This window comes from uncultured Dokdonia sp., from assembly GCF_947496725.1.
GTDB lineage: Bacteria > Bacteroidota > Bacteroidia > Flavobacteriales > Flavobacteriaceae > Dokdonia.
The window spans coordinates 288,358-519,043 of sequence record NZ_CANMDS010000003.1; the positions used below are offsets into that span (position 1 = coordinate 288,358).

General features: G+C 37.3%; 196 protein-coding genes (1 of these 196 cut by a window edge). 127 read left to right on the plus strand and 69 right to left on the minus strand.

The features are described 5' to 3' along the window. Positions 1–346: 346 nt before the first annotated feature. The 7 genes from Q0948_RS08155 to Q0948_RS08185 form a co-directional block, all read right to left on the minus strand. Positions 347–712, minus strand: a complete 366-nt coding sequence (locus tag Q0948_RS08155; RefSeq protein WP_298350685.1) for a hypothetical protein — start codon at positions 710–712, stop codon at positions 347–349. Beyond that, positions 709–1,101, minus strand: coding sequence for a contact-dependent growth inhibition system immunity protein (locus tag Q0948_RS08160; protein ID WP_298350683.1), 393 nt, complete (start codon positions 1,099–1,101; stop codon positions 709–711). The genes Q0948_RS08155 and Q0948_RS08160 overlap by 4 nt, the downstream gene beginning before the upstream one ends. A gap of 162 nt (positions 1,102–1,263) precedes the next feature. Beyond that, positions 1,264–1,488 (minus strand): hypothetical protein, encoded by a 225-nt coding sequence (locus tag Q0948_RS08165; RefSeq protein WP_298350681.1) that lies wholly within the window; start codon positions 1,486–1,488, stop codon positions 1,264–1,266. A gap of 4 nt (positions 1,489–1,492) precedes the next feature. Next, positions 1,493–1,720, minus strand: coding sequence for a hypothetical protein (locus Q0948_RS08170; RefSeq protein WP_298350679.1), 228 nt, complete (start codon positions 1,718–1,720; stop codon positions 1,493–1,495). A gap of 428 nt (positions 1,721–2,148) precedes the next feature. Further along, on the minus strand, positions 2,149–3,159 hold the full coding sequence (locus Q0948_RS08175; RefSeq protein ID WP_298350677.1) for a hypothetical protein: 1,011 nt from the start codon (positions 3,157–3,159) through the stop codon (positions 2,149–2,151). A 635-nt stretch (positions 3,160–3,794) separates the two neighbouring features. Further along, the gene (locus Q0948_RS08180; protein WP_298350675.1) at positions 3,795–4,550 is read right to left on the minus strand and encodes an acyl-CoA desaturase; all 756 of its coding nucleotides are present in this window, start codon (positions 4,548–4,550) and stop codon (positions 3,795–3,797) included. A gap of 53 nt (positions 4,551–4,603) precedes the next feature. Continuing rightward, complete coding sequence (locus tag Q0948_RS08185) at positions 4,604–5,176, minus strand: Crp/Fnr family transcriptional regulator (RefSeq protein WP_298350673.1); 573 nt, start codon at positions 5,174–5,176, stop codon at positions 4,604–4,606. Between the two features lie 133 nt (positions 5,177–5,309). On the opposite strand from Q0948_RS08185, the gene Q0948_RS08190 reads away from it, so the two are divergent. Further along, positions 5,310–6,239: an EamA family transporter gene (locus Q0948_RS08190; protein WP_298350671.1), complete on the plus strand. Its 930-nt coding sequence runs from the start codon at positions 5,310–5,312 to the stop codon at positions 6,237–6,239. 78 nt (positions 6,240–6,317) lie between these two features. Here Q0948_RS08190 and Q0948_RS08195 read toward each other — a convergent pair whose 3' ends face one another. Both Q0948_RS08195 and Q0948_RS08200 read right to left on the minus strand, forming a co-directional pair. After that, positions 6,318–6,647 (minus strand): YtxH domain-containing protein, encoded by a 330-nt coding sequence (locus Q0948_RS08195; RefSeq protein ID WP_298350669.1) that lies wholly within the window; start codon positions 6,645–6,647, stop codon positions 6,318–6,320. A 183-nt stretch (positions 6,648–6,830) separates the two neighbouring features. Beyond that, entirely contained in the window at positions 6,831–7,157 is a 327-nt protein-coding gene (locus Q0948_RS08200) for a hypothetical protein (protein ID WP_298350668.1), read from the minus strand. Positions 7,158–7,512: 355 nt separating this feature from the next. On the opposite strand from Q0948_RS08200, the gene Q0948_RS08205 reads away from it, so the two are divergent. After that, positions 7,513–7,962 carry a KTSC domain-containing protein gene (locus Q0948_RS08205; protein ID WP_298350666.1) on the plus strand — a complete coding sequence of 150 codons (450 nt, stop codon included), beginning with the start codon at positions 7,513–7,515 and terminating at the stop codon, positions 7,960–7,962. Positions 7,963–8,005: 43 nt separating this feature from the next. Next, positions 8,006–9,292, plus strand: coding sequence for a DEAD/DEAH box helicase (locus tag Q0948_RS08210; protein WP_298350664.1), 1,287 nt, complete (start codon positions 8,006–8,008; stop codon positions 9,290–9,292). Here the strand turns inward: Q0948_RS08210 and Q0948_RS08215 are convergent. Next, on the minus strand, positions 9,289–9,855 hold the full coding sequence (locus Q0948_RS08215; protein ID WP_298350662.1) for a YceI family protein: 567 nt from the start codon (positions 9,853–9,855) through the stop codon (positions 9,289–9,291). The genes Q0948_RS08210 and Q0948_RS08215 overlap by 4 nt on opposite strands. A gap of 156 nt (positions 9,856–10,011) precedes the next feature. Here Q0948_RS08215 and Q0948_RS08220 point away from each other — a divergent pair, with 156 nt between their 5' ends. The 5 genes from Q0948_RS08220 (at position 10,012) to Q0948_RS08240 (ending at position 14,889) form a co-directional block, all read left to right on the plus strand. Further along, complete coding sequence (locus Q0948_RS08220) at positions 10,012–10,842, plus strand: winged helix-turn-helix domain-containing protein (protein WP_298350660.1); 831 nt, start codon at positions 10,012–10,014, stop codon at positions 10,840–10,842. Between the two features lie 76 nt (positions 10,843–10,918). Beyond that, the gene (locus Q0948_RS08225) at positions 10,919–11,488 is read left to right on the plus strand and encodes a hypothetical protein (protein WP_298350658.1); all 570 of its coding nucleotides are present in this window, start codon (positions 10,919–10,921) and stop codon (positions 11,486–11,488) included. A gap of 33 nt (positions 11,489–11,521) precedes the next feature. Then, positions 11,522–13,537 (plus strand): M13 family metallopeptidase, encoded by a 2,016-nt coding sequence (locus Q0948_RS08230; protein ID WP_298350656.1) that lies wholly within the window; start codon positions 11,522–11,524, stop codon positions 13,535–13,537. Between the two features lie 124 nt (positions 13,538–13,661). Further along, on the plus strand, positions 13,662–13,910 hold the full coding sequence (locus Q0948_RS08235) for a cold-shock protein (RefSeq protein WP_021779133.1): 249 nt from the start codon (positions 13,662–13,664) through the stop codon (positions 13,908–13,910). Positions 13,911–14,121: 211 nt separating this feature from the next. After that, positions 14,122–14,889, plus strand: a complete 768-nt coding sequence (locus tag Q0948_RS08240) for a hypothetical protein (RefSeq protein WP_298350654.1) — start codon at positions 14,122–14,124, stop codon at positions 14,887–14,889. A 181-nt stretch (positions 14,890–15,070) separates the two neighbouring features. Here the strand turns inward: Q0948_RS08240 and Q0948_RS08245 are convergent, their stop codons facing one another. The 6 genes from Q0948_RS08245 to Q0948_RS08270 form a co-directional block, all read right to left on the minus strand. Beyond that, on the minus strand, positions 15,071–15,631 hold the full coding sequence (locus tag Q0948_RS08245) for a DUF4494 domain-containing protein (RefSeq protein ID WP_298350652.1): 561 nt from the start codon (positions 15,629–15,631) through the stop codon (positions 15,071–15,073). 240 nt (positions 15,632–15,871) lie between these two features. Continuing rightward, positions 15,872–17,215, minus strand: a complete 1,344-nt coding sequence (locus tag Q0948_RS08250) for a DUF3526 domain-containing protein (RefSeq protein ID WP_298350651.1) — start codon at positions 17,213–17,215, stop codon at positions 15,872–15,874. Further along, positions 17,216–18,655, minus strand: a complete 1,440-nt coding sequence (locus Q0948_RS08255) for a DUF3526 domain-containing protein (RefSeq protein ID WP_298350649.1) — start codon at positions 18,653–18,655, stop codon at positions 17,216–17,218. A 2-nt stretch (positions 18,656–18,657) separates the two neighbouring features. Beyond that, positions 18,658–21,159: a TonB-dependent receptor gene (locus Q0948_RS08260; RefSeq protein ID WP_298350647.1), complete on the minus strand. Its 2,502-nt coding sequence runs from the start codon at positions 21,157–21,159 to the stop codon at positions 18,658–18,660. 9 nt (positions 21,160–21,168) lie between these two features. Next, on the minus strand, positions 21,169–21,858 hold the full coding sequence (locus tag Q0948_RS08265; protein WP_298350645.1) for an ABC transporter ATP-binding protein: 690 nt from the start codon (positions 21,856–21,858) through the stop codon (positions 21,169–21,171). 253 nt (positions 21,859–22,111) lie between these two features. Continuing rightward, positions 22,112–22,414, minus strand: a complete 303-nt coding sequence (locus Q0948_RS08270) for a hypothetical protein (protein WP_298350643.1) — start codon at positions 22,412–22,414, stop codon at positions 22,112–22,114. Between the two features lie 405 nt (positions 22,415–22,819). On the opposite strand from Q0948_RS08270, the gene Q0948_RS08275 reads away from it, so the two are divergent. Continuing rightward, entirely contained in the window at positions 22,820–24,958 is a 2,139-nt protein-coding gene (locus Q0948_RS08275) for a response regulator (RefSeq protein WP_298350641.1), read from the plus strand. A gap of 138 nt (positions 24,959–25,096) precedes the next feature. Here Q0948_RS08275 and Q0948_RS08280 read toward each other — a convergent pair whose 3' ends face one another. Both Q0948_RS08280 and Q0948_RS08285 read right to left on the minus strand, forming a co-directional pair. Continuing rightward, on the minus strand, positions 25,097–26,581 hold the full coding sequence (locus Q0948_RS08280; RefSeq protein ID WP_298350639.1) for a mannitol dehydrogenase family protein: 1,485 nt from the start codon (positions 26,579–26,581) through the stop codon (positions 25,097–25,099). Beyond that, entirely contained in the window at positions 26,581–28,305 is a 1,725-nt protein-coding gene (locus Q0948_RS08285) for a hypothetical protein (RefSeq protein WP_298350637.1), read from the minus strand. The genes Q0948_RS08280 and Q0948_RS08285 overlap by 1 nt, the downstream gene beginning before the upstream one ends. Positions 28,306–28,946: 641 nt before the next feature. On the opposite strand from Q0948_RS08285, the gene Q0948_RS08290 reads away from it, so the two are divergent. Beyond that, a complete protein-coding gene (locus Q0948_RS08290) occupies positions 28,947–29,564 on the plus strand; it encodes a hypothetical protein (RefSeq protein ID WP_298350635.1) in 618 nt (205 codons plus the stop codon). A gap of 58 nt (positions 29,565–29,622) precedes the next feature. Here Q0948_RS08290 and Q0948_RS08295 read toward each other — a convergent pair whose 3' ends face one another. After that, positions 29,623–30,552 carry a hypothetical protein gene (locus Q0948_RS08295; RefSeq protein ID WP_298350633.1) on the minus strand — a complete coding sequence of 310 codons (930 nt, stop codon included), beginning with the start codon at positions 30,550–30,552 and terminating at the stop codon, positions 29,623–29,625. Between the two features lie 88 nt (positions 30,553–30,640). After that, positions 30,641–30,766, minus strand: a complete 126-nt coding sequence (locus Q0948_RS08300) for a hypothetical protein (RefSeq protein ID WP_298350631.1) — start codon at positions 30,764–30,766, stop codon at positions 30,641–30,643. Between the two features lie 134 nt (positions 30,767–30,900). Here Q0948_RS08300 and Q0948_RS08305 point away from each other — a divergent pair, with 134 nt between their 5' ends. The 3 genes from Q0948_RS08305 to Q0948_RS08315 are packed head-to-tail and all read left to right on the plus strand — an operon-like array spanning position 30,901 to position 32,711. Next, entirely contained in the window at positions 30,901–31,557 is a 657-nt protein-coding gene (locus Q0948_RS08305; protein WP_298350629.1) for a hypothetical protein, read from the plus strand. After that, positions 31,544–31,951, plus strand: coding sequence for a hypothetical protein (locus tag Q0948_RS08310; RefSeq protein WP_298350627.1), 408 nt, complete (start codon positions 31,544–31,546; stop codon positions 31,949–31,951). Before Q0948_RS08305 ends, Q0948_RS08310 begins: the two co-directional genes overlap by 14 nt. Continuing rightward, positions 31,938–32,711 (plus strand): ImmA/IrrE family metallo-endopeptidase, encoded by a 774-nt coding sequence (locus Q0948_RS08315; RefSeq protein ID WP_299231353.1) that lies wholly within the window; start codon positions 31,938–31,940, stop codon positions 32,709–32,711. The genes Q0948_RS08310 and Q0948_RS08315 overlap by 14 nt, the downstream gene beginning before the upstream one ends. A gap of 949 nt (positions 32,712–33,660) precedes the next feature. On the opposite strand, the gene Q0948_RS08320 is transcribed toward Q0948_RS08315, so the two are convergent. Beyond that, positions 33,661–34,380 carry a hypothetical protein gene (locus tag Q0948_RS08320; protein ID WP_298350623.1) on the minus strand — a complete coding sequence of 240 codons (720 nt, stop codon included), beginning with the start codon at positions 34,378–34,380 and terminating at the stop codon, positions 33,661–33,663. Positions 34,381–34,679: 299 nt separating this feature from the next. On the opposite strand from Q0948_RS08320, the gene Q0948_RS08325 reads away from it, so the two are divergent. Next, on the plus strand, positions 34,680–35,180 hold the full coding sequence (locus Q0948_RS08325) for a pyridoxamine 5'-phosphate oxidase family protein (RefSeq protein WP_298350621.1): 501 nt from the start codon (positions 34,680–34,682) through the stop codon (positions 35,178–35,180). A 106-nt stretch (positions 35,181–35,286) separates the two neighbouring features. Continuing rightward, positions 35,287–36,531 carry a multidrug effflux MFS transporter gene (locus Q0948_RS08330; protein ID WP_298351371.1) on the plus strand — a complete coding sequence of 415 codons (1,245 nt, stop codon included), beginning with the start codon at positions 35,287–35,289 and terminating at the stop codon, positions 36,529–36,531. Positions 36,532–36,568: 37 nt separating this feature from the next. On the opposite strand, the gene Q0948_RS08335 is transcribed toward Q0948_RS08330, so the two are convergent. Both Q0948_RS08335 and Q0948_RS08340 read right to left on the minus strand, forming a co-directional pair. After that, positions 36,569–37,966: an NAD-dependent succinate-semialdehyde dehydrogenase gene (locus Q0948_RS08335; RefSeq protein WP_298350620.1), complete on the minus strand. Its 1,398-nt coding sequence runs from the start codon at positions 37,964–37,966 to the stop codon at positions 36,569–36,571. A gap of 198 nt (positions 37,967–38,164) precedes the next feature. Then, positions 38,165–38,305, minus strand: a complete 141-nt coding sequence (locus tag Q0948_RS08340) for a hypothetical protein (RefSeq protein ID WP_021779118.1) — start codon at positions 38,303–38,305, stop codon at positions 38,165–38,167. A gap of 331 nt (positions 38,306–38,636) precedes the next feature. On the opposite strand from Q0948_RS08340, the gene Q0948_RS08345 reads away from it, so the two are divergent. Both Q0948_RS08345 and Q0948_RS08350 read left to right on the plus strand, forming a co-directional pair. Further along, positions 38,637–39,887 (plus strand): hypothetical protein, encoded by a 1,251-nt coding sequence (locus tag Q0948_RS08345; RefSeq protein WP_298350615.1) that lies wholly within the window; start codon positions 38,637–38,639, stop codon positions 39,885–39,887. Between the two features lie 147 nt (positions 39,888–40,034). After that, complete coding sequence (locus tag Q0948_RS08350) at positions 40,035–41,342, plus strand: dipeptidase (RefSeq protein ID WP_298350613.1); 1,308 nt, start codon at positions 40,035–40,037, stop codon at positions 41,340–41,342. 81 nt (positions 41,343–41,423) lie between these two features. On the opposite strand, the gene Q0948_RS08355 is transcribed toward Q0948_RS08350, so the two are convergent. After that, the gene (locus tag Q0948_RS08355; protein ID WP_035324756.1) at positions 41,424–42,947 is read right to left on the minus strand and encodes a DEAD/DEAH box helicase; all 1,524 of its coding nucleotides are present in this window, start codon (positions 42,945–42,947) and stop codon (positions 41,424–41,426) included. Positions 42,948–43,051: 104 nt separating this feature from the next. Continuing rightward, the gene (locus tag Q0948_RS08360) at positions 43,052–43,561 is read right to left on the minus strand and encodes a DUF6155 family protein (RefSeq protein WP_298350611.1); all 510 of its coding nucleotides are present in this window, start codon (positions 43,559–43,561) and stop codon (positions 43,052–43,054) included. A 109-nt stretch (positions 43,562–43,670) separates the two neighbouring features. On the opposite strand from Q0948_RS08360, the gene Q0948_RS08365 reads away from it, so the two are divergent. After that, positions 43,671–44,054, plus strand: coding sequence for a hypothetical protein (locus Q0948_RS08365; RefSeq protein ID WP_021779113.1), 384 nt, complete (start codon positions 43,671–43,673; stop codon positions 44,052–44,054). Positions 44,055–44,114: 60 nt separating this feature from the next. On the opposite strand, the gene Q0948_RS08370 is transcribed toward Q0948_RS08365, so the two are convergent. Next, on the minus strand, positions 44,115–44,831 hold the full coding sequence (locus Q0948_RS08370) for an SDR family oxidoreductase (protein ID WP_298350608.1): 717 nt from the start codon (positions 44,829–44,831) through the stop codon (positions 44,115–44,117). A 157-nt stretch (positions 44,832–44,988) separates the two neighbouring features. Here Q0948_RS08370 and Q0948_RS08375 point away from each other — a divergent pair, with 157 nt between their 5' ends. Both Q0948_RS08375 and Q0948_RS08380 read left to right on the plus strand, forming a co-directional pair. Then, positions 44,989–46,089, plus strand: coding sequence for an esterase-like activity of phytase family protein (locus Q0948_RS08375; protein WP_298350606.1), 1,101 nt, complete (start codon positions 44,989–44,991; stop codon positions 46,087–46,089). Between the two features lie 59 nt (positions 46,090–46,148). After that, positions 46,149–46,430: a DUF3817 domain-containing protein gene (locus Q0948_RS08380; protein ID WP_298350603.1), complete on the plus strand. Its 282-nt coding sequence runs from the start codon at positions 46,149–46,151 to the stop codon at positions 46,428–46,430. On the opposite strand, the gene Q0948_RS08385 is transcribed toward Q0948_RS08380, so the two are convergent. Continuing rightward, positions 46,422–46,787 (minus strand): DUF4870 domain-containing protein, encoded by a 366-nt coding sequence (locus Q0948_RS08385; RefSeq protein WP_298350602.1) that lies wholly within the window; start codon positions 46,785–46,787, stop codon positions 46,422–46,424. The genes Q0948_RS08380 and Q0948_RS08385 overlap by 9 nt on opposite strands. Positions 46,788–46,865: 78 nt before the next feature. Here Q0948_RS08385 and mnmE point away from each other — a divergent pair, with 78 nt between their 5' ends. The 29 genes from mnmE (at position 46,866) to Q0948_RS08525 (ending at position 80,823) form a co-directional block, all read left to right on the plus strand. Further along, positions 46,866–48,254 (plus strand): tRNA uridine-5-carboxymethylaminomethyl(34) synthesis GTPase MnmE, encoded by a 1,389-nt coding sequence (gene mnmE / locus Q0948_RS08390; RefSeq protein WP_298350600.1) that lies wholly within the window; start codon positions 46,866–46,868, stop codon positions 48,252–48,254. Positions 48,255–48,425: 171 nt separating this feature from the next. Further along, complete coding sequence (locus tag Q0948_RS08395) at positions 48,426–49,589, plus strand: site-specific integrase (protein ID WP_298350599.1); 1,164 nt, start codon at positions 48,426–48,428, stop codon at positions 49,587–49,589. A 262-nt stretch (positions 49,590–49,851) separates the two neighbouring features. Beyond that, on the plus strand, positions 49,852–50,133 hold the full coding sequence (locus tag Q0948_RS08400; RefSeq protein ID WP_298350597.1) for a helix-turn-helix domain-containing protein: 282 nt from the start codon (positions 49,852–49,854) through the stop codon (positions 50,131–50,133). Between the two features lie 201 nt (positions 50,134–50,334). Further along, complete coding sequence (locus Q0948_RS08405) at positions 50,335–51,237, plus strand: hypothetical protein (RefSeq protein WP_298350595.1); 903 nt, start codon at positions 50,335–50,337, stop codon at positions 51,235–51,237. A 3-nt stretch (positions 51,238–51,240) separates the two neighbouring features. Next, positions 51,241–52,017 (plus strand): hypothetical protein, encoded by a 777-nt coding sequence (locus Q0948_RS08410; RefSeq protein WP_298350593.1) that lies wholly within the window; start codon positions 51,241–51,243, stop codon positions 52,015–52,017. A gap of 7 nt (positions 52,018–52,024) precedes the next feature. Further along, positions 52,025–52,735 carry a hypothetical protein gene (locus Q0948_RS08415; protein WP_298350590.1) on the plus strand — a complete coding sequence of 237 codons (711 nt, stop codon included), beginning with the start codon at positions 52,025–52,027 and terminating at the stop codon, positions 52,733–52,735. An 11-nt stretch (positions 52,736–52,746) separates the two neighbouring features. After that, the gene (locus Q0948_RS08420) at positions 52,747–53,859 is read left to right on the plus strand and encodes a DUF4238 domain-containing protein (RefSeq protein ID WP_298350588.1); all 1,113 of its coding nucleotides are present in this window, start codon (positions 52,747–52,749) and stop codon (positions 53,857–53,859) included. Between the two features lie 80 nt (positions 53,860–53,939). Beyond that, positions 53,940–54,359 (plus strand): hypothetical protein, encoded by a 420-nt coding sequence (locus Q0948_RS08425; protein ID WP_298350586.1) that lies wholly within the window; start codon positions 53,940–53,942, stop codon positions 54,357–54,359. Between the two features lie 108 nt (positions 54,360–54,467). After that, complete coding sequence (locus Q0948_RS08430) at positions 54,468–58,220, plus strand: efflux RND transporter permease subunit (RefSeq protein WP_298350584.1); 3,753 nt, start codon at positions 54,468–54,470, stop codon at positions 58,218–58,220. Then, positions 58,217–59,434, plus strand: coding sequence for a TolC family protein (locus Q0948_RS08435; RefSeq protein WP_298350582.1), 1,218 nt, complete (start codon positions 58,217–58,219; stop codon positions 59,432–59,434). Before Q0948_RS08430 ends, Q0948_RS08435 begins: the two co-directional genes overlap by 4 nt. A gap of 2 nt (positions 59,435–59,436) precedes the next feature. Further along, on the plus strand, positions 59,437–60,003 hold the full coding sequence (locus tag Q0948_RS08440; RefSeq protein WP_298350580.1) for an AraC family transcriptional regulator: 567 nt from the start codon (positions 59,437–59,439) through the stop codon (positions 60,001–60,003). Between the two features lie 70 nt (positions 60,004–60,073). After that, complete coding sequence (locus tag Q0948_RS08445) at positions 60,074–62,503, plus strand: multicopper oxidase domain-containing protein (protein WP_298350578.1); 2,430 nt, start codon at positions 60,074–60,076, stop codon at positions 62,501–62,503. Between the two features lie 131 nt (positions 62,504–62,634). Continuing rightward, positions 62,635–62,859 carry a four-helix bundle copper-binding protein gene (locus Q0948_RS08450; RefSeq protein ID WP_363317814.1) on the plus strand — a complete coding sequence of 75 codons (225 nt, stop codon included), beginning with the start codon at positions 62,635–62,637 and terminating at the stop codon, positions 62,857–62,859. Positions 62,860–62,934: 75 nt separating this feature from the next. Continuing rightward, complete coding sequence (locus Q0948_RS08455) at positions 62,935–63,525, plus strand: DUF3347 domain-containing protein (protein ID WP_298350574.1); 591 nt, start codon at positions 62,935–62,937, stop codon at positions 63,523–63,525. Continuing rightward, positions 63,526–63,975, plus strand: a complete 450-nt coding sequence (locus Q0948_RS08460; RefSeq protein WP_298350572.1) for a heme-binding domain-containing protein — start codon at positions 63,526–63,528, stop codon at positions 63,973–63,975. It abuts the gene before it with no gap. 82 nt (positions 63,976–64,057) lie between these two features. Continuing rightward, the gene (locus tag Q0948_RS08465) at positions 64,058–66,559 is read left to right on the plus strand and encodes a heavy metal translocating P-type ATPase (protein WP_298350570.1); all 2,502 of its coding nucleotides are present in this window, start codon (positions 64,058–64,060) and stop codon (positions 66,557–66,559) included. Between the two features lie 19 nt (positions 66,560–66,578). Further along, positions 66,579–67,163 (plus strand): DUF2911 domain-containing protein, encoded by a 585-nt coding sequence (locus Q0948_RS08470; protein ID WP_298350568.1) that lies wholly within the window; start codon positions 66,579–66,581, stop codon positions 67,161–67,163. A 1-nt stretch (position 67,164) separates the two neighbouring features. Beyond that, a complete protein-coding gene (locus Q0948_RS08475) occupies positions 67,165–67,872 on the plus strand; it encodes a PepSY domain-containing protein (RefSeq protein WP_298350566.1) in 708 nt (235 codons plus the stop codon). Between the two features lie 24 nt (positions 67,873–67,896). Further along, entirely contained in the window at positions 67,897–68,388 is a 492-nt protein-coding gene (locus Q0948_RS08480) for a DUF305 domain-containing protein (RefSeq protein ID WP_298350564.1), read from the plus strand. A gap of 4 nt (positions 68,389–68,392) precedes the next feature. Further along, positions 68,393–70,120 (plus strand): efflux RND transporter periplasmic adaptor subunit, encoded by a 1,728-nt coding sequence (locus Q0948_RS08485; RefSeq protein ID WP_298350561.1) that lies wholly within the window; start codon positions 68,393–68,395, stop codon positions 70,118–70,120. A 47-nt stretch (positions 70,121–70,167) separates the two neighbouring features. Continuing rightward, positions 70,168–70,479, plus strand: a complete 312-nt coding sequence (locus Q0948_RS14940) for a DUF6660 family protein (RefSeq protein ID WP_363317812.1) — start codon at positions 70,168–70,170, stop codon at positions 70,477–70,479. Between the two features lie 125 nt (positions 70,480–70,604). Further along, a complete protein-coding gene (locus tag Q0948_RS08490) occupies positions 70,605–74,948 on the plus strand; it encodes a CusA/CzcA family heavy metal efflux RND transporter (RefSeq protein ID WP_298350560.1) in 4,344 nt (1,447 codons plus the stop codon). 3 nt (positions 74,949–74,951) lie between these two features. Further along, positions 74,952–76,151 carry an efflux RND transporter periplasmic adaptor subunit gene (locus tag Q0948_RS08495; protein WP_298350559.1) on the plus strand — a complete coding sequence of 400 codons (1,200 nt, stop codon included), beginning with the start codon at positions 74,952–74,954 and terminating at the stop codon, positions 76,149–76,151. 21 nt (positions 76,152–76,172) lie between these two features. Next, positions 76,173–76,586, plus strand: a complete 414-nt coding sequence (locus Q0948_RS08500) for a transcriptional repressor (RefSeq protein WP_298350557.1) — start codon at positions 76,173–76,175, stop codon at positions 76,584–76,586. Positions 76,587–76,652: 66 nt separating this feature from the next. Further along, positions 76,653–77,009: an STAS/SEC14 domain-containing protein gene (locus Q0948_RS08505; protein ID WP_298350555.1), complete on the plus strand. Its 357-nt coding sequence runs from the start codon at positions 76,653–76,655 to the stop codon at positions 77,007–77,009. A gap of 8 nt (positions 77,010–77,017) precedes the next feature. Continuing rightward, a complete protein-coding gene (locus tag Q0948_RS08510) occupies positions 77,018–77,389 on the plus strand; it encodes a DUF3703 domain-containing protein (protein WP_298350553.1) in 372 nt (123 codons plus the stop codon). Then, a complete protein-coding gene (locus tag Q0948_RS08515) occupies positions 77,389–79,359 on the plus strand; it encodes a heavy metal translocating P-type ATPase (RefSeq protein WP_298350551.1) in 1,971 nt (656 codons plus the stop codon). The genes Q0948_RS08510 and Q0948_RS08515 overlap by 1 nt, the downstream gene beginning before the upstream one ends. A gap of 79 nt (positions 79,360–79,438) precedes the next feature. Continuing rightward, the gene (locus tag Q0948_RS08520; protein WP_298350549.1) at positions 79,439–79,927 is read left to right on the plus strand and encodes an asparaginase domain-containing protein; all 489 of its coding nucleotides are present in this window, start codon (positions 79,439–79,441) and stop codon (positions 79,925–79,927) included. A gap of 137 nt (positions 79,928–80,064) precedes the next feature. Beyond that, positions 80,065–80,823 carry a LuxR family transcriptional regulator gene (locus tag Q0948_RS08525; RefSeq protein ID WP_298350547.1) on the plus strand — a complete coding sequence of 253 codons (759 nt, stop codon included), beginning with the start codon at positions 80,065–80,067 and terminating at the stop codon, positions 80,821–80,823. Here the strand turns inward: Q0948_RS08525 and Q0948_RS08530 are convergent. Further along, entirely contained in the window at positions 80,764–82,440 is a 1,677-nt protein-coding gene (locus Q0948_RS08530; RefSeq protein ID WP_298350545.1) for a hypothetical protein, read from the minus strand. The two genes, Q0948_RS08525 and Q0948_RS08530, sit on opposite strands and share 60 nt — an antisense overlap. A gap of 40 nt (positions 82,441–82,480) precedes the next feature. On the opposite strand from Q0948_RS08530, the gene Q0948_RS08535 reads away from it, so the two are divergent. Beyond that, complete coding sequence (locus Q0948_RS08535; RefSeq protein ID WP_299231373.1) at positions 82,481–82,645, plus strand: hypothetical protein; 165 nt, start codon at positions 82,481–82,483, stop codon at positions 82,643–82,645. A 213-nt stretch (positions 82,646–82,858) separates the two neighbouring features. Here Q0948_RS08535 and mqo read toward each other — a convergent pair whose 3' ends face one another. The 7 genes from mqo to Q0948_RS08570 all read right to left on the minus strand — a co-directional run bounded on the left by mqo (position 82,859) and on the right by Q0948_RS08570 (position 98,133). After that, positions 82,859–84,343, minus strand: coding sequence for a malate dehydrogenase (quinone) (gene mqo / locus Q0948_RS08540; protein WP_298350543.1), 1,485 nt, complete (start codon positions 84,341–84,343; stop codon positions 82,859–82,861). Between the two features lie 321 nt (positions 84,344–84,664). Beyond that, complete coding sequence (locus tag Q0948_RS08545; RefSeq protein ID WP_298350541.1) at positions 84,665–85,918, minus strand: NAD(P)/FAD-dependent oxidoreductase; 1,254 nt, start codon at positions 85,916–85,918, stop codon at positions 84,665–84,667. A 53-nt stretch (positions 85,919–85,971) separates the two neighbouring features. After that, positions 85,972–88,242: a BamA/TamA family outer membrane protein gene (locus tag Q0948_RS08550; protein ID WP_298350539.1), complete on the minus strand. Its 2,271-nt coding sequence runs from the start codon at positions 88,240–88,242 to the stop codon at positions 85,972–85,974. A 4-nt stretch (positions 88,243–88,246) separates the two neighbouring features. Further along, positions 88,247–93,289: a translocation/assembly module TamB domain-containing protein gene (locus Q0948_RS08555; protein WP_298350537.1), complete on the minus strand. Its 5,043-nt coding sequence runs from the start codon at positions 93,287–93,289 to the stop codon at positions 88,247–88,249. Between the two features lie 154 nt (positions 93,290–93,443). Further along, positions 93,444–95,771, minus strand: coding sequence for a T9SS type B sorting domain-containing protein (locus Q0948_RS08560; RefSeq protein ID WP_298350535.1), 2,328 nt, complete (start codon positions 95,769–95,771; stop codon positions 93,444–93,446). 143 nt (positions 95,772–95,914) lie between these two features. After that, entirely contained in the window at positions 95,915–96,961 is a 1,047-nt protein-coding gene (locus Q0948_RS08565) for an NAD(P)-dependent alcohol dehydrogenase (protein WP_298350532.1), read from the minus strand. Positions 96,962–97,032: 71 nt separating this feature from the next. Continuing rightward, a complete protein-coding gene (locus Q0948_RS08570; protein ID WP_298350530.1) occupies positions 97,033–98,133 on the minus strand; it encodes an alkene reductase in 1,101 nt (366 codons plus the stop codon). 207 nt (positions 98,134–98,340) lie between these two features. Here Q0948_RS08570 and Q0948_RS08575 point away from each other — a divergent pair, with 207 nt between their 5' ends. The 4 genes from Q0948_RS08575 (at position 98,341) to rlmF (ending at position 101,371) form a co-directional block, all read left to right on the plus strand. Further along, complete coding sequence (locus Q0948_RS08575; RefSeq protein ID WP_021779085.1) at positions 98,341–98,616, plus strand: EF-hand domain-containing protein; 276 nt, start codon at positions 98,341–98,343, stop codon at positions 98,614–98,616. Positions 98,617–98,713: 97 nt separating this feature from the next. Continuing rightward, the gene (locus tag Q0948_RS08580; RefSeq protein ID WP_298350526.1) at positions 98,714–100,114 is read left to right on the plus strand and encodes an exonuclease domain-containing protein; all 1,401 of its coding nucleotides are present in this window, start codon (positions 98,714–98,716) and stop codon (positions 100,112–100,114) included. 1 nt (position 100,115) lies between these two features. Beyond that, a complete protein-coding gene (locus tag Q0948_RS08585; protein ID WP_021779083.1) occupies positions 100,116–100,400 on the plus strand; it encodes a hypothetical protein in 285 nt (94 codons plus the stop codon). 122 nt (positions 100,401–100,522) lie between these two features. Then, on the plus strand, positions 100,523–101,371 hold the full coding sequence (rlmF, locus tag Q0948_RS08590; RefSeq protein ID WP_298350523.1) for a 23S rRNA (adenine(1618)-N(6))-methyltransferase RlmF: 849 nt from the start codon (positions 100,523–100,525) through the stop codon (positions 101,369–101,371). Here the strand turns inward: rlmF and Q0948_RS08595 are convergent, their stop codons facing one another. Then, positions 101,372–101,875, minus strand: a complete 504-nt coding sequence (locus Q0948_RS08595; protein WP_298350521.1) for a lipocalin family protein — start codon at positions 101,873–101,875, stop codon at positions 101,372–101,374. 57 nt (positions 101,876–101,932) lie between these two features. Here Q0948_RS08595 and Q0948_RS08600 point away from each other — a divergent pair, with 57 nt between their 5' ends. Further along, a complete protein-coding gene (locus Q0948_RS08600; RefSeq protein WP_298350519.1) occupies positions 101,933–102,505 on the plus strand; it encodes a pseudouridine synthase in 573 nt (190 codons plus the stop codon). Here the strand turns inward: Q0948_RS08600 and Q0948_RS08605 are convergent. Continuing rightward, positions 102,502–102,948 carry a cold-shock protein gene (locus tag Q0948_RS08605; protein ID WP_021779079.1) on the minus strand — a complete coding sequence of 149 codons (447 nt, stop codon included), beginning with the start codon at positions 102,946–102,948 and terminating at the stop codon, positions 102,502–102,504. The two genes, Q0948_RS08600 and Q0948_RS08605, sit on opposite strands and share 4 nt — an antisense overlap. A 378-nt stretch (positions 102,949–103,326) precedes the next feature. Here Q0948_RS08605 and Q0948_RS08610 point away from each other — a divergent pair, with 378 nt between their 5' ends. Both Q0948_RS08610 and Q0948_RS08615 read left to right on the plus strand, forming a co-directional pair. After that, positions 103,327–103,650: a hypothetical protein gene (locus Q0948_RS08610; protein WP_298350517.1), complete on the plus strand. Its 324-nt coding sequence runs from the start codon at positions 103,327–103,329 to the stop codon at positions 103,648–103,650. An 80-nt stretch (positions 103,651–103,730) separates the two neighbouring features. Continuing rightward, a complete protein-coding gene (locus Q0948_RS08615) occupies positions 103,731–104,081 on the plus strand; it encodes a DoxX family protein (protein WP_052084125.1) in 351 nt (116 codons plus the stop codon). Here Q0948_RS08615 and Q0948_RS08620 read toward each other — a convergent pair. After that, on the minus strand, positions 104,074–104,436 hold the full coding sequence (locus Q0948_RS08620; protein ID WP_298350512.1) for a DoxX family protein: 363 nt from the start codon (positions 104,434–104,436) through the stop codon (positions 104,074–104,076). The genes Q0948_RS08615 and Q0948_RS08620 overlap by 8 nt on opposite strands. A 145-nt stretch (positions 104,437–104,581) precedes the next feature. On the opposite strand from Q0948_RS08620, the gene Q0948_RS08625 reads away from it, so the two are divergent. Beyond that, positions 104,582–104,962 (plus strand): DUF2237 domain-containing protein, encoded by a 381-nt coding sequence (locus tag Q0948_RS08625; RefSeq protein WP_021779075.1) that lies wholly within the window; start codon positions 104,582–104,584, stop codon positions 104,960–104,962. An 8-nt stretch (positions 104,963–104,970) separates the two neighbouring features. Here the strand turns inward: Q0948_RS08625 and Q0948_RS08630 are convergent, their stop codons facing one another. Further along, positions 104,971–106,722: an ABC transporter ATP-binding protein gene (locus tag Q0948_RS08630; RefSeq protein WP_298350507.1), complete on the minus strand. Its 1,752-nt coding sequence runs from the start codon at positions 106,720–106,722 to the stop codon at positions 104,971–104,973. A 77-nt stretch (positions 106,723–106,799) separates the two neighbouring features. Further along, positions 106,800–107,246, minus strand: a complete 447-nt coding sequence (locus tag Q0948_RS08635) for a Dabb family protein (RefSeq protein ID WP_298350505.1) — start codon at positions 107,244–107,246, stop codon at positions 106,800–106,802. A gap of 207 nt (positions 107,247–107,453) precedes the next feature. On the opposite strand from Q0948_RS08635, the gene Q0948_RS08640 reads away from it, so the two are divergent. The 4 genes from Q0948_RS08640 to Q0948_RS08655 all read left to right on the plus strand — a co-directional run bounded on the left by Q0948_RS08640 (position 107,454) and on the right by Q0948_RS08655 (position 110,223). Then, complete coding sequence (locus Q0948_RS08640) at positions 107,454–108,320, plus strand: RNA polymerase sigma factor RpoD/SigA (RefSeq protein ID WP_013752207.1); 867 nt, start codon at positions 107,454–107,456, stop codon at positions 108,318–108,320. A 356-nt stretch (positions 108,321–108,676) separates the two neighbouring features. Next, positions 108,677–109,192, plus strand: a complete 516-nt coding sequence (locus Q0948_RS08645) for an RNA polymerase sigma factor (RefSeq protein ID WP_366875527.1) — start codon at positions 108,677–108,679, stop codon at positions 109,190–109,192. Positions 109,193–109,225: 33 nt separating this feature from the next. Continuing rightward, the gene (locus Q0948_RS08650) at positions 109,226–109,762 is read left to right on the plus strand and encodes a hypothetical protein (RefSeq protein ID WP_298350504.1); all 537 of its coding nucleotides are present in this window, start codon (positions 109,226–109,228) and stop codon (positions 109,760–109,762) included. A 2-nt stretch (positions 109,763–109,764) separates the two neighbouring features. Next, positions 109,765–110,223, plus strand: coding sequence for a sensor of ECF-type sigma factor (locus Q0948_RS08655; RefSeq protein WP_298350502.1), 459 nt, complete (start codon positions 109,765–109,767; stop codon positions 110,221–110,223). A 4-nt stretch (positions 110,224–110,227) separates the two neighbouring features. Here Q0948_RS08655 and Q0948_RS08660 read toward each other — a convergent pair whose 3' ends face one another. Further along, entirely contained in the window at positions 110,228–111,352 is a 1,125-nt protein-coding gene (locus tag Q0948_RS08660; protein ID WP_298350500.1) for an oxidoreductase, read from the minus strand. Between the two features lie 69 nt (positions 111,353–111,421). Here Q0948_RS08660 and Q0948_RS08665 point away from each other — a divergent pair, with 69 nt between their 5' ends. Together Q0948_RS08665 and Q0948_RS08670 are read left to right on the plus strand one after the other, a co-directional pair. Then, the gene (locus tag Q0948_RS08665) at positions 111,422–112,633 is read left to right on the plus strand and encodes a methyltransferase domain-containing protein (RefSeq protein WP_298350499.1); all 1,212 of its coding nucleotides are present in this window, start codon (positions 111,422–111,424) and stop codon (positions 112,631–112,633) included. 9 nt (positions 112,634–112,642) lie between these two features. Next, entirely contained in the window at positions 112,643–113,677 is a 1,035-nt protein-coding gene (locus tag Q0948_RS08670; protein ID WP_298350497.1) for an endonuclease, read from the plus strand. Between the two features lie 85 nt (positions 113,678–113,762). Here Q0948_RS08670 and Q0948_RS08675 read toward each other — a convergent pair whose 3' ends face one another. After that, positions 113,763–117,059, minus strand: coding sequence for a GEVED domain-containing protein (locus tag Q0948_RS08675; RefSeq protein WP_298350495.1), 3,297 nt, complete (start codon positions 117,057–117,059; stop codon positions 113,763–113,765). A gap of 172 nt (positions 117,060–117,231) precedes the next feature. On the opposite strand from Q0948_RS08675, the gene purL reads away from it, so the two are divergent. The 10 genes from purL to Q0948_RS08725 all read left to right on the plus strand — a co-directional run bounded on the left by purL (position 117,232) and on the right by Q0948_RS08725 (position 136,680). Then, the gene (gene purL, locus Q0948_RS08680) at positions 117,232–120,891 is read left to right on the plus strand and encodes a phosphoribosylformylglycinamidine synthase (protein ID WP_298350493.1); all 3,660 of its coding nucleotides are present in this window, start codon (positions 117,232–117,234) and stop codon (positions 120,889–120,891) included. Between the two features lie 192 nt (positions 120,892–121,083). Beyond that, positions 121,084–121,584 carry a Crp/Fnr family transcriptional regulator gene (locus tag Q0948_RS08685; protein ID WP_081965027.1) on the plus strand — a complete coding sequence of 167 codons (501 nt, stop codon included), beginning with the start codon at positions 121,084–121,086 and terminating at the stop codon, positions 121,582–121,584. Between the two features lie 79 nt (positions 121,585–121,663). Further along, the gene (locus Q0948_RS08690; protein ID WP_298350489.1) at positions 121,664–122,461 is read left to right on the plus strand and encodes a type 1 glutamine amidotransferase domain-containing protein; all 798 of its coding nucleotides are present in this window, start codon (positions 121,664–121,666) and stop codon (positions 122,459–122,461) included. A 132-nt stretch (positions 122,462–122,593) separates the two neighbouring features. Continuing rightward, the gene (locus Q0948_RS08695) at positions 122,594–124,972 is read left to right on the plus strand and encodes a M14 family zinc carboxypeptidase (RefSeq protein ID WP_298350487.1); all 2,379 of its coding nucleotides are present in this window, start codon (positions 122,594–122,596) and stop codon (positions 124,970–124,972) included. A 129-nt stretch (positions 124,973–125,101) separates the two neighbouring features. Next, complete coding sequence (locus Q0948_RS08700; RefSeq protein WP_298350485.1) at positions 125,102–126,871, plus strand: long-chain fatty acid--CoA ligase; 1,770 nt, start codon at positions 125,102–125,104, stop codon at positions 126,869–126,871. Positions 126,872–126,938: 67 nt separating this feature from the next. Next, positions 126,939–127,373, plus strand: a complete 435-nt coding sequence (locus tag Q0948_RS08705; protein ID WP_298350483.1) for an isoprenylcysteine carboxylmethyltransferase family protein — start codon at positions 126,939–126,941, stop codon at positions 127,371–127,373. Positions 127,374–127,536: 163 nt separating this feature from the next. Next, complete coding sequence (uvrA, locus tag Q0948_RS08710) at positions 127,537–130,368, plus strand: excinuclease ABC subunit UvrA (protein WP_298350480.1); 2,832 nt, start codon at positions 127,537–127,539, stop codon at positions 130,366–130,368. Positions 130,369–130,420: 52 nt separating this feature from the next. Beyond that, complete coding sequence (locus tag Q0948_RS08715) at positions 130,421–131,110, plus strand: TIGR00730 family Rossman fold protein (protein WP_298350478.1); 690 nt, start codon at positions 130,421–130,423, stop codon at positions 131,108–131,110. A gap of 145 nt (positions 131,111–131,255) precedes the next feature. Further along, entirely contained in the window at positions 131,256–134,087 is a 2,832-nt protein-coding gene (locus Q0948_RS08720) for a metalloprotease (RefSeq protein ID WP_298350476.1), read from the plus strand. Between the two features lie 184 nt (positions 134,088–134,271). Then, positions 134,272–136,680 carry a thiamine pyrophosphate-dependent enzyme gene (locus tag Q0948_RS08725; protein ID WP_298350474.1) on the plus strand — a complete coding sequence of 803 codons (2,409 nt, stop codon included), beginning with the start codon at positions 134,272–134,274 and terminating at the stop codon, positions 136,678–136,680. 98 nt (positions 136,681–136,778) lie between these two features. Here Q0948_RS08725 and Q0948_RS08730 read toward each other — a convergent pair whose 3' ends face one another. Continuing rightward, positions 136,779–138,827, minus strand: coding sequence for an HDIG domain-containing metalloprotein (locus Q0948_RS08730; RefSeq protein WP_298350472.1), 2,049 nt, complete (start codon positions 138,825–138,827; stop codon positions 136,779–136,781). Between the two features lie 138 nt (positions 138,828–138,965). Between Q0948_RS08730 and Q0948_RS08735 the strand changes: the two genes are divergently transcribed. Beyond that, complete coding sequence (locus Q0948_RS08735; protein WP_298350470.1) at positions 138,966–140,147, plus strand: acetyl-CoA C-acyltransferase; 1,182 nt, start codon at positions 138,966–138,968, stop codon at positions 140,145–140,147. 18 nt (positions 140,148–140,165) lie between these two features. Further along, on the plus strand, positions 140,166–140,915 hold the full coding sequence (locus Q0948_RS08740) for a C40 family peptidase (protein WP_298350467.1): 750 nt from the start codon (positions 140,166–140,168) through the stop codon (positions 140,913–140,915). Between the two features lie 81 nt (positions 140,916–140,996). On the opposite strand, the gene Q0948_RS08745 is transcribed toward Q0948_RS08740, so the two are convergent. After that, the gene (locus Q0948_RS08745; RefSeq protein WP_298350465.1) at positions 140,997–142,244 is read right to left on the minus strand and encodes a tetratricopeptide repeat protein; all 1,248 of its coding nucleotides are present in this window, start codon (positions 142,242–142,244) and stop codon (positions 140,997–140,999) included. A gap of 63 nt (positions 142,245–142,307) precedes the next feature. Further along, positions 142,308–144,854 (minus strand): DNA gyrase subunit A, encoded by a 2,547-nt coding sequence (gyrA, locus tag Q0948_RS08750; protein WP_035337046.1) that lies wholly within the window; start codon positions 144,852–144,854, stop codon positions 142,308–142,310. Between the two features lie 253 nt (positions 144,855–145,107). Between gyrA and Q0948_RS08755 the strand changes: the two genes are divergently transcribed. From Q0948_RS08755 to Q0948_RS08765, 3 genes are all read left to right on the plus strand, one after another. Further along, entirely contained in the window at positions 145,108–147,660 is a 2,553-nt protein-coding gene (locus tag Q0948_RS08755; RefSeq protein WP_298350462.1) for an ATP-dependent Clp protease ATP-binding subunit, read from the plus strand. Positions 147,661–147,803: 143 nt separating this feature from the next. After that, entirely contained in the window at positions 147,804–148,187 is a 384-nt protein-coding gene (locus tag Q0948_RS08760; RefSeq protein ID WP_298350460.1) for a hypothetical protein, read from the plus strand. A 78-nt stretch (positions 148,188–148,265) separates the two neighbouring features. Next, entirely contained in the window at positions 148,266–148,631 is a 366-nt protein-coding gene (locus Q0948_RS08765; RefSeq protein WP_298350458.1) for a hypothetical protein, read from the plus strand. Here the strand turns inward: Q0948_RS08765 and hutH are convergent. From hutH to folE, 3 genes are all read right to left on the minus strand, one after another. Then, the gene (gene hutH, locus Q0948_RS08770) at positions 148,623–150,131 is read right to left on the minus strand and encodes a histidine ammonia-lyase (RefSeq protein WP_298350456.1); all 1,509 of its coding nucleotides are present in this window, start codon (positions 150,129–150,131) and stop codon (positions 148,623–148,625) included. The two genes, Q0948_RS08765 and hutH, sit on opposite strands and share 9 nt — an antisense overlap. 331 nt (positions 150,132–150,462) lie before the next feature. Continuing rightward, the gene (locus Q0948_RS08775; protein WP_298350454.1) at positions 150,463–150,774 is read right to left on the minus strand and encodes a hypothetical protein; all 312 of its coding nucleotides are present in this window, start codon (positions 150,772–150,774) and stop codon (positions 150,463–150,465) included. A gap of 52 nt (positions 150,775–150,826) precedes the next feature. Beyond that, positions 150,827–151,423, minus strand: a complete 597-nt coding sequence (gene folE / locus Q0948_RS08780; RefSeq protein WP_298350452.1) for a GTP cyclohydrolase I FolE — start codon at positions 151,421–151,423, stop codon at positions 150,827–150,829. Between the two features lie 129 nt (positions 151,424–151,552). On the opposite strand from folE, the gene Q0948_RS08785 reads away from it, so the two are divergent. The 8 genes from Q0948_RS08785 to Q0948_RS08820 all read left to right on the plus strand — a co-directional run bounded on the left by Q0948_RS08785 (position 151,553) and on the right by Q0948_RS08820 (position 161,056). Then, positions 151,553–154,024 (plus strand): DUF5916 domain-containing protein, encoded by a 2,472-nt coding sequence (locus Q0948_RS08785; protein ID WP_298350450.1) that lies wholly within the window; start codon positions 151,553–151,555, stop codon positions 154,022–154,024. 52 nt (positions 154,025–154,076) lie between these two features. Then, entirely contained in the window at positions 154,077–154,742 is a 666-nt protein-coding gene (locus Q0948_RS08790) for an ABC transporter ATP-binding protein (RefSeq protein ID WP_298350446.1), read from the plus strand. A 63-nt stretch (positions 154,743–154,805) separates the two neighbouring features. Next, complete coding sequence (locus Q0948_RS08795) at positions 154,806–155,570, plus strand: TIGR02757 family protein (RefSeq protein WP_298350444.1); 765 nt, start codon at positions 154,806–154,808, stop codon at positions 155,568–155,570. Between the two features lie 75 nt (positions 155,571–155,645). After that, positions 155,646–156,839 (plus strand): ATP-binding protein, encoded by a 1,194-nt coding sequence (locus Q0948_RS08800; protein WP_298350442.1) that lies wholly within the window; start codon positions 155,646–155,648, stop codon positions 156,837–156,839. A gap of 40 nt (positions 156,840–156,879) precedes the next feature. Further along, on the plus strand, positions 156,880–158,805 hold the full coding sequence (locus Q0948_RS08805; protein ID WP_298350440.1) for a BatA domain-containing protein: 1,926 nt from the start codon (positions 156,880–156,882) through the stop codon (positions 158,803–158,805). After that, entirely contained in the window at positions 158,802–160,055 is a 1,254-nt protein-coding gene (locus Q0948_RS08810) for a dihydroorotase (RefSeq protein WP_298350438.1), read from the plus strand. Before Q0948_RS08805 ends, Q0948_RS08810 begins: the two co-directional genes overlap by 4 nt. Continuing rightward, complete coding sequence (locus tag Q0948_RS08815; RefSeq protein WP_298350436.1) at positions 160,055–160,384, plus strand: hypothetical protein; 330 nt, start codon at positions 160,055–160,057, stop codon at positions 160,382–160,384. Before Q0948_RS08810 ends, Q0948_RS08815 begins: the two co-directional genes overlap by 1 nt. A 21-nt stretch (positions 160,385–160,405) precedes the next feature. After that, a complete protein-coding gene (locus Q0948_RS08820) occupies positions 160,406–161,056 on the plus strand; it encodes an alpha/beta fold hydrolase (RefSeq protein ID WP_298350434.1) in 651 nt (216 codons plus the stop codon). 1 nt (position 161,057) lies between these two features. Here Q0948_RS08820 and Q0948_RS08825 read toward each other — a convergent pair whose 3' ends face one another. Continuing rightward, entirely contained in the window at positions 161,058–161,549 is a 492-nt protein-coding gene (locus Q0948_RS08825; RefSeq protein ID WP_298350432.1) for a hydrolase, read from the minus strand. Between the two features lie 2 nt (positions 161,550–161,551). Beyond that, positions 161,552–162,343 (minus strand): MBL fold metallo-hydrolase, encoded by a 792-nt coding sequence (locus tag Q0948_RS08830; protein WP_298350431.1) that lies wholly within the window; start codon positions 162,341–162,343, stop codon positions 161,552–161,554. 127 nt (positions 162,344–162,470) lie between these two features. On the opposite strand from Q0948_RS08830, the gene Q0948_RS08835 reads away from it, so the two are divergent. Next, positions 162,471–163,928, plus strand: a complete 1,458-nt coding sequence (locus Q0948_RS08835) for a hypothetical protein (RefSeq protein ID WP_021779033.1) — start codon at positions 162,471–162,473, stop codon at positions 163,926–163,928. A gap of 72 nt (positions 163,929–164,000) precedes the next feature. Here Q0948_RS08835 and bcp read toward each other — a convergent pair whose 3' ends face one another. Next, positions 164,001–164,456, minus strand: a complete 456-nt coding sequence (gene bcp, locus Q0948_RS08840) for a thioredoxin-dependent thiol peroxidase (RefSeq protein ID WP_021779032.1) — start codon at positions 164,454–164,456, stop codon at positions 164,001–164,003. 177 nt (positions 164,457–164,633) lie between these two features. Here bcp and nth point away from each other — a divergent pair, with 177 nt between their 5' ends. After that, positions 164,634–165,308 (plus strand): endonuclease III, encoded by a 675-nt coding sequence (gene nth, locus Q0948_RS08845; protein WP_021779031.1) that lies wholly within the window; start codon positions 164,634–164,636, stop codon positions 165,306–165,308. Positions 165,309–165,587: 279 nt separating this feature from the next. Here nth and Q0948_RS08850 read toward each other — a convergent pair whose 3' ends face one another. Then, positions 165,588–166,172 (minus strand): sigma-70 family RNA polymerase sigma factor, encoded by a 585-nt coding sequence (locus tag Q0948_RS08850; protein ID WP_038600795.1) that lies wholly within the window; start codon positions 166,170–166,172, stop codon positions 165,588–165,590. 247 nt (positions 166,173–166,419) lie between these two features. On the opposite strand from Q0948_RS08850, the gene uvrA (Q0948_RS08855) reads away from it, so the two are divergent. The 14 genes from uvrA (Q0948_RS08855) (at position 166,420) to Q0948_RS08920 (ending at position 185,768) form a co-directional block, all read left to right on the plus strand. Beyond that, on the plus strand, positions 166,420–169,215 hold the full coding sequence (uvrA, locus tag Q0948_RS08855; RefSeq protein WP_298350425.1) for an excinuclease ABC subunit UvrA: 2,796 nt from the start codon (positions 166,420–166,422) through the stop codon (positions 169,213–169,215). Between the two features lie 46 nt (positions 169,216–169,261). After that, a complete protein-coding gene (locus Q0948_RS08860) occupies positions 169,262–170,104 on the plus strand; it encodes a hypothetical protein (protein WP_298350423.1) in 843 nt (280 codons plus the stop codon). Positions 170,105–170,152: 48 nt separating this feature from the next. After that, on the plus strand, positions 170,153–171,016 hold the full coding sequence (locus Q0948_RS08865; RefSeq protein ID WP_298350421.1) for a hypothetical protein: 864 nt from the start codon (positions 170,153–170,155) through the stop codon (positions 171,014–171,016). 37 nt (positions 171,017–171,053) lie between these two features. Further along, positions 171,054–171,833, plus strand: a complete 780-nt coding sequence (locus Q0948_RS08870; RefSeq protein ID WP_298350419.1) for a T9SS type A sorting domain-containing protein — start codon at positions 171,054–171,056, stop codon at positions 171,831–171,833. 5 nt (positions 171,834–171,838) lie between these two features. Continuing rightward, complete coding sequence (locus Q0948_RS08875; protein WP_298350417.1) at positions 171,839–172,633, plus strand: sugar-binding protein; 795 nt, start codon at positions 171,839–171,841, stop codon at positions 172,631–172,633. A gap of 114 nt (positions 172,634–172,747) precedes the next feature. After that, positions 172,748–174,136, plus strand: a complete 1,389-nt coding sequence (locus tag Q0948_RS08880) for a M28 family metallopeptidase (RefSeq protein ID WP_298350415.1) — start codon at positions 172,748–172,750, stop codon at positions 174,134–174,136. Positions 174,137–174,183: 47 nt separating this feature from the next. Continuing rightward, positions 174,184–175,464 (plus strand): amidohydrolase, encoded by a 1,281-nt coding sequence (locus Q0948_RS08885; RefSeq protein ID WP_038600802.1) that lies wholly within the window; start codon positions 174,184–174,186, stop codon positions 175,462–175,464. A gap of 350 nt (positions 175,465–175,814) precedes the next feature. Next, entirely contained in the window at positions 175,815–178,805 is a 2,991-nt protein-coding gene (locus tag Q0948_RS08890) for a TonB-dependent receptor (RefSeq protein ID WP_298350411.1), read from the plus strand. A 19-nt stretch (positions 178,806–178,824) separates the two neighbouring features. Continuing rightward, positions 178,825–180,273, plus strand: coding sequence for a RagB/SusD family nutrient uptake outer membrane protein (locus Q0948_RS08895; protein WP_298350409.1), 1,449 nt, complete (start codon positions 178,825–178,827; stop codon positions 180,271–180,273). Positions 180,274–180,423: 150 nt separating this feature from the next. Beyond that, positions 180,424–181,692, plus strand: coding sequence for an amidohydrolase (locus Q0948_RS08900; RefSeq protein WP_298350406.1), 1,269 nt, complete (start codon positions 180,424–180,426; stop codon positions 181,690–181,692). Positions 181,693–181,906: 214 nt separating this feature from the next. Then, on the plus strand, positions 181,907–182,260 hold the full coding sequence (locus Q0948_RS08905) for a BlaI/MecI/CopY family transcriptional regulator (RefSeq protein ID WP_298350404.1): 354 nt from the start codon (positions 181,907–181,909) through the stop codon (positions 182,258–182,260). A gap of 4 nt (positions 182,261–182,264) precedes the next feature. Then, positions 182,265–184,745 (plus strand): M56 family metallopeptidase, encoded by a 2,481-nt coding sequence (locus Q0948_RS08910; protein ID WP_298350402.1) that lies wholly within the window; start codon positions 182,265–182,267, stop codon positions 184,743–184,745. Between the two features lie 403 nt (positions 184,746–185,148). Further along, complete coding sequence (locus Q0948_RS08915) at positions 185,149–185,274, plus strand: hypothetical protein (protein ID WP_262485470.1); 126 nt, start codon at positions 185,149–185,151, stop codon at positions 185,272–185,274. A gap of 344 nt (positions 185,275–185,618) precedes the next feature. Beyond that, positions 185,619–185,768, plus strand: coding sequence for a hypothetical protein (locus Q0948_RS08920; RefSeq protein ID WP_035324834.1), 150 nt, complete (start codon positions 185,619–185,621; stop codon positions 185,766–185,768). Here Q0948_RS08920 and ytxJ read toward each other — a convergent pair. Next, positions 185,765–186,157 carry a bacillithiol system redox-active protein YtxJ gene (ytxJ, locus tag Q0948_RS08925; RefSeq protein WP_021779014.1) on the minus strand — a complete coding sequence of 131 codons (393 nt, stop codon included), beginning with the start codon at positions 186,155–186,157 and terminating at the stop codon, positions 185,765–185,767. The genes Q0948_RS08920 and ytxJ overlap by 4 nt on opposite strands. A 231-nt stretch (positions 186,158–186,388) precedes the next feature. Between ytxJ and clpB the strand changes: the two genes are divergently transcribed. From clpB to Q0948_RS08970, 9 genes are all read left to right on the plus strand, one after another. Beyond that, entirely contained in the window at positions 186,389–188,995 is a 2,607-nt protein-coding gene (gene clpB, locus Q0948_RS08930; RefSeq protein ID WP_298350394.1) for an ATP-dependent chaperone ClpB, read from the plus strand. Between the two features lie 228 nt (positions 188,996–189,223). Next, positions 189,224–190,129 (plus strand): hypothetical protein, encoded by a 906-nt coding sequence (locus tag Q0948_RS08935; protein ID WP_298350392.1) that lies wholly within the window; start codon positions 189,224–189,226, stop codon positions 190,127–190,129. 307 nt (positions 190,130–190,436) lie between these two features. Beyond that, entirely contained in the window at positions 190,437–191,135 is a 699-nt protein-coding gene (locus Q0948_RS08940; protein ID WP_298350391.1) for a hypothetical protein, read from the plus strand. 264 nt (positions 191,136–191,399) lie between these two features. Then, entirely contained in the window at positions 191,400–192,695 is a 1,296-nt protein-coding gene (locus tag Q0948_RS08945; protein WP_298350389.1) for an APC family permease, read from the plus strand. A gap of 309 nt (positions 192,696–193,004) precedes the next feature. Then, positions 193,005–194,225, plus strand: coding sequence for a PAS domain-containing sensor histidine kinase (locus Q0948_RS08950; RefSeq protein WP_298350387.1), 1,221 nt, complete (start codon positions 193,005–193,007; stop codon positions 194,223–194,225). A gap of 62 nt (positions 194,226–194,287) precedes the next feature. After that, complete coding sequence (locus Q0948_RS08955) at positions 194,288–195,127, plus strand: LytTR family DNA-binding domain-containing protein (RefSeq protein WP_298350385.1); 840 nt, start codon at positions 194,288–194,290, stop codon at positions 195,125–195,127. Between the two features lie 101 nt (positions 195,128–195,228). Next, a complete protein-coding gene (locus Q0948_RS08960) occupies positions 195,229–195,777 on the plus strand; it encodes a DUF1569 domain-containing protein (protein WP_298350383.1) in 549 nt (182 codons plus the stop codon). A 165-nt stretch (positions 195,778–195,942) separates the two neighbouring features. Next, positions 195,943–196,671 carry a TlpA disulfide reductase family protein gene (locus tag Q0948_RS08965; RefSeq protein ID WP_298350380.1) on the plus strand — a complete coding sequence of 243 codons (729 nt, stop codon included), beginning with the start codon at positions 195,943–195,945 and terminating at the stop codon, positions 196,669–196,671. After that, positions 196,671–197,321 (plus strand): hemolysin III family protein, encoded by a 651-nt coding sequence (locus tag Q0948_RS08970; RefSeq protein ID WP_298350378.1) that lies wholly within the window; start codon positions 196,671–196,673, stop codon positions 197,319–197,321. Before Q0948_RS08965 ends, Q0948_RS08970 begins: the two co-directional genes overlap by 1 nt. Positions 197,322–197,409: 88 nt before the next feature. Here the strand turns inward: Q0948_RS08970 and Q0948_RS08975 are convergent, their stop codons facing one another. Together Q0948_RS08975 and Q0948_RS08980 are read right to left on the minus strand one after the other, a co-directional pair. Then, the gene (locus tag Q0948_RS08975) at positions 197,410–200,628 is read right to left on the minus strand and encodes a TonB-dependent receptor (RefSeq protein ID WP_298350375.1); all 3,219 of its coding nucleotides are present in this window, start codon (positions 200,626–200,628) and stop codon (positions 197,410–197,412) included. 238 nt (positions 200,629–200,866) lie between these two features. Further along, entirely contained in the window at positions 200,867–202,828 is a 1,962-nt protein-coding gene (locus Q0948_RS08980; protein ID WP_298350373.1) for a T9SS type A sorting domain-containing protein, read from the minus strand. 151 nt (positions 202,829–202,979) lie between these two features. Here Q0948_RS08980 and Q0948_RS08985 point away from each other — a divergent pair, with 151 nt between their 5' ends. Next, entirely contained in the window at positions 202,980–204,290 is a 1,311-nt protein-coding gene (locus tag Q0948_RS08985; protein ID WP_298350371.1) for a DEAD/DEAH box helicase, read from the plus strand. A gap of 45 nt (positions 204,291–204,335) precedes the next feature. Here the strand turns inward: Q0948_RS08985 and Q0948_RS08990 are convergent, their stop codons facing one another. The 4 genes from Q0948_RS08990 to rpsF form a co-directional block, all read right to left on the minus strand. Further along, entirely contained in the window at positions 204,336–204,812 is a 477-nt protein-coding gene (locus tag Q0948_RS08990; RefSeq protein WP_298350369.1) for a DUF6495 family protein, read from the minus strand. 101 nt (positions 204,813–204,913) lie between these two features. Continuing rightward, positions 204,914–205,366 (minus strand): 50S ribosomal protein L9, encoded by a 453-nt coding sequence (gene rplI / locus Q0948_RS08995; protein ID WP_021779000.1) that lies wholly within the window; start codon positions 205,364–205,366, stop codon positions 204,914–204,916. A 14-nt stretch (positions 205,367–205,380) separates the two neighbouring features. Then, positions 205,381–205,677, minus strand: a complete 297-nt coding sequence (gene rpsR / locus Q0948_RS09000; protein WP_013752085.1) for a 30S ribosomal protein S18 — start codon at positions 205,675–205,677, stop codon at positions 205,381–205,383. A gap of 3 nt (positions 205,678–205,680) precedes the next feature. After that, the gene (gene rpsF, locus Q0948_RS09005) at positions 205,681–206,022 is read right to left on the minus strand and encodes a 30S ribosomal protein S6 (protein ID WP_021778999.1); all 342 of its coding nucleotides are present in this window, start codon (positions 206,020–206,022) and stop codon (positions 205,681–205,683) included. A 469-nt stretch (positions 206,023–206,491) separates the two neighbouring features. Between rpsF and Q0948_RS09010 the strand changes: the two genes are divergently transcribed. Beyond that, positions 206,492–207,193 (plus strand): LytTR family DNA-binding domain-containing protein, encoded by a 702-nt coding sequence (locus tag Q0948_RS09010; protein ID WP_298350363.1) that lies wholly within the window; start codon positions 206,492–206,494, stop codon positions 207,191–207,193. 49 nt (positions 207,194–207,242) lie between these two features. Here Q0948_RS09010 and priA read toward each other — a convergent pair whose 3' ends face one another. The 5 genes from priA to nadC all read right to left on the minus strand — a co-directional run bounded on the left by priA (position 207,243) and on the right by nadC (position 212,711). After that, positions 207,243–209,699, minus strand: coding sequence for a primosomal protein N' (priA, locus tag Q0948_RS09015; protein WP_298350361.1), 2,457 nt, complete (start codon positions 209,697–209,699; stop codon positions 207,243–207,245). Between the two features lie 114 nt (positions 209,700–209,813). Beyond that, a complete protein-coding gene (locus Q0948_RS09020) occupies positions 209,814–210,245 on the minus strand; it encodes a DUF2147 domain-containing protein (protein ID WP_298350359.1) in 432 nt (143 codons plus the stop codon). An 81-nt stretch (positions 210,246–210,326) separates the two neighbouring features. After that, a complete protein-coding gene (locus Q0948_RS09025; protein WP_298350357.1) occupies positions 210,327–210,890 on the minus strand; it encodes a chalcone isomerase family protein in 564 nt (187 codons plus the stop codon). A 19-nt stretch (positions 210,891–210,909) separates the two neighbouring features. Then, entirely contained in the window at positions 210,910–211,851 is a 942-nt protein-coding gene (locus Q0948_RS09030; RefSeq protein ID WP_298350354.1) for a YihY/virulence factor BrkB family protein, read from the minus strand. Next, the gene (gene nadC, locus Q0948_RS09035; RefSeq protein ID WP_298350352.1) at positions 211,851–212,711 is read right to left on the minus strand and encodes a carboxylating nicotinate-nucleotide diphosphorylase; all 861 of its coding nucleotides are present in this window, start codon (positions 212,709–212,711) and stop codon (positions 211,851–211,853) included. The genes Q0948_RS09030 and nadC overlap by 1 nt, the downstream gene beginning before the upstream one ends. An 81-nt stretch (positions 212,712–212,792) precedes the next feature. On the opposite strand from nadC, the gene rlmH reads away from it, so the two are divergent. From rlmH to Q0948_RS09060, 5 genes are all read left to right on the plus strand, one after another. After that, positions 212,793–213,266 (plus strand): 23S rRNA (pseudouridine(1915)-N(3))-methyltransferase RlmH, encoded by a 474-nt coding sequence (gene rlmH, locus Q0948_RS09040; protein WP_298350349.1) that lies wholly within the window; start codon positions 212,793–212,795, stop codon positions 213,264–213,266. A 98-nt stretch (positions 213,267–213,364) separates the two neighbouring features. Then, entirely contained in the window at positions 213,365–213,985 is a 621-nt protein-coding gene (locus Q0948_RS09045) for a short-chain dehydrogenase (RefSeq protein WP_298350347.1), read from the plus strand. Next, complete coding sequence (locus Q0948_RS09050) at positions 213,986–214,561, plus strand: non-canonical purine NTP diphosphatase (protein WP_298350344.1); 576 nt, start codon at positions 213,986–213,988, stop codon at positions 214,559–214,561. Between the two features lie 182 nt (positions 214,562–214,743). Then, the gene (locus Q0948_RS09055; protein ID WP_298350341.1) at positions 214,744–216,684 is read left to right on the plus strand and encodes a DEAD/DEAH box helicase; all 1,941 of its coding nucleotides are present in this window, start codon (positions 214,744–214,746) and stop codon (positions 216,682–216,684) included. Between the two features lie 77 nt (positions 216,685–216,761). Continuing rightward, positions 216,762–217,568: a carboxypeptidase-like regulatory domain-containing protein gene (locus tag Q0948_RS09060; protein ID WP_298350339.1), complete on the plus strand. Its 807-nt coding sequence runs from the start codon at positions 216,762–216,764 to the stop codon at positions 217,566–217,568. Positions 217,569–217,605: 37 nt separating this feature from the next. Here Q0948_RS09060 and Q0948_RS09065 read toward each other — a convergent pair whose 3' ends face one another. Then, entirely contained in the window at positions 217,606–218,262 is a 657-nt protein-coding gene (locus tag Q0948_RS09065) for an RNA methyltransferase (RefSeq protein ID WP_298350337.1), read from the minus strand. A 62-nt stretch (positions 218,263–218,324) separates the two neighbouring features. On the opposite strand from Q0948_RS09065, the gene Q0948_RS09070 reads away from it, so the two are divergent. The 6 genes from Q0948_RS09070 to Q0948_RS09095 all read left to right on the plus strand — a co-directional run bounded on the left by Q0948_RS09070 (position 218,325) and on the right by Q0948_RS09095 (position 222,874). Beyond that, positions 218,325–219,005: an NAD-dependent deacylase gene (locus Q0948_RS09070; protein ID WP_298350335.1), complete on the plus strand. Its 681-nt coding sequence runs from the start codon at positions 218,325–218,327 to the stop codon at positions 219,003–219,005. 8 nt (positions 219,006–219,013) lie between these two features. Then, the gene (locus Q0948_RS09075; RefSeq protein WP_298350333.1) at positions 219,014–219,595 is read left to right on the plus strand and encodes an adenylosuccinate lyase; all 582 of its coding nucleotides are present in this window, start codon (positions 219,014–219,016) and stop codon (positions 219,593–219,595) included. 138 nt (positions 219,596–219,733) lie between these two features. Next, positions 219,734–220,435 (plus strand): hypothetical protein, encoded by a 702-nt coding sequence (locus Q0948_RS09080; RefSeq protein ID WP_298350332.1) that lies wholly within the window; start codon positions 219,734–219,736, stop codon positions 220,433–220,435. Positions 220,436–220,533: 98 nt separating this feature from the next. Continuing rightward, positions 220,534–221,619 carry an acyloxyacyl hydrolase gene (locus tag Q0948_RS09085; RefSeq protein ID WP_298350330.1) on the plus strand — a complete coding sequence of 362 codons (1,086 nt, stop codon included), beginning with the start codon at positions 220,534–220,536 and terminating at the stop codon, positions 221,617–221,619. After that, positions 221,616–222,431: a head GIN domain-containing protein gene (locus Q0948_RS09090; protein WP_298350328.1), complete on the plus strand. Its 816-nt coding sequence runs from the start codon at positions 221,616–221,618 to the stop codon at positions 222,429–222,431. Before Q0948_RS09085 ends, Q0948_RS09090 begins: the two co-directional genes overlap by 4 nt. Before the next feature lie 62 nt (positions 222,432–222,493). Beyond that, positions 222,494–222,874, plus strand: coding sequence for a LysM peptidoglycan-binding domain-containing protein (locus Q0948_RS09095; protein WP_021778981.1), 381 nt, complete (start codon positions 222,494–222,496; stop codon positions 222,872–222,874). A gap of 149 nt (positions 222,875–223,023) precedes the next feature. On the opposite strand, the gene Q0948_RS09100 is transcribed toward Q0948_RS09095, so the two are convergent. From Q0948_RS09100 to Q0948_RS09110, 3 genes are all read right to left on the minus strand, one after another. Then, complete coding sequence (locus Q0948_RS09100) at positions 223,024–224,490, minus strand: magnesium chelatase (RefSeq protein WP_298350326.1); 1,467 nt, start codon at positions 224,488–224,490, stop codon at positions 223,024–223,026. Positions 224,491–224,543: 53 nt separating this feature from the next. Further along, positions 224,544–225,665: a hypothetical protein gene (locus Q0948_RS09105; RefSeq protein ID WP_298350324.1), complete on the minus strand. Its 1,122-nt coding sequence runs from the start codon at positions 225,663–225,665 to the stop codon at positions 224,544–224,546. Between the two features lie 87 nt (positions 225,666–225,752). Then, complete coding sequence (locus Q0948_RS09110; RefSeq protein ID WP_298350322.1) at positions 225,753–226,346, minus strand: fasciclin domain-containing protein; 594 nt, start codon at positions 226,344–226,346, stop codon at positions 225,753–225,755. 249 nt (positions 226,347–226,595) lie between these two features. On the opposite strand from Q0948_RS09110, the gene Q0948_RS09115 reads away from it, so the two are divergent. After that, complete coding sequence (locus tag Q0948_RS09115) at positions 226,596–229,790, plus strand: hypothetical protein (RefSeq protein WP_298350320.1); 3,195 nt, start codon at positions 226,596–226,598, stop codon at positions 229,788–229,790. Positions 229,791–229,792: 2 nt separating this feature from the next. Then, positions 229,793–230,476 (plus strand): DUF2490 domain-containing protein, encoded by a 684-nt coding sequence (locus Q0948_RS09120; RefSeq protein WP_298350318.1) that lies wholly within the window; start codon positions 229,793–229,795, stop codon positions 230,474–230,476. Between the two features lie 41 nt (positions 230,477–230,517). Here the strand turns inward: Q0948_RS09120 and Q0948_RS14945 are convergent, their stop codons facing one another. Then, positions 230,518–230,686, minus strand: partial view of a DUF418 domain-containing protein gene (locus Q0948_RS14945; protein WP_366875509.1) — the 3' portion only. It continues 104 nt past the right edge of the window; only the last 169 of its 273 coding nucleotides appear in the window; the start codon falls outside the window, past its right edge; it ends in the stop codon at positions 230,518–230,520.

Here is a 230,686-nt window from a genome sequence, read left to right on the forward strand (position 1 = left end):
GTGCGCCGCGCATAGCGCTTTAAAATCCTAGCAGATTAGCTTTATTATCTATCTGTACAAGATCCTTGATTATAGCTCTTACAATCGCTCTTAAACCTATTTTGAAGCGTTGCCATACGATTGCGGTAACCATCAAGTATACAGCTGCCTTTTGTGTGGCTTATTTTGTCGTGAACTGCGAGCCCTTGGGCAATCAGCCGCCACGGTTTTGTATAAGATTAGTGGCGTGTCTAGGCAATTAATTTAGTAAACAAAAACTTGCCAGCGGAAAATTCCGCAAGAATTTTCCAAGTAGGCTAAAACCAGCCATTAATTATACACGGTTTTGGCAACTGCCTTTTATTTTTTAATGTTCCCAATATTCTAATCTAAAATCAATTACAATTGAGTCTTTGTCAAATTCTACGTATAATTCTTTTCCTTCCACTGGGTCGATATTCCAACCATAATCAACCATTATTTCGTAAGTAATTTCGTTTTCTTTTTTAATTTGATAATTACCAGGTTCTCCTAATAATCCAATGACTTTTTTTAATTCCATTCCTTTTTCGAGATGATTTTCCATTAAGTCTTGGACCATATTTTCTCGATATTCATAAAATCCGTCAAATCTTTCATTCCATTTAGATTTGTCAAATTCCATTTCTTTTACTCCGCAACTTGATATTAGCGTTATGATAATTAAAAGGAATATTCTATTTAATATTTTCAACTTGTTTTTTCATTTATTCGGTCAAATTTATTTTCTCCGAGTTCACTTTTTATTAATTCCGAATTCCGTTCCACAATATTTTTAAAAGTCAAAAATTCGGTTTTATTTTCATTCCAAAATTCAGTCGGTAAATTCGAAACTACAATAAGTAAATCGCCTTCATAAATATCACATTCGGTCAAAATATTCCGTTCAAGTTTTTCGAGTGCGATTCCGATTAGATATTTAGTTCCGATTTGTTGAGAAATCAGAAGTCTTATCTGTTCGTTTGTCAATTCTGCAATGCTGATTTTTCGATAACGATAACATTTTTCAACCAAATTAGTAGGAAATTCGGAAGGGTTTTTCCAAATATCTTTTTCTAATTGTTCGATTGATTTTATTTCCATTCTCGGTTTTTTTCAGCTTGTTGCCAACGGTTTAGTATATGGAAAGTTGCGGGTTTGCGTGCGAGGAATTTTCGAAGGAAATTCAGACGTAGCAAACTTGCAACGACCTTTGATTTAGCCCAAAACCAGCAATTTTTTATATACTGTGTTGGGCACAGTTTTTTATTTTTCAAATGTTGAAAAGTATCCACAACTATAAATAACTGTCAAAAACTCTCCTAAATCGTCTTTTAAAAGCGAAAAAGTCGCATCTATTTCCTCTGAATCGCTACTTCCGATATAATCGATATCCACAATCCATTCATAATTCAATTCCTTTAGTTTCTTTATAATTGTCTGTAATTCCTCGTACTCAAAATGTTTTGAACGAATATAAATTTTTTCCATTCAATTATTTTTTTGGAACTACATATTCAGCCAATTTCACACCTTTAGTCAGTTCAGTCAAATAAGAAGCAGAAATTCCAGATTGCTCAATTATGTCTTTCTTTGAGTAATCGCTTTGTTTTATTTCATTCGCATATTTAATTCCGAACAAATGTATCATAGCTACAGCATCTCCTTTTGGTGCATCATTATACATTTCGCTGAGTTTAGTTCCTAATTCATTTAAGGTCATATTTACTGTTTTTAGTGTTCAGATTGTTGTTTGGTCAAATTGTGCCCAAAAGGCCACTACATAAAGCGAGTGCGGCATACTTCGACAAGCTCAGTACAAGCTTTGCTGGTTTGCTTTACTTTGTGGTCTTGATTTGTTTGATCTAAATATACAATGAATTTTGGATTTGTGCGCCGCGCATAGAGCTTTCAAATCCTAGTAGATTTGCTCTATGACCCATCTGTGCCAGATCCTTGATTATTGCTCTCACAATCGCTCTTAAACCTATTTTGAAGCGTAGCCATACGATTGCGGTAATTACCAAGTATACAACTACCTTTTGTGTAGCTTATTTTATCGTGAACTGCGAGCCCTTGGGCAATCAGCCGCCACGGTTAGTATATGGTTAGTTACGTGGTTAAGGAACTAGTTTAGGTTATAAAGTCACATCATCTAAACTGATACAACTTATTGGATCGTAGTACGCACAAACCAAATGATCGCTTCTTAGAAAATTGAAAGTCCTCTACGCAGGTGTTATTATCTAATTCTACAAAATCGATGAGATTGCCTTGCTTTGAAGAAAATTGTGCCACACAATTCTTTCCATTTTCATTAATCATAGCAAAAATTGTTTCACTTAAAACAATAGGTTTTCTTCTGGGATGGGCTAAAACTTTAGTTCCATCCTTAAAAATAATGTTATCAAAGACTAGTTCATTCGTTAATGGCTCTCCTGAAGTACTGTTAATCCATTTGAATTTATCAAAATTGGACGTTAGTAAAATTTCGCCCTTAATAACCTGAATATTTTTGAATTTACTTACTTCCCTAGTTTCCCAAACAACCTGTCCTGTAGATATCGCTAATTGTACTAATGTATTACCAGCCAGTACGTATAAAAAGTCATCACTTACTGCTATATCTGTAATAGAACCTTGCGTTTTTTCACCTAATATATTTATGTAATCACTTTTATGAGTGAGCCGGTATTCCCAGATTATACGATTTTCTTTTTGGCCATAGATTGAATTAACACTACGCAGTATTACTATATCTTTTTGAATAAATACTGGTTTGCTATTAGAGAATAACGTGTTTAATTTTCGTACTTTCTGAGTATTAGGATTAAAACAAAAGTATTGAAGATCTTCATCTTCCAAATATACTAACCATTCTGAATTGCTATATCTTAAGCCTGTAGGTGTAAAAGGTTGAGCCATTTGATCTTCAAATTCATCCTTGTTTAGATTAAAACGATAAAGTCCTGACCAAGTGAGATAGGTGCCTAAATGATTGATGGTAAATCTGGAATAGGGTATTTCATAATCCTTGTGTAATACAAAATCAAAATCACCTTGTAACTTATAAATTCTCATTCGATTTTCTCCGAAAATAAATAAGCGATCGTAGAGCAATTTAAATTGATCGACGTTGTTAAAAGAGTTTATGAGTTCCATATTTCTAATTCGTTTTTCATTTAATGAACTACAATAGGCCACTACATAAAGCGAGTGCGGCATACTTCGACAAGCTCAGTACAAGCTTTGCTGGTGTGCCTGTTTTTTGATTTTCTAAATATACAATGAATTTTGAATTTGTACGCCGCGCATAGAGCTTTCAAACCTGCCTCCGACGAACGTAGCGAGAGGAAGGCATAAATTCGCGTTATGTAATAGTTCTTGCATCCGACGAGAGAGGGACGACCGAGAGGAATGCACTCTTGCAACTAAGTGTGAGCTTTCTATAATTGAGATTTGTAACCTTTAGGCATTTTTGAGTAGTGGCCTGTGGCGGCTGATTGAGTAGGGTGGGAGCTTTAAAATCCTAGCAGATTTGCTTTACAATACATCTCTGCCATTTATGCGTGTAATGCGGAGCAATACCCTTTCGCGAAAGCGGAATTAAGCAAGGTACAGCTTCAAAGTGAAGACAAAATCATCACCAGGGTGCTATACATTTGCGTATTTAAACCGTCTCGTGATAAATAACAAATGACTACAAAACAGACGCTAACTGCCCGTTTTTCAAAAGATATCTCTCTCCAAAACTAGAAAAGCTCAGAAAGAAATATCAATCTGAGCTTTTTAAAAAATTAACGGTGCCTTTGTACGTCTATTTTGATAGGCTTCATATGAATGAGATGTATACGGTGTAAAAAACGCATAATGAGATACGTCACATCTATCTCATACCGTCGCACCCCTCCAAAGTTAGGCCTAGACCCAAACTTGTGATGATTGTTATGATATCCTTCTCCCATCATCAAGAAGTCAAAGCGAAAGAGATTTTTAGAAGTATCCTTCGTTTTAAAGTTTCGGTAACCTAAAATATGTCCAAACCAGTTAATGATGACACCGTGTATAGGAGCCATAGCAAGTACTACAGGTAAAAATAGCCATTGCCACCAAGCGGTTGCAAATACAGCAAAAAAGGCAATATACAATGCACCCCAAAGCAATCTAGAGAAACGAGAACTGGCAAAAGCATCAAAACGTTTCCATTGTGGAACGTTCTTTTTAAACTTTTCATCTACTGCTACTCGGTCGTTATTAATGTCTTGGTAGATGTTTTTTGTTTTCCACATCATAGCAAATGGATTTTCATCATAACTAGGGGAGTGTGGGTCCTTATCTGTATCTGTATAGGCGTGATGCATTCTATGCATAATACCATAGCCATAGGCACTCAGGTAACTAGGCCCTTGAAAAAGCCAGGTTAGTATAAAGGTTATTTTTTCGGCAGTTTTTGACATTGTAAATGTCTGGTGAGCGGCATATCTATGTAGAAAGAATGACTGAAAAAACAGGCCACTATACCACATCACTATAACAAAGATGAGAATAAGCATTTCTTTTTTATACAAAGGTACTCTGGCAGTAAAGGCAATACAATGAACCTACATTAAGTAATACGCTTGCGTATACGGCTTAGGGCTTGTGGGGTCACGCCTATGTAAGAGCTTATGTATTTGAGAGATACCTCCTTGAGAAGCTGTGGTCGTTCTTTAAATATACTTAAATAGCGTTGCTCTGCCGTTTGATCAAGAAGCGATTGTAGCCTTTTTGACTTAGTAATAAAGAGGTTTTCGGCAGTGAGCCTTCCTATAAGGTTACCTATGGCCGTCTTATTGTAAATTTCTTGAAGATCGTTATAAGAAATACTAAGCATACTCGTATTAGAAAGTGCCTGTACAGCGTGCTCAGAAGGTTGTTGTAACAAAAACGAGTCGTAAGCACTCACAAATTGATTCTCAAAACAAAAGCCAAAGGTGATTTCCTTTTCGGTTTTGGGTTTTGGTATAAATAATCGCACCGTGCCTGTAGTAATAAAGGAGATATAATTTTCTACTACACCAGCTTTATGTATGATTTCTTTTTTCTTAAAAGTACGCTCTTTTAGCTTAGAGCTAAAGAGCTCCCAATCACTGTCTGAAACGGGTGAAAACTTATTTATATAATTACGTATCTCTGTCAACGGTTTGCAAATGTTTGTATAGCAAAGATACTACTCATACATCTCTTTAAAATCGTTATCTAAAGATGTTTTTACTTTAGTTATTATCGTTATGTTCGTATAGCCTTATTTATCCCCCATAAAACAGTCACTTATGAAAAAGGAAACCTACTTAATTATTCTTGCGTTTTTCTCAATTTATGTCTTTTGGGGCTCAACTTATTTATGGAATAAGATTGTAGTGAGTGAGGCTCCCGCTTTTATGCTTGCGGGATTGCGATTTACAATGGCTGGATCGCTTATTTTTCTCATAGCAAAGATGACAGGAAAATCACTTAAGGTTACTCCAAAACAGCTGCGCAACTGTGTTCTGGCGGGGTTTTTCTTTCTGGTGTATGGTAATGGAGTTTTTGTATGGGCACTTAATTATGTAGATAGTGGTTTTGCTGCATTGCTTGCTGCGCTGCAACCGCTATCCATCTTATTGTTAATGAGAATTACCCAAAAGAAAGGTCTCAAGCCTAAATCTATTATAGGTGTACTATTAGGGCTTATAGGTATGTATTTACTCGTGTCACAGCAAGAAATTGCGATGAAAGAAGGTGCTGCTCTAGGTATAGGAATGATTTTTACCTGTATTTTAAGTTGGAGTATAGGGAGTCTATTTGTAGCAAAAGCAGACCTTCCTAAAAACTTCTTCATCACAACAGGGTATCAGATGGTAAGCGCTGGTATCTTATTATGGATTATAAGCCTAGTTATTAATGAATCGTGGGTTTTTCCAAACGCCTGGAGCACACGCGCACAAATATCTATGGTGTGCCTCGTTATATTTGGTGGGATTGCTGCATTTACATCTTTTAACTATTTACTCAAAAAAGTATCTACAGAGAAGGTTGCAACCTCTGCATATGTAAACCCTGTTGTAGCATTATTTTTAGGGTGGTATTTTCTTGATGAGCAAGTCACCTTACAATCTATGATTGCTGCCGTAGTACTTCTAAGCGGTGTTTATTTTATAAATAGTGTAAAGAAAACTGATAATACAGCCTTAAGAAAGCCCTGGCGTAGAGGTAGGGGCTAAAGGAGTTAAAACGCTTTATAGTACATAAAAAAGTCTCGCTTCAAGGCGAGACTTTTTTATGATAAGCTATGAATTCTACTATACAAACTTTGTTTCTTGTGTATCTAGAGCTTCCTTTGCATCTAGTATAGTTGCGTCTTCAATATCACTTGCGTGAGCAGTTTTATGTCGTACCTTATTATTTGCCTTAGATAACTCTCTGTCAAGAGCATTTTTTAAACTTGTGAGTTTTTCAGACACTTGATCTTCTACTTCGTTATAACTTTCTTTAAGTGTATCACCAGCCTTTCTTGCTTTGTCCTTAAGAGCTGCTTTCTCCTCTGGTGATAGTCTATTGTATTTATATAAGCCTAGAGCTCCCGCTGCAACAGCAAGTAAACCTAGTATTCCCTTTGTGTTATTATTCATAATTATATCTTTTAAGTTGAATATATAATATACAAATTCTGAACCAATTCTTCTTACAGCAGTAGGGTATTGGGATTTTGTTAATACACTTTTAGCAAAAAGCAGAATTTATTTATGACATCATCACTTTACATATGTGATTACGCTTTCGCGAAAGCATAACAGAAAACAGCTCAATTATTACTAAGCTACAGCCTCTGTCATTGCATAATAATGCAAGATGTTTTTATAAAAAGAGATGTTTTCTTTAGTCTCACGTATACAAGATTTTAAAAACTTCTGTAAATCGTCAAAAGTAATTTCTACCTCGGCTCCTTTTTCTAGCATATCTACACCTAGTAATGCGGTGCCATTATCTATATCAAGTACCACAGATGTAGCATTAAAATGATTTTTAATAATAGCGATATGCAATTGTTTAAAGCTGGCTCTACGTTGATAACGGAAGTCTGTAGAGTACTCTATAAGATTACTAATACTTCTTACGATGGTGTTGTTTGGTTGGATCATAGCGTTTGGTTTTTTTCTTTTGAACATCATAAAAGTAAAATGTTAAGTGTTAATAAAAATCTAACTATCAGTAATTTATAAATTGTTTAACTTGAATTGTTAAAGGTTGCACAAAACAAGAAGACGCTAGTAATTGTACGTTTTACATAGCCCAGTTAGATCTTTTGTGAGACACACTTTACTGATCAAAATTGTTATTATTCTGATTCTTAACGCTATATGTTTTTCTGCTTAGGTTTTTGATAAAGGACGGTACTGGGCTCTTAAGTAATTTGTTGTGTTATTTTCTTTAAATAAACGCGCTCTTAAAACCATAAATAAGGCGTACTTTCGCGCTCTTATAAAAGCCCTGATTATGAAGCGAATAAATGAATACAAAAAACTCTTTGGAGTTGAAAAAGAAATAGATCTTAAAATGCTCAAAAAGAGCTATAGAAACCTTGTAAAAGAGTGGCATCCAGATAAGTTTCAAGCAGGAGATCCTAAGCAAGAAGAGGCAGAGCTGCAAAGTCGTCGCATCATAGATGGTTACCACTTTCTAGTAAGTATGGCACCTGAGACTAAGGAAGCAAATCTTGAAGCATATACAGAAACCATAACTAATGCCGCCATTGCAGATTACCAGCATAAAGGTTTACTACTTGAGGTTACATTTACAGATGGTACTACCTATGAGTACTTTGGGGTGACAAAAAAGACGTACATAAAAATGGTTAATGCAGGCAATCTTAACCGTTTTGCAAAGCGTAGTATTTACCCTAAGCATAACTACCGTAAGTCAAAAAGACATTTACAAGAAGCATAAAACAAACGCACATCTAGTAAACAGATTATAAGGCACATTATATATGACAAGTACATTTACAGCACTAGGAATCACAAACTCAATACAAGAAGCACTGGCTGCTCTTGACATCACACAACCTACAGACATACAACAGCAGGCCATACCTGCACTACTTACTTCAAAAAAGGATGTCGTGGCCCTAGCGCAAACTGGTACTGGTAAAACGCTAGCCTTTGGCGTGCCTTTATTGCAACTTATAGATCGTACTAATCCTACGGTGCAGGCTGTTATACTTGTCCCTACACGAGAACTAGGACAACAGATATACTCAAACATTGTAGCCTATGCGGCACAATTACCAGAAGTATCGGCAGCGGTGTTTTATGGAGGAATACCTGTAAAAGAAAATGTAGAACGTCTTAAAGAGCCCGCTCAGATTGTAATTGCAACGCCTGGACGTCTTATAGACTTAATGGAGCGTAAGGCAATAAACATCTCTCAAGCCAATTATCTTGTGCTCGATGAGGCAGATGAGATGGTAAGTGCTCTTAAAGACAGTATAGATGTTATTGTAGAGACAATGCCTAATAATAGACGTACCTTCTTATTTTCTGCTACTATGCCCGGTACGGTTAAACAACTCGTACAAAATTACCTGTCTAAAAATCCGCTAGAGATTACTGCAGAGCGAGCAAATCTTGCTAGTCACAAAATCACACACGATTATGTAGTGGTGGAGCCTATAGAGAAGCTAGATGTATTAATGCATTTCTTAAACTCAAAAATAGGGGAGCGTGGTATTATCTTCTGTAAGACAAAGGCAGCTGTAAATAAACTTGCAAAAAACCTGGCTATTAATAAGTTTTCTTCAGGGGCCTTGCACGGTAGCTTGAGCCAGGCTATACGTGACCGTATGATGGGACAGTTTAGAGAAGGTCACATAGATATACTCGTAGCGACAGATCTTGCGGCACGTGGTATAGATGTAAAAGATATCTCTTATGTGGTTAACTACCACTTACCAGAGTTTTATGATATGTATGTACATAGAACGGGACGTACTGCCAGAGCAGGAAAAACAGGCTATGCGCTTACTGTTTTACAACAAGAAGAGGTTGCAGAAATACCAGAATTTGAAGAAGAGCTGGGAATCACTTTTTCCGCTTTCGCGAAAGCGTCACCTCAAGAAATCGCAGATAATAATCTCATACTCTGGGCGCGTAAAATTTTTAAAACAAAGCCTAATCGTGAGCTCTCACCAGAACTAAGAGATAAAGTACACAAGGTTTTTCACCACCTTACTAAGGAAGAACTTATAGATAAGCTACTTGCAGGGCAGACCTCTTAAAACTGTAAGTCTGCCTTAAATTCTATTGCTTCAGAGATGGCTCGGTTCTTTACTTCATTATTATAAGTAATACCCCAGCGCGTACGATCTATTTTAAAATGGGCTTTAAAGGATCTTGCTTGACCATCTAAGATGGCATAAAACTTTATATTTTTAGTAACGCCTTTAATAGTAAGGTCTGCAAATACTTCGTGTGTGTTTGTATCTTCAAAATATGTAATAGAAGTAATGGTTAGACTCGCCTCTGGGTATTTTTCTATATAGAAGAAGTCTTCATCTTTAAGATGCGTCACAGGACCTCTGTTATGTAGATGATCTTCATTAGTGATAGACGTCATATCTATCGTAAAAGAACCACCTATCACATTATCATTTATACTGTTGAGATAACCATCTTTAAAGTATACCTCGCCATTGTGTTCACTTACGTTAAAAACGTATGACCCCTTCCAGTGCAAGATGCTTTTACCCGTGTCAAGATTGTGAGTTTCTGGTGCGACTACTTGCGAGTGTATTTGAGAAGTTACTACTAAAATAATGAGTGTGCTTATGAGCTTATACATAGGTTTAATATTTTGGAAGTAAAACTAGAAGCACACCGCTACAAAAGTGTCAAAAGAATGTAAAAGAACTGTCAACGGTTGTAAAATCTCGATTTTTTGGCGGTTCTTTGTGATAAGATGAATAAAACGAGACTCTTATTAGTATGTCTTTTTGTAATGTGTGCAAGCATATCTTGGTTATTACCTCAAGCCGATATGCCGGCTACTATGCGTGAAGAACGCAGTAAGATTGTTATACGCGAAGTGGGTAACCAGCTATTACTTGCACAACGAGACACTATATCTCGCATACTACCTGTGCGTCAACTTGAGAGCGACATTTATGTACTTGCTTTCTCTAGTGATTTATCCTTCTTACCAGAACAGCTTGTAGCCATCGCTAGTGAGCAATTTAGTAGAGCTCAGTTTCCTAAAAATTATATTATCGAAGTTTATCAGTGCTATGATAATGAGGTAGCTTATAGTTTTGAAATCAATAAAACCATTGAAAACACGATTGTTCCCTGCTCTGGCCGCAAGTTGCCGTTAGATTGTTATACGATCAAAATTCAATTTATAGAAGAAAATATTGCCCCTCCTCAAACATCCTATTCAAAGATGGGACTATTATTTATAGCAGGTGGTGCTTTATTATTTTTAGGATTCCGCTTTCGCGAAAGCAAAAAAGAAACCCTTCCCAGTACCGAAAAGATAGTAACTATAGGAAGTTTTTCTTTCTATCCAGAACAGCATAAACTAGTAAAGTCACCCGATGAACTTGTTTTGTCTAAAAAGGAATGTGAACTACTAACCCTATTTGCTAGTAGGCCTAACGAGGTGATAAAACGTGAAGAGTTGTCTAAAAAAGTATGGGAAGATAAAGGGGTGATTGTAGGTAGAAGTCTAGATACCTACGTCTCAAAACTTAGAAAAAAACTACAGACAGATCCTGCTATAAAGCTTACAAACATACACGGAGTAGGGTATAAGCTAGAGATAAAGGAGTAAATCACACTAGTTTCAACCTCTTAAATTAACTGCATTTACATAATTATAGCTTTGTAATTATTACTTAGCTTTGGCTATGACATTAAAACAAAGCCTTTTACTAGTATGTCTTATCATAACTAGTAACCTATTTGCTCAAGAAAAGCAACCTTCAGATATATTTTGGGAAACACTCGCTAGTCATTGCGGTAAAGCTTACAAGGGTCATCTTGCTTTACCAGAAAATGATGAAGCCTTTGGCGGTAAAGAACTTGTAATGCACGTGCGCTCTTGCTCAGATAACGAGATAAAGGTTCCTTTCTTTGTAGGAGAAGATAGATCGCGTACTTGGGTCTTTACAAAGAAGGATGGTATTATCACTTTAAAACACGATCATCGCCACGAGGACGGTAGTGAAGATGCCGTAACTCAATATGGAGGTACAGCAAGTAATATGGGGAAGGGAGATATTCAATTCTTTCCTGCAGATCCACATACACAACAACTTATACCTGCCGCAGCAACAAACGTCTGGTGGGTAACTCTAGATGACACCACCTTTACATATAATTTAAGAAGACTAGGCCGCGATAGTGTCTTTAAAGTAGTGATGGATATCACAGAGCCTATTGCCACACCAGAAGCGCCTTGGGGCTGGAAAGATTAAATAATAACGAGATTACAACAAACACAACCAACTATGAAAAAACTATGGTATCTCTCAATGATTGCTGCTAGCTTTATAGCCTGTGAGCAGTCTGAGCAAAAAAACGAAACACACCCTGAGGTAGTCTTTGACGGAATATCTGAACAAATTGCTCCAGGTGATGATTTTTATAACCACGTAAATAAAAACTGGTATGATAATGCTGTCATTGCAGATGACCAAGTGGGAGTGGGAGCATACCGTTTTCTCAATATACCACAGCAAGAACTTCTTAAAAATATACTCGAAGAGGTTTCTGAGCAATCACACGACAAGGGTAGTGTTGAGCAACTAGTGGGAGATTTTTATGCCTCTGGTATGGATACGCTCAGTATTGATAAGCGTGGTATCACGCCTATACAACCACTGCTAGAAAAGATAGATGGTACTTCTACTACAGAGGAGTTGATGGATGTAGTAGCAAATCAAATTAAAACGGGTGATTATTCCTTTCTAGCACCTTACATCTCACCAGATCAAAAAAACAGCAAGCTTAACATCTTGCATCTAGCTCAAACGGGATTAGGTCTACCAGATCGTGATTACTACTTTAATGAAGATCCTTCATCTGTAGCCATACAAGATGCGTATAAAACGTATTTAACTACACTTTTTGAATTAGTAGGTGACACAGAAGCAACTGCAAACGCTGCAATAGTCTACGCTATAGAAAAAAAACTTGCAGATTCTCATAAAACAAGAATACAGCGTCGCGTTATAAAAGATAATTACAACAAAGTCTCTGTGGTAGACCTAGATAATGGACATAATCAAATAGACTGGAAACATATTTTTACAACGCTAGGTACAGATATAGACTCATTAAATGTGAGACAGCCGGCATACTATGATAAAGTAAATGATGTACTTGCGAGTACTTCTCTCAAAGATTTAAAGCTTTATGTAAAGGCAAAGTCTTTAAGCAATCACGATAATATATTAAGTACACCTTTTCAAGATGCCTCTTTTGCATATACTAAGGTGATCTCTGGACAAAGCGAGCAACAGTCACGTACTAAACGTATGGTGCGCAATGTAGATAGACAAATAGGATTTGCCTTAGGCCAGCTGTATGTAAAGCGATATTTTAATGAAGAAGCAAAGGAAAGAGCACTTGACCTGGTAAACAATTTTCAGAAATCACTCGAGCAACGCATAGAAAATCTGGAGTGGATGAGTGATAGTACTAAAGTAAAAGCCAAGGAGAAACTCTTTGCTATCAATAAAAAAATAGGCTATCCAGATGTATGGAGAACATATGACGTAGAGATAAACAGAGATCAGTTTTTTGAGAATGTAGTTGCCTTACGCAATGACAGTTACCAGTACGAACTTAAACAACTTAATAAAGCACCTAACCGTGATGAATGGGGTACTACACCATCTACAGTTACCGCTTATTACAACCCATCACTTAACGAGATAGTGTTCCCTGCAGGAATATTACAGGCACCATACTTTGACCTATATGCAGACGATGCCGTAAACTATGGTGGTATAGGGATGGTAATAGGTCACGAGTTTACACACGCCTTTGACGATCAAGGAGCTCAATATGATAAAGAAGGAAATGTGAAAAACTGGTGGACAGAAGAAGACTATACCAAGTTTAAAGCAAAAACACAGCAAATTATTGAGCAGTACGACAGTTTCACTGTTCTTGACAGTGTGCACCTTAAAGGAGCACTTACAGTAGGAGAAAACACGGCAGATAATGGCGGAATCTCTATCGCTTACGATGCCTTTAAAAGAACAAAGCAAGGTCAAGACACCACAAAAATAGGAGGTTTTACTCCAGACCAGCGTTTCTTTTTATCTGTAGCGCGTATCTGGCGTGTCAAGACAAGAGATGAGTATTTAAGAAATTATGTAGCTACAGATCCACACTCACCACCTATCTGGCGTGTAAATGGACCACTTATGAACTTCACTCCATTTTATGAAGCTTTTGATGTAAAAGAGGGGCAAAAGAACTTTAAAACACTAGAAGAAAGAATTAAAATCTGGTAATACGATTTACAAGAGATTTGTATTTACGATATTTGCCACGTAAAAAATTAAAAATAGTGATGAGGAAGAAGAGATTACAATCACTAGGACTTAATTAAAACAACCAAAATAAAATTAAGATATAATGATTAAAGCATTTTTTAATAGACTCTTTGGGTCTACTAAAGCATCGATAAGAAAAGAAGGAAAGGTAAAATTTTTCAATACAAAAAAAGGGTTTGGATTTATTGCCATAGACAATTCTGACGAGGAGGTTTTTGTACATACTACAAACGTAACTGGAAGATTGAGAGAGAATGACAAAGTTACATTTGAAGTAGAAGACGGAGAAAAAGGACCTAGCGCTGTAAATGTAAAGCGAGTAAAAAAATAATATTCGTTTTACAAGATCTGTATTATTAACTCCATAAGCACAATAGTGTTTATGGAGTTTTTTTACGCTTTCGCGAAAGCGTAATACAGCTATATAAAAGAATCGCAGAGTATAAAGCGGCTTTTACAGAATGTCATACTGTAACGACTTAAAATCAAAAAAGCACACGTTTAATCACAGTACATTTATCAAACAAAAAGATAAGCTTACTATGACAAAAACACTAGCCATACTACTAATTGTGATGAATGTAGCCCTTGTAAATGCTACATCTCCTAATGACTATCGTAAAAAGAAGGATATTAAGATAACACCAACTGCGACCACAGATGGTACGTATATCTATGTAGATATACGCACGGCAGATCAAGGGGTTATCACTTCATTTTTAAGAAGAGGTTTTACAGTATATTTTGATAAAAAGGGAAAAAAGAAAAAAAGAGTAGGAGTAAGCAGTCCTACATTAGATCGAAAAAAACTAGGTAATACTCCGCCAAATTCTAACGAAAGAGAATCTAGAAACTCTGACGAAGAAAGAGAATTGCCCGTTGCACGTATGATAGAAGATATAGACCGTAAAGCTGTTTATATAAAAGACGACAGCGCGCAAGAGTTTCACCTAGACCTTAATGCGCTAGATATCACAATTAACTACAGTTATCAAAAAGAACCTCAAGGAGGTATTCTTGTATATAAACTCAGAATACCTGTTTCAAAAATTGATGAGAATCCTATTGATTTTGAAAAACTAACTTTAGGTATCATTTCTACACCACTACCCGAAAGAGAAAATCAAGGCCCTCAAGACCGTGGAGGTTTGTCTCTAGGTGGTGGCGGTAGATCACAAGGTGGTCCTGGTGGAGGAAACCGTGGTGGAGGTGGAGGCCGTCCCGGTGGACAAGGACAGGGTGGTGGTCAAAAAAAGGCACCACAACAATCTCAAGACGTAGCGCTATGGTTTGGTCTCACAATAAACTAAATCTCCCCATTTGATAAAGCACCAATAATTGGTGGTTGACTATGTATGTTTAAAAAGGCTTCTCTTGATTGAGAGGCTTTTTTTACGCTTTCGCGAAAGCGTACCTATACTTTTTAATAGTAAATAGAAAAAGGCGGTCTACTTGATGTAAACCGCCTTCATAAAAGTTATATGGCATCTTTTATTCTTCTTCGCCAGTAAGAGAATCTGCCATTGCCAGCTCTTCATTCTCACTATTATCTGCAGGAACAGAATCTTTTACTCTTGTAAACTCTTCCAGACGCTCTAGATCTCCTTCTTCACCAGAAAAGTATGGAAAAACATCTTCTATAGGAGACTCAGCAATGGCCGGTATGGTGTATTCACCCATAGTATCCTTCATAGTAGAAACCGTGTTTTCAAAGGCTTCTTTAACGTCATTTGCCTGCACGAGTAGGTATAGACTCGTTTTGCGCTCCTTACCGCTTTCCTCATCATAAGCTATAAGAGATACGCGTGATTTAAACCATCTGTCGGTATTTTCAAAAGGGTGAATCTCTGCATAGTTTGCCACCTTGATGTTTGTAATTTTTATTTCTTCACTATCTGGAAGGTAAGCTGCCATCTCTTGTGTGATTCTACTTTCGGCCTCTGTATATGAAATTGCATCTACTAGAAAAGGTGCTGTTTTAACCTTTTGCGTTCCCGATGCTTCATCTAGTTTTCTATATTTTACTTTACACTCGTACCACGTTGCGCTCATATCTATTTTGTTTTAAGGTTGCCAAAAATAGGGTATTGTAAATGTCAAAAAAGTGATGCTATGTAATAGATATTCACAATTTAAAATATCATTTCCTAGCGCATTTAGGTTAAGTCACTTAGGAATTCTCAATGACTGAAATATGTTGTTTATATATGATTATCTCAAACAATTATCATAAAAAAGCTTCCCACAAAGGAGAAGCTTTAAAAACACATCATACATTTTTACCTGTAAGATTTATGAGATTTTCTTAAAGTTTAAAAAAGTAAAAATACTGATGATTAGGATAGTTATGATAGTAGGAAGTAACAGCAATAGCCAGCTAAATTCTGTGTTGTGTTTATAAAACTTCGCATTATAATTGTCCCATTGTACCGCATCTGCTGTTTTTAAATCAAATATTTTTTTATAAAAACCAACACGTAAATTTTTGTGAAATTCTGTGAGTCCATCTAAAAAGTTGAGATGACTTAACATATCTGTACCAGCCAGCTTATTAAAACTAAGTTGAGCGTGCATTGTAGGTACAAAAAGTGCAATGTTTGTACTTACTTTATTTCTAAGTAATAGTTTTTCTCTGAGCTCTTTACTGGTCGCTTTTGCAGTGAGATCTCCCATATGTTGCATACCGTAATACCATATCCAACTGAATTCATCCTCCGGCACCTCATAAGATGCATATTGAGGATACTCTTCAAGAAAGCCTGTCATTGTAACATCCTTTTCAAGATCCCATTTCTCGTGATATCCATCACGTTGCTCTACCATTGCATCAAGAGCCTCAGGGAGTTGATATTCATTTACGATAAAATTATTTACAATAGCAGGGACAAGAATTGTGAGGACAACCCAAGTAGAAATAAGTATAAGCGCGTTAAAGCTAGAATTCTTTAAAAACGAGACCACCCAAAAACTCAAAACCACCCAAAATAAAAGGTATAAGAATCCTTGCACATAAATAGCCAGAAGTGGAGCTCCAAGCGGTATCTGTAATACCAAACTTGCCGTAACCATTAAAAATGTAAAAATAGTTAATACAAAAATGGCTCTAACCGAAAGCTTTTGCATTAAAAATTTAGTCTTTGCCGAGGTTTGTGCTGCAAGTATTCCCCAAGTACCTAGTTCCTTCTCTTCTGAGTATAGATTAAAACTCATTGCTATAAGAACAAGAGGAAAGAGGTAAATAATAACAAAACCTAAATCTAAATTACCAGACATAAGTAAGGATGGATTTTCAAAATCTGTATCATACTTTTGTGCCTCAAGCCCTCGTATAGTGACCGCTTGTAAAGCAGGATTTACATCAGTCTGACCTATAGAAATGGCATTTATATTTGACGGTTCTTTCATTAGGGTAAACCTAAGATAGTATAATAAAAGACCTAAGTCTTCTCCGTGATAATCTACATTTTGTTTTATACTTTCTATTTGAAACGCTTGTGCCGCTTCAATATTAGTTTGTTGCTTAATGAGATATTGCTTTCCTATAAATATGCTTACGATACCAAGAGCTAGCAATAGCACAAGACTAAAGAGGAAAATCTTTGTTCTAAAAAATGACTTGAATAATAGTGTATACATCTAGATAGCTTTTAGATTTGAAGACAATTTTAAAAGACCAAAAATGGCGAGAACACTCCATAAGAGTAAGGCTATTATTGAGATAAGCTCATTTTGTATCACCTTATTTACACTTAAAAACTCATACTCAAAAGGTGGAAAATTTTTCCAATACTCACTTGAAATTTTGTTAGGCGCTTCTTTTCCTTTATTAGGTATTAAGTCCATTTGCAATTGGTTCATCTCTTGTGCTAGATGATAGCGGTATGCCTCTGCTTCTGATTTGAAGTTTAAATAAGATTGAAAATCTGTACCAGAAAATGCCATAGACACATTTTTAATCGCAGTATATGGATTTACAAAGGCTGAGTAGCGCTCTACATTATTCTGTTTTGAGTATACGTTGTACAAATCATCTTGATGTTTTAAATATACTTTTGTACTTAACTCTTCTCCTTGTGCCATAATATAACCACCATAATTAAAGGGTAGATCATTTACATCATTAACATTGTGCACACGTAATACTGAATCTCTTATAGCGTTAAAATGCTCATCATCTGGATCGTGACTATCGCCTACGAGTTTCATATCACTTTCTACAGCTCTTTCCATTTCAATTTTTGAAGGAGTAGGGTACAAGTAGTGCCCAGCAGCTTGAAGTGATTTTGGCAATACAATAACAAATAATAGCCAGATAGCTAGCAACTTAACTAATGCTCCTTTCGCAGTTGCAGAATATGCTGATACTAAAATGGTAATCGCACTTAATATTCCGAAGAAAGCGAGATAAGAAACAAATAATATCCCATAGCGTATAAAGCTTTGAGGTGACCACATACCGTGTGAAGCCGCTACAATAAAAAAGAAAAGAATTAAAAATATACTCACCAAAAATAAGAGTGATAGACTATAAAGGCCTATCCATTTACCAAAAACAATCTCTTTTCTTGTAATCCCTTGACCTATGAGAAGTTTAAGAGTTCCATTTTCTCTTTCTCTAGCGATTGAAGCAAAACCTAGATAAAAAAGTAATAATGGCACAATCACTTTAAGTAGCATCGCAAGACTCACTTCGCCAAAACGTAGTAGTCCGGATGACATACTTACCTCAGAAAAGTTAACCGTGTTTTGCTTGTGTGCTTCTAAGAAGACCGCATTCCCCACAAAGTTTTCCATCCCAAGGTCAAAAACACTTAGCTCGTGCTTCATCCTCAACGCAAATGATCCATAATGAGACATACGGTGCGGGTGCTTATCTGGGTTGTTTTCCCAGCTTTCTTGCACTTCCTCTTGCACATCTGTTCTTATATGGTTTTGGTCCTCATAGTTATGCCAGCCCGTATATGACGAAAATAGGATTAAGATGGCCATAAGACCCAAAGTTATAATCATAACTTTGGATCTAAAGGCATCTTTCCATAGCTGGCGGGCTATTAAAGAGATTACTTTTTTTCTCATTCTTAAAATTTATAGGATGCGTTAAGCAATACATTTCTTGGAGCTCCGGGTCCAAGCCTAGATGGATTAAGACCACCTAACCAGTAGGTCTCATCTAATATATTGTTCAGTTTAAGCGTTAGTTGTATTCCTGAGCTATTTGGTTTGTAATACACTGCTCCATCAAAAACTGTATAAGAAGGTAATAACACTCTATCTGTAGCATAAGTAGGGTTGTACCACGTAAATCTCTCATCTACATATTGGGCTCCAAGACCTATACCTATTCCTTTTAATGGAGTATCTGATGTAAAATCATATCTACCCCAGAAGTTTGCATTGTGCTTAGGTGCTCCACCTATGCGTGCTCCTATAAATTCTTCTATGGCATCTTCTTCTATTGTTGCATCTGTATATGCATAAGAAGCTGTAAGTTGAAGATTAGGCAATATATACCCAGATATATCTGTTTCAAAACCTCTACTTCTTTGTTCACCCCTTGTAGTAAGGTTATCTAAATCATAGGTGTCACCTAGTAAAATATTCTTTTGTGTAATGTTGAATATTGAAAGGTTTGCAAATATTTTTCCATTCATAAACTCACCTTTAGCACCTATTTCTGTTAGGCTACTTTCTAGTGGGTCAAATCTTGCTGGAGATGCAGCCCAGAAGAAACCTTCGGCAGTAGGAGAGAGTGATACCGTGTTTGTATGAGGCTGAAAACCTTGTAAATATGTTCCATATGCACTAATCTCATCTGTTACTTCATACGTTAATCCAAGTCTCGGTACAAAAGCACTAGTTTTAAACTCTTCCTCGTCACCTTTATAGTTAAATATATCGGTAAACCACTCATAACGTAAATTTACAAGGGCAGAAAAGCGTGCTATCTTAAACTGGTTTTGAACATAGATACCGCTTGAAGTATTGAGGTTTGCTGGTATAGTTAATTCAGCAAGGTTGTAATTATCTGTATTTCTCGCTCCATTAAAAGGATTTGCAAGATTAAAGTGGGGAACAGCAGGTACAGGCATAGTAACGCCATCTACCACCATTTGCTGAAAATTATCTGGGTTACTCGGGTCAAAATTAGCCTGACCACCACTAACAGTTAGGTATCTTCTAGCTCTTAAGAAACCAGCGCCTATCTGTCTTTCCCAGCGAGTTGCGTCATAACCCACAAGAATTTTGTTTGTTATGTTACCTTTTTTAATGTCGTAATTAAAATACCCACTAAAGTTATCTGTCTCCCAGAACTGTTGTCTTCTATCATAACGCATTCTTGCAAGAGTAGGTATCACGTTACCTTCTATATCTACCGCCGTACCATCTACTCTGTGCTCTGCAAGATCTTCATCCCAGGTTTGCTTCATAAACTGTGCATTAAACCCAAAGTTTTCTGTAAACTTCTGTTTGAAGTTTGCCATAAAGATCACCTCTTTGTTTTTGTAATGATCGTTTGATGCACCTACATTTCTTGTTATTGGTGTACTATCTAAATCAAACTCACCATTAATGGCCCCAAAGATAGGCTGGCCTCTATCTAGATTACCCTCAGCGTCATTATAAATCATCTCTACATTAAGAGAGGTATTCTCATTAGGAACAAAACTTATAGATGGCGCAATAAGTATCGCATTATTGTTTACCACATCTCTAAAAGAATCTGCCTCTTGAAATGCTGCATTAAAACGATATAATAAAGTTTTAGACTCATTAAGTGGTCCTGTAAAATCTGCCGTAGCTCTTAGTGTACCAAAGCTTCCAGCAGTAAGACTTACTTCATTCCTCTTTTCTGTAAGCGGTTTTTTTGTAACCATATTTACCGTTCCTCCTGGATCTGCACTTGAAAATGTAACAGATGCTGGACCTTTTATAACTTCTACCCGTTCTAGATGTGACGTAATAGGTTGTAAGAAATAGTACTGACGCGTGCGCATCCCATTAAGCACTTGTCCATCATCTGCTTGAGTGATTCCACGTATGTTATAGTGATTATATAAACCTGTAGCAGATACACCACTTACTGTTTTAACAGCATCCGGTAGTTGAAAAGCAAGACGATCGCCTATAAGCTCTTTTGTAACAGTAGCTACAGCTTGAGGCAATTCCTTGTTTTTGATTGCAATTTTAGTAGCCGAAAAGGAGTAATCACTATTGTAATCCTTTCTCACACGACCTAAAATCTCAACCGTTTGTAGTTGATCTACATTATCTTCTAGCACAAGTGTCCCTAGGTTATAGGCTTTTTCTTCTGTGAAGTCTTTTTTGATATCTTGAGAATACATTCCTAGATAACTTATAGATACTCTATAGCTGCCAGTATTAGAAAGCTTAAAGCGAAAAATTCCATCCGCATCGGTAACTGTACCATCGCGTAGTCCTGTTGCAAGATTTGTATAAACCACAGAGGCACCAGAGATGACCTCATTTTCTGTATTTTTAACAGAGCCCTCTACCGAAACTTGGCTAAATACCGAAGTCATAGAGAAGGTGAGTAATAAGAGTAAAATAATTTGTTTCATTGTGTTTGATTAAATAGTTTGTAAATAAAGTTGGTTGAGTTCTTCTGCGTTGATGTCTTTTGCTTTGAGTTGTTGGGCAAGCACACCCTCTTTCATTATGCCTATGGTTGTCCCTAGTTCTACAGCGTTGAATATATCGTGCGTAGCCATAAAAATGGTTTTACCCATAGCCGTCAGTTCTTTACAAATCTTTGTAAACTCTGCTGTTGCCTTAGGGTCTAGTCCAGATGTGGGCTCATCCATAAAAATGACTTCGGCATTTTTTGATAGGGCTATGGCGATACCTACCTTTTGGCGCATTCCTTTTGAGTAGGAGGAGAGGCGGTTGTTGTAGGCTTCTTTTTCTAAACCAGTTTTCAGTAGAAATTCTTCTAGCTGTTCTGAGGTATAGTTAAATCCAGCGAGCCTACTAAAGAAATCTAGATTTTCAATACCGTTTAAGTTTCCATAAAGTTGTACTGTCTCAGGGATATATGCCGTAAGATGATTACAGTCATCTACGCCCACTTCCTTGTCGCCTATATATGCAAGACCACCATCTTTTTTTAGAAAACCTAAAAAGATATTGATAGTCGTTGTTTTACCGGCTCCATTTTGACCCAGTAAACAAAAAATTTCGCCTTGAGCTACTTTAAAAGTAACATCCTTAAGCGCCTCTTTTCCATTGTAGGACTTTGTAATATTCAATGCTCTTAGCATAAAATCAAAAATTTAAAAATGTGATATAAACTGTATAAACACTACTAGGTACAGCCAGATGCTGCCTATAAAAGCGTTATATAATCAAGGGAGTAACCCGTACGAAGTTTTATAATGGACACCATACAAGAGCATAAAATGCTCTATATGTGTAGATTGTAGATAATCATATATGATGATTAGCCACAGTAGACCTGTAACAAAAAGTATCTCCTCTATGTAGAGAGATAATTGTATAGTTGTACAAAATAAATTAAGATAGGGCAGGGGGAGGCCTCGTACGAGATGTATCTAAGAAATACTTATTCTCAAAACTAATGGTACCAGTTGCGCTTGTAAGCGAAGTAGCTATGTAAACAGCTTCTGGAACCGGCACTTGAGCTATTTCTGTCTCAAGTAGTGGGGTGAAGTTAGTTATTGAGGTAATCTCACAAACTTCACAATGGTCTATGCCGCCATCATCTGTATGATGTGTAAACGCGTGCAAACCCGCCACCTTGAAAACCATAATCAAGGCAATATAGAAAAGTGCTATATAGTGTTTTTGCTGCTGCATTTATTGACGGGTAAATGTATAGATACAATTACATAGCAAACAAGAAATTTTAAAATTAATTTTAATACACTGCAAAATAGTTACTTACAAAAAAAAGGACTAAAGCTCCTATAGTCTTCTTACATAGTGCATTTACTTATTTAAAATATTTACGTGTCATTGTCACCCTTCAACAGTGTGATTTTTGAAAAATGACAACATAACAAATTTTAGATTAAATGAGAACTAGTGGAGATGAGAAGCTCATTTTATTTATAAAAACAGTGTGCTCAACTTATTATGTAAGCACTTGAATTTAAAGAAGTAAGAAAAGTAATATCGTATGTATTTAGTCGTAAAAATGATTTTTTATTTAGTTTTTAGACTATTCTTGTCTATCTTTTAACACCCCAAAAAATAATTCTCTTGAAAAACAAGCTCCTCATTATCATAATAGTATGTTGTTACGGTGGGCTCGTGTATTGCCAGACTGGTAATAATAAAGTAGTAGATAGTGTAACTGTTCTTCTGTCTTTATCTAAAGATGAAAACATAAGCGGTAACTACAAAGAGGGGCTACAATATGCCACCTCTGCTGTGCAATATGCAAATCAGTATAAGGATAAATCACTACAGGCAAAGGCCTACGTAAGTCTAGCCAATACCTATCAAGCTATAAAAGATTATGCTGATGCAAAAAAATACTACAACCTCGCATTAGATAAAAATACAGACGATTACTTTGTAAACGTAGCGTCACTTAATGGTCTCGGTAATATATATTCTATGGATATTGCCACTGCAGACAAGGCTGCAGCTTTCTTTGAAAGATCAATAGATTATACATTAGAAGCAGGTAACACTGAGCATTCTTTTTACACCTACTATAATATAGCTGGTATGTATCTTAATTTTAAAGATCCAGATAAGGCTTATCCCTACATTTTAGAAGCTAATAAGTTATTACCTACAATTCAAGAAGAAGATCCTATCTATGAACTCTTACAACAGTTAAACTTTGCTATCTATTACAACCAAAAGGAAAACCATACACTTGCGCTAACATATATTGATAAAGCGCTAGAAATAGGAGAGGAGCATACCCTTACTAGAGAGCTTATAGATGTTTATGATTTTAAAAGTGAGATACATCAAGAGCGAGGGGAATATGATTTAGCATTAGAAAGTCTAAAAAAACATTTTTATTATAAAGATTTAGATTTTAATGAGGTAAAAACTCTTCAAATAGAGCAGGTTGAAGCAGATTTTAAAGTAAAAGAGTTTCAACAAAAAGCAGAAGCATCTCAATTAAAATCTAATTTTATCGCCATATTAGGAGTTGGTATACTATTATTCTTAAGTACTTGCTTTCTTGTATTTTATAATTATAAGAGACGGTTATCTTTTACACAACTTGAGAAAAAAAATGATGCCTTATTGCAAGCAAAAAATGAAGCTGAACACGCAAATCAAATCAAATCAGAGCTACTGGTAAATATTAGTCACGATTTAAGAACACCACTTTATGGAGTTGTAGGCATAACTGAGATGCTTATGGAGAATCCTTCAATTATTAAGACGAAAAAAGGACTTCTAAACTCTTTAAAATTCTCTGGAGATCATTTAAAATCTGTTGTAAATAATATTCTAAAAATTAACGAGGTAGAGTCTAATAAAATCAAAGTCAATCAATCTAAGGTCAATATAAAAACCCTTCTAGAGAACGTTGTAAACTCATTAAAATATCTCGCAGATCAACAAGAAACTCAACTGATATTAGATATTAAAGAAGAGGTTTACGCGTATTATATGCTGGATGAAGTAAATCTCTCTGATGTACTATTAAAGCTTATTGATAATGCGATAAAAAACACTCAAAAAGGTACCGTAACTCTAAGTGTAAGCTTATCAAAAAGAGAAAAAAGCAAAGATCTTATAACATTTAAAGTCTCAGATACAGGAACAGGAATTTCTAAAGAAAATCTAGCAGTTATTTTTGATAGTTTTAAACAAGGTAACTCAGAAGAAAACACCGCGTACGGCATTGGTTTAGGACTGCCTATTGTTAAGTCATTGATAGAGGTTATGGGTAGTAAATTAACTGTAGTTAGTGATATAGGTTTAGGGTCACAATTCTCATTTACACTAGAATGTGAAATTACAAATGAAGACAATCAGTTAGACGATATTTCTATACATAAGAGTTTACATATCCTAGTAGTTGAAGACAACAAAATCAACCAGTTAGTAACCCAAAAACTAATAAGCTCATTGGGTCACAGCTGTACCATTACTGTAAATGGAGAAGAGGCTATAAAAGAATGCAACAACACCCATTTTGACTTAATACTTATGGATCTCAATATGCCTGTGATGAATGGATTTGAAGCCTCAGAAGTAATCTCCACAGAAAATAAAAATATCCCTATCATTGCATTAACAGCACTAGAAATTAGCGAGGTTAAAGAACGATGTCACAATGTGGGAATATGTGCTATCATAAATAAACCTGTAGATAAAGAAGCTCTAGAGGATATTATAAGAAAGAATCTCTCTCTCTCGTAAAAAGTACCTAGCTTCTTAAAGTGTATAACTTCTACAGCGTAGCATTTTATTGCTTTCTATTCCCAAAGCTCACACCTTGAGTAGTATCAATCACTTTAACTGTCAAAAATAGAGTTAAGGAGAATCAACTAAGGCTCTTTACAACAGCTCTTGCATATACTTTTTGATATCAACGTCATTGTAAAAACGATTGACCATCTCCGTGTATAGATCTGTAAATCTTTTGTTATCAATAAGGTTTCCAAAAATAGATTCCAGCTTTATAAAGCTTAAAGCATCTTCTGTAGTCTTCTTTGCTGCTTGATACAACTCCTCCTTCATTTCATCTTGAATGACTAGTTTTTGCCCATTTTGATTTTCTTGCTTGTCACTATAATAACACCAAGCAACTAAAACAAGTGTTGCATATTTGATACTTCCACCAGCAGCTAAATTCTCTTGAATAGTTGCAATTAAAAACTTTGGAAGCTTTGCCGAGCTCTCTGAACAGATACGATCTACACTATCCTTAATATTTGGATTCCCAAATCGCTCCAGTAAGCTATCTTTATAATCTGCTAGATTAATGCCTTTAATCTCACCTAAAACGGGTGTTGCTTCTTTGTCAAAAAAGGCACGTAAATACTGTGCAAATAGCTCATCTTGTACACATACATCTATAGTAGGGTGGCCGTGCAGCACTCCTAAAAGTCCTAACACAGAATGTCCAGCGTTAAGCAGGCGTAATTTCATTTTCTCATATGGTACTACATCGGGTACAAACTTGACGCCAACTTTTTCAAAAGCGGGTCTTCCATTAGAAAAATTATCTTCTACCACCCATTGTATAAAAGGTTCGCAGGTAACGGGCCATTCATCTTCCACACCATAAGTTTCTGCTAGTAATTTGATGTCTTCTTCCGTGGTTACTGGCGTGATACGATCTACCATACTGTTGGGAAAACTCACCTCTTTTTCAATCCACTGTGCTAGTGTTGGGTCTTGCGCTTTCGCGAAAGCGAGCAACATTTTCTGTATCATATTGCCGTTATGCTCAATATTGTCACAAGAGAGCACCGTAAAGGCAGGTAGTCCTTCATCACGACGTCTCTTTAAGGATGCTGTAAGAAAACCATATACTGTTTTTGGGTCGTCAGGATGTGCGAGTTCGTGCTGAATCTGCTGATTTTCAAAATTGAATTCACCTGTATTAGGATTAAAATTATATCCACCCTCAGTAATAGTCAATGAAACAATCTTAGTTTCAGGCGCTGCCATACGGGTGATTACAGCTTCAGGGCTATCTGTACCCATTTTAAAATCTACAATGGAGCCAATGACTTCTGCCTCCTTTTTTCCGTCTGGATGCTGAACCATCAAGGTGTAGAGATGGTCTTGTTTCTTGAAAATATCGTGAAGTTTTTGATCATTTTGGCGCAAGCCTATCCCGCAAATTTCCCATTCTGATGCTTCGCCCAGCTGTCTGAGTTGATGCACATAGTATGCAAGATGCGCGCGATGAAAACCACCTACGCCTATGTGTACAATGCCCGCCTTATCTGGCGAACGATCATAGGTAGGTACTGATATTTGTTTGCCTATTTTCGATAGATTTTCTTGATTAAGTGGTGTCAATTCTCCCATTAGATAGTTGCGTTTTTTATTTTTCCTCTTCGTAATGCCCAATATGCTAATACAAAATAAAGGATAGTACATATAAAAGTGTACGTATAAAATAGTTGTCTATTGTCAATATATTCTGTCTCTGAAGCACTGCCAAACATCACATTGCAAGCCAGGGCTAGACTAGCTACAAGTGCTGAAATTGCTAGGAATTTTAATGTCTTTGAAAACATAGAAGTATCCTTAACCTGCACATCTTCTTGTGCGGCTTGTTGCTCTTGAAAACGTTTTATAGTTTCCTCTCTAAGTGCTTCTTCTTTTACCTCTTCTGTATAACTATCTTTTGCCCCATATCTAGATGCAAGGAAGGTGTACATAGCGATGGTAAAGAACCAAGTAGGGATAAAGAGGTAGTAAAAGGATATTACATCTAGCGCTTGCAGTCCGAAGCCAAAAACCAAGCCTAATCCCCAAGAGGCAACAGCCGGCATACTAAATTTAAGCTTGCGGTATGATGACCAGTATCTTGTAAAACCTATTCTAGGGAAGATTTGGTGCTCTGTAAATACAATCGCACCTACTGGTACTACAAGCAATCCTGCATAGGTGAGGAGTGGTAAAATCTGTGAGAATACAAAAGGAAAACAAGCGATGGTCACGGTAACTAAACCTACGACGATGGTTGTTTTCTTTCTAGAATGATTTGAAAAAATGGCTTGCGCTGCGAGACCTGCCCTATATAAATTTGTTATTGCTGTAGTCCATCCTGCAACAATCACAATGACAAACCCAGACCAACCTAAAGCGTAATAAGCAACATCACCTGGATCAAGTTCTACAATAGATTTGCCTAAAATTACGGCAGCACCAGCTCCCATAATTCCTGCAGCAATCCACGCAACGTAGTGACCAAACATCATACCCGTACTAGAAGCATAGGCATAGTTTTTCTTTTTGGCAAAACGTAACAATGCCATATCTACCAGTCCAAAATGGGTAATTGTATTTGCCGCCCATCCAAAACCGATAACTTCTACAAGTCCAATTCCAGTTTCTCCATCGCTATTAATACCTGTCCAGATGGACTGATTACCCAGCGTCATAAAATCTGCCCAATTTGACGGTATGGTTTTATCTAATACATCTAGAGACAATGCAGGCAGCAGTACCATTGCACCTCCTGTAAACATTACAAATAGCCAGGGCGCACAAAGCCCAGAGAACTCAGAAACAGCATTAAAACCATAAAGAGCGATGGAAACCACAACAATACCCACTGCCAATACAATCAATACAAACCAAGCATTTGTGGGATACCAATTAAGTTGTGCTGGGATATCAAATGCAAAACGTACCGCCGTAGACGATACCGTAATCATCGCCGCCGAAATAACAGAAAAGATAATCACATTTGCCCAATTATATAACTTGGTCATCGAGTCACCCGCAATCTTATTAAGATAGGTGTAGAGGCTTAAACGCGTTTCTACAGCGATAGGGGAGGTGATGAATCTCCAACTTAATACAGCTAGAATATTACCAATTAACAAGCCTAGAATAATATCTGAAGTTTTGGCACCCAGTGCAACAAAAGTTGCCCCAATAACAAACTCTGTTGCTGCTACGTGCTCTGCAGCGTAGAGACCAGCAAAATGCGTCCAATCTTTTAATTTGTTTTTTCCTACGGGTAGCTGTTCTTCATCTACCGATTTTAAGTGGTCGAACTCTTTGGTTTGTTTACTCATATGTTGCGATCATTTTTCTGGAACTTCTAAGGTAAATAAAAACTGTAAGTGAGCAGTAATATGCCTTGGACTTTTATAGATATAGTTAATCGCTTTTGTGGTGGGGACATTACAGAAATGAATTGGACGATTATTGTTTACAAGAATTTTTTGCAACCTTAATTTATTTTCTACGCAAAAATACAATTCGCGAAAATCGCTCAAACAAAATCATCCCATACATTTTCCCATATAAGCGAATTATAAGCAAAAGAAAAAACAAAGCATTTTACAGCTGTAAGTGACGATATAGACCTGAAGGCGCTATATCTGCATCTATGTAAAATAGAACCGAAAAAGTTCTATTCGCCGTTTTACTCATATATCCTATTTGTATTATAATGTTCTGCGTTATGTAACTTTGCTTTGGTAAAAAGCTTTTACCAGTACTAATCTTCTTTATTTTTTTCTTTCTAAAACGTTCTTTAAAAATGTAATGGAATACGCTTTGCCCGAAGCGACGATAGGAGCGAAGTGGGAATGTGTATGGAATGGGATTATTCTCTCTAATTTTCAATCAATTACGGAATTCCATAAATAACTTCTTGTTAATTTTTTATATTTGTTTTATAGTCAATAACTTAAATGATGATATAAATTTAATGCACTTCAAATTAACAAAGGAAATAATAAAACTTAGTGAGTCAGATTACTGGCATAGTGCAAAAAATGAGTGGAATTTTGAATATGCATATTATAGTGATGAATTACAGAGGTGTCTTTGTGGACACTATCCAATTAAAAATGTTTGTGTTATTAAAAACACCATAAATAAGAAACAAACTGAAGTTGGAAATTGTTGCGTGAATAAATTTTTAGGAATTGACGAAGGGAATAAAATTTTCACATCAATTAAACGATTAAAAGAAGACCCAACTAAAAGTATGAGTCCAGAAGTATTAGAATATTTATTTGATAAAAAAGTATTATCTGACTTTGAATATAAATTTTATTTGGACACATTGAGAAAGCGTAAATTTTCTTACAAACAACTAGAGATACGTAAAAAAATAAACCAAAAGCTTATTGATTTTACTAGTTATGAATCTAATTCAAACTTTTCAAGAATAAATTTAGTTCTGGAATGGGCTAAAAACAATACTTGGTTTGATACAAATTTTGTTCATTCTTTCAAACAGAATTGTGAAAGAAAAGGAAAGTTGACTGAAAACCAATCTAAAGCTCTTGAAAACATAATAAAAAAACTAAAAATTGAATAATTCTTTCTGTTATTTAAATTGGAAAAGACAAGAAGTCCTTTCCCAAGGAAAGAACTTCTTATGATGCTTTACCGTAAAGCTGTATTAATTTATCTATATCTATTGATGAATAATGGGATTTTACATAGTCTTGAAAATCAATCAAAGAACCATTATAGTTTTTCACATATTCGATTAGTTTGTGCTTAGGTTTTCTGTAATGATTATTAATGTTTTTTATTATAGCTTTTTTAGTGCCATCTTTTAACTCATTAATAAAATTATCGTTTCCATCCGTATTAATGGTTCCATCTAAAATGTCTTTAGATAAATAGTTACTAGAAATAAACCAATTATAATGATTCGTATAAATTCTTTGACCACTTGTCAAAAACTGAGGAACTAGAATGATACATTTTCCTTTATAATGAGGTAACATTACTTTTTTGCTAACCCATTTTTTTGAAGAATGCTCGTAATATTCAATTCTAGTTTCTTCAACATCAATATTATACTTTAAACATTGCTGAAATGTAAATTCAGCTAGAATATCTCTACAAACGTTTGCTAAAGTATCCGACATATTATCTTGTCCAATACCTTTTACCAATAATAACACATTGTGAGCTTCATTGGTTACTGTAATTCCTGCTTTAACCAACTTATTTGCTCTTAATGAATCAAAAATTATTTCTGCTTTTGTATGCCCAATTCCTTTCCCTTTATTATTATGAGAATAGCCTAAATGATATTCATTAGCTTCTCCTAAATGTGATAAAAATTTTAATCCGTTATTTCTGTCATTAGAGATTATAAATGTTCTATTTAAAGTTTCTAAAAAAGATTTACTTCTTATATACATTTTTTTTGCAATCATATTATCTAAATTATTTGCAATATGATATGGGTCAATAAATGCTTCTAAATCATTTTCCATTAAAATGTTTAGGTGTTCTGTGGCATTACTTTTAATACCAAAATGTTCGTTAAATGTTTCTAATTTTATCATTGTTTATATATTTTATGATTTTTATTTTAAACCTGTCTACAAAAATTAATCAATAGACAGATTTTAATTTTTAATATTAAGGTTACTGTTATTTACCTTTACTATCACTTCTGTTACTTCTTACGTGAGGTTTAACCTTTATTGTTTTTCCTCCAACTTTTTTTGTATAACCAGGAATTCTATTGAATTTTCTTCCTTCTGCATCTTTAGCCATATTTTACACCTCCTTTCTTATATTGTATATTATTTTTTATGTAGATTACTAACTGGTAACTATCTACATAATACTATTAACCGTAGAAAATAAAAGTTCCCCAAAATGGGGTGAAAAGTAAATTTGCAATTAATATGACTATAGAAGGTGCTGGCACTTTTTTTGAAAGTAATTCAATAAAACTAAATACGGTTAGTAATGTTGAGTGGGAAATTGCTTTAAGAAAAGCTGAAAAGCATTTGAATTACAGATTATGGAATAGAACTAGTTTTGGAGCTCATACATCTGAAAATCTAGGAGTACCAGCAAAAGAATATTACTTGAATTTTGCTTATATGAGTGTAATTTATGGCAATTGGGAATGGAAAGATGATTTTGATTTGCCACAGCAATTAATTAGAATAATAAATAGCAGAATATCCACTGTTGTAGAATCTTATAAAAAAGCTAAAGATAAAAATGAAGAAAGATTAAAAGATGGTAAGCATCAATTAACTACTACCGAAGTACCTCAAGATATTGAAAGTACATTTTACGACCTTGAAGGAGATGAAGAAATAAATGAAGAAGATTTATTAAAAATAGAAGAGCTACATAAAGAAATAGAAGAATTCATTTTAGAATCTAATGATGATGATTTAATTATGTTTTGGGAATGTATTAAAGAAGGTTATACAAGGAAGGATATTGCAGAATTAATTGGAATAACACCCAAACAGTTAGATAAAATAAAAGAAAAATTATTAAGACAAATAAAAAAAGAAGTAATAAAAGATAATGGAAACCGATAACGCATTAAAAACATTAAGAAATCTTTATGGCTTATTTATGGAAATTAACTACCATAAGGAGCCTGCTGATTTTGTTAGTGAACTCAATGACGAAAATCCTTTTATCTCTGTACATTTAAAAAATGTAATGCTTCATAGAACTAAAGCAAAGGCAATACTGAAGAAGAGAAAATTTGAAGAACTTAAAGAACAGTTTATTTCGTTGAAAAAGGTTGGTTTGGAAAAACTACAAGAATTATTTGCTCCTGCAGAAAGAGTTGAAATGGTTAAGCTGTTTAGTAAGTTTGAAGAACTAACCGAAAAAGATATTGAAGCTATTAATGAAGACCAAGACTTCTTAACATTTATTTCTTCTATAAAAGATAAATTGGAAGACGAAGATGGTATTAAATAAGGCTCAAATAGCAGCAAATAAGCTACTAAACTCTCTAGGATGGTCAAAACCAGGAGATTTGAGTTTAAATGAAATTGCATTTGCATCTAATGCATATGTAAAAGAATCTAATTTAGAAGGTTCGGATGGAAGGATCTTGATGAATGGTAATAACGCAATTATAACAATTGATTCTAAAGTAGGCTTTGAGTCTAGGAAAAAATTTATACTCGCTCACGAAATTGGGCATTTGACTTTACATAAAGGGCTTTCAAAATTATTTTCAGATACTGATAAGACACTCAATGAATGGTATGCAAATGGCAAACACGAAATAGAAGCTAATCAATTTGCTTCTGAATTATTGATGCCAAGCGATTTATACAAATTGAGAGTTAAAGGTAATGGAATGAGTTTAGATTTAGTTAGAGATACGGCTGAATATTTTGGAACATCACAAACTGCAACATTATTAAAATATAAAGATTTGGGGGACTTTTCGATTTCTATTATATATATGGAAAATGGAATAGTAAAATGGAAGACTGAATCCGCAGGTTTCCCCCTTAAGTTTTTATCCTATGGAAGTAAAGCTCCTGTGGGTTCAGTTGCAGGGGATTTTTTTAACGGACAAGGTTTGGAAGAAAAACCTGTGCTAGTTGAAGCTTTAGATTGGTTTCCTGAAGATTTTGGAATAGAAGAACATTTAGAAACTGAATTATATGAACATAATTTCCGAATTGGTACAGATGGATTATTATGTTGTCTTTGGATGCAATAATTTCAATAACTACTATTAATTTGGTATTATGTTAGAATTTATAAAATCAATACTAAAAAACTAAGATTTAGAATTAAAACCCAAACAAAATGGGGGGGAAGGAGTTGATTTTTTAATTGGAGATAATCAAATACACCTACAATCTATTGATTTAGACACCGTACAACGCAGTATTAAATTATCTAAACAAGATTTAGGAGAATTAAGAAATAAACTGTTTATTGCTCTAGTATTAATAGTAGATAAAGAACCAAAGGTTGTTTATTTAATTCCATCAGAAGATTTATCACAATCAAACAGCAATATATTAATAAATAATGAAGTAAGTTTAATGCCTAGTTTATCTAATTGGGAGATTAAAGTATCCAGTAGCACAATTCCAGAATTAGCAAAGTATTCGTTAGAAAATATGATTGACAAACTAAAATCTTAGTTTTCAAATATTATGTAAAATAGAATCGACACTTTTACCCAGAGATGGAGCGTTGGCTAAACGGCCTCAGAAAACTTTGATCAAAACAATAGGGGAATGAGCGTGCATATTTTAGAGGTCTAGCAATACATATTCTTAACAATAACAAGGTTTAATACTAGTTCAAAACAGTCTTAAGAGTTAGAATGTTTTCTAAAATATAGCGATTGAGCGCCAACGCCACAGGCTCGCTACTCACTAAAAATGTCTCTAGACATTTTCTTAACGCTCGTCCGTGTTTCCAAAGTTTTATGCAGCCTTGATTTATTTTCAAGACAAAAACACAATTCCTGAAAATCGCTCAAACAAAATCATCCTGCACGTTTTCCCATATAAGCGAATTATAAGCAAAAGAAAAAACGAAGGGTTATATCTGTAACTATGTCAAATAGCGCTGAAAAGCGCGCTATCCACTCTTTTTTAGATATATCAATTTGTATTATAATTTATATTATGTCAAATAGAATATTTAAAAACCTATAACAAGGCCTCAAGTACCTCACGCTCCTTTTTAATCTGTTTTCCTAAAATATAAAGCTCTGCATAGTATGCTATAACAATAGTAAACTCAAAGTATGCCACACGGTTTCTATAATCGGGACTATTTTGAAAATAGTCTAAACAATCTCCTTCGCAGCTACCTCTAGATAAGTATCCGGCAAACCAGTCATAATTATTTTTCCAATGATTAATATTTTCTGTGAGTTGATCATACACTACTTGATCATAAAGCTCCTGTTGCTGTAAAGCATCATTATAAAGAAGTTCTATCTTATGTAACTGTTTTTCAATATTTCCCTTAACTAAGGGATTCTGTCTTATAAGATTAGGAACACGCACAGATGTATTGGGCACTGGCGATCCTAATAAAACTTGAAAACAACTCTCACAGTTTGCATCTATAGACTTATTTTGTGGCGTTTTATATAAAACCGTATCAATCATTTTTTCAAGTAAATCCAGTTCTTTTAAAGTCTTCTCTATGTTTTTCTCATCATCTTTCATTTGAGATTGTACTAACTCTGCAATGCGATACATTTCCTTGCGCTTATCACCTTCCTCAGACGCCTGATTAATACCCAGTGCTATAAGTATCCCAAAAACGACCAATATGATCTCTCCTACAGCATATAAAAGGTACTTTTTGAGACCGCTGCCTGCTATTACATTCTTTCTAAAACGATTAAATAATTTCATAAACACCTCATTAGCTAGCTGAAAATACAAATAAATTACATTTTAGAGACTAGTTTATAGCGAGTTAGCACCCTTTTCGGTATTATAAATATCTGTCTAGCGTGGTATCTATAAGTTTATTTTTTGGAGTGTCTCCCCTATGCTTTTATTGGGTTTTGAGTACGCTTTCGCGAAAGCGTAACCTCACTCATAACAAATACTCCACACAGTGCTAAAAGCTCGTTAAACCTTTATAAACTGGCGTTAAAGACCTAGCGATTGCCTCATACGAGCGCTAACTTTATGAAAAAAGAAACATTATGAGCACAAAGAATCTATCTAATCAAGAAGCATACGATAAACTGAAAGAACTAGCCGAAAGCATAGACTATGCGATGTTTGAGACTAATCTGGGCGCAAGACCTACTCACGTGATCCCTATGAGTACAAAAAAGTGTGATCAAGAAGGAAGTCTCTGGTTTTTAAGTAATAAAGACAGTGATCACAATAGCTTTATCCATAAAGACAAAGACGTACAACTACTCTACTCAAAGCCTACAGCGATGGAGTATATGAGCATCTACGGTCAAGCCTTTATTTACAACGATCTGGAGACCATAAAAAAGCTGTACACAACCAGCGATGATGCCTGGTTTAACGGGCCTACAGACCCAAACATTACAGCTATCAAGGTCGTACCGCAAGAAGCACATTACTGGGACACAAAAGATGGTATGATTACTACTTTATTTAAAATGGGACTGGGAGCCTTAACTGGTAACAAGCAAGATCTAGGACAGTCTGGAGATCTAGATTTATAGAGCTACTACCCTAGTGAGATTTACAAAGCCAGCTGTTGCTGGCTTTTTTATGCGTTAAGGTCACACATTTTTAATATTCCTTTAAGGAAATAGCAACGGCTAGCTTATAAATACGGCGTACTTTTGCCGGATGCAAAAATCCCGTAGTTCGCAAATAGAATTTATCGCCCTTATGGCAGCACTTATGTCTGTCACGGCGCTCGCTATAGATGCATTGCTTCCTGCTCTTGATATCATAGGAGAAGCCATACAAACTAAGACACCGGCAGATAACCAACTGCTCATCACAATGATCTTTTTAGGGCTAGGTATTGGTCCGCTTATTTTTGGGCCACTGGCAGATGCTCGCGGGCGTAAATCGTCGGTTTATATAGGTTTTTTTATTTTTATAATCGCTTCATTTATATGTGTTTACACGCGTAGTTTTGAAGTGATGATTTTGGGTAGAATATTACAAGGAGTTGGACTTTCTGCACCGCGTACTATTTGTGTTGCTATTATAAGAGACCTGTATGAAGGAGATTATATGGCACGCATAATGTCTTTTGTAACGGTAGTTTTTTTACTCATACCCATCGTTGCTCCAGCAATGGGAAAAGTAGTTTTAGACACCTGGAACTGGCAAGGTATTTTTATAGTACAGGTTATTATAAGTGTGCTTGTTATGTTCTGGTTTTGGAAACGCCAGCACGAGACACTCACCCCAGACAAGCGCATACCTTACTCAGTAAAACGAATTTTAAGTGGCTTTTATGAAACCATAAAGTACAAGCGCACCATCGCATTTACTATTATACAGGGATTCATCGTTGGCTCTTTTCTAGTATACCTAAGTGCCAGCCAGCAAATTTTTGAAAATCAATATGGCCTCGAAGATGAGTTTCCATACATATTTGCAGGTCTAGCAGCCTCTATAGGTGCCGCCATACTTCTTAATGCCACGCTGGTAGTGCGTCTAGGGATGGAAAAACTAGTTACCTATGCCCTTGCAGGCTTTTTTTGTGTGTCATTACTATATGTAATACTATTTTATGATGTGTTACACCCTTCTATTTATATACTTGTCGCTTTCTTTGCGCTACAGTTCTTTTGTATAGGTTTTATGTTTGGAAACTTACGTGCGCTTGCAATGGAGCCAGTAGGTCATATTGCTGGTATAGGAGCGGCTATCACTGGGCTCATCTCCACACTTATGGCTGTACCTATAAGTACCTTTATAGGCCGCTTTGTAGAGAACACTACCCTACCGCTTTTTATAGGTTTTTCTAGTTGTGCAGCAATATCGTTAGGTATTTTATTCTGGATAAAGAAAAAGGCCCCAAGGAAAATTTCCTTGAAGCCCTCATCATAATATGGATTTTTAGTTCGCTTTCGCGAAAGCGTATTTCTTACGACTCCTCTACGAGCATTACAGATTTTGCATTTACAAACTCTTTAAGTCCAAAACCTCCGTGCTCTCTACCATACCCAGAGTCTTTTACGCCTCCAAAAGGCATCATAGGCTGAGCAAGTCCGTATGAGTTTACAAATACCATCCCGGTATCAAAGTGCTTTTGTGCAAGTTGTATAGCAGCTTTTTCGTCTTTTGAGAAGATTCCTCCTCCTAGTCCAAAACGGCTATCATTTGCAATGCGCATCGCATCTTCATTATCTTTTGCACGTATAAGTGATGCTACTGGGCCAAAAAGCTCATCATCATAAGCGGGTTGCCCTGGCTCTACATTACTTAATACGGTAGATGGGTAATAATACCCCGTGTTATCTGGCACCTCTCCTCCTACTTCTATCACGGCACCTTTTTCTACACTTTCTTTTACCTGTTCTGCAAGTAAATCTCTTAAATCTTCACGTGCAATAGGTCCGAGCTGTGTATCTTCATTGTTAGGATCTCCCATTACGGCATCTTTCATACCCTGTACAAATCCTTCCTTAAAAGCATCATACACTTTATCTACCACCACAAAACGTTTGGCAGCGATACAGGTTTCTCCATTATTAATAAGGCGTCCTTGCACACAAGCCTTTACAGCCATTTCAATATCTGCATCATCTAGAACTAGATATGCATCATTACTACCTAGCTCAAGAACTGTTTTCTTGATGGCAGCACCAGCTTTTTCGGCTACCTTGCGTCCACCGGCAGAGCTTCCTGTAAAGGTTACACCACGTACTTTATCATTCTTAATGACATCATTAGACTGGCTGTGATCTATTACTAGTACTTTAAAAAGTCCTTCTGGCACACCTGCTTTACGTAGTACTTCTTCTACGAGCAATGCACTTCCAGTCACATTTTGTGCGTGCTTAAGAAGTACTCCATTACCAGCCATTAAGTTTGCTATCACAACACGTAGTGGTTGGTATGTTGGAAAATTCCACGGTTGTATACTATATATTACACCTTCTGGTGAGTAGGTAATGATTCCTTTACCTCCATTTGGTAAATCACGCTCTATAGGTTCTAATTCTTTTCCTGCATTTGCTGCAGTATATTCTGTTATGCCTATACACAAATCTATTTCAGATCCTCCTTGTGTCACCACTTTCCCCATCTCGTCTGTTATTAATTGTACGAGTTGTTCTTTATGATTTTTAAGCTCCTTGCCTATGTTTTTTATAATAGTGGCACGCTCCTCTAGTGACTTATCTTTCCACTCTAGAAAAGCTTCGTGACAATTGTCTATTGCATCATTTACTTCACTTTCTGTAAAGTATGTATAGGTTGCAATCTCTTTTTCGGTATGCGGATTAATGGTTCTAAAATCTCCTTTTATCTCTCTTTCCATAATATCTTGTTTGGTTTTTTTTATAAAATTACAAGGATTGTGTGCTGAGCAAAGTGGCTTTAATAGTTTTTGTGAAGTGTATTGAGAGAAGTTTAACAATGGGGTTTTACGCTTTCGCGAAAGCAAAAAAAAAGAAGCCTCTCTATCATATTGATAAAAAGGCTTCTCTTATTGTGTAAATAGATTTTAGGCTCGTGCCTAGTTCTCTTCTGTATCTAAAGTCACGTTGCCATCACCCTCTACGGCAAAAGTTTCCTTTGGGATAATGCGTCTAAAATTTGACGAACGACGATAGGGATCTTGAAAATCTGCGTGTTTTTTTGTGGTTGACTTATGCATAGCTTTTTTATTGTAAAGGTATTTTAAAATCTAAATGCTGTCTTTTTAAATAACAGATAATTAACAATTTACCCATTACTCAAAATTATTTTTATAAGAATATGGGATATTTCAAATACCATAATTTATCATAGATACATATAGAATTATCAAAACAAATTAGATTGCAAATAAATGTATTTCAGACAGTTAAATATGATTAACACTTGTTGCGCTTTCGCGAAAGCGTATATACACACCCTCTTAACACGATAACGTTTTCGGACTTTGGCACGCTACTTGTATTTAGGTAATCGTGAACATCAATCCACATTGATAAAAAACGAATATTATGAAACAGATAGCATTATTATTTATAGGTCTACTCACCTTTGCAGGAAGTACCTATGCAGCAGAAGAAGATACATCAATAAGACGAGGAACAGTTTACGACGGAAGTAAATACATCTTTGTAGAAAACGGGATAGAGTTTTCTGTCTTTCCAGATGGCGAATTTGATTTTTACATTCCAGAATATGTAGAGGGCGTAAGTCTATCTGTAAACGCTGGACCTGTAGGGATAAGTTTTAACACAGGTTTTGATTATGACCCTTACGTACAGTATGATGAGTATGGAGCTGTGATACAGATAGAAAATACACCTCTATATTATGACAACTATGGTCGTATCTCACAAGCAGGTGATGTAAATATCTTTTACAGAAACAACAGAATCTCTCGTGTAGGTGGCTTACAGGTATTCTATAATAACTTTGGCGCTTTTTCACACTACACAGGTTTTATAAATGTGTATAACAGAAACTATGTATTTCACCCATATCACAACTATTACTATAGACCACTCTTTAATAGATGTCTAGTGTATACAACGCCTTACAGAAGATTTTACACTCCTATACGTTATAACTACGCGTTTCATAGAAACAACTATTACAGAGGTTATAATAATGGATATAGAAATGCTCGTAGAGACTTTAGACGTCCAGATAGAGGTCGTGTAGCACATAATAATGGTCGTCGTGATAATGTAGATCGTAACAATGCTCGCTTTACTCGTGCAAATACTGGTAGAGTAGCAAGTCGAGGAAACTCACAAAGAACCATAAGCCGTGCAAACCGTACTACTTCAAGAGGTAATACAGCTGCAAGAACTACAAATGCAAAAAGAAATACTGCAGTAGCTCGTGATGGTGCTCAACGTGGGAGACCTACTACAACAGCAAGAGGAAATTCAAGCAGAAGTACAAAGGCGATAACGTCAAGATCTGGTAATACAGCTCGCAAGGCTTCTACTAGAACTACGAGACCAGCAACAAGACCTACTACTAGAACAGCGACAAAACGCTCTAGCAATAAGTCTGTAGCAAGTAACAGAACATCACGCCCACAGGCGAGAACAACGCAACGCTCTTCTCAAAAGAGAGCAACTACATCAAGAAGTACTAATGCAAGAAAAGCAACTTCACAACGTAGTACACAGCGTAAAGCAACATCACAGCGCAGCACAAGAAGTACAAGCGCTAGATCTTCATCAAATAAAAAATCAAGTAGAGCAACCACTACGAGATCAAGAAGAGGATAGGAGATAATAACTTTGGTTGGTTAGTTTGGAAGACCCTAGTTGCTATATGCGCTAGGGTTTTCTTTTTGTTATATAGTGCCATATCTTTTAGACAATAAAGCAGACATTTTTAGTACCTTAGGATGCTTAATCCAAACATCCTAACCAATGAATAAACTATTTTATGTTGTTGCTTGTGTGCTACTCTTACAATCTTGTCAAGAGAAAGAAGTAAAAACTCCAGAAAAAATGACAGAAAGCCAACTTATAGCAAAGGCTACGGCCATCCATAAAAATGTTATGACGCTAGACACGCACTGTGATATAAACGTCAAGAACTTTACAGACTCTATAAATTATACACAAAAGCTTACCTCTCAAGTAAACTTACCAAAAATGCAAGAAGGCGGTCTAGATGTGCCTTGGTTTATCGTTTACACAGGTCAAGGTGAACTTAATGAAGAAGGCTATAAAGCCGCCTATGAAAATGCTATGTCAAAATTTGACGCAATCCATAAACTTTGTGAAGAGATAGCTCCAGAGCAAATCCAGCTAGCCACAAGTGCAAAAGAAGCTAGAGAGATCTGGAAATCTGGTAAAAAAGTAGCAATGATAGGGATAGAGAACGGATATCCTGTAGGTACAGACATTACAAACGTTGAGAAGTTTTACGACCTAGGTGCGCGCTATATGTCTCTTGCTCATAATGGCCACAGCCAGCTAAGTGATAGTAATACCGGTGAGGCAGATGATGTATGGCTTCACAATGGTCTAAGTGATCTAGGTAAAGAGGTTATTGCAGAGATGAACCGCGTAGGTATGATGATAGATGTATCACACCCTAGTAAAGAAGCTATGCGACAAATGATAGAACTAAGTGAGACACCTATAATCGCTTCACACTCCTCTGCGAGAGCATTATGTAACCACAGCCGTAATCTCGATGATGAGCAATTACAGTGGATGGTAGAAAACGGTGGCGTTGTACAGACAGTGGCTTTTAAAAGCTACCTAAACACAGAAAAGCACGATGCCTATGAAGCCGAAGCACAGCAAATACTAAAAGAAATTGCAGACTCTATAGGTCTTAAATGGATGGAGCGCAAAGAGGTAATGGCTTTACCACAAGAGCAACGAGCAGAATACTATGAGAAGTATACAACCGTAATGCTACCGGTACAAAAAAAGAAACTCGCACAACGCACAGACCTCCCTCCTGCTGTAGATGTGACAGACTTTGTAGATCATATAGATTACCTAGTTGAGAAGATGGGAATAGATCACGTAGGCATCTCATCAGATTTTGATGGTGGTGGCGGTATAGAAGGGTGGAGCGATGCTTCAGAAACGATGAATGTTACTGTAGAACTTGTAAGGAGAGGGTATACAGAAGCACAAATAGAACAACTATGGAGTGGTAATTTACTACGCGTACTTGACGAGGTACAAGCCTATGCCACTGAGATGAAATCTTAGTGAGCTGTAAATGATTAAAATGAAAGAGCCCAAACAATCTCGTATTGTTTGGGCTCTTTTATATTTTATTATTTAGAGATATTACATATCTCGCTCACGACATATCTGATTAATCCTACGCTTTAACTTACGCTCGTAATCTTCTTGTAGCCAGTCTCTATAGTTTTGAGTATTATTCATAATACTATAAGAATACTGGCGTACTCTATAAGCAATATCATCTCGTAATTTACGAGCCAGCACACGAGCATCAAAAACGTCTTCACTGTTTTCTACCACCATCTGTGCGTGTTGCTCGATGGCATTTTCTAGTGCGGTCTTTGCTTTCTTACCTTCTTTAATTACCTTTTTATATTCCTTCTTTATATCAAAGTGTATCTTTTCTGTATTTGCAAACTCTTTACGAAGGTCTGGAGGCATTACATATGTGAAGTTGCGCTCTATCTCCTCATCTGCAATTAGATTTTCAAGGTAAAAATCTGGGTATGCAAATATCTCTTTCCAGTCTATAGGTGCTTCCCAAAGACCAAAACGTGCAGCATTGTTACCTAAATCTAATACTTTAAAGGTAGTCTTACCAGGCGCTATACGTGACCCACGACCTATCATCTGGAAGTAAAGTGTAAGCGACTTTGTTGCTCTGTTGAGTATAATGGTATCTACCGTAGGTTCATCAAAACCTGTTGTAAGGATACTTACAGAGGTAAGTATCGCGTCTGGTGTGTTTTTAAACCAGTCTAATATCTCTGCACGTTCCTTAGCACTATTTGTGTTATCTAAGTGGCGTATGTCGTATCCCGCTTGTCTAAAAGTCTCGTGTACGTATCTAGACGTATTAATACCATTATTAAAAATAAGGGTCTTCTTACCTTTAGATTGATCTTCATAGGCGCTAAGCAGCTTTTGCTGCATAGAGGCATCTGTATATAAGATATCAGAAGATTTTACAGTATAATCTCCATTAATACCCAGCTTTAGGGTACTTAGTCCTACATTATAACTTATGGTTTCTGCCTTAGACAAGAACCCTCTTTTTATAAGTGCAGGTATGCTCTCTCCTATCATAAGTTCTTGATAGTTGTCCTTCATAGGCAACTTTATGTTAGAACTTAGCGGTGTTGCTGTCACACCTAGTATAAAAGCATTTTTAAAGTAGCTAAAGAGTTTTCTAAACGAGTTATAGTGTGCTTCATCTATAATTACGAGCCCCACATCTTCCATTGTGATTTGCTCTTCTTGTAGTCTGTTTGTGAGTGTCTCAACCATTGCTACGTAGCACATATAATCATCTGCTTCGTCTAGGGTTTTTACATCACTACTTATAATCATATTAGGCACCTTAAACTCCGTAAGCATACGCGAGGTCTGGTTAGAGAGCTCAATACGGTGTGTAAGGATAACTACCTTCTTATTTGCACGTTTTATATAGTTACGTACAATCTCAGAAAATATTACCGTTTTACCACCGCCGGTAGGCAGCTGATACAACAGGTTATAATCTGGAGTGGTTCTATCCATCACGCTAAAAACGGCGTCTAGATCCTTCAGCTGGTAGTCGTATAATTTCTTTTCTGGAGTGTCTTTTTCTTTAATGAGGTCGCTCAAAAGTGTAGGTTTCTTCGGTTAAAAGTGAATCTTGCAAAACTAAGGGATTTTTCTGCTTTCGCGAAAGCGTACCGCAAAAAAAATAGTACTAATCTTACAAAATCTTACTCTGGGTCTGCTGCTTCGTCAAAAAGTGCTGCATTAGGCCAGCGCTCATCTTCGGTAAGACTTACAATGCGCTCTATGCGATCTCCTACCTCTTCTAGTAAATGATGATAGGTCACATACTGCACAAGTTCTTTAAAAGAGTTGAGCATACTTTTATAAAAAGCATCTGGTTGTGGTGTGGTACCCTGGGCGTAGGTTTGTGCTATCTCAATATTAAAAAGCATTACGTCTACAAGTAGTAAGGGGTTTATCCCTAGTGTTTTAAAGTGCTTGATGTATTTTTGAGCAACAGACCTCCTTTTTCTTGCTCGTTTACGGCGGGTAGGAAAATATTCATTACTTATTTTAACCTTTGCTTCGTCTACCAGCTTGTCTTCTTTAGGGTTAAAAACAAAATCATAATAGGTCTTAACCGCTGGTATACGGTCATATAACTCGATAATTTGCTCTTGTAAGGCAGCGTTATCTAAGGTGGTAAGATGTTTTTTAAGTGCTCGTTTACTCATTAAGAAGTGATTACCTGTAGCGAATTTAAAATAAAAAATAGTGGCAAGAAGCGATTCAAAAACCTATTTTTGTAACAATACCAATACAGTTACTAAACCACCACCTGCAATGAATACATTACAAGATAGTAAAGCCGTAAACTTGATCAAAAAATTGATCGCTGATGTTGCTCAAAACGGAATCATTACAAATACCGTAGTTGAAGACCTTAAAGCTTTACGCCCACATACTATTACAGAACAACTACCATTACTTGCAAAGGCTACACGCCTCTCTGCAGAGCATATAGAAGAGTATGGAACTTTTGCCATCCCTATCCCACAAGATGAGGATATCGCAGATGAGAATGATGAAATCATCTCTGAAGTAGAAGTTGCCGAAAGTACTCCAGAAGAGAGTTTTCACTACTTTATGTCTCTTATAAAAAATATAGACAAAAAGACAAATGAAGACGAACTACGTGTGTATGTACAGGCGCTTAGAGATTACTAAGCCTATAAGTCACAAATAAAAAAAAGCCTCAAATATCAATTTGAGGCTTTTTTTATGCACTTATTTTGTGGGTGGTTTTGCTGGTCTCACCTCTACTTTGCTAGGTAGCGTTCTAGGGTGCATCTTAAGCAAGTCTACAGTGAGTTGCCCTAGATCTTCTGGTTGTATGCGCCAGTCTGTACCCTCATCTGGCGTTCTCCCACCAAAATGGCTACTCACAGACCCAGGCATAATAGTCGTTACCTTAACATCATCCTGACGTACATCCATCATTAAGGCTTGTGAAAACCCTGTAAGGCCAAATTTACTCGCATTATAAGCCGTGCCCTTCTCAAAGAAGTTAGTACCCGCAAGGCTAGAGATGGTAATCATATACCCTTTTGACTCTTTTATAGCCTCTAGCGACGCTTTTACAGAGTAAAATACGCCCGTGAGGTTTGTATCTATAGTCTCGTTCCATTGCTGGGGTGTCATATCTGTAATATTTTCAAAATGTCCCAAGCCCGCGTTTGCAATGAGTACATCTATCTTCCCAAACTTGTCAAGCGTTGCCTTTACAGCAGCCTGCTGGCTATTGTAATCTCTTACATCTGCAGCGACGCCTAGTATGTAATTATCGTTTTCGGTGAGCTCTGTGGCAGCTTCTTTAGTGCTTTTTTCATCCCTTCCGGTGATGGCTACTTTCATTCCTTGATGTAGTAATGCTTCGGCTATGCCTCTCCCTATTCCTTTGGTACCGCCCGTGATGAGGGCAACTTTATCTTTTAAATCTTCCATTGTGATTGAGTTTTGTATAAAGGTAATCACGCTTTCGCGAAAGCGGAAACATACTATTTTAAAGTATTGTGAAAATTTACCACGCCCTTAATCTAGAATGATAACGTTATATTATCATAAAATGACAGACCTTTGTAACCTAAAATGATATGCACCTATGCAGCTACGTAGCCTACTCCCGCTTCTTTGTTTATTACTCATAACTTCTTGCAACTCCTTACCAAAAGGCGTAAAAAGCACCGCTAAGGCCGAAATTACAGCGCTCACTTTTATAGATGAGACTATTATACCTGCAGCTACCACTTATAACGGGACTAAGGTGGGCGGTCTCTCTTCTATAGATTATGCAAACGGACAGTGGTTTATGATTTGTGATGACAGAGCACACCCTAGATTTTATACAGCGCGCATAGCAACTAGCGCTGCCGGTATATCACAACCTGTGTTTACAGCAGTTACCTATTTTAAGGATAAGGACAGCGTCTTTACACCTGGCATTGCAGATCCCGAGGCGCTGCGCGTTACAAATGATAATCACATTATATGGAGCAGTGAGGGCAATGTGGCAAAAGGGATACAGCCCTTTGTACGTATGGCATCACAAGACGGAGCTTATGTAAAAGATATGACGGTTGCACCTAAGTTTTTGATCTCTCAAAAGGATAAAGGACCTCGTAATAATGGCGTTTTTGAAGCACTCACAAGAGACTATAGCGATAATAGCTACTGGCTTACCACAGAGTTACCGCTTAAACAAGACGGTAATGAACCTACGTATAAAGAAGCACAGTCACCGGTGCGTATGGCACATATAGAGGCAGATGGCACCTTTGCAGCAGAGTATGTGTATCTACTAGATAAGGTGGCAAGACCTGGCAAGCTAGAGGTAAATGGTGTGACAGAGATCCTCTCTTATGATAAAGATTTTTTTCTGGTACTAGAGCGCTCTTATGCCTCTGGCCATAGTGATGGCGGTAATGATGTCAAGATTTATAAGGTAAATACCGCTGGTGCTACAGATGTACGTGATATAGCAAGCTTGCAGGAAGCCTCATATACTCCTGTTACTAAAACGCTTTTACTAGATATGGAGACCTTGCGACCACAACTTACAGATGGTATGATAGATAATATAGAGGGAATGACCTTTGGACCCGTACTAGAGAGTGGGAAACGGTCACTTATAATTATTTCTGATAATAATTTTAACTCTTTTGGGAACCAGCTTAACCAGCTTATCCTCTTTGCGGTAGAATAAGTGCGGCTTATTGTTGGCTCATTTTACGTTGCGTATTATTTTTGTCAAAAAAATAAACAATGCTCAAAAGCTTTAGAATACTTAGTTTACTAGAAGGAGTTTCATTTCTTGTGATTCTCTTTATCACGATGCCGTTAAAATATGCTTTTGACAATGGTGCGCCAAACAAAGTAATCGGGATGGCACACGGTTTTTTATTTCTTGCCTATGTCGTGATGGCTATTATGATGAAGCCCGTATTAAAATGGAACAATAAAACACTTGCCATTGTACTGCTGTGTTCTATCATTCCATTTGGTACTTTCTGGATGGATAAAAAATATCTCCGCCCGCTAGCTTAAAAACTTGATGCTTATATAATAATTAGGCTTCTCTCCCCTATTTACTCTTACGGCATTTACAATAGGTAGTACAAACCCTAAGATAGCGACTCCTAGTAATGTGATGAGCCCCAGGCCTAGTAGAAGGATAGCCGGTATGCTCAATAGTGCATATACAATAAGGCTTATCTGGAAGTTAAGTATCTGCTTTCCATTTTCATCTAGTTCTTGCACGCGCTCCTTATTTGCCGCCCAGATAATGAGCGGTACGATAAGACCGCCAAAACCTACTACATAATGTAACAGCTGTGATAAATGTGTGAGTACTAGAAGCGTTTTGTCTTCCCTTACGTGTGGTGTTTGTTGTATAATTTCCATAATAACAGATTTTTGATTGATTAACATATACGTCTACGCTTACGCGAAAATGTTACACGTTTGTTTAATTTTGCAGTGATGAATATACAAGACACCATAGTTGCCCTCGCCAGTCCTGCAGGAGCTGGAGCCATTGCCGTGATACGCGTTTCTGGTCCAGAAGCACTTGCCATATGCTCACCCATTTTTAAATCTGTAAGCGGCAAAGTACTTGCAAATCAAAAAACCCACACCATACACCTAGGGCATATTATGGACGGGCAGCGCACCATAGACGAGGTACTTGTATCCCTCTTTAAGGGCACAAACTCTTATACTGGAGAACCCACAGTAGAGATCTCTTGTCACGGCTCAAGCTATATACAGCAAGAGATTATACAGCTCTTACTGCGCTCTGGCTGTAGAGCAGCAAAGGCTGGAGAGTTTACCCTGCGCTCCTTTATAAACGGTAAGATGGACTTGAGCCAGGCAGAAGCCGTGGCAGATCTTATTGCAAGTGATAATGAGGCAGCACACCAGATAGCAATGCAGCAAATGCGTGGTGGCTTCTCTAACGAGATTGCACAACTGCGACAAGAGCTACTCAACTTTGCCTCACTTATAGAACTAGAACTAGACTTCTCTGAAGAAGATGTAGAGTTTGCAGATCGTACCCAGTTTAAAGACCTCATAGCCCGTATTACAAAAGTACTCAAGCGCCTTATAGACTCCTTTGCCACCGGTAACGTTATAAAAAACGGTATACCTGTAGCCATTGTAGGAGAACCTAATGTGGGCAAGTCTACCCTGCTCAATGCCTTGCTTAATGAGGAGCGTGCCATCGTGTCTGACATAGCGGGTACCACCAGAGACACTATAGAAGACGAGCTATCTATAGGCGGGATAGGCTTTAGATTTATAGATACAGCAGGGATACGTGAGACCCAAGACGTGATAGAAGGTCTTGGGATTAAAAAGACTTTTGAAAAGATAAAACAAGCACAAGTAGTTGTATTACTACACACCGCTAGCGAAGTCATACACCAGACAGCCAGCGTAAAACTTGAGATAGAAAAAATTAAAAATCAATTCCCACTCAAGCCACTACTTGTTGTGGCCAATAAAATAGATGCCCTATCTCCTACAGAACTCAATGAGATAGCGACAAAAATAGACAACCTACACCTACTCTCTGCCAAAGAAAACGAAGGTGTAGACGCTCTTAAAAACAAACTCTTAGACTTTGTAAACACAGGCGCCCTGCGCAATGACGAGACCATAGTTACAAACTCACGTCACTATGATGCCCTCCTCAAAGCCCTAGAAGAAATAGAAAAAGTACAGTATGGTCTTGACACCGGCCTCTCTGGCGACCTTATGGCGATAGATATACGTGAGGCGCTCTACCACTTTGGGGAGATTACTGGCCAGGTGACTAACGATGAGCTACTGGGCAACATCTTTGCAAACTTTTGTATTGGGAAATAGTTGCTAATATTATTTGATTTCAATTGGGTTTAATTGCCTGTAAATCAAATGACTGTTAATAACTCTCGAAGTTTTACTTTCTCTTGGTTATCCGATTTTCATACTTTTATTACATCTAATTTACACCTCGAAATTATTTTTTACACCTGAGGTGTAAAAATTACACCTGTTATGAAAATCCATCTAAGAAAGAAGAAATTAAAAAGTGGAAAAACGAGCCTCTATATCGAATACTATAAAGGTCATAAAACTACTACCGAGGGAAAGATAAAGCATATCCGAGAATTTGAGTACTTAGAGCTTTATCTTATTACTATTCCTAATACAGCTTCTGAAAGAAAGAAAAACAAAGAACAGCTTGAGTTGGCACAACAAATATTAGCTATCCGTAAAGCCGAAGTCTATCAGGGTAAATATAAAATTCAGAATAATTCAAGAGGAAGGACAAGTTTTATAGAGTTCTACAATCTTAAAAAGGAAGAACGTTATCAAACAAAGGGTAACTACGATAATTGGGATGCAGCACAGAAACACATCGAAAGATATTGCCCTTACACCACTACCTTTAATGATATTAATATTGATTTTATAAAAGGGTTTAAAAAACACCTTGATACTGTTGCCGTAACTAAGAGCGAGAAAAACTTATCTCAAAATACGAAGCATACCTATTTCAATAAATTTAAGGCTTGTATGCGAGCTGCATTTGAAGAAGGCTATTTGAAAGAAAATATTATTGTTAAAGTTAAAGGGTTTGCAATGGGTGAATCCAAAAGAGAATATCTAACTTCAGATGAATTAAAAAGCCTTGCAAAAACACCTTGCAAGATTAAAGTTTTCAAACAAGCCTTTCTATTTTCTGCATTAACAGGCATAAGATGGTCGGATATTCATAAGCTAACGTGGTCTGAAGTTAGGGACGAAGGAATTGACAATTCTGGTAATGAAATTTTCCGTATAGTCTTTAAACAGAAAAAGACCGAGGGTATGGAATATCTATATATCTCTAAACAAGCCAGAGAATTGTTAGGCGAACGTTCTGACCCAAAAGATAGGGTTTTCACTAACTTGCGTTATAGTGCGCATATGAATCTTCAACTACTGCGATGGTGTATGTTTGCTGGTATAACCAAGCATATTACTTTTCATTCTGCTCGCCACACTAACGCAGTATTATTACTCGAAAATGGGGCGGACATCTATACAGTCTCAAAACGCTTAGGGCATAAGGAAATAAGGACTACTGAAATCTATGCCAAAATAATTGACAAGAAAATGAAAGAAGCGGCAAATTTAGTCCCGACGTTGGAATTAAACATTTTAGAAACTGCTTAATTGTTAATAACTCAGAATCTTGGGTTTCCAGCTCAAATATATATAATGTCAAGTTGAACTATTTATGATTCAATTTTATAATGGCAATAAAATTTAAACTCATTTAATCGTAAATGAAGTTAAGTATCTGTACTTGTGATTATTGTGAATAAGTAACAATACTTTCAATCTTATTTTAGACTCGTTATTTATACCTTTAATTCAAGAATTATACTGAGAAAAATATATACTCTATAGAGTTTTCCACAGCGAAAAAATTAGGATGGAAAGTATCACAATTCAAGAAAAACTCGATAGAATCGAGAGCTTACTATTAGGTAGAAAACAGGTACTTACTTTGGAAGAGGCTTGTAATTACACGGGTATTTCTCGAAGTTATTTGTACAAGTTAACCTCGGCTGGAATCGTTCCTCACAGCAAACCAAATGGTAAATTGATATTTTTTGATATCAATCGTCTAAATGAATGGCTGCTTCAAAATAATCGTAAATCGAAGGCTGAAATCAAAGACGAGGCTTTGGATTACGTATTAAAAAAAGGATAGGTCCTTCCAGAAAAACAGCTATCGATTAAGTCCATAAATTACTTCCATATAAACGAATTTCATCCATAAAGATGCTGATGATGCATTGGATAGCGTGGTCAATTTTTAGATAAAAGTTGACCCGCTGTGAACATCTTCCTTAATAATTTTAACATTTTAGATTTTCATTCTTATACCTTTACGACCTAATATTTTAGGTGTATGGTTTTAAAGGTCGAATGGATAGATTTCCAAAATAAAATCGAAGAATACGAGGTTGAAGGTGAAGCTTTGATTGATAAATATAAATCTTCAAGAACTGAAGAAGATTTAGAAAGCCTAAAGGAAGAAAAGCAACATTGGGAAAGCGAAGTAATTGACTACGTAAAAACTTCCTTTGAACCTGAACACACAAACTTTAGATATGAATTCAAAGCCCAGCGAGGTTATAATACTGGTTTCAAATTAGGTGTTGACCAAAGGATTAAAAACATAATTCAAGCCCTTAAGGATGAAATTAATGGTCTTGACTATTATCTAAAAATGCTATTCATTTCTGATGCTATTGTCCGACCAGATGAAATTAATTTAAACGAACGTCAAAATCTGGACACCGAAGGTGTGCTCGACCTTATTCTTTCAAAACTTTACGACCTCTATAAAGATGGAAAATACCATTCCATCAAATGGATTCTTGAAGGTAATGGTGTAAAATTGAATCACGGCGAAGATTGGGACTATGGAAGGATGCTTGAAAATCAAGGTTTAATTGATTCAATGAATGGTCGGGAAGTGAACGCTAAGCTGAAGCTGGAAGGCAAGTATACCATAGAGCAGGCAAGAAAAGCGCGAGTAACAGACTACACGAAAATTAGTAGTTCTGATGAAGAGTTGAAAGAACTTATAAAAGGTGTCCTAACAGAAGTCGAAAAATTGGGAATTGGTCAGCAAATCATCTTTGATGAATTTGATGAGCTACGAGATGATATTCCCAAACTCAGTAAGAAATCTTTCGGGCAATTATTGAAGACCAAGCTGTATGATTTAGTAACTGCCAAGGCTTTTGACAAAGCAATTGCCAGCGATATCTTTAAACAATTTACTGACCAAATATTACCATTTTAATTTATGAAAATACTGGCGAGACTTAAAGAAACAATTAAGGCCTTCTTTCAAAAAGAACCACCACCAGAATACGAGGTTACACAGCTTGTTATTTCAAATAGACAACCTATAACGGGTGCATCAAAAATTTCATTTTTTGTAAATAACCCCGAACCAGATGCAAGTGTGACCAGAACTTTTGAAAATGAAGACGATGTAATTAATTGGTTAATGAGCAATACCGATTTTAAACATATGCTATTCAAGAATCTATTTTCAACAACCTCTATCATCCATCATAGTGGCGTGAAAGAACCAATAACAGAACCTAAAAAGAAACCTGGCGATATTGATATACTTCTTTACAAAGAAGGCGACGAAAACAATGCAGTTGGTATAGAGTGTAAAATAGTAAAATCAGAATCCTTAGAAAATCAATCGCCAAAAATCAATAAGATTACAAGCGTTCAGAAAAAGGGAACAAAGCAAGCAGATGGCTACGTTAAAATAGGGTTTAGCAGAGTCTTTCTTATGGTCATATTGCTGGACGATGGCAGACACTTTAAAAATCCAAATTTCGTCTTTAGAACAACACCAACCGAAGAATTGAAAGAGCTGTATGACTTTGACTGGAACACAAAAATGAATAAGGAAGTTGGAATAATCTATACCTATGTCAATCAACTTACATCAAACCATATTAACCAGACGAAAGGCCTGGGTATAAGGGTTGAACGAGAAGCAAAAGAAAGAATTCAAGATATAGGGTTAACTGAAAAAATTAAAAATCTTAACTACTAAGTATTAGTTGAAGAAAGAAGGGATTTGCAGAATCTGCGGTAAGTATGGAAAATTGACGTTCGAGCACGTTCCGCCACAAAGTGCCTTCAATTCTAACCCTGTATTCTTTCAAAAGTCTGTCCATCTTCACGATAAAAAAAGTTATTTGTACGGTAAAAAAATACGTAGTAATCAAGGTGCCGGCGGTTATTACTTATGTAAATCTTGTAATAATCTTACGGGTAGTTACTATGGGGAAAGCTACAAGAAGTTCGCTTATATAGGAATGATGGCATTGACCAACAGAATTTGGGCATCAAAAATTATAACCTTTGAATATGCCATACAGCCCTTAAATATTATTAAACAGATATTAGCAATGTTTATGGCCATAGATACAAGCGACCAACTTTTAAATTTAGAGGGTCTTGCGAATTTTATTTTAGATAAAGATTCAAAGGACTTGCCAGTTGACTTAAGAGTTTTTGTGTACCACACCGTTACAAAACAAGTAAGAAATGGTTGGGGAATGGCAAGAACAGAAAAAGGATATCATCATCTTGGCGAAATCACTTTCCCGCCGTTTGGTGTTGTCTATGCTTTAAATTCTAAACCAACTCGAAACGATTTTTATGAAATAACAAATTTTAAAGATTTCAAATTTAACCAAACCGTACAGGCGAGATTGTCAGTTCCATTTCTCACACCGAAGACTTATATTCCTGGACTATACAATTAGATATTTACAATATGGCAAAAAACGAACCCATCAAACAACACTACATACCACGTTCCTACTTGAAAAACTTTGGTATCGAAGCCAAAAAGGGAAACTATTTAGTAGATGCCTATAGACTGGAAGACGATTTACTTCTCGAAAAGATTAGCACAAAAAGTATCTGCTTCAAAAAAAATCTTTACACAATTCCGAATGCTGAAATTGATAGGAAATATGATTTAGAACACCATTACGCCGAACACGTAGATTCAGAATTCCCTAAAATATACAAATTACTTGTCGATGAGAGTGTGAAGGTATTGACCCCTGAGCAAAAGAGACAGGTATTATACGTCTGTCTTTCTCTTTATTTTAGAACACCAAGATTTCTTAATCATCAAAATGCCTTTACAGACCAAATTTTAGATAGAATGCTTTTGTACGCTGACGAGAATGGCGATGTGAAATTTACGTTTGAAGAAGAAAGGCACGAGTTCAATATAAAGGATATTGATAAAGTTAGACACGAATTTAAAGAACGAAACAGGGTAAAATTCTTAGTGCAACATTTGGAAAAATGGAAAGAATTTGTGGACTTCAAATATGACTGTACAATAAACGTCCACCGAATCAATGATAAAAATGCACCATTGATTACCTGTGATAATCCAGTTTCTATACGTGGCATAAAATCAACGCGATTTGAGGGCCTCTTTAATCCTGACTCTGTAATAACTTTACCCTTGGATACTCAATATTATTTGGAAATCTTCCCAAACAATATTGCTGATGGTCAAACCATAATTCATAGAATGGTTCACGATAGGGATTACGTTTTTACTACCAATGCTATTATTCAAAATAATGCTGAAAAACTGATAATTGGAAAACCGGGAACAATAGAAAAACATTTCGAAATTCAATCAAGTTATGAGGAATCTGAAAATGGCGAACAATTTGTTGAGAAGGCAAAATTCAAGTTAGAAGAATTTCAAAAGTTTCATCAACTTTGTGAAAAGACAGGATTAACTTCAAAAGAAACCATTGGTCAACTTAAGAAGATGCTGAACCATCAACATTTTAAAGATGAGGGTCATCTCATAAAAATGAAAAGACTTTTAATTGCAACTGGACATTGGAAATAAATGCTTCTGTGAACATTTTCAACAAATTAAATTTGTGTTAATCCCAATAAAAACTGTTAAAATTTTGTAATTTTGCAACAATGAAGCAAGTGTTCCATAAAATATTATCCATTTCGATGGCTTTCGTAGTGATGTTCTCTACAATGTCATTTACTGTGGATATGCACTATTGTGGGGAAAACTTGGTCGATTTCAGTTTATTTTCAAAAGCTGAAGGTTGCGGAATGGAAAAAGCGCAACCCGTAAAAAGTTGTGAGAGTCCTAAAATGACTGAAAAGTCTTGTTGTACTGACGAGCAAATTGTCAAGGAAGGCAAGGAAGACCTCAAAATTTCATTTGACACCCTTTCATTCGAGCAGCAAACATTCATCGCTGCTTTTACCTATTCTTATATTAACCTTTTTGAAGGAACCGAATCTGAAGAAGTTCCTTTTGAAGATTACCCACGACCCTTTGTCAAACGGGATGTGCAAGTGCTGCACCAGACTTTCTTAATTTGATTTGTTAGATTTTTAGAATGAAGCCCAACAGCTATGCTGTCGTGGGCTAAAACTCGTGTTTGCCATTTTTTGCAACACGCAATTCCAATTATCTAATAATCAAATGCTATGCTGAATAAGAGCATTAAATTTCTCATAGAAAACAAACTTGTTGCCGTTCTACTACTCGCCCTATTTGTGGGTTGGGGCGTGGTTAATGCGCCTTTTAATTGGGAAACTGGCTTTCTGCCCACAGACCCAGTTGCCGTAGATGCCATACCTGATATTGGCGAGAACCAGCAGATTGTTTTTACCAAGTGGCAAGGGCGTTCGCCACAGGATATTGAAGACCAAATCACATATCCGCTTACCACTTCCCTTCTCGGTATTCCGGGCGTGAAAACCATTCGTAGTTCTTCTATGTTTGGATTTTCCAGCATCTACATCATCTTTGAAGAAGACATTGAGTTCTATTGGTCACGCAGTCGCATACTGGAAAAACTGAACTCACTTCCTGCAAACCTTTTGCCCGATGGTGTCAACCCATCTTTAGGTCCAGATGCCACAGGTTTGGGACAGATATTTTGGTACACGTTGGAAGGTCGTGATAAAGACGGAAACGTGACTGGCGGTTGGGATTTACAGGAATTGCGTAGCATACAGGATTATTATGTAAAGTACGGGCTATCCTCTGCAAGTGGTGTTTCTGAAGTGGCTTCCATAGGTGGTTATGTTCAGGAATATCAAGTCGATATCGACCCAGAAAAAATGCGCCAGTACAATGTAAGTATGGGCGATGTGGTCAAAGCCGTAAAGCAGAGCAATCAAGATATAGGCGCACAAACACTCGAAATCAATCAAGCCGAATATCTCGTGCGCGGATTAGGTTACGTAAAGTCTATCGCAGATATTGAAAGTGCTGTTGTAGATTCTGAAAATTTCACTTCCATCCGCATTAAAGACGTGGCAAACGTTCATTTGGGACCTGCTGCAAGACGTGGTATTCTCGATAAGGAAGGTGCAGAAGTCGTAGGTGGTGTTGTAGTCGCTCGCTATGGTGCAAATCCGCTGGAAGTTATCAATAATGTGAAGGCACAAATTGCCGAAATAAGTTCTGGACTTCCTACAAAAACCTTGGCAGATGGTCGCACTTCGCAAGTTACCATCGTACCATTTTACGACCGTACCGAACTCATTGAAGAAACGTTGGACACGCTCAACGAAGCACTCACGCTGGAAATTCTCATAACCATTCTTGTCATTATCATAATGGTATTCAACCTGCGTGCATCTATCCTTATTTCAGGATTGTTGCCCGTGGCCGTTTTGATGGTTTTTATCACGATGAAACTCTTTAATGTAGATGCAAACATCGTTGCCCTTTCAGGTATCGCCATTGCCATCGGCACAATGGTGGACGTGGGCGTCATACTCGCCGAAAATATGATTCGGCATTTGGAAGATGAAAAATTACGCCTTAATGAAAACGGTAAGGAATACAGTACAAACGAAATCATCTACAACGCAACTGCCGAAGTTTCTGGTGCTATCCTAACCGCAGTTTTAACAACAATAATCAGTTTCCTGCCCGTATTCACGATGATTGGTGCCGAAGGAAAACTATTCCGTCCGCTTGCCTTTACCAAAACAATGGCACTTACGGCATCGCTTATCATTGCGCTGTTTATCATTCCACCCATCGCGGCTTTCCTATTCCGCAAGACGAGTGTACGAGAACGCACCCAATATGCTATTAATGGTGCACTTGTTTTATTGGGGATTCTCGCTATCGTTTACGGCTATTGGCTGGGACTTATTCTTATTGCGTTCGCCATAACTTCCTTTTTAAAGATGCGTGGCACGCTTTCGCGAAAGCGTAAAAATCTACTTGATATCATCATTTCATCGGTTGCCATCGTCTTCTTGCTCGCTACGTATTGGCGACCGTTGGGCTTTGACCGAAGCATCGTGATGAACCTGATATTTGTTTCCATTATCTGTTTTGGACTGCTCGGTGTATTCTCAATTTTCAGGATATACTACGAGCGTATTTTGCGATGGGCACTTCAAAACCGATATCTATTCTTAATCGTTCCCGCTACGGTGCTCACGCTCGGTATTCTCATAATGCGAAATACGGGCAAAGAGTTTATGCCAGCGCTCAATGAAGGCTCGTTCCTGCTGATGCCTACATCCTTGCCACACGCAGGTGTTGAAGAAAACAAGCGTGTACTACAACAGCTCGATATGGCTGTGGCAAGTATTCCTGAAATTGAAACCGTAGTGGGAAAAGCTGGAAGAACAGAAAGTGCTCTTGACCCAGCACCACTCTCAATGTACGAAAACGTCATTCAGTATAAATCTGAATATATGCGGAATGCATCTGGCAAACGACAACGCTATAAGGTTAATGACGATGGATTGTTTGTGCTGAAGAACGACAAATTCATCATCAACCCAAATAATGAGATAGATGAAGATGTGAACTATGAAAAAGCTTCGCTCAAGACTACTGCCACACGCAATGATTTGATTGAAGATGAAGATGGCGAATACTACCGAAACTGGCGACCAGACATCGAAAGTCCAGATGATATTTGGAACGAGATTGTACGAGTAACAAAGTTGCCAGGCGTGACATCCGCACCCAAGTTACAACCCATCGAAACCCGATTGGTAATGCTACAAACGGGAATGAGGGCACCAATGGGCATCAAGGTAAAAGGTCCCGACTTAAAATCGATTGAAAACTTTGGACTGCAATTGGAAGACATTCTAAAAAAAGCCGAAGGCGTTAAAGAACAAGCCGTGTTTGCAGACCGAATCGTGGGCAAACCATACTTGCTCATCGATATCAAAAGAGACCAATTGGCACGCTATGGCATATCCATAATGGATGTGCAGGAAATTCTTCAAGTGGCTGTGGGTGGTATGCCACTCACGCAAACTGTGGAAGGTCGTGAGCGTTATGCCGTGCGTGTTCGTTATCCACGAGAGTTACGAGCAAACCCAGACGACCTTAAAAATATCTACGTTCCCGTAGAAAAAGGCAGTCCTGTACCGCTGGGCGAACTGGTAGAGATACGCTACGAACAAGGACCACAAGTCATTAAAAGCGAAGACACTTTTCTAATCGGCTATGTGCTGTTTGATAAACTCGATGGCTTTGCAGAAGTAGATGTGGTGGAAAATGCCCAAGCCTTAATCCAAGATAACATAGACAACGGTACGCTGGTCGTGCCAAAAGGTGTGAGTTATCGTTTTACCGGAACTTATGAAAATCAGTTGCGAGCAGAAAAAACCTTATCGTTTGTCGTACCACTTTGTTTGCTCGTTATTTTCTTGATTTTGTATTTCCAATTCAGGTCGGTTTCTACATCGCTTATGGTGTTTACCGCCATTGCCGTAGCCTTTGCAGGTGGCTTCATAATGATTTGGTTGTACGGGCAAGATTGGTTTTTCAATTTTAGCTTTTTTGGCGAGAACCTACGGGATTTGTTCAATATGAAAACCATCAATTTAAGTGTGGCCGTTTGGGTAGGATTTATTGCCCTTTTCGGTATTGCAACGGATGATGGTGTGGTAATGGCCACCTATTTAGACCAATCCTTCAAAAGCAATAACCCAGACACTCAAAAAGGTATAAGGCTCGCCACTTTGGAAGCGGCTGGAAAACGCATTCGTCCGTGTTTGATGACAACCGTAACCACAGTTTTGGCACTACTACCAGTACTCACATCCACAGGAAAGGGAAGTGATATAATGATACCGATGGCGATACCCATTTTTGGCGGAATGATAATCGACGTAACGTCCTATTTCCTACTGCCAGTCCTATACAGCTGGAAAAAGGAATACCAACTTAAAAAAGCAAACAGATGAAGAAATTAAAATATATACTGGTGTTTTTGTTTGTTTCCGCTTTCGCGAAAGCGCAACAATTACAATCCTACATTCAGGAAGCCGAAGCCAACAATCCAGAAATTCAAGCCTTTGAATTGCGATACAACATCGCCGAAGAAAAGGTAAACGAAGCCAACTGGATTCCCAATACCGAAGTAAGTGCCGGCTATTTTGTGAGCGAGCCAGAAACCAGAGTCGGTGCGCAACGAGCACGAATCGGCGTAAAACAAATGTTGCCGTGGTTCGGCACTATCACGGCTCGTGAAAATTACGCAACCGCAATGGCAGATGCCGAATATGTGGAAATCACAATAGCAAAACGCAAACTCGCACTTTCGGTCGCACAATCCTATTATCGTTTGTATTCCATACGTGCCAAGCAAGCCGTACTGGATGAAAACATACAACTACTGGAAACCTATGAGCGACTTGCGCTTACATCCGTAGAAGTGGGCAAAGCGAGCGCCGTTGACGTATTGCGACTTCAGATAAGACAGAACGAGTTACAGCAACAAAAAGAAGTGCTGGAAGAAGAATTTACAGCAGAACAAACGGCTTTCAACAATTTGCTCAACCGCGAATCAATGATGACTGTTGACGTAGTTCCAGAAATGGAAATTCCGAAAGAAGACCCATTTTATGATAATGAGGCGCTGGCGCTCAATCCCGAACTGCTCAAATACGACAAGCTCTATGAATCGGTAGCACAATCTGAACTGCTTAACCAGCGTGAGAGCTTGCCTATGATTGGTTTTGGTGTAGACTACTTGCCTGTAACTGAACGTAGCGACGTCAACTTCAGCGATAATGGGAAAGACGTTCTGATGCCTATGGTATCGGTTTCCATCCCCATTTTCAACAACCGTTACAAATCTATTTCAAGGCAAAATGAGTTGAGACAGCAAGAAATAGAAACACAACGGGAACAACGATTAAATGTGTTGGAATCCGCTTTCGCGAAAGCGCAATCACAACGCAACCAAGCACGCATCGCTTACAATACACAATCCCGAAACCTAAAGCAAGCGCAAGATGCCGAAGAAATTCTGGTCAAAAATTACGAGACAGGCACAATTGATTTTAACGATGTGCTGGACATTCAGGAATTGCAGTTGAAGTTTCAAATGAATCAAATCGAGTCGGTAAAAGGGTACTATGTGCAATCGGCCATTATTAACTATTTAATCAACTAATTATGGTCAAGGATTTTTACATAAAAAATATGGTTTGTGATAGATGTATCAAGGTCTTAAAGGATGGACTGGATAATCAAAATATCGAACTTTTACAAATCGAATTGGGCCGTATGCGACTCGATATCGAGAGCGACGATGAAATCGAAAAATTAAAAAAACTGCTTGAGAGTAATGGTTTTTCCCTTATTGGCAGTACCGAAGAAAAACTCACAGAGCAAGTCAAGGTAGAACTAATAAAGGCATTGCAAGAATTGCCTTTAGAACTCAATGAGAAATTATCCGTGCATTTAGCAGATACATTGGGCCAAGAATATTCAAAAATCAGTAAGGTATTCTCTTTTACCGAAGGCATTACCATTGAAAAGTATTTCATCAAATTGAAAATTGAAAAGGTTAAAGAATTAATTCAAGGCAAGGAACTCAATTTTACTGAAATGGGACAACTTCTGGGTTACAGCCATATCAATCATTTGAGCGGTCAGTTTAAAAATCAGACGGGAATGAGCCTGACGGCTTATAAATCCCAACAGAAAAATTTTAGGAATTCCTTGGACAAAATTATGTAGATAACAACCATAATTATGACACAAGCTGTTGATTTACAGCGGTAATTTTATCAAAATAAAATTAAATACTATGAAATATAAAATCACATTACTTCTAACGATGCTCATCGCTTTTGGTGCAAAAGCTCAATTGGTAGCGAACGAGACTGAAGAAAATGTTGACAACTGGCCAGAACGTGTTTATGACCTAACCATAGATTATAAAACCGTAAACTTTACGGGTAAGGATGTTAAGGCGATGACCATTAATGGCGGCATACCTGGACCCAATCTTGAGTTCAATGAAGGCGAGTTTGCCATTATAAATGTGACTAATAATATGGATGTGGAAACATCAGTCCATTGGCACGGTTTAATTCTACCAAATTTCTATGATGGTGTTCCATACCTAACGACGCCACCTATTAATCCCGGCGAAACCCAACAGTATAAATTTGCATTAAAACAATCTGGAACGTATTGGTATCACTCGCATACTGGTCTGCAAGAGCAACGTGGTGTATATGGTTCCATCCAAATCAACCCAAAAGAAACTGATTTAGAATATGATAAGGATTTAGTGTTTGTACTATCAGATTGGATAGATGAAAGCCCTAAATCCCAACTTAAAAATCTAAAACGTGGTAACGAATGGTACTTGATTAAAAAAGGACAGGTTCAAAGTCTTGATAAATTAATTGCACAAGGTGCGGTAGGTGCCAAGTTAAAGATGGCTTGGCAGCGTATGCCGGATATGGCAATTTCAGATAATTATTTTGACAAATTTTTTATCAATGGTAGTGCTTCACAGGATTATCCAGATTTTCAGCCTGGCGAACGTGTGAGACTTCGTTTTGTAAACGCAGCCGCAGCGTCTTATTTCTGGCTCACATTTGGTGGCGAAGATCCGATGCTCGTATCTGCCGATGGGCTAGATGTCGTTCCTGTAACGCATAACAAAACCTTGATAGGTGTTGCCGAAACCTATGATTTTATAGTGACGATTCCAGAAAACGGAAAGCTTCAAGTGCGCGCTACCGCACAGGATGGTTCTGGCGAAGCTTCAGCATTTATAGGTACTGGAAATGTATTGGAAGCACCTGTAGTTCCAGAGCCCAATCTTATCAAGAATATGAAGCAAATGATGTCTATGGGAATGAAAATGGGCGCACCTGCTTCAAAATTCAACCCATCAAAAAACGATTCCATTCAAGTAATGGAAAAGTATAAGATGGATATGGGCGGTATGCAAATGAATGGTATGTCTATGAAAGATGAAAAGATGGAAATGAACGGAATGGCGATGGATTCTACCAAAATGGCTCACACTAAAATGGACCATTCTAAAATGGATATGAAAGACGACAAAATGAAGATGTCCAAGACCGAAATGAAGATGAAAAAAGGTAAAGCAAATATGGAAATGAATGGCGATATGGAAATGGACGGAATGAAGATGGGCTATATGGTACCAAAGGATAAAGTAGTAGGCGATAATATGAAAACGGGCGGTAATCCCGAGTTCAATTACAATTATTTACGGTCGCCTGAAAAGACCGTATTTGAAAACGATAAGCCTGTAAAGGAAATGCTGTTCAACCTTACTGGAAATATGAACCGTTACGTCTGGTCTATCAACGGTGTTCCTCTTTCAGAAACCGATAAAATTAAAATTAAACAAGGCGAAGTCGTGCGTGTTACGCTCAATAATCTCACGATGATGCACCACCCTATGCACTTACACGGCCATTTCTTTAGAGTATTGAATGAGAACGGCGAATATTCGCCACTAAAGCATACAGTAAACGTGGCACCAATGCAGAAAGTTGTATTTGAGTTTGCTGCTGACGAAACCGGTGATTGGTTTTTCCATTGTCACATCCTTTATCATATGATGAGCGGTATGGCAAGAGTTTTTAGTTATGATACACCTCGTGACCAGCGTCTAAATGATTATCCACTTACCAACCTTACTAATGAAGCAGACCACATATTTACTTGGGGCGAAATCACGGCTGCAAGTCATATGACCGAGCTATACGCTACCGCAACAAATATTAGAAATCAATTTGCCTTAAGGGGCGAATATGGCTGGAACAAAAATCTGGAAGCAGAGTTCACATACGAGCGCTATCTCAATGATTACTTCCGTGTATTTGGTGGTGTAAATGTAGAGAATGAAGGCGAAGATAGCCTTGAAGAAATAAACACGACCGCCATCGCTGGTGTACGATGGTTAATGCCATTGCTCATTAATTCAGATTTCAGAATAGATAGCAAACTGCGTCCGCAGGTAAGTTTTAGTACAGGCTTTATGATTTTCCCACGATTGGGGATTTATGGCGAGTATGAATACCAGATGGATTTTGGCTGGGACGGCAAGTTGCCCGAAGGTCAGGACTTTGAAGAAGAAACCACGTGGCAAGTTGGACTGGAATATGTGCTAAGTAGAAACTTCTCATTAATGGGAAGTTATGACAACCGCTTTGGGCCTGGTGGCGGACTGTCATTAAGATTTTAAAAATTAAAACTGAATATTAATAAAAACTATAAACTATGAAAAATTCAAAATTGATTGAAGCTTTAAACAACTGTATCACACATTGTAATTACTGCTCAGATGCTTGTCTAAATGAAGACAACATCAAGATGATGGTTGACTGCATTCGCACGGATAGAGCCTGTGCCGAAGTATGTAGCACGACGGTAAAATTGCTGGCTATGGATTCCGCTTTCGCGAAAGCGATGGTAGAAAAATGCCACGAAATATGTAAGCAATGTGCCGATGAATGTGGCAATCACGACCACCAGCATTGTAAAGATTGTGCAGAAGCCTGTAAAAAATGTGCTGATGCGTGTGAAGCCTATTTGGCATAATCAAAACAACAGATTCCCATTTTTAACGAAATGGGAATCTATTATTCTAAAAAATAACCCTTAAAACCAAAATATATGAAAACAGTAACAAGAACGATAGGAACAATGGCACTTGCTGTGACAATGGTACTAACGGTTTCCTGCAAAGATGGAAACAAGAACGAACCGGCTGCACCTATGAGTAACGAGATGCACCAAGAGTCTATGGATGACAAAGACGATATGGCGATGAGTGACAACCAAGATGCAAAAGCAGAAGCAATCCTAAATGACTATTTAAACTTAAAAGATGCGCTTGTAGGCGATGATAATGGCAAGGCGAAAGAATTGGGAAATGCATTGGCTCAATCTCTTAAATCCTTTGATGCTTCAAACTATTCTGATAATGAAAAATCAGAATTAAATGACATTATCGAAGATGCCACAGAACACGCAGAGCATATTTCAGAAAGTGATATTAAGCACCAGCGTGAGCATTTTAAGATATTAAGTAAGGATGTAACCGATATGGTTGCCATCACAGGTACACAAGCGAAACTATACGAGCAATTTTGCCCTATGTATGATGGTGGAACTGCGTGGTTGAGCAAAGAAGAAAACGTGTTGAATCCTTATTACGGAAGCCAAATGTTGAGATGCGGAAAGGTTCAACGAGAAATCAACTAATTGAAGTTTCTTAAAATCATAGCGTGGATTGCCCTTGTGGCATTGGTAGTGATTCAGTTCTTTCCAGTAACCCTGAACGAGAGCGATACCATACCACAAAGTGATTTTATGTTAGTGAATAAAGTACCTGCAACGATTAAAAATCAGTTGCAGGTTTCCTGCTATGATTGCCATAGCAACAATACAGATTATCCGTCGTACAGCAAGATACAGCCTGCCGCTTGGTTTCTGGAAGACCACATCAAGGAAGGAAAGGATGAACTAAACTTTAATGAATGGGACACCTATTCCAGTCGTAGGAAGAACAGCAAGCTGCGTTCCATTATAAAGCAGATAGAAAGTGGCGAAATGCCTCTGGACAGTTACACACTCATCCACGGTGGTGCACGATTAGATAGTACCGCTGTAAAAGAAATTATAGGCTATATGGAAAGCCTACAAAAAGATTAAGTCCTGATACGGGAAAGTGATTTTTCATTGATGGTTGGTTAGTTAGAACCTTTCTCGTATCAGGCATATTATTGAATAAAAAATGAAACATACATATCACATACAAGGGATGACCTGTAACGGTTGCCGAAATCACGTAGAGCAGACACTTTCTAAAGTCGAAGGTGTAACTAATGCGGTTGTCAATCTCGAAAAGGCCGAAGCGACCATAGAAATGGAATCTCATATTGCCATCGATAAATTTCAAGAAGCGCTGAAAGCTGATGGTGGACGGTATAGCATCCATAAAAATGGGGAACATCATCACATCAACGATAAGAAGAAAGTTGAGAAACCCAAAGAAAAAGGTACAGGAACATTCTATTGCCCGATGCATTGTGAAGGCGACAAGACTTACGATAAGCCTGGCGATTGTCCTGTTTGCGGAATGGATTTGGTTGAAGAAGTTAATCTTTCTGCAACCACATCAGAACAATGGACGTGTCCTATGCACCCAGAAGTCATAAAGGACGAGTCTGGTAGTTGCCCTATATGCGGTATGGATTTAGTACCGATGGAACCTGATTTGTCCGCAGAGGAAAAGAGCTATAAAAAACTACTGAAGAAATTTTGGATTGCCGTAGCCTTTACATTGCCCATTTTTATAATTGCAATGAGCGAGATGATTCCTAAAAATCCTTTGTACGATGTTTTAGAGCTAAAATACTGGAACTGGATTCAGTTTGCACTTTCCATTCCTGTGGTTTTCTATGCCACTTGGATGTTCTTTGAACGTGCCTATCGCAGTATAATAACGTGGAACCTTAATATGTTTACGCTCATCGGCATTGGTGCAGGTGTAGCTTGGCTTTTTAGTGTATTCGGGATGCTCGTTCCCGACTTTTTTCCTGACCAATTTAAGACCGAAGCGGGAACGGTTCACGTTTATTTTGAAGCGGCAACAGTCATTCTAACTTTGGTACTACTTGGTCAAATGCTTGAAGCTCGTGCACATAGCAAGACTAATTCAGCGGTCAAGGAACTTTTAAAATTAGCACCTAATAAGGCTGTAAAGGTCGTAAATGGTGAAGAGCAGGAAGTAGCCATCGATAAAATTGAATTAAATGATATTTTGCGTGTAAAGCCTGGCGATAAAATTCCTGTGGATGGTGTAATAACCGAAGGTGAAACTTCCATCGACGAATCGATGATTACGGGCGAACCTATTCCCGTAAACAAATCAGTAGATGATAAAGTAAGTAGCGGAACAATCAATGGTAACCAATCCTTTTTGATGAAAGCCGAAAAGGTAGGCTCTGATACGCTACTCTCACAGATTATACAGATGGTCAATGATGCCAGTCGTAGCCGTGCGCCAATACAGAAATTAGCAGATACGGTTTCGGGATATTTCGTGCCTGTCGTCGTTATAATCGCTGCCGTAACATTCGGTGTTTGGGCAATTTGGGGGCCAGAACCAGCCTATGTTTATGCCTTGGTCAATGCAATCGCCGTATTGATTATCGCCTGTCCGTGTGCTTTGGGACTTGCCACACCAATGTCTGTAATGGTGGGTGTCGGCAAAGGCGCACAAAATGGTGTGCTCATCAAAAATGCCGAAGCACTTGAAAAAATGGATAAGGTTGATACCTTAATCGTGGATAAAACTGGAACTATTACCGAAGGAAAACCTACAGTTGAAAAAGTGGGTTCTTTTGATGAAAGCTTTCGCGAAAGCGAAGTGCTACAATACATTGTATCCCTTAATAGCCAAAGTGAACATCCTTTGGCGGAAGCAACGGTAAAATATGGAAAAGAACAAAGCGCAGAATTTTTAAAAGCTGATAGTTTTAGTGCGGTTACTGGAAAAGGTGTTGAAGGGAAAGTGAACGGAAAAGAAGTGGCTTTAGGAAATGCCAAAATGATGGAACAGGCGAATGCCACGCTTACCGAAGTGATGGAAAACGAAGCGCAATCCTATCAAAAGCAAGGTAAGACAGTTTCCTATCTCGCCATTGATGGTAAAGTTTCTGGTTACGTGGTCATAGGCGATAAAATCAAGGAAACGAGCGCAAAAGCTATCAAGGATTTGCAGGATAAGGGAATTGCAGTCATTATGCTTACGGGTGATAATCACGACACCGCAAAAGCTGTTGCAGATGAACTGAACCTTGCAGATTTTCAAGCAAGTATGCTACCCGAAGACAAGCTTAAGGAAGTCGAGAAATTACAAGAGCAAGGTAAAGTGGTTGCAATGGCAGGTGATGGTATCAATGACGCACCTGCATTGGCTAAAAGCGATGTAGGTATCGCAATGGGCACGGGAACGGATGTTGCTATCGAGAGTGCTGCCATTACCTTAGTTAAGGGGGATTTGCACGGTATTGTAAAGGCACGTAATCTTAGTCACGTAGTAATGCGCAATATTAAGCAAAATCTCTTTTTTGCACTTATTTATAACACATTAGGAATACCGATTGCGGCAGGACTGCTGTACCCCTTTTTCGGAATACTCTTATCGCCAATGATTGCGGCTTTGGCGATGAGCTTCAGCTCAGTATCAGTAATCGGTAACTCATTACGTCTAAAAGGTAAAAAAATATAATCTAACTAATTGAATACTTATGAAATACAAAATTTTAATAATCCTATTGTTGGCTGCTGTCATCAGCTGTAAAAATGAAAATAAGAACAATTCCAAAATAGAGACAGAGCACAATCATACTAAAAGTGAACCTAAACCTGATAATAAAAAAACCCTAAGCCCACATACATCGGCAATGGCAATGATAGGCGATGCCCATATTCATATAGATTATTCGTCGCCAGGCGTAAGAAATAGAATCATTTTTGGTGGGTTGCTGGCCTATGACCAAGTCTGGCAGGCTGGTGCTCATATGGCTACTTGGTTGGAAACAAATAAGGATTTAGAAATTGACGGTAAAGGATTGAAAGCTGGGAAATATGGGTTTTTTGTAATTCCGAATCAAGAAGAATGGACTGTCATTTTTAACAGGAATTGGAACCAACACGGTAAGGACGACTATACTGAAAACGATGATGTATTAAGATTTAAAGTGACACCTAAAATTTCGGAAGAAATCAAGGAACACTTAGAGTATAAAGTAAAAAAAACAACTGAGACTTCAGGAACAATCTCAATGAGTTGGGAAAAATCTACGATTGAATTTCCTTTTGAAATAAAGTAATATGGTTAACCGAAAAACAGCGAAATGGATTAGAAAAGCGCACCGCTATTTGGGTATTTTTTTAGGTATTCAGTTTCTGATGTGGACAATTAGCGGGATGTATTTCAGCTGGACGGACATCGACGAGATACACGGTGACCATTTTAAGAAAGTGGCACCTGTGCAGGCCTCTTTTAATGATTTGCTCGGCACATCCCAACTTGCTGCAATAGAACCCGTTCAATCTTTGGAACTACTGGAAATAGCAAATGAACCTTACTACTGGATTAATGAAGCACAGCTTTATAATGCCAGAACAGGACAAAGGAAAAATGGGATTTCTAAAAAAGAAGCTCAACAAGTTGCAAATAGGTATATGTTGAACGATTTAGAAATAGCGAAAATTCAATTAGTCGATTCTGTAGGACCACATCACGAATATCGCGGTCGCCCACTTCCAGCCTATGAAATTTCTTATGAGATACCACAAAATTTAAAAGCCTATGTGGCAGTTGAAAATGGCGCTTTTCAAACGGTAAGACATAGAGACTGGCGCTGGTTTGATTTTCTTTGGATGACCCATACGATGGATTATCAGGGAAGGGATAATTTCAACACCTTACTATTAAGGGCATTTTCACTTTTGGGATTGATAACCGTCTTAAGCGGTTTCGTTTTGTGGTATATCAGTTCCCCATCAATCAGAAAACTAAAAAAGAAAATTAAATAATTAGTAACAAAAAAACCAAAAATTATGAATGCAAACGAACACACAAATTCAGGAAAATCAAAAAATCATTATACACGTTTTGTAGCGATGCTTGCTTGCTCTTTTGTAGCAATGTACATTACTATGTATTTAAACACCTATGAATGGGACCACGTTTGGTTTAGCCTAACGAGATTTTATATGGTCTGCCTTGGTATCGCTGCAATGGCCATCATTATGTTTGTGGCAATGCGTGGTATGTACCAAAATAAAAAGAAGAATATCGCCATAGTCTTGGGAAGTATCGTTCTCTTTGTAGGTGCATTGGGACTTGTACGTGACCAAAAGTCAACCGTAGGCGATGTACTCTGGATGAAAGCAATGATACCACACCACTCAATAGCAATATTAACAAGTGAACGTGCCAATATTAAAGACCCAGAAGTTAAGAAACTGGCAGAAGATATTATTAAGGCACAACGACGAGAAATTGCCGAAATGAAAGAAATGATTGAACGTTTAGAAAACGAAAAATAAGATTATGAATAAGAACATTTTATATATAGCAATAGCCGTAATCGTAGGTTTGGGCGCAGGCTGGCTCATTTTTGGAAATGGGTCAAGTGATTCAAATAAGAATATGTCTGAAATGTCAGAACACGACCATTCTGGTAAAACCGAAGACCAAATGTGGACGTGTTCAATGCACCCACAGATAATGCAACCCGAAGCTGGCGATTGCCCTATATGTGGAATGGACTTGATTCCTGCCGAATCAAGTGCTGAAGGACTCGCATTGAACGAGATTAAAATGACCGAAAACGCAATGGCGTTGGCAAATATCCAGACCATTATCGTAGGTAATACACAATTCAGCGATGATGACGGTATGATATCCCTTTCGGGAAAAATTGCGCAAAATGAAGAAAACAATACCGTGCAAGCCAGTTATTTTAAGGGAAGGATTGAGCGACTTAATGTTAATTATGACGGTCAGCAAGTAAACCGTGGTCAGTTACTGGCAACCATTTACGCACCAGACCTTGTAGCGGCACAGCAAGAATTAATTACCGCAGCATCGCTTAAAACATCGCAACCAGCGTTATACAAAGCTGTGCGCAATAAACTAATAAATTGGAAACTTTCGGACTCACAAATTAATTCTATTGAAGAAAGTGGAACGGTACGTGAGAACTTTCCGATTTATGCAACTGTTTCAGGAACGGTTTCAGAAGTAATGGCAGCACAAGGCGATTATGTTAATCAAGGACAGCCTATTGTCAAGTTGAGCAATCTTAATTCGGTTTGGGCAGAATTTGATGCCTATGAAAATCAGATAGCACAATTCAAAGTTGGGCAAAAAATCAACATTACGACCAATGCCTATCCCAATAAGGAATTTGAAGGAACTATCTCTTTCATCGACCCTATGCTTAACAATGCCACACGTACAGTAACGGTGCGTGCAACCTTACAAAATCGAAACGACCTATTTAAGCCAGGAATGTTTGTGTCTGGAAAAGTGAAAGGCGCAACACAAACTATGGAAAACACCCTTTCTGTTCCAGCAAGTGCTGTACTATGGACTGGCGAGCGTTCATTGGTATACGTAAAAACCAATCCTAATGAACCTGTTTTTGAAATGCGTGAAGTTACCTTGGGCAATCGCTCTGGTGAGAATTACCAAGTATCAGCTGGACTGAATAATGGCGATGAAATAGTAACTAATGGAACGTTTACAGTAGATGCAGCTGCGCAATTGCAGGGTAAGAAATCGATGATGAATCAGCAGATGATGCAGGACGAATCAGCTATGATGGGCGATATGGAAATGAGTTTCAGTAATGCGTTTAGTTCTGACTTTAGTGAAGCATTACCGTCGTATCTCAAAATGAAAGACGCTTTAGTGGCAAGCGATGCTGGTCAGGTTTCCGTTTTTGCGAAAGCGACAACAGAAAAATTAAAAACAATATCGACAGAAGGTTTAGGCAAGATGGAAAAACAACACCTAACCAAAAGTATAGAGATGCTGGATGCCATCGCAAACAATGATATTTTGGAAAATCAGCGTTCTCACTTCGTCATCCTAAACGAGAATATCGTGCCTATTGCTATGAGTATTCAAAATTTAAACAATTATTTCATCCAAAAATGCCCGATGGCAAACAACAATAAAGGTGCAGTTTGGTTAAGTACTGAAGAAGAAATAAAAAACCCCTACTATGGTGATGCAATGTTAACCTGTGGTAGTGTGATTGAGTCATTGTAATAATCATTTGCAACACAGTTGCACCAAAATATTTTTATCTTTGTAATGTGAAACTATTTACAATCATACTTTCCATTTATTTCTTGGCGCTCAACTTTGCGCCTTGTGCTGATACAGTAGTCGATAGTGATGATACGCAAATTGAATATTCACTAACGGCAGATGCAGACCACGAACACAGCGATAACGACTTATGTTCGCCTTTTTGCCAATGTCATTGCTGCCACGTTCACACGATAAATTTTGGGTTGGTTGCGTTTCAACCGCTACAGCCTGCTATTCCTCACGAATTCTTTGCCCATTTCGATAATCTTGGCAAAGACATTCCACATTCCCTTTTACAACCCCCTCGGGTATAATTCAGTTTTCATAGGATAACTATATCCTGTTCTGACGTTTCTATGTTTTTAGATTCGTCAAAATCGTGCATTGCATTTTTTGCAATGTACCTAAAGAGAATTTAAACTGAATTAATACCCTATTTATGATTAATAAAATCATTGATTTTTCAATCAATAACAAATTTATTATTGGGCTACTCACACTTGCATTAATAGGTGCTGGTATTTATAGTATGACCCAAGTTCCCATTGATGCCGTACCCGATATTACAAATAATCAAGTACAAGTTATTACGCAATCGCCCAATCTGGGGACAGAAGATATTGAGCAATTTGTAACCTATCCCGTCGAAGTGGCTATGAGCAATCTGCCCAACGTTAAAGAAATCCGTTCGATTTCTCGTTTTGGGCTTTCTGTTGTAACCATTGTATTTTATGATGATGTAGGAACGTATTTGCCCAGACAACTCGTTGCCGAAAAACTGACAGAAGTACAGGAACAAATACCAATGGGCTTCGGCAAACCTTCTATGGGACCTATCTCAACAGGGTTGGGCGAAATTTATCAATACACCCTTGAAGTTGATAAAGAACACCAAGGCGAGTATTCATCCACGGAACTGCGAACGATTCAAGACTGGATTGTCCGTAGGCAGATGGCTATGGTAACTGGGGTGGTCGAAGTAAATGCCTTTGGTGGAAACAAAAAGCAGTACGAAGTATCTGTTGACCCTGATGAACTTCGCGCCATTGGTATCACGATTTCGGATGTGTTTTCCGCTTTGGAAAATAACAACCAGAATACTGGCGGTGCCTATATTGAACGTAACCATCAAGCCAATTTCATACGTGGCGAAGGTTTGGCGAGAACCGTTTCGGATATCGAAAATATGGTTGTCAAAACTGTCAACGGCATTCCCATTAAAATAAAGGATGTAGGTAACGTTACTATGGGAAGTGCCGTGCGCTATGGTGCGCTGACTAAAGATGGAAAGGGCGAAGCCGTGGGTGGAATGATTTTGATGCTGAAAGGGGCTAATAGCAACGAAGTAATTAAAAATGTTACCCAAAGGATGGAACAGATTCAGCAATCCCTTCCAGATGGGGTAAGCATTAAACCCTTCCTTGACCGTAGCGAATTGATTGCGGAAACCACGGGAACAGTAACCGGAAATCTTTTGGAAGGTGGTCTCATTGTAATTTTTGTCTTGGTGTTACTTTTGGGTAATTGGCGTGGCGGTCTAATCGTTGCATCCACCATTCCCCTTTCCTTATTGTTCGCTTTTATTTTGATGTACGTTTTTGACGTATGGGCTAACTTAATGAGTTTAGGGGCTATCGATTTCGGTATCATCGTAGATGGTGCAGTCATCATTGTGGAAAGTACCGTTTTCTTAATGTACTCTTATGTAGTGAAAAAGAAAGCTGTAAGTTCTGAAACACGAGATGAAATCGCAGCGAAGTCATCAAAAAAGATGATGAATGCCGCTTTTTTTGGTCAGCTCATCATTCTTATTGTCTTTCTTCCTATTCTGGCTCTCGAAGGTGTCGAGGGCAAGATGTTCCAGCCTATGGCGCTGACCTTCATCTTTGCGATGATTGGGGCAATGCTACTTTGTCTGACTTACGTGCCAATGATTTCAGCTCTTTTCCTAAGACCACCAAAATCTGAAAAACAGTCTTATGGCGATAAGTTTGTGCATTGGGTTGAGCGAAAGTATGAGCCGCTACTGACTAAATCACTTGTCAGAGGGAAAGTGATTATCGGCATTGCCGTTGCACTTTTTGTAGTTGCTATTTTTGCCTTTACCAGAATGGGCGGCGAATTCATACCACAATTGGACGAAGGCGATATTGCTTTCCACGCCATTTTAAAGCCTGGCAGTTCTCTTACTGAGACCATTGAGACCACGACAAAAATCGAGCGTATCGTAAAAGCGGAATTTCCAGAAGTAGAAACTATCATCAGCCGTATCGGTGTAGCAGATGTGCCTACCGACCCGATGCCGATGGATATTGCCGATGTATTCGTTATCCTTAAACCAAGCGATGAGTGGACATCCGCTGAGAGTAAGGATGAACTGTTGGAAAAAATGAAGGATGCCATTAGCATAGTTCCCGGTGTTAATTTTGAGTTTACACAACCTATCGAGATGCGATTCAACGAATTGCTTACAGGCGTTCGTGAAGATGTCGCTATCAAGTTGTTCGGGGAAGATTTGGATATACTCGCAAGTAAGGCCGAGGAAATGGGCAAAATCATAGCGACCGTTCCCGGTGTTGCAGATATGAAAGTAGAGGCAACCGATGGCCTTCCGCAAATTACGGTTAACTATAATCGAAACAAGCTCGCGCAATACGGACTGGAAATTAACCAGCTCAATAGTGTGTTACAAGCAGCGTTTGCAGGTGGAAAAGCAGGTGTTATTTTCGAGGGCGAAAAGCGGTTCGATTTGGTTGTTCGCCTACAAAAAGAAAATCGGGAAAGTATTGCCGATATCCAAAACCTGTTCATAAATCTTCCTAATGGTTCGCAAATCCCACTTCGGGAAATCGCGGACGTGAGCTACGAATCCGGTCCAATGCAAATAAGCCGTGATAATACAAATCGCAGAACATACGTAGGTATCAACATTCGTGACCGTGATGTCAAATCTGTTGTCGAAGAAATTCAAGCAAAATTGGATACCCAATTCGACCTTCCCCCAGGATATTATATTCGTTATGGTGGTGCATTCGAGAATCTCGAACGTGCCAGTAATCGGTTGCAAACTGTTGTCCCAATTGCTTTGATACTAATCTTTATCCTGATTTATTTCGCATTAAAATCTTTTCCGCAGACCTTAATGATTTATCTGGCCATACCAATGGCGACCATAGGCGGTGTGTTCGCCCTATGGCTTCGGGATATGCCTTTTAGCATTTCCGCAGGGGTAGGTTTCATTGTGCTATTCGGGGTAGCGGTACTTAACGGATTAGTAATGATAAGTGGACTAAACGAGCTGAAAGAAGAAGGCGTTACCGACTTAAGACAGCGAATTATAGAAGGTACTAAACGTAGAATTCGTCCTATTATGCTAACGGCCTTGACCGATATATTAGGGTTTCTTCCTATGGCCATTTCAGCATCGGCAGGGGCTGAAGTACAGCGACCATTAGCTACCGTTGTCATTGGTGGATTGCTAACTTCCACGCTCTTGACACTTTTTATTCTTCCTATTTTTTATCAATTGTTCGAGAAACGCTCGGAACGTAAGATGAAAGTCAATCCAAAATTCGTTACTGCAACTGCGGTAGTCTGTTTACTTTTTACATCTACTTTCGTTAAGGCACAAGAAGCTTCTCAGAATAATTCCCTGCCAGTTATATCATTGGAAAAAGCGGTAGAAATTTCCAAGGAAAACTATCCGCTCTTGAAAACGAAACAGTTGGAAATTCAAAGACAAACTGTGCTAAAGGGTACAGCTTACGATTTTGGAAATACCCAAGTGTTTACGGGTGGCGAGGAAATTTCGGATAGTCAGGGTATTTACACTTTGGTTGGTTTAGGACAGCAGAATATCAACCTATTCGGTATCGGTGCTAAAAAGCGTTTGCAAAAACAGCGCATCGCTTTGGCGGAAACAGCTCTTGACCTTTCTGAACTTCAGGTAGAACGGGAAGTTAAAAAGGCTTGGTCTCAAGCCTATCAGCAACGACAGAAATTTGAACTGTACCGTGAACTGGATTCTATCTATTCACAATTTGAAAAGGCCATTCAACTCAACTTTGAGGTGGAAGCTATTTCAAGACTGGAATATTCATCGGCCACAAATCAAGCCTTGCAAATCAGTAACAAATTGCAACAGGCAGAAAGCGATTATGCCATTGCCCTGCAAAAATTGAATCTTTGGTTGGTATCGGACACGTATTATTCCGTTCCTGACACTTTAGACGGAAGTGAGGTTGCCGTATTGGGAATGGAAACCGATTTAGGCAACCACCCTGAACTACAACTTTCGCAAAAGCGCATTACTGAAACAGAAGCTAACTATGATGCAGCGCGTTCCGATTTGATGCCCAATTTCAACTTACAGGGCGGACTTCAAAGGGTAAACGGCAATAATGGGTTTTATAGCTATCAGGCAGGTATTTCTATTCCTCTTTTTTCTGGTACGGTACGTAGCCAAGCAAAGGCCGCTAAAATAGATAACGAAATCGCAAAAGCAAATGCAGATTTTACCCAATGGCAACTGCAATCTGAATATCAGCAGGCAATACAAGCTTATCAAAAATGGGAAGGCTCTTGGGCTTTTTATAGTGATAAAGCCTTACCACTTGCAGAAGAACAGCGCAAAGGTGCATTGCTCGCCTATAAAGAAGGGGCGGTGGACTATGCAGCGTTCACGCAAATTATACGGGATGCCATTCAGACGGAAATGGATGCGCTGGACGCTCTCGACAATTATTTAAAATCAGTTTTCGAACTACAATATTTCAAACAATAACAAATGAAAAATCTATCTAAATATACAGTTATCGGATTATTTACGATGCTCTTAGGTCTAACAGCTTGCGGCGACTCTAAAACCGAGACTGCCGAAAACGATGAGGGAAATTCCGAAATGGAAGAAGCACACACAGAGGGCGAAGCTGAAGAAGTGATGCTTACGGCCAAACAGTTCGATGCATTACAAATGAAAATCGACACCCTACATATGCGAAATATGAGCGGTTATGTGGAAGCAAATGGCCAACTGGAAGTTCCACCTCAGAATGAAGCGACTATCACTTCGGTCATAGGTGCAAATGTGGTTTCCATTGAGGTCATCGAGGGCGATAAGGTCAACAAAGGGCAAACGGTCGCTTATTTATCCCATCCCAATATCATTCAAAAACAGACGGATTATCTGAATGCGTATAGCAATAGCCAATATCTTAAAAAGGAATTTGAAAGACAAAAGACTTTATATGACGCTGGTGTAGGCAGCGGTGCCAATTTTCAAAAAGCAGAAGCACAATATGAAGCATCCCGAAGTATGGCCAAAGGTCTGGAAGCGCAGCTGCAACAACTAAATGTTAGCGCTTCTGGCGTTAGAAAGGGAACTATTTATCAGCGTGTGGCCTTGCGCAGCCCCATAGAAGGATACGTTCAAAAAGTAGAAGTAAAAACAGGTCAGTACGTAGAACCGCAAACCGACCTTATGGAAGTGGTGGACACCCATCACGTTCACGCAGATTTGATGGTCTTTGAAAAGGATGTGTATAAAGTCAAAAAAGGGCAGATGGTTACTTTTAATGTACAATCCAATCAGGGCCAAGAATTGACCGCAGAAATTTATTCCGTTGGAAAAACTTTTGAGCAAAACCCCAAAGCATTGCACGTACACGCAGAAATTGAGAACAAGCAAGGCAATCTAATACCGGGAATGTACATACAAGGGCGCATCCAAACTGACAATAGAATGACCACGGCAATCCCTGAAAGTGCCATTGCAGCCGATGGCGAAAAGTCATTTGTGTTTACAGCAAAAAAGGAAGGCGAGGATTGGAAGTTTATGCCCGTAGAAGTCACAAAAGGCACTCACGATGGCGAGTGGATTGCCATAGATTTTTTAATGGAACAAGAACCTGATACACAATATGCCTTTAATAATGCCTACTACATTATGGCAGAAATGAAAAAGGGCGAAGCAGAACACTCACACTAAATATATTAATACCATCATAAGATGACAGAAATAGAAAAAACATTAGAAAGCAAAACTGTGCGTCCTACGGCTATGCGCATCTTGATTTATAAATATATGGCCGATAAAGAAATCGCAGTCGCCCTAACCGATATTGAGAACGCTTTCGCGAAAGCGGACAGGACTACGTTATACCGGACGTTGAAAACCTTTGAGGAAAAGGGTATTGTGCACCAAATTGATGATGGCACTAATATTTCAAAATATGCTTTATGTGAACCTGGTTGCAATTGTGAACTTGAACAAGATTTGCACCTGCATTTTCATTGCGGCAACTGTGAAGAAACCGTTTGTCTGACCGAACAAAAAATTCCGCATATCAACTTGCCCGATGGATATATAGCTGAGGATGCGAATTTGGTCATAAAAGGAATTTGCGAAAAATGTAGCGGATAAAAAATGCACTTCCGTTGCACTAATATTTCCAGTATATTCTGTGCAATTTATAAAATGGAATAAACTATGATACGGATATTAAATACAGAAAAAGATAATTTGATTTCTGCTAAAATCAGTGGAAAGATTTCAAAAAATGATGTTGAAAAAATCCATCCTCTCATTCATAATATAATTGAAAAAGGGAAAAAAGTAGATTTCTATTTTGAAATGGAAGACTTTGAGGGTTATACACTCAAGGGATTTTGGGAAGATATTAAAGTGGACAGCGCACATATTTCAGACTATGGAAAAATAGCTTTTGTAGGCGAAAAGAAGTGGCAGGAATGGGCTGCAAAAGCAACTGACTTCTTCACAAGCTCGGAATTAAAGTATTTTAAAATAGAAAACAGAACTCAGGCTATGGTCTGGATTAAATCTTAATTCCAGTAATGAAATTCAACACCATAATCCCAAAAGGTTTAAAAGAGCATTATCAAAGCGAATTGTCGTTATATCGCCTATCGTTAAATCAAAAAGAGTACACCGTTGCGTGGAAGCACTTGGAACGTTCTCACATACTTGGTCAAGCTTATCCCTATGAGCATACTTATTCTCATTGGCTGATGCTCAAATTTGGCTTCAGACAAAAAAATACTAAAGAAGTATTAGGGCAATTACTTCGATTAGCTGTCGGTGGGTGGAAATCCTTTATCGACCATATACCAACTGGAAATACAGGTGGTTCCAATGTTCCACCACTTAAAAAGATGGACCTTCCACAAGATTTAAGCATCATTTTAAACCAATACAAACCAACATAATGAAAAAGAAAAAAATAAACTTACGTGACTTAGAACCAAAAGAACACCAAGGCGAGCACAGTCACGACGATGGCCATAACCATAGCAGTCCCGAAGATGTTTCCAATTTTAGGACTTACCTGCCCGCAATTTTCAGCTTTGTGATGCTTATTATCGGGATTGCGGTTGATTACTTTGACACCTTTCCTTTTTTTGAAGGCTGGGTAAGAGTGGTCTGGTACACCGTTGCCTATATACCCGTTGGTTTTCCTGTTATAAGGGAAGGTTGGAACAGTATTAAAAATGGCGATTTTTTCACAGAATTTTTCTTAATGTCGATTGCCACTTTAGGGGCATTTGCCATTGGCGAATATCCCGAAGGCGTGGCCGTAATGCTATTTTATGCTGTGGGCGAACTATTTCAAAATGCAGCCGTCAACCGTGCCAAAAGAAACATTAAAGCTTTACTGGATGTAAGACCAAATGAAGCTTTGGTTTATCGTAATAACGATTTTATTTCCGTAAATCCCGAGACCGTTGAGATTGGCGAAAAGATTCAGGTCCGTGTTGGCGAAAAAGTTCCGCTTGATGGCATTTTAATTTCTGAAAAGGGCTCTTTAAATACTGCTGCCTTGACAGGCGAAAGCAAACCTGATACTATTGCTAAAGGTGATACTGTTTTTGCTGGAAGTATCAACCTTGATGGTGTAATTGAAATTCAGACTACTAAAGAATTTAAGGATAGTTCCATTGCACGAATTCTGGATATGGTACAGAATGCAACTGCCAGAAAATCAAAGACCGAATTGTTCATTAGAAAATTTGCGCGGATTTATACACCAATCGTTGTATTCTTGGCAATCGGCCTGACATTCTTGCCTTACTTTTTTGTAGATGATTATGTGTTTAGAGATTGGCTATATAGAGCATTGATATTCCTTGTGATTTCGTGTCCGTGTGCGCTGGTTATTTCTATTCCTTTGGGCTATTTCGGCGGATTGGGTGCGGCATCCCGAAACGGTATTCTATTCAAAGGTGCATCTTTTCTCGATGCAATGACCAAAGTGAACACGGTCGTAATGGACAAAACCGGAACGGTTACCAAAGGGGTTTTCAAAATCAAGGAAATCAATTCCATCACATTTGAGGAAGCCGAGTTTATGAAATACCTGATGGCGATGGAAGAACAATCTACCCATCCTATTGCAAAAGCGATTCTCGAATACAAAGCAGACGGTTCGGATTATGAAGCGACTAATGTTTCAGAGGTTGCCGGAAAGGGATTGAAGGGAACAGTTAATGGGAAAACGGTGTTGGTAGGTAATAAAGCTTTGATGACTTTAAACAACATAGAAGTTCCTTCGGAAACGGATGGTATTGTAGAATCAATTGTTATGGTGTCCATTGATGAGAAATTTGCAGGTTACGTAACCATTGCAGATGAACTAAAGGATGATGCACACCAAGCTATAAAACAAATTAGGGATGCAGGAATTTCTAAGATTATAATGCTATCAGGCGACAAGGACTCTATTACGCAACAAGTTGCAAAAGAGTTAAATATCGATTGGGCAAAAGGTGGTCTGTTACCTGAAGACAAGCTAAACGAAGTTGAAGAACTGAAGAAACAACCTGATACAAAAGTAGCATTTATTGGTGATGGCATCAATGATGCACCAGTCTTGGCAGCAAGTGGTGTAGGTATTGCGATGGGTGGTTTAGGAAGCGATGTAGCTATCGAAACGGCTGATGTTATCATACAGACAGACCAACCGAGTAAGATTGCAAGAGCGATTCAAATTGGTCGTTCAACTCGAAGTATCGTATGGCAAAATATTGGTTTGGCCTTCGGTGTAAAAGTAATAGTTCTAATTCTTGGTGCAGGTGGATTAGCAACAATGTGGGAAGCTGTTTTTGCAGATGTAGGTGTTGCTTTACTCGCTATTCTTAATGCCATTAGATTGCAGAAAATGAAGTGGAAGGATTCTTAGAGGCCTTACTCTGACTAAGCAAAAAAATACTCTCAAATAAATTAACGTTATCTTTATAAGTGATAAGAAGTCTAAATCTATGATTCACATTCTCACAACTGGTGGTACAATCGAAGGGTTGGACTATATTGATGATAGTGGCATTACTTCATCCAATGTAGGGATTGAAGATTTTTTGAATAAAGCAAATATCGATTTTGAATACACTATCGAAAATGTCTTTAAAAAAGACAGTCGTGCTATAACAGATGATGACAGAAAGCTATTGACGAGCAAGATAAAGGAAGTTAATGCGACTAAGATACTGATTACCCACGGTACTTTCACAATGGAAGATACCGCAAATTATATAGGAAAACTCAATTTGAATAAGACAATCGTTTTGGTTGGGTCTTTCATTTTAGGCTCATCTGCAGATACAGATGCGCCGTTTAATTTAGGGTATGCAATTAGCTCACTACAGCTTCTAAAACCGGATGTTTATATTGCTATGAACGGACAAATTTTTAATTGGAACAACGTTTTCAAGAATTTAGAAACCAACAAATTTGAGCACAATGAGAAGTAGAATAAATGTTTGGTACAGCGATACATTGGACAACCTTTTTCTATCTATTAATAGATACGTTCATAGTATTGCTCACTATTTACTTTTCCAGAAAGAAAACGCGCAGTAGTCTAAGACGCTTTCTATACCTTGGAATTTTGTTTGTAGCCTATAACGCAACTGGCGGTTTCCTACCAATTGACAACTTCCCAGGCCCTTTCATTTTACAATATATTATCACGTATGGTGTAGCCATAGCATTGTGTGTATATATCGTTTACTACCTCTATAAAGAATACGATATTGTTGTTTTGAAATTCAATTCGTCCATAAGAAACCTTGCTATACTCGCAAGCGTGAGTTTTGTGGTACTGTTTCTCATTCCGTACTTTTTGACAGATTCGCTTAATTCCGCTCGCTTTCTGTTTACCATACCAATATCCGTTATTGCATTTGTTTTTCTGTTTATTTTCTACCGTCGTATATCTAATCCCAGCAATCCAAATCGTTTCATATTGAGGCGAAACAAGCTTTCAATGGTAAGCGTTGGCAGTATAGCTTTTTTGCCTATATGCACGGTCATTGGCGATTATCAGTGGATAACATTTACCGTAATGAACTTGGCTTTCTTTGCCATAACTGCGATTGAAACAGATAGATACTTGTACTTCATAGAGAACAATAATAGAATGTATGAAGTGTTTGCATTAAAGGAAAAACAACGTGACGAATCTATTGAACGAAAAATCATCTATGAAGATTTAACTCGTAGAGAGATAGAAATTGCCTTGTCGATATTGGGTAATTCAAGCTACCGAAATATTGCAAAAGACCTATTTATTGCAGAAAGTACAGTATCAAAACAGAGATGCTTGAATTATTCCATCATTAAAACGATTAAAAACAAAAGGGTCTAAAACATTTTTCACAAAACTGGTTTGAAACAACCCATCTTTATTATTATTACGCATATTATTCAGAACGCAGGAAATAGTAAAATATACGTCAGATTGAGTTACATTTTGATAATACTTATTATCGTTAAAAAAAGCTGAGTTTTTTCTTATTTCAAGTTCACTACCTCCTATACTTGAATAAAAGATTTTTTCGCTTCCACCTCGATTTGTAGAATCTGAAAATGCTCTCAAAACATCAATCCTATCATTAATAAATTTTGAAGGCACATCCAATTCTTCTTGAACTGATTGTAAATAATCGAGTTCTTGTTCCCAAGGTGTATTCGAACTTGAATTATCGCAGTTTATGGTCTCAATCTCTACCAAAGAACTATTATTGGGACCATAAAGACCATACTTGATATTAGTTCTGAGCTCAGCAAATTTATTTGGGTCGCTAACTCGGTTTATTCCAATAAAATAGATTAACCTAATGTTCTCATAGTTCCGAAAAAACCGACTTAGATAAAGCAGATTTTTGCCATTTGAAATACAAGAACCCACAATTAATATAGAGCCTGAAGAACTACTCGCAATAGTATCTTCCTTCAATTCTGATTGATTAATTATAGTGACTTCATTTTTTGCGAAATCCTGAATTCTATTATTGATGTACTGTGACAAAAGCCCGGAACCTTTGTCATTAAGATGGACTACGTGGGTTATAGATGCTGGAACGTATTGATTTATGTAAGCGTCTAATTTACTTTTATGACTTTTGAAACTTTCATTAGCAATATTTCTAATGATATTCTCGTAATCTATATAAAGATTGTAATTTTTTCTTGAAGTCGAATCCTCACTATATGAAACCTTAAGAGATGTTCCGGACTCATTATTTAGTTTAAAAACTTCTACAAAGTTTTTCAAGGATTTTGAAATATACTTAGATGCACTTATATTTCTGGCATAAATTACCGGTTCATCTAAATTAAAAGAATCGCCTATAATACTGATAGGTGTAGAATGGTTTTCACAATAGGTGCATTTTTCATTCTTTTTTGATTGGTCATATAGCGGAATGCCATAGTTTAATTTTTCATTTCTCTCTAAATTACATAAAACTCTTTCTTGAATTATAGGTGAGTCCTTATCAATTGGCATATAATATAAAGTGCATATTTCATCAGAACCTATTTCAGGGTGATTCTTTTGAATATAATTTATAAGTCCACCAGATGTAGATGCTGAAATAAGAAATATAGATTTGTCATAAAAGATGGATTGGCTGTTGTACAAGCCGTCATAGGACTTAAAAGATTCAATATTAATTTCTTTATCCTGATTATATCTTTTTAAATATTTGGTCATTGAATATGCAATGACATTAATAGACAGAGTATCACAATATATGTTATCAAAATCTACTTTACTAAATAGGTGTATTGTGTTGAGTGCTATAAAGTCAATTTGACTTTTAAATACCAAAACATTGGCAGTTCTAAGAAATTTTGATGAATGCTTTCCAGAAGGAAAAACAAAATGGTGGGAAATTCCATTACTTTCAACCAAGCCACCATTATCTTCAAAAATTTTAACCAAACCTTGGTTCAATATTTCTTTCTTGTTTTTTGCCAAATATTCTCTCTTTGGAAAACTGAATGTTTACGCTTTTAGAATGGGAGATGTTTCGATTACTCTAGGATATTTACTTTGGGTTATAGCTAAAATTCAAAGAAAAGGTGCTCATCCTCTCGGACTTCTTCTAGAAATGAATGGAAAATGGGATTTGGCCAACAGAATGTTGGAAGCTTATTCCGAAATGTTAGAATCTGAAAAATAAAGAACTACTCACAACAATGGCTATAAGTAATTGCTTGTTCTCGCCTACTTCTGAAAATCCTCGCGGATTTTCAGTTTGGTGTGTACTTGCAAAGTTAAGTGCTAACCCACGCAACTACTCATAGCCGAGACCGTGGCGGCTGATTGCCCAAGGGCTCGCAGTTCACGACAAAATAAGCAATACAAAAGGTAGTCGCATACTTAGTCATTAAACTTATAAGTTAAGAATAGCCGTGGTGCGCTGTAATTCTTTATTAAAATGCTCTTTGGTGATTTCTTCCTTGTAGCTAGGTACAATTTCTTTAAGTTTTTTCTTTCCTTCTGGGGAGTTCATTATCTCTGGGAAGGCTTGCTCTAGTACGTCTAGCATTATTTTGGGCGCGGTAGATGCTCCTGGAGATGCTCCAAGTAAACAAGTGATCTTACCGTCAGAACCACTTACAATCTGTGTTCCAAATTCTAGTTTACCACCTTTAAACTCATCTCGTTTTATGGTTTGTACACGCTGGCCGGCAACTTCTATACGCCAGTCTTCGTTTTTTGCATCTTTTATAAAATTACGTAGCTCGTTCATACGGTCATCAAAGGTCATCGTGACCTGGCCTATGAGATATTTAGTAAGATCAAGATTATGCCAGAAAGCGCCTAGCATAGAAGGGATGTTTTTAAAATTGACACTTTTTACGAGATCTAGATTAGACCCCTGCTTTAAAAACTTGGGACTAAAACCAGCAAAAGGGCCAAACATAAGTTGCTTCTCACCATCTACATAGCGAGTGTCTAGGTGCGGCATACTCATAGGTGGCGCGCCTTCTCCCGCTTTACTATATACTTTTGCATTGTGTTGCTCTATAAGCTCTTTGTTTTTACAAACCAGCCAGCCACCGCTCACAGGAAAACCGCCAAAACCATCCTTCTCCTCTATCTCTACAGTCTCAAGTAGTAACAACGCACCGCCACCTGCACCTATAAAAATATGGTCTGCCTCTATAGATTGTTTCTTACCTGTTTTAAGATCTTTTGTAATTGCCGTCCAGTTACCATTGTCTAACGGGTCAAGATCTTCTACCTCTTTATGAAAGTGTACGGGTGTGTCAAACGCTGTTGCTAGTATTTCATATAAACGCTTGGTAAGTACGCCAAAGTTAACCTCTGTGCCACGATCTATACGTGATCCAGCCATTACCTCATCTTCTGTGCGATCGTGCATTATAAGCGGGAACCAGTCCCTCATCTTACTTATTTGATCTGTATACTCTATGGTATCAAACATAAAGTGCTCTTTAAAGGCTTCAAAACGCTTTTTAAGAAACGTGACGTTCTTTTCTCCTGTTACCCAACTATGATGTGGTATGGGTTTTAAAAAGCGCTGAGGATCCTCTATAAATCCTTTTTCTACGAGATGTGCCCAAAACTGTTTTGTAATTTCAAATTGCTTACAGATTTCTATAGCCTTTTTTATGGAGACAGAACCATCTTCTTGCTCTGGGCAATAATTGAGTTCACAAAGTGCCGAGTGACCGGTACCTGCATTATTCCAAGCGGCCGAACTTTCTTGAGCAACATCACCTAGACGTTCTAAAATTAAAATGCTCAAATCTGGCTTAAGCATCTTTGCCATAAGTGCAAGATTTGCACTCATAATTCCACCACCTACACAAATGAGGTCGTAATGATTTTTCGGAATTTCTCTGTTCATAAAAAAGGGTTTATGGTATAAAGGTATCGAAATCTAAACTTACAATTTGAACCCTCATTTATTAATAAAATATACAAGCTGCTATGTTACTCAATTGGTCTCAAAAACCCAGTATAGACATCTCTTATACGTTAAATTTTAACTTAAAATCACTATTTTGAGAGTAATAGGGTTTCTCTATAAAGCACATATTTAGTATTAAATAAAAACTTTATATAAATCCTATAAGTATTTGATTATAAGTGTTTAGAATAAATATGTTTAATCAAAAACCCCCACTATAAACAATGTCTATAGTGGGGGTTTTAGACAAATGATGTACTACTGTAGCAATCCTTCTATTTTTTCTATAACAGCTTGAGCAGCTCTTTCTCCAGAGATCATTGCGGCGTTAAGAGAGCCGTTAAGAAGATGGTCTCCAGCAAGAAAAATTGTGTCTTTAAGTTGCGTTTCAGACGCTTCACAATCCATACGTAAATTGTCAAGTTTAGGTAAAGCTCGCGGAATCACATATGATTTTAAGAAAGTAACATCTGTGATATTACAGTAAGTTGCAAGTTCTGAAGTAACGGTTGCAACAAGTGCTTTTTCAGATAAATCTTGATCGTCTACTACGGTTACAGAGAGTAGATTTTTTGCTCCAGTAGTTGCAGTTTCTAGCGCATCTACATAGAAGAGATTGTTAATTCGCGTATTCTCATCTGCTACAAGTTGGATCAAGGGTTGCTTCTTCCCTACTGCTTCTACCTCGTAATACAGGTTCACACAAGACTTCCAGGGAGTCTCTTGGCCTCTTAGGTTTGCTATAAACTGGCTAGCTTCTGTAGCTATAATGGTATAATCGCTCTCTAGGGCGGTTCCGTTTGTGAGGGTGATGGTGTTATCTTCTACACTTGCTACACTCGTATTAAACATAAAAGTGGTGTTTTTTAGCTGTGAAGAGAGTTGTTTAGGTATTGCTTCTATTCCAGCTTTTGGCACAGTGGCCATCCCTTCTCCAAACATTTTATACACAAACTCAAACATACGGCTTGAGGTGCTAAGCGCTGTCTCTAAGAAAATACCACTGAAAAACGGCTTAAAGAAATCTGTAATCATCGCTTGGCTAAAGCCTCTCTTGCGCAGGTAAACTAGCGTAGAGCTTTCTGGAGTATTAAAAATCTCTTCTATAGATTTGTTTTTTAAATCCTTATTAAGCTTAAGTACCTTAACCTTGTCACCTAGTTTACCTACAGATGAGGTCATTGTAGGTATAAGCATCTTGATACTGCGTGTAGGGTCGCCTATAGATTGAGATTTACGATTTTTAAATATGGTAGCGCCTGGTAAAAAAGATTGTAGCTCTAAGGCCTTATAATCTAGATATTCCTTTGCTTTTGGGTATGCGTCTAGTAGCACTTGAAAACCGTGATCTAGCTGGTAACCGTTTACAACATCTGTCTTTACACGACCACCAGCACGATCTGTAGCTTCTATAATGGTAGGTGCATATCCCTTCTGTTCCAGTTGTATGGCAGCAATGAGGCCACTTATTCCGGCGCCTATGATGTGTATTTTATGAGTAGAATTGTTCATATATGAAGTAGTAAGAGTGTTATTTTTTTTGCTTTCGCGAAAGCGTAAATTATTTAAAAAGGGTAACCAATAGCAAAATTAAAGATAGGTTCATCAAATTTGAAATCCCAGCGTTCTCCCTCTGCAAGCGATGGATCGTGAAAAGGAGCAGCGAGATCAAAACGTATTACAAAGCCTTGTACATCTACACGTAGCCCAAAACCACCACCTATACCAAGCTCGTTTATAAAATCTGAGGTAAACTTATCTTTACCCGGCAGATCTTCGTTCTCAACGCTATTCCAGATATTACCTGCATCTACAAAAAAGGCTCCTTTAAGGTAATTAAAGATAGGAAATCTATACTCTGCATTTGCCTCTAGGCGTATGTTACCTATCTGATCAAAAAAGCTCCCACTCTCAGAGTTACCTGTTGACGTACCAGGCCCTAAAGAGCGTATTCTGAACGCTCGCACGCTGTATGGACCGCCTGCATAATATTGCTTTACAAAGGGTAATATCTCTGAGTTGCCGTATGCATACCCATAACCAGCAAATAAGCGAGTGGCAATTTTTTGCTCCTTACCAAAGTTAAAGTGATACCTAAAATCTGCATCTATCTTTGCAAACTGTGCATACTCTAGTCCTAAAAAGGTGTTGTTTTCTGTATCCTCATTTTCTTGGCCAAGTAGACTTACCGTGTTACCAGCAATCTCAACATTTGTGTTAAGAAATACTTGATATGTATCACTAGTATCTACCATCCCGTTGTAGGTAAAACTATAGGTAAGACCGGCGATAAATTGCTGCTCAAAACTCTGTTCTAAAAATGGATTTTCTGCAAGTATCTCGTCAAAGGCTTCTGTGGTGTTTGACAATCTCGTGTAACTTAGTGAGATAGGGTTTATTTTATGCGTCACATATTTATTTGCATCCCAAGTGTAGCCAAAGCCTGCGTTACCAGAGAGAAGCGTGTATAGCTTTGACCTGTTTAAATAATCAAAACCTAGGGCCGTGACGGTTTTTGGGATGTTGTATTTAAAGAAATCTGTATTAATCTTAATTGGAAAAATCACTCTAGGGAATACAAGCTCACTTGCAAGACCCAGCTCAATACTGCTCAAAGACTCGCCACCACCTACTTGCACTTCATAACCTGCAGAGCCTGTAATATTAAGTACTTCTCCCCCTTTAAAGAGGTTTCGGTTGCTGTAGGTAAGTGCAAGGCCCGGCCCAGCAAAATTATTAGACTTTGTAACCGCTTGTATCTCTGCTCTTATGGCTCTTTTATTAAGAGGTGATAAGTATATGTTTGCCTCTAGAATCCCTAAACTATCTGTGCGCAGGCTATCTACTTCTTCATACTGGATATTTACAAATTTATAAGCTCCTATGGTAGATAATCTTCTGGCTGTATTGCGGGAGATATCTGGATTATAAAGCGATCCTTCTTTAAGTGTAATGTATGGCGCAAGATATTTGGGTTTAAAATAGGTCTCGTTTTGTATCATATTGAGACTATCGTAGCGGACTATATTTTGCTGTAAGGTATCCTTTAGCTCATAGTTAGGATACACATTAATTTTTTGCACTTTGTAAGGCACAATGACCTTGTTAGGAACATCTTTTTTAATCTTTAAGAACATATCAAAACGCTTGTTCTTATATTGATTTGTGTCAATCTCAAAAATGAGAAACGATGGGTTAAAGTTGTAATATCCCTTTCTCTTAAGCTTGTAGTCTATGCGGTCGCGCTCTTGTTTTAGATTTGAGAGGTCATAGCGCATTCCCTTTTTGAATGGCGAACTCTTAACCGTACTTATCATCTCTCTATAAATAGGCGGCGAGAGTGTGTCGAGCTGGTATGTTTCCATACGGTATGGTGTAGGCACCTTAACCATATATGCTATAGAGGCTCTTTTCTTTGTTTCGCTTTCGCGAAAGCGAGAACTCACATCACTATAAAAGAAGCCACGGTTCTCAAGTCTGTTTCTCAACAATGCCTCTACCTCAAACTCCTCTACATCTGACTGGTAAACAGGCTCCTCTCCTATTTTTTTATTGAGCCACTTATTTATCACTCCAGGATTTTCTCGCTGTGCTTTGTAGTGTATACTTAGGTTAGGATACATCCCTAAAACCTTAGTGTTAGGAGATGGTCTTAAAACACTTTCTAACTCTGCCTTGAGTAAATTTTGATTAACTATAGTACTATCTGAGTTAATTATAACCTCACCACCCGTATATAATCGTTCTCCCTCAGTTATATACTTTTCTACACTACACGAGCAGAGTGTGATACTTACTATGACAAGGACTATGTGTATTAATTTACGGTACTGCACGTGCTTAATCTATCTTATTAGTTTTTCTATTTTCTTGGGAAGGTTTAAGTTCTTCCTTTTGCTCTTCTTCTTGAAGGAGTTGTTGTTGCTTCTTTTTCAAAATAGCACTCCACAACTGACTAAATTTATTAAACTCTTGCTGGAATATGAGCGAGATCCCACTTACAATGGTCTGTCCATCTATCACGTTTTCAAACTCACTACGTCTAAAGCCTTTGAGACGGTACTGTCCATCTTCAGTAAGTTCATACTCTAGGCTTACATTACCTATAAGCGGTGTGGCATCACCACTTGCACTCTCGCCCGCCACGTCTACACTACTCCCCACACGTACGGTAAGCTTATCATTAAAGAATTTACGTTGTGCAGCAATATCCAGCTGTGTGCGTTCTTGTGGAGTTGTGCCTTGATAGTCTGTAAATGTATCGAGTCCAAAATCCAACTGGAACCCTGTGTTGCCTAATAATTTATCAGAAAAAATATTAAGCTGATCAGACAGGGCATCATTAAGGTTATCTCTAGCAATACTAGCAAACCCTCCCTGACTCCCATCTGAGTTAGAGTCAGGATAAAATCTATTAAGTACTAAGAGTGAAAAGACCTGTCTGTTTAACTCTCCAGTTTGTTGATTAACTTGTTGTACGCGACTATATACCTCACCTCCTAGTGCTCCTTGCTCATCTTCTGGCAGGTCTAATGCAAAGTTTATCTCTGGACTAAGAAGGTCCCCGTCGATGTTTAGGTATACTAAAAACGGCAATTGCTGCCTGTATTGTGACTGGGCCGAGGGATCATCACTAGTACTTGTAATAGCCATAAGTGGCGCCGCAGAAGCATCAACCGAATATACGGCACGCACATCAAGTTTTGCGTCAAAAGGATCTCCAGACCAAGATACTCGGCTGCTTGGGTCAAGTGTAAATGTGCGGTTTACCAAGTTATATAAGTTCATCTCATACTGGCCACCAGCCACGTCGTACACCCCTGTTAGATTCATACGCCCATTGGGTTGTAGTGTGAAATTTAAATCTGCATCACCATTTACCTTTAGATTATCACCTGTCTCTTCATCTATAAGTATGGTTACTTGTGCATCTCTATTTACCTTAAGTAGTGATTTTATATCAAAACCTGTAATTGTTCCCGTTTCTTCTTCGGTGCGTGTGAGAATGGCGTCTGGATTTTCTCTATTAACAAACACTACAATACCATCACTAGACTCTATGTTTGCCGCTGCCGTAGGCATTATGTAGGTGATATCTGTACTACCGCCCACGGTGGCGTCAAGATCTATTACGGGGATTTGTAAATCACCGGTGATGGAGGCAGTAGCGTCAAAAACCGCTGTCCCGTATACAAAGTCGTTATCGCCTTTTTTAGCATTAAGGGCTTGAAAGTCATTTGCAACCACTTTTAAATCAAACGTTGGGTTTATAAAACGCTCTGTACCTACAAGACCGTCAACTGTTAGTTTATTGTCCTTATCATCACGTATGGTAAAATTTGACATTGAGATTCCCTCATTGTCTATAGAAACGGTTTCTTTAAGTAATGTAAATGGTGCATTAAGCTTAGTAACAGTAAATCCTGCATTAGTAAAACGTAAGAAACCTTGGTATTCTAGATCAATAAGCTTCCCGTTCATTTTAAAATTACCATTGAGCGTTCCGGAACCATCTTTAAGCTCGCCTAGAGAAAAACCATCTAAGGCTTCCATTTTGAGTTCATTTATATCTAGATCCATATTAATGGTAGCGCCATCTATATCTGCAATGTAGTCTCCGGTAAGTTCTAGATCTGCAACCCCTTCAGAAACAGCTAGATTAAAGTCGTATTTATTACCATTAATAGACCTACCTGTGAGTTCTAAAATGCCTAGATCTTCTTCTAGTACTCGTAGCTTTTCAACATATATATCTGCCAGAAAACCTATGTCACCAAAGGGTTCTTCTAGTACAAAATCTCCATTAAGGTTACCACTAGCAAGTTTTTCGTCTGGGTTGAGATATGCAAGAAACTCACTTATTTTAAAATTCTGAAAATCGATAGCTATGTGATCCTTTTCAATGGTAGGAAGTTTGTCTGTAAATTCTACAGATTGCAACTTTCGCGTAAAGCGAAAATCATTAAAAGCCAATTTTCCATCTGTAATAAGAACTTCATTACTCGACGGAGTTTTCCAATCTTTTTTATTAAAAATAAGACTGTCTTCACTTACGTGAAAACGTAATCGCTCCCTGCTCCCCGTAATGTCTGACTGTACTTGTATAAGTTTTTCATCATTTGCATAGGCAAGAAAATCTAGTGAAAGCTCATTGTTAGTTTGATTACCCTTTATACGTGTTTCTTGTATAGCGATAGGTCCTGCAGTTAAGCCGTTAAAACCTAAATCAAAGGTAAATGCATCTCGGTCTGTGTTCATACTAAATGAGAGGCTATCCAGCTCATTACCTGCATAATTAATGTGTGGTGCTTTTATCGAGGCATCTAGTTTACGAGTAGCCTCACTAAAAGCAAGGTCAACAGCAATCGTGTCTAGATCTTTCATATTTACTAGAAAAACCTCATTGAGTAAGGGTGATTGTCTCACCTTCCCTTTAAGTACAACATTTACTGGGTTTGTAATGGTATCTTTTATAATAGCATCTCTGTAAAAATAACTGTTTACGTGATTTTGTAAAGCAGTTGCTATCCTCGCTGGGTCAGCATTAGATCTTAAATCAAGGTTCAATATCTTGTTGTCAAATTGTACAGAAGTACTATCTGGACGTACACGTGCAGACCCTTCTAGATTACCTATTAAATACGTGCGGTCGTCATAAACAATTACACCATCATCCATTACTGCTGTTACATCATAACTCGCGGTACTCCCTTTAAAAGTGCTCGTGAGTTTAAAACCAGTACGTACATCACGTTGCATTAATCCTAGAGCTTGTAAATCTGCTCCTATGACATCAAGATTAATACTAGCTGCAGTTGCAATTGTGTCTAGCACAACGAGGCCTGTAAGGTTTGTATTAAGATTACTGTCTTTGTAGCTTGATGTAATAGCACCTTCACCATCTTTTATTTTACTAGTAATCGTTAGGTCTTTTATAGCATAGTCATTGTATAAAAATGAAGCTACAGTAGCATCTACATTTGCATCAAGCGTGTTTAATGAAGTGCCCGAGCCCTGGCCCTTGAGCGTGAGATTGAGGTTCCCTATGCTATTGTTTTGAAGAAGCTCACCTAGGTTATACTCTTCTATTGCCAGTGTGGTGTTAAAAGCAATGGTATTATTATTTTTAAAAGTACCATCTATGGTTGCGAGACCTTGTGTAGTCGTAAGGCTTGCAGTAGTCGTAATATTTGTAAGGGTACCTTTTGCGGCAGCTACTAGCTTTAAGTCTTGCGGCAGATTAATACTTAAAGAATCTGTTGCTATAAATTTTGATATGTCGTTCTTACTAGTAGAAGCATTAATGTTAGGCAGATTAAAATATAGACTCTCTATATCATTTATATTCTTAAGGTTACCATTTGCCTTTAAATCAGTGTTAGACCAACTTAAAGCAAGATTAGGAACCGTCAAATCTGCTAGCGTGCCTGATGCCGTTATTGCCCCAGCAATAGGATTTTTACTTACTGTCTGTAAATACGTGTTAGATCTTAGAGATGGTTGGAATAGAAATAAATCACCCAGCGCTACCTTTACGTCTGTAATGTTAAGGTCTAATTGCACATTTTCTGGTTGTGTCGCTATCTTATCTAGCGAAGGGTAACTCATCACGATATCTCCTCTCAGTGTGTTTGAGTTGATAGCCGCATTCATATTTTCAAGCTGTAAATCTGTATCAGAAACAAGAAAATTTGTAGAAACTGATTTGACATTTATACCAGAGACTTCTCTTCCTGACAGACTTTTCACATTACCACCCGCCACAAAATCTTTTAGATAAGTGTCTGTACTTTCTAGATTCACATTAGAGAGAAACACCGCTTCAGGATTAAAGACACCTTTTGTAGCTACCGCACCATTTACGGTATAACGTATACTTGTATTAGTCACGCTAGCCTTATCTACTGTAATATTATAGTCTGGAAATGGGGAATTGCTAGATTCAATAGGTACTTGTGATGCGGTAGTACTAAACATATCAATACCTATCGCGCTATCATTTATTACAATGTCATTTATAGCAATGACAAAGCTGTTAAAATCTGCTTTGGGAATACTTGTTTCAAGCTCCTTAAAATCAAAATCAAAAGACACGCCTACCTCCTCACCTGTATAGTTTCCGCTTACGTCTTTTAGGGTAAGCTTGTTAAAAGCTAGGTATGGCAGTGGTATTTCTTCGGCATCTGGGTCTGATGGTACTGGTACCTGATTAACCTTAATTTGAGCATTTTCTATATATCCCTCACTGGCAGTAAATCTCATCTCATCCAGGTTTACTGTATCTGGTGATATGCGTAGCTCTTTAAAAGTGTACCTACTATCTATACCTGTAATAACATCGTTATACACTACATCAAAATCTTTGAGGTCTAGATCACCTATAATAAGATCCATTGGTGCCGTGCTAGTTGTATCTGTTTGTTGAGATGGTGGAGTTGCAAAAGCAGCTGCAATAAAGTCAAAGTTGAATCCGCTTAGGGTGTCTTTTCTAATAATATTTGCTCGTAGACCTTCCCATTGTGCATTCTCTATGCCTATACCAGTACCATTTATAATGGGCCACAAAGGGATATCTGCCTCTAGAGACCTACTGTATACAAGCGTGTCGCCTTGCTTATCTTCGAGATATAGCCCTTCTATGGCAACATCTCCGTCAAAGGTTATAAAAGCCCTTTCGAGCTCAACCTTAGTTTGCGTTTTTTCAGAAAAATAACTCACTGCCTTAGAAACAACAATGTTTTGTCCCCACTCACTTCGTATAAATAAAAGTAAGAGTATAATAAGTACAAGAAGAACAAATAACGTGCGAGCCAGAATGCGTAGCCACCTAAATTTTCGTTTAGGTTTTTTTGTTTGTGGCGCTTTGTTTTCAGGGTTTGTCACCAGAGGGCTTCAATTTTTTAACAAATTAACGCCGTTTGCTCATTTTAACATAATTTGCCGCTGTAAAGTATTGTTAAAACGCCATCTATGATACTATAAAGCTGTTTTTTGAGTGTTTTTATTGCGCTTTCGCGAAAGCGTGTATCTATTTATCTTACCTCAGTAAAGAGAAGTGACCTCGAAAGATACGACCACCCTGTAGCTCTACAAGATACCAATAGTCATTTCGCGGAAGCGTAGACCCTTTGTACTTCCCGTTCCATCCATTACCCATTGCACGTGATTGATACAGTTTCTTCCCAAAACGGTCAAATATGATAAACCTGACCGTAGTGGTGAGGTCTTGACCAGCACCTTCAAGCTTCCAGGTGTCATTTATACCATCACCATTAGGTGTGAAATAGGTAGGGAAACCTATAACAGATAGCTCTTGGGTAACAATACCGCAACCATTAAGATCGCGTATAAATACGTTATATAAACCAGCGGATACGTTTTGAAAGGTAGATTCTTCTTGATAGGGACCTAAAATACTTCCCAAGGCATACTCATAAACGCCACTACCTTCTGCAGTGATCGTTACGGTATTATTTTCTCCTCCGTCTACAACCGAAACATTAGTTATAGTTGCTGTACTTGATGGAGTTACATTAATACTTCTTGACGACTCACAGCCATTAGCTCCTACGGCGGTTACGAGATAGTTACCCGGTTCATTAATCCCAATAGTTGATGTGTTATCTATAAGTAGCGTGCCATTGTGCTGCCAGGTATACTGTAAACCAGCAGTATTGCTTATTACTCCCGCACTAAGCGTTATAGTCTCAGGAAAGTTATTTAAACAATAAAAACGCAATTCATCATCGGCCATTACTGGTGGAGACAGAATAACTATATCTGCCGTTGTGATAGACAGGCACTGCCCATTATCATTAACACGGATATAAATGGTTTGATTAAAAGCCTCAGTGTTAGTAAATGAAGTAGTGATTTCCCCTTGCTGATTAAATGCAGCCTCCTCGTTCTCATAAAAGCTTACGGTTGCTCCTGCAGGCACTTGGTCTTGTACCTGTGATGAGAGCGTGCTTAAATCAATCTCTGTAATACCATCTATAAAACCATCTGTGTCGCACACTTCTAGTGAATCTAAAACTAGCGTACTATTGCCCGTAGTAAGCTGTACGCTAGCAATAGCACTACATCCTGATTGTGATGCAACACGTGCGTATACAACCTGGTTTGCTTGTGTGTTTTGAAATGTATTAGGATTTGCAATTACATTTACTTCACTTTCGGCATCTGTGAGGCTGTAATAAAATCCTGTTATGAAAAGGCTACTATCGTTTACTGTTACGTCATCTAATGCGTCAAATAAGTTATACTGCGATAAGCCGTCTCCACTTGCATCACACTGCTGTAACGTACTATTAGAAACGGTAGGGTTCTGAGCAAACTCTATTGTGACTTCTCCAAAGGCTTCACAACCATTATCAAGCGTAATCTCTACAGTATAGAATCCATCTTGGTTAACGGTAAGTTCATTAGAAGTTTCTGATAGTGGTACACCGTCACGTTGCCACATAAATGCTGTTGCCAGAGGTTCATTTACTACAAGTGTGGTTTCTCCTGCACCGCATATGGGATTTCCCCCGGCTACGGTTCTGTCTGGACCTAAATCTGTACCTAACTGAAAACTTCCCGCCTCTAAAAAGACAGCAGAGTCAAATCTAAAGTTTTGCTCATCTGCTATTACTAGCTTAACTTGATAGTTTACATTAGGCTGTATAATTGCTTTTGCTTCAATGACTTTGGTTTGACCATTAAAGTTAATGGGTGCTGTGTTTTCATTAAAGCTTTCAAAGTAAAACTCGTTTATGGCAGGGCAGCCATTAGGTATTTCTGGATGTACGGTTGTAACCTTTACAGGGGTAGTTGTGTCTGGAACTAAGGCAATATTTTCATACCCTTGCTCGCCTTCTTCTCTTATAAGAAACCCAAATAAATCTGAAAAATTACAAGTGTTAGGATTGCCCTCTTGATACTCTTCTGAGGCAAATACATATCTAAAACGTACCTCTGAGGCTGTAGATTGAAAAGTAAACTCTAGTATAGTTGCGTTAGTCGTATTTTCTTCATCAAGTACAAACTCAAGATCTGCATCTCCTAGCCAGTCTGGAGCATCATCATCACTGAGACTTGTGTTAGGACCTTGCACATTCTGCAATCTTCCGGTACTTAAAACAATACCTTCTTGAAGAGGGAAGTTACTACCGTTTGCATTAAAGTAGCCATAGCTCTGCTCCTGCCCTCCAAAATCTCCTCCTACAACGTTTGTGACCTGTATGTTTGAGATACAGTTACTATCTATGAGAATATCTTCTATTAATTGCTGTGGAGTATATGTTTGACTATCTACCACCACATTTTGCGCTATGAGACTCGTAGATATAATAAGAAAGCAAAAAACTATAAAGTGCCGCATTAGTAGTTTATGGATATTACAAATGTAAATACTACTGCTTTTATATTGCAATGAACTTTTTAATAACAGAAAGATGGATCTCAAACGTAGGGTTATAAAAAAAGCGAACTTAAAAGTTCGCTTTTTTTAATTGTAATATGACTTTAACTCAATGATTCCATATCGATTACAAATCGGTATTTCACATCGTTGTTTTGTACACGTTCATAAGCCTCGTTAATGCTAGACATATCTATCATCTCAATATCACTTACAATATTGTGCTCACCACAAAAATCAAGCATTTCTTGAGTTTCTTTTATGCCTCCTATAAGAGATCCAGCTACACTTTTACGCCCAGAAATAAGGTTACCGCCGTGCACATCTGGTAGCGGCTCTATGGCTCCTACCATACACATTGTACCATCTATGGCTAGCAGCTCTAGGTATGGATTAATGTCGTGGCTTACCGGTACTGTATTAAGAATAAAGTCAAAAGACCCTTTATGAGCTTTCATAGCGTCTTTATCTTTTGAGATAAGTACATCATCTGCGCCTAGTCTCCTTGCATCTTCTGCCTTTCCTTGAGAAGTTGTAATCATTACTGTCTCTGCTCCCATTGCGTGAGAAAATTTAAGTCCCATATGACCTAAACCTCCTAGACCTACCACCCCTACTTTCATTCCTTCCTTTACACCCCAGTGATGCAATGGAGAGAAGGTTGTAATACCAGCACATAATAGTGGTGCTACTGCCTTTGTGTCAAGGTTTTTTGGGATGTTAAGTACAAAATTTTGATCAACCACTACCTCTTGAGAATACCCTCCAAAGGTGTGCCCATCTGTATGCTTGTCTTTACTGTTATAGGTCCACGTAGCGCCGTTGAGGCAAAATTGCTCTAGATCGCTCTCACAAGATGAGCACTCCTGGCAAGAATCTACTAGACATCCTACGCCTACTAGGTCTCCTTTTTTGAATTTTGAAACTTCGTCTCCTACTTCTATTACTTCACCTACAATCTCGTGACCAGGTACTACTGGGTACATAGATGGTCCCCAGTCACTGCGTACAGTGTGTATATCACTGTGACAAACGCCACAATAGGTTATTTTAATTTTTACATCTGTAGGCAAGGTATCACGACGTTGTATTGTCATTTCCTTTAAATCTGCCTCTTTATCTTGAGCACCGTATGCTTTTACTTCTGTCATAATATTTTTTTTAAACTAATTAGTTAGTGTTTTTGCTTTCGCGAAAGCGTAATTATAACCACTCTTAGGGTTTACTTACTTTCTTCAAGCGTTGGGTAATCTGTGTATCCTTCTTTACCCGGAGTATAAAATGTATCTTGATTTGGTTCATTAAGGGATGCATCTTTTTTAAATCGCGTTACCAAATCTGGATTTGCAATAAATTTACGGCCAAAGGCAACAAGATTACCTTTATTATCTTCTAAGGCTTTATTTGCGCTCTGAGCATCATATCCTCCACTTAAGAGAAGTATACCGTTATAATTGTTACGTATATTAGTACGTATGTCATCTGGTAAAGCTGGCGCTCCCATAGAGCCGTGATTTACGAGGTGTATATAAACTACATCTAGTTTTTCTAGCTCTTTTGATAGATAATCAAACGTCTCTTCTTGCCCTTCAAAAGGTCCTAAATCATTCATCGCCCCATTAGGAGATAAGCGTATCCCTACTTTATCTTTTCCTATAGCCTCAATAACTTTTGCAGTGACTTCTAGTGTTAATCTGCTTCTGTTTTCGGCAGAGCCTCCGTAATTGTCTGTTCTTTTATTTGTACCAGCGTTTACAAATTGGTCCAGTAAATAGCCATTTGCGCTGTGTACCTCTACTCCGTCAAAACCAGCTTCAATAGCATTTTTTGCTGCTTGTACATATTCCTCAATCACAGTATTAATATCGTCTTGAGTCATCGCGGTAGGCTCTGGGATTTCTAACTCACCCTTACCATCCACATACATCTTTGTATCTTCTGGTTGTATGGCAGATGGTGCAAGTATTTTTGCCCCTTCTGGCATATTATCTGGATGCGAGATTCTACCCGTATGCATAAGTTGCATAAAGATCTTACCACCTTTATTATGAACGGCCTCTGTTGCAGGCTTCCAAGCTTCTACTTGATCACTATTATATATACCTGGTATGCGTGCATAGCCCACACCATTAAGTGAAGGAGCTGTTCCTTCTGTAATTATTAATCCAGCACCAGCGCGTTGCCCGTAATAGAGTGACATTATTGCTGTAGGTATATGCTCTTGCGTAGCTCTAGACCTTGTGAGAGGTGCCATTACTACTTTATTTTTAAGCTCTAGACGACTATTGCTAAGAGGAGATAATAGCTGGTTATTAATATCCATAGTTTCTTTTTTTAACAAATTTAGAGCGTCTCAACGTGCTTCTCCGTTAACGCGTTGTTAAATGAAAATAAAGGGTTTCACAAAGAATTTCACTTTCGTGAAAATGGAAACTCTCACTATTTAAGCCGAGCAATAGACAATAGATTATGTATTTTTAAAATGCGACAAGCATAGAAAAACAGATATATAATTTAAAATAATACAGTTATGGCTACCAAAGATATGATCCTCAATAAACTGCAAATCCTCATAACTCAAGAATTTGATAGCCCAGAGCAGGCTTTTGCGTTTTTTGATAAAGATGGAAATGGCACACTCTCTAAAAGTGAAATCAAGACCCTGCTAAAAAAAGCTGAAATAAGCGGATTTATAAGATCTATCGTGGCAAATGCCTTAATAGATGGGTATAGCAAAGATGGAAATGATAATGTGAGCTGGGAAGAATTTAAGGCAGCACTTGATGAAATTAAAGATAAAGACTAATGAGTTCACATTTTGTCCAATAGAGCGCATATTTTATTCCATTTTTTAGGAATAATTCCTAATAGTCAAAAATAAAGTGTAGTTTTGTTACTCAATTATGACTGAGTTAGCACCTACATATCATTGTATTATAGACGTTGAGACCACGGGTAAAGGAATAAACGGTAATCGCATTACCGAGTTTTGCGCCGTACGTCTTAAAGATGGAGAAATAATAGACAAGTTTACATCGCTTGTAAATCCTGAGCAATACATTCCACCATTTATTACTAATCTTACTGGTATAGATGATGCAATGGTAGAAGATGCACCCCTCTTTGAAGAAATCGCTCAGCGCGTTTTGGAAATTACAGAGGGTGCCATTTTTGTAGCTCACAATGTCAACTTTGACTTTAATGTGATTAAAGGAGAGTTTAAAAGACTTGGGGTTTCATTTGTGCGTAAAAAATTGTGCACGGTACGTCTTTCGCGCAAGCTTATTCCTAATTTATTTAGTTACTCACTAGGTAATCTTTGTGCGTCAATAGGGATTCCTCTTAATAACAGACACCGAGCAGAAGGTGATACAGATGCTACTGTTATTCTTTTTAAAAGGTTGCTAGATCTAGATGAGGGCAAAAAGGTTATGAACGCATTTTTAAATGTACGGTCTAAAGAGGCTACATTACCTCCTCACCTACCTTCACGTATTATTCAAGAGCTTCCAGAAACGGCAGGTATTTATTTATTTAAGGACCGTGCTGGTAAAATCATTTATGTAGGGAAAGCGATTAATATCAAGAAGCGCGTATTATCACATTTTTATGATAAAAAGAATAAGGAATATCTCCTAGGTCAAGAAACATATCAAATAGATTATGAAGTAACAGGTAATGAGCTTTGCGCACTACTTCTAGAGTCTGAATATATAGAACAGTATTTTCCAAAATTTAATAGAGCGCAAAAAATGCCTGTGAGCACTTATGCTATTGTATCTTATGAAAATAGAAAAGGAATACTACAGCTAGCTGTTGCAAAGTCTAAGTATCGTGCAAGTGCAACAGATAAAGTTTATACGAAAGCAAAAGCCACAGAGCGTTTAATGGAACTTTGTGACACGTATCACCTATGCGCCCGTTATTGTGGGTTACAAGCCACTTTTGGTCAGTGTTCACATTACCGTCTTAAAGGTTGTAAAGGAGTGTGTAATGACGAAGAAGCCGTCGCAAATTATAACGAGCGAGTACATCAAGCACTAGCAGCTTATTACTCAGAAAATGAAACATATCTTATTAAAGAACGTGGCCGTACTGAAGATGAAACGGCTTTTATCTACATAGATAAAGGAGTTTATAAAGGTTTTGGTTTTGTGCCAGAGACAGAGCAGCTTAGTCATTTTGATGAAGTGGCTTCATATCTTAATCTTAAGAAAAGTACCTACCACACAGATGTTATTTTGAGAAGTTACCTGCGTAGACATAAAAACCCAAGTATAATTCCCCTACCTATTTCTGCCTGATATGAACACCACATTAGATTATAAAACCTACTACCTACAGCTACCTGATACACTAACACAAAAGTATCCAGAGCTCAATTTTGAGAACCACTGTTACTTGCGCATTGCACTAGACAATGTAGTAGGTACAAAATGGGATAAACGTATTGCCCGGCCAGCTTATAAGAACTTATCTACAGAGCAACGCGCTCTTGTCATATCTTATTTGTCTACCTATCTGGATGATAAAAGCACACTATTGTCTCATAATATGATATCTCTCGCATACAGAGGTAAACTTGCTTAACTAGTCATAAGACGTATTTACTAAGAATTGTAAGGGGTGATACCAGCATTAGTTGTAGTTTTGTGCTTCTTAAAAGCACAAGGAAATACTTAACTATTCTTATTGTGCTCAAATACAATTTTATGCACCCAGATAATAAGAATATAGGTCCTTACCTCTTTAAACAATTACGTAAAGCAAATAAGGAGCTTGCACCTCATATACTTGAAACTAACAGAGGTATTCAAACCATAGATTTTTCTAATCCCAAAGCTGTTTTAGAGCTTAATAGAGCCATCTTACTTAATGATTACTCTCTTAACTGGTATGACATACCAGAGGGATATCTGGCGCCTGCAATACCTGGTCGTGCAGATTATATCTTATATCTCAAAGACTTTCTTAATACAGATAAGCAAGCGCAAGGCCTTGATGTAGGTACTGGTGCAAACTTTATATATCCGTTACTAGGAGGATCATTATTTAACTGGAAAATGAAAGGTGTCGATATAGACCCAAAGGCCGTACAAAACGCAAATTTATTACTAGAAAAAAACACCCACCTCAAAGGTTTTCTCTCTGCTGTATACCAGCAACAAAGAGCTCAAATTTTTGAAGGTGCTATTCTTCCTGGTGAGCAGTATGACTTTACAATGTGTAACCCTCCTTTTTATAGCTCAGAAAAAGAGGCTTTTAAAGCAACTAAAGAAAAATCAAAAAACCTAAAGCTCAAAGAGGTAGAACGTAACTTTGCGGGGCAATCTAACGAGTTGTGGTGTAACGGTGGTGAGGCACTATTTATAAAACGTATGGTAAAAGAAAGTGTACACTTTAAAGATCAAGTAGGCTGGTTTACTACCCTAGTATCAAAAAGCGAGCACTTGCCTAAAATAAGAAAGCAACTAGAAAAACTTAAGGCAGAGCATAAAACTGTAGATATGTCTCAGGGTAATAAGAAATCAAGATTTCTAGCTTGGCGTTTTAAAGAGTAATTAGTGATGAAACTTACGGTCAGGTATGCTTAGTTCTTCACTCACAAGATAATCTGAGATTCTTCGTTTTTCACCAAATTGTTTATGAGTATATGATAGGTGTAAAGAATCTTTACTAGCATAAAAGATTCTAAAATCCTTATAATCTTCGTCTATATGAAGGAGTTCTTTGAGTTTTACACTTGTTATTCTAATATGAGTATATCCTAGGCTATCTGTTATGACACTCCAGGTGCCAGATAATGATGGCCCACAAGATGGGTTCTGTGCATTATTGTCTGTTACAGTGCCATTGCTATAAAAGCTTTGCCTGTAGTGTAAAAAGCAATCTCCCATATTCATACGGGTTTTACCATTGTACCTTTTGGCAAGTTTCCAAGTCTTTAAACTATCACCCGCGATAAGTTTTTTAATATCACTAGAAACCTCAAATGGAGTAGATTTCTCATTTGTACAAGAAGTTGTAAATAAGAAAATAACCAAGCATACTATTAATTTTTGCATTAATAAATATAAGAATTATAATGAATCCTATACTTTCGTTAGACTTTCTTACAATCTATGCATAGACACTTTAAATTGTTCAAACCGTATGGTTATTTAAGTCAGCTCATTACTAATGATGCAAGGCAAGCTCGTAAAAAAAAGTTTTTAAAAGAGTTTTATGATTTTCCAGAAGGCACAATGGCTGTGGGGCGACTTGATGAGCACTCAGAAGGTTTACTATTTATGACTACAGACGGTAAGCTGTCTCACACTATAAACACTTCTGGGGTAGAAAAAGAGTATTATGCTCAAGTAGATGGCGCTATTACAGATGAGGCAATTCTCGCATTAACTCAAGGAGTGGAAATAAGTGTAGAGGGTAAAAAATATATAACAAAGCCCTGTAAAGCCAGACGTATAGATGGTGACCCTGGTTTTCCAGAACGTGCAAAAAAGATAAGAGACTTACGACACGGTCCAGCGCCGTGGATCTCAATTACCATTACTGAGGGTAAATTTAGACAAGTACGTAAGATGACTAGCGCGGTAGGTTTTGCTACACTACGACTTGTAAGAATAAGAATAGGCTCACAAACCCTAAAGGGTCTGGAGCCTAGCCAAGTTATTGAGGTAAAAGAATTACTTTAAGTAATCTTATTAACGCGTACAGCGTTCATTCCTTTTTGTCCTCTTTCTATTTCGTAAGAAACTTTGTTTCCTTCTTTAAGTTCTCCTTCTATAACTTCAGATATGTGAACGAAGTACTTTTCTGGAGTATCTGCATCTTTAATAAATCCAAAACCTTTTGAAGAGTCAAAAAACTCTACAAAACCAGTTTTTATAGGATCTGGTTCATCACCTTCTACCTTTTTAGGAATTCCTAAAACGATGTCTTCTACATCTACTTCTTCTTTCAGTGACGGGTCTGGTGGCGTATCCACTAGTTGACCTAGGTGGTTTACGTATACAAACTCATTTAATTTCTCTCCGCTCTCTTTACGGGCAAGTTTTTTCTTGCGTTTGTCTTCTGCTTTTTTAAGCCTCTTCTTTTCTCTTTCTTTTTTACCAAAGGTTTCTTGTGGTCTAGCCATTAACTCTTTTATCGTGTTTAATTATTACGTTGCGAGAATATCTCTTAACGTTCACATATTAGTCGCTATTTATTATAAGAACTTACATAAATAACTGTGACTCTGCTTGTAGTATGCTTTGCCGTATATTGTGATTATTGTAAAGATAGGAATTAAAAGTGGTTTTTACGCTTTCGCGAAAGCGTATTTATTCTTACAACACACTACTACGTTGTATTAAGAGCTTATTTACATAACATATAGAAGTCTTTTGGGGCCGTAAAGTCAAAAGTTAAGACAGCCCACTATTTTAACAAGTCTGTTATCTTTTTCTTAGTGGCGGGTTAAAATAGTCTTGAAAGGTGGTACATAGTCGTAACTTTAATAAAAAAGAACATTATGAAACCAATGAAAGATACAAGCAATAAGCTTACAGCCGAAAAAACAGATACTACTTACAACTCTGATGTTACTCCAGAAGATCTTAAAGTTTTAGGTCAAGATTTTGAAAACAATATACGCCAAGATGGTGGAGATGATGTGGCTCTTACTAATAGAACAGAAAAAGTAGACTTTGCTGGCAAAGACCTAGATGTACCAGGAAGAATGCAGGCCAGTAAAAAAACTACAAACCGAATTAAAGATGAAGAAAATATGCTCTATAGCCAAGGAGGTGAGTCTAATGAAAACTTAGAAGAGCAAAGTAGTCAGTATATTAAATAGATATAATAATCATATTAAAAGCGACCTACGGGTCGCTTTTATTTTATGTGGGTAGTACATTTGTAAAACAAGTATTAATTATGAAAACAGCACATATAATTCTTATAGGTTTGATAGGGTTTTCATTCTTATACTACGGCATAAGTTGTTTATCTTCAAACTTTATGACTACCGAGTTTAAACGTTTTGGTCTCTCTGCAACACAACGTAAAATTACTGGTGTTGCACAAATACTAGGTGGTTTGGGTATTATTATAGGTTTCTTTTACAGACCATTACAAATAAGTGCCTTAATAGGTATTTCACTTCTTATGCTATTGGGATGGTTTGTAAGACTTCGCATAAAAGATAGCTTTATTGCCTCACTACCTGCGTTTACATTTTTTGTTCTCAATGCTTACTTAGCCTATTATCTAATAGTTCTTAGATAAGAATAATTAGAACGGAAATTGCCAGAAATAAAAATGCTGGGAAAGACTTTTTAAGAGCATCACCTACCTTAACGTGCATACTAATAGCTCCAGCCATCATTATCGCAATACCTAAGGCGCTATAAAATTCTAACGGACTATAAAAAATTGAAACTAGTAAACCTACAGCAAGTAAACATTTTATAGTTCCTACAATCTTCATTATACTTTCTGATAGTCCATAGTGTGCAAACTCTTCTTTGAGCGTGCTCGCATTACCGCCTCTCCATTGTGAAGATGTACCGGTGCGTAGTAACCATACATTTAAGATGCTTAGTCCTACAATACACTTTAAGATAATTGATAAATAATCCATTTTTAATTTTCTTATGATTAGTTGTTTATAAATTTAGCGTTTTTATTAAACAAGGATTTACATATTGTGATAATTATAAGAAGGTATAACCGTAACTTTATATCTTTATTAAGAACACGGTATAATCATTAACAAATTTTTAGAAATGAGTCACACACCATCATCTACCATAGAATATAATGTTTACGGAGAAACACTTATAGGCTGTTGTACAGACCCTATGACTGGTTATTTTAGAGATGGTTACTGCCGCACGGCAAGTATAGATAGAGGCACACACGTAGTTTGTGCTGTTATGACCGAGGCATTTTTAAACTACACCAAGACTAGAGGAAATGATCTTTCTACTCCTATACCTCAATATAATTTTCCCGGTCTTAAACCTAACGATGGATGGTGCCTTTGCATAATGCGCTGGCTAGAAGCAGAAAAAGCTGGGGTTGCTCCCCTACTCAATCTAGCAGCTACACATCAAAAAGCACTAGAGTATACAACTATAGAAGTGCTTGAGGCTTACGCTTTATAATCTTCACCCTATATTTTTGCTTGATAGGTATATAGATCATAATACCTTCCCTCCTGCGCTATGAGCATATCGTGAGTGCCCTGTTCTGCTATGCGCCCATCTTCTATCACTAGAATTTGATCTGCTTTTTTAATGGTGCTTAGTCTGTGGGCAATAACAATAGTAGTTCTATCTTTTACAAGCTCAGAAAGCGATTTTTGAATTAGGGCTTCGCTCTCTGTATCGAGATTTGAGGTTGCCTCATCTAGTATGATTATTTTTGGGTCTGCAAGTATTGCTCTTGCTATGGCAATGCGCTGGCGCTGTCCTCCAGAAAGTTTTACGCCACGTTCTCCTATTAAGGTATCAAGACCGTCATCAAAACGATCTGTAAACTCATTTACATAACCTGCTTTTACAGCCTGCTGTAATTGCTCCTCACTGGCCTCTGGTCTTGGGAACAAAATATTGTCGCGTATAGTTCCCTCAAAGAGAAACTCATCTTGTAATACAACCCCAAGATACTTTCTAAAACTTGCCAGTTTTACTTTTGATAAATCCACTCCATCTATAGAAACCACTCCTGCCTGGGGATTTAAAAAAGTAGCAGATAGTCCAGCAATGGTAGATTTTCCAGAACCCGAACTTCCTACTAGGGCTACAGTAGTGCCAGCTTTTGCTTCAAATGAGATGTTATGTATCACTTGTTTACCTTTCTCGTAAGAGAAGGAAACATTATCAAACTTAATATCACCGTGTAGCTTGTCAAGTATAACATCTCGATTACCTAGCTCATCTTCTGGTGTCATATTCATTAACTCCTCTGTACGATCTAGACCCGCAAGCGCCTCTGTGAGCTGGCTGCCTATATTACTCATCTGCACGATGGGAGCAATCATAAAACCTAGTAAGAGTGTAAAAAATAAAAACTCACCAGTAGTCATCTCCCCTTGTATCATAAAGTAACCACCTATACCCATTATACCTACAGAGGCAAGACCTAGTAAAAATGTAGAGCTACTGGTCATTACTGCTGTTGCAGTAAGACTTTTCTTTACATTTTGAAATAGCTTGTCTACACCTTCTTCAAAAGTTTTATTTTCTTGTGCCTCTGCTCCAAAACCTTTTATGACGCGCACCCCTGCAAGCGTTTCGGTAAGTCTTCCTTTTACTTCGGCATTTATTTTACCTCTATTTCTAAAAATGGGACGTATATACTTAAATGCTCGCAACGCTACATAGCCAAAAATGGCTACTGGTAAAAAGACAAATAACGTCATTAACGCATTAATTCTTATTAATAATACTAGTGAGACTATGGCAGTAATCGTTCCTCCTACTAGTTGAACGAGCCCTGTACCTATAAGGTTTCTCACTCCTTCTACATCACTCATTATACGAGATACAAGAGCTCCAGACTTGGTATTGTCAAAAAAACTAATAGGCAATGACAGTACCTTTTTTTGAACTTGAGCACGAAGTTCTGATATGAGGTATTGTGCTTGTACGCTTAGTATCCTGGTGAGTAAAAAGGAAGTGATTGCTTGTATGAGTAATGCAAAACCTACGAGCCAGAGTAGGTCATAAAGAGCACTCATATCCTTATTAGGAATGATATCATCAAGAAGTGCCTTAGATTTCCAAGGTAAAACAAGACTAGCGAGTCTACCTATAACAATTAAAATAAGACCTATAAAAACTAGCTTACGGCGCGGCCAGATAATTGATTTAAAGGCTGATGCTATAGTAACTTTACTCTTCTTATCTGTTTTCTTTGTCATAAGGTAAAGCTAGTTATAAATGCCCTTTCGCGAAAGCGTACTCATACATTACATAGCATCTCTAAAGTATTTTTTAACTATTGTATCTGGGTAGCATCATACACAATAACTTTCTCCCACAAATGAGCACATTCGTCGATAAATACTTTGTGAGCAGGCTCATCTTGATATGCCTCCTGCGCCTGGGCCGAATCAAAACTTAATATAAGATTGTAAGTAAAACTATCATCTACCACATCACGCGTAGCCCTAGGTGGTGTCCCTATAAAGTTAGTCTTTGCATATTTTGACTTGTTTAAAAACGTGAGTAATGACTTCTCAAATAGTGCTCGATCGTTTTGAGTGGTACCCTCCTTAAACCAGAAATACACGACGTGTGCATATGTGGGGTCAAAAGTGGTGTATATATCACTATTTTTTGAGGTAGTTGTATCCTTAGAGTTACTTTTTTCTACATTACTACTATTATTACAAGAGACGTAACACATTAGTAATAAGAATATAACGACAAATAATCTTTTCATTTTAAATAATTTTTGTTCATAAATGTAACAAAATAGAAATTTCTACGTATAAATTAATTAGAGGCCAGAGAGTATAATGTAAAAAAGTACAAGTACTTATATATTTCTTACTTTCAGAGGCTATTAATTAACAGGTTTAGTTAAATAGTTGTTTTTAACTCTTATTTAGATTATACTAAACCATATACTTTAATTCAATTATACCATATGAGACAACTCAAAATCACCAAGCAGGTTACTAACAGAGAGACGAAATCCCTGAATAATTATCTTCAGGATGTGAGCAAGATAGATTTGATTACTGCCGAAGAGGAGGTTGAGTTAGCACAGCGTATTCAAAAAGGAGATGAGCGAGCACTAGATGCACTTACACGCGCAAACCTTCGTTTTGTTATATCTGTAGCAAAGCAATATCAAAACCAAGGTCTATCACTTTCTGACCTTATTAATGAAGGAAACGTAGGGCTTGTAAAGGCTGCTAAGCGTTTTGACGAAACTAGAGGTTTCAAATTTATATCTTATGCTGTATGGTGGATTAGACAGTCTATCTTACAAGCAATAGCAGAGCACGCACGTACGGTACGTTTACCTCTCAATAAAATTGGAGAAATAAGCAAGATTAACAAAGCAATGGTTTACTTACAACAGGTACACGAGCGTAAGCCTACCTCTGGTGAGATTGCAAAGTATCTTGATATCTCTGAGGAGAAAGTAAAAATATCTCTTAAAAACGTGAGTCGTAGCCTTAGTATGGATGCGCCATTTGCAGAAGGAGAAAATGATAATAACCTTTATGACGTATTAAGTTCTAGCGAGTCACCTCGCCCAGATAGAGAGCTTATGCAAGAGTCACTAAGTATTGAGATCAATAGAGCACTAGATACACTTACAGAAAAAGAAGCAGAGGTTGTACGTCTTAACTACGGTTTAGGTAATCAACCAGCGATGACACTTCAAGAAATAGGTGATATTTTTGACCTAAGTCGTGAGCGTGTACGTCAGATTAGAGAGAAAGCAATTAAAAGATTGCGCCATACCTCTAAGAGTAAAATCTTAATGAAATACTTAGGATAATACGTAATTCTAATTCATAAAAAAAGCCCGTTTATACGGGCTTTTTTAGTTTAGTAGGTTAGATAAAAAATGCCCAATTTGGGGTAAGGCACTTATCAATCATTAAATCAAAATATGAATTGGGGTATTCTTAAATTAATCAACTTCTTTATGATGGTGTAAATATAAAAGATGTTTTTAAAGCTTACAAGCATTTTGTGTATTTTATCGCTATAAAATGCACTTTATCGATAAAGTGGAATTTTAATGTTAAATAAAGACTGCCATAAAGTTATTATTGAAGATAATTAAACCTTCTACAAGTTATTGAGTCCAATAATTAAGAAAAGTATACTAAAATAGAAGAACAAGAACTCATAGCATCTCTCCAGAAGGACGACACTAGGTCCTTCTCGTTATTACTTGACACGTATCAAAAGCCTCTCTATTGGCATATACGAGGTATTGTAAAAAATCACGAAGATGCAGATGATGTACTTCAAAATGTGTTTATAAAAGTTTACAAGAGTATAAAAAACTTTAAGGGTGATAGTAAACTGTACACCTGGCTTTATAGAATTGCGACAAATGAATCGCTCACATTCTTGAAGAAAAGAGCAAAACAAGCCCAGATATCAAGTGAGGAGTTACAAGATAGAATAATAGACAATCTAGAAAGTGATGTTTATTTCACAGGTAGTGATATACAAATCGCGCTAGAAAAGGCACTCTCACAATTACCAGAAAAGCAAAGGCTTGTCTTCCAGATGAAGTACTATCAAGATATGAAGTATGACGATATAAGCGAGATTTTAGGCACATCTGTGGGCGCATTAAAGAGTTCTTATCACATCGCAACAAAAAAATTAACAAGCATTTTAACTCAAGATTAAACCTTTAGACATTTTAAACGTCTCATAAGTAACGTGAAAACAATAAACAACATACCAAAGGATAGAGGCTACACCACTCCAGAAAACTATTTTAAAGATAGTAAAGAGCGGTTATTAAGTCAGATAGCACTAGATGAAAAGTTGCATAATACTGTTGTTCCAGCTTTTGAAGTACCAGAAGATTATTTTGATACGAGTAAGGAACGTATTTTGGATACGCTTTCGCGAAAGCGTAATGAAGACGCAACTATAAATCTAAATGCTGAAGCTAGCCAGACTAAGGTTATTAGTTTAAGAAAGTACCTCTACCCTATTGCGGGTATTGCGGCAGCACTACTTATAATGGTAAGTATTTTTTGGACCCAAGTACAAAGTTCTTCAAGTGAAGATCTCAATTCTATTGCAGCTTATTTTGATGATGACGCTGCAGACCTAGAAGGCATAGAATTTGCAGAGTGGCTCACAGAAGATGATATAAACGATCTTCAAAATGATCTCGCACTAGATGAGTCTATTATTATAGATTATCTAGATGAGCGCGTAGATGGTTTTGATTTATACATAGATTAATTATGAAAGCATATATAACATTAGTACTCACATTTATCATAGCTACAACAGCTATAGCACAAGAAGATAAAGAAAGTAAACGTGAGAAAATAAAAGCGCTTAAAGTAGCCTTTATTACAGAACGACTAGAACTTACCCCAGATGAGGCTCAAACTTTCTGGCCTGTTTATAATATTTACGACGGCCGTATGGGTGATATCTATGATAACGAGCGTAAGGTTATGAGAGAGCTCAAGTCTGAGTTTGACTCGATGGATGAGGCTACTGCAACAACCACATTAAAGAACATACAAGCACTAGAAAAACAAAAACTTGAAGCACGCACAAAATTATTGAGCGGCTTAAAAGATAAAATCACCTCAAAGAAGATATTAGTCCTCCTGAAGGCCGAAAATGATTTTAGACGTGACTTGATACGTAAGTTACGTGGTGATAAAAATCACAAACGTGACAAAAGATAACTCGCTAGTTACTACGAGTTCTTTTAAAGGTAAGTTTTGCAAGGGCATTACGACCGCCAGCATATGCAGTACTATCATTTGCAAATCTAAAACTTAAGAACGGTGCGTCTGAGATTTGTGACCAGCTTTCTCCCCCATTTTTTGAGTAAGAAATACCTGTAAACCCTGAAGCTATAAGTTCTTGTCCATTTGAGTTTGGCACATATTGCACACAGCTTTTGTAACCATCATTTGCTCCAGAGGCTATAACCTGCCATTGTTTACCTCCATCTGTTGTTATCGCAATATTATCATTGTTATCTTGAGCTTGCTCATAATCTCCTCCATAAATAATACCGTGATTTTCATCATAAAAATCCATTGTATAAGCACCTAGTGTACTTTTACCCTGAGCAACAGGTGTATTATAAATATTCCAGCTTCTACCCTTATCTCCAGAGTAATAGACACGTGAAGTACCTCCACCAGTAATTATCCAAGTTTTATCGCCTATGGTTTTTATGTTAGTATTACTTGCTGCAAAAGCACCTTCAGAAGCTATTTGATTTGGTAAAGAGCTACACGCTAGCTTGCCCCAACTTAAACCTCCATCTCTAGTCACTATAATAGATAAACATCCATCTAGTGAATCACCTACTGCGATACCTTCATTATCATTCCAAAACGTCATAGCATCATAGAACACATTTTCATTTTGCTCTGTATAAACTAAGGTAACAGCGTTACTCTCTTTATCATACCTATATAACAATGCAGGATTCTCTATAGACAATATGTAGAAAGCCTTGCTTGTACTTGCTATACTTCTAAAAGAAGGGTTCTTGCCTAAGAAGTCAATACGCCCTTTATTTGCCACTTCGTATTGTGATGCCACGGCGGCATCTGTAGTCTTTAAATTATTAATGTTTAGTTTATAAATGCCATAATGCCCGTTACTTCCTGCATACATTACAGCATCTTCTGTAACTTCTACAGCTCTTATACTCGTACTATCTTGGTGTAAAAATTCTATCTCAACGTTAGAAAAAGGAGTAATAACCTCATTCTCTGTTTTTTGCGTGTTTTTACTCTCTTGTTTACAAGAAAGTGATATAAGTAGTAAAAGTGATAAAATAGATAGTATTCTCATTGTCAAAATTTTAGTAAAAATAGTACTATTCATTCAAGAACCAATACCTTTGCACCTTCAAAATAAGGTATGAAATTACACAGAAATCTAGTCTTTGCAGCAGTAGATGCATTGGGAATGATATTTAATGATGGAGAACAAGCAGATAAAGTACTGCGCAAGGTTCTCAAATTTGATAAACGCTGGGGATCAAGAGATCGCAGTTTTATTGCAGAAACAGTTTATGACATTGTAAGATGGAAACGTTTATACTCTGAGATTGCAGAGGTAAAAGCACCATATAGTAGACCTAATTTATTTAGGCTATTTGCAGTGTGGGCCACACTACGTGGTATAGAGGTGCCAGATTGGAAACAAATGGAGCCTATCCCTACTCGCCGTATTAAAGGACGTTTTGATGAATTATCAAAAATTAGAAAATACAAAGAGTCTATTCCAGACTGGATGGATGAGATGGGTGAAAAAGCCCTCGGAAAAAAATGGGGAGCAGAGCTAGCAGCACTTAACACGCAAGCTCAGGTTGTATTAAGGGCAAATTCCCTTAAAGCTACGGTAAAAGAAGTGCGCAATACACTTGCAGACCAAGATATAGATACTAAAATACTTGATAACCACCCAGATGCACTCGAACTTGTAGAGCGTAAAAATGTTTTTACATCTGAAGCGTTTAAAAATGGATTTTTTGAGGTACAAGATGCTTCATCTCAAAAGGTTGCTCGTATGCTAGAGGTAGAACCTGGTATGCGTGTGGTAGATGCTTGTGCTGGAGCTGGTGGTAAGACACTTCACCTTGCTGCTCTTATGGAAAACAAAGGGCAAATAATAGCAATGGATATTTATGCTGGTAAGCTTAAAGAGCTCAAAAGAAGATCTAAGCGTGCAGGAGCACATAATATCGAGACAAGAGAAATTACCTCTACTAAAGTCTTTAAAAAGCTATACAACTCTGCAGATCGTGTTCTTATAGATGCACCTTGTACAGGTCTTGGTACTATAAAACGTAACCCAGATTTAAAATGGAAATTACAACCAGACTTTGTAGATAAGGTAGTACAGCGTCAAGCAGACTTACTCCAGAGCTACAGCAAGATTTTAAAAGAGGGTGGTAAGATGGTGTATGCAACTTGTTCTATTCTTCCTAGAGAAAATCAAGAACAAGTGCAAGCATTTTTGGCTACAGAGCAGGGTCAGAAATTTCAATTAGAAAAAGAAGAGACAGTAAGCCCAGCAAAATCTGGATATGATGGATTTTATATGGCTTTGCTTTCGCGAAAGCAATAAAAGAAGACTATGAAAAGATATTCCTCACTTTTACTTTTACTCCTACCCTTTATAAGTATAGCGCAGCAATCGTATTATGATGATACAGCTGTATATCTTACGGGTACAGAATTGTTGCAAGAGCTACGGTTAAAACTTTCTGTTTATAATGAAAATTATACTTACGGAGATTTTAGAGATACTACCAAAATTACAGATGCCAATCCTGAGGATGACTCTGAGGTTTTACTTATTTATGGTTTTAATGATAACGATGGTAACTGTAACACAGATATTACAAGATCAAATGATGAATTTGGTGGTGATAACTGTGAGTATAATAGAGAGCATACCTTCCCACGTAGCCTAGCAAACCCTGCTATGGGCTCTGCTAGTAATAGTAGTAATGGTATCGTAGCAGATCCCCATAACTTACGACCTAGTGATGTGCAACGCAATGGTAACCGAGGCTCAAAAAAGTTTAACGATGGCACAGGAAACTCTGGTGACGTAGGTTCTGGTGACTGGTATCCTGGTGATGAGTGGAAAGGTGATGTTGCACGTGCGATGATGTATATGTATGTGCGCTATGGTGAGCAATGTTTACCATCACTTGTGGGACAAGGTCCATTACAGGGTGATACACAGATGTTGCAACTATTTTTAGAATGGAATGTAGAAGATCCAGTATCTGACGTAGAGATGCAACGCAATGACCCTCTAGAGACAGAATATGGAAGTAGAAACCCTTTTATAGACAACCCTATACTGGCTACAAATATTTGGGGAGGCGAACCTGCTGAGGATTTTTGGGGAGAGCTCTCTGCTCCTTCTTCTGAGTTCATACAGGCTAGTGTTTTTCCTAACCCAGCAAATACGGTAGTTCAAATTGAAAGCAATCAAGATATTACTTCTTTAAAAATATATAACTTATTAGGACAAGTTTTATATAATGAGACTACCTCAAACCATATAAGAAATACAACACTAGACGTTTCAAATCTTACATCTGGTATGTATATATTACAAATTAATGATGCTTCAAAGAGACTAGTCATAAAGTAGTTTACATAACTATATGTAGTTATTTAAAAACAAAAAGGGATAGACCACTAGGTCTATCCCTTTTTGTTTAAGCTGAAAATTGAATTTACTCAACTAGAATTTTAGCTGTTTTTACAAAATCACCTCTTAAGTCATTTACCTTGATAACATAAATCCCTGAAGAAAGACTTGATAAGTCAAGGTTGACACGATATCCGTTTGCATCTTTCGCTATAGGCTTATACTTCAATTGTTGTCCTAATATGTTTGAGAGCCCTATAAATACACGGCCTTCAAAATTTGTAGTAAGCAACACATCAAAATTATTATTCTCAAGTTTAGTAACTGTAAGTGCCGTATAGTCTGTACTTAAGTCATCTACCGTAAGTGTAGATTCCACAGTAGTGGTAGCCGCATTATTAGTGTCATTAGAGTCAGATGCTAGTAGTGTTCTAGCTTCAAACTCATAAGTATTTATTTCACTTAAGTCTGCTTGTTGTGCAAAAGTGTATGAGATAGACGACCCAGGACCTATTGCAGTATCAATAGTTTCTACAACTGGAGTACCTCCATTAACAGTATACTGTACATCAAAATTAATTTGCTCTAATGAACCAAAATTTGACATCTCGATGGTAACATCTTGATTACCTAGCTCTACACCAGACTCTGGTGCTGTGATAGCAACTACACCAATATCTGCTGTTTGTAATTGATCTGTGATTACCACCGTATAATCTTGTACTTCTCCAAATGAAAAATCACTACAAGGATTATTTATGTCACCATTTTCAGATGTATCAATTGCTTTTGCGCGAAGTCTGTGAGAACCTAGAGCCGCTCCTTCAGGTATAGTAAGTGTAAAGTCTTCTAATACATTTGATGATTGAAAAAACTCACCAGCTATAAGCTGTTCTTCTGGTTCAAAACCTCCATTGTCATTAAAATCAATCCAAACAGAAAGCGCTTCAACACCGGCTCCGCCTCCCCAGTTTTGTCTTGCTCTCAGTGTATATACATTTGACCCTGCAAGATTACTTAATTCTGTACTAAGGTCTGTTCTATCTGCATATCCAGCTGGGCTGCCGTCTGGCTCAGTATTACAACCATCTGCCCCATCATCTGCACTTATTGTATTAAGAATAAATTGCTTGATACCGTCTACATTACAACCACTTAATGCATTGGGAAGGCAAACTTGATTCTCAATAGTCGTAGAAAATGCATCATTTGCTACTACTTGATCACCAGTTAAAGCAGTTTCAATCACAAAATCATAAGAACCTATGCTAGAAAGATCTGCAGTGGTAGCAAAGGAGAATGAAGCTGTGCTAGCTACAGCTAGAGTCTCAGTATAAGTCTCTACAATAGGAGTACTTCCATTTATTGTGTATTGTACCGGGAATCCTGTTTGATCTTGAGAACCAAAGTTTGTAATATCTACAGTTATAGTTTCAACATCTGTTAATCCCGATGCATCTACAGGTGCTATTAGTGCTGTAACCCCTACATCTGTCTTAAATAAGTGCATTACTTCTTTAATCGCAGAGTCATTAACAGCAGCTTGATCTCCAGATAAGCCAGTCGTAGCTTCAAGTATATAAGTCTGTCCTTCTGTAGACATATCTGCTGTAGCAGTAAATGTGTAATTTATAGCAGTACCCGGTTCAATAGGCCCAGGGATAACTTCATTTGCAATCTCGACAGCGTCTAAGGTTAAGGTAACAGGGATATCACTTTGAGCTACTGTTCCAAAGTTACGTACAGTAACTTCTACAGTTTCTGCATTGGTAAGTGCCCCATCTTCTGGTGTTACTATAGAAAGAACACCTAAATCTGTTTCAAAACCAGCAGAAAGATTAAAAGACGCGATGCGTGTATTCCAAAAATTGTCAGCAGAAAAATATTCTGAAGTATGCCAGAATGTAAAGTTATCTGGATCCATAGTAAGGTGAGAATAATCTCCAAAGCGGTTTGTATTAGATTGTACTCCTCCACCTTCTACAATGATTTGCTCGGCTGCTGTCATTTCTCCTAGAGTATCACCGTCAAAACGTCCAGTATAACTAATACCTACTTCTAGATCTGGTCCACCTACATTAAAGGCAAGCCCTATATTACCTTGTGCATCCATAGCACCACTTCCCATAAAACGGCTATTACCATCATCTGGTGCGTAGGTTCCTTCTTGAAAAATTGACCAAGGCTCTGTGTCGCTATTACGTAACTCTATCCAGCGTATACCAGATGTGGTATTATCACTATTTACATCTACATTAAAAGTGATAAGCCAAGAGTTGTGATCTTCAAAAGTTCTATAATTTGCTGCATAAGAAATAATACCACTTAGCATATCAATTTTATTCGTAGTACCTGGTTGATCAAGTTCTCCAGCTCCAAAAGGTGCAATAAAAGAATCAAAAGGTGCAGTTGGTATTTCTAAAGGTGCAGATACCGTTGAGTTTGCTGAGTTTTCAAAATCTATATCTAGCTCCCATACTTTAAGGTGGTCAAAAGCCGCACCCCATCCGTCATCTTGTAAATAAACAATGTAGCCTGGCACATCACCCTGAGGAAATGAAAATCCTGTTAGATTTGCCGGTTCTGGGCTAAATACTGTATTAGGGTTTGCAATAACACCAGGTAAATTAAAACCTTGTATTGCGGGATTTGCTTCACCAGCAAGTAATGCATCACGGTCTAATGCGTATGTGGTTGCACCACCCTTGTTTGATGTAAGGTAATAAGCATCTGGCCAGATTGCATAGTGTGGATAATCTGGAAATGAATCTAGCGGATATTCATATAAGAAATAAGCACCAGTAGGGTCTGGAGTTTCAGATATACCTATAATTAATGCATTATTTGAAGTTTGAAATTGGCTTACAAACCATCTATCTGCAAGTTGATCATACATTATAATAGGATCTCCATTATTTGCGCCATTTCCTAAAAATTCTCCTAATGATGTAGGCCCCGCGAGTAGGTTACCTGTTTTGTCATATATTTTGATAACAATGTTAACACCTTGTACATAGTGATTAGGTCCTACAGCGCCAGATGGATCTGGTGGTGTAGCTTGACCTTCAGAAGCATTTGCTCCATCAAAGTTTACTATGGGCGCATAGCTCATATTTTCTCCCATCGTACGCTGCCCTATTGGATCTCCATTAAGCGGTAACGCATTTTCTGATGCGCCGGGTGACACACCAAAATTATTTTCTACAATATTGAGTTCAGAAAATCCATAACTTGGACTTGAAGAAAGAGTGGGGAAATCTCGTAGGGGTTCAGTTTTACCTAAATAAGTTCCAGTGCCAACAGTAGAAACAGGTTGTGTTTCTTGTGCAAATACCGACATACTCATTACTAGTAAAGAAATTGCAAGTAATTTTCTTATCATTTTGGATACATTTTATTGTGAGTCTTTAAGATACAGCTTTAATAATAATTTATTCACATTTGTGGTTAACAACTCATTTAATAAACATTTCAATCTCCTTAATTCCTACCATTAACATAAATAAATATTAAGTAATTTTACTTTTTCAAAAACACACAACAAAACCACTCGGATGATCCACTTTTTTGGTAACCCTCAGAGCACTGTGTATGCGGTGCAAACCACACAAGACTTTACACAAGAAGATATTGCTAAGCTTGTATGGCTTTTTGGCAACTCCCCACAAATTGAAGCGTCTACTATTGACGCTTTTTTTATTGGCCCTCGTGCAGCTATGATTACTCCGTGGAGTACTAATGCGGTTGAGATTACTCAAAATATGGGTATTACGGGTATTGTGAGAATAGAAGAGTTCGCTTTCGCGAAAGCGGAAACAACTTTTGACCCAATGATATCTCAACAGTTTGAATCATTAGACCAAACTATTTTTGATATTGAGGTTACACCAGAAGAAATTCTCCCTATAACAGACATTGCCGCATATAATGAAAAAGAAGGGCTATCGCTAAGTGATGAGGAAGTGGCATATCTAGAAGGTGTAGCTGCCAAAATAGGAAGACCGCTCACAGACTCTGAAGTTTTTGGTTTTAGCCAAGTAAATTCTGAGCACTGTCGCCACAAGATTTTTAATGGAACTTTTGTGATAGACGGAGAAGAAATGCCATCTTCACTATTTAAGCTTATTAAAAAGACCTCTGCCGAAAATCCGAATACGATTGTCTCTGCTTATAAAGATAATGTTGCATTTATAGAAGGGCCTAAGGCTACTCAGTTTGCACCAAATACGGCAGACAAACCAGATTACTACACAGAAAAAGAGTTTGAATCTGTGATTTCTATTAAAGCTGAGACTCACAACTTCCCTACTACGGTTGAGCCGTTTAATGGTGCTGCTACAGGTTCTGGTGGTGAGATAAGAGATAGACTAGCAGGTGGTAAAGGATCTTTACCACTAGCAGGTACAGCTGTGTATATGACGCCGTACTCAAGGCTTGAGCAAGACCGCCCTTGGGAACAGGGTATGCAAGAAAGAAAGTGGCTTTATCAAAACCCAATAGACCTTCTTATAAAAGCATCAAATGGAGCTTCAGACTTTGGAAATAAATTTGGACAACCACTTATAGTTGGTTCAGTTCTCACTTTTGAGCATCAAGAAGATGGGCAACGTCTAGGTTATGACAAAGTAATTATGCAAGCCGGAGGTATAGGTTACGGAAAGAAAGAACAGGCATTAAAGGATACACCCCAAGATGGTGACAAAATTGTAATACTAGGTGGTGAGAATTATAGAATAGGTATGGGTGGTGCTGCAGTATCAAGTGCAGATACAGGCGCTCTAGACTCTGGTATTGAACTTAATGCCGTACAACGCTCTAATCCAGAAATGCAAAAGCGTGCTGCAAATGCTGTACGTGGTATGGTGGAGAGTGATGTAAACCCTATTGTATCTATTCACGATCACGGTGCTGGTGGACACTTAAACTGTCTGTCAGAACTTGTAGAAGATACTGGGGGTCTTATAGATTTAGATAAACTTCCTGTAGGTGACCCTACCCTATCTGCAAAAGAGATTATAGGTAATGAGTCTCAAGAGCGTATGGGACTAGTTATAGGAAAGGAAGACATTGATACACTACAACGTATAGCAGACCGTGAGAGATCTCCTATGTATGAAGTAGGTGACGTGACGACAGATCACAGGTTTACATTTAAAAGTGCTACCACAGGAAAAAGTCCTATGGATTTACACCTAGATGATATGTTTGGTAGTTCGCCTAAAACAGTAATGACAGATGTTACGGTAGCACGTAATTATAAAGAGCCTACTTATGAGTTAGGTAAGATACACGATTATTTAGAGCAGGTCTTGCAGCTAGAAGCAGTAGCTTGTAAAGACTGGCTTACTAACAAAGTAGATCGCTGTGTAGGTGGTAGAGTAGCAAAGCAACAATGTGTTGGACCGTTACAACTTCCTTTAAATAATGTAGGTGTGATGGCTATGGATTTTAAGAGTACAAAGGGTATTGCAACCTCTATAGGTCATTCACCAGTATCTGGACTTATAAACCCAGTAGCTGGTAGTAAAAACAGTATCGCAGAGTCACTTACTAATATAGTTTGGGCACCACTTACAGATGGATTACAGTCTGTGAGTCTATCTGCAAACTGGATGTGGCCTTGTAAAAATGAAGGAGAAGATGCTAGACTTTACAAAGCTGTAGAAGCTATATCTGAGATGGCTATTAACCTAGGTATAAACGTACCTACAGGTAAAGACAGTCTCTCTATGAAGCAAAAATATCCAGATGGAGATGTAATTGCTCCAGGTACCGTTGTGATAAGTGCAGCTGGTAGCTGTAATAATATCAATCAAGTAGTAGAACCAGTACTTCAAAAGGATGGTGGCGCCATTTATTACATCAATATGTCTGGTGATAGTCATAAACTAGGTGGTTCTAGTTTTGCACAAGTATGCCATAGCATAGGTAATGAAGCTCCTACTGTTGTAAGTGATGATAACTTTAAAACAGCTTTTAACACATTACAGGAGTTAATAAAAGATAATAAAATACAAGCAGGACACGATGTAGCTAGTGGTGGTCTTATCACAACACTTCTTGAACTTTGCTTTGCAGATACAAATCTTGGTGCAAGTCTTGATCTCACAGAAATAGGAGAACAAGATCTTATAAAATTACTCTTCTCAGAAAATGCTGGTGTTGTCTTTCAGGCAGATGCTGGTGTAGAAGATATTCTTACAGCAAATAATGTAGCCTTCTTTAAAATAGGAAATGTAACAGATACCGCAGAGCTTGTGATTAAAAGCAATGGTGTCGAGATGGGTCTTAACGTGAGTTCACTACGTGATACTTGGTTTAAAACTTCATTCTTACTAGATAATAAGCAAACAGCAAGTGGACTTGCTCAAGATCGTTTTGACAACTATAAAAATCAAGCGCTAGATTATACATTTCCTGCACACTTTACAGGTAAAAAACCAGTACTTGACACAAGTAAACCTAGACCTAAAGCCGCTATACTAAGAGAGAAAGGAAGTAACTCTGAGCGTGAAATGGCAAATGCAATGTACCTAGCTGGTTTTGATGTTAAGGATGTGCATATGACAGACTTAATAGAAGGACGTGAGACGCTAGAAGACATCCAGTTTTTAGGAGCTGTAGGTGGTTTTTCAAATAGTGATGTGCTTGGATCTGCAAAGGGTTGGGCAGGTGCTATAAAATATAATGAGAAGGCAAATAAGGCCATAAAGAATTTCTTTGCTCGTGAGGATACGCTCTCAGTAGGTATTTGTAATGGTTGCCAGTTGTTTTTAGAACTTGACCTTATCAATCCAGAGCATAAGCAACTTGCAAAGATGTCTCATAATGATAGTCACAAGCACGAGAGCAATTTTACCTCTGTAAAAATTGAAAAGAACAATAGTGTAATGTTATCTTCACTAGAAGGTACTACGCTAGGCGTATGGATATCACACGGAGAAGGTAAGTTTAACTTACCTATGGGCAAAGATGCTTATGATATAGTAGCAACCTACGGTTATGAAGGGTACCCTGCAAATCCTAATGGATCTGACTTTAATACCGCAATGATTTGTGATACTACAGGACGTCACCTTGCAACTATGCCGCACATAGAGCGATCTACTTTCCCTTGGAACTGGGCACACTACCCTGCTCAACATACAGACGAGGTAAGTCCTTGGCTAGAGGCTTTTGTAAATGCAAGACTTTGGGTAGAGAAGAATAAATAAGAAAGCAACATCGCATATTTATAGACTCCCACGCTCTTTTAAAGATAGTGGGAGTTTTTATTTTGCTTTCGCGAAAGCGTATATTTACTCAAACCGCCACACTTTATAATCCTGGAAAATCAAAATATCATAACCCAAATTTTTAAGAACGTAGATCTTGATACCATAGCCATAAGCCTTATAAATCAAGGAATGGAGCGCATTGAAGTAAAAAAAGGAGAAATTCTTATAGATGTAAACCAGGTTGTAATAGATCAATACTATGTGCATAGTGGCTGTCTACGCTCCTATTTTACAGATACTGTGGGTAAGGAGCACACACTTATGTTTGCCATAAATGACTGGTGGATAAGTGACTATACAGCATACTTTACAAAGGCGCCGGCCATTGTCACTATAGAGTGTCTTCAAGATGCGGTGATTTATAAATTACCTAAGGAAAAACTAGATAATCTCTACGAGAACATCCCATCGCTTGAATCTTTTTTTAGAAAGAAAATGGAAGGAGCTTTTGCTAGTTTTCAGAAGCGTATTCTGGGTAATATCTCCTTATCTGCCAGGGAGCGTTACCACAGTTTTATTACCACCTACCCTACTATAGAAAAAACGGTAAAGAACTATCATATAGCATCTTACTTAGGGATAACTACCGAAAGTTTAAGCCGCATACGCAAGGAAATTGCCAAAGGATAGTTAAAAATCCCTTTTATTATCATAAATCAATTTTTTGAGAAATTGAGCACTGTATTTTTGTGTCAACTAAAAAATACTAATGAAAAAAACGCTCACAGCGATTGTATTACTTGCAGTTGCATTGTCTTGTAAACAAGGAAATGAAAACGAAGTAACTACTTTGACTAATGTAGAATCAAAAAAAGAAAATGCTATGAAAAAGGTACTATTTGTTTTAACAAGTCACGAAGACTTAGGAGACACAGGAGAAAAAACAGGATTTTGGGTAGAGGAGTTTGCTGCACCATATTACTTACTTAAGGACAAAGGTGTAGATATCACACTTGCTTCGCCTAAAGGTGGACAACCGCCTATAGACCCAAAAAGTAATACAGAAGATGCACAAACACCTGCAACCAAAAGATACTTTGCAGACCAAGAAACGCAAGATAAACTTGCTGCTACTATTAAGCTAGAGACGGTTAGTCAAGAAGATTATGACGCTGTTTTTTATCCAGGAGGTCACGGGCCATTATGGGATCTTGCAGAAGACAAAAATTCTATCGCCCTTATTGAGAGCTTTTATGCAAATGAGAAGCCAGTAGCTGCTGTATGTCACGCACCAGCTATCTTCAAGAACACAAAAAATGAAGATGGTACACCACTAGTAAGCGGTAAACGTGTTACAGGTTTTACAAATTCTGAAGAAGATGCTGTACAACTTACAGATGTAGTGCCATTCTTAGTAGAAGATATGCTCATTGCAAATGGAGGAAAGTATGAAAAAGTTGCAGACTGGGGTGAGTTTGCTGTAGAAGATGGACTTCTTATTACTGGACAAAACCCAGCTTCTTCTGAGCTAGTAGCAGAAAAACTATTACATAAATTATCCCTATAATTCCCCCTCAATATAGTGGATATTCCAGAGCCTAAGCTTTATAAGCTTAGGCTTTTTTCTTACCATAAAAGTAGGAAAATCATAAGCTTAGGTGTTATATCTTTATAAACCTTATTGTATAAAGACTACTAGATGAAAAAACTACTTACGCTGCTTGTTGTTATAACATTTTACGCTTTCGCGAAAGCGCAACAAACCCCTTTAACATATCATAAAGCAAAAATATATCTATCTAGCAGCCACACGCTTCAAAATCTTAAAAATCTAGATGTAGCCGTAGACCACGTAGTCCATAAGGAAGGTACTTTTGTAATCTCAGACTTCTCTACAGATGAGATTAATCTGGCTAGACAAAGTGGTTATAAAGTGGACGTTTTAATAAATGATGTAGCCTCATTTTATAAATCTCAAAGCAATAGATCACAATCTCAACAACAAAACACAAGCTGCTCAACAAGTGAAACTAGTTACCCTACCCCAGTAAATTTTAATCAAGGTTCTATGGGAGGATATCTCACCTACCAAGAGTTTCTGGAAGAAGTAGATGCAATGGCGGCTCAGTACCCAGAACTTATCACTGCAAAGTCACCTATAAGTGATTTTCTTACAGAAGGCGAGCCAGATACCTCTGTAACACCATCCATAGGTTCTAACCCTATATATTGGCTTAAAATAAGTGATAACCCTAACGTAGATGAAACCGAACCAGAAATACTATATACGGCTATACATCACGCACGTGAGCCTATGTCACTTATGCAGCTTGTTTATTATATGTGGTATTTATTAGAAAATTATGAAGATAATCTAGAAGTAAAAGCGATTGTAGATAATACTGAGCTCTATTTTGTACCTGTGATTAACCCAGATGGTTATTTATATAATCAAGTGACCGATCCTAATGGAGGTGGACTATGGCGTAAAAATAGAAAAAATGGCAACGGTGTAGATAACAATAGAAATTATGATTACCATATAAATGGAGATCCTAATAATGGCTCTTGGGGAGGCCCAGGATCATCTACAAATCCGGGATCTAACACTTATCACGGTACAGGGCCATTTTCTGAGATAGAAAATCAGGCAATAAAATGGTTTGTAGAGCAACATAACTTTGTGCTGGCACTTAATAATCACACCTTTGGTGAGTTGTTGTATTATCCATTTGGCTATGCAGATGTCGCAACGGCAGATGATGCACTTTATCAAGGTCTAGGTGCGCAACTCACATCTATAAACGGTTATACTCCTATACGAGACAATCCATTTGCTGGTGAGAGTGATGATTTTATGTATGGTACAGTAGGTACGCACGATAAGATTTTTGCCTTCACTCCAGAGATAGGGACTTCTTTCTGGCCACCAGCAAGTGACATTATATCTATTTCACAAGAGATGATGTTTATGAACCTTACGGCTGCACAGGTGGTAACAAACTATGGTGCTCTTGTAGAAACTACAAATAGCTTTGTAGGAGAAAATACGTCTCTCTCGACCTCTTTTGATTTAAAACGATTAGGAGTTGCAAGTACTGGGGACTTTATCGTAAGCTTTAGCCCTGTATCAAGCAATATTACTAGTAATGGTAGTGCGGTAAATTTTGATGCGCTAGCGCCATTAGAAACTGCTAGCGGAACAATCACTTATACACTAGACCCTACTATTGAGATAGGTGATAGTATAGAATTTGATCTCGTGGTTAACAATGGGTTTTATGATAATAATATCCGTGTAAGTAAAGTATATGGAGCGTTAACTAATGTATTTCTTGATAATGGAGATACAATAGATAGTTATGAGAATACTAGCTGGGGAGTAACAAGTTCCACTTTTGTATCACCTTCATCATCTATTACAGATTCACCTTCTGGTAATTATAGCGATAATGAAAATAGTAGTATCACACTTACAGACCCCATAGATCTTACTCAAAGCACAGCCGCAGCTATATCATTTTATGCAAAGTGGGATATTGAAAATACTTGGGATTATGTACAATTTGAAATATCTACAGATAATGGTGTCAGCTGGCAACCACAATGTGGTAATTTTACAAGTGCAGGAACTAATGCACAACCAGTAGGAGAGCCTTTATATGATGGGGTACAGAATGACTGGGTATTTGAGGAAATTAATTTAAGTGATTATATAGGAGAGGTTATCTTGGCCAGATTCAGACTTGTTTCTGATGGAGCTGTAACAAGAGATGGCTTTTATTATGATGACCTTAATTTTTCTGTAATTACAGATGAGGCGCTGCAGGTAGAAAATGTAAATTTTAAAGCAGGTTTTGAGTTATTTCCTAATCCTGTAAAGAACCTATTAACAGTACGTACTTCTCTAGGTTCATATACAAGTAGTGTTTATAATGTCTTAGGTCAAGAAGTTTCAAACGCTACAGTACAGCAAGGAAATGCGTTTATAGATTATACTGGTCTACCAGATGGAATTTACTTTTTGAGACTAGAAACAGAGGAAAACAGTGCAATTTTTAAAATTGTTAAGAATTAAGTAAAAAACGCATCTTATAGAAAATCAATGTAATATCTCCAAATTGTAAAATATAGCGCCTTATTTTAAGAATAACTCAATAGAAACCGTGCATTTTTTCATATTTTGTCACCGAATTAAATGAAACTTATGGAAATTACTAGATTATTTGACTTTCCTTATCATCAACTGGAAACAAACAACCTGCCTGATGCCCTATGTACGAAAGTAAATGGAGAATGGATTAAGACATCTACGCAAGAATATATTGATAAAGCAAATGCTTTTAGTAGAGGACTATTACGATTAGGTGTAAAACCTAATGATAAAATTGCAGTTATCTCAATGACTAACCGCACAGAGTGGCATATCTGTGATGTAGGTATTTTACAAATAGGTGCTCAAAACGTGCCTATGTACCCTACCATCTCTGCCGAAGATTATGCATATGTACTTAATCACTCTGAAAGTAAATATGTATTTGTTTCTTGTACAGAAACACTAGCAAAAGTTAGAGAAGCTCAAGATAAAGTACCATCATTACAAGGAGTATACTCTTTTGATGATATAGACGGTTGTGATAACTGGCAACAGGTATTAGATCAAGGAGCAGATGATAGTAATCAACCAGAAGTGCAAGCGCTTATGGATTCTGTAAAGACAGATGACCTTGCTACGCTTATTTATACATCTGGAACTACCGGTAGACCTAAAGGCGTGATGCTATCGCATAGAAATATTGTGAGTAACGCCATATCAAGTACAGAACGTGTACCTACTGGCGGCGAAGGCATAAAGGCATTGAGCTTTTTACCTATTTGCCACATATATGAGCGTATGATTACGTATCTATATCAGTACAATAGTGTAGCAATCTACTTTGCAGAGTCGCTAGAGACTATCTCAGACAACCTTAAGGAGGTAAAGCCTGAGATTATGACAGCTGTACCTAGATTACTAGAGAAGGTATACGACAAGATTATTGCAAAGGGAGCAGATCTTACAGGTATAAAGAAAAAACTATTTTTCTGGGCTGTAGATGTAGGTTTAGAATATGAGCCATATGGTCAAAATGGATGGTTATATGAGCGTAAACTTGCAATTGCCCGTAAATTAATCTTTTCAAAATGGCAAGAGGCATTAGGAGGTAATCTTAAAGTGATTGCTTCTGGTAGTGCTGCACTACAACCACGTCTAGCTAGAATATACAATGCTGCGCAGATGGGTGTTATGGAAGGTTACGGTCTTACCGAAACATCACCAGTATGTTCTGTAAATGATATGCGAGGTGGTAATTTTAGAATTGGTACTGTAGGAAAGCTTATAAAGGACGTAGAAGTAAAAATAGCAGAAGATGGAGAGATCCTTGTAAAAGGACCTAATGTAATGCTAGGTTATTATAAGGATGCAGAAAAGACAAACGAAGTCCTTAAAAATGGCTACTTCCACACAGGTGATATAGGTCATATAGATGAAGATGGTTTCCTTAAAATTACAGATCGTAAGAAGGAAATGTTTAAAACATCTGGAGGTAAATATGTTGCACCACAATTATTAGAAAACAGATTTAAGCAATCACGTTTTATAGAGCAAATAATGGTTATAGGTGAAGGGCAAAAAATGCCAGCTGCATTAATACAACCTAATTTTGAGTTCCTAGAAGACTGGGCAAAGATGAAAAATGTGACTTACACCTCACAAAAAGATCTTATTGCAAACCCAGAAGTGCAAGCGCGCTACCAAAAGGAAGTTGATGAGGCAAACGAGAGCTTTGCAAAATGGGAAAAGGTAAAAGCCTTTAGACTTACGCCAGATGCTTGGACCGTAGAAGGTGGTCACCTCACTCCTACTATGAAGCTTAAACGTAAAATCATTAAAGAGAATTACGTTCATCTTTACAATGACATCTACGGATTATAAAATTTTCAAAAGGGTTACGATATCGTAACCCTTTTTTAATACATAAAACCCTAGTAAATTTAACATCGTGTCTCGATCTTCTTTATTACTCGTCATTGCTCAAGGTTTCCTCATAGGCGCCCTACTCTACAATTCAGATAGTTTTAGTGTGGAGTATATACCGCTCTTGTTTAAGGTATGTGGGTTTGCGATAGCTTTGTGGGGAGTGCTTGCAATGCGTATCGGTAATTTTAATATTCAGCCAGAGGTTAAATCTGAGGCTTTAGTAACCCGTGGTCCTTATCAAATCTTGCGCAATCCTATGTATACAGGCATTCTCTTATTTTTTATCCCAGCTGCTTTTATTCCTTTGAGTATTATAAATTTAATGCTATATATAGCACTTGTGGTAGTTCTAGTTTTAAAGATTTACAAAGAAGAGCAACTGCTGTTAAGTCATTTTGGAGCAACCTATAAGGCATATAAGAAGACAACATACCGTCTTATTCCGTTATTGTTTTAAAAAAAATATCTTGCAATTTCATATAGTTTTATGCGGTAGAATCACGCTTTCGCGAAAGCGTAAAAAAACCACGCTCAGGCATTAATATTAACAATCTCTTATAGTAGTACTCACTTTCTAATTAAGCCTTAAAGCGGTAAATTTGTTACTTGCCTAAAATTCTATGATAGAACAAGAAGAACGTATTGAAGTATATGGTGCTCGCGCTCATAACCTAAAGAATATTGATGTAATGATACCTAGAGAAAAACTGGTTGTTATTACCGGTCTTTCGGGTAGTGGTAAGAGCTCGCTTGCTTTTGATACGATTTATGCAGAGGGACAACGTCGTTATATCGAAACTTTTTCGGCTTATGCTAGACAATTTCTGGGTGGGTTAGAGCGTCCAGATGTAGATCAAATTTTAGGTTTATCTCCAGTAATTGCCATTGAGCAAAAAACCACGAGTAAAAGCCCGCGTTCTACCGTTGGGACTATTACAGAGATTTATGACTTTTTACGCCTACTCTATGCCCGTGCAGCAGATGCTTACTCGTACAATACGGGGGAGAAAATGGTGAGCTATAGTGATGAGCAAATACAGGAGCTCATTACAGAGAGTTATGAGGGTAAACGTATAAATATACTGGCTCCTACCATACGCTCTCGTAAAGGGCATTACAGGGAGCTTTTTGAACAAATTGCGAAGCAGGGATTTGTAAAAGTGAGTGTAGATGGTGAAGTGCGTGATATTACAAAAGGAATGAAGGTAGACCGCTACAAGGTGCACGACATTGAGATTGTGATAGACCGTATGCAGGTTAAAAAAAGTGATGAGGATAGTAAACGCTTGCGCGAAAGTATAAATACTGCGATGTATCACGGTGATGATGTACTTATGGTGCTAGATCACGATACACAAGAGGTGCGCTATTTTAGCCGTAACTTGATGTGTCCTACTTCCGGCATCTCATACCCTAATCCTGAGCCTAATAATTTTTCTTTTAATTCGCCAAAGGGTGCTTGTCCTAATTGTAATGGTATAGGTGAGCTTTATAAGGTAAACCCCAAAAAGATTGTTCCAGATCCTAAAAAGTCTATAAATGCTGGAGGGCTTGACCCACACGGTCCAAAAAAGAATAATTGGATTTTTAAACAGTTACAGCTCATAGCAGAGCGTTTTGACTTTAAACTTACAGACCCCATAGAAAGCATCCCACAAGAGGCGATGGACTTTATCTTTTACGGAGGTAATGAGAAATTTTCTGTTTCTTCAAAACAACTAGGAGTTACAAGAGATTATAAAATAGATTTTGAAGGTGTCGCAAATTTTATAGAAAGCACCTATAAAGATAGTGAGTCTACCTCTCTCGTAAGATGGGCAAAAAGCTATATGAATAAAGTAGCTTGTCCAGTTTGTGAGGGATCACGATTACGTAAAGAATCTCTTTATTTTAAAGTAGATAACCAGAGCATTGCAGACCTCGCATCTATGGATATCCTTGAGCTCAAAGACTGGTTTGAAACGGTAGACTCAAGACTTTCAGAAAAGCAACTCAAGATAGGTTCTGAAATTATAAAAGAAATAAAATCAAGAATACAATTCCTTGTAGATGTAGGTCTTACCTATTTAAACTTAAACAGAAGCTCTAAGTCTCTTTCTGGTGGAGAAGCACAACGTATACGTCTAGCTACTCAAATAGGTTCACAACTTGTAGGTGTACTTTACATTCTAGATGAGCCCAGTATAGGGCTTCACCAGCGAGATAATGAGAAGCTTATAAACTCCCTTGTATCACTTAGAGATATAGGGAACTCTGTGATAGTTGTAGAGCACGATAAGGATATGATAGAGCGTGCAGATCACGTGATAGACATAGGTCCAAAAGCTGGTAATTACGGAGGTGAAGTCATAAGTGAAGGAACACCAGAAGAACTTTTAAATCACAGCACCCTTACTGCACAATATCTCAATGGAGAAAAGGAAATAACAATCCCTAAAAAACGTAGAAAAGGAAACGGAAAATTTATAGAGCTTAAAGGTGCTACGGGTAATAATCTCAAAAATGTATCTATAAAAATACCGCTAGGTAAAATGATAGCGGTCACCGGTGTTTCTGGTAGTGGTAAGTCTACACTTATTAATGAGACCCTCTACCCTATTATGAATGCACATTATTTTAATGGCGTAAAGAAACCTATGCCCTATAAGAGTATAAAGGGTCTAGATGAATGTGACAAGGTTATAGATATAAATCAATCACCTATAGGTAGAACGCCTAGATCAAATCCTGCTACTTATACAAAGGCCTTTGATGAGATACGTAGTCTATTTGCAAAAACTCCAGAAGCACTTATAAGAGGCTACAAGCCTGGACGTTTTAGTTTTAACGTTACAGGAGGTAGGTGTGAGACCTGTAAAGGTGGCGGCCTTAGGGTTATAGAGATGAATTTTCTACCAGATGTGTATGTAGAATGTGAGACCTGTCAAGGTAAACGTTTTAATAGAGAGACACTTGAGATACGTTATAAAGGTAAGTCTATCGCAGATGTTCTAGAAATGACGATGAATGAGGCGACAGACTTCTTTGAAAACATCCCCAAAATACACCGAAAGTTAAAAACTATAAAAGATGTAGGGCTAGGCTATATAACTCTGGGACAGCAAAGTACTACCCTTTCTGGTGGAGAGGCACAACGTATCAAGCTGGCTTCAGAGCTTAGTAAGCGTGATACTGGCAATACTTTTTATATATTAGATGAGCCTACCACGGGACTCCATTTTGAAGATATACGAGTATTAATGGAAGTTCTCAATAAGCTTGTAGATAAAGGAAACACCATTCTTATCATTGAGCACAATCTGGATGTTGTAAAAATGGCAGACCATATAATTGATATAGGTTATGAAGGTGGTAAAGGCGGTGGCGAGGTAGTGGCCGTAGGTACGCCAGAACAAATAATTAAAAAGAATAAAGGCTACACGGCTGAGTTCTTAAAAAAAGAAATGAACTAGACGCAACGCTTACATAGCAAAAACGTCTTACTAACAATATAAAAATACTAGAATGCGCAACGAAAGTAGACCAAAAGGTTGGAACGAGAAAAAAACAAACGACTCTTGGGCCATATTTAAAATAATGGGTGAGTTTGTAAATGGTTTTGAAAAAATGAGCCGTATAGGGCCTTGTGTATCCATTTTTGGAAGTGCACGCACAAAACCAGACCACAAATATTACAAACTAGCCGTAGAGGTTGCCGAAAAGATTGCAGATAACGGTTACGGAGTCATCACAGGTGGAGGGCCAGGTATTATGGAAGCTGGTAACCGCGGTGCTCACCTTGCAGGAGGAACATCTGTTGGGCTTAATATTGAACTACCGTTTGAGCAACACGATAACCCATATATAGACAGTGATAAAAGTCTAGACTTTGATTACTTCTTTGTAAGAAAAGTAATGTTTGTTAAGTACTCTCAGGGCTTTGTGGTAATGCCAGGAGGATTTGGTACGTTAGATGAACTCTTTGAAGCAATCACACTTATACAAACTCATAAAATTCAGAAGTTTCCTATCATTCTTGTGGGTACTGAGTTTTGGGGAGGTTTAATGGACTGGGTAAAAGAAACTTTGCTTGACTCATTTAATAATATAAGTGCAGGAGATTTAGATCTCATACACCTTGTAGACACATCTGACGAGGTTATTGAAGTACTCAACAACTTCTATGATGAGTATAAATTAAGTCCTAACTTCTAGTAGGTTTACGCTTTCGCGAAAGCGTAACTTACACCATACAAGATTACTAAGAGATATTAAGGAGATTTATACAGTGTTTAAACACCGTGCATATCATAAATCTCCTTTAATATCGTTTTAATAATAAACCCCATTTACATCTATATTGAAACATTTTTACTCATTTCTATTTTTGATTATATCTAGCTTTGTTGCGGTAGGTCAGAATGCGATGACCATAAATGCTCAATTACAGCCAGATGATAGATCCATTATCATCCAGCAACAAATCTCTATACAAAACAACTCTACAGATGTTTGGGAAGAGGTATATCTCACAGACTGGGCAAATAGTTTTTCTAGTAAGACTACTCCCCTAGCAAAAAGATTTGCTGAGTCCTTTGAGAAAAAATTTCACTTAGCAACAGATGCCGAACGTGGCTTTACAAAAGTTAAAGCAATATCTAGCTCAGACGGTATTTTACAATATACACGCCCAGAACGCTTTCCAGATATAATTAAAGTGCTTCTCAAAACGGCTATACAACCTGGCACGACGGTTTCTTTAAACTTACAATACACCATCACACTACCAGATGCTAAGTTTACAGATTATGGAATTACTCGCAATGGAGATTATAACCTGCGATACTGGTTTATGACACCCGCGGTTTATGATGGAGGATGGCAATTTTACAGTAATAAAAATCTTAATGACAGATACTTCCCGCAGTCTGATATTACCGTTAGTTTTTCTATACCTAATGGTTTTACACTAGTAACAGATCTAGAAAAAGCAATTCAAGGTTCTTCATACGCTCAAGGCGAAAAGCTAACACGTCTCACCGGAAAAAAGCGTACAGATGCCAAAATATTTCTTCTTAAAAATTCCAATTACCAAGAAGTACAAACAGACTATGTAACTATTGTGTCAAACTTGCATAATGGTACACTCCCACCTCAAATAAGAGCGGTTATAACAGATCGTATTGCGGGTTATCTTGATAAAAACTTAGGGGCTTATCCGTTTGATAAAATTCTCGTAACAGATTTAGATTATAGGGAGCAACCTGTTTATGGTCTTAATGAGTTGCCTAGCTTTATAAGCCCATTTCCAGATGGATTTAAGTATGAGATTAAACTCCTTAAAACTACCATAAACAATTATGTAAATAATACACTACTTGTAAACCCTCGTACAGATAGGTGGCTTATAGATGGTATAAAAGTATACCTACTGCAGAATTATATAGACACTTTTTATCCAGACTTAAAAGTTGTGGGTGGCTTAGATAAATACTGGCTTGTAAGGCAGTTTTATGCATCACAGCTAGAGTTTAATGATCAGTTTTCTGTGTTGTACAGTCATATATCAAGACTCAACCTTGATCAAGGTCTTAATACTCCATATGATAAGCTCATAAAGTACAACAAGAATATAGGCTATTCTTATAAAAGTGGTGTGGGCTTAGTTTATCTTAATGAGTATCTTGATAATGACGCGCTAGATGGAATCATAAAATCATTTTATGAGGCAAACGCCTCTATGCCTCTTAAATCTGAGGCTTTTAAGGATTTAGTTCTTGAAAAGACGGAGAAGGATGTTAGTTGGTTTTTTAATGACTACATCACCTCAAATGAGCGTATAGATTATGCGCTTAAAAACTCTAAGGTAAAAGGAGATTCTATCTATGTAACTGTAAAGAATAAAAAGAGACGTAAAACTCCTATACCAGTTTATAGTTTTAAAGATGATAGTCTTACAAGTACACGTTGGGTTTCTGGAAAAGAAAAGCTTACTACCCTTTCATACCCTAAGGGAGAAGCAGATCGTTTTGTTCTCAATTATAAAAATATAGTTCCCGAAAATAATCTTAGAAATAATTATGAAAAGCCTGGAGCTTTATTAGGTATAGACAAGCCATTGCAATTTAAATTTTTTCAAGATTTTGAAAATCCTTCAAAAAACCAGTTATTCTTTATGCCTGTGGCAGAGTTTAATATATATGATGGCTTTTCTCCAGGAGTAAAATTGTATAATAAAACATTACTTACAAAAGCACTTAACTATAAAATAGAACCACAGATAGGGCTCAAATCAAAAAAGCTCATAGGTAGTGCCTCTATATCATACCGACACGATTTTCAAAACCAAGGGCTTTATGGACTGCGCTATGGTATTTCTGGTAATAGATTTTCTTATGCTCCAGATTTACTATTTACTAGGGTCACTCCCTTTGTAAACTTGAGGTTTAGAACTTCAAATTTACGAGCAGATAAGCGTCAATTTGTGTCTGCAAGGTATGTGAGTGTGCAGCGTCAAGAAGACCCACTAGTACCGCTGCCTACACCTAATTATGATGTACTTAATTTAAGATATAGTCGGTTTAATCCAGGTATTATTCACACACTTAATCTTATGGGTGATGTGCAATTTGCAAGAAACTTTGGTAAGCTCTCGGGAAGCATCTTTTATAGAAGACTCTTTTTAAACAACAGACAGCTTAATGTGCGCCTTTTTGGAGGAGTGTTTACGTATAACAAAACACAGTCTGACGGCAATTTCTTTAGTTTTGCACTTGACAGACCTACAGACTATCTTTTTGATTATAATTATTATGGTCGTTCTGAAAGTAGTGGATTGTTCTCTCAACAAATAATTATAGCAGAAGGTGGTTTTAAATCGCAACTCGATGCAGTTGCACCTGTATTTGCAAACGAGTGGATGTTTACAGCAAATGCGAGTACGACTCTTTGGAAATACTTCTATGCATATGGAGACGTAGGTGTTGTAAAAAATAAAAGAGCAAATGGCGAGCTTGTATATGACTCCGGGATACAAGTAAGTTTACTAGATGACTACTTTGAGTTGTACTTCCCGATTTATTCAAACCTTGGGTGGGAAATTGGTCAACCCAACTATGATCAAAAAATAAGATTTCAACTTCAATTAAGTGTTGATACTGTTATAGGGTTGTTTTCACGAAAGTGGTATTAAAAGTCTACAAAAAACACGCTCTACAGTTGACATATCCGCAATAGAAAAGAAGATTGTTGCATTTTTTTAAAAATAAAGTCAAATCAAGCCAGCTTTAGTGCGAATTTTATAAGTATTTAACGCATTGCTGTATTGCATTACGACAATCTTTTGGCTATTTTTACGACTTAATCCAAATATACCTATGGCAAGTAAACCAGATACTAAAGCAGCTTTATCTTATGAAGATTTTAAACAATCTGTACTTAACGATTATCGCATTGCGGTAACGAGTAGAGAGTGTAGCTTGTTGGGACGAAGAGAAGTTCTTACAGGTAAGGCAAAGTTTGGAATTTTTGGTGATGGTAAGGAGTTGCCGCAACTTGCTTGGGCTCGTGCTTTTCAAAATGGTGACTTTAGATCAGGGTACTACCGTGATCAAACATTTATGATGGCCATAGACCATCTCTCTATAGAAGAGTTTTTTGCAGGTCTGTATGCTCATACAGATATCGCTTTTGACCCTATGAGTGCCGGGAAGCAAATGGGTGGACATTTTGCCACTCATAGTCTTGATCCAGATGGAAATTGGAAAAACCTACTACAACAAAAGAACTCAAGTTCTGATATATCACCTACGGCTGGGCAAATGCCTAGATTATTAGGTCTTGCACAAGCATCAAAGATTTACAGAAATGTAAAAGAAGCTCAAGGCGAAAATTTCTCAAACAACGGTGATGAAGTAGCTTGGGGAACTATAGGTAACGCAAGTACCAGTGAAGGTTTATTTTTTGAAACTATAAACGCTGCTGGTGTACTACAAGTACCTATGGTAATAAGTGTATGGGATGATGAGTATGGGATCTCAGTACACGCCAGACATCAAACTACAAAAGAAAGCATATCAAAAATTCTTGCAGGCTTCCAGCGTGATGAAGAAGATAATGGTTATGAGATTATAAAAGTAAAAGGATGGGACTACCCTGCCCTAGTAGATGCTTATGAACGTGCTGGTGCTATTGCTCGTAAAGAGCACGTACCTGTTTTAGTACACGTGGTAGAACTTACACAGCCACAAGGACACTCTACGTCTGGGTCTCACGAGCGTTATAAAGATCAAGATAGATTACAGTGGGAGCGTGAGTCTGACTGTAATGTACAGTTTAGAACCTGGATTATAGATCAAGGGCTCGCTACAGATGAAGAGCTTAAGGTGATAGATAAAGACCTTAAGAAAAAAGTAAGAGATGGTAAAAAAGCTGCTTGGGAAGCATTTTTACATCCTATCAAAAATGAAAAGCAAAAAATTGTAACCATATTAGAAACACTTATAAGTAATTCTAGTAACGGTAGTTTTATAAAGCCACTACTCACACCACTAGTAGAAAATAAAGAAGCTCTTAAGTCTGATCTTTTAGGCACAGCTAGAAAGGCCCTTAGGTTTACAATAGGAGAAGATACTCCAGCTAGAACTCAACTCATAGAGTGGATAGATAACTACACAGCAAAAATACAGCCTCAATACAGTGCTCATTTATATAATGAGAATGGTAATGGTGCAACATCTGTACCTGCTATAGCTCCTACTTACGGAGAAGAAAACCTAGTAGATGGTCGTGTTGTATTAAGAGATAACTTTGATGCAATTTTTGCAAAGTATCCTAATACATTAGTTTTTGGAGAAGATGCAGGAGCTATAGGTGATGTAAACCAAGGTCTTGAGGGAATGCAAGAAAAGTATGGTGAGCTGCGCGTGGCAGATGTAGGTATACGAGAAGCAACAATTATAGGTCAAGGTATTGGTATGGCTATGAGAGGTCTCCGCCCTATTGCAGAGATTCAATATTTAGATTACATACTATATGCTATCCAAATAATGAGTGATGACCTTGCCACATTAAGATATAGAACTCACGGTAAGCAAAAAGCGCCACTAATAGTGCGAACTCGTGGTCACAGGCTAGAAGGTATCTGGCATAGTGGGTCTCAAATGGGAGCGATTATACACCTGTTAAGAGGTATGTATGTCCTTACCCCACGTAATATGGTAAAAGCAGCAGGTTTTTATAACACACTTTTAGAAAGTGATGAACCTGCACTAGTTGTAGAGTGTCTTAATGGCTATAGACTAAAAGAAAACTTGCCTACTAATATAGGAGAGTTTAAAACACCTATAGGAGTTGTAGAGACTGTAAAAGAAGGTACAGATATTACAATTTTATCGTACGGTAGTACTTTGCGTATTATTATGGACGTAGCAAAAGATCTATTATCTGTAGGTATTAATGCAGAAGTTATAGATGCACAATCACTACTACCTTTTGACCTTAATCACGATGTCGTTGAGAGTATAAAGAAAACAAATCGCTTTATCGTAATAGATGAGGATATGCCTGGAGGGGCAAGTGCTTATCTTCTTGATGAAGTGCTTAACAAGCAAGATGCTTATAAATATCTTGACAGTAAGCCAGAAACACTCGCTGCACAACAGCATAGACCAGCATATGGTACCGATGGTGATTACTTCTCAAAACCATCTGCAGATGATATTTTTGAAAAGATATATGGAATGATGCACGAGGCAAATCCTTCTAGTTTTCCAAAACTACGATAGATTAAAACAGAAATAGATAGTTATAAAAAAACGAGATACATAATGTGTCTCGTTTTTTAGTTTTATGCTTTCGCGAAAGCGGAATAATACCGCACTCCCTACTCTGGGTACTCTATTCTAAGGTGATAGATGTTATTGAGCTTCTTTTTAAGTACTTTCTTAATCTGCTGGATTTCTTTAAATGTAATATCGGCATTTAGATACTGATCTTCATCCATTTGCTTCTTGATAATCTTCTCCACAAAAGCATCTATGAGTGTTGATGTAGGATTCTTAAGACTCTTACTTGCCGCTTCAACACTATCTGCCATCATTAAAATAGCGGTTTCCTTACTAAATGGTAGAGGTCCTGGGTACTGAAAATCTTCAATGGCAGCATCTTCATTTTTTTCTTTTTCCTTAAAGTAGAAATATTGCACAGTACTGGTACCGTGATGAGTTCTTATAAAATCTATGACACGATCTGGTAGATTATACTTTCGCGCAAGCTCAATACCATTAAGAACGTGATCTATAATGATACGTGCACTTTCCTTTGGTGATAAGTCGTCGTGACTATTAATCCCTGTGGCTTGATTTTCTGTAAAATCTGTAGGGTTTTCTATCTTTCCTATATCGTGATAGAGAGCTCCTACGCGAACTAGCATTGCATTTGCCCCTATTTCATTTGCTGCCGCTTCTGAGAGATTTGCAACGTTAAGACTATGGTGAAAAGTCCCTGGAGCCTCATCTGCAAGTCTTTTTAAAAGCTTACTATTTGTGTCTGAAAGTTCAAGAAGTGAGACGTCACTCACGAGCCCAAACATTTTTTCATATATATATATGAGCGGTTGTACAAAGAGTGTGGCGAGCCCTGCAAGCATAAACATACCAAAATCTGGCCAGGCAAGCCCCTCTACTCCTCCCTCACTAATAATATGAAATGCAAAATATGCAAGTATGTAAATTAATGTTATTTGACCAACAGAAATAAACAAGTTTGCTCTCTTATAAAGTTCTGGTACGGTAAGAATAGTTACTATACCTGCAATAACTTGTAAGAAGAAATATTCAAAACTGTCTGGAACTATAAAACCTAAAAGAAGTATAGCAATAACGTGTGTAAAAAGCCCTAATCGCGCATCAAAAAATGCCTTTATAATAAGTGGTAGTATACACATAGGTACAGCATATACATACTGTGGGCTCCATTTTATCACAATGGTTGTAAGTAAAACCATAAGCAGGACATTAAAGAATACAAAGGTCACTTTTGTGTTATTAAGAAACACAGAAGGTCTATAAGTTCTTATAAAAAGGAGCAGCATTACTAAGGCTAGCAATACAAGCAACACATAACCAAAAAGTACCCAGTTATATCTAGACTCGCTTATGTTTTGTGATTCATACTTCTCTTTGAGAGATAATAATTTTTGAAGGTTTTCTCCTTCTACTAGTTCTCCTCTTGCAATAATGATACTTCCCTTAGGAACTATATTATGAGTTTCTGATATACTCGACAACTCAAGATCAAGTGTCTCTCTAGTAAGCTCTTGGTCTAAAGAAATATTAGCCTCTAAACCATCAAAAAATGCTTGTAGATATTTGTTTGAGTAGTCCCTGTAGGTGCTAGATTGGGTTGCAGCACTTAATGCGTCTGGTAAGTTACTCAACACAGTAATCTCATCCAGCTTCATTTCTGAAACTTCGTTACCTCTTTTTAAATAGACTAGTCTACCGGTATTATAAACTGGTTTATCTTTTACGACTCCTTTTTTATAAAAACTACTAAGAAGGTTGTTACCATAATCTCTAAGCTCTTGCTTTGCAAACTTATAAGTTATGCTATCTGGAAAGACCTTATCAAAATTTGTATTAAAAACAGACTGTACTTGACCTAATACATCTTGATTATAATCATAGTACACTGCAGATTGTGACTTAATTTGCTCTCTTTCTTCTGCTATCTCGTCTGCACTTTTGAGTATTGCAAAATCTTCGTCTGCATAAAGGTTTTCATACTGCCACGGGAAACCTTTTTGGATCTCATATTTAAATTTTCCACTCTTAGGGAAAAAGTACACTATAAAACCAGCACATATTATGATAAGCAAGAATTTATATAAAAGATCTTGATGTTTATAAAACTTCTGTGCGGTTGTACTCATAAGGTATATTAGTGAGAAGCTAAAGTACTAAAATAATATCGCTTCAAATAGCCTTAGACACTGATGTCGAGCCTCAAAAATCTTAGAATTTTTCTTACATTCGCAAGACTAAAATTAAGCACTTCAAACACAAAAAATATGAGTAAAAACGTTGTTATAGTTGCTGCGGCACGTACACCTATAGGTAGTTTTATGGGGTCATTATCCTCTGTAACTGCAAGTAAGCTAGGAGCTATCGCTATAAAAGGAGCTCTAGATAAAATTAATCTTGACCCCACTTCTGTAAATGAAGTATTTATGGGCAATGTTGTACAAGCTGGTGTAGGTCAAGCTCCTGCTAGACAAGCGGCACTAGGTGCTGGTATTCCAGATACTGTTCCTTGTACAACGGTAAACAAAGTATGTGCCTCAGGTATGAAAGCCGTGATGATGGCAGCTCAAGCTGTTGCTCTAGGAGATGCAGATGTTGTAGTAGCCGGTGGTATGGAAAATATGAGTAGAATCCCTCATTATGTACACCTACGCAACGGTCATAAATTTGGACCACAATCTATGATAGACGGTATGCAAAAAGACGGTCTTGTAGATGCCTATGACGGTAATGCTATGGGCGTATGTGCAGATGCTTGTGCTACAGAGTATGAGTTTTCTCGTGAAGATCAAGATAATTATGCTATTCAATCATACAAGCGTAGTGCGGCTGCTTGGGATGCAGGAAAATTTGACAATGAGGTTGTACCTGTACCAGTACCACAAAGACGTGGTGACGATATTATTGTAAATCGTGACGAGGAGTACACAAATGTAAAGATGGAGAAAATACCAGCTTTACGTCCAGCTTTTACAAAAGACGGAACCGTAACAGCTGCAAACGCATCTACTATAAACGATGGTGCTGGAGCTGTGATTGTTATGAGTGAAGAAAAGGCAAAAGAGCTCAACCTCACACCGCTATGTACAATAAAAGGATATGCAGATGCTGCTCACGAACCAGAATGGTTTACCACTGCTCCATCTAAGGCTTTACCTAAAGCACTTGCAAAAGCTGGAGTTTCTCAAGATGAGATAGACTTTTTTGAATTTAACGAAGCATTTTCTGTAGTAGGTCTTGCAAATATGAAAATATTAGGTCTTACAGATCAAAATACAAATGTAAACGGTGGTGCAGTGTCATTAGGACATCCATTAGGATGTAGTGGTGTACGTATACTTATCACCCTTATGAATGTTTTAAAACAAAATAATGCTACACTAGGTGCAGCAGCCATTTGTAATGGTGGCGGTGGCGCATCTGCAATGGTTATAGAAAATCACAACTAAGAGAATTTTATAAAAACTATGCGTTACGGTATCTGCCAGCTTAGTATTGTCCCAATGCGTGCCGAACCTTCGGACCCTAGCGAACTTGTAAACCAGGTTCTCTATGGTGAACATTTTAAAGTTGTAGAGCAACGTAAAAAATGGAGCCGCATTAAGCTTTCACACGATAAGTATGAGGGCTGGATAGATAACAAGCAATATATAGAAATAAGTGAGGATGAATACGCTTTCGCGAAAGCGCAACCCATCACCCTCACTACAGATCCCGTACAGTTTATAACCACAGAGCACAAGCAACTACTTACCGTGGTTCTAGGAGCTGCTGTAGAAAATATAAGCTTGCTTAAGGATACCTATGAAGGAAACAGCTTCACAGGAAAAACCAGTAAGGAACAGCTTATAGAAACAGCTATGCTTTATTTAAAATCTCCTTACCTATGGGGTGGTAGAACTCCTTTTGGGATAGACTGTAGTGGTTTTACACAAATGGTTTATAGACTTAATGGTTATAGTCTTAAAAGAGATGCATCACAGCAAGCTACGCAAGGCGAAGCTTTAAGTTTTATAGAAGAGAGTGAACCAGGAGATCTTGCATTTTTTGATAATGCAGAGGGTGCTATAACACACGTAGGTATTATTATGGAAGATAATTATATCATACACGCTCACGGTGAAGTACGTATAGATAGATTAGATCACTCTGGTATATATAATGTGCATAAACGTACACATACACATAAACTAAGAGTTATCAAGAAGATCATCTAATTATATATTTTCTTAAAGAGGATATTGTAAAACAAAAAACCCGCCAGTAAGGCGGGTTTTTTTATGGATATGAAACAATGATTAGTTCATTGCGTCAATTTTTGCTTTCATAGCGTCTGCTTTATTTGTATCCTCAAGTACTTGATACAGGTTAAGTAGGTTGTTTGCTATCTCTGCATTATCTGGTTTAAGCTCTAATACTTTCTCCATATAAGTTACCGCTTTTCTGATATTTGCTTTACGCTCAACTTTAAGAGATTCATACTTATCAAAATCTGCATTTGAAGTACCTAAGCTGTTCATCTGATCTACAAATGTTGCATCTTTTCTTAAAATAAGTGCTCCAAGGTTATTATATGCATTTGCATAACCAGCATCTAGTTCAATTGCTTTATTGTAGTATTCAACAGCTGTCGCGTCATCACCTTGTTGATCTGCAGTTACACCTAGGTTATAGTGAAGTTCTGCATTGTTAGGATCAAGTTGTAATACTTTTTCAATGATAGCTCTGTACTCATCTTTCTTATCCATCTTTAAATAGATATTAGATTTTGAAGTAAGAAGCTTTACATCGTTTGGCTTTTTCTCTAGTGCAGTATCTAGCATTGCAAGTGCTTTGTCATTCTGATCTTGAAAAGAGTAGATGCTGATTAAATATTCAGTAATAACATTTTCTTTAGACTCGCTCAACCTTTCGCTAGGCTTTACATATTCCTTAGAAAGAACTACGATATCTCTTTCTTGTTTGTTATCAAACTTCTTTTCTTCTCCAGAAGCAGCATTTACTGCATAAAACTCATTTACTTGACCAGTATAACCGGTAGCCATTAGATCTTCAAAGATAGCAGCAGCTTTATCATACTCTTTTGAGTTAAGATAGTTTGAAGCTGCATAGTATTGATAATCTTTATTATCATTACTAAAAGCATACGCTTTTTCTAGCTTTGCTCCAGCATCGCTAAATTTGTCTGTGTTTTGATCTTGTACTGCACTATTTACAAGTGCTGCTACAACGTTAGATAGTCCAGTTTGTGCTTGACCATCCATTTTTGTTCCTACAAGAGCCTTAAATGCTTCACCAGCCTTAGTTAAGTCTGCTACATTTTTATTATCAACTCCTAAAAATGCTTGAGCTTTTAAAAGCATAAACTTGCTTTTAGTCTTATCGTCCATCTGGCCTAAAAGAGCATCTGCTGCTCCTACTAAAGACTTAGCCTCTCCATAGCTACCAGATTTGATAGCTTTTTCGATTGCTTTTACTTCCTTCTTTTGTGCAAAAGCCATAGACGTTACGGCAAATGCTATTGCAAATAAAATTTTAGTTTTCATTATAAGTGTTTAATTAATATAAGGGTTTCAAAATTACTCTTTTTTTTCTCAACCCTTATGTGTCTATTCTTCTTCTTCAGAAGAGTTTTCGTTTTGGGTTGTTTCTGAAGCAGTTGTCCCTCCTTCTACTGGAGTTCCATCTACTGTGTCATCTTCATCGTCTATATCGTCCTCATCACTTTTTACTTTCGCGACAGCGGCAATAGAATCGTTTCCTTTAAGGTTAATAAGTCGTACTCCTTGTGTTGCACGTCCCATAACTCTTAGTGAAGCTACTTCCATTCTTATAGCGATACCTGATTTATTGATAATCATAAGATCATCTGCATCAGTAACGTTTTTAATAGATACTAGTTCTCCAGTCTTTTCGGTAACAGAGATTGTTTTTACTCCTTTACCTCCACGGTTTGTAATTCTGTAATCTTCAAGACTACTGCGCTTACCATACCCTTTTTCTGAAACAACTAGGATATTACTTTCTGTATCGTTTACAGACACCATTCCTACTACTTCATCTTCATCATTAGCAAGAGTTATGCCACGAACACCAGAGGCGTTTCTTCCCATAGGTCTTGTCTTACTTTCTTCAAAGCGTATTGCCTTACCAGATTTAAGCGCAAGCATCACTTGACTCTCTCCTGTTGTAAGCTTTGCAGACAGTAGCTCATCATTGTCCTTAATAGTAATCGCGTTGATACCGTTAGTACGAGGACGTGAGTATTGCTCTAGTGCTGTTTTCTTCACTTGTCCTTTTTTGGTCGCCATAATGATGTAGTGATTATTTATATAATCTTCATCTTTAAGGTCTCCTGTACATACAAATGCTTTTACCTCGTCATCTTGCTCTATATTAATAAGGTTCTGGATAGCTCTACCTTTTGAAGTCTTACTTCCTTCTGGTATTTCAAATACACGCATCCAGAAACATTTACCCTTTTGTGTAAAGAATAACATATACTGGTGGTTAGTTCCTACAAATAGATGCTCTAAGAAATCTTCATTACGAGTAGTAGATGCTTTTGTACCTACTCCTCCTCTATTTTGAGTTTTGTATTCTGTAAGTGATGTACGTTTTATGTAACCTGCATTTGAGATAGTAATCACTACCTTTTTATCTGGAATAAGGTCTGTGATGCTTACATCACCTCCAGCATACTCTATAATAGAGCGACGCTCATCTCCATACTTATCTTTTATTTCTTGAAGCTCTTCTCTAATGATAGACATACGACGCTCCTTCTTTGCAAGGATATCTTTTAAGTCTTCTATAGTCTTCATTATCTCTTCGTACTCACTACGTAGTTTGTCTTGCTCTAGACCTGTAAGCTGGCGTAAACGCATCTCTACGATAGCCTTTGCTTGAATCTCTGAGAGTTTAAAACGCTCTATTAAGTTTTGTCTCGCCTCATCACCATTTGCACTTGCACGTATGATGGCTATTACTTCATCTATATTATCTGAAGCAATGATAAGACCTTCTAGTATGTGAGCACGAGCTTCTGCTTTTTTAAGCTCAAACTCTGTTCTTCTCACTACTACCTCGTGGCGGTGCTCAACAAAGTGGTGTATCATATCCTTAAGATTTAACATCTCAGGACGCCCGTTTACAAGAGCAATGTTATTTACACTAAATGATGATTGTAGTGCCGTGTACTTATATAACTTGTTAAGTACGATATTTGGAATAGCATCACGTTTTATAACATAAACGATACGCATACCATTACGGTCTGACTCGTCACGTATGGCAGATATACCCTCGATTTTCTTATCGTTGATCATATCGGCCGTTTTCTTAATCATATCAGCCTTATTGACTTGATATGGTATTTCGGTCACAATGATACACTCTCTACCTTTTACTTCTTCAAACTCTGCCTTTGCGCGCATTACAACACGACCACGCCCTGTTTTAAAAGCCTCACGTACTCCGTCATAACCGTAAATAGTTCCTCCGGTAGGAAAATCTGGAGCCTTTACGTGCTCCATAAGTTCATCTATAGTAACGTCATTATTATCTATGTAAGCGTGTATACCGTCTACAACTTCAGAAAGGTTGTGTGGCGGCATATTAGTCGCCATACCCACAGCAATACCAGATGCACCATTTATAAGTAACCCTGGTACACGTGTAGGTAATACGGTAGGTTCTTTAAGCGTATCATCAAAGTTAAGTTGGTGATCTACTGTGTCTTTTTCAATATCTGCAAGCATATCTTCAGATATCTTGCGCATTCTAGCCTCGGTATAACGCATTGCTGCTGGGCTATCACCATCTACAGACCCAAAGTTACCTTGACCATCTACAAGCATATAACGTAAACTCCACTCTTGAGCCATACGTACCATTGCATCATATACAGAGGTGTCACCGTGTGGGTGATACTTACCTAGTACCTCTCCTACTATTCTTGCAGATTTTTTGTGAGCACCACTCGCTCGTATTCCTAACTCGTGCATTCCGTAAAGAACACGACGGTGTACTGGTTTTAGACCATCACGCACGTCAGGTAGTGCACGTGATACGATAACTGACATCGAGTAATCGATGTAAGCAGATTTCATTTCATCTTCAATATTAATCGAGATCAGCTTTTCTCCTTCAGCCATATATAAATTGATTAGATTTTAAGTCAAATTTTTTACAATTAGCAATGTAACCATTTTCGTTATTTTTTATGGGGTTACGCTTTCGCGAAAGCGTACTATTTATCAACAAATTTTAACACGTTCTTTTAATAACTACCCTGTTAATTGTAGGGCAAACTGTCAGGTATTTTTGGTAATTTGGACTGAGGACTTTAAGCGGAATGATTTTTGAACCAGTTTGCTTAAATTTACATAAGAACGAACGAGGAAAGATATGGATGATAATTTTTCGCCAAGAGTAAAAGATGTTATTGCTTATAGTAAGGAAGAGGCATTGCGCCTGGGCCACGATTTTATAGGTACAGAACACTTACTGCTTGGTTTATTAAGAGATGGTAGCGGTAAAGCGATAGATATACTAGGAGCTCTAGAAATAGACCTTGAGCACTTGAGACGTAAGGTAGAAATCTTAAGTCCAGCAAATCCTAATGTGAGCTTGCAAAATAATGACAAGAAGAACTTACATCTTACCAGACAGGCAGAGCGCGCCCTAAAAACAACATTTTTAGAAGCAAAACTTTTTCAAAGCTCTGCTATAAATACGGCTCACCTCCTACTTTGTGTTTTACGCAATGAGAATGACCCAACAACAAAGTTGTTAAACCGCCTCAAGGTAGATTATGACAACGTAAAAGACCAATTTAAACTAATGATGGCAAACGAAAGCGACGAATATATAGAACCTATAAAGTCTGAATCATTTAGCGATGATGCAGATAATGGTGATGAGCAGTCTAAGGAAAACCCCTTTAACAGCCCTACAACCCCTAAGGGTACTAAAAAAAGTAAAACTCCGGTTCTTGATAACTTTGGACGTGATCTTACTGCAATGGCAGACGAGGGCAAACTAGATCCCGTTGTAGGCCGTAGTAAAGAGATTGAGCGTGTATCACAGATACTGAGTAGACGTAAGAAAAATAACCCTCTCCTTATAGGTGAGCCTGGAGTAGGTAAATCTGCCATAGCAGAAGGACTTGCGCTACGTATTGTACAACGTAAGGTATCTCGTATCCTTTTTGACAAGCGAGTGGTTACTCTTGATCTTGCTAGCCTTGTAGCTGGTACAAAGTATAGAGGACAGTTTGAAGAGCGTATGAAAGCCGTTATGAACGAGCTTGAAAAGAATGATGACATTATCTTATTTATAGATGAGATACATACCATTGTAGGGGCTGGAGGAGCAACAGGATCTCTTGATGCTTCAAATATGTTTAAACCTGCTCTCGCTCGAGGCGAAATACAATGTGTAGGCGCAACAACGCTTGATGAATTCCGCCAGCACATTGAGAAAGATGGTGCTTTAGAGCGACGTTTTCAAAAAGTAATTGTAGAACCTACGTCTGTAGAAGAAACAATTGAGATATTACAAAATATTAAAGGTAAGTATGAAGAGCACCATAATGTCTCATATACAGATGAGGCACTTGAAGCTTGTGTAAAACTTACTAATAGATATATGACCGATAGATTTCTTCCAGATAAGGCTATAGATGCTCTAGACGAAGCAGGATCTCGTGTGCATATTACTAATATTGATGTTCCTAAAAAGATTTTAGAATTAGAAAATAAGCTAGAAGAGGTAAGAGAACTCAAAACCTCTGTGGTAAAGAAGCAGAAATATGAAGAGGCTGCAAAGCTGCGTGATGATGAGAAAAATTTAGAAAAAGAACTTGCAATCGCACAAGAGCGATGGGAAGAAGATTCTAAACTTCATAAAGAAGTTGTCTCAGAAGATAATGTGGCAGATGTAGTAAGTATGATGACTGGTATACCTGTTAACCGCATTGCACAAACAGAAAGTAACAAACTTGCAGAACTACCAGCAACAATAAAAGAAAACGTAATAGGTCAAGATGAGGCGGTTGCAAAGGTTGCAAAAGCAATACAACGTAACAGAGCTGGATTAAAAGACCCTAACAAACCTATAGGCTCATTTATATTCTTAGGACAGACTGGTGTAGGTAAAACGCAACTTGCAAAGGTTCTTGCAAAAGAGCTTTTTGATAATCAAGATGCACTCATCCGTATCGATATGAGTGAGTATATGGAGAAGTTTTCTATCTCAAGACTTGTAGGAGCTCCTCCTGGATACGTAGGATATGAAGAGGGTGGTCAACTCACAGAAAAAGTAAGACGTAAGCCTTACTCTGTAGTTTTACTAGATGAGATAGAAAAAGCGCATCCAGATGTCTTTAATATGTTACTGCAAGTGCTAGATGATGGTTTCTTAACAGATTCTCTAGGCCGTAAGATAGATTTTAGAAATACTATTATCATAATGACATCAAATATCGGGGCAAGAAAGCTTAAAGACTTTGGTCAAGGAGTAGGTTTTGGCACATCATCTCGTAAAACTCAAGCAGATGAAAACGCACGTAGTGTTATTCAAAATGCACTTAAAAAGGCATTTGCTCCAGAATTCTTAAACCGTATAGATGACGTTGTAGTATTTAATGCACTAGAGCGTGAGGATATCCATAAAATTATTGATATCGAGCTAGAAAAACTCTTTACAAGAATCAAAGGACTTGGTTACAACCTATCTTTAAGTGAGAAAGCTAAAGATTACATAAGTGACAAAGGTTTTGATAAAGAGTATGGAGCCAGACCTCTTAAAAGAGCTATACAGAAGTATATAGAAGATGCACTAGCTGAAGAGATTATAAACTCTAAGCTAGAAGAAGGAGATAGCATCTTTATGGATTTTGATACAGATAAGGATGAACTTATTATAGATATCAAAAAAGGAGAGACTACAGAGTCTTAAAAATCTCTTATAATTAAATTAAATCCCTTACTAAACACTTATGTTTAGTAAGGGATTTTTTAATTACATAATAGTTAAAGTACTGGTAATTAATAATTTATTTAATTACATTTAATTATATTCTATTCAAATATCCCCAACTTATGAAAGAATTACAACTCGGTATTCAACTAGAATTCTCGTTTGGCAAAGTCACGGTCTATGAAGACTATGTATATGTCATTATGGATGAAGGTGTAACTGTGCACACAAATTTTAATGATGTATTAATAGCTGTTGCAGAAACCCACTTTGCAGGAAGGAATTTTATTTACATTACCCACAGAATTTATTCTTACTCTATAGATCCTACTATTTATTTAAAAACTGCCAAGGTTAAAAATCTTAAAGGTTTTATAGTAGTTAGTCCCAACAAAGACTTTAAAGATGCTCAAAATATAGAAAAATTATTTTTCTGTAAACCTTTTGCACTGTTTGCAACTATGGAAGAGGCTCTTATTCATAAAGATATAATGCTTTTAGAGTAGCATATTTTTTATAGGAAAATTCTTTACTATTTGAATTGAATTCATCAATTTTGCGGCTCAATAAATCCCCTACATCCGTTGAAAATTACTAAAGAATTTGAATTTGGAGAACTTCACATAGAAGATAATCTTGTTATCGGAATAATGAAAGAAGGCTCTCATATAGACCCCGCATCTAACAGATTGCTCCTCTCCTATTGTAACGAAGTTTTTGAAAAAAAACCTTTTGGCTATCTATCTCATAGACAGCACTCCTACTCGGTAGACCCAACTGTTTATATAGATGCAGCAAATCATTTTGGACTCAAAGCTATTGCTGTTGTTTCTCAAAATCCCGTTATTGAGACAAACGTCATTATCGAAAAACAGTTTTTTAATCAACCCTTTGAAACATTTAAAACGGTTGAAGATGCAAAAAACTGGTTATCACAAGTTTTAATATAAATCTTCTGGATCTATATTAAGGCTACCTATAAAGGTTTTTCCCAGTTTAATATCGTTGGCAAAGATTCTATCCTCATCTGCAAAGGGTACAACTTCTCTATAGCTTTTTGTAAAAGACTGTAGAAAACTTGACGTATGAATTGGTTGTCTGTAATGCAATGCCTGTACTGCGTTAAGTAATTCTATAGATAGTAATGTTTCCACATTTTCTACAACTTTAAGAAGCTTTGTAGCGGCGTTTGCTCCCATACTTACGTGATCCTCTTGTCCATTTGATGATACGATTGAGTCAACACTTGCTGGAGTACAAAGCTGCTTGTTTTGGCTTACAATGCTTGCTGCAGTATATTGAGGTATCATCATACCACTATTAAGACCAGGGCTATCTACTAAAAATGGCGGTAAACCTCGTAAACCTCCTATTAGCTGGTAAACACGTCGCTCACTTATACTACCCAGTTCAGATAAGGCTATACATAAATAATCTAAAGCAAGAGCTAAGGGCTGACCGTGAAAATTTCCGCCGCTTATAATCAAATCATCTGCCGGAAAAATGTTAGGATTATCTGTAACACTATTAATTTCCGTTTTGAATGTTTTTGTTGTAAAATCTATAACATCCTTAGTAGCTCCGTGTACTTGAGGTATGCATCTAAAAGAGTATGGGTCTTGTACATTTTCTTTTTCTGTGGCAGCAATCTCGCTATCATCAAGAAAAGATAAGATACGAGCCGCAGTTTTGATCTGGCCCCTATGCGGTCTTACATAATGTACAAGAGGATTAAAAGGTGATAAATTACAATTAAAAGCATCTATAGATATTGCTCCTATCACATCTGCAAGATATGATAATTTGTGTGCTTTTATGAGAGCAATTACACCATAAGCACTCATAAACTGAGTACCATTAAGGAGAGCAAGACCTTCTTTAGATTGTAAGTTTATTTTAGAGAGTTTATTCTTTTTAAGAGCTTCTCTAGCGTTTATTATAGTATCACCACTCCACACTTCACCCTCACCTAGTAGCGGTAATGCTAGATGAGCTAGAGGAGCTAGATCACCACTTGCGCCAAGAGATCCCTGGTTATAAACAACGGGAAGAATGTCTAAATTAAAAAAATCTATGAGCCGTTGCACAGTATTAATATGCACACCGCTATGACCATAACTTAAGGACTGCACTTTAAGAAGTAGCATTAATTTCACGATATCCTTAGGCACATAATCACCCGTACCACAGGCGTGAGATCTTACTAAGTTTTCTTGAAGCTTAGTTAAGTTTTCGTCTTGAATAGCTACATTACACAAGCTTCCAAAACCAGTATTAACGCCATATACTGGAGTCTTACTGTTCTTTATCTTTTTATCTAAATAAGTTCTTGATGTGTTTATATTGAGGATACTCTCCTCACTAAGTTGTAGTTTTTTATGCTCTTCTAAGATAGTAGCAATTGTCTTTAGATCAAGAATTTCACTACTTATATAGTGTATTTGAGACATATGGTCTTATTTTTTACGCAATTTCGTAAAAAACAATGATATAATTAAGAATTATACAATCAAGAGCGTAAAAAGTATCTTACAATAAGCGATTACTAAAGTTTAGAATTCATTTTATCTTATATATCAATTGCAGCAATCATAATTAAAAAATTGAAAATCAGATATTTAAAAATTACAAAATCAATTGTATTTCATCAATTAAAAATTTGCAGAAAAACAATTTAGATTAACAATATGACAATAGATTAGTTATTTATAACAGTAAATTAAATTATGTGATTACTAATTACGCTTTCGTGAAAGCGTAAAAATTATGCAATGGAGAGAACTAATCTAACTTGTTCTCAAGCATTTTACTCACTTTTGAATCTTTAAAAACATAGGTGTATAACCACATAAGCGTAAATGATGGAATTATATCTACCCCTGGGATTAGCTCCTCAACAAAGGTGACTACTCCTCCTACCTTACCGGCCGTACCTTTATATAATCGAGTCATAAGCCAGGCAGAAAGTGGTGCCCAGGCAATGTCTGCAAAGTCACCTATAACTGGTAAAACCCAGCTTGAGGTCACTATGCCTAGCCCGTCTATGAGCAGTCCGATAAGTAAAAGTTTAAATTTATTAGTTTGATTATCCATAAGTGTATTAAATATAACACTTCAGTTTAATCAAAATACATTCCAAAAATGATTAGTCTAGATTTGAAGATATTAATTTTAAGAATTCATTACGTGTTTCTTGTTTTTCAAACTGACCTCTAAAACCTGAAGTTGTGGTAGTAGAATTTTGTTTTTGAACTCCTCTCATCATCATACACATATGTGAAGCTTCAATAACAACCGCAACTCCTTTAGGTTGCAAAGTTGTATTAATACACTCTAGAATATCGTGAGTAAGTCGTTCTTGTACCTGTAATCTACGAGAAAAAACATCTACAATACGAGGGAGTTTACTTAAGCCCACTATATGTCCATTAGGGATATAAGCAATGTGAGCTTTTCCGAAGAATGGGAGCATATGATGCTCACATAGAGAGTAGAGTTCTATATTCTTTACGATTACCATATCATCATAGTCCTCCTTAAACATAGCGCCTTTGAGTATCGCAGCAGGATCCATCTCATAACCAGAGGTTAAATATTGCATAGCCTTTGCAGCTCTCTCTGGAGTTTTTACAATACCTTCTCTTGTGGTATCTTCTCCTAAGCTCTCTATTATAGAAGAAAAATTATTCTTTACATCCTCAGTTACTTCGATGTTGTACTCTTCAAATTTTCTGTATGGCATTCTCTAGTTTCAAAATTGTTTAACCAAAGATACGATTTATTAAACATTATAATTTTCATATTTAACTTTTTATTTAGAGTTTGCTCACTATGACAACTCTAGATTTGTTGGGTCAAATAATCTTTTTTTATGCGTTTTATTGTTTTAGGACTTCTTAGTCTGCTCTATTCTAACCACCTACTTTCTCAAGGTACAAAAACCTTGAACGCAGAGCGCATAGACGAGGTGCCAAAAATAGATGGGATACTAGATGATAATATTTGGAAAACGCTACCCACTTATGGTGACTTTCATATGTTTGAACCTGGTAATGAAGGAACTATAGAAGAAAATCAACGCACTGAGATTAAAATGGCATATGATGATAAAGCCATTTACATTGCGGCATATTTATATGACCCAAATCCTAAAGATATTGCAAGTCAGTTTAGCCAGCGTGATGAAGTATTTGCTCAGGCAGATCATTTTATGGTAGCTCTGAACACTTATGATGATGGTATAAATGAAACTAGATTTTATGTAACAAGCGCAGGAACCATAGGTGATCAGAGAGTAACTCAAAATACAAGAGACTTTGGTTTTAATGTGGTTTTTGAATGTAAAGTATCTAGAGATGATAAAGGATGGTATGCTGAGTATCGTATTCCTTATAATGCTTTACGTTTTCCTGAGAGTGAAGTGCAAAACTGGAGTGTAAATTTTTACAGACGACTTGTAAATAAAAATGAGACTCATACTTGGAGCAGAATAGAGCGTGGTATAGGTAGAGATACACAATATAATGGCACAGTAACCGGAGTACGTAATATAGACCCTCCTGTACGACTTACTTTTTTTCCTTTTGTACAAACTGCTGTTAGTTCTCAAGATGGAAACACAGAAACAAACTTTGCTGGTGGACTTGACATTAAATACGGTCTTACGGATAGCTTTACACTAGACGCCCAGCTTATACCAGATTTTGGTCAAGTAGCTTTTGACAATGTAGTACTTAACTTAGGTCCTTTTGAGCAAACCTTTGGTGAAAACAGAGCCTTTTTTACAGAAGGTATTGACTTGTTTAATAAAGGGAGAATCTTTTTCTCAAGGCGTATAGGTGGTCCTGCAACTGGAAGCGTAACTCTAGAAGAAAGCGACACTGTAAGTGAAGAAATTATAGACTACCCTGCAAAGGTTAAATTACTTAACTCTATTAAAATATCTGGACGTACAAAGGGTGGCCTAGGTATAGGTTTTTTAAACTCCGTAGGTAGTAAAACCTTTGCTACAGTAGAGCGTACAGAGATAGACGAAGACAACACCAGTAGCATTATTGAGACCTCACGTCGCGAGGTGCTTATAGAACCTTTATCTAACTACAATGTTTTTGTACTAGACCAACAGTTTAATCAAAACTCTTCTGTATCGCTCATAAATACAAATGTAACAAGAAGCGGTAGCGGTTTTAGAAATGCAAATGTTACAGGAGGGGTATTTGACATTGCAGATAAGGACAATAACTATAATGTATCTGGTAGAGGGATTTTTAGTAATGTAAGAGAGTCTGGTGAGACTACTACTGGTTTTCAGTCTGAATTTGATTTTAGAAAAATATCTGGAAACTGGAGGTATCGCGTGGGTCACGACTTTGCAAATACTAAACTTGATATAAATGATTTAGGTGTTAATTTTAGAAATAACTTCAATAATTTTACTCTAGGAGGTTCTTATCAACTCATACAGCCTAAGGGTAAATTTAATAACTACAGATTTGATGTTACTGTGCGCCACCAGCGGTTATACAAGCCCAGCGTAAAAACTCGTAACAGCATACGTTTTAACTCATTTTTTGCTACAACAAAGCGACTCGCCTTTGGTGGTAATCTAAGTCTTAATGGTAAAAATCAAGATTACTTTGAGCCACGTGTAGATGGTAGATTTGTAACTTTTGAGTCTAACTTAGGTGGTGGAGGTTTTGTCTCAACAGACTTTAGAAAGAAATTTGCATTTGATGCTGGAGGAGCGGTAAGGCAATGGTTTGGGAATCAAGACCAGTTTAATTACAGTTTTAATTTTTCTCCTCGATATCGATTTTCAGAAAAATTGCTTGTTATTTTTGCTACAAATTACTCAAGTAGAAAGAATAACTTTGGATGGGTAGATAATACAGATACTGAAGTGTTTTTAGGACTAAGAGATGTAGTGTCTTTTGAAAATAGAGTTACTGCAAACTTTAATTTTGACCCTTATAAGGCCATAAACCTTAGTTTACGTAATTTCTGGGCAGCCTCAGATCATAGTAATAATATCTATTATACACTCAATGATGACGGCTCAAGGTCTCAAATTGCAGATTATAATTTTGATGAGCGTAGAGATCCTAATGCAAACTTTAATGTATGGAATTTAGACTTAAGCTTTAGATGGCGATTTGCTCCAGGGAGTGAGGCTTCCCTACTCTATCGTAATCAAATTTCTAAGTTTGATGAGCAATCTACAATAGGATATAATGAAAGTCTATCTAACCTCTTTCAAGAACCACTTAATCACACATTATCACTAAGAGTAACATACTTCATAGACTATAATAATATTAAACACGTCTTTAAAAAGGTTTCTTAATTTCTTAGACTAATAAGTTATTATAGTATTTTCACAGCTAAGCAATTTTTTTATGGTTAAGGCACAGCATATTTCTAAAACTTTTGGTGAACTTAAAGTGTTAAAAGACGTCTCACTTACCGTAAATAAAGGTGAAGTCGTCTCTATAGTAGGGCAAAGTGGTGCTGGTAAAACAACATTACTGCAGATAATAGGTACGCTAGATAGTCCTGATGTAACCGCAGATGCTAGTCTTAATATTAATGATAAGGAGATCATTGGTATGAAAGCAAAACTTATGAGTGCCTTTCGTAATGAGCATATAGGTTTTATATTTCAATTTCATCAATTACTACCAGAATTTACTGCATTAGAAAATGTATGTATACCGGCCTATATTGCAAAAAAAGACAAAGCACCCACTGAAAAAAGAGCAAAAGAACTACTTGACTTTCTAGGCCTGTCACATCGTTATGACCACAAGCCTAATGAGCTCTCTGGAGGTGAGCAACAGCGAGTGGCTGTCGCTCGTGCACTTATAAATAATCCTTCTCTCATACTTGCAGATGAACCTTCTGGAAATCTTGACACAGAAAGTGCAGATCACCTACATAAATTATTTTTTAAGCTACGAGATGAGTATAATCAAACAGTGATTATTGTAACTCACAATGAAGAGCTTGCGGATATGGCAGATCGCAAACTTGTGATGAAAGATGGAAGTTTTGTAACTTCTTAAAAGGCTACGCAGTTTGCATTTATTGTGCGATGGCTATACTATGTATTAATCTCTAATTTTAAGATGAACAAAAAGGAGCTCAAAATATTTTTAGACGAGAAGGCCGCTCAGTATGAAAATAATGATTTTATACCCCACGACCCTATCCAAATTCCGCACAGGTTTGATTCTAAAGAAGATATTGAGATAGCCGCATTTCTTACTGCTACCATAGCCTGGGGTAATAGAAAGAGCATTATTAATAATGCTACAAAAATGATGGATATAATGAATGATACTCCTCACGATTTTGTCTTAAATTATCATCCTGACCAGTCATATTTATTTGACGGTTTTGTACACCGTACTTTTAATAGTATCGATTTAGAAACGTTTATACGTGCGCTTCAAAATATTTATACAAATCACGGAGGCTTAGAACAGGTCTTTTTATCGGGAATTAAAGATGGTGATTTACAACCCGCAATCACTCACTTTAAAAAAGTATTTTTTGAGGTAGACCACCTACCTCGCACGCAAAAGCACGTCAGTGATCCGTCTAAAAATTCAGCAGCAAAGCGTATTAATATGTTTTTAAGGTGGATGATAAGAGATGCAAGCCGTGGTGTAGACTTCGGTATATGGAAATCGATCTCTCCTGCCCTATTATCTTGTCCTCTTGATGTACATACGAGCAATGTTGCAAGAAAGCTTAGATTGCTTTCGCGAAAGCAAAATGATGGTAAAACCCTTGCAGAGCTAGATAAGACTCTCAGAAAAATGGATCCTAATGATCCTGTAAAATATGATTTTGCACTTTTTGGACTCGGTGCTTTTGAAAATTTTTAATTTATCTTTAATTATTCTTTGAGCGGCGTGTTATGTCGCTATATTAAAACCTACTAACTAGTTTTATCTATACCTGTGAAGAAACCAGAACAACCCGTAAATGAGCAAGAAAGACTCAAGGCTTTACATTCCTATGAGTTACTTGACACACTTCCAGAAGAGGCTTATGATACTATCACAAAGCTAGCTTCTTATATATGTGATACACCTATATCACTAGTTACACTTCTAGATGCAGATAGAAATTTTCTAAAATCTAGATTAGGTATAGATATGTCTGAGTCACCTAGAGATATCTCATTTTGTGGGCACGCAATACTCACAGAGAAACCTATTTTTATAGTAGAAGATGCACGTGTAGATGAGCGTTTTCAAGATAATCCGCTCGTAAAGGATTTTAAAGCAATATTTTATGCAGGTGTCCCTCTCAAAACTGCAGATGGTCACGCACTAGGTACACTTTGTGTATATGATCACAAGCCAAGAATACTTGATGAGCAACAGCAAGAAGCGCTATTAGGTCTTGCAAAACAAGTGATTTTACTATTTGAAGCCCATAAGCAGAATATAGAATTACAAAGGTCGCAAGAAGAGGCAGCTTTACGTAACGATAGACTAGAAGATTTTGCAAGGCTTATAGCTCACGATCTAAAATCACCACTTGCGAGTATAGAAGGCTTAGTAAATTTATTATCTGAAGATTATGCAGAAGATAAAGATGAAGATTTTACAATGTTTATGGGGCATCTCAGCACATCTGCAAAATCTATGAGAAATTACATAGATGGCTTATTAGAATATTATAGAGCAGATACCCTACTGGCAAAAAGAGCAGATATAACTCTTGAGACTATTGTAAACGAGGTGAAAAACATTCATAAGTCTGGTGATATTATAATCTCTCTAGCAAATACAATAAATCTCAAAGCAGTACCTGTAGTAGCTATAGAGCAAGTTATATCTAACCTTATAGATAATGGTGTTAAGTACAACACAAGTGAGCATCCAGAGATAACTCTAAGTGGTGATATAACTAAAGATTTTTATAGTATCTCTGTGGCAGATAATGGTGTAGGTATACCACAAGATATGCAAGCGACTATATTTGAACCTTTTAAGACTATGGGTACAAATGATCGTAATGGCAATAAAGGTACCGGGATGGGTCTAGCTACCGTAAAAAAACTAGTCGAAGCTCTAGGTGGCGTTATTACCGTAGACTCTACTTTTAATAAAGGGAGTATTTTCACTTTTACCATTAGGCGATAAAGTGTCTTTTATCTATTTTTGAACAAATCAGAAAACCCTTATGCAGTTTAGACATCCAGAACTACTTTATGCCCTGTTCTTGCTGCTTATTCCTATTCTCGTTCACTTATTTCAGCTACGTAAGTTTAAGACAGAGTCTTTTACAAATGTTGCATTTCTAAAGAAAATAAAGACTCAGACTCGTAAAAGCAATTCCATAAAAAAATGGCTTGTATTACTCACTCGTATGGCAGCGCTAGCAGCAATAGTTATTGCTTTTGCTCAACCTTTTATTACAGAGACTAGCGAGGCTACCTTACCCAAAGAGACCATAATCTACCTAGATAACTCTTTTAGTATGCAAGCAAAAGGTCCATCTGGCCAACTTTTAAGAACTGCTGCTCAAGATCTTATTACAACTATAAAGGAAGATCAAAAGTTTACATTGCTTACTAATAATGCTACCTATAGAAATATCACTATTAAAGATATTAGAAACGACCTACTCCAGTTACCCTTTACTTCTAATCAACTATCTGAAGAGGCAATTACTCTTAGAGCTCAGAAGGAATTTACAAATGATGCTTCTACAAGTAAACGACTTGTCTTTATATCAGATTTTCAAGATAATGCTAGTACATACCAGCAAGACGTTGCTTCCATTACAAAAAATTATATTCAAGTAACTCCGGTTATAAAAAACAACGTAAGTATAGATTCTATTTACGTTTCTTCAAGAAAACCTTCAGGAATTGAACTCTCAGTAACTATCTCAACACTAGAAAAGAGAGAGACTAATACCGCAGTATCCTTATATGATGGTAATAAATTGCTTGCAAAAGGAACTGCTTCATTTAACGAAAACTTAGATGCTACCGTAGTATTTGATGTAGACACAACAGCAGGTATAGAAGGCCGCGTAGAGATAGATGATCCATTATTACCCTATGATAACACACTTTTCTTTACGATTAACAAGGATAGACCTATACGTGTACTCGTTATTAACGGTAGTAATTCTAGCTATTTACAGCGCATCTTTACAGCGCCAGACTTTGAGTATATAGCCACTAGTATTCGAGATTTAGATTACAGCATCATACCAGATGTAAACTATATCGTAATTAATGAGGTAGAAGACATATCACCTTCATTAAGTGGAGCTATAAACGCTTTCGCGAAAGCGGGAGGAATCTGCACCATTATACCTAGCAGTACAACATCACCTAGCTCGTTTAGCACCGTACTGCAAAATGTGAGTTCATTACAAATAAGTAACACTGGTAAAGAGAAAAAACTAGTAACAACGATAAACTATGACCATCCTATTTATCGAGATGTTTTTGATACAAGAATAGAAAATTTTCAATACCCATCTGTAAGTGAATCATTTGTAATCTCTGGAGGTGATCCTATTTTAAAATATCAAGATGGAAGCAATTTTCTTACTACACAAAATGGCATTTATACCTTCTCAGGAAGTATAGCTCAAAAAAATTCAAACTTTAAAAGTTCGCCACTCATTGTACCTACTTTTTACAATATGGCTAGGCAGAGTTTACAGCTACCAGAGTTATATATGACTGCCGGTGTGACTAATGTTTATGATATACCTATCGTACTGCAAGAAGATGGTATCTTATCACTAGAACAAAACACAAGTGCTATAAATAACCTCATACCACTACAACAGTCTAAAGGTAGTAAAGTGCAAATTACGACTACACAAACCCCTGCAGTTGCAGGTATTTATAATGTGGTCTCTGGCTCAACAATGGTACAGCAAGTAAGCTATAATTACAACAGGTCAGAAAGTGACTTGAGGTACGTACAGCTAGACAAAAACGATAACTACCACACCAGTGTTACTAGTTTATTTGATGCATTTGAGACTAGAGATAACATACAATCTCTTTGGAAATGGTTTATTATTTTTGCCTTACTATTTCTAGTATTAGAAATCCTGATTTTAAAATTCTATAAATGAAAGTACTCATAAAGAACGCCACAATCATAGATACCGAGAGCTCGTATCACGGCTCAACGCAAGATATCAGGATTAAAGATGGTGTGATTATAGAGATTAACCAGAATCTCGCTAGTCTTAAAGGAGAAACCATCATAGAAAAAGAAGATTTACACATCTCACAAGGCTGGTTTGACACGAGTGTGAGTATGGGGCAACCTGGTTATGAAGAGAGAGAAACTATAGATAACGGGCTTAACGTAGCAGCTAGCAGTGGTTTTACAGCAGTGGCTCTCAACCCAAACACACATCCTATAGTAGACACAAGCTCTGATGTTACTTTTGTAAAAAAAATGGCCGAAGGTCACGCAACATCATTATACCCTATAGGTGCGCTTACGCGAAATAGTGAGAGCGTAGATCTTGCAGAGTTATATGATATGCAACAATCTGGTGCGGTCGCTTATGGTGATTACCAGACGCCTATTAAAAATCCAAATCTCCTTAAAATTGCATTACAATATACACAGGGCTTTAATGGGCTTGTGTTATCATTTCCGCAAGAGCAGCAAATAGCTGGTAAAGGGATGGTAAATGAAGGTGTGATGAGTACAAGAGTAGGCCTTAAAGGTATACCTGCCATAGCCGAAAGTTTACAAATAGCAAGAGATTTACATATACTAGAATATGCAGGCGGTAAACTGCACATACCTACAGTCTCAACAAAGGAAGGAATTGCCTTAATACGAGCTGCAAAAAGTAAAAAGCTTAACGTCACTTGTAGTGTTGCAATTCATAACTTATGCCTTACAGATGATCTTATAGAAGATTTTGACACACGTTATAAGGTGTTACCTCCTCTTAGAAATAGAGAACACGTAGAGGCCTTAGTAGCGGCTGTAAAAGATGGCACTATAGATACTGTTACGAGTGATCACAATCCTCTTGATATAGAACGCAAAAATGTAGAGTTTGACAATGCTATGTATGGAACCATCGCACAAGAAGCTACATTTAAGGCACTTCTTACCATCGTGTCAGAAAAGAGAGCTGTCACTTTGCTCACTGCTGGAAGAGCAATATTTACAAAACAAACGAACCCAGTAAAAGAACAAGCTACAGCAAACCTTACACTTTTCTCAACGAAAGGAACAAGTATATTTAAAAAAGAACATATAAAGTCTAGTTCTCATAACGCCATTTTCCTCAACCAAAAGATGAAGGGAGAAGTATATGGTATTATAGCAAATAATCAAGTAGTACTTAACTAATGGATGAAAACACAGTATTTGAAGGAAAAACAGCTGCCGTTGTAAGCTACATTACCTTTGTAGGTCTTATCATAGCTTATTTTATGAATAGCGAGTCAAAAAATGAATTTGCAGCCTTTCACTTAAGACAATCATTAGGATTAACATTAAGCTACTTCTTAATTATGATGCCCCTTAGCTATCTTAATATACCTATGGCATCTGGTGGGTTTTTAGTGCTATTTTTTGCACTCTGGTTATATGGTATTATCTCTGCCTTTCAAGGAAAGAGACAACTGGTCCCTTTGGTAGGATCATTTTATCAAAATATTTTTGGAGGAAATAACTAGTCTTAGACTAACACTACATTTATGAAGCTCTCACTAGAACACATAATTAGAAAACCCGTAAGTACAACATCGCAACCTGCTCCTCTCCTACTCTTATTACACGGTTATGGTAGTAATGAGGAAGATCTTTTTAGCTTTGCCGAAGAGTTGCCAGATCATTACTTCATTATTTCTGCGAGGGCTCCTATTGCAATACAGCCGTATGGTAATGCGTGGTATCATATAAGTATAGATCCAGATGGAGTAAAATCTTCAGATAATGATGGTGCACGTCAATCTAGAGATATCATTGCAAATTTTATAGATGAAGCTATTACAGCTTATAAACTAGACAAGCATAATGTGACGTTATTAGGCTTTAGCCAAGGAACCATCTTAAGCTATGCTGTAGCTCTTACCTATCCAGAAAAAATTAAAAATGTGATAGGTCTAAGTGGCTATATTAATGAGGACATTATTGAGCTTAAAAGTAATCCTTCTTATGCGCACCTCAATGTATATAACTCACACGGTACGGTAGACCAAGTAATACCTATAGATGCTGCTCGGAAAACGCCTCCTTACCTTGAGAAAGTAGGCATAAGCTCTACTCTAAGTGAGTTTCCGGTAGGTCACGGCGTGCATCCTACTAATTTTTATGAGTTTAAAAAGTGGCTTGAAGAGCAAGTATAATTTAGTTAGGATATACTAAACTTTCTACACGATTGTAATCTACAGACCCATCTTCATTTACAAAATATTCAACTAGCAGCTCTCCCCATTTTTTACCATCTGAGAAGTCGGCTATAATCCATCTGTGGTTCAAAACCTGTACACGATTGATTTGAAAAGGTCTCCCATCACCTACAAAGTTTATAAGATCGTTACCCTTTGCCGTATTCTTTGCATATAAACCATCTACTATAACTGGTTTAATATCTTCCACAACAAGGTTATCATTATCAAAGTATTCCTTTGTGTTTTCATTACCTAAAAGTGTAAAGTACTCTGTATTTGCAAGTCTATCTTCAAGAACACTATAAAGAGAATCTTTCTTGGCTATCTTTTTTTCAAGTTTATTGATCCTGCGTTCTTGATACTCAAGACCTTTACTACTATTAATAGATTGAAAAATGATATACAACGCCGCAAATAAAAATAGGTATAGAAAAATATTTCTTCTCATAATTATGTAGTTAGGGTAAGGCCATCATAGGCTATGTAAATGTTTTCTGGGAGCTTTGCTTCTGCTTCTGCGTGAAAACCTAGATGATGACTTATATGTGTTAAATATGCTTTTTTTGGATTAATTCTAGCTATTAATGATAGAGCTTCATCAACGTTAAGATGCGTTCTGTGCGGCTCTTCACGTAAGCAATTGATAACAAGTATCTCAAGGTTTTTCAGTTTTGCTATCTCCTCATCTGCAATAGTTTTTACGTCTGTGAGATAGGCAATTTTATCAAACCGATACCCAAAAACTTGTAAATCGCCGTGATAAACTTCTATAGGGGTTACCGCTATATTACCCAGAGAGATTGGTTCATTATTTTTAACCTCGTGAGAAGTTACACTTGGGGCGCCGGGGTATCTATTTTCTGTAGTGAAGATATATTCAAAACGTTCTTCTAGATTTTTAATCACTCTTTTATGTCCGTAAATAGGCATATCACCTTGTCTAAAAACAAAAGGTCTTATATCATCTAGCCCTGCAACGTGGTCTGCGTGCTCGTGGGTAAATAATATACCGTGTAAAGGAGCAGGATCGCCTGCTGGTGTGCGCTTTCGCGAAAGCGTACTTAACATCTGTTGTCTAAAATCTGGCCCACAATCTATCACATAGTTATACTTGTCCCACTCTATGAGTACAGACACGCGCAATCGTTTATCACGTGGGTCATCACTAAGACACACGGGATGCGTGCTTCCTATAATGGGAATGCCTTGTGAGGTGCCGGTACCGAGAAAGGTGATTTTCACGTAAGTGTAACTAGATTAAGAAACTGTGATAGCTAATAATTCTCTCACAAAAATACAGTTATTTTTTTGGCTAGTAGACCCTTTTTGTATCTTTGGTTAACCATTAAAAGATGGAAAAAACAATACTATGGCTGTTACAATTTTAGGAGATAAAGACTTTGAAAAGGTACCTCCCCTCAAGAACAAAGTTCTTAGAGTAAATCTTAACAATAATATATACGGAACATTTGCAGAGATAGGTGCTGGACAGGAGACTGTGCGCCACTTTTTTAGAGCAGGCGGTGCGAGTGGTACCATTGCAAAAGCAATGAGTGCTTATGACAAAGACTTTTCTGATGCTATATATGGTGTAGAAGATGACGGTCGCTACGTGACCGAAAAGCGTCTTAAAAAGATGCTTTCTCACGAGATGAAGCTTATAGAAGACCGTATATCTCGTTACAAACAGCCAGATAAAATCTTCTTTACATATGCAAATACGGTTGCTACCATAGATTTTGCAAAGAAGTATAAAGGACACGGATGGGTAGGTATACGTTTTCAAATCTCTCCAGAAGGTGAGTTTAATGAGATTATTTTACACGTTCGTTTTCACGAAAATGATGCTCGTTTACAACAGTTAACTCTAGGTACACTAGGTGTAAACCTTATATATGGTGCTTTTTACAAGCACGATAACCCTAAGAATTTATTGCGTTACCTGTATGATCACATAGATCAAGATCAGATAGAGATAGACACGATAAACTTCTCTGGACCTCAGTTTGAACACGTAGATAACCGTCTTATGAGTTTACAACTTGTAAAGAATGGTATGACAGAGGCCGTAATGTTTGATGCAAAAGGTAACAACATCTTACCAGCAGCTTTACTTTACAAGAAAAACGTTCTAGCCCTACGTGGTAGCTTTAGACCAGTTACTAAGGTTAATATGGATATGTTTGAGAAAGCATATAAAATGTTTGTAGAAGCAAACCGTGTTAATGAGAAGAAGACAGAGGCCATTTTTGAAATTACCTTATCAAACCTCCGTGCAGAAGGAGATATAGATGAAGAAGATTTTATGGCAAGAGCAAGACTGTTAGGCTCACTCGGGCAAACAGTGATGATCTCAAACTTTAAAGAGTACTACCGTGTAGTTGAGTATTTTTCAAACTATACAAAAGAGCGTATGGGTCTAGTAATGGGCGTAAACAATCTAATAGATATATTTGACACAAGCTACTATCGTCACTTGAGTGGAGGTATACTAGAGGCTTTTGGAAAATTATTCTTTAAAGATCTTAAGGTATTCTTATACCCTATGAAAGATTCTAAAACTGGAGAGTACACTACAAGCGATAATCTTAAGGTACACCCACGTATGAAGGAGCTTTACAAGTTCTTTAAACTTAACGGTAAAGTACTAGATATAGAAAATTATGACCCAGCAATCACAGATATATTCTCTAGAGAAGTATTACGTATGATTTCTGATGGTGAAAAAGGATGGGAAGAAATGCTACCAGAAGGCGTTTCTGAACTTATAAAGTCTCGTAACCTATTTGGTTATCAACCATCTGCATTACTAGAAGCAGATAAATAGCATCAATATTATAGTTATAGAAAAAGCCTTAAGTATTTTACTTAAGGCTTTTTTTTTATTTTAATTCACTTGTTAAGCATCTAGCAGTTGAGCAGCGTGATCTTTGGTTTTTACTTTTTTGATAACATCAGTTACTACACCTTCCTCATCTACCTTAAAGGTCATACGGTGTATACCGTCATATTCTTTACCCATAAACTTTTTAAGTCCCCATACGCCAAAGGCGTTTATCACCGTCTTGTCTTCATCTGCAAGAAGCTGGAAAGGAAACTCATACTTAGTTGCAAAATTTTTCTGGCGCTTCTCAGAGTCTGCGCTTACACCTAGTAGGTGGTAGCCTTGGTCTTGTAGTTCCTTATAATTATCCCTAAGATTACAAGCCTCTGCCGTACATCCAGGTGTACTAGCCTTAGGATAAAAAAATACAATAAGCTTCTTCCCTTTAAAATCGGAAAGGCTTACGCTATTTCCGTCTTGATCTGTTGTAGTAAAATCTGGGACCTTATCCCCTACTTCTAATGTATTCATCTTCAATTTAAAATTTATTGTGGTTGTGATATCTCATTTCACATCTCACAATGGTTAATTACCTTTACATAACAATAGGATCATCTCATAAAGACCATCACTTTTATAAAGTTACGAGTTATCTCTATTAACAAAAAGAAATACACTTTTAAGGTGCTATAAATTCTCAATAAAGCAATGACTAAGCAAGAAAAGGTTGACTTCACTATAGATACACTACAAGAACTTTATCCTCAAATCCCTATCCCTCTAGATCATAAAGATCCCTACACGCTTCTTATAGCCGTACTTATGAGTGCACAGAGCACAGATGTACGAGTAAACCAGATTACACCACTATTATTTGAGGTGGCAGATAATCCTTATGATATGGTAAAGCTTACCGTAGAAGAAATAAGAGAGATTATAAAGCCTGTAGGACTCTCCCCTATGAAGGCAAAAGGAATACACGGGCTATCACAAATCCTTATAGATAAATATAATGGCGTTGTACCTGCTAGCATAGAGAAGCTTACAGAGTTTCCCGCTGTCGGCCATAAAACTGCAAGTGTTGTTGTTGCTCAGGCCTTTGGTATACCAGCTTTTCCTGTAGATACGCATATACATAGACTTATGTACCGCTGGGGCTTTACAAATGGTAAAAATGTGGTGCAAACAGAAAAGGATGCAAAGCGCCTCTTTCCAGAACATCTCTGGAATGATCTTCACCTCCAAATCATCTGGTACGGCCGTGATTACTCACCTGCTAGAGGATGGGACTTAGAAAAAGATATCATTACAAAAACCATAGGCCGTAAGACAGTACTTGCAGACTATGAAAAAATGATGGCCAAAAGAAAGAAGAAGAAATAAGTTTTACGCTTTCGCGAAAGCGTACTCAAAACCCATAAAAAAACCCCGATGACTAGTCGGGGTTTTTTCAAAGTTTAGTTGATGAGTGCTTCAAACTTCATCGATTTATAATGTATAACACTTAAAGCCTTAGAGTAGTTCAAGAGATAATCTACAGTCTCTTGTTTTGGTTCATATGGGGTCGTCTTTTTATTACCTGACGAAGGTTTAGAGTAAAGTTTTGCCATTCGGATTTTCTTTGGTTCTTATCAAGAACGCAAAAAAGTATGGCTTATTATGTTAATTTGTTAAAACTATGTTATTTGTATCAATCACTTTTCTCAAATTGATCAATGCGTAACGCATTCTTCCCAGTGCAGTATTAATACTCACTCCCGTGCGCTCTGAGATTTCTTTAAAACTCATCTCCTGGTAAATACGCATTTTGAGTACTTCCTTTTGATCTTCTGGTAGCTCTTCAATGATACGTTTTACATCTCTGTTTACTTGATCACGTACCATTTGCTTCTCAGCATTAAGACTATTATCACTTAGTACAGAAAATATTGAAAACTCACCCGTGTTATCAAATTTAGGCATACGGTTATTACGTCTAAAGTGGTCTATCACTAGATTGTGAGCGATACGCATTACCCAAGGTAGAAATTTACCCTCTTCATTGTACTTTCCTTTTTTGAGCGTTTTAATGACTTTAATAAAAGTATCTTGAAAAATATCTTCAGAGATATCACGGTCATACACCTTTGAGTATATAAAACTATATATACGCTGCTTATGCCTTGCGATAAGCATAGCCAATGATTTTTCGTCTCCTTTGATGTAATTGCTAACGAGCGTAGCATCTGTAATTAAAACACTTTTCATAAGTACCACTTTGTAGATTAAAATTGCTAGAACCTCCATTCTAGCCCAAAATTTTATAAAGTAGTATTATGCTATACGCAGTTTGTTTTTGTGTTTATAACGGTAAATATATAATAATTATGTTAACCTTTCTTAAAAAATGGGGTATTTACACAATATTTTAATCAAAACATCTTAAAACCCGTCTTTACTCGGTTTTAATAGCACTACACTTTCGGTATCTTTGTTAGATATCTAAAGAATTGCGATGCTTATAGACGTTGAGGATGTAAATCCTAAGAAGAATATTATCATTAAGGGTGCCAAACTCCACAATCTCAAAAATATTAATGCTGTTATCCCTAGAAACAAACTTGTGGTCATCACAGGACTCTCTGGATCTGGTAAATCATCATTAGCCTTTGACACACTCTATGCCGAAGGACAGCGTCGCTATGTAGAAAGTTTATCATCATATGCCAGACAGTTTTTAGGCAGGCTAGATAAACCTAAGGTAGACTATATAAAAGGTATTGCTCCTGCTATTGCTATTGAACAAAAGGTAAACAGCACAAACCCTAGATCTACCGTAGGTACCTCTACAGAGATTTATGATTATCTCAAATTACTTTTTGCCCGTATAGGCAAGACCTACTCGCCTGTGTCTGGCAATGAGGTGAAAAAGGATACCGTTACAGATGTGGTAAAGTATATTTTGGCTTTCGCCAAAAGAGAAAAACTCCTGCTTCTCGCTCCTATTCACTTAGAAAAAGGAAGAAAAATTGAATCAAAACTTCAAGCCCTTTTACAACAAGGATATGCTCGTATACAAGTAAAAGGAGAAGTAAAACGCCTAGATGAAGTAGCCGAAATAGGTTCTAAGCTTAAAGCGAAAGACATCCTACTTGTAGTAGACCGTATCATCACAAATCCAGAAGATGAAGATTTTGTAAATCGTCTCTCAGACGCTATACAAACGGCGTTTTTTGAAGGTAAAGGAACGCTCTTTATAGAAAAAATGGAAGACGGCTCACGGCGCCAGTTCTCAAATAAGTTTGAGCTAGATGGAATGTCATTCTTAGAGCCTAACGTACATTTATTTTCTTTTAACAATCCTTATGGTGCCTGCCCTACTTGTGAGGGCTATGGTGATGTAATAGGTATAGATGAAGATCTTGTAGTGCCTAACACGGCACTCTCTGTGTATGAGAATGCTATTTTTCCTTGGAGAGGTGATAGTATGAGTCATTACAGAGACCAGCTAGTTAATCGTGCATATAAGTTTGACTTCCCTATACACAAACCTTGGTTTGAACTCACGCAAGAACAGCAGCAGCTTGTTTGGGAAGGTAATACACACTTTGACGGACTCAACAAGTTCTTTAAATTCTTAGAGTCTAAAGCTTATAAAATACAAAACCGGGTGATGCTCTCTCGCTACCGCGGTAAGACAAAATGTAATACCTGTAAAGGTAAACGCCTGCGCCCAGAGGCAACTTACGTGAAGATAGGAGGAAAAAACATTGTAGACCTTGTAGAGTTACCACTTAACGAAGTAGAAGACTTTTTTAATGGATTAACGCTTAATGAATATGATACTACGGTAGCAAAGCGATTACTTACAGAAATAAAAAGTAGGTTACAGTTTTTACAAAAAGTAGGACTCAACTATCTCACACTTAATAGAAAATCTAATACTCTCTCTGGTGGTGAGTCACAACGTATTAACCTCGCCACATCATTAGGTAGTAGCCTTGTAGGCTCTATGTATATTCTTGATGAACCTAGCATAGGTTTACACCCTAGAGATACAGAAAAACTCATAGAGGTCCTTAAGTCTCTAAGAGATTTAGGCAACACAGTCATCGTAGTAGAGCACGATGAGGATATTATGAAACAAGCAGACTTCATAATAGATATAGGCCCTGAAGCAGGAACCTTTGGGGGTGACGTAGTTGCAGTAGGTGACTATGATGATATTCTTAAAAGTGAGTCACTCACGGCAGGATATCTGAATGGAACATTAGAAATAGAGGTACCTAAAAAGCGTAAAACTTCAAAATACTATGCAGAGGTTATAGGTGCTAGAGAAAATAATCTTAAAAATGTAGATGTACGTTTTCCTCTAGGAGTTTTTACGGCTGTTACAGGTGTTTCTGGAAGTGGTAAGTCTACACTTGTGCGTAAGATTCTCTATCCTGCTATGCTTAAAGCAATAGGAGGTTATGGTGAGAAAGCAGGACAGTTTACAAAGCTCACCGGTAATTATGACAACATAAAAACCATAGAGTATGTAGATCAAAACCCAATAGGAAGGTCTTCTAGATCAAACCCAGTGACTTATATTAAAGCTTACGATGATATTAGAAAACTATTTGAAAGTCAGAAACTTAGTAAAATAAGAAATTATAAAGCAAAGCACTTTTCTTTTAATGTAGATGGTGGTCGCTGTGAGACTTGCAAAGGTGAAGGCGAGGTAACTATAGAGATGCAATTTATGGCAGATGTGCATCTTGTATGTGAGACGTGTAAAGGCAAGAGATTTAAAAAAGAAGTGCTTGAGGTAGCTTTTAATGGTAAAAATATAGACGATATCCTCACGATGACTATTGACGATGCGGTGTCATTTTTCACAGAACATAATGAGGCAAAAATAACACGTAAATTAAAGCCACTTCAAGATGTAGGCCTAGGATATGTAACTTTAGGACAAAGCTCTTCTACCCTCTCTGGTGGTGAGGCACAACGTATAAAGCTTGCAAGCTTTCTCGTAAAAGGAACTACAAAGGACAAGACGCTATTCATTTTTGATGAACCTACTACGGGACTTCACTTTCACGATATAAAAAAGCTCCTAGCTTCTTTTGAGGCTCTTATTGAAAAAGGTCACTCTATCATTGTTGTAGAGCATAATATGGACCTTGTGAAATGTGCAGACTATGTTATCGATATGGGACCAGAAGGTGGTAAAAATGGAGGAAAACTCGTAGCGGCCGGAACACCAGAAGAAGTTGCAAAAAATAAGAAATCATTTACCGGTACATACTTAAAGGAAAAACTCTAATCATCTACTAATTAGATATTACCTCCGAAAGTCCTATTTTAGTACAATGGGACTTTCTAATTTTATAAAAAACCTCGTTCAAGCTACAAAAACTACAGCTTTTGATCCTGGTGTATTTAATGATGAGCTTGCCAGTAAGGTTAGTTGGTCACCTAAGGCTGGCGGTGGCGCAAACTTCAAGACCAAAAGCTTAGTAAAAATCTCTGATAGCGAACTTCAATATAAAGCCTCCTCGTTTGGAAAAATATTTGGAGCACTATTTATTATTTTCCCTATAGTATTTATCCTTGTAGGAACTACAACTCTTATTAAAACAGGCTTTAAGGTAGAAGCGTTAATTTTTGTACTAATACCTCTTATCTTTATTGGTGTAGGAATCTTTATAATTAAAAAATTCAATAGCACAATTACATTTAATAAGTCATCAGGCTATTTTCATAAAAGTAAAAAGAAAGAAGTAACAAGCCTAGCTGTGCAAGAAAATGCACATAATTTTAAGCTAGACACGATAAAGGCTTTGCAAATTTTACCAGAGCGTGTGCGTGGTGATAAAAGCTCTTACACCAGCTATGAGATTAACCTTGTATTTGAAGATGGTAGTCGTTATAATATTGTGGATCACGGCCACAGAAAAAGTATAGAGACAGATGCTGTAACACTAAGTGATTTTTTAGGAGTTCCCGCCTGGAATAAAATGACAGGAACCACCTATTTATCTTCATCTAGTGCTACAAGCTCTTCATATAACAGCCTTGAACCTCACGATCTGAGATCAAATAAAAATAAAACAAGTTATGATTCGTCATCAACGACTTATGCTAGTGATAGTACTTATGAGACAGATGATCTAGATAGTGATTATGACTCAACAAAACCTCGAGAAATGTAGTATCACGCTTTCGCGAAAGCGTAACAAAAACCATCAACACGTTTAATTATGAAAAACCTATTACTACTGTTACTTCTGTTTTCAATTACGTTTGTGAGGTCACAATCTGATACAGAGATTTTTCTATTTGATATCGATGCCACGCAAGAAAAACCTGTGCTTAACAACAAAAAAAACATTAGTCAAAATAAAGGCTATGACAGCCAGCCACAATTTCTGGCAGATAATGTGATTATTTATGCTGGTACTCGTGAAGGGCAAACAGAAATCATACAGTATACGAGAGGTACTTCAAAACAGTTTAACACAAGTACTCAAGGAGGAGAATACTCTCCGCAGTTTATGATGGGTACGCGAGGTATCTCTGCAGTACGCTTAGATCCAGATGGCTTACAGCGATTATATCACTACCTACCTAGAAAAACAGAAACTCCTACCCTAGTTAAAGATGCGGTAGTGGCTTACTATACTTGGTTTGACAAGAATACCATTGTAGGAGCAGATATTGTTGGAGATAATTTACATCTAGTAATTCATCACTTAGATAGTAAAAAAACAGAAGACCTAAAGATAGCAGTAGGTAGATCTTTTCATAAAATTCCTGAGACTCCTCTGGTAAGTTTTATAGACAAAACTTCACAACCCTGGATGGTAAAATCTATTGACCCAGCTACAAAAAAGATAAAAAACATAATACCGCTAGATGAGGGCGTAGAAGATATAAACTGGCTACCAGATGGCCGATTACTTGCAGCAAAGGGGAATACCATTTATGTTAAAGAAAAAAACGCGTGGAATGTCTTCCATAGTTTTACAGATACAGCGCTACAAGACATTACACGGTTTGCTATTGCGCCTGGTGGTAATCAGATTGCTATTGTATCTACAATCTCACAACCAAAATCTGAGTAATCATTTATCTATAATAAAGATGAAAAATAAGAGCACAATGAAGACAAAAATGAATCGGCAGCTTATTTTGAGTATGGGATTCATACTCACATCTGTTATTGCCACTGCTCAAGGCTTTACTTATAATGAAGAGACAGACGGTGACCTCTCAGATCAGTTTGACGCTCCTAGTGGTCCTTTTATTCTCGAGGTAGGAGATAATAGCATTACAGCAGATCAACAAGGTAATCCTCGTGATATAGATTATATCACAATAACCTTACCGCCAGATTTACAGCTAGATCAACTTATTCTTGACGGTTATACTGCAGAGGGTACCAATAATGAGGCATTTATAGGCTTGCAAGAAGGCAACGCGTTTACAACAGATGCAATGACTACAACGGCAAGTGATTTACTAGGAGGTATGACGTATGGTGGCGGTAATCTAGATACAGATTTACTACCACAAATTGGGCAACTAGGCACAGGCTTTACCCCACCACTACCTACCGGAACTTATACCTTCTGGCTTAATCAAACAGGACCTAACTCTCAGGCTACGCTTAGATTTGTAGTTTCAGGAACTCTAGCTATAGAAGAAGTTACCACACAAAATGATATAGTAATCTACCCTAACCCAGTACGCGAGACGCTACATATAAGCGCTCCAGGCACAGCCGTTCAGAAACTCGAAATCTACAATATCACAGGAAAATTAATAGTCTCGCAGGCTACTCTATCACCTGTAACATTTAGTGCCACACCGTCCGGAATCTATTTTGTAAAAGTCTTTACAAGCTCTGGTATTATTACTCAAAAAATTAACAAACTATAATATTAATGAAACACCTATTAACCATCTGTTTACTCACACTCGCATTATCGAGCTGTAAAGAATCTACAACAACTGTATCCCCATCTTCAGACCTTGTTGAAGATACAAGTGAGATACCTAATAATAAGATAGACCACCAGTTACGACAAGTTCAAAAAGCCACTATTGCACCAGAGCTGGACGGAAAGGCAGATGATCCCATATGGAAAAGTGTGAGCTGGCAACAATTAGATCAAAAATGGCTGGGAGATGATTATACTGCAAAAGATTTCGCTGGTCGTTATAAACTTGCTTGGACTCCAGAGGCCTTATATATACTTGCAGAAATTACAGATGACGTAATTTATGATAAAGAAAAAGACCCACTCACCCTATGGTGGGATGATGACTGCCTAGAGATTTTTATAGATGAAGACAACTCTGGTGGTGGTCACCAGTTTACCCACAATGCATTTGCATATCACGTAGCTCTAGACGGTAATGTGGTAGATGTTGCTCCAGGTAAAACACCTACATTATACAATAGCCACGTACAATCTAAAACTACAAGTGTAAGAGAAAATACGATGCTATGGGAGTGTAAGATGACTATCTATGACGCTACTTATAAAGATGGTGGTGTGAACGAACAAAAAATACTAGCACCTAATAAAAAAATGGGCTTTGCCCTAGCCTATTGTGATAATGATGCAAGTGAAGAGCGAGAAAACTTTATAGGCTCTGTAGCTGTGCCAGGTGAAGATAAAAACAGAGGCTGGATAGACGCAGGTATTTTTGGCACTATTGAGCTCGTGGAGTAAATCTTCGGTTGCTGTAATTCAGCTGTAAGGTTTATATACACGCTTTCGCGAAAGCGGTCTACACATCAACACATTCTTTACTATCTTTAAAACAAAAATTTATACTTTATATCAATGTTAAGAAATTTACCCACCCTACACATTCCAAATCCAAAACAACTCATCACTACTTCTGTACTTACTGCTTTTACATTTTGCCTTTCTATAGGTACAAGTGTAGCGCAAACAGATACAAGAATCTATGATATCATAGATGCCGTATCTGAAGACAGATTACGGGCAGATGTAAAAAAACTTGCAGATTTTGGAACAAGACACACCTTAAGTGATACTGTTTCAAACACTCGCGGCATAGGCGCCGCTAGAAGATGGATAAAAAGTGAGTTTGAAAAAACATCTCAAGCTTGTAATAACTGTCTAGATGTTTTTTACCAGAGTGATTTAGTAAAAAAAGGTACAAACCCTCGTATTGTAAAGGATGTAGCGGTAGTAAATGTTGTTGCTGTACAAAAAGGCAGCAAGTACCCTAACCGTTACATACTAATGAGCGGTGATATAGATAGTAGAATTTCTGATCCTACAAATTATACAGATGACGCTCCTGGGGCAAATGATAATGCGAGCGGTATGGCTGGTACACTAGAAGCGGCAAGAGTATTATCAAAATATACTTTTGAAAACAGTATCATATATGTAGGCCTCTCTGGAGAAGAGCAAGGACTCTTTGGAGGAAAAGGGCTCGCAGCTTACGCAAAAGAGCAAGGCTGGGAGATTATAGGTATTATGAACAATGATATGATAGGCAATATAGAAGGTGTAGATGGAGTGATAGATAATAGAACTTTTAGAATATTTTCTGAGCCAGTCCCTCCTACTGAGACAGAGAGACAGCGCAACGCAAGACGCTTTTATGGCGGTGAGGTAGATGGTATATCAAGACAACTGGCTCGTTTTATTTACAAAACCACAAAGACGTATATGCCAGAGATGAACCCTATGATGATTTATAGACTTGACCGTTTTGGTCGTGGTGGTCACCACAGACCTTTTAACGACGCTGGTTTTGCTGGAATACGTATAATGGAAGCACACGAAAATTATACACAGCAACACCAAGACATACGTACAGAAAATGGAATAAATTATGGAGATACTTTTGAGCACGTAAACTTTCCATATAATGCAAAACTTACAGCCGTAAATGCCATAAACCTTGCAAGCATCGCCTGGGCACCTCCTACTCCTAGTAATGTAGGTATAGGTGGTATTGTAGAGGCAAACGCACGTCTAGAGTGGGATGCCGTAGAGGGCGCAGTAGCTTATAAAGTGTACTGGAGAGATACCACCTCTCCTACTTGGGATAACTCAAGACTTATCACAAGTGGTACAAGTGCCACTCTTAAAGGTATTGTGATAGATAACTTTTTCTTTGGCGTAGCTGCTGTAGGTAAAGATGGTCACGAGAGTCCAGTAGCATTCCCTAGTACTATTATAAGAGATTAACCTAATACCATATGGACTCAAATGTGGGTCTGCTTAATAACAATTATATGAAATACACAAAAACCTTATGTATTGTAGGGACTATTTTAGTTTCCGCTTTCGCGAAAGCGCAAACCTCTTTTGATCAAGACATCGCTGCAGTAAAAGATAAAGTAATAGAATGGCGCAGAGACTTTCATCAAAACCCTGAACTAGGAAACAGAGAGTTTAAAACCGCCGAAAAAATAGCCAAACATTTAAAATCACTAGGTATAGAAGTACAAACCGGTGTAGCAAAGACTGGTGTTGTAGGACTTTTAAAAGGAGACTTACCGGGCAAAGTGGTTGCACTGCGAGCAGATATAGATGCATTACCAGTTACAGAGCGTAATGATCTTCCTTTTAAATCTAATGTTACCACTACGTTCCTAGGTGCCGAAACTGGTGTAATGCACGCTTGTGGTCACGATACTCACACGGCTATACTTATGGGTGTTGCAGAAGTACTGGCTAAGAATAAGGATAAAATAAAAGGTTCTGTAAAGTTTGTCTTTCAACCTGCAGAAGAGGGACCGCCACCGGGTGAAGAAGGAGGTGCAAAACTTATGGTGAAGGAAGGTGTATTACAAAATCCTCAGGTAGATGCCATTTTTGGGTTACATATCAATAGCGCTACACCAGCGGGAACTATACGATATAAACCTGGAGGAACTATGGCAGCAACAGAGCGCTTTGTTGTAAAAGTAAAAGGAAAGCAATCACACGGTAGCCAGCCGTGGTCTGGTGTAGACCCTATTCTTATCTCTGCTCAAATTATAGACGGTTTTCAAAGTATTATCTCTCGTGAGAGTAACTTGACAGAAGAAGCTGCCGTAATAACTGTAGGTAAGATAACTTCTGGATTACGCTTTAATATCATACCAGAAAGTGCAGAAATGATAGGTACTGTACGTACGCTTGATCCAGATATGCGTGAGAAAATCATAAGACGTATGAATGAGATGGCACGCGACATTGCAAAGGCTTACGGTGGTGAGGCAGAAATTGAATGGCAAAATATGACTGTGGTAACCTATAACGACCTGGATCTTACGGCGCAATCATTACCAACACTTCAAAAAGTAAGCGGTGCCGAAAATGTACAATTACAGAAAGCAGTTACTGGTGGTGAAGATTTCTCTTTCTTTCAAGAAAAAGTGCCTGGATTCTATTTCTTTTTAGGTGGAATGACTCCTGGAAACAAAGAAGCTTTTCCGCATCACACGCCAGATTTCTATATAGATGAAAGCGGATTTCAGCTAGGTGTAAAAGCCCTTAGTCAGCTTACGGTAGATTACCTTTCGAAATAAGTTAAACAAAACACGATTTAAAGAGCGTCTCTTCCTTGTGAAGAGGCGCTTTTTTGGTTTTAATTAAGATATAATTATCATAAATATATGTTAAGAGCAATGTTACCTTAAGGTAAACTTTAAGAGCATTTTTTGTTAAACATTTATTAAAAAGCAAACTTAAAAATGTTAAGAAAATTCTCACTTAATGGATTTTCAATCACTTATAAATGTTAAAGGATTTTTGTAAGAAAAATTAACAAAAAATGTGAATTCTTAAATTTATGATAAACTTAGGTTAATTGTGATGTGACATTCTTAGCGATTAGCCTAAATGAATAATTTTATCGCATCATTAAAAACATACATAAATGAAAAAAACTATTATCCAAAAGTATCTGTTTTTGGCTCTTCTAGGCTTTATGGCGCAAGTCACTTTTGCTCAGAAAACAATTACAGGTACAGTGAAAGAACAAAATGGCCCGCTACCAGGAGCCAGTGTTTTAATTCAAGGTACCACTACGGGTACCCAAACTGATTTTGATGGAAACTTCTCTATAGAAGCATCATCAACAGATGTATTAACTTTTAGCTATGTAGGCTTTAAAGAAGTTTCTATTCCTGTAGGAAATCAGTCTATTATTAATGTGACACTAGAAGAAGATAATGCACTGGATGAGGTCGTTATTGTAGCTTTTGGATCACAAACAAAAAAGAAAAATGTTCAATCTGTATCTGTAATTGGTCAGGATGCTATTAAAGATATCCCGGCAAACTCTCCACAAGAGTTACTACAAGGTCAAGCAGCAGGTGTACAGGTTGTACAATCTTCTGGAGTACTGGGAGCAGCTCCTACTATTAAAATTAGAGGTGTCGCTTCAGTATCATCTGGATCTAGACCACTATTTGTTGTAGACGGTGTACCACTTAACGACACAGATCTTACATCTAACCAAGGTGCAAACCAAGGTCTTAACCCACTAGCAAACATTAACCCAAACGATATAGAGTCTATCTCTGTATTAAAAGATGCTTCGGCAACTGCTATCTACGGTTCACGTGGATCTAATGGTGTTGTAATTGTGACAACAAAATCTGGTTCTAAAGGAGGACAGACTACTGTTACTTTAAACGTTAGTACAGGAATCAGTGAGTCTACAGACACTTTTCAAATGATGAATGCAGATCAGTTTAGACAATATGCTGTAGATGCAAACTATTTTGGAATAGATAATCCTGCAGACCTTCCTCAAGGAAGTTTTGACTGGGTAGATGGTGTTACTAGAACGGGTATTTCAAATAATATAGACGCATCTGTAAGTGGTGGTAGTGAGAAAACTTCTTTTTACATCAGTACTAACTTTAAAGATGAAGAAGGATTTATCATTGGTAATGATTTAAAAAGACGTGCTGGTCGTTTAAACATTAACCACACTGCAACAGATTGGTTAGAAATAGGTGCAAACATAGGGATTACAAGAAATGAGTTTGACCGTGTAGGTGCAGAAAACAGTACGTTTGCTCCACTTACTTCTGCTTACTTAATCCGTCCGTGGGTAGAACCTAGAGATGAGAATGGAAACCTAGTAAACACTGGTTTTATCGCAAACACAATTGCAATTGAATCACTTGATATCAATAATTCTGACGTAACAAGAACTACAGGTAACGTATCTGCAAAGGTATCTTTAATGGAAGGATTATCTTTTAACTCTCGCTTTGGTATTGATAGAGTTCTTGTTGAAGAGCAGCAACGTTCTTTTGAGCTTAACTCACCAGGAGGAACAGGGTCTAACTTTTATGCTCAAGACAACCGTTACATCCTTACTAACACACTTAACTACGATACTACTTTCGGAGATAAGCACGATTTAGGAGCAGTAGCAGGTATCTCTTATGAAGAGAATACAATTAGAACTATTGCGGTTGCAGGTACAGGTTTTGCTAGTGATTCTAGTTTAAACATTGAGTCTGCTGCACAAAAGACTACGACTACATCTAGTGCTACGGCAAATAGCCTTGTAGGTTACTTTGCACGTGTAAACTATGCATATGACAGTAAATATGTTCTTGAAGGTTCTTTACGTCGTGATGGATCATCACGTTTTGGAGAAGATAACCGTTTTGGTACATTCTTCGCACTAGGTGGTGCTTGGAACCTTTCTGAAGAAAAATTCTTAGAAGATAGCTCTTGGATTAATAACCTTAAACTTAGAGCAAGTTTCGGTACAACAGGTAACGATCGTATAGGAAACTTCCAGTCTCTAGCGCTTTACAGTGGTGGTACTTTTGGACAGTACAATGATCAAGCTGGTCTTGCTCCTGTTTCTGCACCAAACCCAGATTTAAAATGGGAACGTTCTAAAGCTTTTGATATTGGACTAGCAGGAGACCTGTTTAACAACAGACTTTCTTTTAGTGTTGATTATTACAAGAAGAGAACAGATGACCTTATCTTAAACCTTCCACTTCCTATCTCTACTGCAGCAGGTACAAATAATACCATTGCTCGTAACGTAGGTGAGATTGAAAACAGAGGTTTTGATGTTAGTCTTACTTCTAATAACTTTAGAGATGGTGATTTCAAATGGACAACAACTCTTAACATAGGTTTCAATACAAACGAAGTAATCTCTTTACCAGGAGCATCTATTGATACAGAAGGAAGAGAGTTTATAGCTGGATCTGCTTCTCAAAGAGCTATTGTAGGTGAGTCTATTAACACATTTTACTTAGTACGTTACAAAGGTGTAAACCCACAAACTGGTGATGCAGAGTGGCTAGACGCAGATGGTAATGCAACTACAAACCCTAACCCATCTACAGATAGAGTTATTGCAGGAGATGCAAACCCAGACTTTGTAGGAGGACTTACAAACTCGTTCAAGTACAAAAACTTTGACTTAAACGTTTTAACTAACTTTAGTGTTGGTAACGATATCTATGTAGACGGTTTACGTTTTACAGATAACGCTGCTTCAGGATCATTTAACAATAGAGCTGCTTTATTAGATGTATGGCAACAACCAGGAGACAATGCTTTTGTACCTGCTTTTGACAGCCCAACATTTAGCACATTTGCACAGAGATCTACTGCACAGTTAAGAGATGGTTCTTTCTTAAGATTTAAGAATATAACATTAGGATATACAATACCTAAGTCTGTATTAGAAAAGACTAAGCACCTTAAAAACATTAGGTTATATGCTACCGCAACAAACCTTATTACTATAAAAGGAAGTGACTTAGAAGGTATAGACCCAGAGGTTACAGATACTAGTGCTGCTTTAGGACAAGGAGAAACTTTCTTTACTCCACCACAATCAAAGTCTTTCATCTTTGGAGCAACGATCCAATTATAATATAAAACCAAATAATAATATGAAAATTTTTAAATACACACTTATTTTCCTTTTGAGCGTAGGGTTCTACTCTTGTGAGGACGATTTAGATATACTTCCAGAAGACGATCAGTCTCCTGAGCAAGTATTCTCTAGTGAAGCAGGTGCAAATGGTGCACTAGTAGGGGTTTATAGTCTTGCACAGCAAGATGATGTACTTAACGGTACTTCTGCCCTAGCTACAGAATGGCAATCTGATAACATTGACTTTGTAGGGTCTTTCCCAACATTTAATGACATCAGAACTTATGACACGAGATCTACAAACACCTCTATTCAAGGAATCTATGATGACAATTATGAGGTAATTAATGCCGCAAACAGAATCATTGCTTTCGTACCAGAAATTGCAGATGAAACTTTTGTAGAAGAAAGTAGAGCAAATGTTATAGCTCAGGCTAAGTTTATGAGAGCGCTTGTATACTTTAAGTTAGCAGATCTTTTTGCACAGCCACTTCAAGTAGGTGGTGGCACAAACCTTGCTGTGCCATTAGTGGTTAACCCAGTTAACCCAACATCTGCAACAGATGAGGAGTTATTCCCAAAAAGAGCAACACTTAATGAGATTCACACTCAGATTGAAGTTGATCTTGTAGATGCAATTCCTGCACTTACTAACAGTGATAACTCTAGAGCAACGCAAGCAGCTGCACAGCAGTTACTAGCACGTCTGTACTTATACCAAGAGCGTTTTGAAGAAGCTGCTACCCTATCTAACGATGCGATAAACAGTTCTTTCCAACTAGCAGAGAATTATGAATTCTTTAATGACCAATCACCAGAGCACTTATTTACATTAGTAAACACCTCTGCAGATGGTCAAGATTCTGGAGAAGGATTCTCAGGTCTTACTAACCCTGCTCCTACTGGTCGTGGTGATGCGCCTTTTAGCGATAACCTAATTGCGGCTTACCTTGAAGAATTCCAAATCGATGAAGATGGAAACCCACTTCTTGATGATGAAGGTAACCCAGTACCAGATGCTAGATATACTGATCTTGTACAAATAGGAGAGTCTGCGCCAGGTAATGATCGTTTATTTACAGCAAAATTTCCTGATGGAATAAACAATGCAGATAACGCACCAGTACTTAGAATTACTGAAGCATACCTTACAAGAGCCGAGGCTAACTTAAGAAACGGTTCATCTATAGGTGCAGATCCACTTACAGATATCAACCTACTTAGAGCACGTGCAGGTCTTGTAGCACTTACAGCTGTAACACTTGACGATATCTTAAATGAGCGTCGTAAAGAACTTGCCTTTGAAGGGCAACGTAGAATGGACTTGTTAAGAAATGGTCTTGACTTAAGAAGAGCAGGAATGCCTAACGAAGTTGAGAGCGCATTTGGAGCAGATAAAACAATCTTCCCTATCCCGAATAGAGAGATTGAGCTATCTCAACTACAACAAAACCCAGGATACTAAATCATTTAGATTCCACTAGATGTATCAAATCCCTAGCTAGCCACTAGGGATTTTTTTATGTCTTATTTTCTATAAACTATCACTTTATTATGAGCTCTTGTTTCATAAATCATTTGTAAATTAAGCACTATTAAACAGCAAATCATACTTATGAAACTAAAACTCGCAGCAGTAGCCTTCTTGGTATTCGCTTTCGCGAAAGCGCAAAACAATCTAGAGCAACAAATTAATGATATAGAATCTAAGGTCATAGAGTGGCGTCGTGACTTTCATCAAAATCCAGAACTAGGAAACAGAGAGTTTAAAACTGCCGAAAAAATCGCTACACACCTCAAATCCTTAGGGATGAAGGTACAAACCGGTGTTGCCAAAACTGGAGTTGTAGGCATACTAGAAGGAAAGCGTAAAGGAAAAGTACTCGCACTACGAGCAGATATAGATGGATTACCCGTAAAAGAACGTGCAGACTTACCGTTTAAATCTGAAGCAATGGGAGAATATCGTGGTGAGGCCGTGCCTGTAATGCACGCCTGTGGTCACGATACACACATCGCAATCCTTATGGGCGTGGCAGAGATACTTGCAAAAAATAATGACTTTGCAGGAACCGTAAAATTCATCTTTCAACCAGCCGAGGAAGGTGCACCTCCGGGCGAAGAAGGTGGTGCAGAGCTTATGGTAAAAGAAAATGTGCTCAAAAACCCAGATGTAGATGCCATTTTTGGCCTTCACATAGGTTCTGGGCAAGATGTTAATACCATAGCCTATAAACCTGGCGGAATTATGGCGGCTTCACAGAGCTTTGAGATACATATAAAAGGAAAACAAAGTCACGGCTCAACCCCGTGGACAAGTCGTGACCCTATTATGGCAGCCGTAAAAATTATAGATGGCTTACAAACCATCATATCTCGTGAGATTCCGCTCACAGATGAGGCTGCAGTATTATCTATAGGTAAAATTAATGCGGGAGTACGTAGTAATATTATACCAGAAGAAACACATATAGTAGGTACATTACGTACACTAGATTATGATATGCAAACCTATATTAATAAACGTATGAAGGAAATGGTACCGGCTATTGCTGCGGCTTACCGCACAGAAGCGACCATTACCATACCTGAAGGGTATCCTATTACATATAATGATGAAAACCTTACGAGCCAGATGGTACCTTCACTAGAGAAGGCCGCTGGTAAAGAAAACGTACACGTGATAAAAGCAATTACTGGTGCAGAAGACTTTTCATTCTTTCAGAAAGAAGTTCCTGGGCTTTATTTCTTCTTAGGAGGTAAAACTCCAGGCACCACAGAGGCCTTCCCGCACCACACACCAGATTTTTATATAGATGAAAGCGGGATGCTACTAGGTGTAAAAACGTTTGTACAAATGACACAAGACTATCTAGGGCAATAACCCCTACTCTAGCATCATACATTGTTATACATTAGACCGTAAATAGCTATAAGTTATTTACGGTTTTTTATGCCTAAATCCCTCATAAACTATAAATTTCGTTATATAACTACAAAAATAGTTGTTTAACTATATTTTTCGTTGTATGTTTGAATCATCAATCAAATCACTAATATACAGTCGCTTGCAAAGCGATATTGTAAAATTGTTTCTTATGGATAAACTCACAAATAAAGAAGAACAGGTTATGCACGCTTTATGGAAGCTTGAGCGCGCCTTTGTAAAAGAGGTCGTAGCCGCATTACCAGAAGGGAATCATTATAATACAGTTTCTACCATTATAAGAAATCTGGCAGATAAAGGATATGTAGGGCATCAAGCCTTTGGAAAAACACACCAGTACTTCCCTACCGTGTCTTTAGAATCATATCGTAAGGAGTTTATGGAGACGACTACTCAAAAGTATTTTGGTAACTCGTATAAGAATATGGTTTCCTTTTTTGCCAAAGAAGAAAAGATCTCTGCAGATGAGCTTAGAGAAATACTAGCAATCATAGAAGAAAAATAAGCTTATGGAAACGCTCATACTCCTTGCAAAAAGCGCCTCCATACTCGGGCTCTTCTATGTAATCTACCTAACCGTACTTTATAAAAACACCTTGTTTACCGCAAAAAGGCATTACTTTATAGCCGGTATCATTGCTGCTATCACACTTCCTTTTATAGAATTTACACGTGAGATCGAGGTTATTGTACCCTCACAACCGCTTGTGATGCCCACTCTAGATGTAAGCTCCGTAAACACTGCACCCATCGCTGTAGCACCGCAACCTGTAGAACAGGCTATAAACTGGTGGCAAGTACTTGTCATAATTTATATAATAGGTATCTGTATAATGCTCTTTAGGCTTTGTGCGCAATACATATCCTTACGACAGCTCATTGCATCTGGCAGTCGCAGTACAAAAGGGCACTATACATTTGTAGCAGTTACAAGAGCGATAAGTCCGTTTTCTTTCTTTTCAAAAATTGTTTACAATCCTGCGCTTCACACGCCAGAAGAACTAGAGATGATTATCGCTCACGAAAAAGTGCACGCACAGCAAAGGCACTCTCTAGATATGCTCTTATCTCAAATAACGCTTGTGGTACAATGGTGTAACCCCTTTGCCTGGTTGTATAAAAACAGTCTTGAGCAAAATCTAGAATACCTAGCAGATCATCAAGCTATACAAGAAATTAAGAATCGAAAACAATATCAACGCACGCTGGTACAGGTCTCATCCCCCTCATTTGCCCCAGCACTTACTAATCAATTTTATCAATCATTTATCAAAAAACGAATCGTTATGATCAATACACCACAATCCCACAAAAACAATCTTTGGAGGTTATCCCTTATCATTCCCGTGCTTGCACTCTTTATGTACTCTTTTAATGTAAAAGAAGTGACTAATTATGTGGAGGAGGATAATACCGCTTTCGCGAAAGCGGAAAAAGACACCACCTATGCAAATCAAGGTAGAGATGTTTTCTTTATAGATAGCAATACCACTCCGGCAAAACTAGATCGAATAGAAGCCTATGTATCAAACCACTGGGAGAACGTAGCCATTAAGTTTAACAAAAGAAAATTCAATGCAAAAAACACGCTTACAGGCTTCTTTCTTCAAGCGAAGTTTGAAAACCAAGAAGCTTTTACCAATAAATTCTCTTTTAATGCAAAAGAAAATACCTCTTGGGAAGGCTATAGTCTAATGGTTAATACGGAACAGGAGATTGTTGTAATGGAGCAAAAAGATGGCACATTTATAAACATCACTCCAGACAAAACAATCATCACAGATGAGAAGGTTGCTGTAAATACCGAAAAAACAGTAGCTAAAGAAAATAATATTACAAAGGATGCATTAGGACCTAATCCCGTTATAGTTGTGAATAATAACGTTATACTGGGCGAAGAAAAAGAGAAAAGAGTCACAGGTGATAGTATCACAAGCTTACCTCCTGCCCAAGCTATCAAAGCCTACGGAACTATTGCACAAGACGGTGCGCTCATTGTACACAGCAGTCCCAAGGCAGACACCACACGAGTAGTATCGCGTATAGTACAAGAAACTTATAACTATATCATTACTAAAAACACATTAGACTGGGAGATTGATGGACTCAGTAAAGTAATGAGAGAAAAGCACAACGCTACTCTCAAGGTGAGTGGTATTAAAAGGAATAAGAGTCAAGAGATTACAAGTATTGTAATTAATCTCATAGATGATAAGGGTAATAATAAGAACTACACCTTACAAACACCTAACCCTATAAATGACATTTACATCTATAAAGATGAAAATGGTTTTACGGGTATGGGTAATGTAAATATGGATAAAAGTTCAAAAGCTTCATATGACAATTTGAGAGCTCAGATGGAAGAACGTCGTAAGTATCTATTGAGCAATAGAGATAGCCTACGTGTAGGTATGGAGCTTCGTAAGCAAGAACTACGCGCTCGTATGGATGAACGTAGAAACCTGCAAGGCCGTGCACAAAGCGACTCTATGCGCCAGTACATAATGGCTAGACGTGATAGTATGAAAATGCGAATGAAAGAGCAACGTGAGGGTATTAAATCTAAAAGAAAAAAGCTTAAGAAAACAGCTAAAAATAATAAAGCGGGTTATGTCACTTTAGAAAACGGCACATACTACTATGTAGAAACCCCAGATGGATCAAGAAATTTTTACAATAGATGGGGAGTGCAGATACAAGAGAGTGATGCCCTCTATAAAGAACTTGTAAATGCCAAGGAGTCCACCGCAGATGATAAAAGTAAAGACAAAATAAAAACTTTGTTTCCTGAGTCTGACAATGTAAATAGTGATGACCTTGATCAACCCATCTATTATGTGAATAAGAAAAAGGTAACAAAGGATCAAATGATGGGGTTAGCCCCAGATAATATCGAGAGTGTAAAAGTTTTTAAAGGCAAGAAAGCCATTAAGCTTTACGGAAAAGAGGCAATTAATGGCGTTATTGTAATAGAAACAAAAGAATAAAGAGTAATTTAATCTTGAGTAAAAGTCCACTTTCAATCAGAAAGTGGACTTTTTTTATGTGCTGTTTTTTACAAGAGTCTCTTGTAAAAAACTGGACAAAAATGATGAAAACACCATTTTAAGCGTATTTATAGCCCATTTTCCTCTACAGATTTTCAAAAGAGGTCAAAAACCCTCTACAAAACTAACAGATACGGCAATATCAATCAGCACAGGTTACATTTACTAACACAATCGTAGATATATGCATTACATATAGAAAGTGTTGTTATTTTTTTAGTTACAATATTGCTGTTAATTTCATTAAAAACTTCTTTTCTATTTGTTTTATCGAGCTCAAGGTGACTTCTTTGCTTCATCAATAACAAACAACGATACAATTACTAATCAAAATCTCACTATTATGAAAACGCCAGTCCACACTCAGAAACAAGTAAAAACAAACAAAGTATTAGGTCTATATACCATCTTTATGGTAAGCCTTAGCATCTCTTACATTGTAACGACCTTTTTACAACTAGGTAAGTAATAATAGTAATCATTAATCACATTCATCAATTAATCACATTCATCAATCAATCAATCATTCATCAATCAATTTTCATTCATCAATCATTTTTTTAAATAATCATTTTCAATCCAAACCCATTCATTATGACACAAGTAATCATTACCATTTTAGAAATACTAATAGGATAATATATCCTGCACCTCCTACCGCATCTAGCAACCCAACTGCTAGACGCATAAGGACCACATAAAAGCACACGTACATAGTTTTACTTAACTATCATAACGCGTAGCAGAATTAGCCAACTAATAAAGCCGTAACGCATTGCGTTACGGCTTTGTTTTTTAGCTACTTTTGACGGTATGCAAACACTCTATAAATTTCTTGCCAAAGTTAATAAGGCAGTACTTCCCTCCTATTCAAAACGTGGTCTTGACCTTACACAAGCCACAAAGTTTCAGCTTGCCATTATTGGCTATAGAACGTGGGTGACAAAAAAAGCGTTAGGTTAAATCTTTTCGGCAAGTGCTTGTGCGCTTATCGCTCCGTGGCTGTCAGAATACACAGCGGTTCCATTCTTAATCAATATAATCTGCGGGCTTTGGTGCATTACCTGAAATTTATATCCCACCTCATTAGACACTTCTCTGTACGCCTTGAGGTCTAAGTAATAAATATCCAGCTGGTTCGGGTCTATATCATATTGTGCCTCTAGCTGGCGTATTGCCATACGGCTTATACCGCAAGTTGTAGAGTGCTTAAATATCGCCTGTGGCTTCGTTTCAGAATCTTTTGCAATTTGATCCAGTTGCTCGAGTGTGGTAAGTTGTTTCCACGGCATTGGTGTTTTTTCCTCTTGAGGTTCTTTATCTCCTCCAAAAATCGAATTAAATATTCCCATTCTTCAATATGCTTTTATACAAAGGTAGTCGTTGTGTCTGTGTTACGCTTTCGCGAAAGCGTAAAATAGTTCTTAAATAAGTCATAAAGTCAGTTAATTCAAGCCTTCACAAGACATTATGTCGCAATACGGTCTTGGAACAATACTTGACTATTGTCTCTCAAAAAAAGTACAACCAGAAATCATTAGCAAGCGCTTTACAGCAAGTAATGGTCTCTTAAAACATATGAAATGAATATTAACAATTTTACGATAAAGTCGCAGGAGGCCATACAGCGAGCACAGCAAATTGCTCAAGAGCTAGGCCACCAGCAAATAGAAAATGAGCACATTTTTAAAGCAATTTTTGAAGTAGATGAGCACGTAACGCCTTTCTTGCTTCAAAAACTTGATGTAAATGTGCCTTTATTACAGCAAATTTTAGACAGTACCCTTGAGAGTTATCCTAAGGTGTCTGGTGGTGATATAATGCTAGGGAGAGAAGCAAATAAAGCAATCACTCAGGCTAATATTATTGCCAAAAATATGAATGATGAGTATGTCTCTATCGAGCATCTTATACTCGCCATTTTTGGGACAAAAAGTAAAGTAGCCCAGATCTTAAAGGATCAAGGAGTGACTGAGAAGCACTTACAAGCTGCTATTACAGAAGTGCGCAAAGGTAACCGTGTGACCTCACAAAGTGCAGAAGAGACATATAACTCACTAAGCAAGTATGCAAAAAACCTTAACGAACTAGCACGCACAGGCAAGCTAGACCCCGTGATAGGTAGAGATGAAGAGATACGTCGCATCTTGCAGATTTTAACACGCCGTACCAAAAACAATCCTATACTCGTAGGAGAGCCAGGTACTGGTAAAACGGCCATTGCCGAAGGTCTTGCACATAGAATTGTAGATGGTGACATCCCAGAAAACTTGCAAAACAAACAAATATTTGCGCTGGATATGGGAGCGCTTATTGCGGGTGCAAAATTTAAAGGAGAGTTTGAAGAGCGTCTTAAGGCGGTTATTAAAGAAGTAACAGAAAGTGATGGAGACATTGTACTCTTTATAGATGAGATACACACCCTGGTGGGAGCCGGTGGTGGTCAAGGTGCGATGGATGCGGCAAACATCTTAAAACCTGCCCTCGCTCGTGGGGAGCTGCGTGCTATAGGTGCAACCACGCTTGATGAGTATCAAAAATACTTTGAAGCAGATAAGGCCCTCGAACGTAGATTCCAAAAGGTAACTGTAGATGAGCCAGATACAGAGAGTGCTATTTCTATCTTACGTGGTATCAAAGACAAGTACGAGACGCACCACAAGGTGCGTATTAAGGATGATGCTATTATTGCTGCTGTAAAGTTATCACAGCGCTATATCACGAGCAGATTTTTACCAGACAAGGCAATTGACTTGATGGATGAAGCTGCCGCAAAAATGCGTATGGAAATCAACTCTAAGCCAGAAGAGCTGGATGTATTAGACCGTCGTGTGATGCAGCTAGAGATTGAGATTGAGGCGATAAAGCGTGAGAAAGATGAAGATAAGCTCAAAAGTCTACGTGCAGATCTAGCAAACCTCAAAGAGGAGCGCAACGATCTTAATGCACAGTGGCAATCTGAAAAGGATATTGTAGAGAGTGTACAAAATGCAAAACAAGACATAGAAAACTACAAGCTAGAAGCCGAAAAAGCAGAGCGAGAAGGAAACTATGGCCTAGTTGCAGAGCTACGTTATGGTAAAATAAAAGAGGCTCAAGAGCATCTTGAGGAGCTACAAAAGGATCTTGCAAGTCAAGCAGATACTTCGCTTATTAAGGAAGAAGTAACCAGCGAAGACATTGCAGAGGTAGTTGCAAAATGGACAGGAATCCCAGTACAAAAAATGCTACAGGGAGAACGTGAGAAGCTACTCAAGCTAGAAGATGAGTTGCACAAACGCGTAGTGGGACAACGTGAGGCTATTGTTGCCGTAAGTGATGCCGTACGACGCAGTCGTGCAGGTTTACAAGATCAAAAGAAGCCTATAGGTTCGTTCTTATTTTTAGGAACAACCGGTGTAGGTAAAACAGAACTTGCAAAGGCACTTGCAGAGTATCTCTTTGATGATGAGAATGCAATGACGCGCATAGATATGAGTGAGTATCAAGAGCGTCACAGTGTGAGCCGTCTGGTGGGAGCGCCTCCAGGATATGTGGGATATGACGAAGGTGGACAGCTTACGGAGGCCGTGCGACGTCGTCCTTACTCGGTGGTATTACTCGATGAGATTGAAAAAGCACACCCAGATACTTTTAACGTGTTACTACAGGTGCTGGATGAAGGTAGACTTACAGATAACAAAGGCCGCACTGCAGACTTTAGAAATGCCATTATCATTATGACTTCAAATATGGGTAGTCATATCATAAAAGAGCGTTTTGAGGCTATTCCAGATGTAGATGCTGCAATGGAGTCTGCAAAGGTAGATGTGCTAGGATTATTAAAACAAAACATACGTCCAGAGTTCTTAAATAGAATAGATGACATTGTAATGTTTAGTCCGCTTACGCGAAAAGATATACGTGATATTGTAAAACTACAGTTCAAGGGCATTAGAAAGATGCTCTCACAGCAGAATATCACCCTAGACGCAACAAAGCAAGCCATAGACTTCCTTGCCGAAGCAGGTTTCCAGCCAGAATATGGGGCAAGACCTGTAAAACGAGCAATGCAGCGCGAGGTACTTAACCAGTTATCAAAAGAAATTTTGAGCGGTAAAGTAGCATCAGACAGTGTGATACTCGTAGACTCCTTTGACGACAAACTCGTTTTTAGAAACGAAGGACAACGCACAGGAGAAGAAGAATAAATATTAATTGATGAATATATAAAGTGGATATCTAGCAATAGGTATCCACTTTTTTTGTGGCCTGACTAGTAAGTTTTTAACGCTGTTTGTGCGGTGATCAATACACTAATAAGTGTATATTTAGACAATCAATTAAAAAATAAACTCATTAACAGTTTCGATAGCTGTCGAAGTTCCGCTTGGTTTATATAAAAGTCTGTTGTAAGTCATTATCAAAAAAAAACTAAAATGAGTGTACTAGATAAATTTTTCGGCAATAAATCTACTCCTAAAAAAACTAATTTAAAAAAACAATATCTGGCCGGATGGCAAGTAAATTTAGATGGTAAAGAACATTGTCTCAGTTTTATCGAAACACAAGTAACAGATAAACAAACAGCAGAAGGTATGTATTCTCATATCATTTTGACTTATGATGAAAATAATTTTTTAGAATTTGCTGAATCAAAAGATGAAGATGGAAATGATCAAGAACTGATTATTAGAGACGACCAAATAAAATATAGGGATTTGAGAATTAACAAGGTTTTCAATTTTCAAAAGACTGAAAATGGAGAAAATTGGATTGGTGGAAATATACCATCTGACTTTTCAATTCCGACAAACAATTGCCCAGGCTCTTTTCAATATCTAGGAAAATTAAGTAAAGAAAGTAAAGCCTTTGGTTGGCTTCCATTTGACTTAAATCTTATTTGCCCAATATACTTAGATTTGGACAAAATATGGTTAGATTATTCTGAGCCTAATTCTCCCCAAATATTGAACCTAGATGAGGTAAATAGTCTTTCTACCGCTTATGATGATTTAATTTCAGATTCATTCATTGAATACAAAAAAATCCGATTCACAACGAAAGAAGACATAGCTATTAGCTATGGAATTGGATTTTCAGGTATACCTAATTGGATTCAATCTTCGGATATTCCTAAATGCCCAAAAACACAAAAAACAATGAGGTTTTTATGTCAATTACAAAGTAGTGATGAGATAAAAACTAAAGCAACTAATATCAAACCAGTTGACGAATGGTACGTACAATATTTTGAGAAATTAAATTTTTGGGGAGATGGAGATTTGTATGTATTTTTTGAGCCTGAATCAAAAATTACTTGTTATATGATTCAAAACACTTAAAATAAAAGCCTTTCAATACAGATAAAATTTTTGCATACTTGATTATTACCGCAATTGTATGGCTACGTTTCAAAATCGTTTTTAGACCGATTGTAAAGTCGGTTTTAAGGTTCTTTAAAAACACTTCAATCAATAAATCACACCTTAATGTCTTCCTCAAGTTACCCTTTCGCGAAAGCGTCATCTTTCTCAAATACTTGTATATTTATATAATCAATTAAAAAACAATCAAATAGGCTCATCTGCAGTTCCAATAGTCAATGGAGTTGTACTCGCTTTATGTTGTGGCCTGTTGCTAGTAATTTGAATGAACCACTTCAATATTATAACAAGTTTAATTTTATTCGGATTAACCGTCCTTTGTTTTTGGCTACCTTTTAAAGTCGGAAATAAAATAACTGGAATTATAACAGGGGTTATTTTAAGCTTAACAATTGCTTGGACAATATTAGCTGAATTGGAATTTCTCGTGATTTTCATTTGGCCATTTATTTTGGTCTTTCAAATCATATTTTTGACTTACTGGACTTTTAGAATATTTAAAAGACCTAAAACTGGAAAATATATCTCATCATTTTTGACTTTAGGTTTTATCTTATTATGTATGTCACCTTGGATAAGTGACTGGACTTTTAGCAAAAATGACGCTCGAAAGTTATTAGAGAAACATAATATTGAATTAAAAGATGACTTCAAAATTCTGAAAAATGAAAGTGGTGGATTTATGGACTATGCACACACACTAAAAATTCAAATTTCAGATTCCGACAAATCGAGAATTGCAACGGAAATAAGAGAATCTAAAGGATTTTTAGAAGTTGAAGATTTTAGAAATAATTTTCCTTCCGCGGACTATGAAACTTTTGAAGAATTAAATTTTGAAACAGAGAATTATCTTAACCGAGAATACTATATAAGAGAACCTCTGGAAGATGGAACTGTTCACTTTCACTTTCAACTTTCAAAAACAAAAAACGAATTACAATATATTGGAACTGATGAATAAAAAAATACTGGCAACGAAGATCTGAGTTAAAAAACCAGTCTACTTCGGCTGCGCTAAGCTCAAGCTTTTAAGCTAATTTTGATCCATAATTCACACCTCAGAGACTTCCTCACTTTACCCTTTCGCCAAAGCGTCATTCATCTAAATATTCGTATATTAAACTACTAATCAATGAAATAAATGTAATATCAATCCTGATAGTGTGCCAGAGTACACACGCTTTATGTAGTGGGTTGTTGTACATAGTTTGAAGAACTAAATCATATGGCTAAAAAAATAGGATTAAAAGAAGCAATCTCTATCGGAATCGGTGGTATGGTTGGTGGTGGGATTTTTGCAGTCCTTGGACTTGCAGTATCACTTGCCAAAGGTGGAACGCCAATTGCATTTTTATTTGCTGGGATTTTAGCATTAATAACATCTTATAGTTATGTTAAGCTATCAAAGAAATATCCTGACAGAGGAGGAACTGTTAAATTCATCAATCAAGGTTTCGGAAAATCAGTTTTTAGTGGCGGAATTAATAATCTATTGTGGATAAGCTATATTATTATGCTATCTCTTTATGCTTCGGCATTTGGGTCTTACGCGCCAAATTTATTTGAGCTTACTCAATCAAAAACAATTGATTCACATATCTATGCAAGTGCAATTATAGTTTTAGCCACAGCAATTAATTATTATAGTATTGCAGTCGTTGGTAAAATAGAATCTTATGCAGTGATTATTAAATTGGTCATTTTAATTTCTTTTATTTTTATTGGTGCTTATGGCTTAATTAGTAATCCAAATATTGCACAACTTGCAATCACAAACTGGGAAACACCAATTAAGTTATTTGCTGGCGGAATGGTTATTTTTGTTGCCTATGAGGGATTTGAACTTATTGCTAATGCAGCACCTGATATTGTTGATCCCGAAAAGAATATCCCTAGGGCTTATTACTACTCTGTAATATTTGTAATTATTCTATATATCATTATTGCTTTAGTGACAGTAGGCTCACTTCCTTTTTCAAAAATCGCAACAGCACAAGATTATGTATTGGCAGAAGCGGCAAAACCAATGTTAGGAAAAGCTGGCTTTTCAATTATTACAGTAGCAGCTTTAATTTCAACTTTTTCAGCAATTAACGCATCTCTTTATGGAGGTAGTAAAGTAAATTATGAGATAGCTGAGGACGATGAACTGCCACATCACTTTTTAGCAAAACTATGGAATCAACCTATTGGCTTAATGATTACTGCGATTGCCACATTAATTTTAGTGAATGTACTTAAACTTGAAAGTATATCAACAGCAGGTAGCGTAGGTTTTTTACTCATTTTTGGCGTTGTTAATCTTGTTGGGTATCGATTATCAAAAGAAACTGGCAGTAGTAAAGTAATCCCATTTATAGGTTTTGTTTTTTGTATGATTGCTACAATTATTTTAATTAATCAACAATACACTTCAAACACAATTGGTGTTATTATTTCTATAGTCATTATTGGATTTTGTTTTTTAATGGAATGGATTTATAAAAAGACAGAAAAGAAAACTATGCCCCAAAATAACTGAGTAAATAAAATCTACTTCGTCTATCTTCTGCTCGAGTCCTCACCCCTATTTCCAATCCATAATTCTAACAGCAGAGACTTCCTCAAATTACCCTTTCGCGAAAGCGTCATCTTTCTTAAATACTTGTATATTTAGAAAATCAATTAAAAAACAATCAAATAGGCTCATCTGCAGTTCCAATAGTTGTCGGAGCTGTACTTGCTTTATGTAAAGTCCTATTTTAAACAATTTGAAATTTACCTCTAGATTTCACCCATTATTTTAATGATTTTGTTCTTTTAAGAATGCATTAAAAACTAGTATTTACTAATGAATAGAGAACCTACTTATAAGGAATTAAAGAAGCAAAATGAATTTTTGCAATTAGAGCTTGATCGAGCAACAGACCAAATTAAACAAGCCCAACGTATCAACGAGAAAGCAAATAGTAGAATCCACTATTTAGAATCTACTTTAGATCAATTAGACACATACATCTACATAAAAGACAATCAAAAAAAGTATGTATATGCTAATAAGAAAACACTCAAATTCTTTGAGTGTACAGATAACGAACTAAAAGGGAGTGATGACTCAAGCTATTTTCCCAAAGAAACCGTTAAGGTAATATCCAAAATTGACGATAGCATAATAAAGCTTGGGGAGAACACAAATTTTGAAGTAGAATCAAAAGATAACGACGGAAATAGATTAGTATTTTTAGAAATTAAATCTCCCCTATTTGATAAAAATGATAAAAACAAGATAGTAGGACTGTGCGGAATTTCTACAGACATTACCGAGCGTAAAAAACAAGAAGACGCAATCAAAGAGAACCATTTACAATTAAAACTGCTTAATAAAACTAAGGATAAATTGTTTTCAATCATTGCCCACGATTTAAGAAGCCCTTTTTATGGTATAAATGGCCTTTCGGAACTACTTATTGAGAATTTAAACAATACGGAGAATGAAGAAGCTAAAGAATATATTTTTCTAATAAATTCTTTAACCAAGAATACATTAACATTACTAGACAACTTATTAACCTGGGCAAAATCGCAAACTAAAGAACTTTATTTTAATCCAGAAAAAATCACATTATCAGAAGAAATAGTTGAAGTAATAACTCTGAAAAAATCAATATCAAAAGCCAAAAATATTTCTTTGAGCTACAGTCCAAAGGATAAAATTGAATTATATACTGATAAGAATATCTTACAAACTATCTTAAGAAATCTAATTTCAAATGCAATAAAATTTACTCACGTAGGTGGCAACGTCAATATTTCTGTCACCACAAATAAAGAACTCATTGAAATTTCAGTTTCTGATAACGGAGTTGGGATGAGCGAAGAAACAATTAGTAAAATCTTTGACTTATCTAATAATACTCCATTGCCAGGCACTAATAATGAACAAGGCTCTGGATTAGGTCTTGTACTTTGCAAAGAATTAGTTGAAAAGCTTGGTGGGAAATTTTGGGTTGAAAGTAAAGTCGAAAATGGAAGTGATTTTAGATTTACCTTACCTATGTCTATTTCAGAATAAATAAAAGAGAACAAGCACAAATAGAATGCAGCTTCAAATCAGACTAAAATAAACCGTTTCTTATGCAGTGGCTCAAATCACCATATCCTTTGTTACAAAACACTAGATATAAGTGGTTATTTGCATTATTGTCAGGTGTTTTTGTTTACCTGTTTTTAATTGTTTTTGAACCTTTTGGTGCGGGACAGTCTATAAATTACAAATATGTATTCTTGGCGGGTTTTGGAGTTTCCGTTTTTCTGGGTGTTTGTGTAACCTACTTTGTTCTACCTAAATTATTTCCCATATTTTTTCGTCCAGAAAAGTGGACCATAGCTAAGGAAATTATACTACTATCAACCTGCATCTTGATAATAAGTACTTTTAATTCCTTGCATTATTACTATTGGCGGGGTGATGGCGTCTTTTATAAAACCTTCTTTAGTTTCCTTAAAATCACTACTTCGATAGGGATTTTCCCTATTGTAGGTTTAATCTTTTTTACAGAACGTACACTTTCAAAACAAAACCTCAATAAAGCACAATTACTTTCTACTAAGCTACAGCGCCCAGTTGTAGAAGAAACCGTTACAATACAAATACAAGAAGAGAGCGTAAAAGCGACGCCTATTGCAATGCAATTATCGCAGTTTATATATGCTCAATCTGAAGGGAATTATGTGACGATATTTTATCTAGATGAGAGTACGCTTTCGCGAAAGCTAATTAGGCTTTCTTTAAAACAACTTGAACTACAATTTGAAAATCACTTTCAAATAAAACGTTGCCACCGCTCCTACCTTATTAATACGGAACATATAATAACTATTGACGGTAATGCAAGATCGCTCACTATACAACTAGATAGAGTACCTACGAGCATTCCCGTCTCTAGATCTTTTTCAAAAGCCGACTTTTACTAGCCTTCCCGTTCATCACAAAAGTGGCACATACGTCCCATATTAACATAACGTATTGATTTACAGTCTATTTTTGGGATAAATTAATTTTAAAACATAGACTTATGAAAAAGCGTATAAACATCTTTTTAATCTTACTGGCAGGCATCTTATTATTAAGCAGCGCCGCTAGTATAGAATCAAACAGAAACAATTCTGACCTCAAAGTAAAACTCGATGAGGTGGCATCCTATAGTAATGTGCGAGATACAAAAAACCTTGAAGTGTCTGAAGCTGCTGTTGCGTGGCATATGGATCACATTTTTCTAGTTGTAAATCAGGTATCAAAAGCACTAGAGCAATCTAATGAAAGTGATTATAAAACTAAATTTAATATGAAACGTGCCTATGTATTTACTTTTAATAGAATGCCTAGAGGAAAAGCCACTGCGCCAGAGGCAGCAAGGCCAAAGGATAATATAGATCTCAATACAATACAAATGCATTATGAACAGGCGCTTGCCACGGTTGATCAATTATCTAATCTCCCAGAAAAGAAACATTTTAATCACCCTGTACTCGGTACTCTAAACAGAGATAAAACCATTAAGTTTCTCGCTATTCATACAGAACATCACCTTAAAATCATACGCGATATTTTAGAAGACAAGTAGCCTACTGATTGTTTTAAGAATAACTCAGTTAGAAACAATATCAAAATTTATAGTGCCCTAAACGATAGTAACAAAATCACCCCTTAAGCCTAACTAAGGCACGATAAATGTATATAGGTGCGTGTTTGATAGCAATAGCTATCTTTGTAACACATACCTATGATGATGAAAAAAATACAATGCTTATTTATATTATTCTTTGCGCTAGCTCTTAACGCGCAAGACAACTACTACGTTTTTCAAGGTGACACCTATAATGAGGAGGCTTTTCAAGCCAAACTAAAATCTATTGAGGAGGTTTATGGTGCGCAAGGAAGCTGGAAATACACAAAAGCCAACTTTAAAGTTCGCCATATGCGTGTGCGTCAAGACTCAATTATACAAGAGGTAGAAGTGATGCTATCACAATCTAATAGCGCGCCTCTAGACATTAATGTGGGCGTAAATGGATTAATTAATAAACCCCTACCCGACTTTCAGCTGCAAGATCTTGCAAACGGGCTTAAGTCTAAGGAGAGTTATAATGATAAAATTACACTCATCAACTTGTGGTTTACAAGCTGCCCTCCTTGTATTGCCGAGATTCCATATCTCAATGATCTTAAAAAGCAATATGAGGGTCGCGTAAATTTTGTAGCCATCACTTTTGAACCAAAAAGCAAAATCGACGCTTTTTTAACTAAGAAACCTTTTGATTTTGAACACCTAGTAGATGGTGCTAGCTATTTAAAGCAAGATTTAAAAACCAATACGTATCCTAAACTTGTATTTATGGATCGCAATGGTACTGTGCGCTTTGTAGAAAATGCAGTAATGGCTCAAGGCAGAGGCCCAGCCGCAGAGGTTACAGAAATTCTTAAGGAACATCTAGATTACTTACTTGCAGATAACTAATGGAAAACACCACAGCCCCAACTCCAGATTACTCCCCTCAAGAGGAACGACTTAATGTTTGGACACACGGTTTTGGTTTTGTAGCAAGTGTTTTTGGGTTGATATTATTTTGCTTTCGCGAAAGCGTAACTACAACCGCCACCATAAGTCTTATTGTTTTTGGGATAAGTTTATGTGTATTATACTTTGCCTCTACAGCTTATCATAGCGCGACAAAACCTTTACGTAGAGCAAGACTTAAAATATTTGATCACGCTGCAATCTATGTACTCATTGCGGGCACATACACGCCTTTTACGCTAGTAAGTCTAGATGGAACTACTGGGTGGTGGATTTTTGGGATAGCCTGGTCTATTGCTCTCTTTGGGATTATATTAAAACTCTTTTTTACCGGACGATTTGATATCCTTTCTACTATCCTTTATGTGGCGATGGGGTGGCTTATAGTTTTTGCATATAAACCATTACTTGCAAATCTTCATCCTGCTAGTGTGCAATGGTTATTTGCTGGAGGGATTTTATATACGATAGGGGCTGTGCTTTACAGTATGTCTCGCATTCCTTATAACCACGCTATATTCCACGTATTTGTATTGGGAGGATCTTTTGCACATTTTATGGCGGTCTACTTTTATGTAGGAGTTGTTTAGACCATACAGAGACTGTAGTTTTACATTATATAAATAAAAAACCGCCTGCAATTTCTTGCAGGCGGTTTTTATATGTGGTCGTAAGGTTCTAGTTAAAGATGTAACGTAACCCTACTTGTGCTTGCCATCTGTTAAGAAGGCTTGCATCTGTACCAAAAGTTTGTGTTAACTCCTCATTATAAGTATATGTTGGAACACCATCTGTAACAGATACACTTACTGGCTGTATACTGTTAGGCTGCTCTACAAGTCCCCAATCTGAACTGATAAGGTTACCTACATTAAGGATATCAAGGCTAAACTGTAATGTGTTTTTCTTTCCTTTTACATTAAAGTTATAATCTTGAAGTAAACGGAAATCTACACGACTTCTCCAAGGTGCAAGTGCTCCATAACGCTCTGCATAACCACCTCTGTTTTCGCTCAGGTAATCATCTTGCTGGATATATTGCTCAAATGCTTGTGCTTGCTCTGGCGTAGCAAAGTTTTGCTGTGCTAGCTCATCTGCAGTAGGGATATAGATAAGGTCATTAAAGTTACCACCGTCACCGTTTATATCACCAGCATATGTGTAGTTAAAACGTCCTCCTCTAGCCCACTCTCCAAAAGCAGAAACTGTAGTTGCAAATTTACCATCTCCGTACTCAAATTTCTTTGAAGCTACTGCGATAATACGGTGTTGATCACCATAACGAGAGTTTGCAAGGATATCATCATTTGCGTTTCCTCTTATTGCGTTTGCGTTAAAAGCATCTCCTGTAATCTCTGCATCAATAGAGTTTACATCTTTTGAGTCAAGGTAGTTATAAGCAAGACTTGCAAACAAACCGTTGCTGAAAGACTTCTCTGCCTTAAACGTTGCGTTATACGTACGTCCAGAGTTTGAGTTTGTAAATACATACGCATTTGTAGGACCTCCAAACTGGTTTGTAGCAAAATCTGACGTCTGGTAGATAGGTCTGTTATCTACACCTTCTAGTGTAGAAGATGGATCATTAAGTGCCCAGTTCTGTACGTGTGCAGCGTTAAGATCTTCTGTATAAGAAAGGTCTGCAGTAAGAACGATACCATTATCAAAACGGTAATCTGCTCCTATGTTAGATCTCCATACTTGTGGCCATTTAAAATCTTGATCTACCGTCTGATAGAAGAAGAAATCTACACCTTGCACTTGGTTACCTAACCATACAAATGGGAAACGACCTGTAAATACTCCAGTTCCTCCACGTACTTGGAACGTCTTATCTCCTTTTACATCCCAGTTAAAACCTAATCTAGGTGACCATAAGAATGCGTTATCTGGAAGTACTGTACTGTCTAATAAGATATCTTCTCCAGTTGCTGGGTCTACATATACGTTATCTGGCTGGTAAGTACCTTTTCTATCAATATTTTCTTGAATCTTGTCTTGAGTATCAAAGTATAAAGGCTTATCAAATCTCATTCCTAGTGTAAGTGTAAAGTCTTCACTCATTTTCCACTGGTCTTGAGCATAAAGGCTAAACTGTCCTACGTTAGTCTCTGCAAGTGACCATCCGTTTGGATCACCTATAGGTAAACCGTTGTTTTCATTAAACTCTGCCTCTGCAGCGGTAAATGTATCTTGGTAACGATCTATAAGGAACTGCTGGAAAGCATCTAGATCTGTCTCACCTGTTACATCGTTTATGTAATCTGTATCTGCGATACCATCTCCATCAAGATCTGTTTCTTGATCTATTGCTACACTCCCGAATAAGTCAAACCCATAACCTGTAAGGTTAAAAGAGTTATAGAAGCTGAATTTTTCAAAAGAAGTACCAAGCGTAATTGTGTGATCACCAGATACAATGTTTAAGTTGTTTGTGATTTGAAAAACTTCTTGCTCGAGCTTGTTTCCTATAGAGAATGGCTCGTGACCTGCAATGATATAGTTCTGACCACCTTTTGTAATGTTTATAGAAGGTGCTGGCGTAGAGAATGGCTCTCTAAAATCATCAAAGAATGTGTAACCTGCCTGAAACTTGTTAGACACGTTTGGTGCAAACTCACTATTCCACTCTAGTTGGAAAGAGTCTATGTTATTGTTTATTGCATATCCTGCGTTTTCAAACTGTATCGTAGACTGGCTTGGTCCACGTAATGCAATTGCATTAGGGTTTGCCGGGTTATCTTTAGAAGATCTTAGTAAGTTATATACTAATGCAACACGGTTTTTATCATTTACGTTCCAATCTAGCTTAAATAATGCTTTTGTAGAACCTCCGTCAAAGTTAAATCCTTCATATCTACCTGGATCGTAAGAGCTTCCATCTGCATAAGTAATACTACTTAATGCTGCAGAGACTGCATCTAGATCTGATGGTAATACACGTGACTCATTAATAGCTCCCGTATTACGGTTAGGTGCCCAAGGTGCTCCTAGGTCAGAACGGCTCTCATCTTCAAAGTTTGCAAAGAAGAAAAGTTTGTTTTTAATGATAGGACCTCCTATACTTATACCATATGTGTTCTGGCTTAAGTCTGCCTTAAAAACGTCATCACCTGCAACTTTTCCACCAGTAAGGTCTTCGTTTCTATAAAAACCGTAAACAGTTCCCTTAAACTCGTTTGTACCACTCTTAGTTACAGCATTTACAGATGCTCCTGTAAATCCAGAAAGAGTTACATCATACGGTGCAGTAGTTACTTGAATTTGCTCAATCGCATCAAGAGAGATAGGCTGTGATCCTGTCTGTCCTCCTGGAGTAGCAGCATCAAGACCAAATGGGTTATTAAAAACCGCTCCATCAAGACTAAAATTGTTAAACTGATCATTACGACCTCCAAAAGATCCATTACTAGAAGCACTAGGCTCTAGACGGTAAAAATCTGCAGCAGATCTTGAAATAGTAGGTAATGCCTTAAGCTGGCGCTCTCCTACGTTTGTAGCAGATCCCGTACGTCCATCACTAAAAGTGTTGTTACGGCTACCTGTAATTACAACTTCTTCAAGAGCATTACTATCTTCAGATAGTGTTACCTCTACGTTATAAGTTTCTCCTAAGTTAAGAGTCACTCCAGTGTATTCTTGCGCTTGAAAACCTACATAACTTACCGTTATTGTATAAGGTCCTCCCACACGTAAATTAAAAAGATTAAAACGACCGTCAAAGTTTGTGATCGCTCCATACGTAGTACCAGTAGGTGTGTGTACCGCTACCACGTTTGCACCAGGAAGCGTTTGCTCACCAGCATTTACAACTCCAGAGATAGCAGAAGTAGTCGTCTGTGCGCCTACAGCAACTGCCATTAGAAGTGTTACTAAAAATAAAAGTTTTTTGAACATAAGATTTTTATAAAAAATGATTTTGCGCGAATTTAAGAAGGAGTTAACATTTACTAAACGTTAAGGTGTGTTTATTTTCACATTTAATTAACAATTGTTAATTCTCTTTTTCACCATCATTTTTGTGTTATTTATAATTAAAACTCTTGATGCGTATAATTCCAAGTGAATTAGCTAATTAGAATTAAAAAGCCCCCTACATCAAAATGATAAGGGGGCTTTAGAATGTACATAAAACTTATTCTTTTATAAATTTCATTGCGATTTGTTCAAAACCAATTGATAATTTTATGAAATAAATTCCAGCAGGTAGATTAGACACTTCCAGCCCTCTATCTGGTACAGATGTACCTTCGTATACATATTTTCCTACCATATCAAAAATTTCAACACGCTCTATTAGCCTATTATTAATTCCTCCTATTACTAATTGCGTAGAAACCGGATTAGGTGTGATAGCTATTTGAGCTTTTGCGAAAGCGGATATACTCAAAGCCACATCTGCATCCAGAAAGTCAGGAATATTATTGTTGTTTGTATCATCATCTAAGGGTGTGCCATTACCATTATAATCTTCATATATAGTAAGTAGGGTATCTCCGTCATCATCATTATCTAAGTAATTTTGAATCATATCATTATCCGTATCTATAAATGATTGATTAATAGCTCCGGCCCCATCTCCTTGTATTTCAGTGGCGGTAATTATAGTGTCACCATCGTCATCAATATCTTGATAATTCGGCACTCCATCGTTATCTGTATCATCATCTGAAAGATCAAAATTTTGATTTATATCTTCATAAGAATCTGCAACTCCATCTCCATCAGTATCAGTTAACACTGCAATATCAAAAGTGGTAAAACTCAAGCACCCAGTTTCAGAATTTTCAACTCGAAGATAAACAGATTCTGAAGTTAGAGTATTGATATAGTTGTTAGGAGTTAAAATTTCATCCATTCCTATGACTGCACTTTCCAAAGATAAATAATACGTGATTATAAAAGAACTAGGCGCCTCTCCATTAAAAATTATGCTTTCGTTTACTGTAAGATTAAACACTTCAAAGCCATCACCATCATTATCAAAAATCTCAAGATCTGGAGCTTGTATTAATTGAGGTGAGGGCTCCACTATAAAATTTACAGGTATTATATCAAAACAATCACCAGTTGTTGTAAATAATTTAGCATATATAGTTTGATCTGTAGATACATCATAAGAAAGGTCAAGGGTATTAGTCGTTCCCTCAGCGTCCTCTTCTGATATAAAATAAGAAACTAAAACATCTTGTTGGCTTCCTATAATAATTGAATCAAAAGTATTTAACTCAACCGCAACAAATCCATCATTATCTTCATCGCAAAGAAAAGTAGTTTCTGGAATATTAGCCACTGGAATTGGAATAAAGGAAACCATAAACCTTTTTTCTATTATGTTTCCACTCGAGTCGGTAGCTAAGCATCTATAAGATCCAGGTTGAACGACGTCTAAAGTCATATTCGTTTCGTCGTCTATTTGGACATACATATCATCTACAAGGACTTCCCATTGATATTCATAGTTTTCTGGATCTACAGGAGAAGCATCTATTTGAATGGTTTGTCCCTCGCAACCCAAGATGTTTTCTTGAAGTGGGCTACAAAAAAGTAGTGCTTGCGGTTCTGCAACTAGTTGTTCAATTTTAAAGAATCCTTCTGCTTGATCAAAATTTGTTAACATCAGGATATAATGTTCGCCTTCTTGAACATTTGGAACATTAAGATTTTCTAATATCGCGCCTTGATAACTACAGTCTATCGGAGAACCCATAGTTTCAAAATCACAAAAGTCTTCTGTAGAAGCAAAAGGGCCCCAAAATGCAAAATCAACATCTAGTGTTTCGCCTACGGGTTGCCCTTCATCATCATACTCTGTGTTTTGACTTATTTCTAATTTTAATTCACCACTTTGAGTGACTTCTAAAATTTTCCAACTCGGAAAAGGTGTAATAGCTAGACATCCATAATTTGGGCCTTCTTCTCCACTTAAAGCACATCCATCACCGCCATCAAAACAGTTTGCATAAATAAGAACCCCATTTTCTAAGCATAACACATCTGCATCTTGGCAAGTATAATTCTGTGAGGATACACAATGAGTAGATAATAATAATACTAATATGGCACACAATACGAATTGCAAGTAGTTTGTTTTCATAAGATTTGATTGATTGTTGAATCTAAAAGACTAAGTTATACATAAAGGTTGCGTGTTAAGCATTTATTCTTGTGATATATTTACTAAACACCGGATTTAAAATGAACTCTAAAAACATAGAGACAGTTGAAATCATTTACCTTTGTACCCTATGATAAGTAATCAAAAAAATCAGCAACAAATTCTAGCTAAACTAGGAATCACCTCACTTAACGAGATGCAGGAGGCGGCACAACTTGCCATACACTCAGCAAAAGAAGTGATCTTACTATCTCCTACAGGTACTGGTAAAACGCTTGCGTTTTTACTACCTGTAATTGCAGAGTTAGATTTAAGTATAGAAGAAGTGCAACTACTTATAGTTGTGCCTTCTAGAGAGCTGGCTATACAGATAGAAAATGTTGCCCGCAATATGGGTACGGGTTATAAGATACACGCAGCTTATGGTGGTCAAAGTTTTAATACAGATAGACAAGCCATAAAGCACCGTCCAGCAATATTAATAGGGACGCCAGGTAGGCTTGCAGATCACCTACGCAGGGAAACTTTCTCTACAGACTATATAAAAACCCTAGTACTTGATGAGTTTGACAAGTCGCTAGAAGTAGGTTTTGAAGGAGAGATGACAGAGATTATGAGCTTTTTACCTGCTTTAGAAAAAAAGGTACTTACCTCTGCAACTCAAGGTGTAGACATACCAAGATTTGTAGGACTTAATAGCCCTGTAGAAGTAGATTATTTACATCAGGGAGGTTCTAAGCTAGAAGTTAAGGCGATAATATCACCAGAAAAAGATAAGCTAGACACGCTTGTAAAAGCTTTGTGTCATCTAGGTGATCAACCGGGTATTATCTTTTGTAACTTTAAAGATACCATCTCTAGAATAAGTGATTATCTCAACGATCGCGGTATCGCACACGGCACTTTTTATGGAGGAATGGAGCAGCGTGAGCGTGAGTTATCACTTCTTAAATTTAGAAATGGTACACACCAACTACTGCTAGCAACAGATCTTGCTGCACGTGGCATAGATGTACCAGAAATCAAGTTTATTATACATTACCACCTTCCTATACACTCAGAAGAGTTTACACACCGTAATGGTCGTACGGCTCGTATGCAGTCTGAAGGTACGGCTTATGTACTACACTGGCGCAACGAGCGATTACCAGACTTTATGCCGGTAATGGATGAAGAGTACTTACACGACAGAGAGATACCAGAAGGATCACAGTGGACGACCCTTGAGCTCTCTGGTGGTCGTAAAGACAAGATATCAAAAGGTGATATCGCTGGTTTTTTCTTTAAAGAAGGAAATGCACAACGCGAGCAACTAGGAACCATTGAGGTAAAAAACACACAATCTTTTGTAGCGGTGCACAAAAGTGCTGCTCAATCTTTTATAGAAAAACTAGATAACAAACGCCTTAAAAAAGCAAAATTGAGGATACGACTAGCTTAGTCTTATCCTCAATTTTACATTTATTGCTGGTATGAGTAGTTATAATTACTTCACATCCACAAAGCGCTCAAACCATTTATAAAGATCGCCACGTGTGATTACTGCGCCTTCTCTTATGAGTTTAAACTTATCTGCATTGCGGTCTTCACTATAGTCTTTACTTGCGCTCATAAATACCACATCATCATCACCTAAGTTTTCCTTAAGCCATCCATACCCTTCTGGGGTAGTGATATCTATGTTTTCTTTATTGATTTTTATGGCTATAAGTGCCATATTGTTTTCTCTTAAAAAGAAAAGGTGCATCTGGTTAGGCGAGATATGCTCTAGGTATTGAGCCTTTGTGAGTACACCTTCCCATACTAGGTCAGAAAAAACGTCTATCTCTTCTTCTGCAACGAGGGGTTGTTTTTCTTTAATAGTTGCCCACTCATCTGCAGTGATAGACTGGGTAGCTAGAAAGTTTATAAACTCTGGGTGTAATTCTTCTAGTTGTTCTTTTGTAAGGCGAGCGTATTTCATTGTGAGTGATATTTTTTCGCGAAAGCGTATTTAAAAAGTAAATTTCATAAAAAAACCGTCCTTATTAGATAAGAACGGTTTTGTATAAAGTGCCTAAGGACTTAGTTTGCTTCTGCAACTACGTCAAAAGGAAGTGTAGCCACCACATCTCTGTGGAAACGTACTTTTGCTTCATAGTTACCTAAACGTTTTACTGTGTTACCAGCGATAGCGATATACTTTTTGTCTACCTCTACTCCTTCTTTTGCTAGGTATTCTGCTACGTCTGCATTTGTAATAGATCCGAAAAGTTTGTCTCCGTCTCCAGTTTTTGCTGATATCTTAACTTCTAAAGCGTTAAGTTTATCTGCTTGCTTCTGTGCATCATCTACAACTTTTTGCTCTTTGTGAGCACGTTGCTTTAGGTTTTCTGCAAGTACTTTCTTTGCGCTAGGCGTAGCAAGAACTGCGTGACCGTTAGGGATTAGGTAATTTCTACCGTATCCGTTTTTTACTTGTACTATATCGTCTGCAAATCCTAGATTCTCAACGTCCTTCTTTAATATAAGTTCCATCTGTTATCTAGTTTCTATTTGTATAAATCAGTTACATAAGGCATCAATGCAAGGTGACGAGCTCTTTTTACAGCTACAGACACTTTACGTTGGTACTTTAAAGAAGTTCCTGTAAGACGACGTGGTAACAATTTACCCTGCTCGTTTACAAAACCTGCTAGCCAGTCTGCATCTTTGTAATCTACATACTTGATACCAGACTTCTTAAAGCGACAGTACTTCTTTGCTTTGTTAGTTTCAATATTAAGAGGAGTAAGATATCTGATATCTCCGTCCTTCTTTCCTTTTGCTTGTTGTTGTAAAGATGCCATAACTTACGCTTTTTGCTTTTTTAGTTTTTCACGTCTTCTTTCAGCCCACGAGATCGCGTGCTTATCCATAGCTACCGTAAGGTAACGCATAACGCGCTCGTCACGGCGAAAAGCTAGTTCGTAATCATTGATAGCTTGTCCATCAACAGTAAATTCAAGTAAGTGGTAAAAACCGCTTTTCTTGTTTTGGATAGGATATGCAAGCTTTTTTAAGCCCCAATCCTCTTTACTAATCATCTTAGCACCCTTTTCTTTAAGAAGTCCTTCGTACTTCTTTACTGTTTCCTTTATCTGATCATCAGATAAAACGGGATTCAAGATGAAAACAGTTTCGTAATGGTTCATATAATATGAGTTAAATTAAAAATGAGTGCAAAAGTAAGGATTCTCTTTTGATTTTCAAATAGCTATTAATATATATTCCTAAAATTTTCTCGATGCTCGCTAATGCTATATAATAAGGTATGTAATTACGCTTTCGCGAAAGCGTAAACTTGTAAACTCTTTTGTAAGACATTATAATAAGGTATTACACACTATCACCCACCTACTCTTCTTACTATCAAAACCCTATGAAACTAATGTGTTAAAATTTTAGTAATCTATTTGTAAGAATTATACGATAATGCCGACTAATAGACATAACCTACTCATTGCTAAGAGACTGCACTTAGAAGGTTTTTAACAATAAAGATATTAGTCAATTTTAGGTCGATAAAGAACATAATTCTTCGATGAAAGTCACTTTTTTGTTGGTATTATGGAGTTTTTTACCTAATATTGACCTGCTTAACCTAATTAAACATAAATCACTGTGGAAGGAGTATTATTAGACTGTGCTGTTGTAGATGATTCTAGCCTACAACGACTAGCAATCGTAAAGATGATAAATGATCATCCTAATTTACGACTGGTAGCTGAATATAACAATGCCATCGAAACTAAAAATGGTCTCTTAGACACTAAGGTAGATCTTATATTTTTAGATATTGAGATGCCTATACTCTCTGGGTTTGACCTACTAGATGACCTTATACACAAACCACAAATTATATTTGTAACTGGCAAAACAAAGTATGCGTATAAGGCATTTAACTATAATGCCATAGATTACCTACGCAAACCACTTACTAAGGATCGTTTTACAAACGCTGTTTATAAAGCTATAAGCCTTCACAAACTAAAAACCGAAGGTGCTGTAGAAGATGACGATTACATATTTGTAAAAAGTAATCTCAAAAAGAAAAAGGTGATGCTTAACGAGCTTAAGTATATTACTGCTCTTGGAGATTATGTAAAGCTTGTAACTGTGCACGACCCTATAGTAGTACTTGCTACGATGAAGTCTTTTGTAGCGCAATTACCTCCAGAACGTTTTATGCGTATACACAAGTCTTATATTATAAATATAGACAAGGTAGATAAGTACAACAGTAGAAATATTGAAATAGATGGTGAAAAAATACCACTATCTAGACATAAAAAATCTGAGCTTATAGATGCGCTCTCTGCTTAAAAGTAGATTTTAATATAAAAAAACCACTCATTGAGTGGTTTTTTTATGCTTAATAGCAATCTACATCTACTACTAATCGAACACTACGATACTGAGCAATAGCATTAAAACTTGTTACTACTCTACCTATGGTTTTTTTGGTTTCGAGTAAATTTTGTCTTCTACTTATTTTAATAAGGATATTACGCCTGTAGAGGTTTCTTATTCTTGCTATAGATGGTGTTTCTGGACCTAGTACTGCCTCTGCACCTAGAGTTTGTCGCAATGCCTTAGATAACCAAATACTAGACTCATCTATTTTTTGATAATCTCTATGTTTTAATGTAATGCGTATCAACCTATGAAAAGGTGGATACTTAAAGTTGCGACGCTCTTCTAATTGCTCTTTATACATCTCTTCAAATTTATTTGAAGAAACCTGCTGTAAGATTTGATGATAAGGATTATAAGTCTGCACAAGCACCTTACCTTGCTTTTCGGTACGCCCTGCCCTACCTGATACCTGAGCAATTAATTGATAGCTACGCTCGTGTGCTCTAAAGTCTGGGAAGTTGAGCATACTATCTGCATTCATAATTCCTACTAAGGTTACGTTTCTAAAGTCTAACCCTTTGGTAAGCATTTGCGTGCCTACTAAAATATCTATCTGCTCTTGCTCAAAAGCTGTTATAAGTTTCTCAAAACCATACTTACCTCTTGTGGTGTCTGAGTCCATACGAGCGATATTGTTATCTGGATACAACTCCTTGAGCTCTGCTTCTATTTGTTCTGTACCAAATCCCTTAGTTGTGAGATCTGTGCCACCACAGGCCATACACTTTTGCTGTAGGGCAATATTATAACCACAATAATGACAACGAAGTTGTGATCTATACTTATGATAGGTAAGACTCACATCACAATTAGGACATTGCGGAGCGTGCCCGCAAGTATTACACTCTAATATAGGAGAAAAACCACGCCTGTTTTGGAATAAAATAACCTGCTCACCAAGCGCAAGTGCATCTGTAATTGCTCGTAATAATGTATCAGAAAAGTGCCCTGTCATCTCCCTTTTACGAGACTTTTCTTTTATGTCTACAAGGTTAATTTCTGGCATTAAAATATTACCGTGACGCTGTTTTAAAGAGACATAACCATACTTTCCGCTCTGGGCATTATAAACGGTCTCGATAGATGGTGTTGCAGAACCTAATAAGACTTTGGCTTTAAAAAACGCCCCTAGCACAATAGCACAGTCGCGAGCGTGATACCTTGGCGCGGGATCATATTGCTTAAAGCTACTCTCGTGCTCTTCATCTACTACAATAAGTTTTAAATCTCTAAACGGTAGTAGTAATGCGCTTCTAGCCCCAATAACGATTTGGGCCTTATCCATTTTTTTAAGGACATTATTCCATACTTCTACACGCTCATTTACAGAATACTTAGAATGAAATATAGCTACTCTTTCTCCAAAATAAGTTTGCAGCCTGCTTATTAACTGTGTAGTAAGAGCAATCTCCGGCAGGAGGTATAGAATTTGATCTCCAGTTGAGAGCATTTCTTCAATGAGCTGAACATAGATTTCTGTCTTACCAGAGGCAGTTACACCGTGTAATAATGTAACGTCTTTTGTTTCAAAATGTGTTTTAATCTCAGACAGTGCTGTTGCTTGATAGGTGTTGAGAGTCTTCGTCTCAAAAACTTCTCCCTCAAACCCCACTCTATCTTGGCGTTTTTGATATGTTTGAAAAACTCCCTTATCTACCAGCGCGTTGAGCTGACTAGCGGTTGCTCCAGATGCTTTTTGCAACTCTTGTGAAGATATGGGTTTATTAGTTTTCGCTTTAAGCGAAAAAAAAGTGAGCACCATCTCTCTTTGTTTTGGTGCGCGAGATAATTCTTCTAGAATAACAGGCAAAGCCTCCTCACTGTCATACTCTGAGGCTATTGTAATAAACTTTACAAGCTTAGGGACATACTGCTCGTAAATCTCTTCTTGCATTTCTAAAACCCCTTGATCTATGAGGCGCTGTATAGAAGGTAGTATTTTCTTTTTATCAAGAATATCCATCACTTCGTGCACTTTAAGCTCTGAGCGATGTTGTAATGCTTCATAAATTAAAAACTCATCATCTTGAAGCTCTTCATCATTAATTACAAGACCATCAGACTTGAGCCTTATAACGGTCTCACTCTCTAGTAAAAATGCTTTGGGTAATGCTGCTCGCATCACTTCCCCCTCGGTACACATATAATAATTTGCTATCCAAGACCAGAATGTGAGCTGCTGCTCTGTGACTATAGGATCTTCATCCAAAATTTGCTGAATTTCCTTTGCCTCATAAATTGTAGGAGCATTAGTGTGCTTATTTTTTACGATTGAGGCGTACACTTTCTTTTTCCCGAACGGAACTGCAACACGCATTCCTTTCTGAATGTAATTATATTCTGCCTCTGAGACGAGATAGGTAAACGTATTTTCTACAGGTCTAGGAAGTATGACGTCTATAAAGTGGGGCATAAATGAGCAGTGTGTATTTCAAAAGTACTGTTAAGTAAAGTTTTGCGAAAGCATAGCACAAAAAAAGAGCCGCAATCTTTACAAAAGGGGCTCTCATTATCAATAATTATGATGTTACTTAACGCGTATCCACTCTTGAGTTCTATATAAAAAAGCAATATAACCTCTAAGATAGAGCTTATCTGGATTATCATTTTCTATCCAGATTCTTGCCTTATAGGTTTTCCCTTTTTCTGGATCAAAAACAGTACCTCCGGTATACTCATCATCATCTCTTTCTAGATTTTTAATAATGTCTAGACCAAGTACAGGCTTGTTATACTCTTCTCCCTCGCAGTAAATACATAGTTTATCTCGATCTTGAGGATTAAGTATTTCTGTAATTTTACCATAAACTTTATCACCCTTTTTATAAATCTCTACGATAGATTTTGCCTCACCAGTCTCATCATCTATAGTTTTCCATTTACCAAAAACAGAGTCTTGTTGTGCCACAGCACTTGCAGTAAACAGTATTACGATAAAAAAACTAATTAGATACTTCATAATTTGATAAGTGTATTTATGTTTTAAACCAAAAAATGGCAATTCTTGAGAATCGCCATTTTTTATAAAAGTTGTAATCTACTAGTTTTTACCTAGCATCGCTTCTTTAAGATCATCATCTGCAGGGTCGCTACCTAACCAAATTCCAAAAAGTGCTTTTTTGAATTCTAATCCTGGTATCATCCCTACTTCTTTACCGTTTTTACTAACAACAGTTCCTTTTCCTTTTACATAAGCAATATCAAAAACATTTGTTTTTACAATCTTATCGCTAAAGAAACCTTTAAATTTTGTGATTTGTGCATCTAGGGAGCTTGTGTCTCCGTTCATAGAAGCGTCAAAACCATCATCTACAGCTCCTATCATTTTCTTACTTGACACCATACCAGATACGATATCCAGCTTCATAGCCATCGTCTCATCTGCATTTACAATAGCAGCGGCATCACTCTTTTTTGAAGCTAGGTATAATCCTCCTGCATATAGATCAAAGATTACTTTTTCTCTCATTCCCGCACCGTTAAGTACAAGATTTGTTCCTTCTACAGTCATTGTGTTAGGTAATGTTGCATCACCTACAACTGTTTGAGCTTGGCTAAAAGTAAGACTACATACTGCTACTAGTGCTAATAAATACTTTTTCATAATTTACGTTTGTGTTAATTTAATTAGGGTTTTTGTGTAATATCCTTAGTTTTTGCAATGTTGCATTGAGCTCAAATCCTAATAATATAAGATTTGAGTTCAACCAAATATAAAGCATCATTATCAATAATGCACCTATTGAGCCATACAACTCATTATATCTCCCAAAAGTGTCGATATAAATACCAAAAAGGTACGTGGTTATCATAAATAATATAGTAGTCATTAATGCACCTGGTGAAAAAAACCTGCTTTTGCGCCCCTCTTTGGTACCAAAATAATAGAGCGTTGCAATCACAGCATATATCATTATCAATACAAACACATTTTTTCCAACCGATAGCAATGTTATATCTAAATCTGTACTCATAAAGTCTCTCTCCTTGAGAGAAACGAGTAAATACTCAAAATAAACAACTACCGATATAGTAGTAACCAACAACAATGCCAAGATAATAGAGGTCGCTATAGCCACAGCATACTGCCTAAAAAAGCTTCGATTAATCTCATTATAATGAGATCCCTCAAAACCACTAAAAATGGAGTTAATACCATTTGCCGTAAGAAACAAAGCAAGAAGACCAGCTACAGACAGCAAACCTGCACGCTCATTTTGTGCAATATCACTTATAATAGGTCTAAAAAAATCTAGTGACTGTGATGGTATGAGCTCATAAATAAACGCCATAAACTTAATATCAAAGTCTGGCACAGGCACATAAGGTATAAGATTAAGCACAAAGATAAGCGCGGGAAAAATGGCCATAAAAAAACTATAAGCAATAGACCCTGCTCTAGATCCCAGCGCACCTTTTATAATACCAGTAAAGTAAGCGCGTGACAAGTTTAGTAAAGTCATCCCTTCAAAACCAGGAATCACTACCTTATCTAGCATAGCTACGATCCAGCAAAAAGGCTTGAACCGCATAAGGCGTTGCTCTAAGGTCTTGTCTGAGGCCATTATACCGCTTTAAGGCTTAAATCTAGATTATAAACAGAGTGTGTAAGTGCTCCACTAGAGATATAATCTACACCACAAAGTGCATACTCACGTATGGTCTCTTCATTAATACCACCAGAAGATTCTGTAAGGCATTTATCACCTATAAGAGCAACCGCCTTACGCGTATCTTCATAATTAAAATTATCAATAAGAATACGGTATACGTGCTCGTAATTTTCAAGAATCTCTTCTATCTCCTCAAGGCTTCTCGCCTCTACGATTATTTTAAGATCTCGATTTTCAGTTTTAAGATACGCTACAGTTTTAAGTATCGCCTTAGTCACTCCTCCAGCAAAGTCTATGTGATTATCCTTAAGCATAATCATATCATATAATGCAAAACGATGATTTTCTCCCCCTCCTATTTTTACTGCCCATTTTTCTAAGGCGCGTATACCTGGAGTGGTCTTTCTTGTATCAAGTATTTTTGTGCTTGTTCCCTCTAGTAGGTTTACAAAGAACTTTGTTTTGGTCGCTATGGCGCTCATACGTTGCATTGCGTTAAGTACCAGTCGCTCTGCCTTTAAGATGCTTTGGCTCGAGCCAGATACATAAAATGCAATGTCTCCATACTTTACCTGGTCACCGTCTGTAAGTACATCTTCTACTACGAGGCTGTCATCTACGTAGGCAAATACCGCTTTCGCGAAAGCGCAACCCGCAAGAATCCCTTCATCCTTCACCAGTAACTTTGCTTTGCCCGTCGCATCTGCCGGAATACAAGCTAGGCTACTGTGATCTCCATCACCTACATCTTCTCTTATTGCATTAGAAATTATACCATCTATCTCAAGCTGAAACTGCGCTTCTGTTATCATAAAAATATAAAATACGGTTTCTGTAAAAATAAGGAAACACAAACACATCCATCGTCATAGAGAGATTTGTATTTTTGCAAAATGAATATAAAACTTCTATGCGTAGGCAAGACAGATAACAAGCAGCTACAGACACTCGTAGACGAGTACAGCAAGCGCTTGAATTTTTATATTAAATACACTATTGAGACTCTTCCAGATATAAAGAATGTAAAAAATCTCAGTGAGCAAGAGCAAAAGACTAAAGAAGGTGCTCTCATACTTTCAAAATTGGGTCCCTATGATCACCTTGTGCTCTTTGACGAGAATGGCAAATCATTTTCGAGTGTAGGGTTTTCTAAGTTTTTACAAAAAAAGATGAACAGTGGTATAAAAACCTTAGTCTTTGTGATAGGAGGTCCTTATGGTTTTTCTCAAGAAGTTTACAATAAAGCGATAGGTAAAGTATCTTTGTCACAAATGACCTTCTCCCACCAGATGGTACGTTTATTTATCACAGAGCAAATTTATAGAGGGTTTACCATTTTAAAAGGAGAACCTTATCATCATCAATAAACCGAGCCCTACATAGTTTAACCAATATTTATGAGTACTAAAGATACTAAGACGCCGTACTCACGTTATTTTTGTAATACATATACGACTACTATTTAATGAGTTCAAAATCAGGCATAAAAAAGAAAAATAGACTACAGCTACTGCACCAGTATTATGTATACACTGGCTTTTACTCTTTTCTTAAGGATGCACTTAAAAAAGCGCTGCCACCTATACTATTTGTTGTAGCCGCCATAGTATGTATTCACTACTTTGTAATAGACCTTAACACGGCATTACAATATGTGATAGATAATTACTCTAATTTTTTAGTACTTACTTTATTCTTTGTTTCGGAATCTATACTTGGTATTATCCCTCCAGAACTTTTTATAGCTTGGAGCGATAAAACTAGCGACCCTATATTATACCTTTCTATAATAGCCCTACTATCTTACCTAGGTGGTGCTGTCTCTTATTTTACAGGGAGAGCTTCTCTTAAAATCCCAGCAGTACATAACTACCTTGAGGTAAAAATGGAAAAGCATTTAAAAAATGCTCGTAAATGGGGTGGGTTCTTAATTTTAGTAGGAGCCTTGCTCCCACTACCCTTTGCCGTAGCAAGTCTTGCTGCTGGTATGATTCGTTTTGATTTTAAATATTGGGCACTCTTTGGTCTAGCGCGTTTTGTACGCTATGCGATTTATGGAGCAGCCATTTTTAGCCTTGTCTCTTAAATGAAGTTAGTCTTTGCAACGCACAACCTTAATAAACTTAAGGAAGTACAAGCTCTTGTACCAGAGCATATCACTATATTATCACTTACAGATATAGGATGTGATGAAGATATTATAGAAGATGCACCTACTATAAAAGGTAACGCGATTATAAAAGCACAATACGTACGTGATCATTATGGGTATGATTGCTTTGCAGATGATACGGGTCTCGAGGTTACCGCGCTAGATGGCGCACCTGGGGTATACTCTGCACGATATGCAGGACCTCAAAGAAGTGCTTCAGATAATATGGATAAGCTTCTTATTGCTCTTGCAGTTAAACAAGATAGAACGGCGAGGTTTAAGACGGTTATCGCTTTCGCGAAAGCAGAAAAAATAGAGACTTTTACAGGCATATGTGAGGGAGAAATTACAAAAGAACGTTACGGAGATGACGGTTTTGGTTATGATCCTATCTTTAAACCTAACGGCTACGAGGCCACTTTTGCCCAAATGGCAATATCCCTAAAAGGTAAAATAGGCCATAGAGGGCGCGCGATGCAGCAGTTTTTATCTTACTTAAGAGACGAGTAAATTACGTTCTTTAAAAAATTACCAAGTCACTTTACGATTATTCAATTATATATAGTACTTTTGCACCTTGAAAAACCTCAGGGTGAGGTACTGCCACTATTTATGGCACGTGTTGATTGAAGCAATTGGTTAATAAGTCGTTGCGCTTCCTACAGCACGATAACTTATTAAAATTTTGTCTTATGACATTTGATCAACTGGGCCTAAACGCGCCCTTACTTCAGGCTATCGCCGATATGGGATTTGAAACCCCATCAAAAATCCAAGAAGAAGCTATCCCACAACTACTCGCCGAAGATCGCGATATGGTTGCACTTGCACAAACAGGTACAGGTAAAACTGCTGCTTTTGGTTTTCCACTATTACAAAACATTGATGCTTCAAGCAAGACCACACAAGGTCTTATTATAGCCCCTACTCGTGAGCTATGTCTCCAGATTACTAACGAGATGAAAAACTATGCAAAACACATTAAAGGTGTGCGCGTAGTAGCTGTTTATGGTGGTTCTAATATACAAGAGCAAGCTCGTGAGATCTCACGTGGTGCTCAGATTGTAGTAGCTACACCAGGACGTATGCAAGATATGATGCGTCGTCGTATGGTAGACATTACAAAATTAAGCTACTGTGTTCTTGATGAGGCAGATGAGATGCTTAATATGGGATTCTATGAGGATATTACAAATATTCTTGCAGACACTCCAGAAGATAAACTTACGTGGCTCTTTAGCGCGACAATGCCCAGAGAGGTGGCACGTATCGCAAAAGAGTTTATGCACGACCCACTAGAGATTACAGTAGGTCATAAAAATGAAGGTGCAAAAAATGTATCACACGAGTACTACGTTGTACACACACGTGATCGTTACCAAGCGCTTAAACGTCTTTCTGATGCAAATCCAGATATATTTTCGGTTATATTCTGTCGTACTAAGAGAGATACTCAAAAAGTTGCAGAGCAACTTATAGAAGATGGATATAATGCAGGTGCGCTACACGGTGACTTAAGTCAGAACCAGCGTGACCTTGTTATGAAGAGCTTTAGAAATAATCAAATACAGATGCTTGTTGCAACAGATGTTGCTGCACGTGGTATAGATGTAGATGATATTACACACGTTATAAACTACCAACTTCCAGATGAGATAGAGACATATACGCACCGTTCTGGTCGTACAGGTCGTGCTGGTAAAACTGGTACCTCTATGGTTATTGTGACCAAGAGTGAAATGCGTAAAATCAAGCAGCTCGAAAAGATTTTAGCAAAGAAGTTTGATCAAAAAACAATTCCTGACGGAAAAGAGATTACACAAGTACAGTTATTTCACCTTGCAAATAGCATAAATAACACAGAGATCAACCAAGAGATTGATGCTTATCTTCCAGAAATAGAAGAAGTACTTAAAGACAATACTAAAGAAGAGCTTATAAAGAAAGTGTTTTCTGTAGAGTTTACACGCTTCTTTAATTATTACAAAAAGGCAAAAGATCTTAATCAAAATGCTGTTGCAGCGTTTAAAGAAGAGTCTGGTGATACAACACGTTACTTTATAAACGTAGGTCGTAAAGACGATTTTGACTGGATGAAGCTTAAGGACTTCTTAAAAGAAATGACAGGCTTAGGTCAAGACGGGATATACCGTGTAGATTGTAAAGACGCCTTCTCATTCTTCAATACAGATACAGAGCATAAAGAAAAAGTACTTGCACTCTTTGAAGATTATCAACTTGATGGTCGTCGTGTAAGTGTAGAAGAGACACAAGGCGGCGGAGGTCGCGGTGGTAACCGTGGCGGTGGCGGAAGAGGCCGCAGTGGCGGAGGCCGTAGAGGTGGCAATGATGGCTTTAGAGGAGGTCGTAGCGGTGGCGGTGATCGTCGTCGTAGCGGTGGTGATCGTGACAGATCAGACAGAAAACGCAGTGACCGTCGTGGCGGTGACCGTGATCGCAAGTCTAGCTATGGAGAAGATCAAGGAAGGTCTAGAAATCGCTCAGAAAGATCAAGTAGATCAGAAGGTAGATCAGAAGGTAGATCAGATCGTAGAGGACCAAGTCGTACTCCAGACAGAGCTACAGAAGGTAATAAAAGCCCATTTTCTGGCAAAAGACGCCGTCGCAGCTAGCCTAAAGTGTTAGAATTATTGTAAAAGTTAAATTTTGGTATGGTTTTCTCATAGGATTGCATAAATTGCTACTCTATATGATGAAAACCATACTTTTTTTATTGCTACTTGCCGTATGCACAGTAGGATACTCGCAAGAACCAGCTACCCCAACTGGAGAAACTTCTACAAAGGAGCTTCAAGATGGATATATAGATGGTAAAGTTTTAAGCAGCAGTACAGATATTGCTTTACAAAACGTAAATATTCTCAACCTTTCAAACTTTAAAGGAGCTACTACAGATAAGCTAGGTAACTTTGACATTAAGGCTGCCGTAAATGATACATTATACTTTTCATATTTAGGTTATAAATCGCTCAAAGTAAGAGTAAGTTCTGACTGGATAAAATATGGAGATGTAAAGATTAAAATGACAGAGATAGGCATTGCACTAGAAGAAGTGGTTGTAGAAGAGATAGAACTTACCGGCTACTTAGAGATAGATGCAAAGAGAATCCCTATTTACAGTAACCAGCGCTATAGCATTTCTGGTCTTAACTCTGGTTATGAAATAGGTCAAGGACAGCCTGGTGCCGTGTCACGCGTGCTGAGCTCTATTTTTAACCCTGCAGATTTTCTTTACAATATATTCAGCCGTAAGAAAGGACAATTGCGAAAGCTACGCCAGATGAAAGAAGATGACAAAGTGCGTAACCTTCTTGAACGTAAATTTGACCGCGAGACTCTAGGCGCTCTACTTCAAATAGACCGTGTAGATATAGATGCTATATTAAAAAATTGTAGCTATTCAGATAACTTTATAATGACTGCAAATGACCTTCAGATTCTAGATGCCATAAGTGAGTGTTATGAAGAGTATCGAGTCTTACAAAATAAAGATTAAAAGATAATTTTAATTACGCTTTCGCGAAAGCGTACTCCTACCCTCTTTCATCTAGATAGCGCTGCTCAATGCGCTCTACATCTTTAATCATTTTACGAGTCCAAGCCAGCTTTTTATCAAAAAGTTCTTGCTCAGAAAACTTCCAGTCTACAGCCGAAGATTTGAGCTTAGTCATTATATGCTGTAATGTTATTGCCGCAGAAACTGAAATATTGAGACTCTCAGTAAAGCCTACCATAGGTATATAAATAAAATCGTCTGCCTCCTCCATCACGAGGTCGCTTAAACCTTCTGTCTCTCTACCAAAAAATATAGCAGCCTTCTCTGTCACATCAAACTCTTCTAGCCTGTGTGCATCTTTATGTGGTGACGTGGCAACAATCTTATAGCCCTGCTCACGCAATGATTTGATACAACTAGAAGCACTATTGTGACGAGATACATCTACCCACTTTTGAGCCCCCATAGCAATCTCACGATCTATACGCTTTGCATTTACCTCTTCTATAACGTGCAGTTCTTGTACTCCAAAAGATTCACAACTACGTATTACAGCACTCGTGTTGTGTAATTGATATACATCCTCTACAGCCACGGTAAAATGTGTTGTGCGCTCACGTAATACTTTATCAAATAATTGTACGCGACGTTCGGTTAAAAAAGATTGCAGGTAGGTTAAAAGGTCTTGATCCATTAAAAATTGTTTACAGGGTAAAGATACTGTACTTTTAAAGTGTAAAAAACCTATTGAGGAGTATGCAAAAAGTTGTTGTATTATCTGGCGCTGGTATGAGTGCAGAGAGCGGTCTTAAAACCTTTAGAGATGCAAACGGTCTTTGGGAAGGTCACGATGTAATGCAAGTGGCGACACCAGAAGGCTGGAAAGCAAACCAAGAGCTTGTTTTAAGATTTTACAACGAGCGCAGGAAGCAACTACTAGAAGTCTTACCTAACCAAGGACATTTTGATCTTGTAAAACTAGAAGAAGCCTATGACGTACATATCATCACTCAAAATGTAGACGATTTGCACGAGAGAGCGGGTAGCTCAAAAGTTATACACCTACACGGTGAATTACTTAAGGTGCGTAGCTGCAAAGACCCGTCTCAAGTTTTAGAATGGAAAAAAGATTTAAAAACTGGTGATTTATGCCCTCAAGGAGGCCAGTTTAGACCGCATATTGTTTGGTTTGGAGAAGATGTACCACTTATGGAAGATGCTGCTCATATTGTTAGTCAGGCAGATTATATCATCATAGTAGGCACCTCTATGCAAGTATATCCCGCAGCTGGACTTATCACCCTAGCCCAGCCAGATGCTGAGATTTTTTTTATTGACCCTAAACCAGCTATCTCACAAAAAAAAGGACTAACGATACTCCCAGAGAGAGCAACAACAGGAGTCAAAAAGGTGGTAGATACACTTCTTTCTAAATAAACTAACAATTGACACTTAACGAGCTTTATAAAGATCTAGACTACGTCAATCACAGTCGTGAGAAGCGCGCCTACTATGCGCAACTTATTGTTGATAATCCTGGTGCAATGAGACACGTACTAGAAATTCTATTTATGGTAGACGACCCTAGATCTAATCGTGCCGGATGGCTTGCGGAGTTTGCCACAAAAATGAATATAACAATTATCTTACCGCATCTTGATTACTTTACAACACATATGCATACTGTCTATCAAGACTCCGCCTTAAGACCTGTCGCAAAAATTTGCGAATACCTTACAATATCATATTACAAAGAAAAGCACCCAGAAACTAGAAAGATGCTTTTATCAAGCCATAAGAATTGTATTATAGAATGTGGTTTTGACTGGTTAATCACAGATCAAAAGGTGGCTGTAAAAGCATATACACTTACTTCTTTATACCACTTAGGCACAGAAACAGATTGGGTTCATCCAGAATTAAAGCGTTTTATGGAAGATGGATACCATACCGGAAGCGCGGCTTTTAAGGCCAGATGCAGACACGTTAAAAAATGGATTGAAAAATTCAACAAAAAGCAATCTTAACACCACAAAAAGCAGCAAAATCAAGAATTACATAATGTAATGTTTAAAGAAAAGTTAAATGTAGTTAAAGAATGCATTTTAACACTTAAAACTTTCTTAATCCTGTTATATTTGGAACTTTAAACACAAAAACTTCTTATGATTTTACGTACACTATTTATTGCTGGTTTCCTACTAACAGCAACGGTTTCAACAGGACAGAACACCTTTGGAGGTGGAGGTTCTTCCACATCTTCAAATTCAGTATTTAATCAGAAAATGAATTTAGGTTACAAAGCCGGAGCAAACCGAGTTGAAGATAAGAAAGTAGATGGATCACCATACCTTTTTGAAAATTGGGATCGTTCTGCAACTGTAGTAACAAAGGCAGGCGAAAATCTAAAAATTGAGAATGTAAACTTTGACGGTAGAAGAAATAAAATTGTCGCAAAAATCAATAGTGATTCTATTTATACCTTTAACTCTCTTGCAATTGATAAAGCCATTATAAATGGTAAAACGTTTGTAAATATTGAAGCGCCTAACAGTGCTGTTATTAAAGTTTACGAACTTGTTGTAGAGACACCAGAATTTAAAATATTAAAAGATCACGTAGTAGATATAAACGAGGGAAGCTCAAACCCTATGCGCGGGACAACAATTGCTCGTTACATACCTAGAGAGTTCTATATGCTTCTTAAAAACGATAGTTTTGAAAGATTTAGTCTCAGAAAGAAAAAAATATTGAAACTTCTTGCAGCACAAGAGGAAAAGGTAAAAACCTTTGTAGATCAAAATGATCTTAATTATAAAAATGAAGACGACATAAATAAAATTATGGACTTCTACACAGGTCTTTAACACACAATCCTACTATATAAAAGCCACCTTCCGGGTGGCTTTTTCTTTTATACATTTATAAGTAGAAATGCATACATTCGCATTTTGCTAGTTATTTTATGTATAAAAAATGTTTTGTTGCTTTAAGCCTTCTCTACTGCAGTTTTATAACCGCACAAGAGGTTAATCCTTTTGAAGTTGAGCTCAATTATTTTTACGGGAGTATATTGAGGCACAACAAAGACATCACATCGCTCATAACTGGGCATCCAGAAGGGTTGATTTTAAGCTATAACAAGAAAACTTATGGTGAGCAAGAGTGGTCCAGAAGATATAATTACCCTGACTACGGATTTACATTGGCCTATCAAGATCTTAAAAATGACAACTTAGGCAAGACCTATAACGCTCTAGCGCATTACAGCTTCTACTTTCTTAACAGAAAACTTATGGCCAGAGTTGGTCAAGGTATTGGGTATACTACAAATCCTTTTGACATTGAAACCAATGTAGCAAATAACGCTTATGGCTCAAGATTTTTTAGCGCCACACTTGTAATGCTTAACTACAAGCAACCGATTACCCCACAAATATCATTACAAACAGGACTTACCTTTTTACACGGGTCAAATGGTAATTTTAAAGCACCTAATACAAGTACAAACACCCTAGCAATTAACGCAGGTGTGGTCTATAAAAACAAACCGATTCCAGACTATATTCCCAGAGGACCTAGAGAACGCTATACAGAGCCTATAGGTTTTAATTTTGCTCTCAATATGGGGCTTAACGAGAGTGATTATGTTGGGCTGGGTCAAGAACCATTCTTGATCTTGACTGCTTATGCAGATAAGAGATTGAGTAAAAAAAGTACCATTCTTGCTGGAGCAGAGTTCTTTTTTTCAAAATTCTTAAAGAACGAAATTGAGTTTCTATCTGTAGCCTTCCCCTCATTTGGTGTTACAAAAGACCAAGATTGGAAACGAGCAGGCGTATTTGTGGGTCACGAATTGCGATTTAATAAAACCGCACTTATGACGCACGCCGGTTATTATGTGTACTATCCTTATGATTTTGAAGGTAGGTTCTACCAGCGCGTGGGGCTTAAACACTATATACAAGAAAAATACTTTATTTCTGCTGCCGTAAAAACGCACGGAGCAAAAGCAGAGGCAGTAGAATTTGGATTAGGAATACGATTATGATGACAACAAACTTCAGGTTTATAAGGGCTATATCTACGCTTTCGCGAAAGCGTAATTCCCTCCTACTCGCCCTACTGCTAGCATTTTTCATTTCTTGCGACTCTGAAGATGCAAATGATTGTTTTCAAACAGATGGAGACATCATAACGTATACACTTGATGTGGATACATTTTCAAAAATCCAAATGGAAGATGACATTCGCGTTATTCTTAAAGAAGGACCTCAACAACAAGTTATCGTTGAAACTGGCGAAAATCTAGTACCAGACCTCAACCTCTTTGTAGAACAAGAAACACTTGTACTGCAAAACCTAAATGGTTGTAATTTTTTACGCGAGTATGGTAGAACTCTTGTAACTGTAACTTCACCAAATATTACTCGCATACGCCAGGCTTCTGCCTTTGAGATTACCAGTGAAGGTTTACTCAACTATGAATCATTAACTATTGTAAGCAACTCAACTTCTAATAGCCTTAACATTACAGATATTAATAAAAGTGGTGCTGTGACGCTGCATATAAACAGTACTAACCTGGTGATTTCTGCAAATGGATCAAGTAATATTACAATGTCTGGAAGTGTTGAAACGGCATCTATAAACTTTAGCGATGAGTTTCCGCAATTCAATGGTAGAAACCTTGAGATAGGCGATTTAACCTTTAATCATACCAGTGCTGCACAAATGGTAGTAAATCCTCAAAACAGCCTACAAGGCGTTATAAAAGCCACAGGAGACCTTATATCTGTCACAGAACCACCGCTAGTCGATGTAGATGTGCTTTTTACAGGTCAATTAATTTTTGAAGATTAGATTAATTACAATATCTTAAACACTTTGTATATTAAAAACAAATTAACACTAATACTTAAATAATGGTAAAAGCAAAATATCAAAACGTTCTTGACCTAGGAGAAAAACTTAACATCCAGAACGGAGATGTAAAAGAAGAAAATGGAGTACTTCACGTAACAGGTACTGCAACAAATCAATATGAGAAAAACCAACTTTGGGATGCTATAAAAGCGGCCGGAGGAGAAAATCCAGGTGACATTGTAGCAGACATTAAAGTCGCAGATACATCTGTTTATGCACGTCATACAGTTGCGAGTGGAGACACACTAGGCAAGATTGCAAAGCATTATTATGGAGATGCAATGAAGTACAAAGAGATTTTTGAAGCAAATAAAGACATCCTTAAAAACCCAGATGTTATACATCCAGATCAGAATCTTGTGATTCCTAATCTAGGATAATATTCAATAACAACATTGAATTACAATCATAAAAAAAGCTCCCAAATTGGGAGCTTTTCACACTTTAGTCTAATCTAAAAGTTTTACGCTAAGTATTTAAAATCAAATACTTACAATGATTATATAAATTAATAATTTATATTTTAAAATTATCCTAATCCTGAAATATAATTACCATAAAGATCATTAAAACGCATCCCTGTGGTGAGTTTATACTTGCTCAGTTTCTTATATTCTACAAGTCCAAAAAGGATAAACTCTTTTAAGAAATAGCGGTCCTCCTCTACTGTTTCGGGCTGATATTTATTTACGAGTTCTTCTAAAGGTGTAATGCTGTCTAGCATTAATTTGTATTCTTTGTCAGTCAAATTATCTTCAAGCTCAAAACCACTTTGCTCAAAGAACCAAGCCAAGACATCACCATAAGGATCTTCTTGATTATCTTTTACAAGCTTTTCGATCTTTGGGAAATAATCATCAAAAAGTGAACGCGTTGCATCACCTATAAGAATTTTTGCAACCTCATCTGCTCCCTCTTGTTCTCCTTCATATACTAATTCTACCTTTCCGGTAATCGCAGGAATTATGCCCATAATATCAGAATATCGTATTGCAGTAGTTGCATCTCCAGATAACAACATACGACGCTCTGCTGTACTCATTAAGTTTTCAAATGCCGTTATACTCATACGTGCACTTATACCACTCTTTTCATCTATATACTCGCTCTCTCTAGCCACAAAACCTATCTCTTCTATAAGATCTTTTACTAGGTTAGGTACGTGTACTTTAGTTTTCTGGCGCTCGTCTAGATTTGCTTCTTGATCTGTTATAGTACGCGCGATAGCCACTGTTTCTGGATAGTGAGTAAGTATTTGAGAACCTATACGATCTTTAAGCGGTGTAACTATACTTCCTCTATTTGTATAATCTTCTGGATTTGCAGTAAATACAAACTGCATATCAAGTGGTAGTCTCAATTTAAAGCCGCGTATTTGAATATCACCTTCTTGTAGAATATTAAACAAAGCCACTTGTATACGTGCTTGTAAATCTGGCAACTCGTTGATTACAAAAATTGACCTGTTTGCACGAGGAATCATTCCGTAGTGTATCACGCGGTCATCTGCATAACTTAGTTTCAGGTTTGCTGCCTTTATAGGATCTACGTCACCTACTATATCTGCAACAGTTACATCTGGTGTTGCAAGCTTCTCTGCAAAGCGCTCAGATCTATGTACCCAGTGGATAGGTGTGTCATCTCCTTTTTCCTTAATAAGCTCTGTAGCATACCTCGAGATAGGATTAAGTGGATCATCATTAATTTCTGAACCTGCTACTATAGGCATCCACTCATCAAGGAGGTTTACCATCTGTCTTGCAAGTCTAGTTTTTGCCTGGCCACGTAGCCCTAAAAGATTGATATTATGTTTACTTAATATGGCTCTTTCTAGTTCTGGTATAACTGTGTGCTCGTAACCGTGTATACCTGTAAATGTAGGTGTACCTGCTTGTAATTTTGATATAAGGTGCTCGCGCAACTCTTCTTTTATACTTCTAGATGTCCACGATGCTTTTTTAAGAGCTCCTAGTGTTTTTATTTCTGTATGATTCATAGCTATTCTTGTTTTACCTCATCTCACAATGAGGTATCTATTTTTTTTTACAATTATTTTATTCTCTTCTTTCTGTTGCTTTCATAATCTTGAAAGATCATCTCTCCTAGACCTTGCAGTCCTGTATAGAACGCTTTTCCTTGGTTTGCCTCAGTAAAATTATCTACAAACTGCTGCAGGTAAGGATCATTTGCAATCATAAAAGTGGTGATAGGTATATGAAGCTTACGGGCTTGTCTAGCCATACTGTAACACTTGTTTACAATATACTCGTCTAGTCCATTTGGATTTTTATAGTAGCGCCCATCTTTAAGCTTTATACAAGACGGTTTACCATCTGTAATATTAAAGATCTGTTTATTTGAGTTACGCTTACGTCTCAAGATATCCATAGCGAGATTAAGACCTGCTACTGTGTTAGTGTGATAAGGACCAACTTGTAAATACGGTAAATCCTTAATTTTAATAGGCCAGGCATCATTACCATATACGATGATATCTAAAGAGTCTTTTGGATACCTCGTTGTGATGAGCTGTGCAAGTGCCATCGCTACCTTTTTGGCTGGAGTAATACGGTCTTCTCCATAAAGTATCATACTGTGCGATATATCTATCATAAGTACGGTACTCATCTGTGCCTTAAAGTGGGTTTCTTCCACCACTAGATCGCTTTCGCGTAAGCGGAAATCTTCTGCGCCATTATTAATTTGAGCATTGCGCAAACTTTCTGTCATAGAGATACGCTCTAGCCCATCACCAAAACGATACTCGCGATAGTCACCAGTATGCTCATCTCCTCTACCGTTAAGTTTTGACCTATGGTTACCCTGAGAGCTCTTTTTAAGCTTCCCAAAAATTTGATCTAGGGCTCTCTTGCGTATGGCGCGCTCTGTCTTCTCTGTGATAGCCGTGCCGTTGTTACCATCTGGCTTAATTTCTTCTCGTATGTAGCCTTTGTCTTTAAGCTCCTGTACAAAGTCGTCTAAGGTATACTCATCATTTGTGAGTTTATATTCTTTATCAAGCTCTTTGAGCCAGTCCATCGCCTCGTCAAAATCACCAGAGGTGTGGGTGATGAGCTCTTGAAATATATCAAGCAGCTGGTCAAAAAGGGATTTTTGCGGAGCGTCATAGGTTTTGAATACAAAACCGCTCCTATTTTGTTGTTTTCTCATAGCTGTATAAAATTACTACCTAATAGGTCAATAAAAAAGCGCCTCGACAGAGGCGCTTCTTAATTCTTTATTAAAAGTGAGTGGTAATTACTTCCCTTTAGGCATAATTACAGTATCTATAGCGTGTATCACTCCGTTTGAAGCATCTACATCTGTCATAATAATTACAGATGTCCCACCTTTTGCATCCTTAATAACGACGTTATCTCCGTCCATCATTAAAGTAATTTGCTCTCCCATCACTGTGTTTGTACTAAAAGAACCATTGTTCTTTTTAATAGCAGCAACTACGTCTCCAGCCATATACTCACCAGCTACTACGTGGTAGGTTAAGATATCTGTTAACATTGCTTTGTTTTCTGGCTTTACTAGAGTACCTACAGTTCCTTCTGGAAGTTTTGCAAAAGCATCATTTGTAGGTGCAAATACAGTAAACGGTCCCGTACTTGCTAATGTTTCCACAAGTCCTGCTGCTTTTACAGCTGTTACTAGTGTTGTAAAATTTTCATTACCCACAGCGATATCTACTATTGTACCTGGCTCTTCTACCACAGGCTCTTCTAGTTCTACTACTGCTTGTGCAACTTCCTCATTTGTTTCTGTTGCTTTTTCTTTAGTTCCTTCGGCGCAAGAAGCAAATAATAATCCTGCTGTTGCTGCCATTAATAAGATCTTTTTCATAACAATTGGTTTTTTTATTTGTTCAAAGATATGTTCATATTCTTAAACAAAAAGCCAATGTTATACCAATGTCTTGTTAATTATTTCATAAGACCTTATTAGGGATACAATTACGCTTTCGCGAAAGCGTGAATAAAACCTTTAAAACATAGGGCATCCATTAACAACTATTTAAGAAATTAAGATTGTCTTTTAATTAACTTTAGTCCCTTGACCGAAAGGTTATTATAATTCAACCAAAATTTTATAATGAAACAACTCTTCTCACTCCTACTGCTATGCATCTGCACAGTAGTATCTGCTCAAAAACTTGATATGTCCTTGCTCAAGGATGTACAACCCCGTAACATAGGCCCAGGCGGTATGTCTGGACGTGTGACTGCTATAGATGTGGTTACAGATAATCCAGATGTAATGTACGTAGGTACAGCTTCTGGAGGTTTATGGAAATCTACTTCTGGCGGAATAAAATGGGATCCTGTTTTTGAAAACGAGCTCACAGCATCTATAGGGGCGGTAGCGATACAGCAATCTAACCCATCTGTGATATGGGTAGGTACAGGTGAAGGAAATCCGCGTAACTCTCTTAATGGTGGTTATGGTGTTTATAAATCACTAGATGGCGGTAAGACGTGGCAATCTATGGGATTAGAAAAAACCCGTCACATACACCGTGTTATTATAGATCCTACTAATCCAGATGTGGTTTATGTGGGCGCTATAGGTTCTCCTTGGGGAGAACACCCAGAACGTGGCGTTTTTAAAACTACAGATGGTGGTAAAACTTGGAACAAGATTTTATTTACAAACATCAAGTCTGGTGTGGCAGATATGGTTATGGACCCTACAAATCCTAATAAACTTATTGTAGCAATGTGGGAGCACAAACGTGACCCTTGGTTCTTTAAGTCTGGTGGTGCAGGTTCTGGTATGTATATGACGCACGATGGTGGTGACACTTGGAAAGAGCTCACAGATCAAGATGGACTTCCTAAAGGAGAACTAGGTCGTATAGGTCTCTCTATTGCGCCTGGAAGCCCTAACGTGGTTTATGCGCTTGTAGAAGCAAAGAAGAATGCATTGTACCGCTCTAATGATGGTGGCTTTAACTGGAAAAAGATTAATGACAAGAGTGATATAGGCAACAGACCATTTTACTATAGTGATATACACGTAGATCCACAAAATGAAAATCGTGTGTTTTCTGTATTTACTTATGTAAACGTATCTGAAGATGGTGGAAAGAACTTTGACCAACTTATGGGCGCTTACGGAGTAGATAATGGAGTACACCCAGATCACCACGCCTGGTGGATACACCCTAATAATGGGAAATTTATGATGGACGGTAATGACGGCGGTCTTAACATCACAAAAGATGGTGGTAAGACGTGGCGTTTTATAGGTAACTTACCTGTAGCTCAGTTTTATCACATTAATGTAGATAATGAGTTTCCTTATAATGTATATGGAGGTATGCAAGATAATGGATCGTGGAGAGGACCTGCCTATGTATGGAAAGCTCAAGGGATACGTAACGATTACTGGCAAGAAATCTCTTTTGGAGATGGTTTTGACGTAGTGCCAGATCGCGATGACAGCCAGTACGGGTGGTCTATGAGTCAGCAGGGGTTTGTGAGCCGTTATGATTACAAAACAGGAAATAACTATGGTGTAAAGCCTACGCACCCAGATGCAGATGTAAAACTTCGTTTCAACTGGAACAGTGCTATTAATATTGATCCTTTTGATAACAGTACTATATACTTTGGTAGTCAGTTTGTACACAAGTCTACAGATAAAGGACTCACTTGGGAAATAATCTCTCCAGACCTTACTACAAACGACCCAGAGAAACAAAAGCAATCTGAATCTGGTGGTCTTACTATGGATGCCACCGGTGCAGAAAATCACACTACCATTCTTGTTATAGAACCTTCTCCGCTTGAAAAAGATATGTTTTGGGTAGGTACAGACGATGGCCGTGTACATTATACTACAAATGGCGGATCATCATACACAGAAGTGTCTAATAACTTAAAAGGTTTACCAAAAGGAAGCTGGATTGTACAAATTAAAGCAAGTGATAAGAATAAAGGTGAAGCGCTTCTAGTTGCAAACGACTATAGACGCTTTAACTACACTCCTTATGCCTACAGAACCACAAATTATGGTAAAAGCTGGACGCGCATTGTAGATGAGAATGATGTGCAGAGTTATGCATTATCAATTATAGAAGATCCAGAAGAAAAGAATCTTTTGTTCTTAGGTACAGATGACGGTCTTTATGTGTCTATTGATGCAGGTAACAACTGGCAGAAATGGACTAAAGGATTCCCTACTACTTCGGTAAAAGATTTAGTAATTCACCCTAGAGAGCACGATCTTGTCATTGGGACCTTTGGGCGTGCAGCCTGGGTTCTTGATGATATAAGACCACTGCGTAAGATAGCGAGTGATAGAAGTACGCTTTCGCGAAAGCTACAACTCTTTACCCCTCCTACTGCATATGACGCATCATACCAGCAACCTACGGGAAGTCGTTTTGGAGCAGATGCCATCTATAACGGTGAGAACAGAAAAAGCGGTGCGCAAATCGCTTACTATGTTACTAAACAAAAAGTAGATAAAAAGAAAAAAGGTGATAAGAAAGATGCTGAAGAAGCAGATGAGGCAAAAGTAACTTGGGATTCTATCCACCTTAAAATATATGATGGTGCTAGACAGATACGTCACCTCAAGTGGAAAACTCCAGACAGTACCGGTATTTATAAAACTACTTGGTATATGAATGAGTCTGGTGGTGATCGCCCATCTAGACGCGTTAGAAAACGTAAGAATGAAACTAGAGGAGTTTCTGTTAAACCAGGAACTTACAAGCTTGTAATGCAGTATGGAGATCAAACAAGCGAGAGCGCTATCACAGTAGAGAGCGACCCAAGGTATGATGTGCCGCAAAAAGCAATAGACGATAGTTACAATGCTGCCAAAGATCTTGAAGCGATGACTCAAGTAGCCGCAGATGCTGTAAAACAGCTTGTAGAGAGCAAGAATCTTGCAAATGATTACAAGAAAATGATTAACAAACTTGATGATAAAAAGGCGTATAAAGATGAGCTAGCCTCTATAAAAGATATGGATAAGCGCATAGATGAGGTAATCGCATTATACATAGGTAAGGTAGATAAAAGGCAGGGTATCACACGTAATCCAGAAATCACAGTGATGAATCGTATAGGTGCTGCCAGTGGTTATGTACGTAGTCGCCCTAACGGACTTACTACGACAGAGACTACTCTTATGTCACACGCACGTAATGAACTACAGAGCGCGCTAGAGAAAACTAATACATTCTTTAGCACAGAGTGGGCACCATTTGAAACCACGCTTAAAGCTATGGATGTAAGTAGCTTTAAAGAGATAAAAACGTTTAAATTAAACTAAGTATGAAAAAGCTTTTAGCCTTAATACTATTATTCTCATCTCTTATATCATTACAAGCCCAAGACCGTGGCGAAGATGATCTAGGCGCGTGGGCTATGATATTTACAAATAATAGAATATCAGAAAAGCTAAGCATACACGCAGAGGCACAGTATAGAACGTATGAGTTTGGGAGTAACTTTAATCAGCTACTCCTTCGTACGGCTCTTAACTACCATATATCAGATAAGGCTATGGCTTCTTTTGGGTATGGTAACATCACCACAGACACAAACTTTCTTGAGTTTGCAGGTGAAGAGAATGTAAATGAAAATCGTCTGTATGAGCAGTTTGTTCTTAAAAATAGTCTTGGCAAGTTTAACTTTAGCCATAGATATCGACTAGAGCAACGTTTTATAAATAGACCTGCTGGTGAGAATACAACAGAGCATAGAGCGCGTTACTTTTTACGAGTAACCTACCCTCTTAATGACAAATGGTTTCTAACCGCATATGATGAGATTTTTTTAAATCTGCAGAATGACTTTTTTGGGCAGAATAGACTGTACGGTGCTTTAGGCTACAACTTTAGTGAGAACCTAAGTGCACAAATGGGATATCTCAAAAATGATTTTGCGGTAGACACCTATGACAGGTTTCAACTCGCTGTTTTTATAAAAACAGACTGGCGAAAGTCTAAGTCATAATACTAATTTCAAAAAGTCTCAATTGATAATTGAGACTTTTTTTATGTTCTTTCTTTTTTAAGCGGTAAAACTTGCCCGTAAGACACACATCGCCATAACCACTCTAAAGGCCCAAATTTAAAATAACGAAGCCATAAATTACTCACTAATACTTGCAAACAAAAGATTACAATTGCAAGCAATAAAGTTTCAAAAGGACTTAGTCGCTCA

Bases quoted from the DNA above. Each gene is read 5' to 3' on its own strand.
- Q0948_RS08160 (WP_298350683.1), bottom strand. From the start codon at position 1,101: ATGGAAATAAAATCAATCGAACAATTAGAAAAAGATATTTGGAAAAAC.
- Q0948_RS08165 (WP_298350681.1), bottom strand. From the start codon at position 1,488: ATGGAAAAAATTTATATTCGTTCAAAACATTTTGAGTACGAGGAATTA.
- Q0948_RS08170 (WP_298350679.1), bottom strand. From the start codon at position 1,720: ATGACCTTAAATGAATTAGGAACTAAACTCAGCGAAATGTATAATGAT.
- Q0948_RS08175 (WP_298350677.1), bottom strand. From the start codon at position 3,159: ATGGAACTCATAAACTCTTTTAACAACGTCGATCAATTTAAATTGCTC.
- Q0948_RS08180 (WP_298350675.1), bottom strand. From the start codon at position 4,550: ATGCTTATTCTCATCTTTGTTATAGTGATGTGGTATAGTGGCCTGTTT.
- Q0948_RS08190 (WP_298350671.1), top strand. From the start codon at position 5,310: ATGAAAAAGGAAACCTACTTAATTATTCTTGCGTTTTTCTCAATTTAT.
- Q0948_RS08195 (WP_298350669.1), bottom strand. From the start codon at position 6,647: ATGAATAATAACACAAAGGGAATACTAGGTTTACTTGCTGTTGCAGCG.
- Q0948_RS08200 (WP_298350668.1), bottom strand. From the start codon at position 7,157: ATGATCCAACCAAACAACACCATCGTAAGAAGTATTAGTAATCTTATA.
- Q0948_RS08205 (WP_298350666.1), top strand. From the start codon at position 7,513: ATGAAGCGAATAAATGAATACAAAAAACTCTTTGGAGTTGAAAAAGAA.
- Q0948_RS08210 (WP_298350664.1), top strand. From the start codon at position 8,006: ATGACAAGTACATTTACAGCACTAGGAATCACAAACTCAATACAAGAA.
- Q0948_RS08215 (WP_298350662.1), bottom strand. From the start codon at position 9,855: ATGTATAAGCTCATAAGCACACTCATTATTTTAGTAGTAACTTCTCAA.
- Q0948_RS08220 (WP_298350660.1), top strand. From the start codon at position 10,012: ATGTGTGCAAGCATATCTTGGTTATTACCTCAAGCCGATATGCCGGCT.
- Q0948_RS08225 (WP_298350658.1), top strand. From the start codon at position 10,919: ATGACATTAAAACAAAGCCTTTTACTAGTATGTCTTATCATAACTAGT.
- Q0948_RS08230 (WP_298350656.1), top strand. From the start codon at position 11,522: ATGAAAAAACTATGGTATCTCTCAATGATTGCTGCTAGCTTTATAGCC.
- Q0948_RS08235 (WP_021779133.1), top strand. From the start codon at position 13,662: ATGATTAAAGCATTTTTTAATAGACTCTTTGGGTCTACTAAAGCATCG.
- Q0948_RS08240 (WP_298350654.1), top strand. From the start codon at position 14,122: ATGACAAAAACACTAGCCATACTACTAATTGTGATGAATGTAGCCCTT.
- Q0948_RS08245 (WP_298350652.1), bottom strand. From the start codon at position 15,631: ATGAGCGCAACGTGGTACGAGTGTAAAGTAAAATATAGAAAACTAGAT.
- Q0948_RS08250 (WP_298350651.1), bottom strand. From the start codon at position 17,215: ATGTATACACTATTATTCAAGTCATTTTTTAGAACAAAGATTTTCCTC.
- Q0948_RS08255 (WP_298350649.1), bottom strand. From the start codon at position 18,655: ATGAGAAAAAAAGTAATCTCTTTAATAGCCCGCCAGCTATGGAAAGAT.
- Q0948_RS08260 (WP_298350647.1), bottom strand. From the start codon at position 21,159: ATGAAACAAATTATTTTACTCTTATTACTCACCTTCTCTATGACTTCG.
- Q0948_RS08265 (WP_298350645.1), bottom strand. From the start codon at position 21,858: ATGCTAAGAGCATTGAATATTACAAAGTCCTACAATGGAAAAGAGGCG.
- Q0948_RS08270 (WP_298350643.1), bottom strand. From the start codon at position 22,414: ATGCAGCAGCAAAAACACTATATAGCACTTTTCTATATTGCCTTGATT.
- Q0948_RS08280 (WP_298350639.1), bottom strand. From the start codon at position 26,581: ATGGGAGAATTGACACCACTTAATCAAGAAAATCTATCGAAAATAGGC.
- Q0948_RS08285 (WP_298350637.1), bottom strand. From the start codon at position 28,305: ATGAGTAAACAAACCAAAGAGTTCGACCACTTAAAATCGGTAGATGAA.
- Q0948_RS08290 (WP_298350635.1), top strand. From the start codon at position 28,947: ATGCACTTCAAATTAACAAAGGAAATAATAAAACTTAGTGAGTCAGAT.
- Q0948_RS08295 (WP_298350633.1), bottom strand. From the start codon at position 30,552: ATGATAAAATTAGAAACATTTAACGAACATTTTGGTATTAAAAGTAAT.
- Q0948_RS08300 (WP_298350631.1), bottom strand. From the start codon at position 30,766: ATGGCTAAAGATGCAGAAGGAAGAAAATTCAATAGAATTCCTGGTTAT.
- Q0948_RS08305 (WP_298350629.1), top strand. From the start codon at position 30,901: ATGACTATAGAAGGTGCTGGCACTTTTTTTGAAAGTAATTCAATAAAA.
- Q0948_RS08310 (WP_298350627.1), top strand. From the start codon at position 31,544: ATGGAAACCGATAACGCATTAAAAACATTAAGAAATCTTTATGGCTTA.
- Q0948_RS08315 (WP_299231353.1), top strand. From the start codon at position 31,938: ATGGTATTAAATAAGGCTCAAATAGCAGCAAATAAGCTACTAAACTCT.
- Q0948_RS08320 (WP_298350623.1), bottom strand. From the start codon at position 34,380: ATGAAATTATTTAATCGTTTTAGAAAGAATGTAATAGCAGGCAGCGGT.
- Q0948_RS08325 (WP_298350621.1), top strand. From the start codon at position 34,680: ATGAGCACAAAGAATCTATCTAATCAAGAAGCATACGATAAACTGAAA.
- Q0948_RS08335 (WP_298350620.1), bottom strand. From the start codon at position 37,966: ATGGAAAGAGAGATAAAAGGAGATTTTAGAACCATTAATCCGCATACC.
- Q0948_RS08340 (WP_021779118.1), bottom strand. From the start codon at position 38,305: ATGCATAAGTCAACCACAAAAAAACACGCAGATTTTCAAGATCCCTAT.
- Q0948_RS08345 (WP_298350615.1), top strand. From the start codon at position 38,637: ATGAAACAGATAGCATTATTATTTATAGGTCTACTCACCTTTGCAGGA.
- Q0948_RS08350 (WP_298350613.1), top strand. From the start codon at position 40,035: ATGAATAAACTATTTTATGTTGTTGCTTGTGTGCTACTCTTACAATCT.
- Q0948_RS08360 (WP_298350611.1), bottom strand. From the start codon at position 43,561: ATGAGTAAACGAGCACTTAAAAAACATCTTACCACCTTAGATAACGCT.
- Q0948_RS08365 (WP_021779113.1), top strand. From the start codon at position 43,671: ATGAATACATTACAAGATAGTAAAGCCGTAAACTTGATCAAAAAATTG.
- Q0948_RS08370 (WP_298350608.1), bottom strand. From the start codon at position 44,831: ATGGAAGATTTAAAAGATAAAGTTGCCCTCATCACGGGCGGTACCAAA.
- Q0948_RS08375 (WP_298350606.1), top strand. From the start codon at position 44,989: ATGCAGCTACGTAGCCTACTCCCGCTTCTTTGTTTATTACTCATAACT.
- Q0948_RS08380 (WP_298350603.1), top strand. From the start codon at position 46,149: ATGCTCAAAAGCTTTAGAATACTTAGTTTACTAGAAGGAGTTTCATTT.
- Q0948_RS08385 (WP_298350602.1), bottom strand. From the start codon at position 46,787: ATGGAAATTATACAACAAACACCACACGTAAGGGAAGACAAAACGCTT.
- mnmE (WP_298350600.1), top strand. From the start codon at position 46,866: ATGAATATACAAGACACCATAGTTGCCCTCGCCAGTCCTGCAGGAGCT.
- Q0948_RS08395 (WP_298350599.1), top strand. From the start codon at position 48,426: ATGAAAATCCATCTAAGAAAGAAGAAATTAAAAAGTGGAAAAACGAGC.
- Q0948_RS08400 (WP_298350597.1), top strand. From the start codon at position 49,852: ATGGAAAGTATCACAATTCAAGAAAAACTCGATAGAATCGAGAGCTTA.
- Q0948_RS08405 (WP_298350595.1), top strand. From the start codon at position 50,335: ATGGTTTTAAAGGTCGAATGGATAGATTTCCAAAATAAAATCGAAGAA.
- Q0948_RS08410 (WP_298350593.1), top strand. From the start codon at position 51,241: ATGAAAATACTGGCGAGACTTAAAGAAACAATTAAGGCCTTCTTTCAA.
- Q0948_RS08420 (WP_298350588.1), top strand. From the start codon at position 52,747: ATGGCAAAAAACGAACCCATCAAACAACACTACATACCACGTTCCTAC.
- Q0948_RS08425 (WP_298350586.1), top strand. From the start codon at position 53,940: ATGAAGCAAGTGTTCCATAAAATATTATCCATTTCGATGGCTTTCGTA.
- Q0948_RS08430 (WP_298350584.1), top strand. From the start codon at position 54,468: ATGCTGAATAAGAGCATTAAATTTCTCATAGAAAACAAACTTGTTGCC.
- Q0948_RS08435 (WP_298350582.1), top strand. From the start codon at position 58,217: ATGAAGAAATTAAAATATATACTGGTGTTTTTGTTTGTTTCCGCTTTC.
- Q0948_RS08440 (WP_298350580.1), top strand. From the start codon at position 59,437: ATGGTCAAGGATTTTTACATAAAAAATATGGTTTGTGATAGATGTATC.
- Q0948_RS08445 (WP_298350578.1), top strand. From the start codon at position 60,074: ATGAAATATAAAATCACATTACTTCTAACGATGCTCATCGCTTTTGGT.
- Q0948_RS08450 (WP_363317814.1), top strand. From the start codon at position 62,635: ATGGTTGACTGCATTCGCACGGATAGAGCCTGTGCCGAAGTATGTAGC.
- Q0948_RS08455 (WP_298350574.1), top strand. From the start codon at position 62,935: ATGAAAACAGTAACAAGAACGATAGGAACAATGGCACTTGCTGTGACA.
- Q0948_RS08465 (WP_298350570.1), top strand. From the start codon at position 64,058: ATGAAACATACATATCACATACAAGGGATGACCTGTAACGGTTGCCGA.
- Q0948_RS08470 (WP_298350568.1), top strand. From the start codon at position 66,579: ATGAAATACAAAATTTTAATAATCCTATTGTTGGCTGCTGTCATCAGC.
- Q0948_RS08475 (WP_298350566.1), top strand. From the start codon at position 67,165: ATGGTTAACCGAAAAACAGCGAAATGGATTAGAAAAGCGCACCGCTAT.
- Q0948_RS08480 (WP_298350564.1), top strand. From the start codon at position 67,897: ATGAATGCAAACGAACACACAAATTCAGGAAAATCAAAAAATCATTAT.
- Q0948_RS08485 (WP_298350561.1), top strand. From the start codon at position 68,393: ATGAATAAGAACATTTTATATATAGCAATAGCCGTAATCGTAGGTTTG.
- Q0948_RS08490 (WP_298350560.1), top strand. From the start codon at position 70,605: ATGATTAATAAAATCATTGATTTTTCAATCAATAACAAATTTATTATT.
- Q0948_RS08495 (WP_298350559.1), top strand. From the start codon at position 74,952: ATGAAAAATCTATCTAAATATACAGTTATCGGATTATTTACGATGCTC.
- Q0948_RS08500 (WP_298350557.1), top strand. From the start codon at position 76,173: ATGACAGAAATAGAAAAAACATTAGAAAGCAAAACTGTGCGTCCTACG.
- Q0948_RS08505 (WP_298350555.1), top strand. From the start codon at position 76,653: ATGATACGGATATTAAATACAGAAAAAGATAATTTGATTTCTGCTAAA.
- Q0948_RS08510 (WP_298350553.1), top strand. From the start codon at position 77,018: ATGAAATTCAACACCATAATCCCAAAAGGTTTAAAAGAGCATTATCAA.
- Q0948_RS08515 (WP_298350551.1), top strand. From the start codon at position 77,389: ATGAAAAAGAAAAAAATAAACTTACGTGACTTAGAACCAAAAGAACAC.
- Q0948_RS08520 (WP_298350549.1), top strand. From the start codon at position 79,439: ATGATTCACATTCTCACAACTGGTGGTACAATCGAAGGGTTGGACTAT.
- Q0948_RS08535 (WP_299231373.1), top strand. From the start codon at position 82,481: ATGGGAGATGTTTCGATTACTCTAGGATATTTACTTTGGGTTATAGCT.
- mqo (WP_298350543.1), bottom strand. From the start codon at position 84,343: ATGAACAGAGAAATTCCGAAAAATCATTACGACCTCATTTGTGTAGGT.
- Q0948_RS08545 (WP_298350541.1), bottom strand. From the start codon at position 85,918: ATGAACAATTCTACTCATAAAATACACATCATAGGCGCCGGAATAAGT.
- Q0948_RS08560 (WP_298350535.1), bottom strand. From the start codon at position 95,771: ATGCGGCACTTTATAGTTTTTTGCTTTCTTATTATATCTACGAGTCTC.
- Q0948_RS08565 (WP_298350532.1), bottom strand. From the start codon at position 96,961: ATGACAGAAGTAAAAGCATACGGTGCTCAAGATAAAGAGGCAGATTTA.
- Q0948_RS08570 (WP_298350530.1), bottom strand. From the start codon at position 98,133: ATGGATATTAATAACCAGCTATTATCTCCTCTTAGCAATAGTCGTCTA.
- Q0948_RS08575 (WP_021779085.1), top strand. From the start codon at position 98,341: ATGGCTACCAAAGATATGATCCTCAATAAACTGCAAATCCTCATAACT.
- Q0948_RS08580 (WP_298350526.1), top strand. From the start codon at position 98,714: ATGACTGAGTTAGCACCTACATATCATTGTATTATAGACGTTGAGACC.
- Q0948_RS08585 (WP_021779083.1), top strand. From the start codon at position 100,116: ATGAACACCACATTAGATTATAAAACCTACTACCTACAGCTACCTGAT.
- rlmF (WP_298350523.1), top strand. From the start codon at position 100,523: ATGCACCCAGATAATAAGAATATAGGTCCTTACCTCTTTAAACAATTA.
- Q0948_RS08595 (WP_298350521.1), bottom strand. From the start codon at position 101,875: ATGCAAAAATTAATAGTATGCTTGGTTATTTTCTTATTTACAACTTCT.
- Q0948_RS08600 (WP_298350519.1), top strand. From the start codon at position 101,933: ATGCATAGACACTTTAAATTGTTCAAACCGTATGGTTATTTAAGTCAG.
- Q0948_RS08605 (WP_021779079.1), bottom strand. From the start codon at position 102,948: ATGGCTAGACCACAAGAAACCTTTGGTAAAAAAGAAAGAGAAAAGAAG.
- Q0948_RS08610 (WP_298350517.1), top strand. From the start codon at position 103,327: ATGAAACCAATGAAAGATACAAGCAATAAGCTTACAGCCGAAAAAACA.
- Q0948_RS08615 (WP_052084125.1), top strand. From the start codon at position 103,731: ATGAAAACAGCACATATAATTCTTATAGGTTTGATAGGGTTTTCATTC.
- Q0948_RS08620 (WP_298350512.1), bottom strand. From the start codon at position 104,436: ATGGATTATTTATCAATTATCTTAAAGTGTATTGTAGGACTAAGCATC.
- Q0948_RS08625 (WP_021779075.1), top strand. From the start codon at position 104,582: ATGAGTCACACACCATCATCTACCATAGAATATAATGTTTACGGAGAA.
- Q0948_RS08630 (WP_298350507.1), bottom strand. From the start codon at position 106,722: ATGACAAAGAAAACAGATAAGAAGAGTAAAGTTACTATAGCATCAGCC.
- Q0948_RS08635 (WP_298350505.1), bottom strand. From the start codon at position 107,246: ATGAAAAGATTATTTGTCGTTATATTCTTATTACTAATGTGTTACGTC.
- Q0948_RS08640 (WP_013752207.1), top strand. From the start codon at position 107,454: ATGAGACAACTCAAAATCACCAAGCAGGTTACTAACAGAGAGACGAAA.
- Q0948_RS08655 (WP_298350502.1), top strand. From the start codon at position 109,765: ATGAAAGCATATATAACATTAGTACTCACATTTATCATAGCTACAACA.
- Q0948_RS08660 (WP_298350500.1), bottom strand. From the start codon at position 111,352: ATGAGAATACTATCTATTTTATCACTTTTACTACTTATATCACTTTCT.
- Q0948_RS08665 (WP_298350499.1), top strand. From the start codon at position 111,422: ATGAAATTACACAGAAATCTAGTCTTTGCAGCAGTAGATGCATTGGGA.
- Q0948_RS08670 (WP_298350497.1), top strand. From the start codon at position 112,643: ATGAAAAGATATTCCTCACTTTTACTTTTACTCCTACCCTTTATAAGT.
- Q0948_RS08675 (WP_298350495.1), bottom strand. From the start codon at position 117,059: ATGATAAGAAAATTACTTGCAATTTCTTTACTAGTAATGAGTATGTCG.
- purL (WP_298350493.1), top strand. From the start codon at position 117,232: ATGATCCACTTTTTTGGTAACCCTCAGAGCACTGTGTATGCGGTGCAA.
- Q0948_RS08685 (WP_081965027.1), top strand. From the start codon at position 121,084: ATGGAGCGCATTGAAGTAAAAAAAGGAGAAATTCTTATAGATGTAAAC.
- Q0948_RS08690 (WP_298350489.1), top strand. From the start codon at position 121,664: ATGAAAAAAACGCTCACAGCGATTGTATTACTTGCAGTTGCATTGTCT.
- Q0948_RS08695 (WP_298350487.1), top strand. From the start codon at position 122,594: ATGAAAAAACTACTTACGCTGCTTGTTGTTATAACATTTTACGCTTTC.
- Q0948_RS08700 (WP_298350485.1), top strand. From the start codon at position 125,102: ATGGAAATTACTAGATTATTTGACTTTCCTTATCATCAACTGGAAACA.
- uvrA (WP_298350480.1), top strand. From the start codon at position 127,537: ATGATAGAACAAGAAGAACGTATTGAAGTATATGGTGCTCGCGCTCAT.
- Q0948_RS08715 (WP_298350478.1), top strand. From the start codon at position 130,421: ATGCGCAACGAAAGTAGACCAAAAGGTTGGAACGAGAAAAAAACAAAC.
- Q0948_RS08725 (WP_298350474.1), top strand. From the start codon at position 134,272: ATGGCAAGTAAACCAGATACTAAAGCAGCTTTATCTTATGAAGATTTT.
- Q0948_RS08730 (WP_298350472.1), bottom strand. From the start codon at position 138,827: ATGAGTACAACCGCACAGAAGTTTTATAAACATCAAGATCTTTTATAT.
- Q0948_RS08735 (WP_298350470.1), top strand. From the start codon at position 138,966: ATGAGTAAAAACGTTGTTATAGTTGCTGCGGCACGTACACCTATAGGT.
- Q0948_RS08740 (WP_298350467.1), top strand. From the start codon at position 140,166: ATGCGTTACGGTATCTGCCAGCTTAGTATTGTCCCAATGCGTGCCGAA.
- Q0948_RS08745 (WP_298350465.1), bottom strand. From the start codon at position 142,244: ATGAAAACTAAAATTTTATTTGCAATAGCATTTGCCGTAACGTCTATG.
- gyrA (WP_035337046.1), bottom strand. From the start codon at position 144,854: ATGGCTGAAGGAGAAAAGCTGATCTCGATTAATATTGAAGATGAAATG.
- Q0948_RS08755 (WP_298350462.1), top strand. From the start codon at position 145,108: ATGGATGATAATTTTTCGCCAAGAGTAAAAGATGTTATTGCTTATAGT.
- Q0948_RS08760 (WP_298350460.1), top strand. From the start codon at position 147,804: ATGAAAGAATTACAACTCGGTATTCAACTAGAATTCTCGTTTGGCAAA.
- hutH (WP_298350456.1), bottom strand. From the start codon at position 150,131: ATGTCTCAAATACACTATATAAGTAGTGAAATTCTTGATCTAAAGACA.
- Q0948_RS08775 (WP_298350454.1), bottom strand. From the start codon at position 150,774: ATGGATAATCAAACTAATAAATTTAAACTTTTACTTATCGGACTGCTC.
- folE (WP_298350452.1), bottom strand. From the start codon at position 151,423: ATGCCATACAGAAAATTTGAAGAGTACAACATCGAAGTAACTGAGGAT.
- Q0948_RS08785 (WP_298350450.1), top strand. From the start codon at position 151,553: ATGCGTTTTATTGTTTTAGGACTTCTTAGTCTGCTCTATTCTAACCAC.
- Q0948_RS08790 (WP_298350446.1), top strand. From the start codon at position 154,077: ATGGTTAAGGCACAGCATATTTCTAAAACTTTTGGTGAACTTAAAGTG.
- Q0948_RS08795 (WP_298350444.1), top strand. From the start codon at position 154,806: ATGAACAAAAAGGAGCTCAAAATATTTTTAGACGAGAAGGCCGCTCAG.
- Q0948_RS08805 (WP_298350440.1), top strand. From the start codon at position 156,880: ATGCAGTTTAGACATCCAGAACTACTTTATGCCCTGTTCTTGCTGCTT.
- Q0948_RS08810 (WP_298350438.1), top strand. From the start codon at position 158,802: ATGAAAGTACTCATAAAGAACGCCACAATCATAGATACCGAGAGCTCG.
- Q0948_RS08815 (WP_298350436.1), top strand. From the start codon at position 160,055: ATGGATGAAAACACAGTATTTGAAGGAAAAACAGCTGCCGTTGTAAGC.
- Q0948_RS08820 (WP_298350434.1), top strand. From the start codon at position 160,406: ATGAAGCTCTCACTAGAACACATAATTAGAAAACCCGTAAGTACAACA.
- Q0948_RS08825 (WP_298350432.1), bottom strand. From the start codon at position 161,549: ATGAGAAGAAATATTTTTCTATACCTATTTTTATTTGCGGCGTTGTAT.
- Q0948_RS08835 (WP_021779033.1), top strand. From the start codon at position 162,471: ATGGCTGTTACAATTTTAGGAGATAAAGACTTTGAAAAGGTACCTCCC.
- bcp (WP_021779032.1), bottom strand. From the start codon at position 164,456: ATGAATACATTAGAAGTAGGGGATAAGGTCCCAGATTTTACTACAACA.
- nth (WP_021779031.1), top strand. From the start codon at position 164,634: ATGACTAAGCAAGAAAAGGTTGACTTCACTATAGATACACTACAAGAA.
- Q0948_RS08850 (WP_038600795.1), bottom strand. From the start codon at position 166,172: ATGAAAAGTGTTTTAATTACAGATGCTACGCTCGTTAGCAATTACATC.
- uvrA (WP_298350425.1), top strand. From the start codon at position 166,420: ATGCTTATAGACGTTGAGGATGTAAATCCTAAGAAGAATATTATCATT.
- Q0948_RS08860 (WP_298350423.1), top strand. From the start codon at position 169,262: ATGGGACTTTCTAATTTTATAAAAAACCTCGTTCAAGCTACAAAAACT.
- Q0948_RS08865 (WP_298350421.1), top strand. From the start codon at position 170,153: ATGAAAAACCTATTACTACTGTTACTTCTGTTTTCAATTACGTTTGTG.
- Q0948_RS08870 (WP_298350419.1), top strand. From the start codon at position 171,054: ATGAAGACAAAAATGAATCGGCAGCTTATTTTGAGTATGGGATTCATA.
- Q0948_RS08875 (WP_298350417.1), top strand. From the start codon at position 171,839: ATGAAACACCTATTAACCATCTGTTTACTCACACTCGCATTATCGAGC.
- Q0948_RS08880 (WP_298350415.1), top strand. From the start codon at position 172,748: ATGTTAAGAAATTTACCCACCCTACACATTCCAAATCCAAAACAACTC.
- Q0948_RS08885 (WP_038600802.1), top strand. From the start codon at position 174,184: ATGAAATACACAAAAACCTTATGTATTGTAGGGACTATTTTAGTTTCC.
- Q0948_RS08890 (WP_298350411.1), top strand. From the start codon at position 175,815: ATGAAAAAAACTATTATCCAAAAGTATCTGTTTTTGGCTCTTCTAGGC.
- Q0948_RS08895 (WP_298350409.1), top strand. From the start codon at position 178,825: ATGAAAATTTTTAAATACACACTTATTTTCCTTTTGAGCGTAGGGTTC.
- Q0948_RS08900 (WP_298350406.1), top strand. From the start codon at position 180,424: ATGAAACTAAAACTCGCAGCAGTAGCCTTCTTGGTATTCGCTTTCGCG.
- Q0948_RS08905 (WP_298350404.1), top strand. From the start codon at position 181,907: ATGGATAAACTCACAAATAAAGAAGAACAGGTTATGCACGCTTTATGG.
- Q0948_RS08910 (WP_298350402.1), top strand. From the start codon at position 182,265: ATGGAAACGCTCATACTCCTTGCAAAAAGCGCCTCCATACTCGGGCTC.
- Q0948_RS08915 (WP_262485470.1), top strand. From the start codon at position 185,149: ATGAAAACGCCAGTCCACACTCAGAAACAAGTAAAAACAAACAAAGTA.
- Q0948_RS08920 (WP_035324834.1), top strand. From the start codon at position 185,619: ATGCAAACACTCTATAAATTTCTTGCCAAAGTTAATAAGGCAGTACTT.
- ytxJ (WP_021779014.1), bottom strand. From the start codon at position 186,157: ATGGGAATATTTAATTCGATTTTTGGAGGAGATAAAGAACCTCAAGAG.
- clpB (WP_298350394.1), top strand. From the start codon at position 186,389: ATGAATATTAACAATTTTACGATAAAGTCGCAGGAGGCCATACAGCGA.
- Q0948_RS08935 (WP_298350392.1), top strand. From the start codon at position 189,224: ATGAGTGTACTAGATAAATTTTTCGGCAATAAATCTACTCCTAAAAAA.
- Q0948_RS08940 (WP_298350391.1), top strand. From the start codon at position 190,437: ATGAACCACTTCAATATTATAACAAGTTTAATTTTATTCGGATTAACC.
- Q0948_RS08945 (WP_298350389.1), top strand. From the start codon at position 191,400: ATGGCTAAAAAAATAGGATTAAAAGAAGCAATCTCTATCGGAATCGGT.
- Q0948_RS08950 (WP_298350387.1), top strand. From the start codon at position 193,005: ATGAATAGAGAACCTACTTATAAGGAATTAAAGAAGCAAAATGAATTT.
- Q0948_RS08955 (WP_298350385.1), top strand. From the start codon at position 194,288: ATGCAGTGGCTCAAATCACCATATCCTTTGTTACAAAACACTAGATAT.
- Q0948_RS08960 (WP_298350383.1), top strand. From the start codon at position 195,229: ATGAAAAAGCGTATAAACATCTTTTTAATCTTACTGGCAGGCATCTTA.
- Q0948_RS08965 (WP_298350380.1), top strand. From the start codon at position 195,943: ATGAAAAAAATACAATGCTTATTTATATTATTCTTTGCGCTAGCTCTT.
- Q0948_RS08970 (WP_298350378.1), top strand. From the start codon at position 196,671: ATGGAAAACACCACAGCCCCAACTCCAGATTACTCCCCTCAAGAGGAA.
- Q0948_RS08975 (WP_298350375.1), bottom strand. From the start codon at position 200,628: ATGTTCAAAAAACTTTTATTTTTAGTAACACTTCTAATGGCAGTTGCT.
- Q0948_RS08980 (WP_298350373.1), bottom strand. From the start codon at position 202,828: ATGAAAACAAACTACTTGCAATTCGTATTGTGTGCCATATTAGTATTA.
- Q0948_RS08985 (WP_298350371.1), top strand. From the start codon at position 202,980: ATGATAAGTAATCAAAAAAATCAGCAACAAATTCTAGCTAAACTAGGA.
- Q0948_RS08990 (WP_298350369.1), bottom strand. From the start codon at position 204,812: ATGAAATACGCTCGCCTTACAAAAGAACAACTAGAAGAATTACACCCA.
- rplI (WP_021779000.1), bottom strand. From the start codon at position 205,366: ATGGAACTTATATTAAAGAAGGACGTTGAGAATCTAGGATTTGCAGAC.
- rpsR (WP_013752085.1), bottom strand. From the start codon at position 205,677: ATGGCATCTTTACAACAACAAGCAAAAGGAAAGAAGGACGGAGATATC.
- rpsF (WP_021778999.1), bottom strand. From the start codon at position 206,022: ATGAACCATTACGAAACTGTTTTCATCTTGAATCCCGTTTTATCTGAT.
- priA (WP_298350361.1), bottom strand. From the start codon at position 209,699: ATGCCCCACTTTATAGACGTCATACTTCCTAGACCTGTAGAAAATACG.
- Q0948_RS09020 (WP_298350359.1), bottom strand. From the start codon at position 210,245: ATGAAGTATCTAATTAGTTTTTTTATCGTAATACTGTTTACTGCAAGT.
- Q0948_RS09025 (WP_298350357.1), bottom strand. From the start codon at position 210,890: ATGAAAAAGTATTTATTAGCACTAGTAGCAGTATGTAGTCTTACTTTT.
- Q0948_RS09030 (WP_298350354.1), bottom strand. From the start codon at position 211,851: ATGGCCTCAGACAAGACCTTAGAGCAACGCCTTATGCGGTTCAAGCCT.
- nadC (WP_298350352.1), bottom strand. From the start codon at position 212,711: ATGATAACAGAAGCGCAGTTTCAGCTTGAGATAGATGGTATAATTTCT.
- rlmH (WP_298350349.1), top strand. From the start codon at position 212,793: ATGAATATAAAACTTCTATGCGTAGGCAAGACAGATAACAAGCAGCTA.
- Q0948_RS09045 (WP_298350347.1), top strand. From the start codon at position 213,365: ATGAGTTCAAAATCAGGCATAAAAAAGAAAAATAGACTACAGCTACTG.
- Q0948_RS09050 (WP_298350344.1), top strand. From the start codon at position 213,986: ATGAAGTTAGTCTTTGCAACGCACAACCTTAATAAACTTAAGGAAGTA.
- Q0948_RS09055 (WP_298350341.1), top strand. From the start codon at position 214,744: ATGACATTTGATCAACTGGGCCTAAACGCGCCCTTACTTCAGGCTATC.
- Q0948_RS09060 (WP_298350339.1), top strand. From the start codon at position 216,762: ATGATGAAAACCATACTTTTTTTATTGCTACTTGCCGTATGCACAGTA.
- Q0948_RS09065 (WP_298350337.1), bottom strand. From the start codon at position 218,262: ATGGATCAAGACCTTTTAACCTACCTGCAATCTTTTTTAACCGAACGT.
- Q0948_RS09070 (WP_298350335.1), top strand. From the start codon at position 218,325: ATGCAAAAAGTTGTTGTATTATCTGGCGCTGGTATGAGTGCAGAGAGC.
- Q0948_RS09080 (WP_298350332.1), top strand. From the start codon at position 219,734: ATGATTTTACGTACACTATTTATTGCTGGTTTCCTACTAACAGCAACG.
- Q0948_RS09085 (WP_298350330.1), top strand. From the start codon at position 220,534: ATGTATAAAAAATGTTTTGTTGCTTTAAGCCTTCTCTACTGCAGTTTT.
- Q0948_RS09090 (WP_298350328.1), top strand. From the start codon at position 221,616: ATGATGACAACAAACTTCAGGTTTATAAGGGCTATATCTACGCTTTCG.
- Q0948_RS09095 (WP_021778981.1), top strand. From the start codon at position 222,494: ATGGTAAAAGCAAAATATCAAAACGTTCTTGACCTAGGAGAAAAACTT.
- Q0948_RS09100 (WP_298350326.1), bottom strand. From the start codon at position 224,490: ATGAATCATACAGAAATAAAAACACTAGGAGCTCTTAAAAAAGCATCG.
- Q0948_RS09105 (WP_298350324.1), bottom strand. From the start codon at position 225,665: ATGAGAAAACAACAAAATAGGAGCGGTTTTGTATTCAAAACCTATGAC.
- Q0948_RS09110 (WP_298350322.1), bottom strand. From the start codon at position 226,346: ATGAAAAAGATCTTATTAATGGCAGCAACAGCAGGATTATTATTTGCT.
- Q0948_RS09115 (WP_298350320.1), top strand. From the start codon at position 226,596: ATGAAACAACTCTTCTCACTCCTACTGCTATGCATCTGCACAGTAGTA.
- Q0948_RS09120 (WP_298350318.1), top strand. From the start codon at position 229,793: ATGAAAAAGCTTTTAGCCTTAATACTATTATTCTCATCTCTTATATCA.